Source organism: Leeia speluncae, assembly GCF_020564625.1.
Classification (GTDB): Bacteria; Pseudomonadota; Gammaproteobacteria; order Burkholderiales; family Leeiaceae; genus Leeia; species Leeia speluncae.
Genome location: NZ_JAJBZT010000007.1, coordinates 1 through 213,201 on the forward strand (window position 1 = coordinate 1; position 213,201 = coordinate 213,201).

Annotated in this window: 178 protein-coding genes, 6 tRNA genes, 1 pseudogene and 1 riboswitch; of the genes and pseudogenes, 105 read left to right on the forward strand and 80 right to left on the reverse strand. The window is 43.6% G+C overall.

The annotated features are described in order from the left end of the window. Positions 1 to 489 precede the first annotated feature (489 nt). On the forward strand, positions 490 to 1,446 hold the full coding sequence (locus tag LIN78_RS12760) for a helix-turn-helix domain-containing protein (RefSeq protein WP_227181228.1): 957 nt from the start codon (positions 490 to 492) through the stop codon (positions 1,444 to 1,446). Positions 1,447 to 1,455: 9 nt separating this feature from the next. Here the strand turns inward: LIN78_RS12760 and LIN78_RS12765 are convergent, their stop codons facing one another. From LIN78_RS12765 to LIN78_RS12780, 4 genes are all read right to left on the reverse strand, one after another. Then, the gene (locus LIN78_RS12765; protein ID WP_227181229.1) at positions 1,456 to 1,884 is read right to left on the reverse strand and encodes a hypothetical protein; all 429 of its coding nucleotides are present in this window, start codon (positions 1,882 to 1,884) and stop codon (positions 1,456 to 1,458) included. Beyond that, positions 1,877 to 3,247: a phosphatase PAP2/dual specificity phosphatase family protein gene (locus LIN78_RS12770; RefSeq protein ID WP_227181230.1), complete on the reverse strand. Its 1,371-nt coding sequence runs from the start codon at positions 3,245 to 3,247 to the stop codon at positions 1,877 to 1,879. The genes LIN78_RS12765 and LIN78_RS12770 overlap by 8 nt, the downstream gene beginning before the upstream one ends. 3 nt (positions 3,248 to 3,250) lie before the next feature. Next, positions 3,251 to 5,026, reverse strand: coding sequence for a bifunctional alpha/beta hydrolase/class I SAM-dependent methyltransferase (locus LIN78_RS12775; RefSeq protein ID WP_227181231.1), 1,776 nt, complete (start codon positions 5,024 to 5,026; stop codon positions 3,251 to 3,253). A 279-nt stretch (positions 5,027 to 5,305) separates the two neighbouring features. After that, the gene (locus LIN78_RS12780; protein ID WP_227181232.1) at positions 5,306 to 5,638 is read right to left on the reverse strand and encodes a hypothetical protein; all 333 of its coding nucleotides are present in this window, start codon (positions 5,636 to 5,638) and stop codon (positions 5,306 to 5,308) included. A 102-nt stretch (positions 5,639 to 5,740) separates the two neighbouring features. Between LIN78_RS12780 and LIN78_RS12785 the strand changes: the two genes are divergently transcribed. Continuing rightward, a complete protein-coding gene (locus tag LIN78_RS12785; protein WP_227181233.1) occupies positions 5,741 to 6,958 on the forward strand; it encodes a PQQ-dependent sugar dehydrogenase in 1,218 nt (405 codons plus the stop codon). 81 nt (positions 6,959 to 7,039) lie between these two features. On the opposite strand, the gene LIN78_RS12790 is transcribed toward LIN78_RS12785, so the two are convergent. Beyond that, positions 7,040 to 7,240, reverse strand: a complete 201-nt coding sequence (locus LIN78_RS12790; RefSeq protein ID WP_227181234.1) for a Lar family restriction alleviation protein — start codon at positions 7,238 to 7,240, stop codon at positions 7,040 to 7,042. 266 nt (positions 7,241 to 7,506) lie between these two features. Here LIN78_RS12790 and LIN78_RS12795 point away from each other — a divergent pair, with 266 nt between their 5' ends. The 14 genes from LIN78_RS12795 to LIN78_RS12855 all read left to right on the forward strand — a co-directional run bounded on the left by LIN78_RS12795 (position 7,507) and on the right by LIN78_RS12855 (position 22,436). Further along, complete coding sequence (locus tag LIN78_RS12795) at positions 7,507 to 8,823, forward strand: hemolysin family protein (protein WP_227181235.1); 1,317 nt, start codon at positions 7,507 to 7,509, stop codon at positions 8,821 to 8,823. Between the two features lie 175 nt (positions 8,824 to 8,998). Then, a complete protein-coding gene (locus LIN78_RS12800; RefSeq protein WP_227181236.1) occupies positions 8,999 to 9,805 on the forward strand; it encodes a DODA-type extradiol aromatic ring-opening family dioxygenase in 807 nt (268 codons plus the stop codon). A gap of 160 nt (positions 9,806 to 9,965) precedes the next feature. Beyond that, complete coding sequence (locus LIN78_RS18240) at positions 9,966 to 10,097, forward strand: hypothetical protein (RefSeq protein WP_264474625.1); 132 nt, start codon at positions 9,966 to 9,968, stop codon at positions 10,095 to 10,097. Between the two features lie 55 nt (positions 10,098 to 10,152). Beyond that, the gene (locus tag LIN78_RS12805) at positions 10,153 to 10,431 is read left to right on the forward strand and encodes a putative quinol monooxygenase (RefSeq protein WP_227181237.1); all 279 of its coding nucleotides are present in this window, start codon (positions 10,153 to 10,155) and stop codon (positions 10,429 to 10,431) included. A gap of 267 nt (positions 10,432 to 10,698) precedes the next feature. Continuing rightward, a complete protein-coding gene (locus LIN78_RS12810) occupies positions 10,699 to 11,835 on the forward strand; it encodes an MFS transporter (protein ID WP_227181238.1) in 1,137 nt (378 codons plus the stop codon). Between the two features lie 198 nt (positions 11,836 to 12,033). Next, positions 12,034 to 13,626, forward strand: coding sequence for a GMC family oxidoreductase (locus tag LIN78_RS12815; RefSeq protein WP_227181239.1), 1,593 nt, complete (start codon positions 12,034 to 12,036; stop codon positions 13,624 to 13,626). Beyond that, positions 13,623 to 14,498, forward strand: coding sequence for a sugar phosphate isomerase/epimerase family protein (locus LIN78_RS12820; protein ID WP_227181240.1), 876 nt, complete (start codon positions 13,623 to 13,625; stop codon positions 14,496 to 14,498). Before LIN78_RS12815 ends, LIN78_RS12820 begins: the two co-directional genes overlap by 4 nt. A 222-nt stretch (positions 14,499 to 14,720) precedes the next feature. Beyond that, positions 14,721 to 15,359: a ThuA domain-containing protein gene (locus tag LIN78_RS12825; RefSeq protein WP_227181241.1), complete on the forward strand. Its 639-nt coding sequence runs from the start codon at positions 14,721 to 14,723 to the stop codon at positions 15,357 to 15,359. 42 nt (positions 15,360 to 15,401) lie between these two features. After that, a complete protein-coding gene (locus tag LIN78_RS12830; RefSeq protein WP_227181242.1) occupies positions 15,402 to 17,204 on the forward strand; it encodes a thiamine pyrophosphate-binding protein in 1,803 nt (600 codons plus the stop codon). A gap of 55 nt (positions 17,205 to 17,259) precedes the next feature. Continuing rightward, a complete protein-coding gene (locus LIN78_RS12835) occupies positions 17,260 to 18,204 on the forward strand; it encodes a carbohydrate ABC transporter permease (RefSeq protein WP_227181243.1) in 945 nt (314 codons plus the stop codon). Further along, positions 18,182 to 19,084, forward strand: a complete 903-nt coding sequence (locus LIN78_RS12840) for a carbohydrate ABC transporter permease (RefSeq protein ID WP_227181244.1) — start codon at positions 18,182 to 18,184, stop codon at positions 19,082 to 19,084. The genes LIN78_RS12835 and LIN78_RS12840 overlap by 23 nt, the downstream gene beginning before the upstream one ends. Before the next feature lie 2 nt (positions 19,085 to 19,086). Continuing rightward, positions 19,087 to 20,193, forward strand: coding sequence for an ABC transporter ATP-binding protein (locus LIN78_RS12845; RefSeq protein ID WP_227181245.1), 1,107 nt, complete (start codon positions 19,087 to 19,089; stop codon positions 20,191 to 20,193). Positions 20,194 to 20,319: 126 nt separating this feature from the next. Next, the gene (locus LIN78_RS12850; protein WP_227181246.1) at positions 20,320 to 21,600 is read left to right on the forward strand and encodes an ABC transporter substrate-binding protein; all 1,281 of its coding nucleotides are present in this window, start codon (positions 20,320 to 20,322) and stop codon (positions 21,598 to 21,600) included. 56 nt (positions 21,601 to 21,656) lie between these two features. Beyond that, positions 21,657 to 22,436, forward strand: coding sequence for an inositol monophosphatase family protein (locus LIN78_RS12855; RefSeq protein WP_227181247.1), 780 nt, complete (start codon positions 21,657 to 21,659; stop codon positions 22,434 to 22,436). On the opposite strand, the gene LIN78_RS12860 is transcribed toward LIN78_RS12855, so the two are convergent. Then, positions 22,428 to 23,180 (reverse strand): substrate-binding periplasmic protein, encoded by a 753-nt coding sequence (locus LIN78_RS12860; RefSeq protein ID WP_227181248.1) that lies wholly within the window; start codon positions 23,178 to 23,180, stop codon positions 22,428 to 22,430. The genes LIN78_RS12855 and LIN78_RS12860 overlap by 9 nt on opposite strands. A gap of 290 nt (positions 23,181 to 23,470) precedes the next feature. Between LIN78_RS12860 and hisD the strand changes: the two genes are divergently transcribed. Next, positions 23,471 to 24,784 (forward strand): histidinol dehydrogenase, encoded by a 1,314-nt coding sequence (gene hisD, locus LIN78_RS12865; protein WP_227181249.1) that lies wholly within the window; start codon positions 23,471 to 23,473, stop codon positions 24,782 to 24,784. Between the two features lie 76 nt (positions 24,785 to 24,860). On the opposite strand, the gene LIN78_RS12870 is transcribed toward hisD, so the two are convergent. Continuing rightward, positions 24,861 to 25,682 carry a helix-turn-helix transcriptional regulator gene (locus LIN78_RS12870; protein ID WP_227181250.1) on the reverse strand — a complete coding sequence of 274 codons (822 nt, stop codon included), beginning with the start codon at positions 25,680 to 25,682 and terminating at the stop codon, positions 24,861 to 24,863. A gap of 48 nt (positions 25,683 to 25,730) precedes the next feature. Further along, positions 25,731 to 26,543 (reverse strand): histidinol-phosphatase, encoded by an 813-nt coding sequence (hisN, locus tag LIN78_RS12875; protein ID WP_227181251.1) that lies wholly within the window; start codon positions 26,541 to 26,543, stop codon positions 25,731 to 25,733. 79 nt (positions 26,544 to 26,622) lie between these two features. Between hisN and LIN78_RS12880 the strand changes: the two genes are divergently transcribed. Further along, positions 26,623 to 27,393, forward strand: coding sequence for a DeoR/GlpR family DNA-binding transcription regulator (locus tag LIN78_RS12880; RefSeq protein WP_227181252.1), 771 nt, complete (start codon positions 26,623 to 26,625; stop codon positions 27,391 to 27,393). 50 nt (positions 27,394 to 27,443) lie between these two features. Here LIN78_RS12880 and LIN78_RS12885 read toward each other — a convergent pair whose 3' ends face one another. Both LIN78_RS12885 and LIN78_RS12890 read right to left on the reverse strand, forming a co-directional pair. Further along, on the reverse strand, positions 27,444 to 28,460 hold the full coding sequence (locus tag LIN78_RS12885) for a glycoside hydrolase family 3 N-terminal domain-containing protein (protein WP_227181253.1): 1,017 nt from the start codon (positions 28,458 to 28,460) through the stop codon (positions 27,444 to 27,446). 142 nt (positions 28,461 to 28,602) lie between these two features. Next, positions 28,603 to 29,508 carry a LysR family transcriptional regulator gene (locus LIN78_RS12890; protein ID WP_227181254.1) on the reverse strand — a complete coding sequence of 302 codons (906 nt, stop codon included), beginning with the start codon at positions 29,506 to 29,508 and terminating at the stop codon, positions 28,603 to 28,605. A gap of 141 nt (positions 29,509 to 29,649) precedes the next feature. Between LIN78_RS12890 and speB the strand changes: the two genes are divergently transcribed. The 6 genes from speB (at position 29,650) to LIN78_RS12920 (ending at position 36,583) form a co-directional block, all read left to right on the forward strand. Next, positions 29,650 to 30,603: an agmatinase gene (gene speB, locus LIN78_RS12895; protein ID WP_227181255.1), complete on the forward strand. Its 954-nt coding sequence runs from the start codon at positions 29,650 to 29,652 to the stop codon at positions 30,601 to 30,603. 46 nt (positions 30,604 to 30,649) lie between these two features. Then, the gene (locus tag LIN78_RS12900; protein ID WP_227181256.1) at positions 30,650 to 31,045 is read left to right on the forward strand and encodes a YybH family protein; all 396 of its coding nucleotides are present in this window, start codon (positions 30,650 to 30,652) and stop codon (positions 31,043 to 31,045) included. Positions 31,046 to 31,054: 9 nt separating this feature from the next. Further along, entirely contained in the window at positions 31,055 to 32,557 is a 1,503-nt protein-coding gene (locus LIN78_RS12905; RefSeq protein ID WP_227181257.1) for an aldehyde dehydrogenase family protein, read from the forward strand. Positions 32,558 to 32,634: 77 nt separating this feature from the next. Further along, on the forward strand, positions 32,635 to 34,128 hold the full coding sequence (locus LIN78_RS12910; protein WP_227181258.1) for a purine-cytosine permease family protein: 1,494 nt from the start codon (positions 32,635 to 32,637) through the stop codon (positions 34,126 to 34,128). Positions 34,129 to 34,224: 96 nt separating this feature from the next. Next, positions 34,225 to 35,406 (forward strand): iron-containing alcohol dehydrogenase, encoded by a 1,182-nt coding sequence (locus LIN78_RS12915; protein WP_227181259.1) that lies wholly within the window; start codon positions 34,225 to 34,227, stop codon positions 35,404 to 35,406. A 13-nt stretch (positions 35,407 to 35,419) separates the two neighbouring features. Next, positions 35,420 to 36,583 carry a methyl-accepting chemotaxis protein gene (locus LIN78_RS12920; protein ID WP_227181260.1) on the forward strand — a complete coding sequence of 388 codons (1,164 nt, stop codon included), beginning with the start codon at positions 35,420 to 35,422 and terminating at the stop codon, positions 36,581 to 36,583. 50 nt (positions 36,584 to 36,633) lie between these two features. Here LIN78_RS12920 and ettA read toward each other — a convergent pair whose 3' ends face one another. Next, complete coding sequence (ettA, locus tag LIN78_RS12925; protein WP_227181402.1) at positions 36,634 to 38,304, reverse strand: energy-dependent translational throttle protein EttA; 1,671 nt, start codon at positions 38,302 to 38,304, stop codon at positions 36,634 to 36,636. Between the two features lie 216 nt (positions 38,305 to 38,520). Between ettA and LIN78_RS12930 the strand changes: the two genes are divergently transcribed. Continuing rightward, positions 38,521 to 39,324 (forward strand): substrate-binding periplasmic protein, encoded by an 804-nt coding sequence (locus LIN78_RS12930; protein WP_227181261.1) that lies wholly within the window; start codon positions 38,521 to 38,523, stop codon positions 39,322 to 39,324. Between the two features lie 28 nt (positions 39,325 to 39,352). Here LIN78_RS12930 and LIN78_RS12935 read toward each other — a convergent pair whose 3' ends face one another. From LIN78_RS12935 to pap, 4 genes are all read right to left on the reverse strand, one after another. Then, complete coding sequence (locus LIN78_RS12935; RefSeq protein WP_227181262.1) at positions 39,353 to 40,183, reverse strand: lytic transglycosylase domain-containing protein; 831 nt, start codon at positions 40,181 to 40,183, stop codon at positions 39,353 to 39,355. Positions 40,184 to 40,277: 94 nt separating this feature from the next. After that, on the reverse strand, positions 40,278 to 41,144 hold the full coding sequence (locus tag LIN78_RS12940; protein WP_227181263.1) for a DMT family transporter: 867 nt from the start codon (positions 41,142 to 41,144) through the stop codon (positions 40,278 to 40,280). A 69-nt stretch (positions 41,145 to 41,213) separates the two neighbouring features. Next, the gene (gene purU / locus LIN78_RS12945) at positions 41,214 to 42,083 is read right to left on the reverse strand and encodes a formyltetrahydrofolate deformylase (RefSeq protein WP_227181264.1); all 870 of its coding nucleotides are present in this window, start codon (positions 42,081 to 42,083) and stop codon (positions 41,214 to 41,216) included. A 145-nt stretch (positions 42,084 to 42,228) separates the two neighbouring features. Beyond that, on the reverse strand, positions 42,229 to 43,725 hold the full coding sequence (pap, locus tag LIN78_RS12950; protein ID WP_227181265.1) for a polyphosphate:AMP phosphotransferase: 1,497 nt from the start codon (positions 43,723 to 43,725) through the stop codon (positions 42,229 to 42,231). A 567-nt stretch (positions 43,726 to 44,292) separates the two neighbouring features. On the opposite strand from pap, the gene LIN78_RS12955 reads away from it, so the two are divergent. The 3 genes from LIN78_RS12955 (at position 44,293) to LIN78_RS12965 (ending at position 47,749) form a co-directional block, all read left to right on the forward strand. Next, the gene (locus LIN78_RS12955) at positions 44,293 to 45,294 is read left to right on the forward strand and encodes a 4-hydroxyproline epimerase (RefSeq protein ID WP_227181266.1); all 1,002 of its coding nucleotides are present in this window, start codon (positions 44,293 to 44,295) and stop codon (positions 45,292 to 45,294) included. A 1-nt stretch (position 45,295) separates the two neighbouring features. Beyond that, a complete protein-coding gene (locus LIN78_RS12960; protein ID WP_227181267.1) occupies positions 45,296 to 46,546 on the forward strand; it encodes an NAD(P)/FAD-dependent oxidoreductase in 1,251 nt (416 codons plus the stop codon). Between the two features lie 72 nt (positions 46,547 to 46,618). Continuing rightward, positions 46,619 to 47,749 (forward strand): branched-chain amino acid ABC transporter substrate-binding protein, encoded by a 1,131-nt coding sequence (locus LIN78_RS12965; RefSeq protein WP_227181268.1) that lies wholly within the window; start codon positions 46,619 to 46,621, stop codon positions 47,747 to 47,749. 118 nt (positions 47,750 to 47,867) lie between these two features. Here LIN78_RS12965 and LIN78_RS12970 read toward each other — a convergent pair whose 3' ends face one another. Both LIN78_RS12970 and LIN78_RS12975 read right to left on the reverse strand, forming a co-directional pair. After that, positions 47,868 to 49,793: a bifunctional diguanylate cyclase/phosphodiesterase gene (locus LIN78_RS12970; RefSeq protein WP_227181269.1), complete on the reverse strand. Its 1,926-nt coding sequence runs from the start codon at positions 49,791 to 49,793 to the stop codon at positions 47,868 to 47,870. Between the two features lie 12 nt (positions 49,794 to 49,805). Further along, positions 49,806 to 50,495 (reverse strand): transglutaminase-like cysteine peptidase, encoded by a 690-nt coding sequence (locus tag LIN78_RS12975; RefSeq protein ID WP_227181270.1) that lies wholly within the window; start codon positions 50,493 to 50,495, stop codon positions 49,806 to 49,808. A gap of 263 nt (positions 50,496 to 50,758) precedes the next feature. Between LIN78_RS12975 and LIN78_RS12980 the strand changes: the two genes are divergently transcribed. After that, the gene (locus LIN78_RS12980) at positions 50,759 to 52,564 is read left to right on the forward strand and encodes a TolC family outer membrane protein (RefSeq protein WP_227181271.1); all 1,806 of its coding nucleotides are present in this window, start codon (positions 50,759 to 50,761) and stop codon (positions 52,562 to 52,564) included. 75 nt (positions 52,565 to 52,639) lie between these two features. Here LIN78_RS12980 and mltG read toward each other — a convergent pair whose 3' ends face one another. The 6 genes from mltG to LIN78_RS13010 all read right to left on the reverse strand — a co-directional run bounded on the left by mltG (position 52,640) and on the right by LIN78_RS13010 (position 58,511). Then, positions 52,640 to 53,626 (reverse strand): endolytic transglycosylase MltG, encoded by a 987-nt coding sequence (gene mltG / locus LIN78_RS12985; protein WP_227181272.1) that lies wholly within the window; start codon positions 53,624 to 53,626, stop codon positions 52,640 to 52,642. Beyond that, on the reverse strand, positions 53,623 to 56,193 hold the full coding sequence (locus LIN78_RS12990) for a [protein-PII] uridylyltransferase (RefSeq protein ID WP_227181273.1): 2,571 nt from the start codon (positions 56,191 to 56,193) through the stop codon (positions 53,623 to 53,625). The genes mltG and LIN78_RS12990 overlap by 4 nt, the downstream gene beginning before the upstream one ends. Positions 56,194 to 56,427: 234 nt before the next feature. Further along, a tRNA-Asn gene (locus LIN78_RS12995) sits at positions 56,428 to 56,503 on the reverse strand. A 36-nt stretch (positions 56,504 to 56,539) separates the two neighbouring features. Then, positions 56,540 to 56,615 (reverse strand) — tRNA-Asn (locus tag LIN78_RS13000). Positions 56,616 to 56,638: 23 nt separating this feature from the next. Further along, positions 56,639 to 56,714, reverse strand: a tRNA-Asn gene (locus LIN78_RS13005). Positions 56,715 to 56,846: 132 nt separating this feature from the next. Beyond that, on the reverse strand, positions 56,847 to 58,511 hold the full coding sequence (locus LIN78_RS13010; protein WP_227181274.1) for an ABC1 kinase family protein: 1,665 nt from the start codon (positions 58,509 to 58,511) through the stop codon (positions 56,847 to 56,849). A gap of 210 nt (positions 58,512 to 58,721) precedes the next feature. Here LIN78_RS13010 and LIN78_RS13015 point away from each other — a divergent pair, with 210 nt between their 5' ends. Further along, a complete protein-coding gene (locus tag LIN78_RS13015; protein ID WP_227181275.1) occupies positions 58,722 to 59,306 on the forward strand; it encodes a C40 family peptidase in 585 nt (194 codons plus the stop codon). A 71-nt stretch (positions 59,307 to 59,377) separates the two neighbouring features. On the opposite strand, the gene folE2 is transcribed toward LIN78_RS13015, so the two are convergent. The 10 genes from folE2 to LIN78_RS13065 form a co-directional block, all read right to left on the reverse strand. Then, positions 59,378 to 60,175, reverse strand: coding sequence for a GTP cyclohydrolase FolE2 (folE2, locus tag LIN78_RS13020; protein WP_227181276.1), 798 nt, complete (start codon positions 60,173 to 60,175; stop codon positions 59,378 to 59,380). Positions 60,176 to 60,309: 134 nt separating this feature from the next. Then, a complete protein-coding gene (gene dxs / locus LIN78_RS13025; RefSeq protein WP_227181277.1) occupies positions 60,310 to 62,166 on the reverse strand; it encodes a 1-deoxy-D-xylulose-5-phosphate synthase in 1,857 nt (618 codons plus the stop codon). A gap of 8 nt (positions 62,167 to 62,174) precedes the next feature. Next, positions 62,175 to 63,074, reverse strand: a complete 900-nt coding sequence (locus tag LIN78_RS13030; RefSeq protein WP_227181278.1) for a polyprenyl synthetase family protein — start codon at positions 63,072 to 63,074, stop codon at positions 62,175 to 62,177. Continuing rightward, a complete protein-coding gene (locus LIN78_RS13035; protein WP_227181279.1) occupies positions 63,067 to 63,300 on the reverse strand; it encodes an exodeoxyribonuclease VII small subunit in 234 nt (77 codons plus the stop codon). Before LIN78_RS13035 ends, LIN78_RS13030 begins: the two co-directional genes overlap by 8 nt. A 58-nt stretch (positions 63,301 to 63,358) precedes the next feature. Next, positions 63,359 to 66,181 (reverse strand): excinuclease ABC subunit UvrA, encoded by a 2,823-nt coding sequence (gene uvrA / locus LIN78_RS13040; RefSeq protein WP_227181280.1) that lies wholly within the window; start codon positions 66,179 to 66,181, stop codon positions 63,359 to 63,361. An 82-nt stretch (positions 66,182 to 66,263) separates the two neighbouring features. Next, positions 66,264 to 67,166 carry a patatin-like phospholipase family protein gene (locus LIN78_RS13045; protein ID WP_227181281.1) on the reverse strand — a complete coding sequence of 301 codons (903 nt, stop codon included), beginning with the start codon at positions 67,164 to 67,166 and terminating at the stop codon, positions 66,264 to 66,266. Positions 67,167 to 67,215: 49 nt separating this feature from the next. Next, a complete protein-coding gene (locus tag LIN78_RS13050; protein ID WP_227181282.1) occupies positions 67,216 to 67,719 on the reverse strand; it encodes a L,D-transpeptidase in 504 nt (167 codons plus the stop codon). Between the two features lie 22 nt (positions 67,720 to 67,741). After that, a complete protein-coding gene (locus LIN78_RS13055; protein WP_227181283.1) occupies positions 67,742 to 68,872 on the reverse strand; it encodes a M48 family metallopeptidase in 1,131 nt (376 codons plus the stop codon). A gap of 110 nt (positions 68,873 to 68,982) precedes the next feature. Further along, positions 68,983 to 69,786, reverse strand: a complete 804-nt coding sequence (locus LIN78_RS13060; RefSeq protein WP_227181284.1) for a TIGR00266 family protein — start codon at positions 69,784 to 69,786, stop codon at positions 68,983 to 68,985. A 145-nt stretch (positions 69,787 to 69,931) separates the two neighbouring features. Further along, complete coding sequence (locus LIN78_RS13065) at positions 69,932 to 70,636, reverse strand: 4'-phosphopantetheinyl transferase family protein (protein WP_227181285.1); 705 nt, start codon at positions 70,634 to 70,636, stop codon at positions 69,932 to 69,934. A gap of 98 nt (positions 70,637 to 70,734) precedes the next feature. On the opposite strand from LIN78_RS13065, the gene yoaA reads away from it, so the two are divergent. Both yoaA and LIN78_RS13075 read left to right on the forward strand, forming a co-directional pair. Then, entirely contained in the window at positions 70,735 to 72,675 is a 1,941-nt protein-coding gene (yoaA, locus tag LIN78_RS13070; RefSeq protein WP_227181286.1) for a DNA repair helicase YoaA, read from the forward strand. Positions 72,676 to 72,790: 115 nt separating this feature from the next. Next, positions 72,791 to 72,994, forward strand: a complete 204-nt coding sequence (locus tag LIN78_RS13075; protein WP_227181287.1) for a hypothetical protein — start codon at positions 72,791 to 72,793, stop codon at positions 72,992 to 72,994. A 52-nt stretch (positions 72,995 to 73,046) separates the two neighbouring features. On the opposite strand, the gene LIN78_RS13080 is transcribed toward LIN78_RS13075, so the two are convergent. Next, entirely contained in the window at positions 73,047 to 74,252 is a 1,206-nt protein-coding gene (locus tag LIN78_RS13080) for a cation:proton antiporter (RefSeq protein WP_227181288.1), read from the reverse strand. Positions 74,253 to 74,442: 190 nt separating this feature from the next. On the opposite strand from LIN78_RS13080, the gene recC reads away from it, so the two are divergent. From recC to LIN78_RS13150, 14 genes are all read left to right on the forward strand, one after another. Continuing rightward, a complete protein-coding gene (recC, locus tag LIN78_RS13085; protein ID WP_227181289.1) occupies positions 74,443 to 77,775 on the forward strand; it encodes an exodeoxyribonuclease V subunit gamma in 3,333 nt (1,110 codons plus the stop codon). Beyond that, positions 77,772 to 81,395 carry an exodeoxyribonuclease V subunit beta gene (recB, locus tag LIN78_RS13090; RefSeq protein WP_227181290.1) on the forward strand — a complete coding sequence of 1,208 codons (3,624 nt, stop codon included), beginning with the start codon at positions 77,772 to 77,774 and terminating at the stop codon, positions 81,393 to 81,395. The genes recC and recB overlap by 4 nt, the downstream gene beginning before the upstream one ends. Position 81,396: 1 nt before the next feature. Then, the gene (recD, locus tag LIN78_RS13095; RefSeq protein WP_227181291.1) at positions 81,397 to 83,238 is read left to right on the forward strand and encodes an exodeoxyribonuclease V subunit alpha; all 1,842 of its coding nucleotides are present in this window, start codon (positions 81,397 to 81,399) and stop codon (positions 83,236 to 83,238) included. Positions 83,239 to 83,330: 92 nt separating this feature from the next. Continuing rightward, on the forward strand, positions 83,331 to 83,528 hold the full coding sequence (locus LIN78_RS13100) for a DUF3079 domain-containing protein (RefSeq protein WP_227181292.1): 198 nt from the start codon (positions 83,331 to 83,333) through the stop codon (positions 83,526 to 83,528). 222 nt (positions 83,529 to 83,750) lie between these two features. Beyond that, on the forward strand, positions 83,751 to 84,269 hold the full coding sequence (locus LIN78_RS13105; RefSeq protein ID WP_227181293.1) for a putative pterin-binding protein: 519 nt from the start codon (positions 83,751 to 83,753) through the stop codon (positions 84,267 to 84,269). After that, entirely contained in the window at positions 84,259 to 86,559 is a 2,301-nt protein-coding gene (locus LIN78_RS13110; RefSeq protein WP_227181294.1) for an ATP-binding protein, read from the forward strand. Before LIN78_RS13105 ends, LIN78_RS13110 begins: the two co-directional genes overlap by 11 nt. A gap of 178 nt (positions 86,560 to 86,737) precedes the next feature. Next, a complete protein-coding gene (locus LIN78_RS13115) occupies positions 86,738 to 87,979 on the forward strand; it encodes an aspartate kinase (RefSeq protein WP_227181295.1) in 1,242 nt (413 codons plus the stop codon). Positions 87,980 to 88,110: 131 nt separating this feature from the next. Then, positions 88,111 to 88,710, forward strand: a complete 600-nt coding sequence (locus LIN78_RS13120) for an NUDIX domain-containing protein (RefSeq protein WP_227181296.1) — start codon at positions 88,111 to 88,113, stop codon at positions 88,708 to 88,710. A gap of 75 nt (positions 88,711 to 88,785) precedes the next feature. Further along, positions 88,786 to 88,878, forward strand: a tRNA-Ser gene (locus LIN78_RS13125). Positions 88,879 to 88,903: 25 nt separating this feature from the next. Beyond that, positions 88,904 to 88,980 (forward strand) — tRNA-Arg (locus LIN78_RS13130). A 34-nt stretch (positions 88,981 to 89,014) separates the two neighbouring features. Then, a tRNA-Arg gene (locus LIN78_RS13135) sits at positions 89,015 to 89,091 on the forward strand. A 130-nt stretch (positions 89,092 to 89,221) separates the two neighbouring features. Beyond that, positions 89,222 to 89,322, forward strand: a riboswitch (TPP riboswitch). A 45-nt stretch (positions 89,323 to 89,367) separates the two neighbouring features. Beyond that, the gene (locus tag LIN78_RS13140) at positions 89,368 to 90,366 is read left to right on the forward strand and encodes a thiamine ABC transporter substrate-binding protein (RefSeq protein WP_227181297.1); all 999 of its coding nucleotides are present in this window, start codon (positions 89,368 to 89,370) and stop codon (positions 90,364 to 90,366) included. 26 nt (positions 90,367 to 90,392) lie between these two features. Beyond that, on the forward strand, positions 90,393 to 91,952 hold the full coding sequence (locus LIN78_RS13145) for an ABC transporter permease (protein ID WP_227181298.1): 1,560 nt from the start codon (positions 90,393 to 90,395) through the stop codon (positions 91,950 to 91,952). Continuing rightward, a complete protein-coding gene (locus LIN78_RS13150; protein ID WP_227181299.1) occupies positions 91,936 to 92,886 on the forward strand; it encodes an ABC transporter ATP-binding protein in 951 nt (316 codons plus the stop codon). Before LIN78_RS13145 ends, LIN78_RS13150 begins: the two co-directional genes overlap by 17 nt. A 9-nt stretch (positions 92,887 to 92,895) precedes the next feature. Here LIN78_RS13150 and msrA read toward each other — a convergent pair whose 3' ends face one another. After that, positions 92,896 to 93,429 carry a peptide-methionine (S)-S-oxide reductase MsrA gene (msrA, locus tag LIN78_RS13155; protein WP_227181300.1) on the reverse strand — a complete coding sequence of 178 codons (534 nt, stop codon included), beginning with the start codon at positions 93,427 to 93,429 and terminating at the stop codon, positions 92,896 to 92,898. Between the two features lie 137 nt (positions 93,430 to 93,566). Here msrA and LIN78_RS13160 point away from each other — a divergent pair, with 137 nt between their 5' ends. From LIN78_RS13160 to LIN78_RS13175, 4 genes are read left to right on the forward strand one after another with little or no spacing between them, the layout of a single operon-like run. After that, entirely contained in the window at positions 93,567 to 93,770 is a 204-nt protein-coding gene (locus tag LIN78_RS13160) for a DUF1289 domain-containing protein (protein WP_227181301.1), read from the forward strand. Beyond that, a complete protein-coding gene (locus tag LIN78_RS13165; protein ID WP_227181302.1) occupies positions 93,767 to 94,741 on the forward strand; it encodes a tRNA dihydrouridine synthase in 975 nt (324 codons plus the stop codon). Before LIN78_RS13160 ends, LIN78_RS13165 begins: the two co-directional genes overlap by 4 nt. Beyond that, positions 94,738 to 95,070, forward strand: a complete 333-nt coding sequence (locus LIN78_RS13170) for a YkgJ family cysteine cluster protein (RefSeq protein WP_227181303.1) — start codon at positions 94,738 to 94,740, stop codon at positions 95,068 to 95,070. The genes LIN78_RS13165 and LIN78_RS13170 overlap by 4 nt, the downstream gene beginning before the upstream one ends. A 37-nt stretch (positions 95,071 to 95,107) precedes the next feature. Then, a complete protein-coding gene (locus LIN78_RS13175; protein WP_227181304.1) occupies positions 95,108 to 96,295 on the forward strand; it encodes a trans-sulfuration enzyme family protein in 1,188 nt (395 codons plus the stop codon). A gap of 85 nt (positions 96,296 to 96,380) precedes the next feature. On the opposite strand, the gene LIN78_RS13180 is transcribed toward LIN78_RS13175, so the two are convergent. Further along, positions 96,381 to 96,833: a copper chaperone PCu(A)C gene (locus tag LIN78_RS13180; protein WP_227181305.1), complete on the reverse strand. Its 453-nt coding sequence runs from the start codon at positions 96,831 to 96,833 to the stop codon at positions 96,381 to 96,383. Positions 96,834 to 97,065: 232 nt separating this feature from the next. Here LIN78_RS13180 and LIN78_RS13185 point away from each other — a divergent pair, with 232 nt between their 5' ends. Then, positions 97,066 to 97,860, forward strand: coding sequence for an HAD family hydrolase (locus LIN78_RS13185; RefSeq protein ID WP_227181306.1), 795 nt, complete (start codon positions 97,066 to 97,068; stop codon positions 97,858 to 97,860). 40 nt (positions 97,861 to 97,900) lie between these two features. On the opposite strand, the gene trmB is transcribed toward LIN78_RS13185, so the two are convergent. Continuing rightward, positions 97,901 to 98,614: a tRNA (guanosine(46)-N7)-methyltransferase TrmB gene (gene trmB, locus LIN78_RS13190; protein ID WP_227181307.1), complete on the reverse strand. Its 714-nt coding sequence runs from the start codon at positions 98,612 to 98,614 to the stop codon at positions 97,901 to 97,903. Between the two features lie 240 nt (positions 98,615 to 98,854). On the opposite strand from trmB, the gene torT reads away from it, so the two are divergent. From torT to LIN78_RS13220, 6 genes are all read left to right on the forward strand, one after another. After that, positions 98,855 to 99,838 (forward strand): TMAO reductase system periplasmic protein TorT, encoded by a 984-nt coding sequence (gene torT / locus LIN78_RS13195; RefSeq protein ID WP_227181308.1) that lies wholly within the window; start codon positions 98,855 to 98,857, stop codon positions 99,836 to 99,838. A 3-nt stretch (positions 99,839 to 99,841) separates the two neighbouring features. Next, positions 99,842 to 100,468, forward strand: a complete 627-nt coding sequence (locus LIN78_RS13200) for a DUF2238 domain-containing protein (protein WP_227181309.1) — start codon at positions 99,842 to 99,844, stop codon at positions 100,466 to 100,468. Positions 100,469 to 100,616: 148 nt separating this feature from the next. Next, positions 100,617 to 102,275, forward strand: coding sequence for a glucose-6-phosphate isomerase (gene pgi / locus LIN78_RS13205; RefSeq protein WP_227181310.1), 1,659 nt, complete (start codon positions 100,617 to 100,619; stop codon positions 102,273 to 102,275). Between the two features lie 5 nt (positions 102,276 to 102,280). Continuing rightward, complete coding sequence (locus LIN78_RS13210) at positions 102,281 to 102,787, forward strand: CinA family protein (RefSeq protein WP_227181311.1); 507 nt, start codon at positions 102,281 to 102,283, stop codon at positions 102,785 to 102,787. 139 nt (positions 102,788 to 102,926) lie between these two features. Then, entirely contained in the window at positions 102,927 to 104,840 is a 1,914-nt protein-coding gene (locus LIN78_RS13215; protein ID WP_227181312.1) for an ATP-binding cassette domain-containing protein, read from the forward strand. 280 nt (positions 104,841 to 105,120) lie between these two features. Continuing rightward, positions 105,121 to 105,456, forward strand: a complete 336-nt coding sequence (locus tag LIN78_RS13220) for a hypothetical protein (RefSeq protein WP_227181313.1) — start codon at positions 105,121 to 105,123, stop codon at positions 105,454 to 105,456. On the opposite strand, the gene LIN78_RS13225 is transcribed toward LIN78_RS13220, so the two are convergent. The 3 genes from LIN78_RS13225 to LIN78_RS13235 all read right to left on the reverse strand — a co-directional run bounded on the left by LIN78_RS13225 (position 105,453) and on the right by LIN78_RS13235 (position 107,750). Then, complete coding sequence (locus tag LIN78_RS13225; protein WP_227181314.1) at positions 105,453 to 106,367, reverse strand: TraB/GumN family protein; 915 nt, start codon at positions 106,365 to 106,367, stop codon at positions 105,453 to 105,455. The genes LIN78_RS13220 and LIN78_RS13225 overlap by 4 nt on opposite strands. A gap of 5 nt (positions 106,368 to 106,372) precedes the next feature. Further along, the gene (gene dapB, locus LIN78_RS13230) at positions 106,373 to 107,179 is read right to left on the reverse strand and encodes a 4-hydroxy-tetrahydrodipicolinate reductase (protein ID WP_227181315.1); all 807 of its coding nucleotides are present in this window, start codon (positions 107,177 to 107,179) and stop codon (positions 106,373 to 106,375) included. Between the two features lie 82 nt (positions 107,180 to 107,261). Continuing rightward, on the reverse strand, positions 107,262 to 107,750 hold the full coding sequence (locus tag LIN78_RS13235; protein WP_227181316.1) for an outer membrane protein assembly factor BamE: 489 nt from the start codon (positions 107,748 to 107,750) through the stop codon (positions 107,262 to 107,264). Between the two features lie 160 nt (positions 107,751 to 107,910). On the opposite strand from LIN78_RS13235, the gene fur reads away from it, so the two are divergent. The 4 genes from fur (at position 107,911) to mltF (ending at position 111,462) form a co-directional block, all read left to right on the forward strand. After that, entirely contained in the window at positions 107,911 to 108,339 is a 429-nt protein-coding gene (gene fur, locus LIN78_RS13240; protein WP_227181317.1) for a ferric iron uptake transcriptional regulator, read from the forward strand. Positions 108,340 to 108,375: 36 nt separating this feature from the next. After that, positions 108,376 to 109,128, forward strand: coding sequence for a leucyl/phenylalanyl-tRNA--protein transferase (gene aat / locus LIN78_RS13245; protein ID WP_227181318.1), 753 nt, complete (start codon positions 108,376 to 108,378; stop codon positions 109,126 to 109,128). Between the two features lie 44 nt (positions 109,129 to 109,172). Next, positions 109,173 to 109,925: an arginyltransferase gene (locus tag LIN78_RS13250; protein WP_227181319.1), complete on the forward strand. Its 753-nt coding sequence runs from the start codon at positions 109,173 to 109,175 to the stop codon at positions 109,923 to 109,925. 94 nt (positions 109,926 to 110,019) lie between these two features. Then, positions 110,020 to 111,462, forward strand: coding sequence for a membrane-bound lytic murein transglycosylase MltF (mltF, locus tag LIN78_RS13255; protein ID WP_227181320.1), 1,443 nt, complete (start codon positions 110,020 to 110,022; stop codon positions 111,460 to 111,462). A gap of 47 nt (positions 111,463 to 111,509) precedes the next feature. Here the strand turns inward: mltF and dnaE are convergent, their stop codons facing one another. The 4 genes from dnaE to LIN78_RS13275 all read right to left on the reverse strand — a co-directional run bounded on the left by dnaE (position 111,510) and on the right by LIN78_RS13275 (position 118,392). Continuing rightward, positions 111,510 to 114,974, reverse strand: coding sequence for a DNA polymerase III subunit alpha (gene dnaE, locus LIN78_RS13260; protein ID WP_227181321.1), 3,465 nt, complete (start codon positions 114,972 to 114,974; stop codon positions 111,510 to 111,512). Positions 114,975 to 115,048: 74 nt separating this feature from the next. After that, entirely contained in the window at positions 115,049 to 115,699 is a 651-nt protein-coding gene (locus LIN78_RS13265; protein WP_227181322.1) for a hypothetical protein, read from the reverse strand. 129 nt (positions 115,700 to 115,828) lie between these two features. Beyond that, positions 115,829 to 117,484, reverse strand: a complete 1,656-nt coding sequence (gene recN / locus LIN78_RS13270) for a DNA repair protein RecN (RefSeq protein WP_227181323.1) — start codon at positions 117,482 to 117,484, stop codon at positions 115,829 to 115,831. 32 nt (positions 117,485 to 117,516) lie between these two features. Next, complete coding sequence (locus LIN78_RS13275; RefSeq protein ID WP_227181324.1) at positions 117,517 to 118,392, reverse strand: NAD kinase; 876 nt, start codon at positions 118,390 to 118,392, stop codon at positions 117,517 to 117,519. 156 nt (positions 118,393 to 118,548) lie between these two features. Here LIN78_RS13275 and hrcA point away from each other — a divergent pair, with 156 nt between their 5' ends. The 3 genes from hrcA to LIN78_RS13290 all read left to right on the forward strand — a co-directional run bounded on the left by hrcA (position 118,549) and on the right by LIN78_RS13290 (position 121,314). Continuing rightward, the gene (hrcA, locus tag LIN78_RS13280; protein WP_227181325.1) at positions 118,549 to 119,568 is read left to right on the forward strand and encodes a heat-inducible transcriptional repressor HrcA; all 1,020 of its coding nucleotides are present in this window, start codon (positions 118,549 to 118,551) and stop codon (positions 119,566 to 119,568) included. 76 nt (positions 119,569 to 119,644) lie between these two features. After that, entirely contained in the window at positions 119,645 to 120,739 is a 1,095-nt protein-coding gene (gene hemH, locus LIN78_RS13285; protein ID WP_227181326.1) for a ferrochelatase, read from the forward strand. Between the two features lie 170 nt (positions 120,740 to 120,909). Then, a complete protein-coding gene (locus LIN78_RS13290) occupies positions 120,910 to 121,314 on the forward strand; it encodes a hemerythrin domain-containing protein (RefSeq protein WP_227181327.1) in 405 nt (134 codons plus the stop codon). A 90-nt stretch (positions 121,315 to 121,404) separates the two neighbouring features. Here LIN78_RS13290 and LIN78_RS13295 read toward each other — a convergent pair whose 3' ends face one another. The 6 genes from LIN78_RS13295 to gcvA all read right to left on the reverse strand — a co-directional run bounded on the left by LIN78_RS13295 (position 121,405) and on the right by gcvA (position 129,957). Then, positions 121,405 to 122,130: a GNAT family N-acetyltransferase gene (locus tag LIN78_RS13295; protein WP_227181328.1), complete on the reverse strand. Its 726-nt coding sequence runs from the start codon at positions 122,128 to 122,130 to the stop codon at positions 121,405 to 121,407. Between the two features lie 25 nt (positions 122,131 to 122,155). Then, positions 122,156 to 122,608, reverse strand: a complete 453-nt coding sequence (locus tag LIN78_RS13300) for a GNAT family N-acetyltransferase (RefSeq protein ID WP_227181329.1) — start codon at positions 122,606 to 122,608, stop codon at positions 122,156 to 122,158. 95 nt (positions 122,609 to 122,703) lie between these two features. After that, complete coding sequence (locus tag LIN78_RS13305) at positions 122,704 to 124,266, reverse strand: chemotaxis protein CheW (protein WP_227181330.1); 1,563 nt, start codon at positions 124,264 to 124,266, stop codon at positions 122,704 to 122,706. Next, on the reverse strand, positions 124,263 to 127,106 hold the full coding sequence (locus tag LIN78_RS13310; protein WP_227181331.1) for a methyl-accepting chemotaxis protein: 2,844 nt from the start codon (positions 127,104 to 127,106) through the stop codon (positions 124,263 to 124,265). The genes LIN78_RS13305 and LIN78_RS13310 overlap by 4 nt, the downstream gene beginning before the upstream one ends. 129 nt (positions 127,107 to 127,235) lie before the next feature. Next, positions 127,236 to 128,921 carry a tannase/feruloyl esterase family alpha/beta hydrolase gene (locus LIN78_RS13315; protein ID WP_227181332.1) on the reverse strand — a complete coding sequence of 562 codons (1,686 nt, stop codon included), beginning with the start codon at positions 128,919 to 128,921 and terminating at the stop codon, positions 127,236 to 127,238. A gap of 142 nt (positions 128,922 to 129,063) precedes the next feature. Next, on the reverse strand, positions 129,064 to 129,957 hold the full coding sequence (gene gcvA / locus LIN78_RS13320; RefSeq protein WP_227181333.1) for a transcriptional regulator GcvA: 894 nt from the start codon (positions 129,955 to 129,957) through the stop codon (positions 129,064 to 129,066). Positions 129,958 to 130,337: 380 nt separating this feature from the next. Here gcvA and amaB point away from each other — a divergent pair, with 380 nt between their 5' ends. The 8 genes from amaB (at position 130,338) to LIN78_RS13360 (ending at position 142,098) form a co-directional block, all read left to right on the forward strand. Then, positions 130,338 to 131,837, forward strand: coding sequence for an L-piperidine-6-carboxylate dehydrogenase (gene amaB / locus LIN78_RS13325; protein WP_227181334.1), 1,500 nt, complete (start codon positions 130,338 to 130,340; stop codon positions 131,835 to 131,837). 82 nt (positions 131,838 to 131,919) lie between these two features. Continuing rightward, positions 131,920 to 133,065, forward strand: coding sequence for a branched-chain amino acid ABC transporter substrate-binding protein (locus tag LIN78_RS13330; RefSeq protein ID WP_227181335.1), 1,146 nt, complete (start codon positions 131,920 to 131,922; stop codon positions 133,063 to 133,065). A gap of 29 nt (positions 133,066 to 133,094) precedes the next feature. Continuing rightward, the gene (locus tag LIN78_RS13335; protein ID WP_227181336.1) at positions 133,095 to 134,318 is read left to right on the forward strand and encodes a D-amino acid dehydrogenase; all 1,224 of its coding nucleotides are present in this window, start codon (positions 133,095 to 133,097) and stop codon (positions 134,316 to 134,318) included. A 136-nt stretch (positions 134,319 to 134,454) separates the two neighbouring features. Then, positions 134,455 to 135,747 carry an NAD(P)/FAD-dependent oxidoreductase gene (locus LIN78_RS13340; RefSeq protein WP_227181337.1) on the forward strand — a complete coding sequence of 431 codons (1,293 nt, stop codon included), beginning with the start codon at positions 134,455 to 134,457 and terminating at the stop codon, positions 135,745 to 135,747. A gap of 432 nt (positions 135,748 to 136,179) precedes the next feature. Then, positions 136,180 to 137,700: an aldehyde dehydrogenase gene (locus LIN78_RS13345; RefSeq protein ID WP_227181338.1), complete on the forward strand. Its 1,521-nt coding sequence runs from the start codon at positions 136,180 to 136,182 to the stop codon at positions 137,698 to 137,700. A gap of 20 nt (positions 137,701 to 137,720) precedes the next feature. After that, positions 137,721 to 139,241 carry an APC family permease gene (locus LIN78_RS13350; protein WP_227181339.1) on the forward strand — a complete coding sequence of 507 codons (1,521 nt, stop codon included), beginning with the start codon at positions 137,721 to 137,723 and terminating at the stop codon, positions 139,239 to 139,241. Positions 139,242 to 139,549: 308 nt separating this feature from the next. Next, positions 139,550 to 140,734, forward strand: a complete 1,185-nt coding sequence (locus LIN78_RS13355; RefSeq protein ID WP_227181340.1) for a PAS domain-containing protein — start codon at positions 139,550 to 139,552, stop codon at positions 140,732 to 140,734. Further along, on the forward strand, positions 140,731 to 142,098 hold the full coding sequence (locus LIN78_RS13360; RefSeq protein WP_227181341.1) for a sigma-54 interaction domain-containing protein: 1,368 nt from the start codon (positions 140,731 to 140,733) through the stop codon (positions 142,096 to 142,098). The genes LIN78_RS13355 and LIN78_RS13360 overlap by 4 nt, the downstream gene beginning before the upstream one ends. An 84-nt stretch (positions 142,099 to 142,182) precedes the next feature. On the opposite strand, the gene LIN78_RS13365 is transcribed toward LIN78_RS13360, so the two are convergent. Then, positions 142,183 to 142,827 (reverse strand): helix-turn-helix domain-containing protein, encoded by a 645-nt coding sequence (locus LIN78_RS13365; RefSeq protein WP_227181342.1) that lies wholly within the window; start codon positions 142,825 to 142,827, stop codon positions 142,183 to 142,185. A 196-nt stretch (positions 142,828 to 143,023) separates the two neighbouring features. Here LIN78_RS13365 and LIN78_RS13370 point away from each other — a divergent pair, with 196 nt between their 5' ends. Continuing rightward, a complete protein-coding gene (locus LIN78_RS13370) occupies positions 143,024 to 144,685 on the forward strand; it encodes a thiamine pyrophosphate-binding protein (RefSeq protein WP_227181343.1) in 1,662 nt (553 codons plus the stop codon). 62 nt (positions 144,686 to 144,747) lie between these two features. On the opposite strand, the gene LIN78_RS13375 is transcribed toward LIN78_RS13370, so the two are convergent. Further along, positions 144,748 to 145,176 carry a hypothetical protein gene (locus tag LIN78_RS13375; RefSeq protein ID WP_227181344.1) on the reverse strand — a complete coding sequence of 143 codons (429 nt, stop codon included), beginning with the start codon at positions 145,174 to 145,176 and terminating at the stop codon, positions 144,748 to 144,750. Positions 145,177 to 145,593: 417 nt separating this feature from the next. On the opposite strand from LIN78_RS13375, the gene LIN78_RS13380 reads away from it, so the two are divergent. The 4 genes from LIN78_RS13380 to LIN78_RS13395 all read left to right on the forward strand — a co-directional run bounded on the left by LIN78_RS13380 (position 145,594) and on the right by LIN78_RS13395 (position 152,640). Further along, positions 145,594 to 146,634 carry a DUF1338 domain-containing protein gene (locus tag LIN78_RS13380; protein WP_227181345.1) on the forward strand — a complete coding sequence of 347 codons (1,041 nt, stop codon included), beginning with the start codon at positions 145,594 to 145,596 and terminating at the stop codon, positions 146,632 to 146,634. A gap of 16 nt (positions 146,635 to 146,650) precedes the next feature. Then, entirely contained in the window at positions 146,651 to 147,925 is a 1,275-nt protein-coding gene (locus LIN78_RS13385) for an aspartate aminotransferase family protein (RefSeq protein ID WP_227181346.1), read from the forward strand. 116 nt (positions 147,926 to 148,041) lie between these two features. Further along, a complete protein-coding gene (gene ydiJ / locus LIN78_RS13390; RefSeq protein ID WP_227181347.1) occupies positions 148,042 to 151,074 on the forward strand; it encodes a D-2-hydroxyglutarate dehydrogenase YdiJ in 3,033 nt (1,010 codons plus the stop codon). 327 nt (positions 151,075 to 151,401) lie between these two features. Then, entirely contained in the window at positions 151,402 to 152,640 is a 1,239-nt protein-coding gene (locus LIN78_RS13395; protein ID WP_227181348.1) for a sugar MFS transporter, read from the forward strand. A gap of 75 nt (positions 152,641 to 152,715) precedes the next feature. Here LIN78_RS13395 and LIN78_RS13400 read toward each other — a convergent pair whose 3' ends face one another. The 6 genes and pseudogenes from LIN78_RS13400 to LIN78_RS13425 all read right to left on the reverse strand — a co-directional run bounded on the left by LIN78_RS13400 (position 152,716) and on the right by LIN78_RS13425 (position 156,470). Then, the gene (locus LIN78_RS13400) at positions 152,716 to 153,144 is read right to left on the reverse strand and encodes a GNAT family N-acetyltransferase (RefSeq protein ID WP_227181349.1); all 429 of its coding nucleotides are present in this window, start codon (positions 153,142 to 153,144) and stop codon (positions 152,716 to 152,718) included. Positions 153,145 to 153,170: 26 nt separating this feature from the next. After that, a complete protein-coding gene (locus LIN78_RS13405; protein ID WP_227181350.1) occupies positions 153,171 to 153,674 on the reverse strand; it encodes an arsenate reductase ArsC in 504 nt (167 codons plus the stop codon). A 23-nt stretch (positions 153,675 to 153,697) separates the two neighbouring features. Continuing rightward, positions 153,698 to 154,741, reverse strand: coding sequence for an ACR3 family arsenite efflux transporter (gene arsB, locus LIN78_RS13410; protein ID WP_227181351.1), 1,044 nt, complete (start codon positions 154,739 to 154,741; stop codon positions 153,698 to 153,700). Between the two features lie 39 nt (positions 154,742 to 154,780). Further along, positions 154,781 to 155,128 (reverse strand): ArsR/SmtB family transcription factor, encoded by a 348-nt coding sequence (locus tag LIN78_RS13415; protein WP_373307760.1) that lies wholly within the window; start codon positions 155,126 to 155,128, stop codon positions 154,781 to 154,783. Between the two features lie 52 nt (positions 155,129 to 155,180). After that, positions 155,181 to 155,465, reverse strand: coding sequence for a LysR substrate-binding domain-containing protein (locus tag LIN78_RS13420; protein WP_227181352.1), 285 nt, complete (start codon positions 155,463 to 155,465; stop codon positions 155,181 to 155,183). Between the two features lie 73 nt (positions 155,466 to 155,538). Next, a pseudogene (locus LIN78_RS13425) lies at positions 155,539 to 156,470 on the reverse strand (IS5 family transposase). Between the two features lie 304 nt (positions 156,471 to 156,774). On the opposite strand from LIN78_RS13425, the gene LIN78_RS13430 reads away from it, so the two are divergent. Both LIN78_RS13430 and LIN78_RS13435 read left to right on the forward strand, forming a co-directional pair. Then, positions 156,775 to 159,897, forward strand: a complete 3,123-nt coding sequence (locus tag LIN78_RS13430; RefSeq protein ID WP_227181353.1) for a histidine kinase dimerization/phospho-acceptor domain-containing protein — start codon at positions 156,775 to 156,777, stop codon at positions 159,895 to 159,897. Between the two features lies 1 nt (position 159,898). Next, the gene (locus LIN78_RS13435) at positions 159,899 to 161,734 is read left to right on the forward strand and encodes an EAL domain-containing protein (protein ID WP_227181354.1); all 1,836 of its coding nucleotides are present in this window, start codon (positions 159,899 to 159,901) and stop codon (positions 161,732 to 161,734) included. A 33-nt stretch (positions 161,735 to 161,767) separates the two neighbouring features. On the opposite strand, the gene LIN78_RS13440 is transcribed toward LIN78_RS13435, so the two are convergent. Further along, a complete protein-coding gene (locus LIN78_RS13440; RefSeq protein ID WP_227181355.1) occupies positions 161,768 to 162,919 on the reverse strand; it encodes a branched-chain amino acid ABC transporter substrate-binding protein in 1,152 nt (383 codons plus the stop codon). A gap of 473 nt (positions 162,920 to 163,392) precedes the next feature. On the opposite strand from LIN78_RS13440, the gene LIN78_RS13445 reads away from it, so the two are divergent. Next, entirely contained in the window at positions 163,393 to 165,774 is a 2,382-nt protein-coding gene (locus LIN78_RS13445; RefSeq protein ID WP_227181356.1) for a diguanylate cyclase, read from the forward strand. Between the two features lie 71 nt (positions 165,775 to 165,845). On the opposite strand, the gene LIN78_RS13450 is transcribed toward LIN78_RS13445, so the two are convergent. The 5 genes from LIN78_RS13450 to LIN78_RS13470 form a co-directional block, all read right to left on the reverse strand. Next, positions 165,846 to 166,274 (reverse strand): DUF411 domain-containing protein, encoded by a 429-nt coding sequence (locus tag LIN78_RS13450; protein WP_227181357.1) that lies wholly within the window; start codon positions 166,272 to 166,274, stop codon positions 165,846 to 165,848. A 46-nt stretch (positions 166,275 to 166,320) separates the two neighbouring features. Continuing rightward, a complete protein-coding gene (locus LIN78_RS13455; RefSeq protein WP_227181358.1) occupies positions 166,321 to 166,680 on the reverse strand; it encodes a hypothetical protein in 360 nt (119 codons plus the stop codon). A gap of 50 nt (positions 166,681 to 166,730) precedes the next feature. Continuing rightward, the gene (locus LIN78_RS13460) at positions 166,731 to 167,153 is read right to left on the reverse strand and encodes a BLUF domain-containing protein (RefSeq protein WP_227181359.1); all 423 of its coding nucleotides are present in this window, start codon (positions 167,151 to 167,153) and stop codon (positions 166,731 to 166,733) included. Between the two features lie 7 nt (positions 167,154 to 167,160). Then, a complete protein-coding gene (gene folE, locus LIN78_RS13465) occupies positions 167,161 to 167,871 on the reverse strand; it encodes a GTP cyclohydrolase I (protein ID WP_227181360.1) in 711 nt (236 codons plus the stop codon). A gap of 186 nt (positions 167,872 to 168,057) precedes the next feature. Then, positions 168,058 to 168,510, reverse strand: coding sequence for an Lrp/AsnC family transcriptional regulator (locus tag LIN78_RS13470; RefSeq protein ID WP_227181361.1), 453 nt, complete (start codon positions 168,508 to 168,510; stop codon positions 168,058 to 168,060). A 111-nt stretch (positions 168,511 to 168,621) separates the two neighbouring features. Here LIN78_RS13470 and LIN78_RS13475 point away from each other — a divergent pair, with 111 nt between their 5' ends. Continuing rightward, on the forward strand, positions 168,622 to 169,230 hold the full coding sequence (locus LIN78_RS13475) for a LysE family translocator (protein ID WP_227181362.1): 609 nt from the start codon (positions 168,622 to 168,624) through the stop codon (positions 169,228 to 169,230). A gap of 191 nt (positions 169,231 to 169,421) precedes the next feature. Continuing rightward, positions 169,422 to 169,775: a hypothetical protein gene (locus tag LIN78_RS13480; RefSeq protein ID WP_227181363.1), complete on the forward strand. Its 354-nt coding sequence runs from the start codon at positions 169,422 to 169,424 to the stop codon at positions 169,773 to 169,775. A 36-nt stretch (positions 169,776 to 169,811) separates the two neighbouring features. On the opposite strand, the gene LIN78_RS13485 is transcribed toward LIN78_RS13480, so the two are convergent. Further along, on the reverse strand, positions 169,812 to 170,702 hold the full coding sequence (locus LIN78_RS13485; RefSeq protein WP_227181364.1) for an SDR family oxidoreductase: 891 nt from the start codon (positions 170,700 to 170,702) through the stop codon (positions 169,812 to 169,814). Between the two features lie 97 nt (positions 170,703 to 170,799). On the opposite strand from LIN78_RS13485, the gene LIN78_RS13490 reads away from it, so the two are divergent. Beyond that, a complete protein-coding gene (locus tag LIN78_RS13490; RefSeq protein ID WP_227181365.1) occupies positions 170,800 to 171,618 on the forward strand; it encodes a helix-turn-helix transcriptional regulator in 819 nt (272 codons plus the stop codon). Between the two features lie 405 nt (positions 171,619 to 172,023). Beyond that, positions 172,024 to 173,214: an aromatic amino acid lyase gene (locus LIN78_RS13495; protein WP_227181366.1), complete on the forward strand. Its 1,191-nt coding sequence runs from the start codon at positions 172,024 to 172,026 to the stop codon at positions 173,212 to 173,214. A 50-nt stretch (positions 173,215 to 173,264) separates the two neighbouring features. On the opposite strand, the gene LIN78_RS13500 is transcribed toward LIN78_RS13495, so the two are convergent. From LIN78_RS13500 to LIN78_RS13515, 4 genes are all read right to left on the reverse strand, one after another. Further along, entirely contained in the window at positions 173,265 to 174,119 is an 855-nt protein-coding gene (locus LIN78_RS13500; protein WP_227181367.1) for a sugar phosphate isomerase/epimerase family protein, read from the reverse strand. Positions 174,120 to 174,122: 3 nt separating this feature from the next. Then, positions 174,123 to 175,358 carry an NAD(P)/FAD-dependent oxidoreductase gene (locus LIN78_RS13505; RefSeq protein WP_227181368.1) on the reverse strand — a complete coding sequence of 412 codons (1,236 nt, stop codon included), beginning with the start codon at positions 175,356 to 175,358 and terminating at the stop codon, positions 174,123 to 174,125. A 4-nt stretch (positions 175,359 to 175,362) separates the two neighbouring features. Beyond that, a complete protein-coding gene (locus LIN78_RS13510; RefSeq protein ID WP_227181369.1) occupies positions 175,363 to 175,677 on the reverse strand; it encodes a MocE family 2Fe-2S type ferredoxin in 315 nt (104 codons plus the stop codon). A gap of 72 nt (positions 175,678 to 175,749) precedes the next feature. After that, entirely contained in the window at positions 175,750 to 176,787 is a 1,038-nt protein-coding gene (locus LIN78_RS13515; protein WP_227181370.1) for a fatty acid desaturase, read from the reverse strand. Positions 176,788 to 176,966: 179 nt separating this feature from the next. On the opposite strand from LIN78_RS13515, the gene LIN78_RS13520 reads away from it, so the two are divergent. Next, positions 176,967 to 177,992 carry a LacI family DNA-binding transcriptional regulator gene (locus tag LIN78_RS13520; RefSeq protein WP_227181371.1) on the forward strand — a complete coding sequence of 342 codons (1,026 nt, stop codon included), beginning with the start codon at positions 176,967 to 176,969 and terminating at the stop codon, positions 177,990 to 177,992. A 28-nt stretch (positions 177,993 to 178,020) separates the two neighbouring features. Next, positions 178,021 to 178,413, forward strand: a complete 393-nt coding sequence (locus LIN78_RS13525; RefSeq protein WP_227181372.1) for a VOC family protein — start codon at positions 178,021 to 178,023, stop codon at positions 178,411 to 178,413. On the opposite strand, the gene LIN78_RS13530 is transcribed toward LIN78_RS13525, so the two are convergent. The 3 genes from LIN78_RS13530 to LIN78_RS13540 are packed head-to-tail and all read right to left on the reverse strand — an operon-like array spanning position 178,367 to position 184,895. After that, a complete protein-coding gene (locus tag LIN78_RS13530) occupies positions 178,367 to 178,978 on the reverse strand; it encodes a biliverdin-producing heme oxygenase (RefSeq protein ID WP_227181373.1) in 612 nt (203 codons plus the stop codon). The genes LIN78_RS13525 and LIN78_RS13530 overlap by 47 nt on opposite strands. Next, a complete protein-coding gene (locus LIN78_RS13535; protein ID WP_227181374.1) occupies positions 178,975 to 180,438 on the reverse strand; it encodes a GAF domain-containing protein in 1,464 nt (487 codons plus the stop codon). The genes LIN78_RS13530 and LIN78_RS13535 overlap by 4 nt, the downstream gene beginning before the upstream one ends. After that, positions 180,435 to 184,895: an EAL domain-containing protein gene (locus LIN78_RS13540; protein WP_227181375.1), complete on the reverse strand. Its 4,461-nt coding sequence runs from the start codon at positions 184,893 to 184,895 to the stop codon at positions 180,435 to 180,437. Before LIN78_RS13540 ends, LIN78_RS13535 begins: the two co-directional genes overlap by 4 nt. Positions 184,896 to 185,174: 279 nt before the next feature. Between LIN78_RS13540 and moaA the strand changes: the two genes are divergently transcribed. The 3 genes from moaA (at position 185,175) to LIN78_RS18275 (ending at position 188,442) form a co-directional block, all read left to right on the forward strand. Next, positions 185,175 to 186,173 (forward strand): GTP 3',8-cyclase MoaA, encoded by a 999-nt coding sequence (gene moaA / locus LIN78_RS13545; RefSeq protein WP_227181376.1) that lies wholly within the window; start codon positions 185,175 to 185,177, stop codon positions 186,171 to 186,173. A 75-nt stretch (positions 186,174 to 186,248) separates the two neighbouring features. Continuing rightward, positions 186,249 to 186,932, forward strand: coding sequence for a Crp/Fnr family transcriptional regulator (locus tag LIN78_RS13550; protein ID WP_227181377.1), 684 nt, complete (start codon positions 186,249 to 186,251; stop codon positions 186,930 to 186,932). A gap of 190 nt (positions 186,933 to 187,122) precedes the next feature. Further along, entirely contained in the window at positions 187,123 to 188,442 is a 1,320-nt protein-coding gene (locus LIN78_RS18275; protein WP_284700258.1) for a methyl-accepting chemotaxis protein, read from the forward strand. A 126-nt stretch (positions 188,443 to 188,568) separates the two neighbouring features. Here the strand turns inward: LIN78_RS18275 and LIN78_RS13565 are convergent, their stop codons facing one another. Further along, entirely contained in the window at positions 188,569 to 189,600 is a 1,032-nt protein-coding gene (locus tag LIN78_RS13565) for a glycosyltransferase family 9 protein (protein ID WP_227181378.1), read from the reverse strand. Positions 189,601 to 190,493: 893 nt separating this feature from the next. Here LIN78_RS13565 and LIN78_RS13570 point away from each other — a divergent pair. Then, positions 190,494 to 191,723: a PDDEXK family nuclease gene (locus LIN78_RS13570; RefSeq protein WP_227181379.1), complete on the forward strand. Its 1,230-nt coding sequence runs from the start codon at positions 190,494 to 190,496 to the stop codon at positions 191,721 to 191,723. 194 nt (positions 191,724 to 191,917) lie between these two features. On the opposite strand, the gene LIN78_RS13575 is transcribed toward LIN78_RS13570, so the two are convergent. Next, positions 191,918 to 192,646, reverse strand: coding sequence for a substrate-binding periplasmic protein (locus tag LIN78_RS13575; RefSeq protein WP_227181380.1), 729 nt, complete (start codon positions 192,644 to 192,646; stop codon positions 191,918 to 191,920). Positions 192,647 to 192,724: 78 nt separating this feature from the next. Further along, positions 192,725 to 193,471 (reverse strand): GntR family transcriptional regulator, encoded by a 747-nt coding sequence (locus LIN78_RS13580; RefSeq protein ID WP_227181381.1) that lies wholly within the window; start codon positions 193,469 to 193,471, stop codon positions 192,725 to 192,727. 220 nt (positions 193,472 to 193,691) lie between these two features. On the opposite strand from LIN78_RS13580, the gene LIN78_RS13585 reads away from it, so the two are divergent. The 6 genes from LIN78_RS13585 (at position 193,692) to LIN78_RS13610 (ending at position 201,142) form a co-directional block, all read left to right on the forward strand. Continuing rightward, on the forward strand, positions 193,692 to 194,699 hold the full coding sequence (locus LIN78_RS13585; RefSeq protein WP_227181382.1) for an SIS domain-containing protein: 1,008 nt from the start codon (positions 193,692 to 193,694) through the stop codon (positions 194,697 to 194,699). 1 nt (position 194,700) lies between these two features. Further along, positions 194,701 to 195,570 (forward strand): PfkB family carbohydrate kinase, encoded by an 870-nt coding sequence (locus LIN78_RS13590; RefSeq protein WP_227181383.1) that lies wholly within the window; start codon positions 194,701 to 194,703, stop codon positions 195,568 to 195,570. A 268-nt stretch (positions 195,571 to 195,838) separates the two neighbouring features. Next, positions 195,839 to 197,998 (forward strand): TonB-dependent receptor, encoded by a 2,160-nt coding sequence (locus tag LIN78_RS13595; protein ID WP_227181384.1) that lies wholly within the window; start codon positions 195,839 to 195,841, stop codon positions 197,996 to 197,998. 2 nt (positions 197,999 to 198,000) lie between these two features. After that, positions 198,001 to 198,936 (forward strand): alpha/beta hydrolase, encoded by a 936-nt coding sequence (locus LIN78_RS13600; protein ID WP_227181385.1) that lies wholly within the window; start codon positions 198,001 to 198,003, stop codon positions 198,934 to 198,936. 268 nt (positions 198,937 to 199,204) lie between these two features. Next, positions 199,205 to 199,489: a hypothetical protein gene (locus LIN78_RS13605; RefSeq protein ID WP_227181386.1), complete on the forward strand. Its 285-nt coding sequence runs from the start codon at positions 199,205 to 199,207 to the stop codon at positions 199,487 to 199,489. A gap of 24 nt (positions 199,490 to 199,513) precedes the next feature. Further along, entirely contained in the window at positions 199,514 to 201,142 is a 1,629-nt protein-coding gene (locus LIN78_RS13610; protein ID WP_227181387.1) for a PepSY-associated TM helix domain-containing protein, read from the forward strand. 53 nt (positions 201,143 to 201,195) lie between these two features. On the opposite strand, the gene ytfE is transcribed toward LIN78_RS13610, so the two are convergent. The 3 genes from ytfE to LIN78_RS13625 all read right to left on the reverse strand — a co-directional run bounded on the left by ytfE (position 201,196) and on the right by LIN78_RS13625 (position 202,784). Further along, positions 201,196 to 201,927, reverse strand: coding sequence for an iron-sulfur cluster repair protein YtfE (ytfE, locus tag LIN78_RS13615; protein ID WP_227181388.1), 732 nt, complete (start codon positions 201,925 to 201,927; stop codon positions 201,196 to 201,198). A 19-nt stretch (positions 201,928 to 201,946) separates the two neighbouring features. Next, a complete protein-coding gene (locus LIN78_RS13620; protein ID WP_227181389.1) occupies positions 201,947 to 202,231 on the reverse strand; it encodes a DUF2249 domain-containing protein in 285 nt (94 codons plus the stop codon). Positions 202,232 to 202,355: 124 nt separating this feature from the next. Beyond that, entirely contained in the window at positions 202,356 to 202,784 is a 429-nt protein-coding gene (locus LIN78_RS13625) for an RrF2 family transcriptional regulator (protein WP_227181390.1), read from the reverse strand. A 192-nt stretch (positions 202,785 to 202,976) separates the two neighbouring features. Here LIN78_RS13625 and LIN78_RS13630 point away from each other — a divergent pair, with 192 nt between their 5' ends. The 4 genes from LIN78_RS13630 (at position 202,977) to moaC (ending at position 206,043) form a co-directional block, all read left to right on the forward strand. After that, on the forward strand, positions 202,977 to 203,651 hold the full coding sequence (locus LIN78_RS13630) for a carbonic anhydrase (RefSeq protein ID WP_227181391.1): 675 nt from the start codon (positions 202,977 to 202,979) through the stop codon (positions 203,649 to 203,651). Positions 203,652 to 203,769: 118 nt separating this feature from the next. Further along, positions 203,770 to 204,291, forward strand: coding sequence for a molybdopterin-guanine dinucleotide biosynthesis protein B (gene mobB / locus LIN78_RS13635; RefSeq protein WP_227181392.1), 522 nt, complete (start codon positions 203,770 to 203,772; stop codon positions 204,289 to 204,291). A 36-nt stretch (positions 204,292 to 204,327) separates the two neighbouring features. After that, a complete protein-coding gene (locus LIN78_RS13640; RefSeq protein WP_227181393.1) occupies positions 204,328 to 205,539 on the forward strand; it encodes a molybdopterin molybdotransferase MoeA in 1,212 nt (403 codons plus the stop codon). A 21-nt stretch (positions 205,540 to 205,560) separates the two neighbouring features. Beyond that, a complete protein-coding gene (moaC, locus tag LIN78_RS13645) occupies positions 205,561 to 206,043 on the forward strand; it encodes a cyclic pyranopterin monophosphate synthase MoaC (protein WP_227181394.1) in 483 nt (160 codons plus the stop codon). Positions 206,044 to 206,092: 49 nt separating this feature from the next. Here moaC and LIN78_RS13650 read toward each other — a convergent pair whose 3' ends face one another. Continuing rightward, positions 206,093 to 206,383, reverse strand: coding sequence for a GNAT family N-acetyltransferase (locus LIN78_RS13650; protein ID WP_308443962.1), 291 nt, complete (start codon positions 206,381 to 206,383; stop codon positions 206,093 to 206,095). A 12-nt stretch (positions 206,384 to 206,395) separates the two neighbouring features. Beyond that, complete coding sequence (locus tag LIN78_RS13655) at positions 206,396 to 206,536, reverse strand: hypothetical protein (RefSeq protein WP_227181396.1); 141 nt, start codon at positions 206,534 to 206,536, stop codon at positions 206,396 to 206,398. A gap of 671 nt (positions 206,537 to 207,207) precedes the next feature. On the opposite strand from LIN78_RS13655, the gene LIN78_RS13660 reads away from it, so the two are divergent. The 5 genes from LIN78_RS13660 to LIN78_RS13680 form a co-directional block, all read left to right on the forward strand. Then, positions 207,208 to 208,035 (forward strand): TIM barrel protein, encoded by an 828-nt coding sequence (locus LIN78_RS13660; RefSeq protein ID WP_227181397.1) that lies wholly within the window; start codon positions 207,208 to 207,210, stop codon positions 208,033 to 208,035. A 98-nt stretch (positions 208,036 to 208,133) separates the two neighbouring features. Continuing rightward, on the forward strand, positions 208,134 to 209,054 hold the full coding sequence (locus tag LIN78_RS13665) for a sugar ABC transporter substrate-binding protein (RefSeq protein WP_227181398.1): 921 nt from the start codon (positions 208,134 to 208,136) through the stop codon (positions 209,052 to 209,054). Between the two features lie 117 nt (positions 209,055 to 209,171). Continuing rightward, positions 209,172 to 210,704, forward strand: a complete 1,533-nt coding sequence (locus tag LIN78_RS13670; protein ID WP_227181399.1) for a sugar ABC transporter ATP-binding protein — start codon at positions 209,172 to 209,174, stop codon at positions 210,702 to 210,704. Positions 210,705 to 210,765: 61 nt separating this feature from the next. Then, positions 210,766 to 211,782 carry an ABC transporter permease gene (locus LIN78_RS13675; protein ID WP_227181400.1) on the forward strand — a complete coding sequence of 339 codons (1,017 nt, stop codon included), beginning with the start codon at positions 210,766 to 210,768 and terminating at the stop codon, positions 211,780 to 211,782. 45 nt (positions 211,783 to 211,827) lie between these two features. Then, on the forward strand, positions 211,828 to 213,201 hold a 1,374-nt coding region (locus tag LIN78_RS13680), incomplete at its 3' end, for a bifunctional 5-dehydro-2-deoxygluconokinase/5-dehydro-2-deoxyphosphogluconate aldolase (protein ID WP_227181401.1).

Below are 213,201 nucleotides of genomic sequence, written 5' to 3' on the forward strand. Positions count from 1 at the left end.
TCCGTTTACCGGTACGGGCAGATTGAGATTGGCCGTTAATCAGAAGGCCGTGTTCTTTTTGCAAGAAGGCGGTGACTTCGGGTAAGACCTGCACCATGTTTTCAGACATGTCCGTGACTCCTATTTTATTTTGATCTAGCAATAAAGCGCCTGTCGAAGCTAGGGGAAATCTGCAGCTAGTTCGTTTGGCTTTTTGACGAATCAGAATGTAAATGTTTATCCGGAGAGGGCTTATCCAAAATTGGCAAAGCAAAAAATTCTTGAAGATGCGAACAGAATAGTTTGTCGACTAAAGAGTCATATAGAGAAATGACTATCTAGATGTAGGTATTGCCTAGTGATAATGGTTGGAGTACATTTAATTATTAATAAGTTAATAAAGTGATTTTTAACAGCGAAATTTGCTGTGATTAATTGCGTCACATTCTTGTAAAAATCGAATAAACATCGCATGATGCACACACGGTTTTGACAGGGAAGGAGAGAGCCATGCAACTAACCGAATCTAGGCAATTTGATGATGCATTTGTACATGCACGTGCTGTGCCATCTTGGACGCAACATTATGATCAAATCACCGCCGGTAGATTTTTAGGCGCAATGGAAAGTGTAACAATTGGTGACCTCACCATCATTCGTGAGATGCTGAATCAGCGTGTCGTGCAATATGGTAGTGCGCCAGCAAAAATGCTAAATTTTTGCATTCCTGTCTCATTGCCGGGTAGTTGTTCGCTCCAAGGCGTGCCGGTAACTTTGAGCTCGGTGTTGCTGCTGACCGGAAATGAAGAGTTTACTTTTCATCTACCGCCGAATGTAGATTACATCCAAATCTCGGTTGGCTATGATGAGTTGGCGGTACTGGCGCCAAGACTAGCTGAGCAATTTTCCAAAACGAGATCACGCCATCCGGTTTTCCAAATCCCAGATAACCGACTAGAGCCTATTCGTAAAATTGCATTAGAAGCATTTAACGAAGCGGTACACAATCCCGATTTATTGGCTTTTGCAGGCACGCAAAAAATTATCCGCCACCAGTTTATTTCTATGCTCCTAGATGTGCTGAACGAGGTTACTCCCGGCGCAAGAATGAATATTACTTACGCTACACACTGTGACATTGTGAAAAGAAGCCAAGTCATTGTAACGGCAAGCCCAGAAGAACCTGTTTCCGTATTAGACTTGTGTAACAAACTAAAAGTAAGTCGTCGTACGCTACAAAATAGTTTTCAATTAATCACCAATACAACGCCGGTGGATTACTTACGTTCAATCCGCCTAAATGGGGTACGAAGAATGTTAAGTAGCGAGTCCCCAACCTGCAATACCGTCCGCGAGGCGGCTGGATTCTGGGGGTTTTATCATCTAGGTCATTTTTCTAGAGACTACAGTAAACTCTTTAATGAACTTCCTTCTGAGACGCGTAGTCGGTTTCGTCATGGGCACTGATCGTTGTGGCTACTTTGGATATAGAGCAATTAAAACAATCCAGATGATAGCCATCAGAGATTGTTTAAACAGAAGTCGATACACGCCATGCTGACGATTGTGCATGGTGCGATGTTCAGTGGCTTGGACGGGCGATGGAGTATTCTTTTTGCTTAGCCAGCGATCAAAAGAGAATACCCGATGACGCCAAGTTGCTTCGTTGTGTGCACTAGCAAACCAAGTAAAAATGAGAAAGTCAAAACCTGTACGCAGCGCAAAATACGAATATACGGTAAAGCAACTTACCCAAGCGATTCCCCATTGAATGTTCGTAAATATTGCTAGCCAAGTTTGAAGATGCATTAGGGCTAAGATCAATCCCCAGCTAAACCAAACGATAAAAATCCATCTAGCAGTCTGGCGTGCAACACTTTTTTCTTGTTGCCATTCGTCAATCATTCTTCACGCTTTCTTTGAAGCGCGTTAGGGCGACTATGCCACTTGGTGAAATGACAATACACGTCCTTCTTTGCTGGATCAAAGTAATAGCCTCTTCAACAGAGCTAGCCTTACCTGAATAAATTAACCAAGCAGCTAGCACTAACGCACTCCTAGAAAACCCAAGTGCACAACATACATAAATCTTAGGCGAATTTGGGGCTGCATATAGTTTATCTAGTGTTCTCACCGCTAGAGCTAATTGTTCTGTCGTTGGTGCTAACAAATCTAAAAATGCTATCGATATAAAATTACCCGCCCGTTTTTCCACTGAATAGGGAAAATCGCTTAATTCAGGACAAAGATCAAAACGAATAGCGTGAGAATTCTGGTGACGCCAATTTTGCCAAGCTTTTCTAGATAACCATCTGCCTAAATACACATTAGGTACGATTTCATGTGCTACTTCAATCTTCCTCGTCCAGAACGCCGCATTAAACTTCGCTGCAAGTTGATAAGGGAGTAGTAAGTAATAGGCAGCCACACTCTGACAGCCATCCATTTTTTGATACCAATCCGGTCTTCCCATCGCATAGCAAGCAGAAACCATGAGTAATGAGATGGAAATCCAGAGTAGTAATATGCCAAACCCTTCCATCCACCCCAGTAAAAGCAAAGAACCTAAGCACAGAATTGCCCCCAGAAAGTAGCCACTTGCTAATTTCCAACTATTTCTTACCACGGTTCTCTTTGCATTACTAAAGATCGGTGAATGATGCGCCAATGTTGTTGGCCAGCACCAAAGTGCAAATAAACCCACAAGTACACCAGTTGGTATATCTAAAAAGTGATGTTGGTAAGTTGTTAGAACCGAGATCGCGATCAGCACCATCCAGCAAGAAAAAACAGCCCAACTCCATCCACGCAAACGAGTTGCAAACTGACTCCAAATAATGACGAGTAAACTAATATGTAAAGAGGGTGCTTGGTTGTAAGGTAGATCAAACGCCATTAATTGTGCAAACCAAGCTCCCCAAGTACCTGTTACCTCTGGTTTTATCCAAAGGCAACGGAGCGGGAAAACAATAAAACAAACGACAGAAATGATTTGCGAAGTAAGTAACCTTAGTGCATAACGATCGACACTTTGTTTTTCTTTACAGGTTAAAAAAGCCAAGCCGTATAGCAGGTCAATGGACCAATAAGGAAGAATCATCCATGGTATAAATGGGATGTTACTTTCCCAAGAAAATTGAATGGAAGGAACCGTAGGCAAATTGGCCGCATAGTGGTTTGCCCAACCATAAGACCAAAAAAAGAATGGTGCGAGTATGGCTAACCAAACAATACTCCGAATAATCGGATGCTTTAGAACAGCGTGCATGCATTAATCCATGCTGCGTTGTGCCAAGCACACGGTAAATATACCCCATTCATCAATGCGTTCTTCTAGCTTGACAAAGCCTGCTTCACGTACCAAATCATCCATCTCTGCTTGAGTCCGTCTTCTCATTACCCAATCTTTCCCTTCTCGATGGCTAGTCAATGTTCTGGCGATCAACTCTAGTTGAGGGTGCCATGGCTGGTTGGTATAGACTAAATAACCACCTGCAGGAATGGCACTTGCCATTCCTCTCAAGGATTGTCGAATCAGTGTGTTTTCAGGAAATAGCTCATAGAGTCCTGACACGATACCAATGCTAGGTTTTGGGGTTGTATTGGCAATGCTTTTTTCATCAAACGCATTTGCCTGCAGAAAACTGGTATTGCTAGATAATTGTCTTGCTTCGATCAGTGCTTTTCCATCACGAACATTGATATCGCTATAGTCGCGTAATGTTATTTTTTCAAAAATGCGACCTTGCTGCTGTAGCGTTTTTACAGCATCCAACACATAGCGGCCGTGTCCAGCTGCAATATCGATAAGGCGAAGTGGCATACCTGCCGATTCACAGTGTTTGGTAGCAATTTGAAGTAATTCTTCAATATGAACTTTACGCTGACGGATACCTTTCCAGCCGATTGCATTTAAGTAGTGGCGATCAATTAAGCGTCCAATCAGGCTACGTCCATTGGCTTGATTACGATACACATAGTCGAGCGTACTGCCCGAATCAAATCCTGTTTTCCTGCCCAGTTGTAACCCAACTGATAATAGCGAGCCCAGTTTTATGTTTAACCTTCCCAAAGCCCAGTACAAGCCAGAAGGGCTCCAGCTAGATAACGGGGTACTGATTTTTTTCGACTCTTCAACACTGTGGCCTAATTGGTCGATCTGTTGAAAATTAGGATGTTCAAATGGAGTGCTGAAACAATCCAATATAAATTTCCTCATTGGATCAATCGCCAGATGCCGATCTTTTTCTCCTAGGGTATCGTGATAAAAACCAGATAATCGGACTAACGATTTCTTTGTACTGCTAAGCCGAATAAAAAATTCGATCTGCGGTTGTTGATGTACAACCCAATCCGACTCAGAAGTTAATAGAATGGTGGGGGTTACGATTGCATGCGCATCTGCAACAATACGATCAGCCGCTTCATATAGACCTAACAATACTGTCACTGAAATTGGACGACTAATTAAGGGGTCTGAGTCGTAGCTTTGCTGTCGGCTGATATCATGAGTTAAAAACTTAGATTTTACATAGCTATTAACAAAAAAATTCCCGCGTATTTTCTTTAATAAGCCAAGTCCTTGCCTTGCGAAAGGAACATATAGCTTTACCTTGAATGCTGGTGAGGCAAGCGCCATTCCTCGAATACGTGGAGCGTAATCATGCACCCATGTACTAATCAATACCGCCCCTACGCTTTGGGCTATGATAAATAGGGACTCTTCATTCCATCCATATTCATCGGAAAGGTGCCTGATAAATGTTTGAACATCCCGCACAGAAGTTGCAAAACTAGGGGAATCTCCCCTGGCTCCTGGCGATTGTCCATGTCCTCGGGCATCCCAGGCAAAAACATCAAAATCGGTTAACCCTAATTCAGAAGCAAGATGAGCCATTCTTCCTGAATGTTCATGGCCACGATGAAATAAAACGATTGCACCACGACGCTGTTCTTTAGGTAGCTCTGAAGGCCAATATCGATAAAATAACTTCACATTATCATGGGTAGAGAAGTGACAATGTTGTTCTGTAAGTGTTTGATGCATGCTGTTCGTCCGAATTGGGGAGGTTCACTAGCAAGTGTTACGTGTGAAGATTGGAATGTTTTGCTAGTCAGTTATGACATTGTTTTTGATTTTACTTGCAAATGTCATTTGTGAGAAGTTGCAAATAGCATGACATTCCATCAATGTCTAATTCGGAGAAATAGGGGAGAATATGCGAAAAGTAAGCAAACAGGATGAATGGGTGAAAATCCAACAAAAAAGCCAGTAACAAAATGTTAGCTGGCTTAGTTGGCAACTCTGCGTGCTAGATTAGCTTGTTTAACGAATCGACATCGCTTCACGATAGTGGGATTCATCAAATTCTAACAAACTATTATTATCAGCATCGATGCCGGTGAAATCTACCGTTACACGTACATAGCGTCCTAGACGACGCCAAATAGCAGATGAAATTCGTTTACCGAACAAACGCTCTGTTTCTAGTACCGACATCTCCATTTCTGCAGACGCAGTCAGGATGAACGCTCCCTGCCACGGTTTGCGGCTGAGCTGTTCAGGGCGGCGCCAGTACTGATTAATGGCATCGAGTGCACGATGACATTCTAGTTCGCTCAGTGGCGCAAGCGTAATCGTAATACGATAGGTTTTCATAATTTCAGTCTAGCATGTGTAATTATTGATACACTGTATTCTTTCATGCCATAGTAATAATGTAACATTTTTGCAACGATCAACCCAAAAGGTTTTCTCCTTATGATCAAGAAACTGATCCGTACGACTAGTTTGACCACGATTTTTATGGCAAGTGCCCATGTAATGGCTGCAGGGTATCCCACTTCAGGCACATGTGACGGTTTTCCTAAAATTAATGTCACTACGCCGGCAGGATTTTGTGTTGGCTTAGTCGCAGAAGGCTTCACCTTTCCCCGAGGCATCTTACCGCTAGCCAATGGAGAGGCTTTATTAGTAGATATGGGTGGTTGGCAAAATAACAAAGGAAGTATCTGGAAACTAAAGTTTTCTGGCGGTAAAACAGAAAAAACCAAATTGCTCGATAAAATTGATCGTCCCCACGGGGTGATTCAAGGGCCAGATGGAATGGCTTATGTAGGCTATGTTGGTGGTGTGTTTCGCTTTAACCCATTAGACAGTGCGCCTAAAAAAGAAGACTTAATCGGTGGCTCATCTGCTTTACCTGCACTTCCATCTACCGGACGTCACCCGTTGGTTAGCTTGCTGTTTAATAAAGAAGGTGACTTACTGGTTAACACCGGTAGCGAAAGTGATAATTGTGATAGCGCAGCTGGCCAAGCTATTTGTAAAGAAGCGGAAGGCAAAGAGGCGAGAGGCGTAGTTAGAAAATATAAGTTTGATAAACCTGGTGGCAAATTAGTCGAGTGGTCTGTTTTTGCGAGTGGTTTACGCAACTCTGTTGCACTTGCATTACATGCAAAATCTGGTCAGGTTTGGCAAGGTGAAAATAGCCGAGATGCCATTGGTCGAAAACTCAATCTACCGAACGATAACGACCTACCACATGATGAAATTAATCAATTAGTTGCAGGTACAAATTACGGTTGGCCATATTGCTATGATAATCAACTAGCTAGTCCAGAATTCCCTAAATATGACTGCAAAAAAACAACCGCTCCAGCCAAGTTACTACCAGGGCATGCAGCGCCTTTAGGCATGATTTTTTATACAGGTAAACAATTCCCTGCCGAATATGCCGGTAATTTAATTGTCGGTTTCCATGGTTACCGTGACAACGGGCATCGGTTAGTTAGCTTTAAAACCAACGACCAAGGGGCACCACAAGGTAACTTTAAAGTGCTGATTGATGGATGGGGTGCCAAAGGGGCGCAACCAATGGGCGCTCCAGTGGATGTGAGAATGGCGAGTGATGGAAGTTTGCTAATGACAGAAGATCGTAATGCAGACGTGTTGCGTATGGTGTATGTCGGAAAATAAGCTTACTTTGAAATGAAACAGGGCACTTCAACCGCATGAAGTGCCCTGTTTCTATAAAAAGCATGCTTCGTATGTGGATAATTACTTCATCTTATTCCATACGGTAATAGCATCTTTTTTATTCGCTTCTGGGCGGCTAATTGCCGTGCAATTACCATCCTTCCCATATTTTGCGCACTGAACCCACACACGGTTAGAACCCGCTTTACGGATAGCCCCTGGCTGACCACATTTAGGGCAAGGTTTAATGGCAGGTGTGCTTGTGCTGCTAGTTTCTGTCATCTTTGGCGATCAATATAAATTGTATGAATAGTATCGATTATATCGTTTGGTAAAAGAAAAAACGATTTTTCATGTGCGTCAATTTGCATTGTTGATTGTGGTTGGCGGTTGAAATACCATCGTAGCCCAACTAAAAATTGATGTTTTCATGAAAATTTCACCTAACAATACCTGACAAAAAAGAATTTACCGATGCGATTTTGCTGAATGTCCGTTAGAATGTGACCTCATTATTCTGAAAGGGGCTGAGCTTAACTGCTCACAATATGGGTAGTCATTTATTGCTAGTGTTGCTGGCATTTTTCTTAGTTGTTCTGAATGGTTTTTTTGTTGCTGCTGAATTTGGTCTGGTGAAACTCCGGGCAACCCGTGTAAAAGCGATTGCAAAGTCGCTAGGTTTACGCGGACGTATCTTGGCTAAAGTCCATGGCCACATGGATGCCTATTTATCTGCTTGCCAATTAGGTATTACGCTTGCGTCACTTGGCCTTGGTTGGGTGGGTGAGCCTGCATTTGCCGATCTACTTTCTCCCATCTTAAACGCGATTGGAATTTTCTCACCGCAAGTTGTACACGGCATTTCATTTTTCTTTGCTTTCTTTACGATTTCATTCCTTCACATTGTGGTGGGGGAGCTCGCACCAAAATCCATGGCTATTCGCATGTCAGAACGCGTGGCTATTTGGTGTGCTATTCCTTTGTATAGCTTCTACCATGTTATGTACCCCGCTATCTGGGTGCTAAACGCTAGCTCTAATAAAGTGCTGCGTTGGATTGGTCTGGCCGATGGACATAATAGCCATGATGCGCATTACTCTTCTGAAGAGTTAAAAGTGATTCTTCGCACGGGTAATAATGCAGATAACTTTACTCAGTCCGATTGGAAAATTCTCGCGCACTCATTAGATGTGGGCGACTTGGAGGTTTCTGATTTGATGAGACCTTTTAGTGAAGTGATTGCGCTAAAGGAGGAAAACTCCTTAGCGGACAATCTAGAAATTATCAGTCTTCACCGTTTTAGTCGTTATCCCTTTATTGATGAAGAAGGGAAAGTGCTCGGCGTTGTGCACTTAAAAAATCTATTCTTAGCGTTGCAACGTGATCCAAACGAAGTTGATTGGCGCAAAATTATGCAGCCGGTGGTGTATGTGCAGCCAGATGAAGCGGTAATGGATTTATTTAGACGCTTTAAAACCGGTGGCCCTCATTTTGCCGTGGTGGCGTATAAGCCAGAAGATCCATTGGGTTTTATCACCCTAGACAATGTGCTAGGTGCCATGGTGGGGGAAATAAGAGATGAATTCCGCCAACATCATCATGATTGGTCGTTACTAGATGATGGCACCATGATTGGTAAAGGTAGCTTGCCAGTATTCTCTCTAGAGCGCGCACTTGGAATCGAAATTGAACAAGAAGATGCCGATTCTGTTGGCGGCTTGGTGATGTGGCGTTTAGGTGAAATCCCGAAAGAGGGGGATCGCGTTGCGTTTGATCAGTTCGATATCGTGATTAAAAAAATGAATGGCCCGAGAATTGTCTTGTTACGGGTATATCCGCATCCTAAAGAAATATCTGAAGATTAATCACCATTTTTACACATCTCTAGAAACCGGCTTTGGAACTTCCAAGCCGGTTTTTTTGTCCCAATTTTATCTATTCAAAATTTCTGCATAGCTTGTTCGCTTTTTTCCGAAATGCGTGCCGTTAGTGCGTGCTAGCATTTTGGTTAATATAAAAGCCCGAACAAAAGGAAGTCTTGTGAAGAAGTTGCCTACTTATTACATTTCTCATGGTGGTGGTCCTTGGCCATACATGCCGGATTTTCGTGCACAAATGAAAGTGCTTGAAGAATCATTAGTGGCAATGGTGAATGAACTAGGTGAGAAACCTAAAGCAGTATTGATGATTTCTGGGCATTGGGAAGAAACTGCTTATACGGTAATGGGTAATCCTGTGCCGCCAATGGTTTACGATTATTACGGATTTCCTCCGCATACGTATCAAGTAAAGTACCCTGCGCCGGGCGATCCTGCTTTGGCAGAAAGAGTGAAATCACTAATTGAAGCAGCAGGCTTGCCTGCAGCAATCGATCCAGAGCGTGGCTTTGATCACGGTACGTTTGCACCACTTGTCGTGATGTACCCTGAGGCAGATGTTCCTGTTGTGCAACTTTCTATGCGCACGCACTATGATCCGCTAGAGCATGTAAAGCTAGGCCGTGCATTAGCACCGTTAAGAGAAGAGGGTATCTTAATTGTGGGTAGTGGGCTGAGTTACCACAACCTGCGCCAATTTGGCGCGGCTGGTAAAGTGCCTTCAGAGCAATTTGATGCTTGGCTACAAACCGCCTTAGCAATTGAATCGCAAGAAGAGAGAACGGCGACTGTGTGCGATTGGACAAAAGCACCGTCTGCCAGAATTGCCCATCCACGCGAAGATCATTTGATTCCGCTGATGACTGCTTTAGGTGCTGCGGAGTCTGAAAAAGCCTATTGCGTGTATCACGAAAAAAATATTTTTGGTGGTGTGACTGCGTCTAGCTTCCGTTTTGGCGAACTTACATAAGTGGTCAAATAGACTTTTTTAGCGATCGTACATCCGCCCTAGTTTAAACGCAGTGCGGATCAAAGATTTCACTTTATTCATTGTTATACACCCCATTTTAAGCATCCCTTAAGCATCCGTCGTTAAGCTGTTATCACGTTGTTCAACTAAGGAGGCTGTTATGAAACCAGTTACAAAAAGGTCAGAAGAAGCCCGTAAGTTTTATCTGAAAGCGTTGGCAATTGTTCTTTCATCGGCTGGTGGTGCATTTATCTTGGCAACTTCTGTCATGGGCATTCCGCATTTCTTTTGATCATCCGTAAAATTGTACATGCTATGTCATCTTCATTCACCAAAGGGGCATTGGTATGTACAAGTTTTTAATTACGATCCAGCTTCAACCGGACACTAGAGATAAGATTTTGGCTGCAGCAGCGCCTGTGCAAGCGCAAACAAGACAAGAGGCCGGTTGTATTGCATATGACTTTTTTACGTGTACAGATGATCCTGATAGATTGGTGTTTATCGAATGTTTTGAATCAAAAGCAGCGCATGAATGGCATTGCGAGCAAGATTACACGAAGACCTTTATTGCTTTTCATGAGCAATTTCATCTGTCTCTCACCTTTGAAGTGATTCTAATGTAATTCAAGAAGGATTTAGATCTTCATCATTCAGCAGATATTTACATTGTTACGATGTTTTTTCATGATAAAAATAAGCAATTTAACTTTCTAACTGGATTAAATTATATTAGACCATCGTAGATAAATGAATTAATTATTACCGTTTTAATTTCACTATTTAACAATCAATGCATCACAGTGCATTAAAATAAATATAAGTTGCGAAATTGCTTTTTCATTTGGAATTGACTAGTGTGGACACTATTTAAATTTATAGTCTCCTAACTAATGATTTCTATACAAATAGTAAAAGCTAAACTAGCTACCAGATTGGTATTTTTTACAGCAGGCTTTGCATTGTCTTGCTGGGCACCTTTAGTCCCTTTTATTAAGTCTCATCTAAACGCCACAAATGATGTATTAGGTGCAAGTTTATTAGCAATGGGCATTGGAGCCATTTTGGTGATGCCTCTCATCGGGGCGCTTTGTTCTAAGATCAATTGCAAATACCCTATCATGGTATCTTCAATCATGATGGCATTGACGCTTCCTATGCTGCCGATTGTCACTACGCCAAGCATGCTAGCACTCGTCTTATTTATTTTTGGCGCGTCATTAGGAACAATGGATGTCGCCATGAATATCCATTCTGTTCAAGTAGAGCATAAAAGCAATGAAAAACTACTTTCTGGTTTTCATGCAATGGCGAGTGTAGGCGGTATAGCAGGTGCTGGCACAATGACCTTGTTAACAGCGTTGGATGTGTCCCCATTTGTTAGTTGCCTCATCTGTGCAATGCTGATGTTAATTGTCACTCTATTGGCGTATCCCAAACTATTTAAAGATAAGCCTGATCAGACTGCAGAATTATTTGCTGTACCGAAAGGTCCCGTATTAATCCTCTCCCTGATGTGTGCCGTGTGCTTTTTTGCCGAAGGTGCCATTTTGGATTGGTCGGCGGTCTTAATTTCGGAAGGGGGTATCGTTGCAAGTAAATATGCCGGATTTGGCTTTGTTCTATTTAGCATTGCGATGACAACTGGCAGATTGGTTGGAGATCGTCTAAGCCATGTTTATGGAGAGAAAAAACTGTTGCTATCAAGTAGCGTAGTAGCCATTGCAGGGTTTGTGTTGATTTTGACCGTCAACTCCATTTCGTTAAATGCATTAGGGTTTTTACTCATCGGATTCGGTGCTTCTAATATTGTACCTATTTTATTTAGACGCACAGCGAACCAAACGGTCATGCCAACGGGGGCTGCGATTGCAGCATTAACGACAGCTGGATATGGTGGCACATTAATGAGCCCTGCTATCGTTGGTTTACTTTCTGCTTGGTTGGGTTTAGTAGGCGCATTTTGGCTCTTGGTTGGCTTATTTTTGATTATTCCTCTACTTACTTTAACCAAGCTTAAATTCAAGTAGTCCCACAACTTACTTTTCATTTTAGCCGTTCACTCTATCAGTGCGTCAGATTGCGTCTGGCTTTCTGGTGGCTGCGAAATTGATCCCACTTTCTGATAAATGTAACGTTGATTAGTACTAATGCGTGCATTGAATAACAACAGAAAAAATAGTCTGCCTTTCAGCAGATTATTTGACGAAGTGAAAAGTAGGATGAATATGGTTGATTACATTGTGGTTGGTGGTGGTTCTACGGGATGTGTCATTGCCTCGCGATTAAGTGAGGATGCAGCTACTTCCGTATTGTTGTTGGAAGAAGGTCCTAGTGATTGGAATCCGTATATCCATATACCTGGTACTTACTATAAAACAGCGCAAGGTAGTTTATTAAAGCGGTATGAATGGCAAGGCGCTGACGGTAATAGTCATGGCCGCACCATGGTGCAAGCCAGTGTGCTTGGAGGTGGTAGCTCTGTGAATGCCATGATCTATATTCGTGGCGTGCCTGAAGACTATGATGGGTGGGAAGCCTCTGGTGCAAATGGCTGGGGCTACAAAGATGTGCTGCCATACTTTAAAAAGGCAGAAGATAACGAGCGCTTTAGTAATAATGAACACGCGACAGGCGGACCTTTAGGCGTTTCAGACATTAAATATATTCATCCATTGACCAAAGTATGGCTAAAAGCTTGTCAACAATATGGAATGAAATATAACCCTGATTTTAACTCTGGGGATCCTGAAGGTTGTGGCCTATATCAAATTACGGCAAAAAATGGCAGAAGAAGTAGTGCCGCCGTTGCCTATATTCACCCTGCGAAACGCCGAAATAATCTCGAAATTAGAACAAAATGTAAAGTTGCCCGAATCCTTATTGAAGAAGGTCGAGCTGTTGGCGTTGAAGTGATTAAAGGTAATCAAACCGAAGTCATTCGTGCAAATAAAGAAGTGATTCTCTCCGCTGGGGCAATTAACTCTCCTAAGCTATTGATGCTATCCGGTGTTGGTGATCAGGAAGAATTGCGTGCGCATGGTATTGCTGTCAAACAGCATTTACCAGGGGTTGGTAAGAATCTTCAAGATCATATTGAAATTTCATTAATTTACGAACTAACCGGCCCACATAGTTACGATAAGTATAAGAAATTGCACTGGAAGGCGATGGCTGGGCTTGAATATGTGTTGTTTAAAAATGGTCCTGCTGTTTCAAATTTAATTGAAGGCGGTGCATTTTGGTGGGGAGATAAACAAGCCAAAACACCGGATATTCAATACTTTATGGTGGTAGGGGCTGGCGTTGAAGAGGGAGTTGACGCAGTACCTGGTGGGAATGGTTGCACAATAAATCTTGGGCAGATCCGACCAAAATCGAGAGGTACGGTTAAGCTTCGTAGCAATAACCCGTTAGATAACCCAGTAATTAATCCAAATTACTTCTCTGATCCATATGATCTGGATTGTTTGGCAGAAGGGTGTTTGGTTGGTCAAGAAATTATGGAGCAGTCTGTATTTGCAAAATATATTGCAAAGCGTCATGTGCCAAGTGCCACTACTCGGACTAAAGAAGAATTGCGAGAGTTTTGTAAGAATGAAGCACATGCGGCACTGCATCCTTCAGGTACTTGCAAGATGGGGGCCGATGAGGCTTCGGTAGTCGATGCTCAATTAAAAGTAAAAGGGATTAAAGGGCTGAGAGTCGCAGATGCGTCAATTATGCCAACGCTAATTTCTGGTAATCCAAATGCTGTCTGCATCATGATTGGTGAGAAAGCTGCGGATATGATTAAACAATCTGCTAAGGGTGCAGAATGAAACCTAATTCAATTATTTTACACTCCACAGCAACCAAATACTTAAGTATTGAAGAAGATCTAAAGATTGCGACCGAATTGGGATTTGATGGCATAGAGACTTCTAAATTTAAAGTGCAATCCTATCTTGAGACAGGCAAAACAAAGGTAGATCTATCTGCATTATTAAAAAATTATTATGTGCCGGGTTTTGGTTTTCTCATTGATATTGAACGACATGGTGCTGATAGTGTTAGTTTATTTAATGAAGCAGAAAGCTTATTTGAGACCGCTCATTTGATTGGTGCAGGTGGGGTTCAGATTCTAACAGGTCCAGTGGATGTGAATGCGGTGCTTGAGTTTAAGCAGTTTGGAAAGTCTGAGCGATATACAGGCGTGCTGGGTTTAAGCAAAGAAGAGCAACATAAGATCACTGCTGCAAATATGCGTAAGCTGGCAGATATGGCATCAGACTATGGTTTGATATTGTATCTTGAGACCCTGTCTTGGGCGCCTGTCAGCGGTATTTCGCAATCTGTCGCGCTGATCAATCAAGCGGAGCGGGACAATTTAAAAATCGTGATCGACTACTGGCATTGTTATACGTCTGGTGTGACGCCTGAAGAGGTTTCAAAACTAGACAAAAATTTAATTTATGGTGTGCATGTCTGTGATTCTTTGCCATATGGTGGAGAAGTTCCTAATGAAGAAGTACTTAGAGATATCCCAACCGGTGAAGGAGTCTTAGACTTAAAAGAGTGGACTGACGCAGTGAAATCTACAGGCTATAACGGTTGGTGGAGTTGCGAATTATTTTGCAAGAAACAGCAAGAAGAAGATGGCAGAACAGTGGCTCAGTCTTTGAAAACGACGCTAGAAAACCTGATTATCTAAAGCAAGTTTCCACCTCGCTTCACCAATGAAAAAACCGAGCATTAGGCTCGGTTTTTTCATTGGTGAAGCGCAATTCACTTTTACGTTACTAGAACATCACGCTTTTATGAAATGTGCGTCAGTGTGCGCACAAAAAACAGATCCTGCGAAATTGTGACGAGTTGCCTCAAATCAGATACTTCATTCACACAAACACATTTCAATTGGTGAGTTGGAGGGACGATGAAAAAAGTATTGATGTTATCTGGCGGATGGCCGGGGCACTACCCAGAGGCGATCGCCGATTTTGCTGAAGAGCATTTGCTTCAAGGATTTGAAGTAACTCGCTCAACCAATCTATCTGATCTGCTGACGCTGAATCTGCGTGAATTTGACCTAATTATTCCTAACTGGACACAAGGTAAGCTGGAAAAAGCGGAAGAGGCGGCATTGGTTTCTGCCGTTGAGCAAGGCGTGGGTCTAGTTGGTTGGCACGGTACTGCTGATGCGCTGAATGATAACCACATGTTCCATTACGTGCTAGGTGGTCAATTTATTTGTCACCCAGGTGATTTTGTTCCTTATGAAGTGACCTTCACCAATCCAGATGAAGAAATTACACAAGGCTTGAACACATTCAAAGTGTATTCAGAGCAGTACTACATGCATGTAGATCCTGCAAACGAAGTAATCGCAACGACCAAGTTCACCGGCAATGTTTTCCCATGGATTGACGGAGTGGAAATGCCGCAAGCGTGGAAACGCCGCTGGGGTAAAGGCAAGGTGTTCTACCAAGCCATCGGCCACACAGTAACAGAGTTTTCTATTCCAGAAGTAATGGAAATGACTCGCCGTGGCATTCAGTGGGCAGTTAGAGACTAATCCTCTGAAGTTATTCAATAAATAAATCGATTGGAGATAACAGTGAAACTTACCGGTGGGCAAATTATTGCCAAAGCACTAAAACAATACGGCGTGCAATACGTTGCAGGTATTCCTGGTCATGGCTGTTGGGCGATGACTGATGCATTTCTAGAGCCTGGCTCAGAATTGCCATTTATTCAAGTAATGCACGAGCAAAGTGCCGTGCATATGGCCGATGGTTTCTACCGTGCCTCAGGCAAGCCAATGGCAGCGGTGACCTCAATTGGTGCTGGTGCATCAAATACGATTTTGGGTTTGGCAACCGCCTACGCAGATTCTACTGCAACTATTTTGTTGACCGGCGCGCCAGCAACGCACATGGCTGGCCATGGTGTGATGCAAGAGCTAGACCGTTTTCAGTCGAATGACTTTCCTCGCGTAGTTGAAGGTGTTACCAAGCGTCACTGGCAAGCTAAACGTGTAGATGAAATCCCATTCTTAATGCACCGCGCATTTAATACGATGCTAACAGGCCGCCCAGGCCCTGTGCATATTGAATTTCCAATGGATTTACAGGCAGAAACAGCCGATGTAGAAATTCACTCGCTAAGCGAGCGTATGGCTGCAGGTCGTATGCGTGCAGATCCGGTTGTGATTGAAAAAGCTGTCAAATTGCTGCTGTCTGCTGAGCGCCCGGTAATTGTTGCTGGCGGTGGTGCAATTACTTCGGAAGCCTCTCCAGAGCTAGTGGCACTGGCTGAAAAAATCGGTGCTGCAGTGGTAACAACCTGGAATGGTAAAGGTGCAATTCCAGAAGATCACTTCTTGAACGCTTGGTCTGTTGGTCAAACTGGTACTACATGTGGTAACGCAATTGCGACTAAAGCGGATGTGGTGCTGTCAGTTGGTTGTCGTTTCACTGACTGGTCTGCTTCTAGCTACCGCAAAGATTGCAGCTTCTCTTTCCCTCCTGCAAAACTGATTCACATTGATATCGATTTCCAAGAAATTGGTAAGAACTATCCAACAGAAGTTGGTGTGGTTGCTGATGCGAAGAGTGCATTGACAGATATGCTAGCAGCCATTTCTGCTGAAGACTCCAAAGCCGTGCTAGCCAAACGCGATGCTTACTTCAGTGATTTGCAAAAGCTAAAAGATGAATGGGAAATGCTATTGGCTCGCCGCCGTGATAGCGATGCCACACCATTTACTTCACAACGCCCATTGGGTGAATTACGTAAGTTAATGGATCGTGATGGCATTGTTGTGGTGGGTTCGGGTAATACGCAAGGTGCCGTCAAACAAACCTTCCCTGTGTATATGCCTAGAACGCATTTAACATCCGGAAGCTTCTCTTCTATGGGCTGGGCGGTTCCTGCAGCAATTGGTGCAAAACTAGCTATGCCACAACGCCAAGTGGTTTGTATTGTTGGTGATGGTGACTTTATGCAGTCATTCCAAGAAATGGCTGTTTGTGTCATGCACAACATTCCTGTCGTGTTCTTGGTGCAAAACAACTCTGGCTATATGTCTATCCGTGGTGGTCAACGCAAGATCATGGGGCGTCATGTGGGTAGTGAGTTCAATACACCAGATGGCAAGCCTTACTCTCCAGACTTTACTCAAATTGCTCGTAGCTTTGGTTTGGAAGCTTGGAAAGTCGAACATGCTTCTCAGCTGAACCCTGCGCTAAAAGCCGCACTTGCATGCAATGGCCCATCACTAGTGGAAGTGATTACATCCCGTGACGCAGCTGGCCCTTACACACCTGGCTGGTGGGATTTCCCAGTACCTGCTTACGTAGATATCGAAGAAAACCATCGTGAGTATCAAGAAGGTCGTGATCTAGAGCAGCACATGTAAGTAGACAAAAAAGGGGGGGCTTTGTCCCTCCTTTTTAAAAAAGGTAGGAGGAGAGATGCGAGAAGTTCTAAAAGCAAATCAATCAGTTAATCAGCAAGCCACGCTAAAAAGAGCAAAATCAAAACGCGTATTTAGCAATAACTTTTTTGCTGCATTGACTGTATCACCATCCATTTTGGTGTTGCTAGTAGCTGTTTATGTATTTATTGGTTGGTCTGTGTTGATTTCATTTACGGGGTCTCAATACTTTCCAGTTTATGAGTTTGTTGGCTTTGAGCAGTACGTCAAATTGTGGGCCTCTGAAAGATGGATGGTCTCTGTCAATAACCTATTTACGTTCTCTATTTTCTTTGTCGTAGTGACGATGGCTCTCGGGTTATTAATGGCAATTTTGCTGGATCAAAAAATCCGTGCAGAAGGTGCTATTAGGATGATTTTCCTTTATCCAATGGCCGTTTCGCTAATCGTGACGGGTGTTGCATGGAAGTGGATATTAAACCCAGATACTGGATTAGATCGATTATTTAATTCAATTGGTCTAAATATTCATGTGGATTGGTTAGTGAATCCCGAAATGTCTATTTATGCGGTGATTGTTGCTGCGATTTGGCAAACCGCTGGTTTTGTTATGGCAATTTTCCTTGCAGGTCTCAGAAGTGTTGATAATGAAATTATCAAGGCCGCTAGAATGGAAGGCGCTGGTTATACCCGTATCTATCTAGAAATTATATTGCCTGTACTTCGTCCTGCATTTTTCACTGTGATTATTATTTTGGTGTATCAAGCAATTCGTTCATTTGATTTGGTCATTGCATTAACAAACGGTGGACCAGGGTATTCAAGTGATTTGCCAACGACATTTATGTACAAAATGACATTTAGTCGTGGTGAATTAGCGCAAGGGGAAGCAAGTGCAGTAATGATTCTACTTACTGTGATTGCCATTATTGTTCCATATCTTTATTCGGAAATGAGAAATGAGCGCCGTAATTCAAAATAAACAAATGAAGAGCCGTTCATCAAAGAAGTTTGAGAAAAAAGTTGGAAGATTTGCGCTTTACTTTGTATTAGCCATTTTTGTTCTTTTTTTCCTCATGCCTCTTGTTGTGATGCTAATCGCCTCTTTGAAAGATCTTGATGAAGTAAGAAACACATCGATCTTCGCTTGGTCATTAAATCCAACATTACAACCATGGAAGGATGCTTGGGATTCTGCTTGTGTGGGCATTGATTGTGTGGGGTTAAAAGGTTTTTACCATACGACATTAATTATGGTTATTCCTGCGGTACTCATTTCTACACTCATCGGTGCATTTAATGGCTATGCATTAACCAAGTTTAATTTCAAAGGATCAAAATTAGTTTACTCAATCATCCTTTTTGGCAGCTTTGTACCATATCAGGCGGTTGTGATTCCTATTGCGAAATCAATCGGATGGTTAGGGCTGGCGGATAGCTTATATGGTCTGGTTTTGGTGCATGTGGTTTATGGTATTCCTTTTACCACTATGTTTTTTAGAAACTACTTTATTTCAGTTCCACAAGAATTAATTAAAGCAGCGCAAGTAGATGGTGCTGGATTTAATCGTATTTTCTTCGAAATTGTATTGCCTTTATCAGTGCCAATGATTGTTGTAACAATTATTTTCCAGTTCACCGGTATTTGGAATGACTTCTTGTTTGGTGTTTCATTCACAAGTGGCAGTAATACACCAATTATGGTGGCACTAAATAATATGGTTAGTACTAGTACTGGTGAGAAGCCATATAACACCAATATGGCAGCGGCAATATTGGCGGCCTTACCAACATTAGTCGTTTATTTTCTTGCCGGGAAATATTTTGTTCGAGGCCTAATGGCTGGCGCAGTGAAAGGTTAATCATGTCATCTTTACATATCAAAAACGTAAAAAAATCATATGCCCATATTGAAATTTTGAAAGAGGTCAATATTGATGTTGATGATGGTGAGTTCTTGGTGCTACTAGGTCCATCAGGCTGCGGTAAATCAACATTACTTAATGCGATTGCGGGTTTAGAGCCAGTAACAAGTGGCGAAATCATTATTGATGGTTTAGTGGTGAATGATTTAGAACCATCAGAGCGCGATATCGCGATGGTATTTCAATCTTATGCGCTATACCCAACGATGTCGGTTAGAAAAAATCTAACTTTTGGCATGAAGGTCAGAGGTGTTTCAAAAGCAGAACAAGAAAATGAATTAAAGCGCGTTGCTTCAATTTTGCAGTTGGATAAATTACTAGATCGTAAGCCAAGTCAGCTATCTGGTGGCCAGCGCCAACGTGTAGCAATGGGCCGTGCGATGGTTCGTGAGCCCAAGATTTTCTTGTTTGATGAGCCATTATCTAATCTTGATGCGAAGCTTCGCACCGACATGCGGGCGGAAATTAAGAAACTGCATCAACGTGTAAAGACGACTACCGTTTATGTGACACACGATCAAATTGAAGCAATGACGTTGGCTACTAAGATTGTCATTATGAATGGCGGCGTTGTTCAACAGATCGCTTCACCACAAGAGATTTACGAAAAACCAAACAATTTATTTGTTGCTAAGTTTATCGGTTCACCACAGATGAACTGTGTTTCTGGCCATTTAGAAATGCTTAACGGCAAAGTAATGTTTGTTGGTAGTGAAGATAAAGTAAATCCATTCCGTATTGATCTAGGTAATGTCTCTGATCGCATTAAACAATATGTAGGTAAGCCAATCGTCATTGGTTTTAGACCAGAGTGGATTAACGTCCAGGCTGAAAATCAGCAACTACCGGGAAATTTCTCTGCAATGGTAGAGGTTGTAGAACCGACAGGTTCAGACAACTTTGTTGAATTAAATGCAAATGCAGAGCCATTTATGGCAAGGCTTGCACCGGGGTTAGGAAATCCTGGTGAAAAAATGCATTTAAGCATTGATGTTAACAAAATCCTTTTCTTTGATGCCAAGACTGAAGAGCGCATCCAATCATGAAGGATCGTTAATCCTGCATTAACCATTGCCGCACAAGCATTAAGAGTGGCCGAGCATATTGCCTTTTCTGATTTCAACGTAGCAGTTAATTAGTTTCACGGTAGTGCTTTTCTAAAGGAGATAGTAATGAGAAAAACTTGTAAAACAAATTGGAAGTTCAAGTCTTTTATTGCTTCAAGCATCATCGGTGGTTTAGTTGCGGCAAGCTATGCTCAAGCAGCTGGTACTGTAGAAGTGATGCATGGCTGGACGTCTAGCAGTGAAGCGTATGCGATTCAGAGTTTGCGTGATGCATTAGCAAAACAAGGGATTGGCTGGAAGGATTCTGCAATTGCTGGCGATGGTGGAGCTAATGCTCAACAAGCCTTGCAGGCGAGGTTGGCAGCAGGAAGTGCACCTATTGCAGCGGCAACATTTCCTGAGCTTATGCGCTCATATCAACAGCAAAATACATTAGAAAGCTTAGATGCGTATGCAAAAGCAGGTAACTTAGATGCACGTATCCCAAAAGAATTGCAACCATACATTAAGGTAAATGGCTCTTACTATAGTATTCCAATCACCATGCATAGAGAGAATATGCTTTGGATTAACAAAAAAGTACTAGCTAAATATGGTGATAAAGCCCCGACAACGTGGCCAGAGTTTTTAGCATTAGCGGAAAAAATGAAAAAGGATGGCATTATTCCTTTGGCTTTAGGTGGGGAAGATTGGCAAGAGGCAGAGATCTTTTCATCTATCATGATTGGTTTGGGTGGTCCTGCATTTTATAAAAGTGCCATCGTGAAGCATGATTTAAAGTCTATTCAAAGCGACACCATGAAAAAGACCTTTGAAACATTTAGAAAGGTGTTGTCCTATGCAGATAAGAACCGTGCAGGACGTGATTGGAACGTTGCCACACAAATGGTCATTAATGGAAAAGCAGGCATGCAGATTCAAGGTGACTGGGCAAAAGGCGAGTTCTTGAAACAAAATAAAGTGCCAGGGACAGATTTTGTGTGTGTCTCTGCGCCTGGTAACAATGCGAACTTTGTTTTTGTTTCAGATGTTTTTGTGATGTTTAAACAAAAAAATGCGGATGCAGCAGCAAATCAAAAGGCTTTCTCGAATTTGCTGATGGACAAATCTGCTCAAGAATTATTTAACTTGCGCAAAGGTTCAATTTCTCCATTTATGGATGTTCCAGCCGATAAGTTTGATGCGTGTGGTAAGCAAGCAATTGTTGATCGCGCTGCTTCAATTAAATCTGGTGGTTTCCTTCCTTCATTCTTGGAAAATATTGCACTGCCACGTAATTTGCGTGGTGCTTATGTCGATACGATTACAAGCTTTGCTAATAATCCATCGATGAGTGCAGATGATGCTGTGAAGAAATTGGCTGCAGCTGTTAAGTCAGCAAGTTAAGTTGTACATCATATGGGCGGTTTTTTAACCGCCCATATTTTTTGGGAAATTGAAAAATGAAAATACTCGATAAAGACATAGAAAAAGACTTCTTTCAGATGGCTGATGCTGCAAAAGAAATCTCTATGCGGTATTTTCGCCAGCCCTTAGAAGTATATGACAAGCCAGATTTATCGCCTGTAACACAAGCGGACATGCAAATTGAAGCGTGGCTATCTTCTTATGTAAAAGCAAATTTTCCTGAGCATAATTTTTTTGGCGAAGAGTTTGGTTTTATCGATAATGGTAGTGAATATACATGGGTGGTAGACCCCATTGATCGTACAAAGAGTTTTGCTGCTGGAATGCCTACATTTGCGACTTTAATTGCGCTGCTTAAAAACCAGCAACCAATTGCGGGTTTGGTTGATTTTCCAGTGACCAATGAACGTTTCTTTAGTAAAAAATTAGGCAAGACTTTCCTCAATGGTAAGCAATGCCATGCTAAGCAAAATAGAGATCCCGCAAAAGCAATCGCATTTACTACGTCACCAGAGAAATATATCGGGGAAAAACAGCTACAAGTGTTGAGTCGTATTCGCCAACGTTCATCTTATCTTCGATATTGCTATGATAGTTATGCATTTGCTGGAATCGCCTTAGGAACGGTAGATGTGGTCGTTGAGTGCAATATCAAACCGTATGATTGTCTTGCCCTTGTGCCAATCATTGAAGGGGCGGGCGGTGTGATCTCCAATTGGGACGGATCACCGATCGATCTCCATACTAAAGGAAATATTATTGCGAGTAGCAATATGGAGATACACCGCACATTTATGGAGTGTTTTTCAGAATAGTTTAAAACCGAGATAGTTGAGTGAAATCTGATTAATTGAACCGTCAGCAATTCTTGTTTTAATGACTTGGTTTAACTGTTGACGCATTTTTTCATTTTGCTTATTTAGAACTATTACGTAACCATCACCTAGCACTCTTCTTTCTACAATAGGAGAGCCTACAACGGTGAATGAACCATTACGCCGGCTGACTTCATCGTTAATGACACCTAAATCATCTATGGCTAAATCAATTAATTGATCTTTCAAGGCATTAAACATAACGCCAGAATTCAAATATCCCCAGGAAGTTGCTGATGGAAAATTCTTTTTAACGAGTTTTTCGAAGGCAGAATTAGACACATATCCAACGCGTTTACCCGCTAAAAAGTCATAAGAGAGGAAAGCTGGATAAACGGTTTTACCTGCAGTGACAAATCCACCTTTCACATTTCCATAAACCTCTGTTGGTAGATTTTGTGGTTGAACCTCATTCTTTCTGATTGATGCGACACCAAATGCTGCCTGATTTTTTGATACTAGATTTTGAATTTGAATCGGATCGACTAATTTTAGATCGCACTCACTTTTTAAATCGGCACATAGTAGACGAATCAGTGCAATATTAAAGCCATCTGGCTTGCCATTCGTTACAAAACTATAGGGTGGATTATTTTGGGTGGTAGCTACGATTATTCTTTCAGCCCAAACAGGGAGTGCCACAGTCAGGGATAGTGATATAGATGCTTTAATAAGAAATTTCATGTGCAATATCCCAGATAAGTATATGTCTGAGAGATATTAATGACGGCTGGATGTTGTGAAAATTCGCAACAAGCAGCAAATGGTGCGGCAGGTTGCGAAGGTTATTAGGGGAGAGGTAAGCGCTTAATTTTGCGCATGAAAGATTTATGATTTCTGCTTCAGTTTGAGTCTACTTTGTGAAGTTTGCGAAATTGTTTCACGAAAAGAGGTTCTCGATAATGGCAATAAATGAGAGGCACCAGAATATAAAGTCTGATGCAAATTTTGCCCTAATTGAGAACGAGGAAAGTATGGCTTATTACTTGAAGACCACCACTTCAAAAGTATCTGGCGAAGCAGATATTAAGCAAGTACGCAGAGTGGTAGAAGACATGATTGAAGATATCAGCGAACGTGGAGCAATCGCTGTTCATGAATATTCAGAAAAATTTGATAAATGGAATCCTGAAAATTTCCGTTTAAGCCAGGCTCAAATTGAAGCTTGTATGGCTGAATTAACTGAGCAGCAAATTGAAGATATTAAATTTGCTCAGGCGCAAGTTCGTAATTTTGCTCAGCACCAACGTGATTCAATGAAGGATATCGAGGTTGAGACTATCCCTGGCGTGATTCTTGGTCACAAGAATATCCCGGTAGAGTCCGTTGGTTGTTATATTCCAAGTGGTAAATATCCACTTCTCGCTTCTGCACACATGGGTATTGTGACCGCTAAAGTTGCTGGTGCAAAGAAAGTGATTGCTACAACGCCTCCATTTGAAGGCAAGCCAAGTGCGGCGGTGGTTGCTTCTATTCATTTAGCCGGTGCCGATGAAATTTACTGCATTGGTGGCGTGCAAGCGGTTACTTCTATGGCGCTTGGGATTGGTGAATTCCCAAAAGTAGACATGATTGTTGGCCCTGGTAACGCCTATGTTGCTGAAGCTAAGCGCCAATTGTTTGGCACGGTCGGTATTGATTTGTTTGCAGGCCCTACAGAGACGTTGGTGATTGCAGATGATTCAGTAGATGGTGAATTAGTTGCAACCGATTTACTTGGTCAAGCTGAGCATGGCCCTACCTCTCCTGCAGTGTTAATTACTACTTCAAAAAAATTAGCTGAAGATACATTAGCAGAAGTGGAAAGATTACTCGGTATTTTAGATACCGCCCCAATTGCGCGCCACGCATGGGAACACTACGGCGAAATTATCGTTTGTGAAAACGATGAGGAAGTAATTAAAGAGTCAGACCGTATTGCTTCAGAGCATGTGCAAGTAATGACAAAAGATCCAGATTTCTTCTTGGCTCGTTTACAGAACTATGGCGCATTATTCTTGGGTGCAAGAACAAATGTTTCTTATGGTGATAAGGTAATTGGTACAAACCATACCTTGCCTACTTCTGGTGCAGCTAGATTTACAGGTGGTCTATGGGTAGGTAAGTTTTTAAAAACATGCACATATCAAAAAGTACTGACAGATGAAGCGTCTGTGAAAATTGGCGAATATTGCTCTCGTCTATGTATTTTGGAAGGTTTTACTGGTCACGCTGAACAGGCCAATATTCGTATCCGTCGATATGGCAAGGTAGATGTTCCATACGGAAAGCCTTATGGGGTGAAGTAATTTAAAAGGTGTCTTCCTCGTTATGGGGTGTTTAGCCAAGCTCAAAAAGCTTGGCTTTTTTTATTTCATGGGTGACTTAAAACTCCCCGCCAAAAATGAAGTCATTCTTCTGGTTGGTTAAGTATTCTCTTACTTCTAGAGGAATGGAATTATCTGTTGGCAATAATGCCGTTGCTTTTTCTAGCAATGATTTCGCTGGTTTTTCTTTGCCGACAAATTCTAAAATCATCCTTGTCGAAAAGGGTTGTCTAAATGTGGTGGCGGCAATACCTGATAACGTTCCGTAAACAAACCGCAATGGTTTTCTATGTTGTGGGACGAGAATAGAAAACGTCATCTCGTTTTTCTGATCCCCTTCAAAGTCGACAAGAAAAATCCGGTCACCAAACAAGAAGCAAAAGCCATGGTAGCTAAATGTATAGCCAATTTTTCCACTGCCATCTAACTTAGGAAAGCGTTCTGTCGTGGTGTGTTGAATGAATTTACCTTTTTTGTAGATGTGGGTAATCGATCTTAGAATCCGCCCTTTGTAGATGGAGGAGTTGTGATATCTAAAATAGGTACCAAGGATTCCATCTAAGTTTTTGGAGCTGTCTTCTGCTAGCGAAAGAAACTTAGTTAATTCAGGGTTATCTTTTAGATCAATCGGAATTTCGTATTCTTTGCCTTCATAAAAATTGATAAAAGCTTGTGGCTCTAAAAATAGATCTTCGGGCTCCATGGAGAAATACCTAGAAATCTTTAATAGAATTTTTTGTGAAGGCTGGTGCAAACCTGCTAAATATTTATTGAACTGCTGTCGATTAATGCCTAATTTTCTACAGAAATCGGCTAAGGAATCAAATGAGTCCGCTAGAACTTTCAAATTTTTTGTTATATGCGCTTCATTAGTTTTCATGGATCTCTCTCGTCAATCTACTTCTGGAATGGGGGGCGAAAGACTGTACTAGGGATGTACAAGTGTTTTTTGCGAGTTCAAAATGGATAGTACTTGCTGGTGTAGCGAGGCATTCGCACTAGCGACAATAATGCCTCCTTGTTCTGGTCTATCTCCAGAAAGCGTCGTGACAATGCCACCAGCTGTTTCAATTATTGGAATAAATGCGGCAATGTCATATGGTTTTAGGGCGTATTCAAGGCAAATATCAATGTGACCGGCTGCCAGCATGGCCATTGCGTAGCATTCACCACCATATCGAGTCATTTTTACGGCTTCATTTAATCGATCAAACCGAATCTCTGGATATTTTGAAATGGGTTCTGGGGAAGTGGTATGTAAGATGGCGGCAGATACGTCGCTAACTGAGCTTGTCTGTAAAACGCGATTGTATTGTGGTCCTTGGTACCACGCGGTTTTACCGTCCGACCAAAAGCGCTCTTTCGTTACTGGTTGCGCCATCATGCCCATTTGGGCGATGCCTTTGTGATACAAACCAATCAATGTTCCCCAAACCGGTAAGCCGCAGATAAATGGTCTCGTACCATCAACAGGATCTAATACCCACTCCCAATCTGAGTTTCCGGTTGTTCCAAACTCTTCTCCGGTCACTTGGTGATCTGCAAACGTTTGATGAATCAGTGCTCGCATCACTTTTTCAGCTTCTTTATCTGCTTCTGTGACAGGATCAAACAGAAAGAGGTCGTGAGTCTTTGTTTCAATATTCACGCGATCATTCGTTCGAAATCTACTCATTGTTTCTTTTTCCGCTAAATCAGCTAGCTTGTGGAAAAAATGAATGTCAGGTTGAATAGTAGACATAGCAGTTCCAACGGTTTTATGTTGCGAAAAATTGTTCTGATGGTTATTGTTGAAATATTGCGATGGATTTGGATTTATTATGAGCGATTATGCTGTTTTCCCTGATCAAAGACAAGCGGCTATTCGCGAAAGGCTGCAGAAATTTGGTCGGGTTGTATGTATACATCTCGCAGAAGAAATGGGGGTTTCAGAGCATACTATTCGTAGAGATTTACAGGAGTTAGCCAATCAAGGTTATTGCAAGAAGGTGTATGGTGGCGCTGTAAGTATTGCACCGGGTGGTCAAGATTTTGAGCGTAGACTAGAAAATAATGTAGATGAAAAGTCACAACTCGCAAAGGTTGCCTCTCCCATTTTTAGAAATAATACTTGTATTTTTATTGATGCAGGAACCACTAACCTTTGCCTCGCCCAAGCTATCCCGCTTAATGTAAAGCTAACTGTAGTGACTCATTCGCCAGCCATTGCGGTGGAGGTGTTGAAGCACCCATTATGTGAAGTGGTGTTACTTGGCGGTAAAATGAGTAAGCAACTTGGTGCAGCAACCGGAGTGTCCGTAATCAAGCAACTTGAAGAAATTTATTTTGACTTATGTGTGCTTGGCGTCTGTGGGTTTGATATCGATGAAGGGGTTACTGCGTTCGATTATGAAGATGCAGAAATGAAAAAAATATTGGTGAAGCAAAGTAGCGAAGTATTGATTGCATTAACTGCTGAAAAAATATCATCTGTTGCCAATTTTAAAGTAACGCCATTGCAAAATGTCTCTTATCTTGTATTCAGTGGTGAAATCTCAGATAGTCAGCAACATGCCCTAGATGCATCGGGAGTCAAAGTAATACAAGGTTAAACACCATATTCAGCGTGTTTAACCTTGTTAATTGAAAAGAGGAGAGAGGTCTAATTTACGCTCGCCAATGTTGTTGCGAGTTTTCGTACGCGATTCGCAGCATCTTGAAGACGATCTATTTTTAACAGGCCATTTTCAGCTGCTTGAATAATTGCATTTGCTACTTCATCAAGCCCTGCTTCACTAGACAATAAAAGCAAGTCAGCGCCAGCGATTAGCGAGGCAATGGCCGTTTCTGCAATACTTCTGCCCCTGTGAATACCTGGTGCATCTAGATCATCTGAAATAATTAATCCGCTAAAGCCCATTGTTTCCCGCAAGTAGCGGATGGTTATTTGAGAGGTGCTTGAGGGTTCGTTTGCGTCAAATACTGGAACTAATGCCGGACCAATCATGATGGCGTTAACATCAGATGCAATCAAGGTTTCAAATACACTTAAAGTTGGTTGTAGTTCATCTTTTGTTGCTTTTACTATTGCCTCGCCAATGGCCGGGTCTATCACTGACGTAGGATGGCCCGGAAAATGTTTGGCAACAGCTGCAACCCCTCCTGCTTGAATGCCCAATGTAAAGGCATTCGCCATTTTTCCTACTACGGCGGCATCCTGTCCAAGGGTTCGATTGTGTAACCACGGATTTTCGCCCGTCACGATATCGACAATTGGTGATAAGAACATGTTAATGCCTAGTGTTCTTGCAGTTGTGGCAACTTGTTTTGCCTTTTCTTCCAAATCATCGTCAGATAGCAAACTTGCTTCTTCGCTAGAGGGTAAGGCGGGTACTAGTTGATGTAGCCTTTGAATGCCACCTAGTTCCTGATCTACGGCAACTAATAATGGTTGTTGCGCAATTTCTTTGGCCTGACTGACAAGAAAGCTGAAGTCATTTGCCTTTTCAGCGCGTATTCGTTCACTTGTCATCTTTCTTGAGACATATTCTTCTCTTGTTTCTCCAAGAAGTAATGACATCCCCCCTTGCTTCAGAAAATTGGTTACATCCTTAGAAAGTGTTAAGTCACTAAAAGCAGGAAGCATCACTGCATAAGCGTCAATCAAGTTGGAGTTCATTAGATTATCCAATTAATGAATGGGAATAGTGTCTTGATTGATTGTGCTCTATTGTGATGTATTGTGCAATATTTGTGTGTCGATGATGTAATGAATCAAGTCAATAGAGAAATAAACTAAGGGCATCGACAAAGGGAATGGCTTAACTTTCTTCTCCATGTGCATCTTGCAGGTCTTCCAAGAACGCACGAACAATGTCCGACAAGAAGCGTTTTTGCCTTGTTACGACAAAGAAGGGGACTTCGTAGTGGAAGAGCTTTGGATTGAGTGGTTTTAATAAGCCTTGTTTTACATAGGGTTCAGCAAAGTGAATCGGCAAAAAACCTAAGTGGTAGCCAGATAAAATGAGCATGGCTACCGCTTCCATATTGTCTGCTTGTGCGGTGATATGAATTTCATTGGCGTAGATCTGCGCTTCAGGAATTGGGTAAGAGCGCCATGCCCATTCGTGTGGGGCAACTTCTTCAAAGGTGGTTTCACCTGCCTGCTCAAACAGAGGATGACCTCTGCCGCAGTAGGCAATCTGCTTTTCTATAAAGAGACTTGTGTAGTTGAGTGTTGGTACTCTATGCCAAAAGTACCCTACGGCAATTTCAACCGCGCCATTAATGAGATCTTCTTCAAGCTCGCCTGGTGGTCTTACTTGTATATCAAATCTGACGGCTTCGTTCCTTTTGCGAAAATGCGCAATCGCTTCACTAATGCGGGCATTTTGGCTAAGTGGTGTGTGGCCAATTAAACCGATTCGAAGGTTGCCGACTAGCTGTTTGTCCATGTGACGAGCTTGTTCGGTGAATTCTCCTACCGCTGCTAATAGGGAACGAGAGAGTTCAACAAACCTTTCGCCTTTAGGGGTAAGCGCAAACCCAGCTCTTCCGCGTTCGCAGAGGCGGTAACCTAATCGGGTTTCAAGGCTAGATAACTGCGTACTAATGGTCGATTGCCCAACATTTAAAGCCGTTTGTGCGGGGGTAATACCACCAGCGTCGACAACGCCCAAAAACACCCTGATTAACCGTAAATCCAGATCGCTAAGATTCCCAAGCACAATCTATCCTTTACATTACATCGATAAATATCAATGTAAACGTCTAATAGTTAGAATTCAAAATCTATGTAATGTCTTCATACTAGCAAAAAATCTGCGATCTGTTGCGTTGGGTCGTATCAATGTAGTTGGAGACATGTAATGAATGATCAGTTTTTTCAGCCAATGAGCGGTAATGAAATGCCTCGTTTTGGTGGTATTGCCACCATGATGCGCTTACCGTATCAGCCTACTTCAGAAGGCTTAGATGCCTGTTTTGTTGGCGTACCGTTTGACTTGGGTACTTCTAATCGTACAGGGGCACGTTTTGGCCCTCGCCAAATTCGTAGCGAATCTGTGTTGCTGCGCCCATACAATATGGCTACCCGTGCGGCTCCTTTTGACTCTCTGCGCGTAGCAGACATTGGCGATGTCGCCTCTAACCCATATAACTTACAAGATTCGATTAGCAGAATTGAATCTGCTTATGATGACATTATTAAAAATGGTTGCCGTCCAATTACATTAGGTGGCGACCATACCATTGCACTTCCCATTTTGCGTGCGCTTCATAAAAAGTACGGCAAAGTGGGATTAATTCATGTCGATGCACATGCCGATGTAAACGACACCATGTTTGGTGAAAAAATTGCCCACGGCACACCATTTCGCCGCGCGACGGAAGAAGGCCTTCTAGATACTAATCGTGTAGTACAAATTGGCCTTCGTGGTACTGGTTACGAAGCCGAGGATTTTGACTGGTGTCGCCAGCAAGGTTTTCGTGTGGTGCAAGCAGAGGCCTGTTGGAACCAATCTTTAGCCGGACTAATGAAAGAAGTCCATGCGCAGTTATCTGGTGGTCCTGTGTATATCAGCTTTGATATTGATGGTATCGATCCCGCTTACGCGCCTGGCACCGGCACACCTGAAATCGCCGGTTTAACTGTTCCGCAGGCATTAGAAATTATTCGTGGTGCGCATGGGTTAGATATTGTTGGTGCAGATTTAGTTGAAGTTTCTCCTCCTTATGATCCCCAAGGTACGACGGCATTGCTAGGCGCCAACCTAGCTTATGAATTGCTATGTGTACTACCTGGTGTGAATTACCGCGCCTAGTTCAAACAGGGATGACTGTTTGATTGGAATATTGGAAGGAAGACGAATGATGACACCAGAACAAGAAGTACTCGCCGCAGCTCAAGGCTTGGTTAACGTGTTTGGCCAACACAATAAAGAGGCTTACTTTGCCGCCTTTGCTCCCGAAGCAACTTTTGTTTTTCATAACGTCCCTGAACGGTTAGCAAATCGTGCTGCATACGAATCATTGTGGGCTGTGTGGGAAGCGGATGGTTTCCGTGTTTTAGCGTGCGAATCGACGAATCAGTTAGTACAGCTTTATGGCGATATGGCCATTTTTACGCATGATGTGAAAACCCATGTACGTTTTGGCACCGAAGAGGCAGTTTCGCAAGAGCGAGAAACCATCGTGTTTCGTCATCAACAAGGTGGTGCATGGCTAGCCGTACATGAACATCTTTCTCTGCACGCTGCTAACTAGGAGGGTCAGATGAACGATTTAGCTATCCAAGGAAATGCACTACTTCCTTTAGATTTGTCTCAGCCAATTGATGGGATGTTGCTGAACAATCAGTGGCAAGCAGGGCATGGTGAATTATTTAATGTTATGAATCCTTCTACGGGAGAGGTGCTTGCTCGCGTAAAAACAGCTACGGCAGCAGATGTTCCTACCGCCGTAGCGGCCGCAAAGCGCGCATTACCAGCATGGAAGTATGCCGCTCCGGCAGAACGGGCGAAGGTATTGCGCCAAATTGCCACCGGTATTGCATCGGCGGCTGCGCAGTTAGAGGCTATGCAGCAACTCAATAGTGGCAAACCAGCTTTTGAGGCATCGCTTGATGTGGCAGATGCCATTGCCACCTTTGAATATTACGCCGATTTAATTAGCAATGATGATCGTCATTCAGAAGCCGAAGTAGCGTTGCCGGATGATGCTTTCGAAGGCGAATACGTATTAGAAGCCTGTGGTATTGCAGGGCTGATCGTGCCTTGGAATTTCCCGATGGTAACAACCGCTTGGAAAGTCGCTCCGGCCTTAGCTGCTGGCTGTTGTGTCATCTTAAAACCAGCAGAACTTACGCCATTAAGTGAAATTCTGTTAGCTAATATTATCGCTCAAAGTGGTATTCCTGATGGGGTATTTAACGTACTGGTTGGTGCGGGTAGCGATGTGGGCGCAGCGATGGTAGACCATCCCGAAATTGATAAAATTTCGTTTACTGGCAGCAATGCGGTTGGCCGAAAAGTCATGGCAGCAGCGGCAAGGTTTACTAAGCCAGTTAGCTTAGAGTTGGGTGGCAAGTCTTCTTTAGTGGTTTGTGAAGATGCAGATTTGGATACTGCTGTAGACCTTGCCTTAAAAGGTGTGTTTTTTAATGCAGGACAAATGTGTTCGGCTACCTCGCGAATTCTCGTTGCAGAATCAATCTACCCCGCATTTAAAGCACGTTTTGTCGCAGCAACTGAGGCAATGGTTTGTGGGGCGCCTTCCGTTGAAAATGTAGAAATGGGCCCACTGATTAGTGAAGCTCAACTCAATCGGGTGATGTCTTATATCCGAGCAGGAAAAGAGGCGGGGGCTCATTGTTTAACAGGCGGTGAGCGCGTTGCTGATTCGAGCGGTTATTTTATTGCCCCGACAATTTTTGAAAACGTGCCAGAAGAATCTGCTATCTGGAAAGAAGAGATCTTCGGACCAGTTGCCTGCCTGATGACCTTTCAAACAGATGAAGAGGCCATCGAAATAGCCAACCATAGTGATTATGGTCTGGTGGCAACGGTGGTTTCGCAAAGCAAAACACGCAGCCAAAAATATACCCGCCAATTACACGTTGGCATGGTGTGGGTGAACTCTCCACAAGTGATTTTCCCGCATACCTCTTGGGGTGGTATGAAGCAAAGTGGTATTGGTCGCGAGCTAGGTCCGTGGGGTCTTCGTGCTTACCAACAGCTTAAACATGTAGTGAGTTTAAAAGAGAGTTTTACCTTGTAGTAACCCTAGGGCACCCCTAGGGGGTGCTCATCAAAGATGACATAACCTGTTAATCTGTCCATATAGAGGAGAGCACTATGGCACAGCAAATGGCGGACGCAAGCCAGAAAAAAAAGGGTGGTATTGAAACCCGCTCAATCGATTACGTTCCTGAAAATGAACGTCATAGTAAAGTGATTCACCAAGGGCCATTCTGGTTTTTGGGTAACTTTCAATTCTTTACCATCGCCATTGGTTTTATTGGCCCAAGTATGGGTTTATCGCTAGGCTATACAGCTCTAGCTGGGGCACTGGGTATTTTGTTTGGTACCTTATTTATGGCTTTTCACGCCTCTCAAGGTGCTGAGCTTGGCCTTCCCCAGATGATCCAATCTCGCGCCCAGTTTGGCTATCGCGGCGTAGTATTGGTGCTGATCGGTACGCTATTTACCTTTGTCGGTTTTAACGTCGTCGATACGGTCTTAGTGTCTAGTGGTTTACATGGTATTTTCGGTTGGGATCCAACCATCGTCGCCTTAGGGATGGCGGTGATTGGTACCTTATTGGCAATTTATGGCCATGATTGGTTACATCGAATTTTTCAATTGTGCTTCATCATTAGTTTGCCACTGTATCTGATGCTGACCGTTGCTATTTTCATGGGCGAGGCAGGGGGTAAGGCGCCTACCGTTGCACTTGGCTTTAGTTGGGTTGCCTTTATTGCCCAGTTTGCGGCTAGTGCTAGCTACAATATTACCTATGCACCGTATGTGTCTGATTATTCGCGCTATTTACCACGTAATACCAAGCCATCTTCTATTATTGCTGCCGTGTTTTTCGGTGCTTCGTCTTCCGCAATTTGGTTGATCGCAATGGGCGCGTGGTTAGCTACTCACCTAGGCGCATCCGATGGCCTAGTCGCACTTTATGATGCGGGTAATCATGTTGTTCATGGGTTTGGTTCGGTGATCGCACTCACTTCGGTAACGGCTTTAATTGCGACGATGGGCCTAAATGCCTATAGCGGCATGCTAACGGTGGTGACTGCGCTAGATTCTCTCAAGAAAGTGAATCCGTCTGTCGGAATTCGCATTGTGACGATTCTCTGTTTGGCCGTGATTTGGTTGGCCATTTCATTAGCGGTGAATGGTGATGCAATTGGTATCTTGTTTGCCGTACTAACCGTGATGCTTTACCTACTCGTACCTTGGACGGCAGTTAACTTGGTCGATTACTTCTTTGTTCGTCGTGGAAAATATGCGATTACCCATTTCTTCCGCCCAGACGGTATCTATGGCGCTTGGGGTAAACGGGGTATTGCGGCGTACCTAATTGGCTTCATTGCATCGATTCCATTCTTTGAATTAATTGGCGTGTACTCAGGCCCAATTGCCGAAATGATGGGTGGGGTAGATTTGGCATGGTTAGTTGGCTTGGTAGTCTCTAGTGCCGCGTACTATCTACTTAGCCGTTCTATCGATCTAACAGCAGAACTGCCCGTTATTGCCGAGAGCGAACAAGCACTCATGCAATTGCACAATACGGATCACACACCAGAGGCAAAGGCTGTTCCTGTTGGCGCATCTGTCTAATCCAATGCTGATGTAGTGTCTATTAAAAAAGGGAAAGGCTATTTAAAGGCTTTCCCTTTTTTCTTTCAGATGACGCACTCTCTATGCGAGTACCCAATGAATACAATTAATTACTGGAATTACCCAACGGAAATATATAGTGGCAGCGGTGCAATTGCTGAGTTACTGCCTTTTTGTCAGTTACAAGGCTACCAACACATTCTGATCGTTACGGATCAAGGAATCACCAAGCTCGGGCATGTTTCTTCGCTTTACGCTGCTTTAGTAGCTGCAGGTAAAGTGGTGACCGTGTTTGATCAAGTAGAAAGTAACCCTAGTACGGATAATGTCGCGCTTGGTGTGAAGACGTATGCGGAACACCCACAAGACGTGATAATTGCTTTAGGCGGTGGTAGTGTTTTAGATGCTGCCAAAGCCATTTCACTTGTCGCAGCAGATCCAAACGGTCTAGAAAATTTTGATTGGAATGTCGCCTTTCATCGTTACCCGACGCTCAGCAGCTTTCCAAAGCTTGCGATCACCCCATTAATTATGGTGCCAACGACAGCAGGAACAGGGTCTGAACTGAGCCGAGAGGCGGTCATCACCAATGCAGTCGATCATGTTAAGCATGTAATTACCCATCAAGGGCTATTAGCGAAAGCGGTCTTTTTAGATCCAGATCTCACCGTTGCGTTGCCTGCTCACCTAACGGCTGCTACAGGGGTAGATGCGCTTACTCACCATCTAGAAGCCTATTTCTCACCATTAAATCACCCCATGTCTTCTGGTATTGCCTTAGAGGGGATTCGTTTAATCGCTCAACATCTACCACTAGCAGTAGCTGAACCCACTAACTTAGTGGCTAGAGAAAACATGCTTGTCGCTTCGGCGATGGCGGCTGTTGCGTTTCAAAAAGGCTTGGGTGGCGTGCATGCCTTAGCGCATGCATTAGGCGGGCGCTATAAAAAGCATCACGGATTATTAAACGCAATTTTGCTACCTTATGTATTAAAAGCGAACGCAGCCACCATCGCCGATAAAGTAGCGCCAGTCAATGCCGTATTAGGGTTATCTGGTTCAACGCTCGACCATTTATTAGATTGGGTACTTACCTTTAGACAGCAACTTTCTATTCCACATTCACTCGCTGAAATTGGTATCGAATCAGTAGAAGGCGCGCTAATTGGCCAACATGCCGCTGCGGATACTTCGTCGGCAGATACGAATCCAATCGCCTTTACCGCAGAGGAATATGAAGCGATTTTCTTGCATGCAGTTGCTGGCGTCTTGGTGTGAGGCGAGAGGGAAGATGAAACCAACCGCATTAACTCGTCTTATCTTCGTTGTCTTGATCGTCATCACACTGGGGGTGGTGGCATATGCGCTTAAGCATGCACTGCCACAAGCCCATATTCTCGTCTTGCTCGGGCTACTAGGCCCCATTTGGATCGCTTTATTTTCGCTGTCTACCTTGGCGAACAAGCAACCAACTGACGTGGATCATTTATGCTCGCCCATCGAAGCCTTTAATGAAGGTTTGGATGTGACCAAGCGAGTATCAATCAGTACCGCTAACTGGATGTCTCCGATTGCAAATGCCATTAATCAAATGCTATCTGGTCTTCAAAGTAATATCGCCTCTGATTATCAACTAGCGAAACAAGGAACTGATAGAGCGCGAGAAATGGTGGATACGGTGACAGATCTCCAAGACACCATTTCTCAACAATATCATTCCGCTAATACCCTAAGCGAAACCGCCACGCAATTAACGGAAGCCATCCGACTAACCGCTGCACAGTCGCAATCTTCTAAACAATTGGCAGAACAAGCGGGTGAACTTGCTCAAGCGAGTTCCACCACTATTACCCAGACGATTGCCGATATTCGCGATATCTCACAGTTTGTTGCCTCAGCGGGTAATCAAATTCGCCAACTAGAAGCACAAAGCGAGCAAGTGAATCAGGTTGTGCAAGTTATTCGTGAAGTGGCGGAACAAACTAATTTGCTCGCTTTAAATGCTGCTATTGAAGCCGCGCGGGCAGGGGAGCAAGGGCGTGGTTTTGCCGTGGTTGCAGATGAAGTCAGAAAATTGGCAGAACGCACAGCAACGTCAACCAAGCAAATTGCAATCACCATTCAGGAGATTCGCTCTAGAGCGGAAGCGGCAGTCAAAGACATGTCCGCTGCAGAATCGCGGGTGAGTGCAGGTGTTAGCCGTGCTGACGATGCCGACCAAGCGATGCAGCAAATTCAATCGTCTAGCAGTCAGATTGTGGAAGAAATCAGAACGGTTTCTTCTTTGCTTACTCAGCAAGATGAAACTAGCCGGTTAATGGATTCACATCTAAATCAACTTGTGACACTGGCAGGAAAAGCAGATCAAGCTGCTGTATTACTTGCTAAAGGTGCTAATGAAATGCACCAGTTAGCAGCAGAGCAGCAAGCTGTTTTAGTAAAATATCAGTTCTAAACGAAAAAATGCCACCCGAGGGTGGCATTTCTTTTAAGCTAATCAGCAGCTTACCGGCTAATTGGCTTGTAGCGAATACGCTTCGGTTTAGCACCTTCTTCACCCAAACGCTTCTTCTTATCTGCTTCGTACTCTTGGTAGTTACCATCAAAGAAGGTCCACTGAGAGTTGCCTTCCGCAGCCAAGATATGGGTGGCAATACGGTCTAGGAACCAGCGATCATGGCTAATCACAAACACTGTACCCGCAAACTCAAGCAATGCATCTTCCAATGCACGTAAGGTTTCCACGTCAAGATCGTTTGATGGTTCATCTAGTAGTAATACGTTGCCGCCTTTTAGCAGTGTTTTTGCTAAGTGTAGACGTCCACGTTCACCACCAGACAACATACCAACTTTCTTTTGCTGATCGCCGCCTTTGAAGTTAAAGCGGCCCAAGTAAGCACGGCTGCTCATCTCGAACTTACCCACGGTGATCAGTTCGTGGCCTTCGGATACATCTTCAAACACGGTTTTATCGGCAGTTAGGCCTTCGCGAGACTGCTCGACAAAGGCCATTTGTGCTGTTTGGCCAATTTCAACCGTACCGCTATCTGGCTGTTCTTTGCCCGCAATCATCTTAAATAGGGTCGATTTACCCGCACCGTTAGGGCCGATAATACCGACGATCGCGCCAGCAGGGACCGAGAACGACAAGTTGTCGATCAGTAGGCGCTCACCAAACGCTTTAGACACGTTAGTAAAATCGATCACCTTATCGCCTAGGCGCTCAGCCACAGGGATAAAGATCTCTTGAGTTTCGTTACGTTTCTGGTATTCGAACGAATTTAGCTCTTCAAAGCGGGCAATACGTGCTTTCGATTTCGCCTGACGTGCTTTAGGGTTCTGACGTACCCATTCCAACTCTTTGTTCAGGGCTTTTTGGCGCGCAGATTCTTGTGATTCTTCTTGTTTTAGACGGGCTTCTTTTTGCTCTAGCCAGCTAGAGTAATTGCCTTTCCAAGGAATACCATGTCCACGGTCTAGTTCCAGAATCCATTCCGCCGCGTTATCTAAGAAGTAACGATCGTGAGTAACCGCTACCACTGTACCTGGGAAACGAACTAAGAATTGCTCCAACCATTCCACAGATTCTGCATCCAAGTGGTTAGTTGGTTCGTCAAGTAGCAGCATATCTGGCTTAGATAGTAGCAATTTACATAGCGCTACACGGCGCTTTTCACCACCAGATAGGTGTTCAATTTTTGCATCCCACTCAGGTAGGCGTAGTGCATCTGCTGCAATCTCTAGCTGCAACTCGGCATTGTCACCGGCACCTGCTGCAATGATCGCTTCTAAGCGTGCTTGTTCTTCCGCGAGCTTGTCAAAGTCTGCGTCAGGGTCTGCATAAGCGGCGTAAACTTCGTCCAGTTTTTTCTGTGCATCGAAAACTTCTCCCATGCCAGATTCAACTTCTTCACGTACAGTCTTCGCTGGGTCTAGCTCTGGCTCCTGCGGTAGATAGCCGATTTTTACACCTGGCTGCCACTGTACTTCGCCTTCAAATTCTTTTTCTACACCAGCCATGATTCTCAGCACGGTAGATTTGCCTGAGCCGTTCAGACCCAATAGACCAATCTTGGCACCAGGGAAGAAAGACAAAGAAATATCTTTAATAATTTGCCGTTTTGGCGGAACAACTTTGCTCACGCGGAGCATAGACATTACGTATTGAGCCATGATGAATTAGGTTTTCCTAGTATTCAGCGAGTAAATAAATTTAACCCTCATATTCTACACCAACACTAAACAATAGACATGTTTCCCTTCTCTCGCTTAAGATACTTCCTGCCGTGAAAAAAATATAATAATGTGCAGTCAGTTGCACAGTATCTAATAATAAAAAAACCAGATTGTTTCTATGTTTTCAATTGGTTGATAAAAAATACAAGGTATGTCATGGGCATTCGAATTGGGGGTTGTTTAGTCGGGTTTATGCTGTTTAGCTTTCTAAGCTTTTTTTCAGCAGATGTTTTTGCAAGTACCAACCAAACCATCGTTTTATCAGCGGACGAATGGTGTCCTTATAATTGCCATCCAAATACCGATACTCCGGGTATCTTAGTTGAATTAGCAAAAGCTGCATGGAAGCCACTTGGCTATGATGTGGACTATCAGGTGTTGCCGTGGGCGCGAGCCAAATTGCAAGCTATCCAGTCTAGTAATATTGGTTTATTGGGGGCGGGCAGAGGCTTAGATGAACAACAGTTTATTTACGGTAAAGTCCCACCGCTGGTATCGCCATTTTGCTTCTTTACGAAACCATCTTTAACTTGGAGTTTTTATGGCGTAAAAGCGCTAGAGCCTATACGTTTAGGCACCGCTTATGGTTATAACTATGATGGTGAAGTAGGTATCTACGTCAAAAATGGCTTGGCTTCAAATAGCAAATTTGTTGATGCCAGCATGGGAGATTTACCTGCCAATCAAAACTTCGATAAATTGCAAGCAGACCGCTTAGATGTGGTACTTGAAGATCGCTTGGTGTCCCAGTACATCGCCGCTCAGAGGCAACCAAAATTAAAAATTAGGGAAGCTGGTTGTATCGTGGCAGATGACACCATTTACTTGGTGCTTCCTAAGAAAATGAAAAATGCCGAAAAATTAATGTCGGCACTAGATAGCTATATTACGCAATCCAGACAAGATGGCCGCTTTGCAAAGCTATTACAAAAATACGGCATCTTTGTGAAAGGGTATTAGTCGTTTTTTGTATCTACCAATAAGGGCATCACATCAGCTTGCTTGGCGGTTGCGCCATTTTTTTCTGGTGCTGCGATTTTGGATAATAGCGTAACACCTTAGCAACGTAGTCTTGTGTTTCTTTATAAGGTGGCACACCTTTATATTTATCTACCGCGCCTTCTCCCGCATTATACGCTGCGGCAACTAGCTCAACATTGCCATTGTATCGGTCTAATAGCCAGCGCAAATAACGCACGCCACCTTTTACATTTTGGCTAGCATTGTACGCATTGCGGACATTAAAACGCTCTGCAGTCGCTGGGATCAATTGCATGAGTCCTTGCGCGTTCGCATTCGACGTTGCTTGCACGTTAAAGTTAGACTCTACACTGACAATAGATAAGGCTAATCGAGGATCTACATCGTTCCATCTTGCTACCTGCTGAACCATTTCTACAATCCAGCGTTTATCTTTTGGTAACTTGGCTAATTGGCCTTCTAGTGTTGGGCCTGGCTTGAGTGGGTTTTTCGGGGGGAGTGAATCAGCCAGCACGCAACCCGGCAGTTTATCCGATCCAAAATGAATCGTTTCTAGCATATTTACCGCTTCTTGGTGACCTTGCTGTGCGGCAATAGCGAGTAATGATGCAGCTGCATCTCTATCTTCAGGAACGCCTTGCCCAAAAGCAAATAGCATCGCCAAACGATATTGTGCTTCGGTTGATCCACTTCGTGCTGCCGTACAGTATTTTACCGCTGCTTTCCATGGATCGGATGTTTCTAGACGCGTCGCTTCGAGCAACCAAGATTGTTGCTGCGGAGAATCTACTTCATTTGCGTTTGCAAATGAGCAAAGAGGAAGCAGGCAAATTGACAATGCAAATCGAAATGCATTGCGACACGAAAAATACGAACGCATAAAAACGAATAAAATCAGTAGTTTACTGTTCTAAATTATAGCGAACTAAGAGTCAGTTAGCTGCTTTTTTATCTAAGGTTTTACAAAATGTTGCGATGCTGGTGGTTAGTAAGATAATTGCCGCACCAATCATCGTCATCAAAGGTAGAGATTCTTTTAGTAATAGCCAAGCCAACAAAATGCCGTAAACGGGTTCTAACATCGCCGTTAAGCTGGCTAATCTAGCGGAAATTTTCTTTAAACTGTAAAGAAATAAGCAGTGTGAAAGTGCGGTGAAAATTACCCCTAACCCAGCTAGCAAAAGCCATTCTTTACTGGTTAAAGACACAGGATAATCAATAAATGGCAGCAACACTAAGCAGGCGATTAAATTTTGCTGCCATGCTAAGAGTTGTGCATCATGAGACTCTCCAAACCAACGATTGGCAATGACTAACAGCGCAAAAGTTAATCCAGACAATATCCCCCAGAGTAAACCAGCCAAGCTATGAGCATCCCACTCTGCTCCTTGCAGCATAAAGAACATACCAATCATCACGGCAACAGCGGCAATAAGATCGCTTCGGAATCTTTTTTCTTTAAATATCCAAGGTTCTAAAAAGGCTACGAATAGTGGAAAACTCGCAAAACCCATTAAGCCAATCGCAACCGAGGCACTCTGAACCGCAGCAAAGAAACTCACCCAATGTAAGGCAAGTAGACCGCCGGTTAACCAAATGTGCTTGGGTAATAATTGGTGTGACGTGCCATTTTTCTTGCCAAATACAATGGGGCTTAAGCTTAGGGTGGCAAAAAAGGTTCGACCGACGACTAACAGGAGTGGCGAAATAGCAATGAGTTTACCCAATACACCTGCCGCACCAAAAAGAAAAACGGCAATGTGTAAAGATGCAAAATAGGGGAGAAGAGATAAGGTCATGATGTCATGCTAGCGTGAAGTAATCTGATGGAGCAATACTTTCACGCTAGCAATTGAAGACATTCTAAATTAACGCAGCACGACAGTACGTGAGTCATTCATGAATACGCGGCGTTCCAAGTGGAATTTTACTGCTCGTGAAAGGGCTAAGCATTCCATATCACGTCCTGTTGTTAGTAACTGTTCAGGACGATGAGAATGGTCTACACGCTCTACTACTTGTTCAATGATTGGACCTTCATCCAAATCATCAGTGACATAGTGAGCCGTTGCACCGATCAACTTCACTCCACGTGCATGTGCTTGGTGATAAGGCTTCGCCCCTTTAAAACCAGGTAGGAATGAGTGGTGAATATTAATCGCTTTACCAGATAATTTAGCGGATAGCTCTGGAGACAGTACCTGCATGTAACGTGCAAGCACCACTAATTCAGATTGTGTTTCTTCAATAATCTTAATAACAGCAGCTTCTTGCTCAGGCTTTGTATCTGCCGTGATTGGGAAGTGGTAGTACGGGATGCCGTAATTATCTGCTATTGGTTTTAGATCTGGATGGTTTGAAACCACAGCTGTGACATCCATTTCTAGATCGCCCATTTTCCAGCGGTACAGCAAATCATTCAGACAATGGTCTAGCTTAGAAACCATCAGCAATACTTTGGCTTTTGCTGCGCTAGAGCGGATATCCCATTCCATTTCAAACTTTTCACCAATCGGTGCGAAGTCTTTTTTCAGCTCAACCACATTTGGCTCTTCTTTGCTAAGCAAATGAAAAACGCAGCGTACAAAAAAACGCTGGGTATCTTCATCATCGAAGACGGCAATTTCATCAATATAACAGCCGCGCTGATCTAAAAATTGAGAGACAGCAGCGACTTGTCCAGCTGCGCTAGGACAAGTAAAAGAGAGGATCATTTTGTGGCGGGTGGGAGTAGTCATGTCTGGGACATCCTGTTCTTGTGTATGTCTGACATAGACTATGGAAGTCGTATTTCTGCAACTGATAAAATCCGCCAGCTTTTGGTGGTTTTCTGACATTCTTCTATTTTGATAGGTCAGAAAACCACATTTCTAAGGAGTTTGATTAGTCGTCTAACTTGCAGCCCAACGCTTTACTGACACGTTCTACAATAGTTTTAATGATTTTGATTCTCGCAAAATATTTGTTGTTGGCTTCAACAAGCGTCCAAGGGGCAACATCTGTACTCGTACGATCAATCATGTCGCATACAGCAATCTGATAATTTTGCCATTTCTCTCTATTTCGCCAGTCTTCATCTGTAATTTTAAAGCGCTTATAGCCTAAATTTTCCCGGCTTTTAAATCGTTTTAATTGTTCATCTTTGCTAATGGTTAGCCAAAACTTCACCATAATGACGCCATCGTCTAATAGTTGTCCTTCGAAGTCATTGATTTCTTCATAAGCACGCATCCAATCTGCTTCAGAACAGAAACCTTCAACACGTTCAACTAGCACACGCCCGTACCAAGATCGATCAAAAATAGTAATGTCACCATGCTTCGGTACATGTTTCCAAAAGCGCCATAACCACGGTTGGCGACGTTCATCCTCGCTAGGAGCTGCAATCGGGATAATGCGATACTGCCTAGCATCTAATGCGGCAGTAACACGACGAATGCTACCCCCTTTGCCTGCTGCATCGTTTCCTTCAAAGACCATTGCAATTGCATGGTGTTTAAAGTTGGGGTGTCTAGTCAGTAGGTTTAGCTTGCCTTGCCACTTTTCTAATTCAACTTCATAGGTTTTCTTATCCATTACCTGATCAAGATTCAGAGTGTCTAAGATGTGGAGATTATCAATTGGCGGCAAAATTGGCGGTGCTTCAATGCGCTGTTCAGTGATTTGAGATTTACTTAAGTGCTCTTTCACGCGATATAAAATCTGCTGAGCAACGGTCATGCTTCTATATGCCTCGTCTTCACCTTCCACGACTACCCACGGCGCTTCAAATGAGCTCGTCTGGCGCAGTACACGCTCAGATACTTTTCGATATTCGTTGTATAGCTTAAAGTTTTCCCAATCATGATCAGAAACGCGCCAGCGGGTGAGAGGGTTTTTTTCTAATTCTTTTAGTCTATTTTTTTGTTGATCTTTAGATAAGTGAAACCAGAACTTCAGAATTAAAGCACCTTCATGCACCAATAGCTTTTCAAACCGTACAATTTCATTAATGTGTGCGGCAAGATGTTCATCATCTTGATTATCGCGAACATAGTTATCAATCGGGTCGGTGTACCAAGATCCAAACAAAATGCCAATTCGACCCTTTGGTGGGAGAGATTGCCAATAACGCCACATGCGAGGCTTTTGTTTTTCATCTTCATTTGGACGGGAAAATGCGTGTGTATCTATTAGACGAGGGTCCATCCAGCTATTTAATAGATTGACGGTTTCCCCTTTGCCCGCACCATCTACCCCATTGATTAAGATCACTACAGGGAAATGTCCACGTTCTTTTAGTTCGTATTGAAGTTCAAGCAAGCTTTCGCGAAGGGCAGGTGCGGCTTTCCTGAACTCATCTTTGCTAATACGGTGACCAATTTCAGCGCTTTCGAACATATGGCTTCTCCTTGTAATGGCAAAAGACTAGATGCCAATGACAAGAATGTCAAAATCAAAGCGCAAAGACTTGTTGGAAAATGAAAAGTGAAGTTGGGTGTTTTGCGGGCTAATTATGTAATTAGACTAGATGTATGAATAATTCTGAGGCGTATAGACAAAAAAATAGCGCAGTCAAAGACTGCGCTGCAAACTCCAAAGGAGAAAAGAGGAGACACTATCAAGTGCCGAAATGAATCGGCGCTTGACGGTTCCCATTATGCACAGTGAGAAATGCCTTTGCAAGTGTTTTGTATGAGAAAAAAGAAAGTATTTCGTGAGCAAAGTAGTTGTACGTAGTATTTGTTGTAAAACTACATAATTTGCACAGTAATTATTTCATTTGTTTGTAGTTGGAAAGCAAGATGGAAGATGGGATAAGCAAGAGCAAAAAGATATGATTGGTAATATTGTATACAATATACTTTTCGTGTAGGGTAGCACCTATCCACACAGATTAGCACACTGCAAACATTCACGTAGGGTTGTCACCTGCAAAAATGAACAGCAATTAAAAGAGGAATAGAAATGGGACGTTACACCTATCACTGTATCGACGGTCATACCTGCGGTAATCCTGTTCGTTTGGTTGTTAGTGGTCATCCTCCTTTAGAAGGTAAGGATCAAGGTGAAAGACGTTTACATTTCCTAAAAGAATTTGATTGGATTCGTAAAGGGCTAATGTTTGAGCCACGTGGTCATTCACAAATGTCGGGCGGTTTCTTGTACCCTGCAACTCGGCCAGATTGTGACATTGCGGTGCTATATATCGAGACGAGTGGTTGTCTTCCAATGTGTGGTCACGGCACCATCGGCATCGTTACATTTGCTATTGAAAAAGGCCTAGTGACACCAGCAACACCAGGTGTGCTACGCCTAGAAACGCCAGCCGGATTAGTGGTGGCAGAGTACAAGATGGATGGTGAGTACGTGAAGTCGGTGAAAATCACCAATGTCCCATCGTTCTTATTTAAGAAAGACGTCAAAGTCACTATTCCAAAATTAGGTGAACTAACGGTCGATATTGCCTATGGCGGTAATTTTTACCCAATCGTCGAAACCCAAGCCAACTTCCGAGATATGGCGGATTACAAGCCTTCAGAATTAATCGAAATGGGGCGAGATCTTCGTCAATACATTAATGATCATTATGAAATTATTCATCCAACAGATGAAAAAATTCGTGGGGTAAGACACGTACAGTGGACTGGTCAACCTACTAAAGCGGATTCGCACGCACGAAATGCCGTGTTGTATGGTGAATCTGCAATCGATCGTTCGCCATGTGGCACCGGTACATCCGCAAGGCTTGCCCAGCGCTATGGCCGAGGATTAATCAAAGCAGGTGAATCCTTTGTTCATGAAAGTATCATCGGTAGCCAATTTATTGGTCGTATCGAAGCCGAAACAAAAGTAGGTGAACTAGATGCCATTATCCCTAGTATTGAAGGTTGGGCGGTGATTACCGGTACATCTCAGATTACCTTGGATGATAGAGATCCATATTGCCACGGGTTTGAGGTTGCTTAATATGCCTGCACGTCATGTGGCAATTGTTGGTGCGGGTATTGTCGGCTTAAGTTGTGCGTCCTATCTACGCCAAGAAGGCTATGAAGTGACGCTGATCGATGCAAAAGCGCCCGGCATGCAAACCTCTTATGGGAATGCAGGCGCATTTGCGATTAGTGACATTATGCCGCTATCAGAGCCTTCTACTTTTAGGCGTATACCCGGCTGGATGATGGATCCGCTTGGGCCATTGGCATTGCAATGGAAATATTTGCCTAAACTTGCCCCTTGGCTTGCTAGGTTTCTTTGGGCGGGACGTCCATCAAGTGTTAATTCACTAACAGAAGCCTTATCTTGGCTCTTAACTAGAGCAACCAAAGATACCGAAAAATTAGCAGCTTACGGCAATGTGGATGTGATTTGGCGTCGGAATGGCTCTCTGACCCTTTATGAGTCGGAGTCGTCACTAGCGATTGATCGGGCAAAGTGGCAAAAGCGCAGAGAGGTTGGTATTGCTTGCGAAGAAGTCTCTCGTGAGCAAATTCAACAGCTTGAACCGCATGTTAGTGAACGATACCCATATGCCGTGCATGTGCCTGGATGGTCATATGTAGATGATCCATATTTATTTAGCCTAGGCATTATCGAGCAGCTAAAAAAAGATGGTGTTAAATTTGTTCAGGCAGAAGTAAAACGCTTTTCAGTGAATACGAGTGGCAAAGTAGAGACAATTCATTTTGCAAATGGCGAAGGTTTAGCCGCTGATGAGGTGGTGATTGCCAGTGGTATTTGGTCGACTCCGTTATTGTACGGATTGGGATACCGAATTCCACTTGAAAGCGAGCGAGGGTATCACGCGACATTACCTAATGCAGGTGTTGATTTAAAGAAGTTCTTACTAGCATCTGCTGATGGTTTCGTAATTCTACCGATGGCTAACGGGGGTATAAGGGTTGCAGGTACTGTTGAATTAGCTAGTGCAACCGCCCCAGAATCATGGAAGCGGGCGCATATACTCGTAGAAAAAGCGCAACGCATTCTTCCCAAATTCAATAAAGACGGTGTAACCTATTGGATGGGTAATCGACCATCTGTTCCAGATACGATTCCCGTGATTGCCAAAGCGCCTCGTCATAGTAATGTTTATGTTGCTACTGGCCATGGACATCTTGGCTTGACGCTGGCAGCCACTACCGGTCAGTTAATTACTGATTTGGTAACCGGTCGAACCGATAGGTACCCCCAAAACACTTATCGATTAGATCGTTTCTAGCGCGGTGTGCAAGTCCTACCCCGGACTTGCATCGGAATACCGTTTTTGGGGTGTTTGAGGAGAAAAAACAGTATGAAAAGCAACAAACTCGCTATGTCCCTAATTGCTGTTGCGTTGGCAAGCACTTGCGGACTGTCGCTAGCGGATACCGTGGTTAAACTAGGTTTCGGTTCTCCATTAACTGGCCCACAAGCACACTACGGCAAAGACAACCTAAACGGCGTTCAATTGGCTGTTGATGAATTGAATGCTAAAGGCGTTGTTGTTGGTGGTCAGAAAGTTAAATTTGAAATCGTTCCAGAAGATGACCAAGCTGACCCACGTACTGGTACTCAGGTTGCTCAAAAACTGGTAGACCAGAAAGTGAACGTTGTACTAGGTCACTTCAACTCTGGTGTAACAATTCCAGCTTCAAAACTATATGCTGACGCAGGTATCCCTGAGTTGGCAGTAGCAACTAACCCACAATACCTAAAGCAAGGTTTCAAATCAGCATTCCGCTTGGTTGGTAACGATGCTTTCTTGGGTAAAGTGTTGGGCGAATACGCTGTTAAATCGCTAAAAGCAAAAAGCATTGTGATCGTTGATGATCGTACTGCTTATGGTCAAGGTTTGGCAGACGAATTCGAAAAAGCAGTGAAAGCAAATGGTGGCAAAGTTGCCCGTCGCGAATTCACAACCGACAAATCAACTGACTTCACTTCTATCTTGACCTCTATCAAGGCTAACAAGCCAGAAGTGTTGTTCTACGGTGGTGCGGATGCTCAAGCTGCGCCAATGGCAAAACAAATGCAAGCACTAGGTATTACCGCTAAGATCATGGGTGGTGATATGTTGAACACTGACAAGTTCATCGAACTTGCTGGTGGTAAGCCTGCAGAAGGTCACTTCTCTGCTGTTTCTGGCGCACCAATCGCTAAGCAACCTGGTGGTCCAGCATTCGAGAAGAAATACAAAGATAAATTCAAGCAAGACGTTGTATTGTTTGCTCCACAATTCTACGATTCAGTGTACTTAGTAGCTGAAGCAATGAAAAAAGCAAACAGTGTAGAGCCTGCAAAATTCCTACCAGCATTGAAAGCGATCAACTACAAAGGCGTATCTGGTACGTTCTCGTTTGATGCAGCTGGCGAGCCAAAAAATGCACCTGTAACTATTTACGGCGTGAAAAATGGCAAGTGGGATGTTGTTGTTGTTAAGTAATCTGATGGTCAATACCTAACGGTATTCTCAATCAAAGAAAACAGCCGGCACATGCCGGCTGTTTTTTTATTGGTATTTCCAACCCTAAGATTCAAAGGTTTAAATGTGTGAAGAAAGGTTAGTTTGTAAGATTAACAACAGGTCCGGTTAGTCCATCTAACCCAATGTCAGACAATGTTTTCCATTCGGCTTTTGTTTCAACGCGTTCCGCGTAGACTTCAATACCAACACTCTGAGCAATAGAGCAAATTGCTTTAACTAGGTTCTGGTTCCCTGCATGTAAGTCAATCTGACGGATAAAGGTGTTATCAATCTTCAAATAGTCTAGACCGATTTCATGTAGCATTGGAATCGAGTTAAAGTGTCTACCAAAGTGTTCAATTCCCAATTTGGTGCCTAGGGGGCGTACTTTTCGACTCAGCAACGTTAATGCATCTAACTCACTCTGATAGCCTTGGGTTGCTACTTCTAGCCATAAATTATTCGCTGCTTTAGGAGAGTTGCTTAGCAGTCTAGCAAGTTCATCAACAAAGCTAGCTTTCATGATGGATTCTGAAGCTAGGTTGATCGCTACCGCTTGATTATTGCTTTCGACAATCTCAATACCCAAACGAATGGTTTCAAGATCAAGGTCCGGAATAAGCCCAGCTCTGCTTGCATCAGGAATGAAGGTGCCCGCGGGAATTAGCTGACCGGTCTTAGAGTCCTTTAAACGAAGCATTAGCTCATTGTGTGCAAGTTGCCCATTAATCCGCACAACAGGGAAAGAAACGGTGGTGAAGTGTTGTGTGGATAATGCTGATTTAATCTCGTTTACCCAGTCATATCGCTGTTCGGTTTCAGTTGTTTCAATGTGATCTTTTCGAACTAGGTTTGCTCCTTGATTTTGCGCCTCGACAAGTAGTGTTTCTAAGCGCACCCAAATTTGGCTGGCAGCTTGCTGTTGCGTATACGTGGTGATGGCGATATGGCCAATATTGGCTAATGGGGCAATCCCTTGTTGGTGCAGTGTTTCTAAACTACTCATGATTTGATCTGCTAGCACAGAGGCGCTGGTCATTCTTTCTCCGGGCAGGAGAAAGCCGAAGTCAGCACCGGCCAGTTTACCCGCATGCACTTCCAAACCATCTGAATTAGTTAAGATACCTTGAATTTGTTGACCAACCGCACGAATCAATTCATCCGTTTTTTGACGGCCAATTTGTTTATTAATACTGGCAAGATCAAATAGCCGTAAAAGAAAGACTGCACCCGTATCTGGCGATTCATCATCTTTCAATGCATTTTCAACAAGGTTTTCAAAATGATTTTTATTCAGTAACCCTGTTAACGCGTCTTGGCTAACTTCATTACGTAATTGTTGAATGCGTGTGGCTTGTTCATTCAGCATGTTTTTCACACGGCTAACCATTGCATTCATGGCTTTCACCAAGCTTTTTAATTCCGGCGTTCTTGGTTCATTGATCGTAACAAATTTGTATTCACTAATGCCGTTCGCCTGTTCGACCATTTTGTCGACAGGTTGTCTTATTTTACGAATTACCAAAGAGCCAAGTAAGCCGGTAACACACCCAGTTAACATAATCCAAAGAAAGAGCTTAATCGAACCTTGCCAAAGTGCTTGGTAGGCAAACCGGGTATGGGGAATAACCGTGACGGTACCTGCTTGCATCCAACCACTGGACACTTGTGCTGTTGCTGGTGTGGTCAGAATAGGGAACATGCTAACAAACCATTCCGGCACTTTATCCGGTGCCGTCGGGTTGTTTTTTTCAACTACGACTTGCCCCTTTGTGTTGGTGAACCGAATGGTTCTGAAGTGCCCATTATCAAATAATGCGCTGACCATTAATTCGATAGTTGCCTGATCCAGTGTCTCGTGAGACATAGATAGTGCCAATGAAGAAGCATTATCGGTACTTTGTGTGAGTAACTGCTCCTCCAGATAGGTTTTTGCCGTCACCATGCTAGAGACAAAGCTTCCGATAAAAGAAACAAAAACCGATACCACAACGGTTAACCAGAGCTGTCTAAATAAAGACATAAATCACATCTCCTACTCAAAACCTTCTGCTTGCATTCGACTCACTAATTCTTTCCATTTAGAAAGTCGATCAACAGAGCCAGATGAAGCACCGGTAGCACCTGCCGCCCAAATGCCATCACTATTAAAACTAAACACTGGAATTAGATCGGGACGTCGACTAGCAGGACGAATATCACTAATTAAGTTATCTAAAACCAATGGTTCAGCATCTGGGGTTGCATAATAAGCAAGCACCATGTGTGCTTGCGTAATGTTGCTATTTGGACCACCAATTTTTGCTTTGACATAGGTAAGCCTTAACTTTTGGATGGGCATTCCCATATCTTTTAAGCTGAAATATTTAGCGATCACGAAATCTTCGCAATCCCCTGCATTTTTGCCTATCGTTTCAAGAGGGGTGGCCCAATAATCCGTCTTTCCCCATACCACGGTATCGTCAGAAAAGTTAATCCGGCGATTGAAAAAATCATTCACACTTTTTAATTTGTCTGGATCTGACTGGGTTTTTGGATCAGATAACAGAACTTTCCATTCCTGAAGCATCTTAACGCTGCTACTGCCAAATTTGCTGATGAGTGTTTTTTGCAAGCGATCAAAATCAAAGCCAAACGCATAATGTACAACAATAAGTAACGACAAAATCAGTAAATGACCCACTGGTCTTTTACTTTTTTGACGATGACTGTTGTATTTAAACATGAAATAAATGCCAATGGCCTAGATTGTTAGCTAAAATGATCCGGAAAACTTAGAAACGTAACATAATTTTACAAACCTGATTTTCATAGCAAGTATAATTCAATTTAATTTGATCGAAACTAGAGCGTTATCAAAAAGATACAACTCAAGGCTATACCAAAGTCTTAATTGTATTGGGACAAATGTATTGAGAATGGTTGTCATTTTCTAAAGTTTGAGGTTTTTTGGTCGATATTGCTCATATCTAAAAATAAGGCTTTGTCATGTTTGAGTTAAAAAAAATATCGCTAGCAATACTTACGTTAGCGATTTCGGGACAATTAACTGCTAAGCCTGTGGCGAGTTTAAAAGAAGCTGCAGAATCCGCCGTCATGACAAGTCCAGAAATATTAGCGAAATGGCATGATTATCTTGCGACTGCAGAAGAGCAGGGCGTTGCTAAAGGTGGATTTCTACCTAAAGTAAATCTAACACTAGGTGTCGGTCGTGAAAAGCAAGTTGATCCCGGTCAAGAAGATAGAACTTATAATCGTTCTGGCGGAGCAATTAGCCTCCGCCAAATGATTTTTGATGGCTTTGCAACTAGTAACCAAGTGAAACAGTTTGGGCATGCAAAGTTAGCAAAATACTATGAATTATTGGCAACGACAGATGATATTGTTTTGCAGGTCGCTAAAGCCTATTGGGATGTGCAACGTTATCGTGAACTTGTTTCATTAGCAAAAGATAACTACGCAATTCACCGCGGTATCTTCGATCAGATTGAAGATCGAGTAAAAGCGGGTGTGGGGCGTCGAGTAGACTTAGAACAAGCCTCTGGCCGTCTGGCTTTAGCGGAATCTAATTGGTTAACAGAAGAGTCAAATCTTCATGACGTTACCGTCGTTTTTCAGCGTTTAGTTGGAGAGGTTCCTGCTGATAGTTTAGCGGATGCGCCAACTTTAGCTTCTAGACTTCCTCGGCAAGCAGACGTTCTTAATAGTGCATTCTCCCACAATCCGTCATTTTTATCTGCGGTAGAGAATATTCGATCTGCAAGAGCGCAGTTGCAAGTAGCAAAAGCAAATAATTTACCTTCATTAGAATTTCGTGCGAATCACGATATTACGCGCAACCAAGATGGCGTGATTGGTAAGCACAAGACCAACGTAGTCGAGTTGGTACTTAATTACAATTTGTTTAATGGCGGTTCTGATGCTGCGCGCGGACGTCAGTATTCCGAACAGTTGAATCTTGCGCTAGACCTTCGTGACAAAGCTTGTCGGGATATTCGTCAGGTCGCCTCGATTGCTTGGAATGATGTACAGAAATTAAAAGAACAAATCGGTTATCTAGAACAGCACCAACTTTCTACCGAAAAAGCACGTGATGCATATCGTAAGCAATTTGATATCGGACAACGAACTTTGCTAGATTTGCTGGACACAGAAAATGAGTTGTTTGATGCTAAACGTTCATTGGTAAATGCGCAGTATGATTATAAGCTAGCTGAGGCAAGGGTACTTGCCTCTGGTAGCAAGCTAATGCCCGCATTGGCATTAACACCTATTACTCGTGATGCCCCAGAAGGCGTGGATAATTCCGATAGTAATGATGCAGACCGCTATACTTGTGGTGATCTACGGATGATTCCAGCTGTTCAACTGAACAAGGATAGCGTCGTCATTCCTAAATATGTATCCAACATTGCTCTTCCTGAAAATGCTGAAAAGCCAGTAAGTGTTAATCAGCAAGAACAGGTTAATAAATTCCTAAATGCATGGACTGCCGCTTGGAGTGCAGAAGACGTTAATGGCTATTTGGCTAGTTATGCAGATACATTTACCCCTGAAGCAGGGTTGAGCCGTGCACAATGGGAAAAACAACGCAAACAGCGTCTAACTAAATCCGGTGATATTGCTGTCAAGCTTGAAGACATTAAGATTGATATGGTTGATTCAACTCATGCAAATGCTCAGTTTATGCAAAAGTACGAGTCAAAATCATTTAAAGATGTTACACAGAAGAAGCTTGAGTTAATGCAAAAAGATGGAAAGTGGTTCATCAATAAAGAATCGCTTATTCAATAACGCGTGCTTCGTACTATAAAAAAACCGCTTCTTTAAAAGCGGTTTTTTTATTTTTAACATCCGTGATATGGCTTGCTACTTTTGGTACTTCGCCACCGCCTTATTGTGTGCAGCTAATGTGTCGCTAAAGATAGAGGAACCATCTCCCTTCGCTACAAAATACAGTGCTTTACTTTGTGCGGGGTGCAGTGCTGCATGAATAGATGCTTCTCCTGGTAAAGAAATTGGCGTAGGAGGTAATCCAGCTCTTGTGTACGAATTGTAAGGCGTATCTGTTTGAAGATGCTTTCTTGTTAAATTACCATTGAAACTGTCACCTAAGCCATAAATTACCGTCGGGTCTGTTTGAAGACGCATGCCAATTTTCATTCGATTATTAAACACCGCAGATATGTGTGCTCTATCTTTTGTTGCACCGGTTTCTTTTTCAATGATAGACGCAAGAATCAGTGCTTCGTAAGAAGTTTTTACCTGAACGCTTGGGTCGCGCTCATTCCATTCTTTTTGAAGTACCGTATCCATTTTTTTGTATGCTTGCTTAAATAGCGCTTCGCTACTACTACCTTTCGATATTTGATAGGTATCAGGAAAAATCATCCCTTCTAGTTTTTGATCTGCAGGTAAAGCTAGCGCTTCACGAAGTGAATCTTCACTATCGATATTTTGCTTAATGTCTTGGTTTTTTAGAACGGTCGTGATGGCTTGCTTTAGTGTCCAGCCTTCAATAATGCGAACCGCGGTAATACTAGTTTCCCCTTTTGCTAGCTTATCTAAGAGTTGAAGCGGGGTCAGTGGTTCATCAATTTGATAAACCCCTGCTTTTAATTTGCCCGCATCACCAGAGAATTTCGCTAACACAAGAAAGCGCCATTTATCCGGAATGATGCCTTCTTGGTAGAGTTGCTCGTTAATTGTTCGGATGCTACTTCCTTGTGTAATGGTAATTTGCTTAGGGTAGGAGGCTATCTCTAAGGGGGATTGAACAAATAAAAATAAATAGCCAGCTAACGCCGCTATAGCAAAAAAAATGATTAAAATTAAACGTGAAAACCAACGTTTCATCCGCGTAAAATCTCCAGTAGATCACCTTCAAGGGTAATCATTGTTTTCGGGTCGCTAAGGGCTGGGCCTGCGATAAGGAACGTATCTTCAACTCGTTCGCCAAGGGTAGCAATTCTCGCAGAAAACACACTAATTTTGTAGCTCACTAATAGGGCCGCAACCCGAGAAAGCAGTCCTGGTCTATCGCCGGCAATAATACTCATTACATAGTAATTGCCTCTGTCATCTGGCCGAATATGCACTTGTGGAGAAATAGGGAAGTGCCTCAAGGCACGACTCAATCTTCCTGCCGAAGGTGGCTTAACAGGTGTTTCTTCTGTTAGCGTCTTGGTGAGGTCGTACTCCAAAAGACTAATCAAATCTCTGTAATGTTCTGCCGTGTCTGCTGGGGGCAATACTCTAAATGTATCTAATGCATAACCATGTTTGGTGGTGAAAATTTTGGCATTAACAATATTAAAGCGACTCTTTTCAAACTGAGCACAAATACGCGCAAACAAGTCTTGCTGATCCGGCATGTAAATTAATACCTGCAGGCCTTCGCCACTATTATCCAATCGAACTTTGACAACTGGTGTTGGTGTTTCTGTTCTAAAAAATAGCATACGTGCATGCCAAGCAATTTCTTGCTCATCATGTCGCAAGAAATAAACTGTATTGAGTTGCGACCACAGTTGCTTTGGTTTTTCATCATCAATTGCATAGAGGCGAATAAGCTTTAAGGCCTCTTCTTGGCGTTCTTCTACATAGTTAGTTGCAGTTTCTGTGCTGCCTAATCGGCGTCGAGTAGACTGGTAAAGGTCTTCCAGTAACTTGCCTTTCCAGCCATTCCAAACTTTTGGACTAGTTCCCCTAATATCTGCCACGGTCAGTAGATAGAGTGCGGTTAAACAGCGTTCTGTCCCCACTAACTTGGCAAAGCTATCAATCACTTCAGGATCGGTTGTATCTTGTTTCTGAGCGATTTGAGACATTGTTAAATGGTTTTCCACTAACCAAGAAACTAGCTCACAGCCTTCTTCATCAAATCCATGTTGCTTTGCAAATCGATATGCATCCACCTTGCCTAGCTGGGAGTGGTCTCCACCACGCCCTTTGGCGATGTCATGAAATAAGCCCGCTAGATACAATAGTTCTGGTTGTTCGAAGTCCAGCATTAGGCGACTGCAAAAAGGGTATTCATGATTGAAGTCTGCAATCGCAAAACGGCGTAGGTTTCGTACCACCATCAAAATATGTTCATCTACCGTATATACATGAAATAAATCATGCTGCATTTGTCCGACTATTCTTCCAAATGCAGGGATGTATTTACCTAGCAAACCTAGTTGGTTCATCTGTCTAAATACGGTTGTTTGTCCCCTCGGTGCTGACAGAATTTTAATGAATAACTGCTTGTTGTATTCGTTGTTTCGGAAACTATTGTTAATTTTGCTGCGGGCATGCCAGAGCGCGCGAAGTAACTCACTAGACCAACCTTCTAATTGAGGATTGGTTTGGAATAAATAAAAGGCTTCTAAAATAGCATTTGGCGTATGGTCGAATAGGGCGGGGTCTCTTAGAGTGAGATGCCCTTCAGACATTGCAAAACGTTCATTGATCGCAATGCTTTCTACGCTATTAGGTGTGAATATTTCGCTTTTTAAGCGTTGTACTAGCATTTGGTTTAGCTGACGTATCGTACGAGCGGCACGGTAGTAGGCTTGCATTAACTGCTCAGAGGCTCTTTTTCTAGGGTGATCTTCTAATGAAAAGCGTTTTGCGAGTGTGCCTTGAAGATCATAAATTAACCGGTCTTCACGTCTATTCGCCGTTTCGTGCAGCGCAATCCGAATGGCCTGTAATACTCTCTCGGCTCGTTTCAATAAACGGACTTCTAGAGAAGAAATAAACCCTCTTTTACTTAGGTCATCCCAGTCATTTCCAAACCCGCAGGCGTGGGCAACCCATGTCAATACATGTAAATCCCTTAACCCGCCGGGGCTTTCTTTGATATTGGGTTCGAGGTTATTCGATACGCCAAAATATTTGGCATGTCGTTGTTGTTGCTCAAGTAGCTTCGCTTCAAAAAATAGCTTAGGATCAAATACTGCTTTTTGTTGATCAAGGAAGGTGTGAAATGTTTGCTCATCTCCAACAAGTAAGCGCGCTTCAGACATGCTAGTTTGAACCGTAATATCGGTTTCGCTTTCTTGAATGCATTCTTTTAAAGTTCGGACGCTGTGTCCAACCTCTAGCCCAATATCCCAAAGTAAATGAATAAAAGCTTCAACTTTTTGGTTGTCTTCTTCTGATGCATCCTCTGCAACCAAAATTAGCAGGTCAATGTCTGAAAACGGATAAAGTTGGCCGCGTCCATAGCCACCCACAGCTATTAGCAAAGATGCCTCAGGCATGGATTGCCTTGCCCATAGCGTCTGTAGCAGTTGGTCTACTAATTTGCTTTGTGCTGCTAGTCTTGTGTTTGGTCTACTGGTGAAATCATAGGTCTCGCTAATTTTTTGTTTTTCTTGGCGAATCCAGTCCCTTAATGGGGTGATTTCTGTTGGGAGGTTGCTCACATTCATGTTGTAACCTTTTTTTATGGCTAATTCAGTGTAGGTACGAGCTAATGTGGTGTTTGCTTGCCCTGCAAGGCAATTGCAATCCATAGTTTCCAAGAAATTGAGCGAAAGGGAAAGTACAAAATGGAGTTGTACAAACGAAAACAGAACTACATTTCTGTAGTGTTGTTTCTAAAGAAAAGATCAGTACAGTTAAAATAAAAAAGCCAGCATAAAGCTGGCTTTTTTATTTTAACTTGGCTCCCCGACCTGGGCTCGAACCAGGGACCTGCGGATTAACAGTCCGTCGCTCTACCGACTGAGCTATCAGGGAATTGGACAGGCACACTGTCATGAATGGCGATTTGTTTGGCTCCCCGACCTGGGCTCGAACCAGGGACCTGCGGATTAACAGTCCGTCGCTCTACCGACTGAGCTATCAGGGATCTACACAAATCTAATTTTTTCTTGGCTCCCCGACCTGGGCTCGAACCAGGGACCTGCGGATTAACAGTCCGTCGCTCTACCGACTGAGCTATCAGGGAACAAGAGAAACGAGATAATATAGATGTTGAAAAAGAAGATCAAGCCCTAAAGGCTAAAAAATGCAAAAAAACTAATCATCTGCTTAATATTCTCGCAGTTTAGATGTGAATTGCGCAAAACTTATACAATCGTTAATGTTTGCCTGATCGCCAGATTGAAAAAACAATCCACATACTATTTAGCATTGCGATGATAAATGCAAAGAATCCTAGCGTTTTTGGCCCACCAGGGACAGTCATCGCAATTGAGGACCCAATAATTAATGCGGCAGTAACGATACCTAAGGTTAAACGGTTTGCACTTTTATCTAACTGATGCCCAAAGTGATCAAGACGTTTCAAATCAAGATCAATTTTGACATTACCGCGCCGTATTTCTTTGACTAATTTAGCAATGTCTTTAGGTAGTCCAGATAATAAGCCGGCAACCTCTTTTAAACCGTGTTTTCCTTTTTGCCAAAGTGCTTCTGGCTTGTATCTAGCTATAATCACTTGCTTAACAAAAGGGGTGAGATGCTCAACCATCCTGAAGTTAGGGTCTAACTGCCTTCCAAGACCTTCTAAGGTGATTAATGCCTTGAATAATAGGGTCATGTCAGCGGGGAGGGCGATGCCGTGATCACGCATGATCGTGACAATATCGCCTAGTAATGTGGAGATTCGAATGTCTTTTAAGGCAACATGTTCATAATTAAATATAAATTCACTGATATCACCAGCAAGCAACTCATCATCAACGCCGCCACCATCTACCCATTCTTGCAGTACATCTGCAATCGAATATGCGTCTCTACTAGCCAAAGCTGCTAGTAGATCGACAATTTGATCCCGTCTTTGTTTTGATAGCCAACCCACCATCCCAAAATCAATAAAAGCTATTTGATTGTCTGGTAAGTAAAAGACATTGCCCGGATGTGGGTCCGCATGAAAGTAACCATCTATTAAAATCATTTTTAATACGGCATCTGCACCCCGAGAGGCGAGAATTTTTCGATCTAAGCCGTTGACTTCAATTTCTTGTAAGTGATTACCAGGAATACCAATAATTAAGTCTTGGACATTCACGCTTTCACTGGTTAACTCCCAATGAACTCGTGGTACTTTGACCGTTTCATCTATTGCGAAATTTTTCGCAAAGCGTTCCATGTTTCTTGCTTCCGCAGCAAGATCTAGCTCTCTTTTTAAGGACTTAGCAAATTGCTCCACAATTTGCTGTGGACGGTAGCGGCGAACTTCAGGAAATTCTAATTCTATTAATTGCGCCATATACCCCAAAATGCGCAAATCTGCGTCTATCTTGGGTCTAATGTTTGGACGTCTGATTTTGACGACGACATCTGTGCCATTTTGTAACTTTGCTAAATGAACCTGTGCTATTGAACCTGAGCCAATTGGTGTTGGATCAAAAAAAGAAAAAACATGCTCAGGGCTTGCGCCTAAAGCTTTGGTTAATTCTTCTTGTAAATGCTCATATGGTACTGAAGGGACATGGCTTTGGAGTTTTTCAAACTCAAGGATCCAGTCTTCTGAAAATAAGTCTGCTCTCGTTGCTAACACTTGCCCAAGTTTAACGAAGGTTGGTCCTAATTCTTCTAGTGCTTTGCGTAATCTAACCGGAGCTTCTAAGTGTGGTGTATCTGATTTCGTGGGGATGTGTAAAAACTGTCCTGCGCGCTCTAATGCAGAGGTAACGCCTAGCTTACGTAGAAAATCGCCCATTCCATAACGAATTAAAATAGTGCTGACTTCTCGTAATCTGGGAAGATCGCGCATCGCGCTCAATGTTTCTCTTAGCATGCAATATCCGTGTAATTAGCATTGTGTTGGACTGTTTCTAGTATGGCACAACTAGGAAACTTTTATCCCTTTTGATGTACAAATGAGATTCGTATTTATTTAGAATAATTTGACTAGCATTCGTTCAATACGATTGCATAAATGTAAAAACTTTGATCTATCTAAACCTTTATGCTTTACAACATTCTTTTACTCAATTAAAGTGCATGAATGAAAAAAATCTACCTAATGCTAAGTGCTTGTTTACTATTAAATTTCGGCGCAGCGACGGCAGATGAAGATCCTCTGACTCAGTTGATTTTCAATAATGTCTTGTCACCAGCTTCTAACCTATCTTCAAACGATAATGGTCGGGCTGATGTAGCTGACGGAAAACCAGCAAAAGTTACCGGTGATAGAGTTAACTCTGATGATTTGTTAATGAGTGCGCTATCGCTAATCGGTATTCAATATAAATTTGGTGGCAATACGCCTGAAACTGGCTTTGATTGCAGCGGATTTGTTCGCTATGTATTTAGTCAGTCAGTTGGTATTGCGTTGCCAAGAAGTGCTGCTGAAATTAGTAACATTGGCAAAAATGTGAACCGTGATGAATTGCAACCAGGTGATCTAGTATTCTTCAATACAATGAAGCGTGCGTTTTCACATGTTGGTATTTACATGGGTAATGGCAAATTTATTCACTCGCCTCGGACCGGTTCTGCAGTTCAGGTGGTGGATATGGGTCAGTCTTATTGGCGTGCCCGATTTGATGGTGCTAGACGAATTAGTAAGTCACCAACCGTCAAACAATAATCTACACGTTAGTGCTAGATAAAAAATAAGCCCGCAATAGCGGGCTTATTTTTTATCTAAAGCAATAATGATTAAGCGAGTTTGTCATGCTCAATCAATGCATAAGCTGAGTGATTGTGAATCGATTCGAAGTTTTCAGATTCAACGACATAAGCATCGATGCGAGTTTCAGCGTTTAATTGGGCTGCAACGTCTCTTACCATGTCTTCAACAAATTTTGGATTATCGTAAGCACGCTCGGTAACGAATTTTTCATCTGGGCGTTTTAATAAACCATATAGCTGACAAGACGCTTGGTTTTCTACGATATCAATAATATCTTCAATCCAAACAGTCGTATTGGTTGTTGCACTCACCGTTACATGTGAGCGTTGATTGTGTGCGCCATAGTCAGAAATCTTTTTCGAGCATGGGCAAAGGCTAGTTACTGGAACAAGTACTTTGATGGTGAAACGATATTCGCCATTTTTTACTTCACCACGGAATGTAACATCGTAGTCGAGCAAGCTTTCCACACCAGATACAGGTGCTTTTTTGTTTACAAAGTACGGAAAAGACATTTCCACATAGCCAGACTCTGCTTCTAGTCTAACAACCATTTCGCGTAGCATTGGCTCAAAGTTTTCAACAGTAATTTCACGTTCTCTGCTATTTAAAATCTCAACAAAGCGTGACATGTGTGTACCTTTAAAATGCTGCGGTAGATGCACATACATGTTGAAGGTTGCAATACTGTGCTGAATACCACCGGTACGGTCAGCTAGTTTTACTGGATGGCGAATAGACTTAATACCGACTTTATTAATCGCAATATTGCGTGTATCAATGCTATTTTGAACGTCTTCAATTGGCTTCTTGCTGTCGCTCATGACAATCCTTGTGCTGGTCATTCTGGGTAAGCTCGCGAAGAATACCCGAGTAAATTAATTGGTTATTACGTATTCTACATGAATGTGTTGTTGAAACAATCGAAAATTTCGAACAACTTAGTAGAAAAAAACTATCAATCTTTTTGTGTCGCCAATCGTTTTTGAATGCTGGTTAAAATACCTTGGGCATCTAAGCCACATTCGGCGAGGAGTTTGGCATGGTCTCCATGTTCTACATATTGATCTGGCAAACCAAGCATTAATACGTCTTTACAGTGTCCATTTGCGACAAGCGCTTCTAAGACTGCAGAACCAGCTCCGCCGGCAACGACGTTTTCTTCAATAGTGACAATATGCGTGTGAGTCAGCGCAATTTGATTAACCATGTCGATATCTAATGGTTTAATAAAGCGCATGTTAACTAATGTCGCATTTAACGTTTCTGCGGCCTCTTTTGCAGGGGTAACCATACTGCCAAAAGCTAGAATTGCTACTTTTTCACCAGTTCTTAACTGCTCTGCTTTACCCCATTCCATTGGTTCTAGTGTTTTTGCTGCTTCAACACCAGGACCAGTTCCTCTTGGATAACGAACAGCGGTTGTTCCCTTGTGCAAATAGGCGGTGGTTAACATTTGCCGACATTCTGCCTCATTGCTTGGAGCAAGAATGCTAATGCCGGGAATACAGCGCATAAAAGAAAGGTCAAATGCACCTGCGTGTGTAGGCCCATCTGCACCAACTAAGCCAGCTCTATCAATCGCTAAGGTAACGTCTAAATCTTGTAGTGCAATATCATGGATCAATTGATCATATGCACGTTGTAAGAAGGTAGAGTAGATTGCAACAACTGGTTTTCTTCCTTCGCAAGCTAGGCCCGCGGCAAAAGTTAGCGCATGTTGTTCGGCAATACCAACATCGAAATAACGATCTGGATAAGCTTGTTCGAACGCAACCAAGCCAGAACCTTCCCGCATCGCAGGGGTGATACCGACAAGTTTTTCATCCTGAGCGGCCATATCGCATAACCAGTCACTAAAGACCTGCGTGTAGGTTTGTTTTCCACCCGATTTTCCGCTCGATAAACCATTTGCAGGGTCAAATTTACTTACACCATGGTAAGCAACCGGATCTTTTTCTGCTAGTTTATAGCCCTGTCCTTTTTTCGTAACTATGTGTAGGAACTGTGGGCCTTTTAGCGAGCGAATATTCTGCAGGGTAGGGATGAGCGCATCTAGATCATGGCCATCAATAGGACCAATATAATTAAATCCAAACGCTTCAAACAATGTAGATGGCGTAAAAAATCCCTTTACGTGTTCTTCGCTTTTTCTTGCAAATTCTTTCAGTGGAGGGGCAACGTCTAGTACTTTACCGGTCGTATTCTTAAAGGCAGCATAGAATTTACCGCTCATTAGTTTTGCTAGGTAGGTATTTAAAGCGCCAACATTCGGAGAAATCGACATATCGTTATCATTTAAGATAACCAATAGGTCTGTATCTTTACAGCCTGCATTGTTCAGTGCTTCAAATGCCATACCTGCTGTCATCGCACCATCACCAATAATGGCGATTGCTTTTCTATCTTCACCTGCAAGTTTCGCACCTTCGGCCATCCCTTGGGCTGCGGAAATTGACGTACTAGAGTGGCCAACGCCAAAGGTGTCAAATTCGCTTTCTTCACGTTTTGGAAAGCCGGCAAGTCCATGGCGTTGGCGCATGGTATGCATTTGATCTTTGCGACCAGTCAGAATTTTGTGTGGGTAAGTTTGGTGCCCAACATCCCATACAAGGCGGTCATATGGGGTGTTAAATACATAATGCAGCGCAACGGTTAATTCAACACAGCCTAAATTACTTGCAAAATGCCCGCCCGTTTGGCTAACCGATTCAACAATAAAATCTCTTAGCTCTTGCGCTAATTGTGGCAATTGCTTTTTAGAAAGATTTCTTAAGTCTTCAGGACTGTGAATTTGATCTAGTAATTCATACATGGCATTACTCAATAGGAGCGCAGAACAATATAGTCTGCCAATTCTTTCAACCGTTTTGCTTTTTCACCAAATGGTTCGATTGCCGCTAGCGCATCTAAATGCAAGCGTGCAGCTTTTTCTTTAGCTTCTGCTAAGCCTAGTAAGCTAACGTAAGTGGGTTTGTCTGCTGCAGCATCTTTCCCTGCAGTTTTTCCAAGCGTTGCACTATCGGCTTCAACATCTAAGATGTCGTCAACGACTTGGAAGGCGAGTCCAATTTTTTCTGCATAACTGCTTAGTGCAGATAACGTATTGCTGTCAGGCAAAATGCCATCCTTTTGGCAATACGCACCTAGCAATACCGCGGCACGAATAAGCGCACCAGTTTTCATTTGGTGCATTTGCTGTAGTGACTCAAGCGATAATGCGATGCCAACACTAGCAAGATCAATCGCTTGTCCACCTGCCATGCCTTTCGCGCCAGAAGCAAATGCCAATAATTTTAGTGCTTCAATCGCTTGTGATGGTGCTAAGGGAGCATTTGCTAAAACAATAAATGCTTGTGTTTGCAAGGCATCGCCAGCGAGTAGTGCCGTTGCTTCGTCAAATTGAATATGGCATGTTGGTTTGCCACGACGTAATACGTCATTATCCATTGCGGGCAGATCATCATGTACTAATGAATAGGCATGGATCATCTCAACCGCAGCAGCAACGCATTCTACTGCTTCAGCATTGCTATCAAATAAGGCCGCTGTGGCATGGGCAAGCAGTGGGCGTACGCGTTTGCCACCATCTAAAGTGGCATAGCTCATCGCTTGATTAAGCTTGTATGGTTCTTCATTAACCAAAGGTAAGGTTTTTTCTAAAACCATTTCCATTTGATGTTGAGTTTGTTTTGCCCAGTCTGTAAAGGAAAGACTATTCATCTTCAGCAACACCATTTAATGGTTTGAGTTGGTTATCTGTTAGTACTTGTACTTTTTGCTGTGCTTCTGAAAGCAATTGTTGGCAGTACTTTAGTAATTCACTCCCTCTAGCATAAGTGGCTAGTGATGCTTCAAGTGAAAGTTGTCCGCCTTCCATTTGTGAAACAATGCTTTCTAGTTCAGCCATCGCTTCTTCAAAACTTTGCGAATTTTTTGTTTTTGCCATGTTCAATGTTCTTTGGCTAATGTCGATCGTTAACAGAGCGTTGATGTAATCAAAAAAGTTACATTTTTAAAAGTGATTTCAGATATTTACCTGTATGACTTGCCGGATTGGCAGCGACGGTTTCTGGTGTTCCTTCTGCAATCACTTGACCACCACCCGCACCACCTTCTGGGCCCATATCAATGAGCCAATCTGCTGTTTTGATCACATCCAGATTATGTTCAATAATCACAATGGTATTGCCGTGGGCACGAAGACGATGCACCACTTGAAGTAGTAATTCAATGTCTTGGAAATGAAGGCCGGTTGTTGGCTCATCCAGAATATATAGCGTTCTACCCGTGTCTCGTTTAGATAGTTCTAGCGCAAGTTTAACGCGTTGTGCTTCACCGCCTGAGAGGGTTGTCGCACTTTGGCCAAGCTTAATGTAACCTAAGCCGACGTCAAGAAGGGTTTGCAATTTTCTAGCAACGGATGGCACTGCACTAAAAAACTCGGCTGCTACTTCAACCGTCATATCAAGCACTTCGTAGATATTCTTGGTTTTGTACTTAATGTCGAGTGTTTCACGGTTGTAACGTTGACCATGGCAAACGTCACACTCTACATAGACATCTGGCAAGAAGTGCATTTCTACTTTTAAAACCCCATCGCCTTGGCAAGCTTCACATCGGCCGCCTTTGACGTTGAAGGAGAATCGTCCCGGCCCATAACCGCGTGAGCGCGATTCTGGCACCCCAGCAAATAATTCCCGAATTGGTGTGAATAGACCGGTGTAAGTAGCCGGGTTTGAGCGCGGGGTTCTGCCAATAGGGCTTTGATCGACATTAATCACTTTATCAAAGTAACCTAAGCCTTCAATATCATCATGTGGCGCAGGTTCTTCATTGCTGCCATATAAATGTCTTGCGACAGCATGGTAAAGCGTATCGTTAATTAACGTCGATTTTCCAGAGCCAGAAACACCGGTAATACAGGTGAGCAAGCCTACGGGGATATCCACGCTGACATTTTTAAGGTTGTTTCCTGTTGCCCCTTTTAGGGAAAGCAGTTTTTCTGGGTTAGGAGGTGTTCTTTCTGTTGGCACAGAAATTTGTTTTTGGCCAGAAAGGTATTTGCCGGTAACAGAGTTGTCATCCGCACTAACTTCTTCTGGTGTCCCTGCGACAAGTACATTGCCACCATGAATGCCTGCTCCAGGCCCGATATCAATCACGTAATCTGCTGCGCGAATGGCATCTTCATCATGTTCAACCACAATGACCGAGTTTCCCAGATCACGCAGGCGTTTTAATGTGGCGAGTAGGCGGTCGTTATCTCGTTGATGAAGACCAATTGAGGGTTCATCTAGTACGTACATGACCCCCGTTAAACCAGAGCCAATCTGTGATGCAAGGCGAATACGTTGTGCTTCACCACCAGACAATGTGTCTGCTGAGCGATTCAGACTTAAGTAATCTAAGCCAACGTTATTTAAGAAACCAAGACGCTCTGCGATTTCTTTGACGATTTTTTCAGCAATGGCTTGCTTTTGGCCTTCAAAACCTAAGTCATCAAATAAAGCATAAGCGTCTCTTAAAGGTAAGTTGCTGATTTGATGTAATGTTTTTCCAGCAACTCGAACATTCCTTGCTTCTAGTCTTAACCTTGTTCCTTCACAAGAAGGGCAGGGTTGATTGTTCTGGTGTTTGGCTAACTCTTCTCGAACCGCCATTGAGTCGGTTTCACGATAGCGTCGTTCCAGGTTAGGGATGATCCCCTCAAATGGATGTTCTCGCATAAACATCGTGCCTCTTTCGCTCATATAGCGAAAGGCAATGCTGGTTTTTCCTGAGCCATACAGAATAATGTTTTGAGTGGCTTCTTCTAACTCTTCAAATGGCGAATCCACATCAAATTGGTAATGGCCAGCTAAACTTTCTAACATCTGAAAATAAAACTGATTACGTTTATCCCATCCCTTAATTGCACCAGCCGCTAAGCTCAGGTGAGGGAATGCGACTACTCGTTTAGGATCGAAGAAGGTGATTTGGCCTAAACCATCGCACTTTTGACAGGCACCAGCTGGATTGTTAAATGAGAATAAGCGCGGCTCTAATTCTGGTAGGCTATACGAGCAAACAGGGCAAGCAAACTTTGCTGAAAACCAGTGCTCTTTATCAGAGTCCATTTCAACTGCAATAGCGCGGCCATCTGCATGCCTTAATGCCGTTTCAAAAGACTCAGCTAAACGTTGCTTTTGTTCTGTACTGACTTTCAAGCGGTCTACAACGACTTCGATGGTGTGTTTTTTATTTTTGTCTAGTTTAGGAATGCTGTCTAGATCGTAAACTTCTTGGTCGACACGAACACGGACAAAGCCTTGTGCGCGAAGCTCATCAAATAAATCGACTTGTTCGCCTTTCCTACCGATGACCACCGGCGCTAAGATCATTAGCTTAGTATCTTCTGGTAGGGCTAAAACATGGTCGACCATTTGGGAAACGGTCTGAGAGGTTAGCGGCTGCTGATGATCTGGACAAAACGGATCGCCGACTCTTGCAAACAGTAAGCGCAAGTAATCATGAATTTCGGTGACGGTACCAACGGTAGAACGAGGGTTGTGGCTAGTTGCTTTTTGTTCAATGGAGATGGCAGGGGATAGACCCTCGATCAAATCAACATCGGGTTTTTCCATTAACTGCAAGAATTGTCTCGCGTAGGCGGACAAAGACTCTACGTAGCGCCTCTGTCCTTCTGCATATAGCGTATCAAATGCAAGTGAGGATTTGCCTGAACCAGATAACCCAGTGACCACGACCAATTGGTGCCGTGGAATATCTAAGTTAATGTTTTTCAGATTATGGGTTCTTGCACCACGAATGCGGATGTATTCGGTCATGAATCGCCTGCATTTATCCGTTGAAAATCAACCTGCTAATATACCGGACTTTGCGTGCAAACCCAATGGAAAACTGAAAAACTTAACGCAATGCAGCAATTTTCTTCTTAATTACGGGCATCAATTTCACAGCGGCTTCTTCGCCTTCTAAAATTGCGCGATTTTTACTTTCAAAGTCATCTGGTGCAATATCACCTACTTTGGGTGTAATTAAGATATCCGCTTCTTTTAATTCTTCTTCTCTCAGAGTTTTGCTCATAATTGAGAGAGATTTCAAAAGTACTTCTTTAGTCGATGTTGCTTCTGACGTACCTGGTTTTCCTGAGACATCAATCGCGATGGTGAAGGTAGCGCCCATTTTCTTTGCAAATCGAATAGGTACTTGGCTAATCACACCACCATCTACATAGTCACTTCCTTCGATTGTGACAGGTTGGAAAACTCCCGGGACGCTACTAGAGGCACGTACTGCTAAACCCGTATTGCCACGTTGAAATAATACAGCACGGCTCTGTGTCAGATTGGTGGCGACTGCTCCAAAAGGGAGTTTAAGCTTTTCCAATGGTTGGTTTTTCACTGCCTTATTCACAAAGTCTTGAAGGGCTTGGCCTTTTAAAATGCCACGATTAGGGAGGCTCCAATCACTGATGGTTGCCTCATCTAGTTCGAACGCGAGTTTTTGTAACTCAAAACCGGTATAGCCGGAGGCATACAGCGCTCCAACTACACTGCCTGCACTCGTTCCCACAACTAGATCGGGCTTAATCCCATTAGCCTCTAGCATCTTAATTACGCCGACATGCGCAAACCCTCTGGCCGCTCCACCGCCCAAAACAAGGGCGATTTTTACAGGTGGTTTTTGTTTATCAACCGGTTTGACGACGGGTTTTACTGTGGCAACAGGTTTTGCTGGTGGGGTCTGAGAACTGCAGGCAATTAATCCGATAGGCAGGGAAAGTAACAGCGTTCTTCTAAGAATGTTCATTCGTATTATTTTCGGCAAAAAATGGGGTTGGTTAAATCAAAATGTCGATCTACTTCTGTTGCTTTTCAATCATTTCGACTTTGGTTCCGACTTTAACCATTTCAAAAAGTTTAATTAGATCTTCGTTTTTCATGCGAACACAGCCGTGAGAGCCAGGTATTTTCATATCTACTCGATCGGGCGTGCCATGGATGTAGATGTACCGACGTTGTGTATCAACATTTCCATGTCGGTTAACCCCTGGCTCCTCTCCGCACAACCAAAGTATGCGAGTTAATATCCAATCCCGATTAGGAAACTGAGTATCTAGCGCCTCATCAAAAATCTCACCCGTTGGGCGTCTTGCAACAAATACCGTATTTATAGGTTGCTCTGCGCCTATTTTGGCTCTAATTCGATGAAGTCCTCTTGGCGTTTGGAAGCTACCTTTTTGTTCTCCAACGCCTTTGGCTGCCGTGGAAACGTCAAATTGGCAAATAATGTTGCCATCTTTATCGATGCCAATCATTTGTTGGCTATCGATAAAGATGATGATTTTTTGGATAGGATTCACGATTCTAATGGCTAAGCAAAAATTACTGAGGAAGGCTAGCTTTTACTACTGCCCACTTAATATTGAGTGGTGCCATTGGTTTAGTGGTTGAATGCGTATTGACCATACGTTCTTTTAGTTGAAGGACGCGTGTTTTTGTGTCCGGATGCGTGCTGAGTAAGGTAACGGCCGGTTTTCCACCATCTTTTTCTAGCTTTTCATAGATACTGACCATCCCTTTAGGATTGATTTGTTTGTTAACCAGCAAATCAAAGCCACGCAGGTCTGCTTCTTCTTCTTGGCTTCTGGAAAAACTTAATTGGCTAAGGTCTTTTGCCATTTGAGCGGGTAGGGCTCCGCTATAATCGCCCCAAGCGAATTGCATCAGTGCTTGTAGACCTAAATCTTTTACCATACCTTTAAGGCTGTGCCTTAATTCGACGTGCTGTACTTCATGGGCAAGCACGCCGGCTAGTTCTTCCGCACTATCAGACGCTTTGATTAAGCCTGTGTTAACGACAATGACACCACCAGGAATAGCAAATGCATTGATGGATGGGTCGTTATTGATATAAAACTGATATTGATACGAACTGCCATCCGTTAGTTTATGCCCTATTTCCTCTAATGCACTTTGTGCTGGCGCAGGATTGATTAGCTTTAAACCCGTTTTTTGGGCTTCGAAGATCGCATTTCCTAAAGATGCTTCTTGCGCTGTACTTATCTTTTCAACACCCCATTCAGCGATCTTATCGGCTTTCCACCAAAACAGTCCAAGTAGGGCAATCGGAATCAGAATGATTAATGTAATAATTGTCCAGCCAAGCCTTGAAAAAAGCTTACTTTTTCGTTGGCCGGATTTTAACGCTTCAATCTCTTTTTCAAGCCCAACTGGCGGGCTAGATAATAGCTTTTGCTGGATGTTGGTATCACTTAAGATGACCATCCAATTGGATCCATCTTGCTTCCATTGAAACTGCCATTGGGTCTGGTTAAAGCCGCCACGAGATAGCTTCACCGAAGTTAGCGGAACAGCTTGTCGAACGCCATCTGCCAGACAGATTACTAAAGACCCAGGAACGAGTTCTACTAAAACATCATCACCCTTTGCTTTGTCTGGGCCAAAACATTGACCTGCAAAACTATGTGCGGCAAGACTAGCGGTGCGACGCATCGTAACAACTTCCTTCCTGATCTATTTTAATTTGTCTTTGTAGTATTCAATACTTCGTATCACTTGCAAATGAAAACTTTACAAGCGATACGAGTAGGGTTTGCTATATGTTAGCGGTTGTCACCATCTAATAAATCACCAATTCCGCCTAATAGTGAGCCTTCTTCTCTTCGGCTTCCACCACCTTGTGCATATTTTGATGCTGAGACAATACGATCTGCCATTCTTGAAAGCGGTAACGATTGTAACCAAACGCGACCAGGCCCTCTTAAAGTAGCGAAAAATAAGCCTTCGCCAGAAAATAATGCACTCTTGATTTTACCAACATACTCAATATCAAAGTCGACAGTCGACTCCATCGCGACTAAACAACCTGTATCTAATCTTAGCACTTCTCCTGGCGCCAAGATTTTTTGGCACACGGTACCACCTGCGTGTACAAATGCTAAGCCATCACCATCTAGTTTTTGCATGATGAAACCTTCACCACCAAAAAAACCAGCACCTAATTTTCGCTGAAAAGCGATGCCGAGAGATACCCCTTTAGCGGCGCACAAGAAAGAATCTTTTTGACAAATTAATGTGCCACCTACATCTGGGAGGTGAATTGGGATGATATGGCCTGGATATGGAGCTGCAAATGATACGTGTTTTTTGCCTTGGCCTTGGTTGACGAAGATGGTGGTAAATAAAGATTCGCCGGTTAATAGTCGCTTTCCTGCGCCCATCAATTTACCCAGAAAACCGCGCTGTTGTTCTGATCCATCACCAAAGACAGTATCCATTACAATACCGTCTTCCATATACATCATCGTGCCAGCCTCGCCGACAGCAGCCTCACCCGGATCAAGTTCGACTTCTACATACTGCATGTCATTACCAACGATTTTATAATCGATGATGTCCATTGCCATAATGAAACTCCCTTATGATGGTAGTGTTTGTGCTGTATTGAAAGCTATTCATTAACTTAGAATGGTACCAGTAATATACCGAATACATAAGTATTAACAGCGATCAGTGCATACGCATTACATTTTACTTCGTAAGACAAAAAGGCTAGTTAAGAGTTTCAAGCCAAGCAATTGAAGCGACATAACCATTTTCTACCGCCATATGGTTAACGGAAATTGCTGGCTTTTTTTCAGCCTCTACGGTGGTTAAAAACACGCCTTTATCAGTGGGAATATTGCTGATCTTTTGCATCTGGTTTGAAAGTCCGCTACCTAAACACTTTACGTATGCTTCTTTTGCCGTCCATATCTGATAAAAAGATGATGGAGACTGGTTCTCATGATAAAAATTGTATTCTTTAGCAGAGAAAAAATGCTTTGCGATCCCAAGTAGATTTCTTTTGTCTGAGATAACTTCTATATCTATTCCAACCGATGGATGGCTAGTACTAATCGCGATAAGTCCGATGTTTCCGGTATGTGAAAGATTAAATTGAATGGTTGGGCAATCCTTTATAAAAGGTTTTCCTGATGCGGTTAGCTGAATATCGATTTCGTTTGGATTTTTAGAGGGTAAATAATGCGTTGATAATAAGCATCTCAACGCTGCTCTCATTAAAACGAAATGTTGCTTAGATTGTACGTGCGAAATAGATGCTGCGCGGGCTTGCTCATTTTCGCTAAGAAAATGGATAGTGCCGTCAGTTGGTTCGAGCGCATGACTTAAGTTAATTTGCCAAACCGAACCAACAAACGCTTCCGGACTAGAAAGTTGTTTGATTAGACGAGATAATATGAAATTGTTTTCCATGGGCTGTTATATATATTTTTAGCCTAAGTGTACAAGATAGTGCGTTAGTCTTGTGGTGGAACTAAACTAAGTTGAATGTATTTTAGCGAAAGATTCGTGTGACGCTGGAAAAAGTATTTGCAGAAGATGGACCGCTTGCGACAGCAATGCCTGGTTTTCGTGTACGCCCTCAGCAATTAGAAATGGCTGTTTCGATTGAAAGTGCCATTAAAGAGAATAAATGTCTCGTTGCAGAAGCCGGTACCGGGACGGGTAAAACGATGGCCTACTTAGTGCCTGCGCTGCGCTCTGGTGGTAAGGTGCTGATTTCTACTGGTACTAAAAACCTGCAAGACCAGCTTTATTTTCGAGATCTGCCTGCTGTTAGAAACGCGTTAAAAGCGCCTGTTAAAATTGCCTTATTAAAAGGGCGTAGTAACTACGTTTGCCATCACCATTTGCAGCGCGTTGCTCAGGATGGTCGTTTTGCTTCAAAAGAAGATGCCGCTCAACTTCCAAAAATTATCCGTTTTGCAGAGAAATCTATTACTGGAGACAAAAGCGAACTGGGTTCAGTGCCCGAAACAGCCAACGTTTGGTCTATGGTGACATCCACCCGAGATAATTGTCTTGGACAAGAGTGTGATGATTACGAAAATTGCTTTGTGATTCGAGCACGTCGGGAAGCGATGCAAGCGGATGTGGTGGTGGTGAATCACCATCTTTTCTTTGCCGATGTGGCGCTAAAAGATGAAGGCGTTGCAGAACTTCTTCCTGCCTGTAATACGATAATTTTTGATGAAGCGCACCAGTTACCCGATGTTGCCAGTTTATTTTTTGGTGACACCATCGCTATCAGCCAACTAATTGATTTAGCGAGAGATACTCGGCTTGAAGCCATGCTGCATGTCCGAGATTTCTCTGCTTTGCCAGAGGCGGCGCAAAGCTTTGAAAAACAAGTGAGAGACTGGCGACTAACGTTTAAGCAGGATGTGGCAAGGTTTGCGTATGCGGAAGTAGAAAAGAATACGGCCTTTTTGGAGCTCACCAGTTTAGTTGCTGATTCATTAAAATCATTGCGTGAGATATTAGAAACTCAGCAAGAACGTGCAGAAGAGATAAAGCGTTGTGCAGAACGAGCCGCTGAGTTACACGTTTTATTGGATGCTTGGGCGAATTCTGAAGAGTCTCAGTTAATCCGGTGGTTAGAATTAACCCCAACGGGAATGCAGCTGCACAGTACGCCACTTTCTATTGCACAGCAATTTAGCCGGCAGGTGAAGTCTGGGGTACGTAGCTGGATTTTTGCTTCTGCAACCATCTCTGTGGGGGGCGATTTTTCTCATTACTGCAATGAGATGGGGTTGTATGAAGCAGAGTGTAAGGCTTGGGATAGTCCTTTTGACTATCCTAATCAAGCGCTTTTATACGCACCACAAAATATGCCCGACCCGAATTCGCCTGCTTATACCCGCTCGGTAGTCGATGCAGCATTTCCGTTGATCAAAGCAGGGCAAGGTGGCGCTTTCCTTCTATTTACTAGCCTACGCGCAATGCGTGAAGCTTACGAACTACTTACTATTCGATTAGCCAGTGCCGGTTTGGAATTTCCTGTGTTATTGCAAGGAGAGGCGTCTCGTACCGAGTTATTGGATCGATTCAGACAAACCCCTAATGCAATCTTGGTGGCAAGCCAAAGTTTCTGGGAGGGCGTGGATGTGCCGGGTGATGCCTTACGGTTTGTGCTAATTGATCGATTGCCGTTTGCCTCGCCGGACGATCCTGTTTTAGCGGCAAGAATCGAGCATCTACAAAAGAAAGGGGTTAGCCCATTTGTTAGCTTGCAGTTACCCCACGCTGTGATTACCTTGAAACAAGGTGCTGGGAGGTTGATTCGTACGGAAACAGATAAGGGGGTACTGATGATCTGTGATCCAAGATTAGTAGATAAGCCTTACGGAAAAAGAATTTGGCGAAGTTTGCCGCCAATGAGAAGAACCCGGGAGGTATTAACTGCGAGTGAATTTTTAGCAGAAAATGTGCCGGGTAAAAAAAATTAAAAAAATAATGAAATTTGTGTCAACCGATCATTTCTACTCACCGTTATTCACCTTGTCAGAGATTGAAACTCTGAGGCAAGTGAAATTAAATCTTACAATACAGAAAGAAATGATCATGACTAAATTAGTATCTGCTTTGTTGGCTGCTGCTTTCTTGACTACTGGCGTTGCTTACGCCGCTGACGCTAAAAAAGAAGCTCCAGCTTCTGCTGTTAAAAAAGAAGCTGCTGCTTCTAAAGCAAAAAAAGCTGAAAAGAAAGTAGTTAAAAAAGCTGCTGCTAAAAAAGAAAAGAAAGCTGAAAAAGCTGCTTCTAAGTAATTAGAACACTTTTCTGAAAAAGCCGCTGAAGAAATTCAGCGGCTTTTTTATTTTATGGTGTGGAATGCGTTAATAGTGGATTGATAGTTAGTTTATTTTTCAGAAAACTAAATATAAATGGATTGATGAAGATGGAAATAATCGCAGCAGCCATAATCAAACCATGTGAGCTTTGGCTAATCAGACCAAGTAGTAAGCCGAGGTTCGCTAGAATAAAAGAAAACTCGCCAATCTGACCTAGGCTCGCTGCGAGCAGCCATTTCTCTTGGTTAGATCTTTTGTATAACGCCATAATTGCCCATGCTGCAGCGCCTTTGCCAATCACAACGATGAAAACCACTGCAATCACCGAAAGTGTGTGTTCTTGCAGGATTTTTGGGTCAAACATCATGCCTGCCGCGACAAAAAATAAAACAGAAAAGGCATCTCTTAATGGCATTGCTTCAGAGGCTGCTCTTTGGCTGAATGGTGAACCGGCTAGTACACTGCCAGCTAAGAAAGCACCTAGCGCAAAGGAGACGTCAAATAATGCGCTGGCTGCGTAAGCAACACCTAGTGCAACGCTTAAAACACCTAAACGAAACATCTCTCTACTGCCTGTGTGAACAATTCTTTCAAGCATCCACGGAATAATCCTTTTCCCTACAAGCGTCATCACTGCGATAAACATTGATACCTTCACCAGTGTCATCACTAATACTAACCACAATGGTTGCGTATTGGCATGGGAGTCTGTTTGCGTCGCCAGCAGCGGCAATAAAACTAGCGCAAGAATGGTGGCGATGTCTTCTGTAACTAACCAGCCAATCGCAATCTTTCCCCCTTCTGTTTCCATGTGTCCGACGTCTTCTAACGCTTTTAATAAAACAACCGTACTAGCGACAGATAGAGACATGCCGAGGATTAAGCCTTCCGTAAACGATAGGCCGATAAATTGCGTAAATAGTTGCGTGAGGCCGATTGCAAAAGCAATTTGAAGAATGGCCCCAGGTAATGCAATTTTCTTTACTTGTAAGAGATCTTGAATTGAGAAATGCAGCCCAACGCCAAACATTAAAAGAATAATGCCGATTTCCGCTAGCTCATTGGCGATCCCCGTATTGGCGACAAAACCCGGGGTAAATGGGCCGATTAAAATGCCTGCTAATAAATAGCCGAGCAGAGGAGGGAGTTTGAATCTGAGTGCTACCCCCCCAAGCAGAAAGGCGGCGATAAAGGCACCCGTGAGGGTGGTTAGAAGGGGGGTGTCTGCATGCATGGCAACCTCTCTTAGACTGTGTTTTTTATTGGTATTCATAAACTAGAGAGGATGTTAGTCGATTGGTTCAAATATATTTGGTATTTCATGCGAAATGGCGTTAATTTCCGCTGCATATTTTAAATGTGGCTCATCTGATGAGCGAGTCATTGCAGTATGATGTCAGTAGTTTTTCATTTTGATTGAGACCATGTTTTATCTATACCAATCTAATCAGCTAGAAAAGTTATTTGAGTTGCTAAGCGCTGTCACTTCTATCCCATTATCTTCAGTTTTTGAGGAAGAAGTGGTTGTCGTGCAAAGCCAAGGGATGGGGCGCTGGATTACGCTACAACTAGCTGAAAGAGGGGGGATCTGTGCAAATATGCGTTTCCAATTGCCAGCAACTTTTATGTGGCAATTGTTTTGTAGTGTTAATCCCAGTTTACCTAAGCGATCTGCCTTTACGCCTGAAGTAATGGCATGGCGTATTGCGGCAATTCTTGAGGATGAACATTTTCTCTCTGCGCATCCTTCACTATCTAGTTATGTACTAGGGCAAGAGCCAATTAGAAGATTTGAGTTGGCCGCAAAAATTGCCGATACGTTTGATCAGTATTTAATGTATCGCCCAGACTGGATTGATGCTTGGGCTGCCGGAAGGCAGCTGAATCTTGGTGTGGATGAAAAATGGCAACAACCGATTTGGCAAAAATTGTCTGAAACCGATGGGGCTTCTCATCGGGTAAAAATGCTAGAGGATCTGCTGGGTGCCTTAAAGCGTGGTGAAAAGCCGCAACATCTGCCAGAACGTACCATTTTCTTTGCGATTAGTAGCATGCCTCCTGTTTATGTAGAGGTACTGCATAAACTATCTGAATACATTGATATTGCATTGTTTGTCCTGAACCCTTGCGCCGAACCATGGGGACATATTTCTAAATCCAATAGTCAGCAAGCTTCCCTTTTTCTTGAGGTTTCTAAACCGGCTGGGCCAGATGAATGGTACGTCGATGTTGATCATCCGTTGCTTGCCTCTTTAGGTCGTCAAGGTCGAGACTTTATGGATTTGCTCATCGAGCAGCATAGTGCTGTGCTTAAAGATGTTTTTTATCCAAACGAAGCAAATAGTCTGTTGAGTCAATTGCAGAATGATATTTTGCACTTAACTACCCCAAATAAGACATTTGATCTCCAATCGGAGGACGACTCTGTCCAGCTGCATATCTGTCATAGCCCGATGCGAGAATTGGAAGTCTTACATGATCAACTTCTCAGGTTGTTTGACAAAGATCCGACGTTAAAACCTGCTGATGTGGCGGTATTAATGCCAGATATTAATACCTACGCACCATTGATCGATGCTGTATTTAGCAAGCGTGAGGGTGTGCCTTACATTCCGTATGGTATTGCGGATAGGGCTTTGCAATCTGAACAACCCTTAGTCAACGCATTTGCTGATTTGCTAAAAGTACTGACATCCCGCTTTGAAGTGAATACGGTTCTGGCGCTGTTAGAGTGCCAAGCGATTGCGACAAAGTTTAATTTACAAGCCAGTGATTTGCCCGAAATTAGAGAGTGGGTAGAGGCTGCAGGTATTCGTTGGGGCAGAGACGCTAAGCATAAAGAACAGCTAGGGCTGCCTCCAGACGAGCTATATACCTGGCGGTATGGCATTGATCGATTAATGCTGGGGGTAATTTTACCCGAGACAAGCCATCGACATTTACCACTTTGGCAACAAATTGCCCCAGTAGAACTAGCTGTGGGTAAACAAAACCATCAACTTGCTGGTTTATATGCATTTGTGCAATGCCTGTTCGATTGGTCTGAAAAGCTGCAAGCGCAAGATCGATCCGCAACGCAGTGGGTGGAAGTATTGCATGAGTTGTTGGAAGCATTCTTTATCACAGAACAGCTAGATGATGCGTCGCTACAGCCTATCCGAGAAAGAGTAACGCAATTATCAGCAGATGCGAGATTGGCACATTACGAAAAAGAGATTCCAGTCTCTTGGTTGATTGCTTGGTTAGAGCAAGGGTGGAAACAAGCCTATGGTTCTACAGGCTTTTTATCTGGCGGGATTACATTTTGCGCAATGGTGCCAATGCGTAGTTTGCCATTTAAAGCCATTTGTCTTTTGGGTTTAAATGATGGTGATTTTCCTCGTCATCTTCAGCCACATTCATTTGATTTAATGCAGAGGCATTACCGTAAAGGGGATAGATACAGACGCTTTGATGATCGTTATTTATTTCTTGAGGCACTTTTATCTGCCAGATCGTATCTGTACCTAAGCTATGTGGGGACGAGTATTCGAGATGGCAGCGAGCTTCCTCCTTCTCCTTTATTAGCCGAAGTGATGGATGTTATCGAAGCGACTTGTGCCTACGATGATCGTGATAAAGGCGTGCCCAATTCGATTGGAAAACCTGTTATTGATTGGAAACAATCACAACTGATTCGCCATCCTCTTCAAGCATTTGATCCACTGTACTTTCAAGGTAATTCGCGTATCCAAAGCTTTTCTGCACCATTAGCGGAGGCTAGTGGCCTCGCTGGTAGTGGTAGTAGCATCCCCAAACAGTGGATGACACAACTACCTATTGAAAACTTGCCACCACATGAGTTAACGACTTGGCTAAGTTGTTTCAGAAATCCAATTCGATTTTTAATGACGCAACGTTTGGGAATCAAATTACCTTACTTAGAGGAAAAATTGGCGACGGTAGAGCCGTTCCAATTGGATTGGATGGGCAAGCAGAAAGTAAGAGAGGATCTAACTTCTGTGATCGCCCTACAAGAACAAAACGAGGGCGTTGATTATTCATTATCAAATGCACATGCGGTTCTCCCCTTAGGGAAATTAGGGAAGTTTGCCTATCAGCATGAAAAAGAATCTGTATTGTCTGCGTTATCTGAACTGGTCAAACTGCCTGCATCCCTTCCGGAGCGTTTGCCATTTAAGCTTTCCCTATCGAGCGGAGTCTTAACGGGTGTTCTAGGGGGGGTGCATGGAATCCGCCTAACGAGTGAGGGGCTGGTTGGTGGTGAGCCAGATAAGCTTAGAAGCTATCATAAATTTACTTTATGGATTCAGCATCTCATCCTTTGCGCCTTAACACCAAACGACATTCCACTTACTAGTCGCTGGGTGGGCTTGGATGAAAAACTAACTGCTGAAGTCTTTCAGTTAACACCCGTGAAAGAGCCCTTAATCTATCTAGATCAAATTGCAGCATGCTTTCATGAGGCTTGGTGCAAGCCACTTCCATTTTTTATTAAAAGTTCGGATACATGTATGTGTTCGTTTAATAAGTATGAAGATGAGGTAAAGGCCTTAAAAGCTGCAAGTAGCGAATGGGATGCTCCAAGTTATCGCTACAACGCGTTTCAGCGTGGGGAAAGTGAGAATCCGTATTATCAGCAAATGTTTAGAAACGAGAGCCCAATCAACGATGAATTCGTTACGTTAACTAAGTTACTCCTCTCGCCAATGTATGAGCATGCTGAAACCATGAAATTATCTGGAGATGCAGAATGACAAAACCTGCATTATTTGATTTTCCTTTATCTAAATTGCAATTAATTGAGGCCAGTGCAGGAACAGGGAAAACATGGACCATTTCCGGCCTTTTTGTAAGATTGATTCTTGAAGCCAACTTATCTGTGGAGCAGATATTAGTTGTAACGTACACCAAAGCCGCAACGGCAGAACTAAGAGATCGATTGCGCAAGCGGCTAGCCGAAGTTAGGCTCTGGTTAGAAACGGGTAAATTTGATGAGCAAGATCACTACGCGAAAGCTGTCGTTTCGGCCTATCAAACCATTGATGAAAAAGCCGATGCATTAAAGAAAATCACCAATGCGATCAGAGGGTTTGATCAAGCGGCAATTTATACCATTCACGGTTTCTGCCAGCGAGTACTAACAGATGCTGCGTTAGAGGCAGGGGTGCCTTTTGAACAAGAGCTCATAACAGATGATAGCGATATTGTTCGTGAACTGATTGAAGATGAATGGCGCGTATGGGCTTATCAAGGCCATTCTTCTGTTTTGTCATGGGTGGCTTCTAAAAAGATTACGCCAAGTGATGTGTTTGATGATTTACGCAAGTGGGTGGGCAAAAACTACCTGCAGTACGCAGATATTCCAGATGTCGATTTAGATGGCGCATGGAAAAATTTTGCTGAACAATTTGTCACAACCCAATCAGAATGGCTACGTTCGCATGAAGACATTGCGAAACGTTTACTTAGTGGTGGCTTAAATGCGAGATCTTATTCGCCTGTGAAGATAGAAGGCTGGCTAAAAGAACTAGCCACGGTATTTGCTACAGATAACGTGAACTTAGCGAATGTGCCAGATTGGCTAGATAAGCTAGGCAGCCAAAAACTAATTGCAGCGACAAAGAAAAATTGCGATGCACCTACGCATCCTTTTTTCGATAAGGTTGAAAAGCTCGTCGAATACTATGCAAAAGTAAATGAGTCGATTAGCTTAGCGTACCTCCATTGGCAAGTTGGCCTACTCAAAAAATGCAATCAGTTATTGCCAGAGAAAAAAACAAGACTAGGCGTACTGTCTTTTGATGACTTATTAAATCGACTTGCCGAAGCACTGCAAACGAATAGTGCAACTACGCTGATTCAAAAGGTGAATCAACAGTTCAAAGCAGCGTTAATTGATGAATTTCAGGATACAGATCCAGTCCAGTATCAGATTTTTCATACACTTTTTCATGAAAGTGATTCACCGGTATTTTTGGTTGGCGATCCCAAACAGGCAATCTATAGTTTTCGCGGGGCAGATATTTTTACCTATTTGTCTGCTAGATCAGATACCGCTAATCAGTTCTCTCTAGACGTGAATCAACGGTCTGCAGAACCGCTAGTCAAGGCGGTAAACCAACTTTTTCTTGCCGCTAAGCGGCCATTTGCCGTTCCAGGCATCACGTATGAGGATGTGGGCGCTAAGCAGATAGTGAATGCACTAAAATCAGCAGATGGATTATCCCCACTTTGCTTATCTTATTTTGATGTCGAGGAGGAAGACGACGAACTCAAAAAGGAATCAGCAAACCATTTGGCTGCAGAAGGGTGTGCAACTGAAATTGTTCGATTGTTAAATCAAACAACAGAAACATTGGCCATTGAAGATGCTAAAGCCAGCCAATCTAACTTAAGAAGGATTCACGGTGGGGATATTGCCGTACTGGTGAATACCCATAAGCAAGGTGCTTTGATGATGGAGGCACTTTCTAAACGGAAAGTGCCAGCCGTACAGCAAGCGACGATTAGTGTGTTTGAAACCAGAGAAGCAGAAGAGCTACTGCGTGTATTACAAGCTATTCAAGCTCCGCAAAACCACAAGTTAATTAAAGCGGCATTGATTACCGATTACTTTGGTTATTCAGGAGAGCAACTTGAAGCGCTAGCAAATGAATCAGAAGATTGGGATATTCGTCTTGAACAATTTACTCGCTATTTAGATATCTGGAAGAGTAGAGGGTTTATGCCGATGGCGAGGACATGGTTAGAGGACGAGCGGTTGGCTTCTAAGCTGCTTAATTTCCAAGACGGCGAAAGACGATTAACCAATTTACTACATTTGTTTGAATTAATTCAGACCGAAAGTGTTGCTAGCCATGGTTTGGAGTCGCTCATCGATTGGTTTATTGATCAATGTAATCAATCTTCTTCTTCACAAGATGAAGTACAAACACGGTTAGAAAGTGATGCGAAGCGCGTCAAAATTGTCACCATTCATGCAAGTAAAGGGCTTGAGTATCCAATTGTATTCTGCCCGTTTACTTGGAGTGGTAGCAAGTTTAAGCAAAATGGCATGTTAGTTGGCAGAAATGAAAATAACGAGCCAGTCTTACATTTTCTGCCAGATGAACAGGTCGCTGAGCAAGTTCAATTAGAAGAATATGCAGAAAAACTTAGGCTGCTATACGTTGCCCTGACCCGCGCAAAATATAGGTGTTATGTTGCATGGCATAAGGTGAGTGAATGCGCATACGCACCCTTAAGTTGGCTGTTGCATCCGCTATCTGAAGAGTCCGAGAACCCAAGATTAGATTTGCAGAATCACTTTGCAGCGGTATTGACGTTAACCTCTTCAGAACTCATTGCAAATATGCAAGCTTTGGCTAATGAAAAGCCGACTTATTATTCCTTGGTTAAATGGACAAATAAAGACGACTTATATATTAAGCCAGCCAGTGAAACTTTAGCGTTAGAACCAGGTGTATTTTCTAGGCTATTAAAGTCCTCTTGGCAAATGAGTAGTTTCACCTCTTTAACACGCCAAGTAAGTGCTCAAGTCACGGAAATGCCAGACTATGATGGCGCGCCAATCCTGTTAGAAGAACCTGCGAATGATGAAAATACTGATCTCACCATGTTCGATTTTCCAAGGGGAGCTCGCGCAGGTACGTTCTTACACACGCTCTTCGAAAGTATTGATTTCACTAAAATGGATGATCCTAATGAAGAAGAGATTATCCAGAACCTACTTCTAGATCATGGTTATGAACCGCACTGGCTGGGTATTTTGACAGGAATGGTTCGATCTACCTTACGCCAACCAATGAATGAAAGTGGCCATTCACTATCTATGGTGAGCAATGGCCGACGTTTTGTCGAAATGGAGTTTACTTTTAAATTACCTAGTATTCCCATGTTGAAGTTGTCCGAACTATTATCAAATCCAAGCTGGGAAGTACCTATGCCATTTCAGATGGCAGCAAAATCACTCGACTTTTCTACAATGAATGGCTACTTAAAAGGGTTTATTGATTTAATCTGTGAAATAGACGGGAGGTTCTATTTAATTGATTACAAATCAAATTGGCTTGGCAATCGACCTGAAGATTACTCAGCTAGCAACCTCACGCACGCCATTGCTGTAGAGCATTATTACTTACAGTTTTTAATTTACACAGTCGCGCTTCATCGCTATTTAGCCAAACGGATGCCTGACCAGTACCGCTACGAAACCCACTTTGGCGGCGTTCGATATTTATTTTTAAGAGGCACGGCGACAGATATACCGCATTGTGGCGTGTTCTCGTATACCCCGCATCCACAGTTGGTTGTCGCACTCGATGCATTATTTGCAGAAAGTCTTTCAAATCAATCTTTCGCAGAGGTTGAGTAGCATGCAAGCCGAATTACAAACAGTCACTGAGTTTCCCGAGCAAATTACCAAGGTGCTTTCTCTGTTAGCACAGATCGATAATCCAGTTGTCGAAGCCTTAATACTAAGGCTTGCCAATAGCTTGCAAGAAGGACATGTTTGTTTGCATCTGTCGACAGATGAAATTAATGACCTGTCTCATCGTCATCAGTCCATTAATGGTCTTATCGGTAGCCCAACTGAATTTACACCCCTCATACTTGATGGCCATAAGCTGTATTTTCACCGTTATTGGCTGTATGAAGACCGATTCGCCAATCAGTTATGCAAAAGACTAAACCAGCAGTCAGCAAACGTAGATGAAGCGCAAATCAAATTGTTGCTAAATAAATTGTTTGCAAATAAATTGGATGATATTGATTGGCAAAAAGTGGCAGTTGCTGCGGCATCGTTGTCTAACTTCACGATTATTTCAGGAGGTCCTGGAACAGGAAAAACCAGTACGGTTCTTCGTCTGTTGCTCTTGCTGCAAGGCCTAGCTAAGCAGCCATTAACGATTCGCTTAGCTGCGCCAACGGGGAAAGCCGCTGCCAGGATGGGTGAGGGCATGCGAAATGCCATTCAGAAGTTACCTTCAGATGCACAAGCGGAGCTAAAGCCCATCTTAGAGACACTACCCACACAAGCAGAGACACTACATCGATTACTCGGTCCAAATGGGCATCGCTTTACTCACCACGCTTTGTATCCGTTGTCGCTAGATGTGTTGGTGGTAGACGAGGCCTCTATGATCGATCAAGCAATGATGTATCACTTGTTCGAAGCCTTGCCACCGTCAGCAACCGTGATTCTTTTGGGAGATAAAGATCAGTTAAGTTCGGTTGACGCTGGCAGCGTATTTTCGGATCTGTGTGAGAAGACGTTGATCTCTCCAGCAAATGCGACACGACTTTCCGAGATCACAGATTACCAAATTCCTGCCAACCCAGTTGGTAATCAAAACATGCATCCTGTTCAAAATGATATGTTTAGTGACATAGAGTTTACTGAAAGCAATACCTATGACGCTTTACTAGCTCAGCAAGTCCAGGTGTTAAAACATAGTTATCGATTCGCTAGCGTGCCGGGCATTGGCGCATTAGCCAATGCAATTTTGGCGCAAGACCTAAGCGCATTAAACCCTGTTTTTGAAGTGCATCCATCACTTGTCTGGCAAAAAAATGCAGAGTACGAGGACATGCTCGGTTCATTGGCTGAACGCTTTCAACCGTACTTTGAAGTGATTAATGATTCTTTAATTAACGATCCAACTATTTGGATGAATACCGTCGATCAATTTAGAGTGCTAACGGCATTAAAAGATGGTCCATATGGTGCACTAGGCATAAATAGGGCTTTAGAAAGACGTTTCCAGCTAAAGCATTGGATACGACCGACAACTCAAAATGGAAGGTCCATTTATCATGGCCTATTAATCATGGTCGTACAGAATGACTACCAATCAGGGTTATTTAACGGGGACGTAGGGATTGTCCAGCAGGATCAACAAACCGGGAAGTGGCATGCTCGCTTCCCGCAAATTGATGCAGATTGGAAATCTATCCCGTTGAACCGTCTGCCAGATTGGGTACCTGCTTGGGCAATGACCATTCATAAAAGCCAAGGTTCGGAGTTTGACCATGTTGCCATTGTGTTACCCAACCAGTTTTCACCAATTATCAACCGGTCGTTGCTATACACTGCCGTTACTAGAGCAAAACAAAATGTAACACTGTGGGGGAAACAAAATATTGTCTTTGAAGGGGTAAAAAACCATCCGAAAAGAATGTCAGGCTTAGCAGACAGGCTAAATCGTGTTACTTAATTGCTCATCAGTTGATTTACGTCTAATTTGCACGAATAAATTCAATTTACGATTGCCCTTGTGAGGAATCTTTGAAAGGGTAGTTGTCTGTAATGAAGAAGCTACCAATCCAACCCAAACACCCAGAGCGAATTTGCTGGGGATGTGACAAATACTGCGCTACATCACAAATGTATTGCGGAAACGGTTCAACTAGAACGATGCACCCAATAGAAATTTTTGGCGAAGATTGGGCTGACATGCTATCAGAAGAAGAAAAACATCGTTTTGGATTAACGATCAAGCACTAATGTCATTTAAAAATAGTTTTTTCGAAATAGTTATTTCAAGAATGATTGGATTGAATACATTATTCTTTGTATTTCTTTTTAATTTTCTTTTATTTTTTGTGGTGGAATCAGGAAAGATATTGCTAAAATCCGCCGCACAGTCTATCACTAGTAGTGGAATCTGCTGCTACGCATTAAATCATAGCAGCCAGTAAATTAAACAGACAAACAGGGAGTGATATTATGCAAGGGCTTTTGAATCGTTGGCTAGGTGTGGGTGTTGTTGCGATTAGCTTGGCCGTTTCAACCGCTTACGCAGAGGATTTACCGGCTCCTAAAGGGCCTGTCGTACTGACCATTACTGGTAATCTGACCAAATCGAATAAAGATGCTCACACAGCTCAATTCGATATGGAAATGTTGAAAAAAATTGGCATGAAAAAGGTGCAAACCTCCACCACATGGACCAAAGGCAAACCAACATTTGAAGGTCCATTAGCCAGAGATATTCTGAAATTAGTTGGTGCAACTGGTGCAAAAGTAAATGCAATTGCAATTAACGACTATAAAGTAGAAATTCCAACTGCAGATTTTACAAAGTATGATGTGATTATTGCCGCAACCATGGATGGCAAAGCAATGTCACGTAGGGATAAAGGTCCTCTATGGGTGATTTACCCTCGAGATCAACATCCTGAACTAGTGAGTCCAGAGGCAGACTCTAAGTTCTTGTGGCAATTAAAGGCGTTGGATGTTAAGTAAACTAAAGCAATTTTTTAGTTCTCCAAAATCGAGACCACTCATTGGGTGGTCTCTTTTTGCAGGCGTGATCACCGCATTGGCGGTGACACTCTGGAATGCTTTTGTCCATATTCCACTAGAAAAATCAGAACAACTATCGTCTCGTTTTGATAGCCCATTTTGGGCTTCTGCACAGCTAGAAATTGAATATGAACGCTTTTTGATGGCGTTAACTAGATACGAGAGTAAAGCCCCCGAAGTTAGTTATGATGATATGACCACCAGACTAGACATCTTGTGGAGCCGCCTACAGCTTTTTCATGAAGAAAATGTCCATGGCGAAGAGTTGCGTAGTATTCGTGGTGCGAAGCCTACGATTGCAGGACTAAAAAAAGTCTTAGAAGATATAGATCCAGTTATCCAGGATTTTCAAGCCGGCGATGAAAAAACTTACCAAGCCTTGATGGCCAAGTTATTGCCTTTACGCTCAGGGCTTCATGACCTTACTGTTCAAGCCAACCATGATGAAACCAATTTAAGAACAGAAACCGTTGTCAGACAAAAGCATGCATACGAATGGCTAGGTTGGGCATTTGCCGCTATGTTTGTTATCGGCTGGTTTGTGCTGCTTAGCCTTTATCTCAACCTTCAAAAGAATAAACGCATTCTTGAAGCCGTTAATCAAAAGAATGATGCCTTACATTTAGCTAAAGAAAATGCCGAAATTGCGAACAGGGCAAAATCACAATTCCTAGCTACCATGAGCCATGAAATTAGAACGCCAATGAATGGCGTGATTGGCATGGCTGAGTTGCTTAGTTATACCCCATTAAATGAAGAGCAAACACAGTTTGTCTCCACTATTCGTGAATCTGGCCAAGCATTAATTGAAGTGATTAATGACGTACTCGACTACTCTAAAATGGAGGCAGATAAGCTTGTGCTACACCCGCATGAGTTTAATTTGCTCGAGCTGTTAGAAAGTGTGGTTGAAGTAATCGCGCCTAAAACCTTTGATAAGCAAATTGATTTAATCTTAGATTATCCAAAAGATTTACCTGCTGTATGGGTGGCGGATGGTGGTCGCGTTCGTCAAATTTTGCTCAATCTGGTTGGTAATGCGGTTAAGTTTACAGAATCAGGTTCGGTTAAATTGCGTGTAGCACCTACTACTTCTAGTGACGGTTTATTATTTGAAGTCATTGATACAGGAATTGGCATTCCTGTATCAGAACAAAGCCATTTATTTTCCCCTTTTACCCAGGTAGATGCCTCGTTATCACGCAAATTTGAAGGGACTGGACTTGGGCTTGCTATTTCTAAGCGCCTAATCGACTTGATGAAAGGTCAAATTGGATTATTTAGTCGCGCAGGGCAGGGAAGTACTTTCTGGTTCAAATTACCGATCGAAGCATTGGCTTCTCAACCGGTAACCGCCATTGATCCGGTAGAGCCTTTGTTATCTGATATCCATATTGAAATTATTGACAGTCAAGTTACTGTTGTTGAATGGTTACAAAGTCAGTTTGAAGATTATGCAGTGCCGCATCGCCTGCATCATGCGAAAGACGAGTTTTTTGCCTCATTTAAGAACGAGCAACACACTCGAAAGTCTGTCTTAGTGGTTTCTGTCGATGTAGACGATAGAAATAAAGTCACCGATTTATTGAATCAGTTATCTGAAATTAGAACATCTCATGCAATTCCGGTGATTTTGCTTGGCGCACTACCTAGTCAAGATTTACCAAGTTTCGCTAAGTTGCCGATCATTGCGCTAAGAAAACCATTTACTAGGAAAACCTTACAAAATGCACTGAAAAAAGTAGCAGATGCATTCAATAATTCCAGTAAATCAATTTCAGTGGATGCAGAAACCATCAGTATTCAACCGAAGGCCTTACCAAACGCTGATGCACCCTTGGCAAAAGTGTTATTAGCCGAAGATAACTTGGTCAATCAAAAGGTAGCCGCTGCACTCTTAAATAAGTATGGTTACAGCGTCATTATCGCAAACAATGGTGCTGAAGCAGTAAGAATCCTGATGGAGTCACAGCCAGACTTTATCTTGATGGATATTCACATGCCTGAAATGGATGGCTTAGCCGCAACCGCGGCTATTCGGGCCATGGCTGAGCCTTTATGTAGAACGCCTATTATTGCAATGACTGCAAATGCCATGCCGGAAGACCGTGAGCGTTTTCTGGGGGCCGGTATGGATGATTACCTAGCAAAACCAATTAATGCCCAAGAATTTAGAACTACCTTGGAGCATTGGGCGAATATGGTTAAACGAAAAAGCCGCTTAAGCTAAATGTCCGTAATGTGAACTGAATTGCACAGTGATGACAGTTTTGTGATCTTTCAACGACATTTACGTGACTTAGACTATTGTTTTTTGCCTAATTTTCTTCTTATCTCCCTTTCTAACTGATTGTTTTGCAGTAGAATATCCCTCTTATTTTTTGTTTGTTAATTTATCGGAATAGGCAATGGCGCTCATCGTTCAGAAATACGGCGGCACCTCCGTGGGGAGCCCCGAACGCATTAAGAATGTCGCCAAGCGGGTGGCTCGTTTTAAAGAAGCAGGTCATCAGCTGGTGGTAGTAGTTTCCGCTATGAGTGGCGAAACGAACCGCCTGATTGCCCTTGCAAAAGAAATCCAGTCTTCACCTGATCCTAGAGAATTGGATGTTCTAGCGTCTACAGGAGAGCAGGTTACGATTGCCTTGCTATCTATGGCGCTGCAAGAACTCGGTTACAAAGCCAAAAGCTATACCGGTGGGCAAGTGCGCGTACACACAGATAACGCTTTTACGAAAGCGCGTATCGAACATATTGATACCGAACGCATGCGTGCGGACCTAGACAACGACACCATTTTGATCGTTGCTGGTTTCCAAGGGATGGACCCTGACGGTAACATCACTACGTTAGGTCGTGGTGGTTCTGATACTTCTGGTGTTGCATTGGCTGCTGCACTACAGGCAGACGAATGTCAGATTTATACTGATGTGGACGGTGTTTATACAACGGATCCACGCATTGTGCCAGACGCTAGACGTCTAGAGACAATTACCTTTGAAGAAATGCTAGAACTAGCAAGTCAAGGTTCTAAGATTTTGCAAATTCGTTCAGTAGAGTTTGCAGGTAAATACAAAGTCAAATTGCGCGTGCTTTCCAGCTTCATGGATGATCCAGGCGCAGGCACCCTGATTACATTTGAGGAAGATAGCAATATGGAAAAGCCAGTCATCTCCGGTATCGCATTTAACCGTGATGAAGCGAAAATTACTGTTCGTGGCGTACCTGACAAACCAGGTATTGCATACCAAATTCTTGGCCCAGTTGCGGATGCAAATGTTGATGTAGACATGATCATTCAAAACATCAGCCACGATGGCACAACAGACTTCTCTTTCACTGTGCATCGTAACGATTTCAATCGTGCGAAGCTGATCTTGGAAGAAACGCTATCTCATATCGGTGGCGCAAGTGTGACCGGCTCTGCCGATGTAGCCAAAGTATCGATCGTTGGTATCGGCATGAAATCACACGCTGGCGTTGCTAGTACCATGTTCCGTGCGTTGGCTGAAGAAGGTATTAATATTCAGATCATCACTACTTCTGAAATTAAGATTTCAGTTGGTATTGATGAAAAATACATGGAGCTAGCAGTACGTGTGCTTCATAAAGCATTTGAATTAGATAAAGAGCCAGCACCATTGGCTTAATCTAGTTTTACTGCTGAGAAAAAAGGGTAGCGTATTCGCTGCCCTTTTTTTATTGGTGAAGTCTTTTAATGCGAGACTTAACTAGATTTCGCTACTACAAAAAAACTCAGTAACCAGTGAGGCGCTTCGAAATGACTCAGCAAAAAGTTCGCATGTTAGAAGATAGGTTGCTATATGAGGGCTGGAATACGCTAAGACAACTCTCATTAGAATATCAACATGATTCCGGTGTGGTTCAGCATCTTCAGCGTGAGCTATATGTAAAAAGCCCTGGCGCAGGTGTTTTACTCTATAACGAAGTAAATGATACGGTTGTACTGGTTAAACAGTTTAGAACGCCATTATTTTATCTAAATGAAGAGCCGATGTTGGTTGAAGTGTGTGCTGGCCTTTTAGATGGGGAGGATCCTGAAACGGCGATTAAGCGGGAAATCCTTGAGGAAACAGGGTATCAGGTCGATCATGTCGATTTTGTCATGAAGGTATTTACTAGCCCTGGCGTCGTGACTGAATACTTGATGCTATACACAGCCAATATTCGGGATACTCAGCGAATTGCTCGCGGTGGTGGCTTAGTGGAAGAAGGTGAAGAGATTGAGTTGATTGAATGGCCATTATCTTTGTGTGAAGAAAAACTAATGGCTGGTGAGATTCAAGATGCTAAAACGGTGATTTTGCTGCAAAATTTGCTTATAAAACAGGCAAAAACACGACATTTGCAGAAAAAGTGATGATATTGAAGATTTTTCTGCAATAAGGTGTTGACGAGAGTAGGGAATATCTATAATATTCGCATCTCTGTTGACGGAGAGATGGCCGAGTGGTCGAAGGCACTCCCCTGCTAAGGGAGCATGCGGGCAAAACCTGCATCGAGGGTTCGAATCCCTCTTTCTCCGCCACAATAGAACTAAGTTGTAAAGCAGCGCACCCGTAGCTCAGTTGGATAGAGTATTTGGCTACGAACCAAAGGGTCGGGCGTTCGAATCGCTCCGGGTGCGCCACTAACAACTTAACTTCTGTAGAAATACAGGCAACGCACCCGTAGCTCAGTTGGATAGAGTATTTGGCTACGAACCAAAGGGTCGGGCGTTCGAATCGCTCCGGGTGCGCCAGATTCAAGAAAAAAGCCGCTTTTAGCGGCTTTTTTCATTTGTAATGTTTATTTCTTGGTAGTGCCTTTTTCTACCACTTAAACGTTTTATAATATTTAACCTGACAAGGTTAATTTATAAAATAATCTGTCGTTAACACCGGGGGTGTCTGCATAGATGTTATGCAGACTGAGATATACCCTGTACCTGATCTGGGTCATGCCAGCGGAGGGAGCGTGTTTTCTCATGCATTCTACTTCCCCTGCATAGCCCCTTTTAACTAGTTTGAGAGGGAATATGTTTCGTCGTTTACTATCAGCTACCTTGCTTTTAACTACTTTTGGTGCGTCGGCCGCCGAATTAAGAGTGCTTACTCATAGTTCTTTTTCAGTTGATAAAAAACTGATTGCTGAATTCGAAGCGCAAAATGCAGCGAAAGTCTCTGTCATTAAAGCTGGCGATGCTGGTGAAATGCTAAATAAGCTAATCCTGACAAAGTCTGCGCCAATTGCGGATGTTGTTTATGGCATTGATAACCTGCTTGTTGCTAAAGCGACAGATGCAGATGTTTTGGTTAAGCCAACGCCAGTTAAATCGCCTAAACAAGCGTTTAGCGAGTACCTGACTACCGTCGATTATGGCTTGGTGGCACTAAATTACGATAAAGCCTATGTCTCTGAGCATAAATTAGTATTGCCGAAATCATTGGATGATTTCACAAAACCTCAGTTCAAAGACCTGTTAGTGGTAGAGAACCCTGCAACCAGTAGTACGGGCTTAGCTTTTATGATGGCAACCGTTCATCATCTAGGTAAAGCAAAAGCATGGGCATTCTGGGGTAAGTTGAAGGCCAATGGCGTAAAAGTAACGCAAGGCTGGAGCGATGCTTACGAAAAAGAGTTCTCTAAAAATGGTGGTACCAGACCATTTGTTGTCAGTTACAGCACGTCTCCTTCTGCCGAAGTCTTCTACAGCGAAGGTAAACTCAGCGTTCCGCCTACTGACAATCTGTTTGTTCCGGGTAGCTACTTTATGCAGGCTGAAGGTATTGGACTGGTAAAAGGTGGCAAAGAAGCGCAATTAGCGGGTAAGTTTATTCAATTTATGGTTTCTAAATCTGTGCAAGCAGACTTGCCTACCAATATGTGGATGTATCCGGTCAGAGAAGATGTTGTGCTGGATAAAACTTTTAGCTTCGCGACCTTGCCAACCAAACTAACGAAACCTGTTGTGCCTAAATCAGGTAAAGAAGTGCAGCAACTAGTTGCTGAATGGCAAAAATTGATGCGCCCCTAAGCGTCGCTTGTAGGATGTATTTGAAAATGCCACAAAATAAGTTTAGCGTTTCTACGTTACTTAGTTTTGTGGCATTTTTCTATTTGGCCTTAATGATTGCGTGGCCTTTAACGCGTTTGTTGTTTGATTATCCAATTAGCTTGGATCTTCTCCAAGATAGTTATTATTGGAAAAGAGTCGGTATCACTGTTTTTCAGGCGAGCCTTGCTGCATGTTTGTGCGTGGTGATCGCCTTACCTGTTGCTTGGATATTGTCTGAGTATCGTCCGAAGTGGGCACGACTTTTTCTGCGTTTGGTGTTACTGCCTTATCTTATGCCAACGATTGTTGGCTCCCTCGCCATTTTGGCACTTGCTGGTCCGCGAGGTTGGTTTCCTATTTTACCGTCAGAGGGCTTTTTGCCGCTGATGTGGGGGTACGTTTTTTATAACCTTGGGATTAGTATTTGGACAATTTACCAAGCATTGCAACGTGTTTCGTCGAATCAAATTTCAGCGGCAAAGGTATTGGGCGCCTCAGGTTGGCAGATTAAGCGACGTATTATTTGGCCCGCTATAAAAAATGCAGTGTTGGCATCTTGGCTGTTAGCCTTTTTATTTTGTGGCACCAGTTTTGGGGTTGCCTTACTGCTAGGTGGGCGAGAGTGGGCAACCTTAGAAGTTGAAATATATGAGCTAACCGCATTACAGCTAGATTTACCCTCTGCAGCTTTTGTTGCGCTTATTCAACTCTTTATGTGCGCATTGGTTGTCTATGCCTATGCCAAATTGTCTTTGCCGGTAAAAGCTGAGCGACAATTAGCATTTAAGCAGGTTGGCATCCAACGTACGATGCGGTGGTTTTATTACTTGCCCATTCTAGTTGCTGCGATCATCTCAATTGCCCCAATGGTTGGCTTGGTCGTTAAATCGTTACTCGGTGGTTATCAAGTTTATCTCGCTATTTTTCAGGATGAAGCGTTTTATCCTGCACTTAAAAATAGTCTGTTCTTTACGGGATTAAGCCTGCCTTGTATTAGTGTGATTGGTTTAATTGTTGCGAGTCAGGTGCGAAAGGGCGGCACACTAAAACTGTTAGTGACATACTCTCCTTATCTAATCTCCTCCTCTTTGCTCGCATTAGCATTGTTGGTTGCTTATCCTTCCTTTATTGCTAGTCTGTGCTTGCTGATCGCGGGTTATGTTTTGTTGGCTTATCCTTTAATGGCGAGACAGGTTTCATTGGCTTGGGGGCAACTACCTCCTAGGTTAGGTGAGGCAGCCCATTCTTTAGGCGCTAGTCGAGGCCAGTCTTTTTGGCGAATCGATGTTCCCATTCTATTACCAGCAATACAGTCTGGATTAGCGTTTGCTGCGGCGACTACGCTGGGTGAGTTTGCCGTTACCTTGTTTTTATCAAGACCAGAATGGACGACGATTACAACGCTGATTTATGAAAAACTAGGGAAGCCGGGTATTGCCAATTTTAATCAAGCATTAGCCTTATCTGTCCTTCTATTGGTAGTTTCAACTGCTGTGTTTTATCTAATTAACTTACCGATTTTGAGATGGGTACGCAAAGGAGCCGCTTTTGTTAACCGTTCATGAGCTGAGTAAGACATATTTGGGTGCAACTAAACCTGCCGTTCATCAGATTTCATTTTCGCTTGAAAAAGGGGATACGCTTGCATTATTAGGGCCGAGTGGTTGTGGGAAAACCACGGTACTTAGATTACTTGCTGGTTTAGAACTACCAGACGCTGGAGAGATTTCTTTTGCTGGCACTCGCTTAGATCTACTCTCGGTAGCAAATCGTAAAATTGGTTTCGTCTTTCAGGATTATGCCTTGTTCCCTCATTTAACTGTTTGGGAAAACGTGGCATTTGGCTTAAGTATGCAAGGGGTTTCTTCGGCTAGTTTGAAGGAGAGGGTTGATAACTGGCTAGTGAGGTTGCGAATTGCAGATCTCGCTGAGCGTTACCCGAATGATATTTCAGGTGGTCAACAACAGCGCGTAGCCGTCGCAAGAGCCATGGCTCCTGAGCCGCAGCTTTTGTTGCTAGATGAGCCTTTTTCAAATTTGGACGCTCAGCTAAGAGAGGACTTACAGCAACAGTTACGCGCTTTACTGAAGGGCTCTGGGCAAACTTCTATTTTTGTAACGCATGACCAGCAAGAAGCTTTTTATCTGGCAGATCAAATGTTGATCATGAATGAAGGCCTTTGTGTGGTTGCTGGTGTTGCAGATGATTTATATAGCCAACCAAAAAATGAGTGGGTAGCAGGCTTCCTTGGTCATAAGAATATAAAAAATGCTACCTTATGGCCTGATGAGGCATTTGGTTTTGATGGGGAACCAACCGCTAAAATAGAAGCGCTTCATTTCCAAGGCAATAATCTTACTGTAGAGGTGATTGCCTTGGACGAACGTTGGGTGTTGTCTCTTTCACGAAGAGAGTGGATTGCACTAGGACGACCAACTGCCGGCTCGCTTATTCCGCTCTCTGTTGATGTAACGAAAGCAGTTGCTCTTACTGCTTAATCACGGCATTTACTTCATTAAATGCTTAAAATATTCTTCCAATTTATGTAACTTTGGATGAATAACCGCTTGGCAATAGGGTTGGTATGGGTTTTTATTAAAATACCCAAAGTGATAAGACTCTGCTGGATAGAACGTGCTTGCTTTACTGACCTCTGTCACAATCGGGTTTGGAAAGTAACGTCCATTATCCAACTGCTGAATCACTTCGCTTGCCGTACTTTCCTGATCTTCATCATGGCAAAAAATAGCAGAGCGATATTGCGTGCCTGTATCGTGACCTTGTCTATTAAGGGTGGTTGGATCATGCGTCGCAAAAAACACCATCAATAAAGCTTTAAAGTCGATAATTTCTGGTTGGTAGTGGATTTGAATGACTTCTGCGTGCCCGGTCACCCCGGTACAGACTGCTTTATAGTCTGGGCTATCGGTGTGCCCCCCCATATAACCAGGGGCAATTGTGACAACACCTTGTAATCTGGCAAATACGGCCTCTGTACACCAAAAGCAGCCGCCCGCTAGGGTTGCAATTTGTTGATTCATTTTTATTACCTTCCCAAACTATTTACATTCAAGTATATACCGCTAATAGCGACTTGCCATCTAGATTGCTACATGGTTTTTCTGACCATGCTCACGTAAAATACGTTCAAATTTAATTTATGTTGATAGGTTGTTGAATGAGTGATCGTCCAGATTCACCCTGTGTTGCTTTGTGCTCTACGGCACTTGGTGATGAAGTTTGCCAAGGATGCGGCCGAACGTTTGTCGAGGTTGCTAATTGGGTGTTAATGACAGACGATGAAAAAGAACTAGTGTGGCAGCGCTTAACGTTAGCGTGGCAATCAATTGGTCAAACACCGCCATGGGTATCGGATAAATGAAGATTGTTTTTGCCCCAATGGAAGGGGTGGCCGATGCATTGATGCGTGAGGTGGTTACGCAATTATCTCCAGTGGATTGGTGTGTAACCGAATTTATCCGTGTTACGGGTACTTTACTTCCTGCAAGGCAGTTTTATCGCGTGATGCCAGAATTAAAAAATGCTGGCAAAACGCAGGCGGGTGTACCTGTAAAAGCGCAACTATTAGGTAGTGATGCTATTTGTATGGCAGATAATGCGGCGAGAGTCGCAGAACTGGGTTCTTTTGCGGTAGATCTTAATTTTGGATGCCCCGCAAAATTAGTGAATAAACACGGTGGCGGAGCCATCTTATTAGATCATCCGGAAGTGCTGTATTCCATTGTGTCAGAGGTAAGGCGCGCAGTACCTAGTCATATTCCCGTCACCGCTAAAATGCGCTTGGGAGTGAAAGATACCTCATTAACACTAGACTGTGCCAAAGCATTGGAAAGCGCAGGCGCGGCGGAATTAGTGGTGCATGCTAGAACTAAGGTGGATGGATATCGCCCACCAGCGCATTGGGAATGGATTGGACGAATTGCAGATCATGTTTCGATCCCAGTGATCGCGAATGGCGAAGTGTGGACCGTCGAAGATTATCTAAAGTGCAAATCTGTTTCGGGTATCGATGACATTATGATTGGACGAGGCCTGCTTTCAAGACCCGACCTGGCAAAACAAATACGCTATCACCTAAATGGGCAATCAGTAGAAGAAGCTTGGTTGGCATGGGAAAGCCTTTGGCCTATCTTTCAGACATATTTTGAGCTAATTTGTGGAAAAGTAGAGCCCAAATTCGCCGGTGGTCGGTTTAAACAATGGCTTGGCTACCTTCGAAAAGGATATTCACAGGCCGAGAGTTTTTTTATGTTGGTTCGCCCGATGAGCCATCCAACAGAAATTCGAGCTTTTCTAGCATCACTTAATCAACCAATGGAGCAAGTATCATGAGTAATGAGTGTATGAGTTGTGGTGCTTGCTGCGCGGCATTTAAAGTCACCTTTCACCGCTCGGAAAGAGACGATGAGCCTTGGGGTAAAGTGCCATATGGTTTGGCGGATGATGAAACCGATTCTTTATGCCGCATGAGGGGGACGGATTATGCCCGCCCAAGATGCGTCGCACTGATTGGCAAAGTAGGGGAGTCTGTTCGATGCGGTATTTACGAAGAGCGCCCCTCTCCGTGTAGAGAGTTTGCGCCGATGTCTGCTGTTGGGGTCTTTATTCCTGCCTGTAATCGGGCCCGTAGCACACATGGATTACCTCCTCTACCATTATAAAACGCCAATCCAGCCTATCTAAACAGAGTAAATGATAATGCGTGAACCAAATAACCCGCTTCACCTAGATACCTTGTTGCTACATGGGGATGTAGGGGATGATGTGTCGATTGTGCCGCCTATTTATTATTCGGCAACGTTTCGTGCGGAGGATGCATCTGCCTTTGCCGAAATGGCAAATACCCCCCGTCACAGCCGCTATTACACCCGCTATGGTAACCCTGTTCATGACCGTGTCGCTGCGATACTGGCGCAATTAGAAGGAACTGATACCGCATTGCTAACGGGGGCCGGAATGGGCGCAATCAGCACGGCGGTGTTAGCGCTTGTCTCCGCAGGGGATCATGTCGTGGCGCAAACGCGGCATTACATGAGTACAACGAAGCTTTTCGATGAAGTACTGCCTAGATTTGGCGTGACCGTTACCTTGGTTGAACAAACAAATGTTGAAGCTATTGCCGCAGCGATTCAAGACAACACTCGCTTGATTATGCTGGAAACACCGGCAAACCCAACGCTTCAACTAACTGATTTATCTGCTATTGCCGATATTGCGAAACAAAATGGGATATTGACCATTGCGGATAACACCTTGGCCAGCCCTGTAAACCAGCAACCGCATCATCTCGGTATTGATATTGTGGTTCATAGTGCCACCAAGTATCTAGGTGGCCATCACGATATTACAGCGGGTGTTATTTGCTGCAACCATGAGTTGGGCGAAAAAATTTGGTCGATGCATACGACTTTAGGTTCTGTGTTATCTCCCATGGATGCTTGGCTGCTACTACGTGGGTTACGTACACTAAGCGTAAGGGTAGAGCGGATTAATCAAAATGCATTGGCACTGGCCAATTGGCTAGCTGTCCATCCATTGATTGAGTCCGTCTACTACCCAGGGTTAACGTCTCATCCACAACATGAACTAGCAAAACGACAAATGTCTGGTTTTGGTGCTGTTATTGCATTTGCGGTAAAAGGGGGTTATCAGGAAACTAGTCAGTTTGTTTCTAACGTAAAACTAGCTACCCATGCTGTGAGCTTGGGGGGCGTGGATTCTTTACTGGTTCATACCGCCGCGATGTGGTCTGGCACAATGAATGAAGAGCAAATGAAGGCGGCTAATATTCCGCCTAATTTTGTACGGATGTCTGTTGGCTTGGAGCATATTCAAGATCTTCAAGCAGATTTGGATAGGGCATTACGGTTAAGCCAACCTCAATAAACGGTAAGCTCAAGTAGTAAAGAAAAAGGCGATTTCAATTTGAAAATCGCCTTTCTTACCGCTTCATTTTTGTACTGTATGCAGCTTAGTGCATGCTATCTGCTGCTTCTACATACACTTCTACTTTTACATCACCCGCTTCTTTAAAGTGAAGCGTTACAGGGAATTTATCCCCTTTTTTCATCTGCTTCTTCACGCCAAACATCATCACATGGTAACTTTGTGGTTTAAAGTCTACTGTTGCTTTCGGTAAGATGCTTACCTCTCCAACTGGGCGCATTTTCATCACGCCACCTTCATTTAGGTGGGTATGTAGTTCCATTTTTTCTGCAACTTCGGGGTTACTTACGGATTGTAAACTGTCTGATTTGCTGCCTGAATTCTCTATTTTGAAATAGACCGCTCCCATATTCATTCCCGCCATGGTTTCTCTAGACCAAGGGTGATGAATCACTAATTCACCCGCTTTAAATTCATGTGCAAAGGTTGTTGTAGATGCTAAGAGTGCTGCTGCGATACATAGTTTTCTGAAAAACATGGGTTGTGCCTATTTCTTATTTGTGTGTATGAGTCAATGCACGAAGCTTACTTGATTTTGCTGACGTTGAGGTGTGACATATTGACGCAAAATGTTAGCCGTTCTGGCTGAAAAGCATGAAGGTTGAGATAAGTTTGGTCGATTGACCAATCCAAATGTAGTCTGAATCTAGTCCATCAATGCGAGAGGGTTCAGTTACAATTCTATTTTCGAACCTGCTAAAGCAAATGTTATGTATCCACTTATTGCCTCTGATTTAGATGGCACGCTACTAGATGAAAATCATCGTATTAATGATTTTACAGCGGACGTACTTAACCAATATTTAGCCTTAAAAACCGAGTTAGTATTAGCTACAGGCCGTCATCATCTCGATGTAAGAGGGATAACCGGTAAGCTAAACAAACAACCTTGGTTAATTACCTCTAATGGCGCTACATTGCACAGCCCAAGTGGTGAACTAATGTTCAAAGCAACGGTTGAAAAATGGATTGTAGAAACCCTGATCAAAGAATTTCACGCGAATGACGCGGTTTGGTTAAATATCTACCATGAAGATGCTTGGCTAATTAACAAAGAAGCAAAAGGTCTGGAGGAATACCACGCAGAGTCTGGCTTCTTTTATGAAATTCAGGATTTAAGCAAACACACAGGCGATGATGTACTGAAAGTGTTGCTAGTGGGGGATCATGAGGGATTAAAAGAAATAGAACCTTACCTGCGCTCTAATTTCTCTGATCATGCCCACATTACTTTTTCAGCAGATACATGCCTAGAAGTCATGCCCAAATCGACAAGCAAGGGCTCGACACTAAAGCATTTGTTAGCGCACCTAAACATCCACGCGAGTGATTGTATTGCATTTGGTGATCATCTAAATGATATAGAAATGCTACAAACCGTGGGAACCGCTTGTGTAATGAAAAATGCGACTAAAGGGCTAGTGGATGCTGTGCCCACCGCTAAACGCATTGGTTTTCATTATGAGTCAGCCGTGGCTAATCGCTTATTAGATGCTTTGAAATAAAAAAGAGGGCCAGAAGGCCCTCTTTGATGAAATGGTTGGATTACTTCTTCGTAAACAACAAATCCCAAACGCCGTGACCAAGCCGGATACCTCTTTGCTCGAACTTGGTTAGTGGGCGCCACTCCGGTCTTGGTGCATAGCCATCAGCAGTATTTTGCAGTTGTTGTTCTGCAGATAACACTTCTAGCATTTGAATGGCGTAGTCTTCCCAATCTGTCGCGCAATGCAGATAACCACCTGGTTTTATATATTTCACCAGATTAGCGATAAATGGAGATTGGATTAGTCTACGTTTGTTGTGGCGCTTTTTGTGCCATGGATCAGGGAAGTAGATATGTACACCTGCTAGGCTCCCTTCTGGGATCATATCTCTTAATACTTCGACAGCATCATGCTGAATGATGCGAATATTATTTAGCGATTTTTCTTCAATAAGCTTTAATAAATTACCTACGCCTGGCGGGTGAATTTCAAGCGCAAGGTAATCTGTTTCTGGCGCTGCTGCAGCGATTTCTGCTGTCGCTCCGCCCATGCCAAATCCAATTTCCAGTACACATGGTGCTTGCCGACCAAATGCAGCGTCTAACACAAGTTGCTTTTGTTCGTATGCGATGCCGTATGTTGGCCAGAGGTTATTCAGTGCACGTTGCTGACCTTCGGTCACTCGTCCTGCTCTACGGACAAAACTTTTAATGTGCCCATGCTCATTTTTAGTTTCTTCTGGCTGGGTTTCGATTGGATCATTTGAAGACATGTTCATAACACTTGAAAAAAATATTTCGCTATTGTACCGCATACTGATCAAGCATTTACAGAATGTAAGCAGGTCAAAAACTTGTTATCAATTGAATATAGGCTACACTTTAAAAAATGAACCATTAGTCAATCTAATGTGCATATCTGTATTAAATGGGCGTAGGTTGTATAAAAGATAAAAATGATTAAATCATATTTAAAGTTTTCAGCATGGTTGTTATGTTTTGGATTCTTCTGTATGAGTCCAAGCCATGCTGCAAATTGGTATCCGGTAAAAGTCTTAAAAGATGGCTTGGCAGAGTCCTACACGCCGATTACCAAAGTAAAAAAGCATTGGCGGGTCTGTGTATTGCTTCCCCATGGAAAAGATAAATATTGGTGGGGGGTAACGCAGGGTATTGATCAAGATGCAAAACGGTTGAATGTCAACGTTGCCATATTAGAAGCGGGTGGATATGACAAGTTAGATAATCAGCGTAAACAGTGGTTGCAGTGTGATCAGCAAAATGCAGATGCCTTTGTGATTGCCTCTATTTCACAGCAAGCCTTTGCTAGTGAAATTCAAAAAGCAGTAAAAGAGGGAAAGCCTGTTATTGATTTAGTGAATGGGATTAACTCGACGGATGTGACATCTCGTTCTGAACTCAGCTTTGCGGATATGGCTTCTGCTGCGGGTAGGTATATTCTTAGCGATGCAAAAGGCAAGCCAATCAAGATTGCTTGGTTTCCTGGCCCCAAAGATGCGGGCTGGGTAAAAGATGCTGAAAATGGCATTAATACATTATTTGCAAATGCAAACGTGACGGTGATTCATGGTGGTTATGGGCCAACAGATAGATCATCGCAAGCGGGATTGATTCGCCGCTATTTTTCTAGTCATCTTCCTCCTGATTTTATTTTAGGTAATGCAGTGGCTATTGATGCTGCAGCTAGTTTTATGCGGTTATCTCAAGGGCGGAGTAAGCTGGTTTCTATTTATGCGACGAGTGATATTGTGAATTTGATTCGCTCGGGTGACGTAATGGCTGCACCATCGGATTCTCCTGTGATTCAAGGTCGTATTGCACTTGATTTAGCAGTGAGAGCATTGGAAGGTGAGGTTGTGCCTAAACAAGTTAGCCCAGAAATTATCATGCTAGATCATTTCAATATCAAAAAATTAGATCTATCTAGTCTGTTGCCTATTGATGGCCAACGTATGATTTTAAGAGCGTTTAAGTAACCGATGACGCTTAAATCTCCATTAAATCCTAACCAATCCCTGATTATTCTCTCAATAGGATGGAGCCTAGGTTTAATCCTTAGCTATATGATTGCAGTCGATAAGTTAACTTGGATATTAGAAGTGTTTCCTTGTTTACTAGCACTACCCATTCTCTGGTTCTATCAGCACAAAATCCGTTTTACTAGTTTTCTATATGGTGTGATTCTTTTGCACGGTTGGATTTTGATGATGGGCGGTGCGTATACCTATGCCAAAGTCCCACTTGGCTTTGAGATTCAATCTTGGTTTAGTCTTTCTAGAAACCCATACGACAAAATTGGTCACTTTTATCAAGGTTTTGGGCCTGCATTGATCTGTAGAGAAGTGTTTATCTGCCAATCTATTGTTACAGGTAGAAAAATGGCGAATTTTCTTTGCATATCGGTTGTGATGCTCATTAGTTCATCTTATGAACTGATTGAATGGGTTGCTGCTCTCATATTAAACCAAGGGGCCGATCAATTTTTAGGCACGCAAGGTGACCCTTGGGATACTCAATCCGATATGGCTTTCGCCTTATTTGGCGGGTTGGTCGCTTTATTCTTATTTAGCCGATTACAAGATAAAGCATTATTGAAACGTGCCTAAAACTACATAAAAACTACATTTTGTAATTTTTTAAGCGTTGCAAGTCTATTTTTATTGTGATTTAAAGTTAAAAACTACATTTTCACTACATTGCTTTGTCATTTCCAGCTATTATTTTGTCTGTATCGCTATCTTATAAGCCCTATACATGCAACCAACTATTTTTCATTCCTCTGCTTGGCAAGCGCTAGAAAAACACCAACGCAGTACCGCACAATGGCAAATGCGCGATCTATTTTCTACCGACCCAGAGCGTTTTAATCGTTTTTCGATAGAAGCGGCTTGCATCTTGTTGGATTTTTCTAAAAATCGTATTAACCGTGAAACAATTGCTTTGCTTAGCGACTTGGCATTGGCTGCTGGCTTGCCATTAGAAATGGAAAAAATGCGGCAAGGTGTGCCGATTAATGTGAGTGAAAACCGTGCTGTATTGCATGTGGCGCTAAGAGAGCAGGGCGATTACCCCTACCAAGTCAACGGTGAACCAATCCTTCCCGGTATTCGAAAAGTACTGCGCCAAATGCGCCGATTCGTTGATCATGTATTAACAGGAGCTTGGACTGGCTTTACCGATAAAAAAATTACCGATGTCGTAAATATTGGTATTGGTGGATCTGATCTTGGTCCTCGTATGGCGGTTGAGGCGTTGCAACCCTATGCGAATACTGGTGTGAAATGTCATTTTCTTTCAAATATCGATCCTGAACATATTCATCAAGTCCTTGCCGGACTAAACCCGGAAACGACTTTATTTATTGTGGTTTCAAAATCTTTTTCCACGCTAGAAACGCAGTTAAATGCGGTGGCGGCAAGGAAGTGGTTAGTCGATGCCCTTGGTGATGAAAGTGCGGTGGCAAAACATTTTGTAGGTGTAACGACAAATAAGGCCGCAGCGACTGCATTTGGTATCCAAGTCGATAATTTATTTGAAATGTGGGATTGGGTTGGCGGACGGTATTCTGTCTGGTCTGCGGTGGGGTTGATTCTGGCATTTGCGATTGGAATGGATGAGTTCGAAGCATTTTTAGCTGGCGGCGCTTCGATGGACCAGCATTTTTTCTCTGCGCCAATTGATCAAAACATGCCAATTATTATGGCGTTAATTGGTATTTGGTATAACACCTTTTATAAGGCTCATACTCACGCTGTGATGCCTTACGTGCAAGGTTTGCAGCGCTTGCCTGCACACTTGCAACAACTAGACATGGAATCAAACGGAAAACGGGCAGGTAAGCAGGGCGAACCCATCTTATTTGATACTGGTCCTGTGATTTGGGGAGATGTTGGTGTCAATGTGCAGCACGCCTTTTTCCAATTATTGCATCAAGGAACTCGATTAGTACCTTGCGATTTTATTGCGACAGTTAACCCTCATTTTGAGGTGAATGCTCATCAAGCGAACTTATTAGCCAACTGCCTTGCGCAAAGTGAAGCATTAATGAAAGGGAAAACCACGTCAGAAGCCCAGCGTGAAATGTTAAAGGCGGGATTATCTGAACAGCAAATTGAGGCGTTACTGCCGCACAAGGTTTTCCCTGGTAACCAACCATCTAATACGCTTTTATTAAGAAAGTTAGACCCGAAAACGCTTGGTGCATTATTGGCGCTTTATGAACACAAAGTCTTTGTTCAAGGTGTGATTTGGGGAATTAACTCTTTTGATCAATGGGGGGTAGAATACGGTAAGCAATTGGCATTAGATATCTTGCCATTGCTCTCTTCTGAAAAAGAAAAGACAAATGCACATGACCCCTCTACAATGGGATTAATTCAGTATTTCCATCAGCATCGACACTCTATGGAGTAATACGCATGCATACCGACCCACATCCAGATTCCTCTCTATACCAACTTGCGTATTCAGTTGGTGATGCACTCAAGGCCAGAAATTGGTTTTGTTCAACAGCGGAATCTTGTACGGGTGGCGGGATTGCTAGTGCATTAACGGCGATCCCGGGCAGTTCAGAATGGTTTTTTGGTGGGTGGGTTTGCTACAGCAATATGGCTAAAGAGCATCAGTTAGGTGTACAGCCGCAAACACTACTTAACTTTGGTGCCGTTAGCGAGGAAACCGTCAAAGAAATGGCAGAAGGGGCTAGGCACGCTAGCCATGCAGATATTGCCGTAGCCGTCAGTGGCATTGCCGGTCCTAGTGGTGGTTCTGCAGAAAAACCAGTTGGATTGGTTTGTATTGCATGGGCAACCGCTACGCATACCGAAACCGCAAAATTTATCTTTGATGGCGGGCGAAGCGATGTGCGATACCAAACCATTATCACGACATTAAATGGTATTTTGAAGTTGTGTTGCGTCTCTTAGACGGTATCCTACCTGCGCAATTTTCACGCAAGTTTAATTCGTCGGAGATTTGAGTTTCCCTACCTGTTCTAAGAAGGGTAAAATCCCTTCTTTTCTATCTCCCCTTACTAACATTAAGGGTGTCTAGGTTAATTGATTCATGATTGTCATCAAGCAACTCGTTTTACAGCGCGGGCAAAAAGTACTTCTCAACCAAGCAAATGCCACTATTTTCCCCGGCCAAAAAGTCGGTTTGATTGGTCGAAATGGGATGGGAAAATCTAGCCTATTTAGTATGTTCTTAGGCGAATTTCCTCCTGATCAGGGTGATTTAAGTATCCCCGCTAATTGGGTAGTTGCCCATGTTGCTCAGGAAACGCCTGCGCTAGAAACATCTGCATTAGATTACACACTAGATGGTGATCGTGAATTACGCGAAGTAGAAGCCAAACTGGCAAAAGCAGAGGCGGATCATGACGGTACCGAAATTGCGCACTGTCATGATCATTTACACGCAATTAATGGTTATTCTGCCCGCGCAAGAGCCGGGGAGTTGTTGTCAGGCTTAGGTTTTAAGCATGAGCAATTGAATAATCCGGTGAAGAGCTTTTCTGGTGGTTGGCGTATGCGCTTAAACTTAGCGCAAGCATTGATGTGCCGTTCAGATTTTCTATTACTAGATGAACCGACCAACCACTTAGATTTAGATACCGTCATTTGGTTAGAAAACTGGTTGACCCGCTATCAGGGTACGCTTGTTTTAATCTCACACGATCGGGATTTTCTCGATAATACCGTGACAGGCATCTTACATTTAGAAAATCAGCTATTAACGCTTTATACCGGTAACTATGCTGATTTTGAGCGTCAAAGGGCAGAAAAGCTCTCTCAACAGCAGCAATTATTTGATAAGCAGCAAAGAGAAGCGGCTCATCTACAGTCATTTATTGATCGTTTCCGGGCTAAAGCAACTAAGGCTCGTCAGGCACAAAGCCGAATTAAAGCCTTAGAAAAAATGGAGCGCGTGGCGGCCGTTCGTGTCGAATCTCCATTTACTTTTTCATTTAGAGAGCCAGAAAGTTTACCGCACCAATTGCTTTCACTAGATCATGTAGACGGCGGGTACGCTGATAAAGTGATTTTAAAAGGGGTGAATCGCGCGATTGTTTCTGATATGCGCATTGGTTTGATTGGGGTAAACGGTGCGGGTAAATCGACACTGGTGAAAATGCTTGCTGGTGAGTTATCTCCACTGAGTGGGGAGCGAAAAGAAGGTAAAGGGCTAAAAATTGGATACTTTGCCCAACAGCAACTAGAGCAACTAGATCCTAAAGCATCTGCCTTGTTACACCTTCAGCGTTTAGACCCACAAGCGCGTGAACAAGAGCTAAGAGACTTCTTAGGTGGCTTCTTATTTGCTGGCGATATGGCGACATCGCCTATCGAGCCTTTCTCGGGCGGTGAAAAGACACGTCTAGCGTTGGCTATCTTAATCTGGCAAAAGCCAAACCTCTTATTGCTAGATGAACCGACCAACCACTTGGATTTATCTATGCGTGACGCGCTAACATTTGCGCTGCAAGATTACCAAGGCGCATTGATTGTGGTTTCGCATGACCGACATTTATTGAGTACAACCACTGATCAATTCTGGTTGGTGGCAAACGGTAAAGTGGAGACTTACGAAGGCGACTTGGAGGATTACCGTGATTTTATTAAGGCCAATCAGGTTGTATCGAATGTAGATAAAACCGAGGCAGCGGTTGACTCAAGTTCGTCTGTTGATCGTAAAGCACAAAAACGTGAAGAGGCCGAAGCGCGCCAGCGTACTGCTCAGGCAAGAAAACCAATTGAACAAAAGTTAAAAAAACTGGAGCCTCAATTAGGGAAATTGCAATCTAAACTAGCTGAGTTACAAGCTTGGTTGGGCGATGAGTCTGCTTATGCACCTGAAAATAAGCAACAGTTGCAAGACACTTTAAAAGAAGAGTCCGCATTAAAACTGGAAGTAGAGCAGGTGGAAGAAGAGTGGCTAACCCTGCAAATGGAGTTAGAGGAAATTTCGCAGAGCTAGTTGACCATATAATCAAAAGTGATTAGTATAGAAACTGATCTGAGCGCCGATTTGCAACTGCTTGCGGGCGCCTAATAAATACAGCTAAAGTGTGACGAAACCCGCCTGCTTTAGTTAGCTAGCGGGTTTTTGTTTTTTCAGCCTCAGATTCAAACGTATTGCGCCGATTTATACAGCTAATTGCAGGCGCAGAGCAATTTATGTGCTCTAAATTTTGCTAAATGCTGGCCGGTGATGCCTCTTAACCTGCCTAGCATGATAAGAGGCCGGAGTCTTCACCATGCAGTTAACTCATCCAAACCAATCAAACGCATCAAACCAATCTGGTAAAGGTTTGTATGGCTGTATTAAACCAGTTCGCCGTCCAGTAAGTATCTTGTTGGTTGGTCATTCACAAACCGATTTAGTCCAAGAAGCTACTAAATTAGGCTGGTTGAAACAACCAACCTCTCTGCAAATTCGTTTCGCAACCATCGACAATATTGATAAGTTGGCAGGCTCATTGTTTGATCGTGTTCTATGGAATATAGACCTATCTAGTACGAAGTCTTTAGATGATCAGTACCAGCTAATTACAAAATTAGGTAAAGAGGGCGTCTTAAGAAAGCCTAGTTAATCCGTTTGTTGTATGACGGTATAACCAGCTTTTTTTAGCTGCGCGATGATACTATCGTCACCAGCATAATGCATGGCCCCTACCGCAACAAAGATAGTCTGATTGCCTTTCAAAAAGCCAATCACTTTCTTTGTAATAGCGGGGTTTCGTTCACGCAGGAGTTTTTGCTCAAAATCTTGCATGGTTTTGTCTGTCATTCCCTGTTTGTAGGCTAGTTTTTCGAGACGAATGGCATCTGGATTCCCCTCTTTCCAGGCCTTAATGATGGTAGTTAATTCGTCTTTACTCTGATTCTGAATGTCAGGGTTTACCAGCGCCATCAACCATGTCGACATGGTTTCATCACTTAATGATGAAAGTTGCTTAAACTGAAAAGCCATGGATTCTAGCGAGATGATTTTTTTCTGACTTCGCACGGCTTGATTTAATAAATGTAGGTCTACCCCATAGGCTTCTTCATAGCCCATCTTATGAATTTGAATCATCGAAAGGGTGGAGGCGAGCATCCAAGGGCGCATTCTTTGAATGCGATCAGGCTGAATTTGGTATTGTTTAGGTAATGCTTCCGCCAGCATTTTCCAGTTCTGAGTACCAAGGTGTTTCTCTAGGCTATCACCGCTCGGGAGAATAGATTTTTTCAAAATCTCTTCAGGAGACATGTCTGGTTGTAAAATATTTACTTCTACGGCTAATGCATCACTTTGATTAAATGCATTCATCACCGTTTGCGGTAAAGGATAGAAGTCTTTTTTACCTACATGCACCGAGCCAAATAGCCAAACCGTTGCTTTAGGACCTTTTACTTGCCATAGGTATAAAGGCTTGGCAAACGCCGCATTTGCAATAAAAAAAACCATCCCGAGTAGGATGGTTTTTGTCAGGTCTAACTTTAAATGCTTGAATAAGCGCATGGGAATTATTTTTCCATACCTAGTACATCGTGCATATCAAATAAGCCTGTTTTGTTATTGCCTAAAAAGTGTGACGCACGCAATGCGCCTTGGGCAAAGGTCGCACGGCTACTTGCTTTATGGCTAATTTCAATACGTTCGCCAATACCAGCAAACACAACCGTGTGGTCTCCCACGACATCGCCGCCACGCATGGTTGCAAAGCCAATCGTTTTAGGATCGCGTTCACCAGTGACACCTTCACGGCCGTAAACTGCATCGGTTTTTAAATCGCGGCCTAGTGTATCGGCAATCACTTCGCCTAGGCGGAGTGCTGTGCCACTAGGTGCATCTACTTTATAGCGATGGTGCATTTCTACGATTTCAATATCGTAGCCTTCATCTAGTGCTTTGGCTGCTTGTTGAAGCAATTTTAATAGCACGTTAACACCCACACTCATATTCGGTGCCATCATGATTGCGGTTTCTTTTGACGCAGCTTCAATCTCTGCTTTTTGCTCATCAGAAAAACCGGTAGTACCGATGACCAATTTGACGCCTAGTTTGCGGCAAATAGCTAGATGCGCCAACGTTGCTTCTGGGCGTGTGAAGTCGATTAATACATCGGAATTTGCTAATGCAGATTCGATGTCATCGGTAATTTTAATGCCGTTTGGCGCGCCGATCATCATGCCAGCATCTTGGCCAATAAAGTCGTTACCTGCACGGTCTAATGCGGCTGAAAGGACTGCATTCTCATCATTGTGCACGGCTAATAATAATTCACGGCCCATGCGGCCACTGGCTCCTGCCACTGCAATTCTTAATGTCATTTTTTAAATCCGAGTCATACAACTGATTGGTAATTCACACCAACCTGTTTAAATAAGCAAAAACGGGTAAAGCGTCTTTTTATTAACTAGCAGAAGCTGGTTTTTCAACCAAAGCAGCTGTTGACGCAGGCATTTCTGGTGCGGATGCCGGTTTTTCTGCTACACCTGAAGCCGTTGCTTCTTTTAATACAGGACGAACAGCTGGCATCACATCGCCAGAGAATTTGCTTAGCGCATCGTTTTCAAACCAAACAGTAAACTGTTTTTGTTCGACGAGCTGATCATCTTTATATAAGCGATAGACGTAATCCCAGCGGTTTGCATGGAATGCGTCTTGTAATAGGGGAGTGCCTAGCAAAAACTTGACTTGAGCCTTGGTCATGCCTGGTTTTAACTTGTCTACACTATCTTGTGTAACGTAATTCCCTTGGATGATATCCATTTTATATGGGGTAATTGCGTTTGCTACGGTAGTAGCGGTTCCACAACCGCTTAAACCCAAAGCAATCAAAGAGGAAGATACAAGTACGAGTGCGGTACCGGTCATGCGCCCAAACAATGGTGTTGACATGTTTTTCCTTGTGACATTTTAGTTTTGGTCTGCGCCATTAGGCAGACAGGTCTATCAATTGACCAATATCAATCATATTAGCTGGTCATTATACTTTGCAGGTAGGCAAAGTCATCAAAAGACATTATGATAACCTAACCTGATCTGTTTGAGTGTTTGCATGAATAAAGCGAGTGAATTAAAAGGGGCTGGTTTAAAAGCAACCGGTCCACGTATGCGTATCCTTGAGTTGTTTGAAGCAAGTGAAACGCGCCATATGTCTGCTGAAGACGTTTATCGCCAACTAATTAGTGAAGGTGATGATGTTGGATTAGCGACGGTTTACCGCGTATTAACGCAGTTTGAACAGGCGGGTATTCTAGAACGTCATTACTTTGAAGGCGGTAAAGCAGTCTTCGAACTAAGACCAGAAGGCCATCATGACCACCTTGTCTGTGTAGACTGTGGCATGGTTGAAGAATTCTTTGATTCTGAGATTGAACGTCGCCAAGATAAAATTGCGAAAGAACGCAATTTTACGATTCATTCCCATTCTTTATATTTGTATGGGTTATGTAAAACTTGTGCTGAAAAGCCACGTCGTCGCTAAATATCCCTAGATAAACAAGCATTTAGCAATGAATGCTTGTTTATTGTCTATATGATCCCTTGGTTAGATCGTTCCCTTCGTTTTCCCGATCCATCTACTGCGCTAACTGAACCAAATGGTTTACTTGCTGCAGGAGGTGATTTAAGTGCTCGTCGATTATTGGCGGCTTATCATCATGGGATTTTTCCTTGGTATAACCCAGGTGAACCTATCTTATGGTGGAGCCCAGATCCACGGATGATTATTTATCCGGATCAAATTCGGGTACACCGGTCCCTATCAAAGGTATTACGTAACAAACCCTTCCAATTAAAGTGTAACCAGGCATTTGATCAAGTGATGGACGCTTGTGCTGCGCCACGTGGTGGACAAGCGGGTACTTGGATTGTGGATGATATTAAGCAAGCCTACCACCGCTTGTTTGTAACTGGGCATGCGCATTCGATTGAATGTTGGCTGGATAATCGCTTGGTAGGTGGTTTGTATGGCGTGGCCATTGGCAAAATGTTCTTCGGTGAATCGATGTTTAGCAAGGTTCCAGATGCCTCTAAAATAGCCTTAACCGGCTTATGCCGTATTCTAGATTTTCATCAGTTCGATATGATAGATTGCCAAATGTATACTGACCATTTGGCGTTTATGGGTGGGGAAACCATGCGGCGTGGTGAATTTCTGCTACGCTTAGATAAAGCGGTTAAAAAGCCTGCGATAGTAGACCTGTGGGGTGGGTTTGCTAGTGAGTCGGGTATTAGTACCTCTATCTTAAGTGATAAGTTGATCGCAATTTAATGTTGTTATATTGCTAGTCGGAACATTCACTGAGGGCGAAAATCATGAGTGGACAAGAATCAGGACGCCAACAGTTCGTACAATTTTATAGTACGTCTTCCTACCAATGTAGTTATCTAGACAATCAACGTGCTAGGTCGCAAGTGGCGATTACGAATGAAGCCGTTGATAGAGAAACCTACAGTCAATTAATTCGTCACGGCTTTCGCCGCAGCGGTATGTTTGTATACCGCCCACACTGTGACTTGTGCCGTGCGTGCGTGCCTGTGCGCTTAGTTGCCAATGGATTTAGTCCAAATCGAACGCAACGAAAAATTTGGAACCGCCAATCTGATATGCAGGTGAATATTATTCGGCCTGTTGAAAAAGCAGAGCATTATCATCTTTATCAGCGCTACCAAAAAAGTAGGCATGCGGGTGGTGGCATGGATGAAGATGGCTATGACCAATACCGAAGTTTTCTGCTCAAAAGTCCTGTTGATACATGGTTGGTTGAATTTCGCAAAAATGGCGTATTAAAAATCGTCAGCGTAATTGATATGTTAGATGATGGTTTGTCTGCGGTTTACACCTTTTTTGAACCAGATGAACCAGAAGCTAGCTATGGTGTTTATACCATTATGTGGCAAGTGCAGTATTTACAACAAATTGGCAAACCATACGTCTATTTAGGGTATTGGATTGAGAATTGTCGCAAAATGAATTACAAATCTGCCTATCAGCCACTAGAAAAATTGCAAGATGGCGTGTGGCACGCTTGGCCGAAAGCAGAAGGTACGGCGCCTCAACCAGAGTGAGAAGGGGTCTAGATGATTCAACTTTGTTTACTTGTCAATGTAAGAGGTTTCTTTGCATAGGCGGTATACACATTCGCGACGAAAGTGGCGTTATGTGTTGAGCTTATTTGGCATGATGGCCATGTTAAGTGGCTGCCAAAAGGCAGAAGAGGAAGCCTCTCATTCCCAATACACTGAAGATGCTAAACATCTTGTCGTTATTACTCGAAACGATAGCTCTACCTACTTCATTGATGAAAATGGAGCACCTGGTGGGTTTGAATTTGAACTGGTCACAAAGTATGCAAAGTCGATTGGCAAAACGGTTAAATGGAAGCTAGTTAACCAAGTGTCTGAAGTGGTGCCATTGTTAAAAGCTGGCAAGGCAGACATGGCTGCACTTGGGATTTCTAACCGATTTGCGACCAATGCCAATATCCCGCTTGGTCCTATCTATAAAAGGGTGACACCTGTGGTGGTGTATCACCGTTCTAATTTAAAACCAATTAAGAAAATTAAAGACTTAGTTGGGCATGATGTCAAAATTGAATATGGCAGTGGTGCGGCGAGTGATCTGGAAGCGCTGTCTAAAAATATCCCTAACCTTAAGTGGACGTTGAGTGATCAGGACTCCCCGGAAGAGTTAATTGAAGCGGTGGCTAATCAAGCGCTAGATGTAACGATTGCCAATGAAGTGTTGGCCAAGCACATGAAGCGTTTCTACCCGGATTTGGAAATTGGCCCTTCATTAGGGGCAAATGAGCCGGTTACTTGGCTATTTGCAGAGCATAGAGAGGTTCTGGTTCAGTCTGCCAATTCTTTCATTGTCGGTGCGCAAAAAGATGGTAGCGTCAAACGGTTGATGGATAGATATTACGGTCATTTAGACCGTTTGCAACCAGCCGATGTGACTAAGTTTCTGCAGCAACGCGTAGAAGTACTCCCTAAATTACGCCCATTCTTTCATGAAGCGCAAAAGCTAACCGGCATTGATTGGCGATTGCTAGCCGCTGTGGGGTATCAAGAGTCTCACTGGAACCCATTAGCAGTGTCTCCTGCTGGCGTGCGTGGATTAATGATGCTGACCGAGCAAACTGCCGCGATAATGGGGGTGAAAAACCGCACAGATGCTAGGCAAAATATTTTAGGTGGGGCGAAATATATTCGTCGGCTCGTGGAGTCATTGCCGTTACAGATTGTTGAGCCAGACCGGAATTGGATTGCGCTTGCGGCCTACAATACTGGCTTAGGGCATTTAGAAGATGCAAGGGTTTTGGCAGATAGACAAAAGATGAATCCAGATGCTTGGATTGATTTAAAAGGCACGCTTGTTCAACTTAGAAACCCAAAATGGTTTACCAAAGTAAAACATGGTTATGCAAGAGGTGGGGAGACAGTTATTTTTGTAGAAAATATCCGTACGTACTACGATATTTTGTCTAAATTTGAACAACCTTTAGTAGAGGTTTTTCCACCAAAAATGGGAATAGAGTTACCTGCTAGCCAAGGTGGTCACAAGTCAACGATTACCCCAAATAGACTGACCGCACCGACATAAAAAAGCGAGCAACCAAAGTTGCTCGCTTTTTTATGGATCAATACCACTTAGAAACAGATTTTGGGCACCTGATTAAACTGCTTTTTAATCTGCACCAGCAAACTATCATCTAAACGGATTCGCCATTGGCGGGAAAGCTCAATATTTGCTGTTGCTTTCTCGTTTTTCACACCCAAGCGAACAATCATCCCATTTTCGTCTTTAAACGGTGCTAACAGGTCTAAAAACTGTTGAGGCGGTAGATTGTTTGGGTAGTCCATCTCCAGCGCTTGGGCAAATCGGGTACGGGCTTCGTTAAAGGTCATTACATTATCTGCAATGATGCGCACGCCACCACTAAAGTCATCATTGCTGACTTTGCCTTCAATCACTAACAGGCTATCAACGGTGAGTTTAGATTGGAATTGCTCTAATGTTTCTGCGTAGAAGGTGACATCTTGCGTAGCTGATGCATCATCAATCGTTACAAACGCCATTTTTCCGCGATTACCCACTTTAGTACGCACGGCGACGACGATGCCCGCCAACCGTTGTGGCGCTTTATCTGGGTTGAGGCTAGAGAGTCTAGTGCGAATAAATGGGGTTACTTCTTTACGATAAGCATTAAATGGGTGTCCTGATAGGTAGAAACCAATGGCTAGTTTTTCTTCTTGCAGGCGAACCTTTTCATCCCAAGCTTCTACGTCGTCCATTGTTACTTGGTGTTCTGGCGTATCGTCGAACATATCAAACAAGCTAACTTGCGCAGCATTTGCCGCTGCAACTTCAGCGTGTTCCATCGCCTTACTCACGTTAGCGAGTAATTTAGCGCGGTTTAATTCGATTTTATCGAAGGCGCCAGCACGGATGAGCGCTTCAATTGTTCTACGGTTGACGACGCGTTTATCGGTACGATCGCAGAAATCAAACAGGTCTTTAAATGGCCCATTTTTTTCACGTTCAGCCGCGATGTGCTCAACCGCCTGTTCACCCGTACCTTTAATCGCACCAAGCGCATAGCGAATCCGTTTGGTATCAACTGGTACAAAGCGGTAGAAACTTTCGTTTACGTCTGGTGGTAAAAACTCTAATTTATTATCAATAGAGTCTTCAAAGAACACGCGTAACTGATCGGTATTATCCAATTCCGATGACAACGTTGCGGCCATAAAGGCAGCAGGGTGGTGCGCTTTTAACCATGCGGTGTGGTAAGACACCACGGCGTAGGCAGCGGTGTGCGACTTGTTAAAGCCGTACTCCGCAAACTTGGTCATCAAGTCAAATAGCTGTTCCGCAAGGGCAGGGTTGTAGCCTTTCTCTTTGGCACCTTCTGCGATGATGGTCCGGTGTTTGGCCATCTCTTCGGGTTTCTTTTTACCCATCGCACGGCGAAGCATATCTGCGCCACCAAGGGTATAACCCCCGATGATCTGGGAAATCTGCATCACCTGTTCTTGATACACGATCACACCATAGGTTGGTGATAGGCAATCTTTTAAGTCTGGGTGGAAATAATCAATTTCCTGCTTTCCGGCTTTACGTAAGATAAAGTCGTCCACCATCCCTGAACCCAGTGGGCCCGGACGATAAAGCGCCAATACCGCAATAATATCTTCAAAACGGTCGGGCTTTAACTTGGTGAGTAGTTTTTTCATCCCATCCGATTCCAGCTGGAAGATAGCGGTCGTATTCGCTTCTTGCAGCACCTTATAGGCGGCAGGATCGGTAAAAGGAAGTTCTTCTAAACGAAGATCAAAGCTAGGATCTAACTTTTTAACGTACTTCAGCGCGAGGTCGATAATGGTTAAGTTTCGTAGGCCTAAGAAGTCAAACTTCACTAGACCAATTTGCTCAACGTCATCTTTATCAAACTGACTCACCACGCTCTCTGAGCCTGGCTGCGCATACATTGGGCAGAAATCGGTAATCTTGCCTGGTGCAATCAATACACCACCGGCGTGCATACCAATGTTTCTGGTCATGCCTTCTAGGCGTGTGGCCAGATCCCATAACTCTTTAAGTTCTTCTTCGTTTTCAAGACGATCACGAAGAATGGGTTCCATCTCTACAGCGTCAGATAGACTGTATTGCTTACCCGGTGCGGCAGGAATTAGCTTAGAGATACCATCACAGAAGTTGTAAGGTAAGTCGAGTACACGACCCACGTCACGTACTACGGCTTTGGCCGCCATCGTACCGAAGGTGGCAATCTGAGACACCGCATCGACACCGTATTTGTGGCGAACGTATTCAATCACACGCCAACGGTTGTCCTGACAGAAGTCAATATCAAAGTCGGGCATGGATACCCGCTCTGGGTTTAGGAAACGCTCAAAAAGCAGGGCATAGGCGGTTGGGTCTAGATCGGTAATCCCCAAGCTATACGCAACTAATGAACCCGCGCCCGAACCCCGACCTGGACCAACTGGGCAACCATTGTTTTTTGCCCAGTTAATAAAGTCCGCAACGATCAGGAAGTAACCCGGGAAGCCCATTTGTAAAATGGTATCTGTTTCAAACTTTAGGCGATCAAGATAACGTGGACGTTCTTCATCACGCTTGGCTTCGTCAGGGTAAAGTTCGATTAAACGTTTTTCTAGGCCTTCTTTCGCGCTATACACTAGAAAATCATCTAGTGTCATGCCATCTGGCGTTGGAAAGAGTGGTAGATAATTTTTACCCAACGTAACGGTTAGGTTACATAGCTTGGCAATTTGTAGTGTGTTGGCTAAAGCCTCAGGATAATCGGCGAATAGATCGCACATTTGATCTTGAGTTTTGAAGTATTGTTGCGGAGTAAAATGTTTTGGTCGACGTTTGTCTGAAAGTGTAAAGCCTTCTGAAATACAAACGCGAGCTTCATGTGCTTTGAAGTCATCTTCCGTCATGAATTGCACAGGGTGAGTTGCCACCAGCGGCAAGCCAAGTTCAACCGCTAGCTGAGCCATTGGTGCGACAAGTCCATCTACCGCTGAGTCGCCTGTACGTTGAATTTCCAAGAAGAAATTATTCGGAAAGCACTGTTCCCAGTGTTTTGCCGCTGCGACAGCTGCAGCATGATTGCCGTTGGCTAAATTGATGCCTACTTCGCCCCAATTGGTGGCAGATAAGGCCAGCAAACCACTATTATCTCCGCCGTGTTCGGTGCTTTCTGCGCCTGCTTGGTGTATTAGCCATTCTGGCATTACTTCACCACGGCCGCGGTACTGATTTTTACGAAACGCCATAGTGAGTAAATCACAAAGGCGACCGTAACCTTGGCGGTTTTTTACTAGAATTAATAGACGATGCGGTTTGTCTCTATCTGCATGATTACTCACCCAGATATCACAGCCGATAATGGCTTTTAAGCCTTTTCCTCTAGCTGCTTTGTAAAATTTGACCATGCCAAATACGTTGGCCAAGTCGGTCAACGCCATTGCAGGCATTTGGTCTTTGAGTGCGGCTTTGACTGCATCATCCACTCGGACAATGCCATCAACCACAGAATATTCGGAATGTAAGCGTAAGTGTACGAAGCGAGGTGTATTCATCTCGCTATTTTACCGTATTCACCGTGTTGGCTGAAAAAAAATGGCGGTGAAAACCGCCATTTTTTAAAGGATTTTTAAGCCGGAGAGACTTCGGTTTCGTTGAGTAACATTTTTTGCCAGAAAGGGTAGAACTCTCGAATAAGCCCTAAGAAGGCTTGTCTGACATTTTCTTGTGGAAGCAGCATGAGAATAGCATTTACCCCAGAGCGATAGACAGCAGACTGTAGTGGCTGTGTTCGCATTAAGAACATTAGGCAACGTAAGAAATAGTCTCTGATGGTGTAATCTTGCGAGGAAATTTTGCCCTCGACCCGACTAAGATAGTCTGAAAGGCAAGGTATTTCTTTTTTATCCCAACCTGCGGCGCACAGTTCAAACCAAATCTCTTCTAGACTTGCGCTAACTTTTAGATTGATGGGCTGCAAGGCAAAGCCATCACCGGAAGCCATTGCTGCTACCGTTTTTAAGTCTTCATTCCAAAATGGATAAAACTCTCTGGCAATAGAGACAAAAAAGTTGAGCGTTTCATCGGTCGCCATCTTATGCAACGTAGAATCCACTGCATGACGATAGGCAACACTATCATCCCGATCGCAGCCTTCTAGGGCGCTTACAAGGTAACGAAGAAAGTGTTTTCTCTGATTAAGACTCGCAGTGCTTGCCCCTTTTTGCTTGAGCAAATTAAGGTAAGCATCGAGTGAAGTTGGTTCTTGCTGTGCTGGCATGATACTGCATCTTATTAGTAGTTAATTGCAGCCTAGATGGAAACTACACTTTATGCAAGCTACACACCGATGTCATAGTGAAAACAATGCAGTTTTTTGAGATTTGTCAGGTAATTTGCTTGCGAAGGATTAGTAAGCAAGCATTTCTTTGGCGTGTTGACGAGTAGTTTCGGTGATTTCTGCACCACCTAACATTCTGGAAATCTCTTCAATTCTCTCCGATTCACCCAGCACATGGATGCGACTAGTGACCCGATCATCGACTAGTCCTTTGCTGACTTGCCAGTGATGATGTCCTTTAGCGGCAACTTGCGGGAGGTGTGTGATGGATAATACTTGGTACTCTTTACCAAGTGCTTGCAGTAGCCCGCCAACCGTGTCGGCCACTTTGCCACCAATACCGACATCCACCTCATCAAAAATAAGCGTTGGTACAGAGGCAACCGCAGACATGGCAACTTGAATGGCAAGGCTAATACGTGATAATTCACCACCAGATGCCACTTTGGCTAAGGATTGACCGGGTGCGCCGTGGTGGCTAATTCGGTATTCAATTTGCTCCAAACCAAAAGCATTGGGTTCATTTAGTGGATTTAATGACACCTCGAACCGAGTTCTCTCCATCGAGAGTAATGCAAGAGAGCGGGTGACGGTGTCTGAAAGTGTCTTTGCTGCTGCTTTCCGTGCTTCAGAAAGTTGTTTGGCCTTACTATCCAATAATTGGCGATTTTGTTTCACTTCTGCCGTTAAACCGGCAATGTCTGCAAGTGCCGCCGCTTTTTTGCGTGCAAGCAAGGCTTCTTCTAAGACACTATAGAGTGCTTCTGGCGTCGATTTGAGCTTTCTCGCCATGGTATGAATGTCTGAAAGCTGTTCATCTAATTGCTTAAAGACTTGCGGGTCTAGTTCTTGACGACCAGCGTAGTGACGAAGCGAATAGGCGGCTTCTTGCAATTGAATCAGTGCACCCTCGATTAAATCACTCGGTTCTTTGAGCTGCGGATCGATTTCGACCTGATCTTTCAGCTGATTCAAATAATGTGTTAATTGTGGAATGATGGCTTGAGACGACTCTTGTAATAGGTCGGAGCCTTGGGTTGCCACTTCTTCTAGTGCACTAGCATGGCTCATTCTGGTGTGGTTTAGCACCAGTTCTTGGTATGCCTCGGTTGGAATGGCTATGGGCTTTAACTCATTAATTCGCCATTCAATCTGCGCTAAGACTTCTTCTTGCTTGCTTTGATTGGCTAGCGCTTCGTTTAGTGCGGACTCAGACTGCTTCCACACTTTGTAGTATTGATTGACCGCTTCTGTTAGCTGAGTGCATTCACCAAACGCATCTAGCATCTGCCTCTGGTAATCTCCCCGCATTAAGGATTGGTGGGCATGCTGTCCGTGAATATCAATTAACCATTCACCAATTTCCTTTAGCTGCTGAACCGTGGCGACAGTGCCATTAATAAACGAGCGACTTCTGCCTTGTTTATCTAGCGTTCTACGCAGCACCAGCAACTGTGTGTCTTCCCCTTCGAGTTGATTTTCAGTGAGCCATGTAGCGACGTGCGGCATCTGCTGGATATCAAATTCTGCAGTAAGATCGGCTCGCTCTTGGCCTAGGCGAACCATGCCACTATCGAACCTACCACCTAATAGCAAGGATAGGGCATCGATTAATAGCGATTTCCCCGCGCCTGTTTCACCGGTGAGGACGGTAAATCCTTTAGAGAATTGCAGTTCTAAACGATCAACAATGACAAAATCACGAATATTCAGCGTTAGCAGCATAGTCTATTTAGATGATTGTGAGCGTGAATGGATTAGAGCAGTTGCTCGCCCCAATGTAGTTTTTCTCTAAGGATATCGTAGTAATTGTAATTGGTTGGATGAAGCAGGGTGAGTTTACGTTCTGAGCGCTTAATAAAGATGCGGTCAGTTTCTTTTAAATCGATGTGGGATTGACCATCAAAATGCACGCGGCTTTCAAAGCCTTTTAGCATGACGACTTCAACCTGGCATTTATCACTCACTGCAATCGGGCGGTTTGTCATGGATTGCGGGCAGATTGGTACCAGTGCAATCGCAGGAACGGATGGATGCAGAATCGGTCCACCAGCGGCTAGCGCATAGGCGGTAGAACCAGTTGGTGTGGTCACAATAAGCCCATCTGAGCGTTGGCTATAGACAAACTGACCATCAATAAAGATTTCGAACTCGATCATTGCGCCGAGTGCGCCACGGCTAAATACGACATCGTTAAAGGCGGTACCTGTTGCGATGGTTTGGCCGTCTCTTTGAACCGATGTTTCCAGTAAGATGCGTTCTTCCGAAACATATTGGCCTTCTAGCATATCGCGGAAGATATTCATCATGCGGTGCAGAGGGACATCGGTCATAAAGCCTAGGCGGCCATGGTTGACCCCAATAAGCGGGACATTGTGACCTGCTAGTAGTCTCGCAATTCCTAATAGGGTGCCATCGCCACCAATGACAATCGCTAGGTCTACCTTGCTTCCCATCTCTTCACGAGGGATGCGTGGGTAGTTGCCCGCCTGATTATTGGTCACGGCTTCAGCGTCCAAATAGATCTCTAGCCCCTGATCTGAGAGAAACTCAGCCAGTTGCATAACCGATACTTGAACTTCAGGCGTACGGCGACGCCCGACAATGGCGATACGAGGAAAGATTTTGTCCATGGGCAGCATTATAAGCATAAGCGAATCAAATGTTCCAGAGCGTTCCCGCAAGGCTAGCTGATTATGGATACGAGTGATTTTCCTGCCGTTTTTTGGTAAATTGTCAGAAGCCAGTCAAATTAATATTTGTTTTCCCAAAAAGGTACGTACACCATCATGATCAACCCCAGAGCGCAACAACTCTTACGAGTGCTGGTTGAGCGTTATATTGAGGACGGTCAACCCGTGGGTTCCCGTACACTTTCACAAGCTTCAGGCATGGATTTAAGCCCTGCTTCTATCCGAAATGTGATGTCTGAATTAGAGAATTTAGGGTTTGTGGCTAGCCCACATACTTCTGCTGGGCGTATCCCTACGCCGCGCGGGTATCGCTATTTTGTGGATACGCTCTTAACCAAAAGACCGGATATTAATGAAGAGTTGCGCCAGCAGGTGGAGTCTCAGTTTAACCACGATACGCCACAGCGTTTAGCATCTACTGCTTCTCATCTGTTATCTGAATTAACGCAGTTTGCCGGGGTGGTCGTGACACCTAAGCGAACTAACTTAGCGATACGCCACATTGAATTTTTGCAAATGGGGCCATCTAAAGTGTTACTCATTTTGGTGGCGACGGATGGCACTGTTCAAAACCGTTTCTTGCAAATGGAGCGAGACTATTCTGCAGAAGAATTACTCGAAGCAGCTAACTTCTTAAATAAGCATTATGTGGGTTGTTCGTTTTTGGTAATGCGAGAGCGTTTGCATGCTGAACTAAAGCAACTGCAAAGTGATGTGACGGCATTAATGAACGCAGCCTTAGAAGTGGGCGAGTCGGTGATTAGTGAGCAGCAGGAAAATCTGGTGTTAAGCGGTGAGCATAATCTCATTTCTAGCGTGGATTTATCTCGTAACGTTGATCGATTGAAACAGTTGTTCCTTGTGTTTGAACAAAAGACGGCATTGATGCAGTTATTAGATAACAGCCAACGTGCCGAAGGGGTGCAACTCTTTATTGGTAGTGAGTCTGGGATGATTCCGCTTGAAGAGTGTTCTGTGGTGACCAGTAGTTACCGGGTAGACGGTGATATTGTCGGCACTTTGGGGGTGATTGGCCCAACGCGTATGGCGTATGACCGCGTGATCCCGATTGTAGATGTCACTGCGAAACTATTATCAAATGCTTTGTCTCAGTAATGAATGATTGTCTATCATTCAAACGATTCAACCATCATGTTTCTCGGTGCAAACCGAACCTCTTACCTGAGTGCCTATGTCTAAGTATGTAACCGAACCACCTTTTGAGCATGGTTCCGAGAAAAAAATTGGCGTTTTATTAGTTAATCTAGGAACGCCAGAAGCGCCTACTGCCAAAGCGGTAAGGCCGTACTTGCGAGAGTTCTTGTCTGATACACGGGTTGTGGAAATTCCAAAACCTGTTTGGTGGTTGATTTTAAATGCGTTTATTTTGCCGTTTAGACCAAAACAATCTGCATTAAAGTACGCCAGTATTTGGACCAATGATGGTTCGCCGTTAATGGTCCATACCACTAAACAAATGAAACTATTAAAAGGGCTGATTGGTGAACGCCAAGGTCCGGGTTATGTAGTGGACTTTGCGATGCGCTATGGTAAACCTTCAGTTGCTGACAAAATGCAGCAACTGAAGAGAGAAGGCTGCGAGCACATTGTGGTGCTGCCACTCTATCCGCAATATGCGGCAAGTAGTGCGGGTTCTGTCATGGATGCGGTTGGCCGTACGATTCAGATGATGCGTAACCCGCCTGTTGTGCGCTCCGTTAAACATTTTCATGATCATCCTACTTATATAGAAGCATTGGCGAAGCAGGTGAAAAAACATTGGGCATTAAATGGTCGTGGCGACCATTTGCTCATGAGTTTCCACGGCGTGCCTAAAGCGACATTAACCAAGGGCGATCCTTACTTTTGCGAGTGTCACAAAACGGGTCGCTTATTAGCCGAAGCACTTGGTTTGGCCAAGGGGGCATACACGATTGCTTTCCAGTCTCGATTTGGGAAAGCCGAATGGGTAAAACCTTATACGTTTGAAGTATTGCATCAGTTAGGGAAAGCCAAAACACCGAAGCTGGATATTATTTGCCCGGGATTTGTTTCTGATTGCCTAGAAACGCTGGAAGAAATTGCGATGGAAGGCAAGGCAGAGTTTGTTGCAGCTGGCGGTGGTGAATATCGTTATGTGCCTTGTCTGAATGAAGAAGAGGGATTGATTGAAACCCTTTATCAGTTAGTCCAACAAGAAGTGCTGGGCTGGGAAAAAGTGTTGCCGTCACCCGCTGAAAGAATGAAGTCACGGGAAGTGGCAAAGGAAAAAGGTGCTAAGCAATAAAGAGAGGATTCTCTAGCTTGGCGATATCTTCGTCAGGTTTATGTTTAAAAACGACAAAGCACTTGGGGCGAAACCTCAAGTGCTTTATTTATTTGACGATGGTCAAATGAAATTTTTCTTGTCAAGCGTATTGTTGGCGTCAATCAGATCATTTAATCAAGGGGAACGCCATGAGTACGCTAGCCAAAATGCACACAGAAGATCACTTTGCTTGTGAACGCCATTTACAAGCATTGATTATTGCCGCAGATACCAAACAAACAACTGACTGTTTGCGCTCTTTGGACTCTTTCCGTGATGAGTTTTTGGCACACCTTGCGATGGAAGAAAACTCGATTTTTAATCGTATTGTAGAGGCGATGCCAAATACTGAATCGACGATTAAAAAACTACGTAAAGCACATGATGAAATGCGCGTTACCTTAGACAATATTGCAAAAAAGATGGTACTACAGGATTTTGCAAACCTAGCTGAACTGTCTCGTGATTTACAGCGTAGCCTTCAAGACCATGCTAACGATGAAGAGAAGCTATTTATTGCAGTGGGTGAAGTGATTGCAAGCCATTCACACTAATCATTTTAAGTCATTCACAGTAATGCAAAACGGCCTTTCTAATGTGGAACAGGCCGTTTTTATTTGAAGCGAACCAACCATTCACTCTTTTTATGTGTGACTTGCAATCGATTGGCGGATTGCTTCTAAACGCTGTTTTTGCTGCCCGTTTTCATCAAAGTTAGCATGAGCTAACCATGCGGCTAATGCGGCTTTCACGGTTGGCCATTCGGAATCGATGATAGAAAACCAAGCGGTATCACGGCTTCTTCCTTTATAGACAATCGCTTGTCTAAATATCCCTTCAAACTGAAACCCGAGGCGTAAGGCCGCCTTTCTAGAAGGTGCATTGAGGCTATCGCACTTCCATTCGTATCGGCGGTAGCCTAGATGATCAAACGCATACTGCATTAATAGAAACTGCGCCTCAGTGGATAGCGGGGTTTGCTTTAGTTTGGGTGAGAAGGTGACACCACCAACTTCAATTACCCCGTGGGTTGGATCTATCCGCATCAACGATAAAGTACCCACCGCTTTTTGGCTGGCTAGATCGATAACCGTATAGGCTAATGGATCTTGGCTAGTCTCTACATTTTTCAGGTATTGGCTAAATGTGGTTTTGTCTGAGGGTGGAGCCTGGAATAGGTAAGTCCAATCTCGGCCATCTGGTGCGCTGGTGTAGGCTTCATATAGATCATCTAGGTGTTGATCATGAGAGACCGGTACGAGTTGGCAGTATTGGCCTGTTAGCACAATGCGTTGCGGTTTTTCGCGAGCTTGCCACTGCGGTACTTCTTCACCAATCGGTTGGTTAAATTCATTTGTCCGTGTTGTCATGTTAAGTATCCAAGTAAATTGCTGATTAACCGATTAAGTGTCTGTACTGTACAAAGCCCGGGCGATTGGCAATTTTATCGTAAAGCTTCATCGCATCTTGATTGGTTTCATGGGTTAACCACCACACACGAGAGGCGGAGATATGGGTAGCATGTTGATAAACATGTTCGATTAATTTTCTGCCAACCCCACCCCCTCTACAAGATGGGCTGACAAATAAATCTTGTAAATACACATAGTCACCTTTTGTCCAACAAGAACGGTGCTCGATGTAATTCACCATACCAATTGCCTGATTATCTTGCCAAGCAAGTGCCGAATGCATGGGTTCTGATTCGGTTAAGAACCGATCCCAAGTTTGTTGGGTGACCGATTCTGGGATATCTGTTTGATAAAAAGCCTGATAACCCTGCCATAGCAACAGCCATGCATTGAAGTCTGTCGGGCGTACTAATTGAATGTGGATAGGGGAGGACATGATTGGCACCAAAGATTAGATGCAATCAGTTTAAAAGCATATTGATTCTATCTAAAGAGCCAATTTGATTGATTTTAGTAGAACCAATATTGTGCTTAAGCGGTGACAGGAGGGCTAACGGGCTGATTTTTGATTGCCGATTGCAGAGAGAGGAAAGCATCAGACTTAACAAATGCTGCCATGGCTTTGAGGTCTAGCGTGCCAATCATCCGTTGATTCATTTCATTACCAATCATCAAATGGCCAAAACCAGGACGGCCAAACTGATCAGGGGCGATGGATTGGTGCTGTTTATCGTAAACGCCGGATTCAATCGTAATTAACCCTGGTACCGCAAAGCCTACCACTGTGTCACCTTCTTCGATCACTAAAATACTGGCAGTTGCCGATGGCGGTTTGGTTTCGAAACCCAATAAGTGGACTAAACAGTAAATAGGGATAGATCTACCTCTATTAATGACTAAGCCTGCACGCTCACAATTTAAACCAAGGAGCGAGGTGTCTGGATTCCATGGAATCATTTCTGCGATTTGATCAACCGGGCTTGCGACTTCAAAGCCAACATCGTAGCTAAGCATTTGAATTAAGTTTTGTTGCTGCCGAATACGTAGATCTGTATCACTACTATTTTCTTTCGCAGATCCGGATAGTGGGGTATTCATGCGGGCAAGAATTTCTAATTCTTTACCGGATGACAGCATGGATGGGTTCACTTGTAGATAGTATCCACACGCAGATGCGTTTGCGGCATGTGATTCTGCAGGTAAAGCGGAAACCGGGATGGCATTTAAAAAACACTCTGGTTTAGGAAAAGATAAACCGGGAAGGGCTACCGCTTCGGTATGCTGTAGTAACACCACATCGATGATTTCATCGACCATGAACGCAACATAGCCATCTTCTACATGGACAAGGAAGGCTTGTCTTAATCGGGTGCCAACATTGTTTGCTAATTGACACACACCTAGTAAATCTAGGACAGGAATTTGGTGCCCATTAAAATCTAATGTACCCAAACAGTAACCGGTTTTTATAGGTGAATTATGAATTGTTGGGTTAAGAATAATGGTGTAGATCACATGGGAAACTAGTGCAAGGGGGATACCATTGCTTTGCATCAGCATGACATGGTTTGCACTAGCTTCCTCTCCAACGCTGAAAGTTTGATCATCTGCATGGGCATAATGATTTTTTGTCATCGCTTGTGAGGCATCTGTCGCCGGGATGCCGGACATGTCGAATAACCTTGCGGCGGAAATGACACTCACTACTTGCCCGTCTTGCATTGAAAACGCTGCAGTAAAGAGGTTAGCTCCTTCTTTATCGGAAATAGGGATAGGCTGGATTTTCATGACTTCGCCTACGCCATCAGCAACAATACCTAATAGTTTTTTTCCATCTCCGACAATGACAATCGATTCATAAGCATGCGGTGTGTAGGGTTGCCCCAAAAACGCTTGTAAATTGATAACAGGGACAGGTACGCCACGAAGATCAACCGCACCAAGCAAGCCTGCTTGGGCCGTTGGCAAGGCAGCAATATGGGAGCATGGCACTACTTCGCGTAGGTTTTCCATGGCTAATGCCAAATGAAGACCTTCCACATAGAAGTGACCAATTAACACTTCCTTTTGTCCCACTGCTGCCATCTCACTCATTTGATTGAACCCCCTAGGTTATCGATGAGCGAACTGACTTGATCCACCACACTATTTTGATCTACGGTTGCCTCAGCGATCGAACTCACCCTAGAGGCGGTATTTCTCACACTATGCAAGATGCCTTCGAAACTGCTTGCAACGGTACGATTAATCTCCGCACCTTCTCTGACGTGTCGGTTAGCCTCTTCAATTTGCTGATGGATTTCTTTGGCCGCTTGGGCGCAGCGCTCTGCTAGTTTACGAACTTCGGCTGCCACCACAGAGAAGCCCACACCATGATGACCAGCTCTGGCAGCTTCGATCGCAGCATTGAAGGCGAGTAGGTTGGTTTGGTTGGCAATTTCGCTAATGATTTTGACGATTTCAGTCACTTTTATTGAGCTTTGCTCAATCTCGGTAATTGCTTTAATCGACTGCTTGAGGTTTTCATAGCCCTTAGTTGCTACTTCTGTGGTTTCATGCGCCATGTCTGCAGCGACACTAGAATGAGAGGCAATCGAATTGATGCTGCTCACCAGTGTTTTTACACTATCGGCCATGAGTTGAGATTTTTCTTTGATCTGTTCTTCTAGTTGTACTTCTTGGGTGACATCGTAGGCATATTTGATGATCTTAATCACTTTGCCATTTAGGTCTAAGATAGGGTTGTACGTCGCCTGAATCCAGACATCGCGGCTAAATTTACCAACCCGGTGGAAGCGTCCACTGTAATACTTACCTTCACTAAGCGTTAGCCAGAACACGCGATATTCTTCGCTTAAGGTGTACTCCGTCGTACAGAAGATACTATGGTGCTGACCTTGGATTTCTCGGTAGGTGTAACCCATCGCGGCAAGGAAGTTTCGGTTGGCGTATAGCACGTGGCCTGTCAGATCAAACTCGACAACTGCAAGCCCTTTGTCTACCGCAGCTACTTTCGCTTCGTCTAGCGCCGTACGCATTTTTTGTTCGGTGACGTCTGTCGCAAACTTCACGACTTTAAACGGTTGGCCGTGCTGATCAAACACCGGGTTGTAGTTGGCTTGAATCCAAACCTCTTCGCCACCGCAGCCAATCCGTTTGTATTCGCCGTGGAAGTATTCGCCTCGGCACAATTTATCCCAGAAGGCCTGATACTCTGACGTAGAGGATTCTTTGGGATCGACAAAAATGCGGTGATGCATACCAATAATTTGCTCTAGTCGATATCCAAATAGGTTTAGGAAGTTCTCATTGGCATTCAGTACTTTGCCGGTCATATCAAATTCGATGACGGCTTGAGCGCGGTTAATAGCTTTTAATTTGCCATCAATTTCTAGTTGTTGCAGTTTTGCTTTAGTGATATCTCTAGCAATCATAATCACTTTTGATAGTGATCCATCTAACCCCATGACCGGGCTAAAGGTTGCTCCAAACCAAATCTCATTTCCATTATGGCTTTTACGGCGAATTTCCTCTCGTACAGAGGTTCCCTCATGTAGGCGATGCCAAATGCTAAGATAGTGGTTTGACGTAAGATCTTCTTCATAAATAAAGTTTGATTCACCCATGCCAATTAATTCTGCCATCCTATAATCCAATGCATTTGCAATGTTTTCATTAGCAAATAGCACAATACCTTGTCTGTCTAATTCAAGCATACAACTACTGGCAGATATTGCATTTAGACGGGACTCATTTTCAAAAGAACAGATTTTTTGTCTTGAAATGTCTTGGCAATATTTGACTACTTTGACGGGCTGACCTTCAATATCAAAAATTGGGTTATACGTTGCTTGAAGCCACACTCTCTTACCATTTTTAGCTATGCGTAAATATTCGCCACTATCAAATTCGCCTTTCCCCAATTTTTGCCAAAAATTACGATATGCTGGTGTTGATGCTTCTTCAGTTGTTACAAACATTCGATGATGATTGCCTACGATTTCATCTAGCTCGTAACCCATTGTGTGAAGAAAATTGTCATTCGCGGAGATGACTTTACCGGTCATATCAAATTCGATTGTTCCCTGAGATAATGATATGGCTCTAAGTTTGCAATCATCTTCGAGTGTTTTCTGTTTGTATGAGGTTATATCACTTGCAAACTTCACTACTTTGAAAAGGCTACCATCGGCTTTTCTGATAGGAGTGTAAGTAGCTTGAAGCCAGATTGGTTGTTTTTTGCTGGTTACTCGCAGAAATTCATTGGTAAACGCTTTTCCTGATTGAATCTCATTCCAGAAATTTGCGTACTCATCACTTTCTACATAAGTGTTTGGACAGAATATTCGGTGATTTCTGCCTATAACCTCCTCTAATTTGTAACCCATGGTTTTTAAGAAATTGTCGTTGGCATTGAGAATGGTTCCATTCATGTCAAATTCAATTACTGCAAGGGTTAAGTCTAGTGCTTCGAGTTTGGCCATTTCATCTGCAGCTAGCTGTTTTTCTTTGGTAATGTCAGTGGCGAATTTGACGATACGGTAGGGGGTGCCTGCTTCGTCTAATAATGGGGAGTAGAACGAACGGATAAAGACATGGTCCCCAAATTTATTAATACGCTGATATTCACCGGAAAATGTTTCGCCACTGCACAGCTTTTCCCAAAAGGCTTGGTAACGGCCAGACGTTTTTGCCTGATCTCCCCACAGTTTTTCATGCTTTTGACCGAGCAGTTCTTCTCGGTTGTAATCATATAGTTTCAGAAAGTTTTCGTTTAGATCAACGATGTTACCTTCTAAATCAAATAGGCAGGCCGCCAAATTTTGGTTCATGGCTAGGAATACATGCAGTAACTCTTTGAGAAACGGATCATCAGAATCCGTAAACTTAGTAAGAAAGTGCTGTACCGTTTCTGGGGTGTTGTTGAGTAACATCTGGCGTCTCCTGACTACATTTCTTTTAATTCAATATAGCAGCAGATCCAAAAAAAGCTTTTTTTCTTCAAGACATTAAAAAAGCCAGCGCATGGCTGGCTTTGTAAAACGTGCTGAACGCGTGATGATTTAGTAGTCTGTAAAATGATACGGAGTAAAGAAGTCTTTACCTGCCCAATCTCTAGATGGCCGCGGTAGCAGTGGGTCTCTTGGTTCAAAACTACTTGCTTGGTTGATATCACCATTGCCTTTATAACTAGCTACCAGTGGGTAAGGATAAACCGGGCGACTTCTTTCTGGTGACTCTACACTTGGAGGTGCTCCTGCGGGTTTGTTTGCTTCGCTTGTTGGTTGTCCAAAATTGTTTGCTTTGGTTTTGCTGGTGCTGGTTTCGATTAAAAATGGCGCGTGGCTAGCCTCTACCCAATCAATCATCTTAGACATCAAATCGACTGAAGATGGGCCGTCGCCTTGTCCGCAGTGAAATACACCGGGAAGCAAATATAGTCTTTCGAAATTTTCTGCTTTTTCTGCACCCATTTGTTTGATCAGCGCTTCATGATAGGCAATAGTGGTGAGTGGTGAAATATGTGGGTCTGACCAACCGTGCCATAAAATGAGCTTGCCACCTTTTGCAGCAAAAGCGGATAAATCCGGATTTACCGCATCAAAAAGTGGGTGTCTTTGGCGAAGCGCATCTAGTGTTGCTTCTGTAAAGGCGAGCGCCGTTAGTTTATCTACTTTGTTTGCCGAGTTTCCAAACACTAAGTGTTGAATCGCACCTTCTGCAATCATTTTGCTAAAGATAGGTTGGTTTGCATCAGTTGGGACAAATACTCCCGCCCATGCGAGCTCGGAACCATATTGAACGGAACCTACGGTTAAGAAGCGGCCTGTTGTTGGGTCTTTTGCTCCTTGGTAAATTTTTGCGGCAGCTTCTGCTTCTGCATGGGTTAAACACTGGCTTGTATCAGAAGCAGTTGGCGGACATTCGATGGTGGTCGGGTCAAAATGACATGCACGCGGATCGGTTAAAAGACCATCTTTCATACCATCTAGTTGATCGCATGCTGCAATCACTGCATTGTGCAAAATTGGCAAACGGCTAGCCACAAGAATAGCTTTACCGTCTTTTCCTGTGTTGCTCATGGCTAGCCAACCGTGATGAAGGCTATTTTGAACCTGGAATAGCATTGCAGGGGCGCCAGCAATAATGCCGTCAAAGTCATTCGGGAATCGCTGTGCTTCCATTAAGGCTTCACGTCCGCCATCAGAGCAGCCATTAAAGTAGGATTTTTCTACCGATTTTCCATACAGCGCTTTGATGAGGGCTTTATTGGCCACTGCCGTGATATGCACACCGCGATAAGCAAAGTCTGCTCTTTGCTGATCGTTTTCGCCAAACTCTGTGCCCATTCCTTGGTGGCCCATATCAGTAGAGGACACCACCATTTCATTATTTTCGAGTGGTGCGCAGCCTTCTGATGCGCCGGAATCTAATCGAATACTGCCGCAAGTACCGCCGCAGCCTACTTGTAGGTAACGTTCGGACCAGCCAGTCATCGGGAGTGTTGTTTGAAAATGAATGGCAGGAGAGAGTAAACCCTCTACCGTACACAGGTTTTTGCCATGATTGGCTTCCACCTTCGTGCTAATAATCTTGCTGCCGTTACCGCCTATATTGCTTAGATCATACGCTTGAAGAGATTCGCAGCTGACTTTGGCATCTAAGGCAAACGCTGGCGTCGCGATAAAAAAGGAAAATATGGAAATACTTAGCCCGATTAGCCAAGTGAGATGTGACTTTTGCTTCATTGTGTTGAAGGTCCCTGAGATTTAATGGGCGGATTTCCGCTGATTTCTTATATGAAACTATGACACAGCTAGGCGTTTAATCGGGTGAGCTAGACGTAAAGAGGGTGTAAAAATCGTCAACTATGCTTGAAAATTAGGGATGTTATTCCGACGCAATCGTTAGATTGATCCAATCTTTAAATGCACGCACCGCATAAGTATCTGCGCGAGATGCGGGGTAAACAAAATAATAGGCTTGGCTATTTTCCATTGGGTGATCATATGCAATGGTTAAGGCGCCTGAGTTCAGTTCATTTTCGATAAAGTGCATTGGCAGAAGGGCAATCCCTAATCCTGATAGCGCGGCTTGAATCACCATTTGAAACTGCTCGAATCGCGGCCCTGCAAATGCATCGATATCTTCTGCACCTGCATGGTGTAACCATTCATTCCACGCCTGTGGACGGCTGGTGAGTTGCAAGCGTTTGTAATGGTGGAGTTCATCAATATCCGTTAGTGCTTTTCCATTTGGTAATAGTTGGGGTGAACAGACGGGGACTAATTTTTCCCCCATTAACCGATGGCAAACAGCCCCCGGCCATAAGGCAGGGCCAAAATGAATCGCCCCATGTAGATCTTCATTGGAAAAATCAAACGGTGTGGTACGTGAAGAAATATTCAGTTCTATATCCGGATGGGCGGCGTAAAACGTACCTAATCTGGGGATTAACCAGCGCGTCCCAAATGTAGGTAACACCGCAAGATGTAGCACTTTGTTTTCATCTTGATGCGATTTTAGCTGAATAGTCGCCGCTTCCGCCCGATCCAACACTTCGCGAATCACTGCGCCATAGGCTTCACCTGCCGTGGTTAATACTAAGCGTTGTTTAATTCTTTCAAACAGCGGCCGTCCCAAAAAATCTTCCAATTGCCGAATCTGCCGGCTGACTGCACTTTGCGTCAGGCAAAGTTCTTCTGCTGCGCGCGTAAAACTCAGGTGGCGGTGAGCTGCATCAAAACACTGCAAAGCAGAAAGTGAGGGGAGGTTACGTCGCATGTTTGGTTTCCAAAAGGGAACAAGCTAAGAGAGTCTGATGAATATTACCAAAATCAAGGATGTTTTCCTATTGGAAATCAGTTTGGGTTTTCTGTGTTTCTAATTAGAAAAAGTGGCTAAGTACAACTACGTAGTTGTTTCCTTTTTACTAAATGGTTTAAATGATGAGTATATTTGAATTAGATATTATATGACTATAATTAACTGAAATATATAGATATTTTGTTTTTACTTATCAAGCTAAGTTTTTTAGAATGCTCGAAAATTTACTTAGCATCATAAATTTCCTATCTGAAAAAATTGCAGAATTATTATTGACATGTATCAAGTTTCCTCAAATAATGGCCTCGTAGTTTCTTATCGGAAATCTTGGAGTGAATATGAAAATTGATGCCATTATGAGCGCCATGGGCGTCCCTGCTTCTGCTTATCAAGCACAAGGCCTAGAAGTGTTTTCACCAGTGAATGGTGAAAAGATTGGTGCAGTTGCCACCATTCAGGCGAGTGATGCAGATGCAGCATTAGCGCTTTCAGTAAAAGCATTCAAAGAGTGGCGTCATGTGCCTGCACCAAAACGTGGTGAGTTAGTTCGCATCCTTGGTGAACTGCTACGTAAATACAAACAGCCACTAGGTGAGCTAGTTTCGATGGAAGCAGGAAAGATCGTTCAAGAAGGCTTGGGCGAAGTACAAGAAATGATCGATATCTGTGATTTCGCCGTCGGTCTATCTCGTCAGCTTTATGGTTTAACGATTGCTTCAGAACGCCCTGGTCACCGCATGGCAGAAACATGGCATCCAATTGGTGTGTGTGGTGTTATTTCAGCGTTTAACTTCCCAGTTGCCGTTTGGTCTTGGAATGCTGCGCTAGCGCTAGTGTGCGGTAACTCTGTGGTATGGAAACCATCTGAAAAAACCCCATTAACAGCAGTTGCTGTGCAAGCCATTATGGACGAAGCGATTAGTTTGTTTGGTGCTGCACCAGAAGGTTTGTCTCAAACTTTAATTGGCGGCCGTGATGTGGGTGAGGTGCTAACCAAAGATGCGCGCGTTGGCATCGTTAGTGCAACGGGTAGTACCGAAATGGGCCGTGCAGTAGGCCTTGCTGTGGCGCAACGCTTTGGCCGTTCTATTCTAGAACTAGGTGGAAATAACGCCGGCATTATCAGCGAAACCGCCGATCTAGATTTGGCTTTGCGTGGCATCTTGTTCTCTGCTGTGGGTACTGCAGGACAACGTTGTACAACGCTACGTCGCTTGTTTGTGCATGAGTCTATCTACGATGGTTTGGTCAGCAAACTAAAAGAACTATACGGCAAAGTACGTATCGGCAACCCACTAGAAAACGGCACGCTAATGGGCCCGTTGATCGACAAAGCATCCTTTGATCGTATGCAATCTGCGCTTGCTTCTGCAAAAGAGCAGGGCGGCCAAGTCACCGGTGGTGAGCGTATCACCGTTGCAGGTTGTGAAAATGGCTACTACGTAAAACCAGCGATTGCTGAAATGCCAGCGCAAACCGCGATTGTGTTGCAAGAAACCTTTGCACCAATTCTATATGTAATGAAGTACACCAACTTTGAAGAAGCGATCGAAGCAAACAACGCTTCTCACCATGGTTTGTCTTCTTGCGTGTTCACTACCAACCTTCGCGAAGCAGAACTATTCACCTCTGATTTTGGTTCGGATTGCGGTATCGCTAACGTCAACATCGGGCCAAGTGGCGCTGAAATTGGTGGCGCGTTTGGTGGAGAAAAAGAAACTGGCGGCGGTCGTGAATCTGGTTCGGATGCATGGAAAGGTTACATGCGCCGCGCAACCAACACCATTAACTATTCCAAAGAATTACCGCTAGCACAGGGTATCGACTTCAGTCTGTAAGCCAAGTCTGTTTGAAATCCAAGCCGGGGACCCCTTCCCCGGTGAGTGATGTTTTGCCTTAAAACCTAATAGGAGAGGGTTCATGAAAAAGCAATTAACTGTCACCAAATTAACTTTCGCGTTAGCAATGGCTGGTCTGACCATGACCGCCGGTGCAGACACGATCAAGATTGGTTTTTCAGCGGTAATGTCTGGTGCATTCGGCCATTACGGCAAAGACATGGAAAATGCGGCAAAAATCGCGATCGAAGAAGCAAACGCTCAGAAAATCAAAATTGGTGGTTCAGTTGCTAACTTTGTTTTGGTTTCTGAAGATGATCAAGGCGATCCACGTACAGGTGTAGCGGTTGCTCAACGTCTAGTTGATGCGGGTGTAGTGGGTATTGTTGGCCACTTTAACTCTGGTACAAGTATTCCTGCTTCAAAAATCTATGCAGCGGCTGGATTACCACAAATTAGCCCAGCTTCTAGTAACCCACAGCTAACTGCACAAGGGTTCAAGAGCACTTTCCGTATTATTAATACCGATGCGCAAATGGGTGCATACGCCGGTAGCTATGCAGTAAAAGATTTAAAAGCAAAACGCATTGCGGTGATTGATGACCGTACCGCTTTTGGCCAAGGTATGGCAGACGAATTCAGTAAAGCCGCAAAAGCAGCAGGTGGCAATATTGTTTCTCGTGAATTCACTACCGATAAAAGTACCGATTTCATGTCTGTGCTTACCGCTATCAAATCTGCCAAAGCAGATCTGATTTTCTTCGGCGGTTTGGATGCACAAGCAGGCCCAATGGCAAAACAGATGAAGCAATTGGGTGTTAATGCAGTGCTAATGGGCGGCGGCGGATTTACAACGGATAACTTCATCAATCTCGCTGGTAAAGATAGTGCAGAAGGCACCATGTCTTGGGAATATGGCCTTCCAGTTGAAAAAATGCCAAAAGGTAAGCAGCTAGAAGACAAAATGAAGAAGAAGTTTGGCACCGACATCCTTGCTTATTCTCCATTTACTTACGATGCGACTTGGGCATTGATTAACGCCATGACCAAAGCCAACTCTGCAGACCCTAAAGTGTACTTGCCTGCTTTAGCAAAAATTGATTTCCCAGGTGTGAGTGGCCGTATTGCATTTACAAATACTGGCGACATGAAATATGCAGCCGCATCACTTTATAAAGTGAAGGCTGGAAAGTGGGAAACCTTGCAAATTCAACAAGGTAGCAAATAAGTAGTTTGCCAAATTAGGGAGCTTAGCGCATGAAAGTAATTGTGGTGGGGGCTGGTGTGATTGGTGTCACCACCGCTTACTTTCTTGCGAAAGCCGGTCATGAAGTGATGGTGATTGATCGTCAATCTGGCCCTGCAATGGAAACGAGTTTTGCCAATGCAGGGCAGATTACCCCTTCATATACCGGACCATGGGGAGCACCGGGTTTGGTGCTAAAAGCTATTAGCTGGATCATTAAAGATAACGGCCCGTTAAAGGTCCGATTTGGTTTATCACCAGAACGATATCGCTGGCTATTTTCGCTCTATCAACAATGTACTAGTGAGAGAAACCAGTCTAATTTTGAAGCAATGATGGCTTTATCTTGTAAAAGCCAAGCCTTATTCGATGAGTTGCTGAAAGAACATGATATTCATTTTGATCATGGCAAACAGGGCAATTTAGAAGTATTTACTGATACAGAAAGTTTTGAATCGGTTAGTCAGCAGATTAAGCGGATTGAGCAATTTGGTTTGCATTACCAAGTGTTGAGTAAGCATGAAATTACTAAGGTAGAACCGGGAATGAATACCGAGTCTATAGTAGGGGGAGTAGCCTTCCCGGATGATGAAACGGGCGATTGTTATGCCTTTACCACCGCGTTGGCGGATGTGTGTAAACGCATGGGCGTGCAATTTCGGTTTGGTTATACGGTGAGATCAATTCACACAGCTAATCAGCGTGTCAGCCATCTTCAACTAGATGAAGAGAGCGTTCCGGTAGATCAGTTGGTGTTATGTACTGGTAGCTATACCAATGATTTGCTGCACGGTGTGAGTAAAAAATTACCTATTTATCCCGTTAAAGGATATTCGCTAACACTGCCTATTACAAATAGCGAAACAGCGCCTGCATCAACCGTGCTAGATGATAAGTACAAAGTCGCGATTACCAGGTTAGGAAACCGGGTGCGGGTAGGTGGGTTTGCGGAAATTTGCGGGTTCGATTTGTCTTTGCCAGATAGCAGAAGACAAATTCTAGAATCAGCTTTACTACGTTTATACCCAGAGATTGGTTATGAAAAAGAAAAAGCCAGTTTTTGGAGTGGGTTAAGACCAATGACACCCACCGGCATACCGGTGATTGGGCAATTGGCATTAGAGAACTTATGGATTAACGCCGGACACGGCACATTTGGGTGGACGATGTGCTTAGGTTCCGCAGAAAAACTAGCATCAATGCTGGCAGCAAATAGAAATAGAACATTGCAGTAAACGGTTACTCTCCTCACTGTGCTTTACTGGGCTTGTGGGTATTCGCGGGCCTCTTCGGAGGCCCCGTTTTTTAAGAATAAAACCAATCCTTTTAATTGGTTTAATGAGTTCAATTATTTAGATAAAGGGTATTCACATGCTAGGTGATAAAAGATCGCACGGATTGTGGGAAGCATCCGCACCATTGCCACCAGAAACACATGCGCTCAACCAAGATTTAGTGGTGGATGTCGCCATTATTGGCGGTGGATTTACCGGCTGTTCTGCGGCATTACACCTAGCAAAACGCGGTATGCAAGTTGCTGTATTAGAAGGCAACGAAATTGGTTTTGGTGGTTCTGGCCGAAATGTTGGGCTAGTCAATGCCGGGATGTGGGTGCAGCCAGAAGACGTAATGAAAGAACTGGGTGAAGTCTATGGCAACCGCTTGCTAACACAGCTAGGTGCTGGCCCCGCGTACGTATACGAACTTGTTAAACACTATGAAATGCAGTGTGAGGCTGTTCCGAATGGCACACTTCATTGTGCCGTCGGGCAAAGTGGATTAGCTGATATCAAAGCGCGAGAAAAACAATGGAAAGCACTTGGCGCGCCAGTTGAAGTGTTATCCCAAGAAGAAACGGCAAAACGAACAGGAACAGATGCTTACACCGGTGCGTTACTAGATAAAAGAGCCGGTACGATTCAGCCACTTGCGTATGTGCGTGGGCTAGCCAAAGCAGCGATCAAAGAAGGTGCAAGCTTATATTCTAATACCCGTGTGAAACGCTATAGCGAAACCGGCGAAACATACGAAGTAGAAACCGAAAACGGATACAAAATAAAAGCAAAGTGGGTTGTATTGGCAACTAATGCTTACTCTGCAGAAGCGTGGAATTTGCCTAAATTGCGTGAAGAGCTAGTGCACTTGCCGTACTTTAACTTTGCAACCAAACCACTCAATGCAGAGCAAAAAGCAAAGCTATTGCCAGGCAGAGAAGGGGTTTGGGATACCTGCGAAATCCTCACCTCTTACCGTTATGATCAGCAAGACCGCCTTGTATTTGGAAGTGTCGGCGCACTTCGCGGTATGGGCGCTTCTATTCATAAAGAATGGGCAAAACGCGCTATGTACAAACTCTTCCCGTATTTAAAAGGCGTAGAGTTTGATTACGAATGGTTTGGTATGATCGGCATGACCCCAAATGCCTTGCCACGATTCCACATGCCAAGCAAACAGGTCATCTCTTTTAGTGGCTACAACGGCCGTGGTATTTCTCCGGGGACTGTCTTTGGTAGAGAAATTGCCAAATTAATCCTGGGTGATCTAGACGCTAAAGATATGCCGCTCCCACTATCTACTATCGATGAAGCGAGCTTCCGTTCTGTCAAAGAAATGTATTACGAAGTGGGCGCACAAGTTGCCCATGCGGCAACGGCCAGATTTTAATTAGGGGCATATATAACGAAAAAGGCGGCTGAAAAGCCGCCTTTTTTTATTTATGCTGGCCATTGCATTTCACCAGAACCATAGTGGTTCTAATCTGCTTGGAAGGCGAAAACTAGTGTTCTTTATCGAGTTATGAGAACCCGTCTTAAAACACTTATTCATTCAACCATTTCTTTCTATTTTTAAATAACACTTTATGTGGTGATGAATTTTTGCATCATGCTATTAAAAAAATCATCACTTTGTAAATGGCCCATTTTATACCTTCATATAAATCAATGACTTACTAGATGGCACGCTTTTTGCCAAAGACATTAGCAATTCTTTGTATACGTAAAGCAAGGAATATCGCTATGCCAACTGATCAATCATTTGAAGTCCAAAGACGATCGATCAGGTTGGGTGAAAATTGTTTAATTGGAGAGAGTCAAAGTGAGTGAAAGCAATACTAACGTGGAAGATCAAGATTTAAGTTACTGGAGCAAACTAGCCGCTAACTTAAAGCCAGAAACAAGACTATATATTGCCGGTAAATTTGTGGACGCTCATGAAGGAGGGCGTTTCACGAATGTGAATCCGGCAACTGATCAGCTGATTGCCGAAATGTCGTTAGGTACTGCTAAAGATATCGATTTAGCCGTTACCAGTGCCCGTGCCGCTTACCGCAGTGGTAGTTGGTCTAAAATGGCGCCGCGCGACAGAATGAGCGTGCTTTATCGGATGGCTGACTTAATCGAAAAACATGCGGGTGAGTTAGCTCTCTTGGATTGTTTGGACATGGGTAAGCCGATTACTAGTTTGCTGACTGGCGATGTTCCCTTTGCTGCACTAACTTTCCGCTATTTTGGGGAAACGATCGACAAGATCGAAGGTGCTGTTACGAATACTAGCACTGATGCACTTCATATGATTGTGCGGGAGCCATTAGGGGTGGTTGGTTGCATTACGCCATGGAACTATCCATTGATGATGGCCGCGTGGAAAGTCGCTCCGGCACTGGCGGCAGGCAATTCGGTGGTACTTAAACCTGCAGAACAGTCTCCAATGAGTGCGCTTTTATTAGCACGATTGTTTACCGAAGCCGGTGGACCAGACGGTGTGTTTAACGTTGTGAATGGTTTCGGTGAAGATGCTGGTCGTGCACTTGCTTCTCATATGGATGTCGACAAGATTAGCTTTACTGGATCTACAGAGGTTGGTCGTCTAATGATGATTTATGCCGGCCAATCTAATATGAAGCGCGTTACGACTGAGTTGGGGGGTAAGAGCCCTCAAATCATTCTTGATGATGTGGCTGATATTGATGTCGCGGTTGATTACGCGATTCATGGTATTTATGCCAACCAAGGTGAAGTGTGCTCCGCTAGTTCTCGTATTCTTGTTCATGAAAAAATTTATGATCAGTTTGTTGAGAAGTTCATCAAACGTGCACCAGAGCTATATCAACCAGGTAACCCACTTGATCCACAGACGACCATGGGGCCATTAGTAACACGTGAGCAGCAACGCAGAGTGCAAGAGTACATTTCAATTGGCAATACCGAAGGCGCTAAACAAGCACTAGCAGCCTCGCTCGCGCCAGAGTTAAGTGCCGGATATTTTGTGGCTCCTACTTTATTCTTCGATGCAAATCCCAATATGCGTATCGCTCGTGAAGAAATCTTTGGGCCAGTTGCAACCATCATGCCAATTAAATCAGTCGATGAAGCAATCCAGATTGCCAACGATTCTATTTATGGTTTAGGTGCGGGCATCTGGACATCGAATCTCACTACGGCACATCGAATGGTCAAAGAGATCGAGGCTGGCATGGTCTGGGTGAATTGTTATGACCATGGTGACATGACCCAACCTTGGGGTGGGTATAAACAGTCTGGCCAAGGTAGAGATAAGTGCTTTGAGACTGTCCTTGCGCATACGCAGACAAAATCTGTTTGGATCCACTTGGGTTAAATCGATCTCTGGAGAGAACAATGCAAGAACAATACAACAATGATGATGAGCAACTCAAAGCATTAGGTTATACCCCAAGCTTTGATCGCTCGATGAGCCTTTGGGAAAGTTTTGCACTTGGATTTACGTATTTATCACCTGTGGTTGGTGCTTATACGCTATTTGCATTTGGCATGACCGCTGGCGGCCCGCCATTTATCTGGTCTTATCTGATTGCCGCCATTGGCCAAATGTTTGTGTGTCTAATTTTTGGTGAAGTGGTATCGCAGTTTCCGATCGCCGGTGGTCTTTATCCATGGACACGCAGGCTAGTCGGCCCTCGTTGGGCATGGATGAGCGGATGGATATACATGTGGGCTTTGATTACAACCGTGGCTGCCGTTCCGGTTGGAGGGGCGCCATTTTTAGCTTATCTGCTCGGTTTTACCGTGACACCATTCAACACAACGGTGATTGCGCTCGTACTGCTATTTGCTTCTACATTGTTTAATCAATTGGGGACAAAGGCATTAGCACGGGTGGCTATGTTTGGCTTTATTTGTGAAATTGCAGGGGCACTGTTGGTGAGTGGCTATCTCTTGCTATTTGGTCGTCTTAACTCGCCTCATGTCATTTTAGAAACCTTTAATTTGGGATCCGGAGGTTCTTATCTTCCTGCATTCCTTGCCGCAGCACTAGTTGGTATGTTTTGCTGCTACGGTTTTGAAGCTTGCGGAGATGTGGCCGAAGAAACACCAAATCCAAGTAAAGCCATTCCTAAAGCGATGCGTATGACCATTTATATTGGTATTCCAGTAACCATTTATACGTGTCTTGGGTTGATTCTAGCCGTACCTGATTTGCAAGCCGTGATTACCGGAAAGGATGTCGATCCAATCAATACAATCCTGACCAGAAACTTTGGCGAGATTGGGTCGCGTGTGATTTATGGAATTATTTTGATCTCCCATATTTCGTGCATTCTTAGTTTGCAAGCTGCCGTTAGCCGTCTTATCTATGCGTATGCTCGCGACAAAATGATTGCCTTCAGTGGTGTGTTATCGAAAATTTCACCAAAAAATCACGTTCCATCAGCTGCTTTGATACTTGCAGGTGTCATCTCTGCATTAATTGTATGTATTGGCTTCTTTATTCAAGAAGGTCTAACTATCATTGTTAGCTTTGCATCAGTAGGTATTTATATTGCTTTTCAGATGGTGATTGTTGGTGCGCTATTCGCTCGTTTTCGCGGGTGGCGTCCTGCTGGCCAATTCAAGTTAGGTCATTGGGGTTGGATCGTGAATATCTTGGCATTGGTCTACGGTGTTGCGGCTACGATTAACATCTTGTGGCCACGTTCTCCTGATGCGCCATGGTATATGAACTACTCTGTGTTACTCAGCCTGACCATCGTGTTGGTGACTGGTTGCTTATATTTGCTTCTAGAAAAACCGCATCGTAATAGTAACGCACCAGCAGGGGATGCATGGCACATTACTCGTCAATCTAAAAAGAACGTCAAAAAAGATAAGGTAACTAATTTGGCGATGAATGAAGAGTAATTAATACGCAGCACATTCAGGACTAAACTTGCTTGCCGGACGTAATCTGGCAAGCAAATTTTTTATGTAGCGCATTATTTGATTTAGCTGCGTGATACTGAAAACCATCGTATTTGAGCAGAGGTAGTCGAGCCGCTCAGCCTTTTGAGTAGGATAAGTCGGACGACGGTGAGAAAAAAGTAGTTCAGACAGTTCATACCTTGTTTGAATTGTTTAATATGTTGGGATTCCGCCGAAACGCATTTAATGCTCATATACTGAAAAAGCTTTAATTGACTGTCATCAGGAAGCAAAAGGAAAGAAGCAAGATGAACCAGCATGCCCGTCTTTGGAATTCGGCTCCTGTGTTATTCGATGTGATTTCATCGGATGACAGGATCGTTTACGTCAATCAGACCGAAGAAACGTATCTTGGTTTTAAAGTTGGCGAACTAACTGGCGTTAGCACCAAATACATCTATCCAGATGAAACCCGCCAGTTATTTCAAGACTTGCTTGTTGGTAAGCGTCAAAGTCCAATTCAAATGATTGAACTAAAAGTGACGGGTAGCAATGGCGTAACATATGAATTTGCGGCAAGCACGAGTATTATTGACGACCCTGATTTTGGTCGTTGCTTAAGCGTAGTAAAAATGCCGCTAGGTAATGCTCTTGCAAATGTAAAACGGCTTGAGCGAGAAAATGAAGTTCTGTCTAGTATCATTTCTACAGCAAGAGATGCCAGTTATTGCGTTGAATATACAGAACCAGTCGATATGACCGCCCCTGAACACGAAATCATCCGGCAAATTTTCCAGAACCAATGTATTTGGCGTTATTGTAATGAAGCGATGTCACGTCTGTATCGTTTGCCAATTGGTGATGATATTAACAATCATGATGTCAGAGCGGTGTTTGCCCGAAATCCAGAAAATGAATCATTTGTTCGAGAGTTGATTAACCATAACTTCCATATTGACGGTGCGCTTGCGCATGATCACCGCTTTGATGGTGTAGATATGTTTGTTGAAAATGATGTTCGCGCCGATATTCGTGACAACCAACTTTATCGTTTTTGGGGCACGGTAAGAGATTTGAATAGCCGCAAAAGAAGAGAGATGGAATTAAAATCCCAAGCAAACTCTGCTCTGGATATTTTAGGGGCAATTCCTGATCCCGTCATCGTAGTCGATAGCAATGGCCGAATTGATGGTGCTAATACCGCTGTAGAATGGAGTTTAGACTGGAAAATTGAGCACATTCTAGGGATTAGTCTCGATCATATCCTAGATACGAGCGAACCAATCACGGTTTCCTTGCAAATGGCAAAGCCGGCTAGAGTCGCTAATCCGATCCCTGCTTTTGCGATGCGCAGAAATGGCGCTAGAGTAAAGTGTCTGGCAACCATTGCATCTACTTCAAATGAGTTCGAGCAAGGACGCTGTGTGATTACCTTACGCCTGCCTAAACAGGATTCTTCTCAGCCTGTTGTAGGTAATGAGGCATTTAAATGAATGGGAACGGGCGTACACAGTTTCCTTTAGACGATGCGTTAGAAGCGTTACCAGATGGCGTAGCGGTAATTGATCAACGCGGAGAGGTGGTTTATCTCAATTCACAATTTTCAGCGCTGTTGAATTGTGAATACCAAGAAGTTAAAAACCAACATTTCTCTATTCTGACTAGACTTACTTCAATCAATCTAGATGATCTCATCACGCGGATAAAAACCGGTAGAAAAGCCGAGTTACTGTTAAATATTGGCGAGAATCGTTCTCTACTTTCATCCATTCGACGAATAGGCCAAGACTCTATTCATAACAACGGAATTATCGTTGTTTTAAGAGACTTATCCGTCATCGATCATGAAAGAAAACGGGTAGGTGATCCAAATAGCAAGTCTGCATTTAAGTTTCTATCACAGCAAAAGACGCGTCCAGATCTTGTTCATCAACGCAGAATTTCGCCAAAACTAAATCAGTTACTGACAGTGGGTGAACGTGCAATGGTACAAAATGCACGGGTACTTTTGTTAGGAGAGTCTGGGGCTGGCAAAACCGAAATTGCACGTTATCTGCATACCTATATTTCAGATGAGGCATCTCCTTTTGTGCATGTGAACTGCGGCGCCATTCCAGATACGCTGTTTGAATCTGAAATGTTCGGTTATGAGCGTGGATCGTTTACTGGTGCATTGCAAAGCGGAAAAAAGGGTTTAATCGAGGCAGCTGATGGAGGGACATTATTTCTCGATGAAGTAGGAGAAATTCCTTTGGTCATGCAGGCAAAGTTATTGAAGTTTCTTGAGTCTGGTAGTGTGCAAAGAGTGGGTGGGGCGACGGAGCATACGGTTAAAGTTAGAATTATTACAGCAACGAATCGTGATCTTTTTACAATGGTTTCTGAAGGCAGTTTCAGGAGAGATTTATACTACCGAATTGCTGTGGTTCCACTTCATGCGCCATCTCTTCGTGACTCTAAAGAGATGATCAATGAGTTGCTAGATTACTTTGTTGCCGTCATTAACAAAGGAAGAGACGAACCACTGAGCCTTTCAAGCGAATGCCGAATGAAACTAATGTCGTATTCTTTTCCCGGGAATATTCGTGAGCTTCAAAATATTGTGCAGCAAATTTCTGTCATGGCTGGCGCAATTGGTGATGTAAAGCATTTACCCGAATACATTTTAAACGAGTCGTCTAGCTCTGGTAATCACAACTTAGTAGAGGGTGATTTAAAGTCTATTGTTTCCTCTTATGAAAGAACAGTCATTCAAGAGGTTGTCGATAAATTAGGTTCTAAAAGAAAAGCGGCGAAAGCGCTTGGCGTTGATATCGGTACGATTGTACGTAAAACCCAAACTAAAGAAACAGAGTGAATGGCGCTTTGATTCGCATGATACTCCCCATTTTTATCAGTAATGGGGAGCTAATCCAGCTAAATATCAGTTCATGCTAATAGATTAGTAACTTGGCCGCTGTGTTGTCACCCACAATACCACTGCATCTTGCTCGCTAATCGAAATCGCGGCATGGCCCATTTTTGCATCGTAATAAATACTGTCGCCCACTTCTAAATCTACTGGCGTGTAGAGTTCTGTGTACATACGTAGTGTGCCAGATAATACATACACAAATTCTTCGCCTTCGTGACGAGACCATTTGCCCACATCGTCTAGGTGCCTTGCTGTCACGGTAATTTTAAATGGCAGCATGGTTTTGTGCGCTAGCTCATTGGCGAGCACTTCAAACTGGTAGGATTTTCCCTGTTCGTAACGTTCACCTTCACCACTTTTTGTGACGGCGCGGCGTCCGCTATGGCCTTGGCTAGGAGCTGGTCCAAACAGGCTGTTAAATTCAATTTTTAAACCGGCGATTATCTTCTGCAGCACATCAAACGTTGGAGACATCAGCTCGTTTTCGATTTTGGATAAGGTCGAACGAGAGACACCACACAGCTTACTCGCATTTTCTAGCGTGAGGTTTTGCTCTTGTCTTGCATTTCTTACCCGCGTGCCGAGAGAGACGACTTTGCTCTCTGTCGCCACTGGAAAATTTTCTGCCCGTGTAACTTCTAATTTTTTCGGTTTGATTGTCTTGAGTTCCATGACCTGCCTCTGTTTTATCCCATCTTAACATTGACCAAAAAGGTTGCCAAATAGCTGGCTTGTTACTAATATGGAAACAAAGTTTCTTATAAGAAACAAATGGGGAATAAGCAACACTTTCCTTGCAAATACAAAGCTAAACTGCACCATCTAAGGCTAAACAGAGGGCCTAGGTGATTAACTCGAAAGTAAACAAATGACAGCAAAGTATGTAGAAAACCGTACAGGTGGACAGTTGTTGGTAGATAGCTTGTTGGCACTTGGCGTGGATACTGGTTTTTGTGTGCCGGGCGAAAGCTATTTGGCCGTATTAGATGCGCTTTATGATGTAAAAGATGCTTTTGAGTTGATCACTTGCCGTAATGAAGGCGGCGCAGGGTTTATGGCAGAGGCGTATGGCAAATTAAAAGCCAGACCAGCCGCATGTTTTGTTACCCGAGGGCCCGGCGCGTGTAATGCAAGTATCGGGATTCACACGGCACTGCAAGATTCCACCCCTTTATTGCTGTTTATTGGCCAAGTATCGAGAGATCAGCTGGGTAGAGAGGCATTTCAAGAGGTGAACTACCGTGAAATGTTTAAACCCCTAGCAAAATGGATTACCGAAATTGATGATGCACGACGGATTCCGGAAATTTTGCAAAGAGCATACCAAATTGCAACGGCTGGCCGACCTGGCCCTGTTGTCATTGCCTTGCCAGAAGATATGCTGACAGATGTTGTCGCTAAAAGTAGCTTGCCCACAATGCCCACCCGCTTTGATGCACCCTTACCCTTATTGGCGAAAGAGGAAATTAGGGTTGAATTAGCAAAAGCCAAGCAACCGTTAATCATTGTTGGCGGTGGTGGCTGGACAGAAAATGCGCGTGAAGCATTAACCCAATTTGCTAATGATTGGTCGTTGCCGGTGGTAGCGAGTTTCCGCCGACAAGATGTATTTAATAATCTTCATCCAAACTATATTGGTGAATTAGGTACATCGGTTAGTCCGCAACTCGCTAAGCGAGTAGAAGAGGCGGATTTACTGATTGTGATTGGTTCACGCTTATCTGAAATGACCACCAATGGCTATACCTTGGTGACCTCGCCAACCCCTCAGCAAACGCTTATTCATCTTCATCCTGATGAAGCAGAAATTAATAAAGTATTTTCTGCCAAAGTGGGGGTGGCGGTTAGTGTGAATGAGGCCGCATTTGGGTTGGCAGAGATTAAACCCAAATCAGATTCCATTGCTTGGCAGCCATGGTTATCACGTGCCCAAGCAGAATACGAAGCTAACTTAGCTTCCGCTAAGGTAATTGGAGACGTAGATATGTTTGCGGTGATGCAAACCGTGAATCAGCTAGCTCCAAAAGATGCAATTTATACGAATGGTGCGGGTAACTATACGGGCTGGTTGCATCGTTTTCACCGCTATAGCGTATATCCGTCTCAATTAGCGCCAACAAGTGGTGCAATGGGGTATGGCTTACCTGCTGCCATTGGTGCAGCCGTTGCTGAACCTGATCGTACAGCCATCTGCTTTGCAGGGGATGGGTGTTTTATGATGAATGCGCAAGAGCTCGCGACTATTGCGAGACACCAATTAAAACTCATCATCTTGCTGATCAATAATGGCGTGTACGGCACGATTCGTATGCATCAAGAAAAGCATTATCCAGATCGTAAAATCGCCACCCGTTTAGAAAATCCGGATTTTGTTGCTTATGCAAAAAGCTTCGGTCTAGAAGGGGTTAGGGTGGAAAAGACCGCCGAGTTTGAAGCGGCGTTTACAAATGCACTAGCAAGTGAAAACACCACATTGATCGAAATTATCGTCGATCCGCGTCAGGTTTCAACCAGAAGTATTGCTGGGTAATGATCGTTAAAACTGCCTTGATGTTGTCTTTCTTAGATGTTGAAGGCAAGGCAACATCAAGCTTAACGCTTTGTACGTTTTTTCTGTCGGAGATAGATTTTGCCCATTTCATCTAAATCGAGACGGGTAAAAGGTCTTCCTTGTGCATAGACGCTTGCACGATAATCCGCACATTCAGTACAGATGTTCGCAAGATGTTCTGCATTGCTCATGTATTCTATATTGGGAGAGATATCACAAAGTCTGCCGCATCTAGAGGCTAGCATGGCGGAAAGAATAAAAATGACTAGTAATACTCCGATGAGAAGAGGTACTACTAACAAGGGTAATGCCCGATATCCAATTAATGCCATTAGTGCGAATAGAAAGCTGCTAATGCATATTAGTGCAAAACGCTTTCTGGCTTTGGGAGCAATTTCACAGAGCTCAAGTAAGTTTGGATGCGCTACTAAGCGTTGATGACTAGCCGTTAGAATGGTTAGATAGGTCATGCGTGTTTACTTACTGAATTGGGCTAATTAAGTAAATGCCATTGTACCCAAAAATTCAGTACAAAGATGATGGCCGAATAGAGTTGCGCTAAGGCGTTACACTCGCTATTTAAACATTGAAAATACCATAATGAACTAAAGTATATCGCCAATGTGGATATAAACGAGCCAATCCAAAAGGTTGGCTTTTCAAATAGTCGCTTTAGATTGATCACCACGGTTGTTATTCCAATCATTAGATTGGCTAGAACGCTTACTAACAAGGATGATTCTCTAAAACTTCATGAGTTTTATGAATGAACTTCTGAAAACTCATCGCTTTATAAACCTGCATCCCTCATCGAAAATACCCTCCATACCGCATTCACCAAGCGAAGCTTTGTGAAAAACATCATCAACAGTTTGTGAGGAAATTTCATGTCTGCTACTGCTGCACGTCAATCTTTACTTTGGGCTTTATTATCTAAAGTGGTTGGAGAATCTAAAACAGAAGCTTTGTTTAAGATGATTCAAGTCGATGAAGTGTTTTTAACGCCAGATGCAGTTAGCGTCCCAAGACTTGTATTAGCACAAGCAATGAATATGGTGTTGTTTGATAAAAACCTAGAAGCTGTGCCAGAGGGCAAAGCCTATGTAACAGATAAGTTAGCTGCTGGTGAGCAAGTGGTGTTTGATCATGGCGCGCTTCGCACCGTAAAACTAGAAGGCATGGGTAGCCTGCCTGCTGGCGAATTATCTTTCAAACGCATTTTAGAGCCATTAGGTTTTGTTGTTGGTGGTGTTTACCCTCTACCAAAATTGAAAATGACTGGCCGTGCTTATGTTCATCAAGAAGCCCCAGAGTTGGTCGCGCAGTTTTTTGTGTCTGAATTGCATGTGGATGAATTTTCCCCAAGCTTTCAAGACGCGGTGCGTCGAGTAACCAAAGATTCGGTAGACCCTTTAAAAGCAGAAGACCACGCATTATTGCAGCAGCTTGCAGCAGATAGCGCATTGCCATTTGAAGCAGCAGTTCGCTTATTGCCTGCCTTGGTTCATGCTTTTGGTGTGCATCACCCCATTCCAGCGCTAGATGATTACAACATTATCTTAAAAGAATCTGCCGAAATGGCGTGGATTTCTACGGAAGGTAACTGTTTTAACCATGCAACCGACCACGTACCAGATGTATTTAAACTAACCGAGCAACAAGCTGCTTTGGGTCGTTCTATTAAGCCGCAGGTAGAAGTCTCTACTGATGGTTCTGTTCGCCAAACCGCTTTCCGTGCTGCCCAAGTAAAACGCGCATTCCGTGATGAGGCCGGCCGTGTGGTAGAGCAGGTTGTACCCGGTTCATTTTATGAGTTCATTACCCGTGACCGCGTTTTAGACCAGTCTTCTGGCGAAATGAAGATGGACTTACGTTTTGATAGCGGAAATGCACAAGGCATTTTCAAAATGACAGCTGCAATGTGCTAATCAGAGGGAAATAACCATGACTGCTTCATCGCAACTGAATGATCTAAGAACGGGCCATGTGAGTGCGGGCATTAAAACGCTTCACCCTGTGTATATAGATAGGGCAGAAAATGCGCGCGTTTGGGATACCGATGGCAATGAATATATCGATCTTATCGCTGGTATTGGGGTGCTAAATACCGGGCATCGCCACCCTAAAGTGATGTCAGCGGCGATGGCGCAGATGGAAAAATTTACCCATAGCTGTTTTAATGCGATTCCGCATGAGCCTTACGTGAAGCTCGCTGCCGGTTTGAGTAAAGTTGCCGCGCCTATCATTGAAAATCCTCGTTTAATGTTAACCAGTAGTGGTGCAGAAGCAATGGAAAACGCCATTAAACTGGCGCGTGCTTATACCCGCCGCACTGCAATGATTGCATTTGATGGTGGTTTTCATGGCCGTACACTTGCCACACTGGCTCTGACCGCTAAAGTAAAACCATACAAAACCTTGATTGGGCCATTACCTGGGCCGGTTTATCACGCCAGCTTTGCCAGCAAAGATAATGGCGTGACACGCGAAGAAGCATTGGCTTCTTTAGAGCGCATCTTAAAGGTGGAAGTAGCGCCAGAAGATGTGGCGGCAATTGTGATTGAACCCGTGCAAGGAGAGGGCGGTTTTATTCCGGTGGATAGTGGGTTTATGCAAGATATTCGCAAGCTGTGCGATCAACACGGTATCTTGCTAATTGTGGATGAAATCCAGAGTGGTTTTGGCCGCTCGGGCAAACTATTTGCTGTAGAGCATAGTGGCGTTAAACCAGACCTACTTGTTATTGGTAAAGGGGTGGCAGGTGGTTTCCCATTAGCCGGTGTCATTGGTAAAGAAACCATTATGAATTGCTTGCCGCCTGGCGGTTTGGGTGGCACATATGCCGGTAATGCAGTGGCGTGTGCCGCTGGGGCGGCTGTACTAGAGGTAATGGAAAGCGAGCACCTGCTTGCCCAAGCTAACCAGATTGGCGAAGTGGTTGTTGCAAGAGTGAATGCAATGAAAGCAGGGCCAAATGGTCAGCATATTGGCCAACTGCGCGGCATTGGTGCGATGCGAGCATTCGATTTAGTGACAGATGGCAAGCCAGATGCCGCTAAGCTGCAAAAGCTATTAGCAAAAGCAAGAGAGAAAGGCGTGCTACTCATCGCTGCGGGTGAGCATGGCAATGTGATTCGCTTATTGCCACCATTAACGATCCCATTGGCGGATTTAGAAAAAGCAATGGATGTGATTGAATCCTTGCTAGGCGAATTGTAATTTTGCGCAATTCGCTAAAAAAGCCTGCAGATCACCGCAGGCTTTCTGCGTTTTACGGTGCTGAGCCATTCTGTAACCAGTATGCAAATACAAGAACAAAAACGAGTGTGTAGATCATGATCCCAAGATTAGATAACCAACCGGCCATGTTATCCATTCACCAAGCTTTCCTAACGGAATTGGCGATTCATGGTTTCGAGGGCGAAATTGGGCAACAGCAGAGTGATCGCCTCATTGCGGCGACAGATAACTCTATTTACCAAAGAATGCCAGATGCTGTGGTATTCCCTAAACATGCTCAGGATGTTCAGTTAATTGCCAAAATTGCTGCGCAATCACGGTTCCAATCTGTTGTCTTGGCGCCTAGAGGGGGCGGTACAGGGACAAACGGCCAATCACTCACATCAGGGATTGTGGTAGACCTTTCTAAGCATTTAAACCAGATTTTAGAAATTAATGTAGAAGAAAGATGGGCGAGGGTGCAAAGCGGTGTAGTAAAAGACCAACTAAATGCTGCCTTAGCGCCACATGGCTTATTTTTTGCACCAGAGTTATCGACATCAAACCGCGCAACGATTGGCGGCATGGTAAATACCGATGCTAGCGGTCAAGGCTCTTGCATGTACGGAAAAACCCGTGATCATGTGCTCTCGCTAAAAACGGTATTACCGGGCGGATTGGTTTATGAAAGTGAACCAATAGAAGGTGCAGAGCTAGATGCTGCTTTAGATAGAGAGGATAAGGTTGGTGAAATTCACCGCTTACTCGATCACATCCAAGATACATACGCAGATGAAATTGAAGCAACTTTCCCCAAGTTAAACCGTTGTTTAACTGGTTATGATCTTGCCCATATTTATGATGAACATGGCCGATTTGATCTAAATGCTATTTTATGCGGATCAGAGGGTACGCTTGGCATGATTGTTGAAGCCAAGATTAATGTGCTACCTATCCCCACTTGTAGCGCCATTTTATCGGTGAGATACCCAGATTTTGACAGCGCCTTGCGTGACGCACCGGTATTAATGAAGCTAAATGCGGCGTCTATCGAAACGGTGGATAGCCTTGTACTGCAATTGGCGCAAAAAGATATTATCTGGCACGCAGTGGCGGAGTATTTCCCTGCCAATCCAAACAACGAACCTACCTTAGGCATTAACTTGGTGGAGTTTGTGGCAATGAATGAGACCGATCTTGAAAAGCAATTAGCAGAGATCACCGCCTTTATGGAGCGGGACCAAACGGACAAACGCTTTGGTTATACCATTGCCCGCGGGCAAAAGGCAGTGAATCAACTATGGACAATGCGTAAGAAATCCGTTGGCTTGTTGGGTGGCGCAGCAGGAGACCGTCGCCCCTTACCTTTTGTAGAAGATACCGCTGTACCGCCAGAAAATTTGGCAGATTACATTGCCGAGTTCCGAGCCTTACTAGATAGCCATGGTTTACGTTACGGTATGTTCGGGCATGCTGATGCTGGCGTTTTGCACGTCAGACCAGCGCTAGATATGAAAGACACCAACCAAGAACCTCTTATTCGGACGATTACCGAAGGGGTGGCCGCCTTAACCAAAAAATATAACGGTTTGTTGTGGGGCGAACATGGTAAAGGTCTACGCTCTGAATACGCGCCCGCTTTTTTTGGCAAGCTCTACCCCGTACTGCAGCAAATCAAACAAACTTTTGACCCGTTTAACCAATATAACCCAGGTAAGATCGCGACTATCCCTGGGGCAACCTTAACGGCAGTAGATGCCGTACCTTTACGTGGGCATTTTGATCGCCAAATCCCGATTGTTGTGCGCCAAGCCTATGATGAGGGTTTGCATTGCAATGGGAATGGCGCTTGCTACAACTATGATCAAGATGACTACATGTGTCCATCTTGGAAGGTGACTAGAGATCGTCGACATTCACCGAAGGGGCGTGCATCCCTATTGCGAGAGTGGTTACGGCAACTGGCTCAAAAGGGTATTCAGCCGGTGGGGAAAATTAGCCAACTCTCTCAACTTGCTTCGCTACCAAAAAAGCTTTGGTTTACTATTTCGAATACAGAAAAGGCAGATTTTTCGCATGAAGTAAAATCTGCCATGGATGGTTGTTTGGCCTGTAAATCTTGCGCAGGACAATGCCCCATTAAAGTAGACGTGCCAAGTTTCCGTTCTAAATTTCTTTACTACTATCATCAGCGTTATTTAAGGCCAGCAAAAGACTACCTAGTGGCCAGCATGGAGTTTATTGCTCCTATCGCGGCAAAACTCCCTGCAGCCTACAACTTACTCACCCAGTCTGCTATCGGTAGTTATTTGCTTGAAAAATTGGGGTTGGTGCATTCTCCAGCGCTAAAACCACTAGCAATAGAGCCGATGCTAAAACAAAGCTTGGTTCAGCTTGCAACGCCTGCCAAATTAGCTGCGTTAAGTGATGCCCAAAAAGCAAATAGTGTCATCATTGTTCAGGACGTATTCACCCGCTATTTCGAGCCAAAAGTGCTACAAGATTTGATCTTGTTATTGAATCACTTAGGCATCACTCCATGGCTTGCTCCTTTGCTACCTAACGGAAAACCACTGCATGTACATGGTTTTCTGGGTTGGTTTGAAAAAGTAGCAAAGAAAAACCAGCAAAATTTAGCACCATTGGCAACATCTGGCGTCCCTCTGGTTGGGGTAGACCCATCCATGACGCTTACGTATCGCGGTGAATACGCAAAAACACTCGATGCCGAACAAGCAATCCAAGTGATGTTGGTGCAAGAATGGCTAAATGCGTGGTTAAAAAAGCAAACCAACTTACCGCAGGCCAAAGTATCGGCAACGCATTGGTTGTTATCCCATTGCAGCGAGAAAACCAGCCAGCCGCAAAGCCATCTCCAGTGGCAAAGCATTTATGAACAGCTTGGGGTCACACTCAAGCCTCTGCAAACAGGTTGTTGTGGCATGGCTGGTACATTTGGGCACGAAGCAAAGCACCGTGAAACTTCACAAGCCATTTATGCGCAAAGCTGGAAAAAAGTGGTTGAAGACGAAGCTAAGCGAGATCACTTAGTGGCAACCGGTTATTCATGCCGTTGTCAGGCAAAGTTAGAAAGCCAAACCGAATTACCTCATCCGGTTTCGGTACTAAAGACGGCGTTAGTTGGCTAGGTGTACGTTATTTGCTTAGTGCTACCTAGCTGGGTTTTGGGAAGAGGGCGGTTGAAAACCGCCTTTTTTTCATGAGTATTGAATTTTTATTAGTATATAAAGCATCTAGTATTTCTACATTTATTTGCCGAGTATGTTTATGAAACAGATCGGATTTGTTTACTGATGTTTATGGTGTATTTTCTAAGTAAAACTACTATCTATCGGATAATTTGAACGATACAGGCTAAAAATTAACTAAACAAATATAGTCTTACATGTAGCTTACATTGTTAAATGTAACTATACTACGCAACTTTTTGCGATAAACAAAAAGGTTGCACGCGTATGTCTAATCCTCATGGCGCACAAAACTATCAAAAACCCTTGGTAGCCTTAACCTCATTATTTTTCATGTGGGGCTTAATTACTTCTTTAAATGACATTCTGATTCCTCATTTAAAAGGGATGTTTTCTCTAAGCTACTTTGAAGCTGCGTTGGTGCAATTTTGCTTCTTTACGGCTTATTTTATTGTGTCTTTTCCTGCTGGCCGTCTGGTTGAAAGCTGGGGCTTTAAGCGCGGCATTATTACAGGGCTGTTAATTGCCGGTGCTGGCTGTGCCTTGTTTTACCCTTCTGCTAGTTTGGCTTCTTACCCCTTCTTTTTGGCATCACTATTTGTACTTGCTGCAGGTATTACTATTTTGCAGGTGGCTGCCAACCCGTATGTCACTATTCTTGGCCCAGCCAAAACAGCATCTAGCCGCTTAAATCTAACCCAAGCATTTAACTCATTAGGTACAACTGTCGCACCACTACTTGGGGCTATGCTAATTCTGACGCAACAACATGCAGATGGAAGTAAGCTATCCGCTGCCGAAAACGCTGCATCAGTGCAAGGCCCGTATTTAGTGCTAGCAGTTGCGTTGGTTGTCATTGCTTTGGCGTTTGCCTATTTACAATTGCCAGAGGTTTCTTTGAAAGAAGACCAGCAAGCCGCTAGTGCAAATGATTCAAACGTCAAAAGCGTATGGGCGTATCGCCATCTTTCATTAGGCGTGGTGGCAATTTTTGCTTATGTTGGTGGTGAGGTATCGATTGGCAGTTTCTTAGTAAACTTTATGGAGCAAAAATCCATTGCCGCACTTAGCTTAGAAGAAGCAGGCAAAATGCTTTCTTTCTATTGGGGTGGTGCAATGATTGGCCGCTTTGCGGGTAGTGCCATTATGCGTGTGGTGCCAGCGAATAAAGTATTGGCGTTTAATGCTGCTATCGTTGTGGTGTTTATCTTGCTATCTATGCTCATTGGCGGACACACTGCCATGTGGCTAATGTTGGGAATTGGACTGTTTAACTCGATCATGTTTCCAACCATTTTCTCTTTAGCCCTGCAAGGCTTAGGCAAATGGACTAGCGCAGGATCTGGCGCATTATGTATGGCGATTGTTGGTGGTGCGTTAATGCCGGTGATTCAAGCTTGGTTTGCAGATAACATTAATCTACTCATGTCGTTCTCTATTCCAATGGTGTGTTACCTATACATCCTGTTTTATGGATTAAAAGGCTACCAGCCAAAGTCTGCTTAAGTTATCAACATTTGGTAATTGAAAATGCAAAAAAGGAAGCTCGCGCTTCCTTTTTTGTTGGGTAGCCTAACTTGCTCAAGATAATACTTTCTTAAGCAATCCTGCACTCGCTGGGCAGAGTTGCCTAAATTGCATTGTTTGCTGAATGCCAATGGGCGCATCACTTCGTTCTGCTAATTCGTAACCTTTATGAATGAAGTATTGGCTAGCGGTGTTGGTTAGCAAATAAAGCGCCTCAACGCCAAGCTCTACTGCAATTTGCTCTACTTTTTCTAACAGGCGACTAGCTAAATAAGTATTACGTAAACGCTCTGAAACGGCTAAAGACCTGACCAACGCAAAAGGCATCGCCATTTCTAGGCCAACCACGGCAATCAATTCTTCGTTTTCTTTAACACCATAGAAATGAGTCAGCATTTCCTCGCTAATATCGCTCGCATCTAGGCCGGATATTTGAAGCAAAGAGGCAACTTCAGTTAAGGTAAGAGATTGAATAATTTCCATGGTGTTTGATTTAGCATTAAGGTTTATTAAGCCGCTTCTACATCAAATTCAGCGACGCTTCTAACCGTTTCTTTAATACGTTCTGGGGCAAATGCATCTTCACCCAAGCTCATTAAGTAGGCTGTACGGCGTTGAATCTGTGCGAAAATTTTCTCAAATGATGCACGTAGCTCTTCTTCTGTTTCGCCATGTGGGTCTTCATAACCCCAGTGGGCAGAAGTAGGGTGGCCTGGCCAAATTGGGCAGACTTCATTTTTGGCATTGCCACAGACCGTAATGATCAAATCCATTTTTGGTGCGTCGTCCCCCCCAAATTCATCCCAAGATTTAGAGCGAAGTTGGGTGGTGTCATAGCCAATGGTATCTAGCATAGCAATAGCGTGAGGGTTAACACGGCCAGAAGGCTTGCTACCCGCGCTAAAACAACGGAAGCGGCCATTGCCCATCGTGGCGAGCACACCTTCACTCATCACACTTCTTGCCGAGTTGGCGGTACATAAAAACAATACATTATAGATTGGGTTAGACATGTGATTCTCCAATATAGTCTGGCTTATTTGCAGCCTTGCTCATACCAAGGTTTAGATGCATTGACTACTTTTACTACCAATAGCATCACAGGAACCTCAATCAACACGCCCACCACTGTGGCAAGCGCTGCGCCAGAATGAAAGCCAAATAAACTAATGGCGGCCGCCACGGCCAATTCAAAAAAGTTAGATGCGCCAATTAGTGCAGAAGGGCAGGCAACATTATGTTTTTCGCCCAACTTCCGGTTTAACCAATACGCAAGGCCAGAGTTAAACACCACTTGAATCAAGATGGGCACCGCTAACAAAGCAATAATTAGCGGCTGCTTAATAATCTGTTCTCCTTGGAAGGCAAACAACAGCACTAATGTGGCTAGCAGTGCGGTGATAGACCACGGCGCTATACGCTGCATGGCTACTTCAAATGCCTCATTTCCGCGTGACATTAATTTCTTACGCCAAATTTGCGCCAAGATGACAGGGATAATAATGTACAAAACGACCGAGGTAATTAAGGTGGCCCAAGGCACGGTAATTGAAGAAATACCGAGTAATAAACCCACAATTGGTGCGAAAGCAACCACCATAATGGCATCGTTTAACGCTACTTGAGATAACGTAAATAATGGATCTCCGTTGGTTAGCCGGCTCCAGACAAACACCATGGCCGTACAAGGTGCGGCAGCGAGTAAAATTAACCCAGCAATGTAGCTATCTAGTTGATCTGCAGGTAAAAGGTGTGCAAATAAGGTACGCACAAACAGCCAGCCAAGCAACGCCATCGAAAATGGTTTAACCAGCCAGTTTACAAACAAGGTAACGCCAATTCCTTTAACGTGTTGGCGAACTTCATGAATGGTAGAAAAGTCTACTTTTACCAACATCGGGATAATCATTACCCAAATGAGTAAGCCTACTGGTAGATTGACCTTTGCTATCTCCATCGCGCCAATTTGCTGGAAAAGGCTTGGCAAAAATTGACCTAGCAAAATGCCCAGTACAATACATAAAAATACCCAAACAGTTAGGTATCTTTCAAAAAAGCTCATCGGTGTTGGTTTGTTCATTTTGATATTTCAACAAAAATTAAAATGACGAATAAAATCTCAGCATTTTGAGAAAGATGTCTCGCAACATGCAGAAGATTCGGTGGTAGATGTTTCAGAACTATTGCTGCAGCAAGCTTCTGTTAAGTAAGAAATCACAGATTGCATGAGCGCCAAGTTTGCACGGTAGCGAAGGAAACGGCCTTCTTGCTCAACAGAAACCAGCCCCGCCTGCGTGAGTGATTTCAAATGAAACGAAAGGTTTGTCGCTGGCAAATCTAATTGGTTAGCAATTTCACCTGCTACAAGGCCATTTGGTGCAAAGCTAACTAATAATCGAAACACGTCTAGACGAATGCCAGAAGAGAGAGATTCAAAAATTTGCGTGGCAGTGCGTTGTTCCATCATGGCTTTATTTCAAGAATTATTGAAATGATCATAGCTGAGAATTAGCGTTTGATCAATCTGCAGACGGTGACGGTTTTGTGACAGCATTGGGGCCAAATGTTTCAATGGCGAAGGCAATAAAGGCACTTAACTTTGGCGTCATCCGTCTATCTTTGGCGTAGATTAGATGAAATTGTCTAACCGGTAATGGAAAGTCAGGCAGAACTTCAACTAATCTGCCAGAGGCAATATCTTCTGCGAGTAATTCTAACGGTTGTAAAATTAAACCTAGCCCATTTCTTGCTGCCGTTAATAATGCCTCACCATTATCAATCATCAATTGCCCAGAGACTGGCACAACGATTTCGCCTTCTACCGGCTTTGTTGCACAAATGAATTAACAGTCGAACTACCCCAATCCCCAGACGGACTTATCCCATGCGTACCGTCTGTGGCGTGCCCAACGCAGTAAAGCGATTTAAAATCGCTGCACAGATTTGAAGCTCGACAACCTGCCTGTCAAAGTATCGTGACTTGACCCGATCAGCTAGTAATTTGAAACAGTGCATTTTCGTTTCAACCAAACTTCATCGATGGTAGCCACTCCACTTTTTCCAAAGCGTTCTCCCCAACCGTCTCAGCGAGCGTAGCGACTCATTCCTGGCACTGTTACCTAGTGAGGACTTTTTCCAAGGCTGATCGTTTCGCCGTGGTGGAACAATGGCGGCGGCACCGCGTTCGGTAATTGCCTCATAACATGAGCGTGTATCGTAAGCGCCGTCTGCCGTTACGGTTTGCAACGCCACTGTCGTAGGGATTTGTGAGAGCAACTCTGGCAACATCATTGCGTCACCGGTACGATTGTCAGTGACTTCCATCGCACGTATTTCCAGGGTTTCTGCATCTATGCCTAAATGGAGCTTGCGCCACTGACGGCGGTAATCCGCACCATGCTTTTTTACCTTCCACTCACCTTCACCCATCATTTTGATACCTGTGCTATCCACTAACAGATGCAGATCACCTTGTTTCTTCTGCACAGGAATGCGTACAAGCAGGTATTTCTGGCGACGGGAGAGCGTACTGAAATCTGGCACCGACCAGTCCAATCCTGCTAAGCGTAGGATGCTTTCTACCATGCCAGTTGCTTGCCGTAGTGCCAGTCCAAACAGGCATTTGATGGTGAGACAGATTGAATCGCGGCATCAGAGAATGTTTGCTGTCGCCCCCGTTTACCAGTAGCAGGGGCTAACCAGTCCATCCCCTTATCGAGCCAGAGTAGTATCTGTCCGCGTTGCTTTAATGACTGGTTGTATGCCCGCCAGTTGGTGGTCCGGTACTTGGTAGAATGGTGCTTACTCATGCCAGCATTCTACCAAAATGGCTTAGGTGCTGATTTGTGCAACAAAGCCTAGCTTCACCCAACTGTTAAGGAAGTACCAAATCCTTCAATAGCTCTCTCGCTTTTACTGGCCATTTTTCTTTTTTTTCTCTTCAATTTATTATGTTATCAATTCTTATTCATTTAACATGTGAACAGGGTTGCGATTGTCTCTAATTTTCAGTAGTTTCTAGATAATACATCCTGCTTCATCGATCAAATTTAATATTCAGTAAGCAACATTTGTACAGGGTAATTTTAATCATCCACTCACCCCTTTAGATGCATGAATATTCCTTACCAGCCGCTAGAAAAAACAACGCATAAGCTATTGCTCACCGCCATTTTGGCTGTGTTATATGCATTATTAGGTGCCTTAGGATTAGCCTTGGCACTTGGGCCAAAATTAGTGACTGCGATTTGGCCGCCGTCTGGTTTGGCCTTGGCTGCGTTTATTCTTTTTCGTTGGCAATCTATCCCCGGTGTACTGATAGGCAGCATGTGGTTAAACGTTAACTATATGCATGGCATGGGGATGGTGGGTTCTACTGCTTGGCAGGGCGCTTTTTTTATGGCAGCTGGTTCTGCTTTGCAAGCCTGCATCGCTGGGCTTGCTACTTCTAAACTCATCCACCAAGTGGTTGTTAGTCATCTCCTGAAGCGTTCTTTTCTATTTGTTGTCACGATCATAGTGTGCAGCCTAATTGCACCGAGCATCGGTACATTTGGCTTAATAAAAGCAGGTGTACTCAACCCTGCGGATCTATCTTATTTTTGGTATGTGTGGTGGGGTGGGGATTGCGCGGGTATTTTGGTATTTTCCCCCTTCATTTTATGGCTAGTCAGCCCTGATTTCCGAAAATCAAATAGTGAATGGCTTTCTTTCCTGATTATGTCGGTTGGTTTTGGTTTAACGACCATGGCAGTGCTGGTGGTGGGTAGTTTGGAAAGAGAGAAGTGGGTGCAGTCTTTTCAATCTCGCAGCCAATTGCTTGCCGCTACACTACAAAACCATATTGATTTGGTTTCTAAAGACCTGCAGTCCTTCCAATTATTGTTTTATAAAGCCGACATTCAAAATGAAGATTTTGTTCGTGTGGCGCAGCAATTAAAAAACAAGTCTCCCTTTGTGACAGGGTTTTATTATTTACCGCGCGTTTCTGAAGATCAGCAGCCTAATTTTGAAGATACTGTGCTGGGTGGGAAAGGGATAACAGAACGAAATCTGGATGAAGCAATTTTGCCTGTGACCCCTCGGCTGGAGTACTTCCCATTACAGGTGAGTTATCCGCCGGTGGCAAACCGATTTAAAGGGGTTGATGAATCGGTCGATTGGTACAGAAATAAGGCGTTTGAATACGCAAGACGGACGGGCAAGATTGGATTAACGAATCTTGTGCCATCTCATCATCTATTTATTGATAGAAGCGCTGCTACTCAGCAAGTAATGATTGCCTATATTCCTATCTTCTTTAATTCGATAAATGGAGATAACACGCCTTATTCAAATAATATTTTAGGAATGGTGGCGGCGGAAATTCGCCCGGATAAATTGCTGGATGAAGCATTAGAACTAACTCCAATTGATGCAGAGGTGGTGTTTGGGGATGTGGAAGCGCCAAGAACATCTATTATTGCTAGGCAGCTATTAGCTGACCCCGCGGCTGATGTGTTTGTAAAGAAAAATGGTGTTTATGCAAAACAAACCTTCTCTTTTGCTAACCAGCGCTGGAGCTTGGTCACTACACCGCGTGATACAGTGGTTAGCCATTTTAGCCTGTTGCAGGCAGGTATCTTGGCGTTTGGGGTGACCTTCTCGCTATTACTAGCGAGTTATATCTTCCTTAAGCGGGCAAGAGAGCGTGATTTATTGGTTATTAATGAAAGTCTTGAAAATCTGGTAGAAGAGCGCACGGCTAGTTTGGCGAATGCCAATGTTCAATTAAAAAATGAAATTGATAGCGTGAAGTTGCTAACAGCAGAGTTAGAGGTAGCAAGAGAGCATGCAGATTCTGCAAATCATGCGAAGTCGATCTTCCTCGCTAACATGAGCCACGAAATTCGGACGCCGTTAAATTCGGTGATTGGCTATACACAGCTTTTACTAGAAGATAAGTCGGTTAACCCAACGGTAAAAAATAAGCTAGAAACCATCTTAATTGCAGGGCAACGGTTGCTTCGGCTGATTAACGATATTCTAGATATTAGCAAAATTGAATCTGGCAAAATCCAGTTGAAGTATTCCTCTTTTCATTTAAAAGAAGAATTACTCGAAACCATTGCATTATTCCAAGATAAAGCCGCCAAAAAAGACCTGCAATTAGCGAGTGTCATTCATTTACCGAGTGATTTGACGGTGATTACAGACAAAACCAAGCTTAGCCAAATTGTGAGTAATCTACTGAGTAATGCGGTGAAGTATACCGATGAGGGTGGTATCCATTGTAGTGCCTACATGGATGAATCCGCTTTGGTTATCTTGGTGAAAGATACCGGGCCTGGGCTTTCTCCTGAAATGCAAGCACATTTATTTATGCCGTTTGTTCAAGGACTAGAAGGACTGAACAAAGGAGGCACAGGGCTTGGTTTATCGCTAAGTCGTGAGTTTGCTCACGCGTTGGGTGGAGAATTGGTACTAGAAAATTTACCTGTTGGTGGGCTCATTGCGAAATTAACCTTGCCCTTAGTGAACTTGCAAGTACAACAAGTTAGCCAATCTGCCGGCATACAGTCTCCACTTCTTTTGCAGCAAAACATGCAGCTAAAGCCACAAACAAGTTGCCATGCTTTGGTGGTGGATGATGATGTACAAAGCTTAGATATTTTAAATGCGTTGCTGACCGCTTGTGGTTGTAACACTTATGTTGCAAAGCATGGTTTAGAAGCGTTAGATCAATTAGCAAATCATCCGATTGATATCATCTTTTCAGACATCCGTATGCCAGAAATGGATGGCGTGACGATGATTCAACAGATTCGTAAAGACGCTAAATGGTCGGATATTCCGGCTATTGCCGTGACGGCATCTAGCTTATTAGCCGAGCATGAGTTTTTTATTCGACAAGGCTATAACGAGTTTGTCGGCAAGCCTTATGAATTTAAAACCATTTTAGCTTTACTATTAAAGTACCAATCTGATAAGTTTGAATTAGTCGATCATGCGGCAACGAACCCACTGCAAAATGATCCATTAACGAACGTTCAGTTGGCGCAATTGCAGTTATTATTACAAGCGGCCGTATCAGAAGAGTATTCTAGTATTAGCAAGCAAATGAAGGATATTCGAATTAAATTTGAAGGTCATTCGTTCTTGGCTGAGATAGAAAAAGCATACAATGCATTAGATTTTGCCTTAATTAAAACATTAGTAAATGATGTAATTACACAGTCAACGAAGATGGATAACTAGAATGGATAATCCACATACCCAAAAGCCTAGAGTGTTGCTGGTTGATGATACACCGCAAAACTTGCACCTTTTAGGTGAGATGCTTTCTTCTTTAGATATTGAAATCTTTGTGGCTAGTGATGGGCAGAAATGCCTAGATATTGCTGCAACTCATCATCCTGTGTTGATTTTGCTTGATGTCATGATGCCAAACATGGATGGTTTTGAGGTATGTCGGCGTTTAAAAGCGAACCCTGATACCGCTTCTATCCCTGTGATTTTTGTAACGGCAAAAACAGAAGATGTCGCAATTGGCTTTTCTGTTGGCGGGGCAGATTACATTACCAAGCCTGTTCGGCAAGAAGAGGTGTTGGCAAGAGTGTCTTACCAGCTAGACATGTACTTTTTGCAAAACAAGCTAACACTTGCCAATGCCAATTTAGAGGAAAAAGTGAGAGAACGCACGGCTGAACTCACTTTACTCAACTTTCAGTTGCGAGAAGAAATTAACGAAAGGCGCTATCTGCAAGATAGGCTTAGCTACTTGGCTAGCCATGATTTTGTGACGAAAGCGCACAATGTGAGCGCGTTAAATAGCCACTGCAGCCATTTATTAGCCAAGGTGCAATTAAATCCGCAAATCGCTGCAGATTTTATCTTGCTGGATATTTCGCAGTTTAAATCGCTTAGCGAATCTTTTGGTTATGTCGCGGGGGATGAGGTCTTACGCCAATTTACCGATTTAGTCTCTGCCCAGTTAGACAAAGGAGATTTCTTCGCCAGAATTGGTGGGGATAAGTTTGGGATAGTTAGGGAAAGTTTTGTTGGCGATGGCTCGACAGTCTCTTCTGAAGTCTTTTTAAAAGGGCTGATAGAAACGATCAATGAGCATAAGTTCATTTGGAATAGCTACGTTATCAAGTTGCAGATTTCCAGTGCCATTGTTGGTTTTAGTACGGAGATTTTCTCATTTGATCATCTGATGCTGATTGCGGATGAAGTACTATTTGAGTGTAAGCGAGAAAAATCTGGTGTTTTAGTCTATACCCCAAAATCGAATGATGATGCGCAACATCGGCACCACTATGATTGGGCGGTTACAATATTAGATGCGCTAGAACATGATCACTTCCGAGTGTATTTTCAGTGTCAATATCCTGTCAATGCCACACAAGCCAAATTACGTTTTGAGACGTTGGTTCGGATGTGGGATAACAAAAATAACAGCTTAATTTTACCAGGTAACTTTATTAAATCTGCTGAACGCTTTATGCTGATTAGTGAATTAGACCGCTGGATGATTAAGCATGTGTTTGAATTCTTTAATACGCATAGAGAGTTGATTCCTTCGATCGATAAAGTCTCCATCAATCTATCGGCGGTTTCTCTAAGAGAACCGCATCTTTGTGACTTTATTCTGAATCTTTTATTGTCTTACGATTTACCTGGCAGCATGTTTTGCTTTGAAATTACCGAGACAGAAGCCATTATCAATATTGCGAAAGCAAGAGGCTTAATGGAAAGGTTAAAAGAAGCCGGTTGTTACTTTGCATTAGATGATTTTGGTAGTGGTTTTGCGTCTTTCTCTTACCTGAAAGACTTGCCGTTTGACTATATTAAAATTGATGGGGTGTTTATTCGTGAAATGGATACCGACCCAACTCAATTGGCGTTGGTTAAATCGATGGTGGAAATGGCTCATCGCTTAGATAAGCCAGTGGTGGCTGAATATGTAGAGAACACAACTGTGTTAGATCGTTTGTCTCAGTTAAATGTGGAGTGGGCACAAGGGTTTGCTTTACACAAACCAGAAGAGCTCACTGTTTTGGCGATCAATAACAAAATGGCGTCTTCGTAAGTTTGTGTAAGGCATTATTTAACGTAGAGCGTTTTATTCGCTTCTTTTAATCGCGAGTGTATTCCATACTCCATGTTTAAATTGAAATACGCTTGCAGCCGCATGGTTAAGGTCACCCTTTGCATCAAATGAAATTTTGCCTGTGATTCCTTCAAACTGTATTGCGTGTAACGCTGGCAAGTATTGCTTTGGATTGGAGGAATTAGCTTGTTTCATCGCTGTGATGGCAGTCCAAGTGGCATCGTAGGCAAATGGTGAAAATTGCAGTACGCCATGACCAAACTTCGCCTTTAGCTTCTTATCAAAAGTAGCGCCTTTAGGCATGTATGATAGTGGTAATCCATAATTTAGCGCATAAACCCCTTCCGCTGCATGCCCTGACAACTTAACAAAGTTTTCGTTGGGTAAGTCACCAATATTTAAGAATGCCGCCTTTAAACCAAGATTACGAATCTGCTTTGCCATGGGGGCTGCTTGGTAATCTAGCCCAGCAAAAAAGATAAGATCTACTTTGGCTGCTTTACAACGTGTCAGTAAAGCGCTGAAGTCTGTTGCCTTATCGTTTGTAAACTCTCTAACGGCAATGTTTCCTTTGGACTTACCAATAAATTGCGCTACCGCATCGGCAAGCCCTTGCCCGTAAGCGGTTCTATCGTCGATCACCGCAATTTTTTTGGCTTTTAGATCTTTAACGATAAAACTTCCCGCATAACGTCCGAGGGTTGCATCACTATTTAAAACTCTAAAGACGCTTTTAAATCCTTGGTTTGTTAAGGTTGGGTTGGTTGCAGAGGGCGATATCTGCGGAATGCCCGCACCTGCGTATAAACGAGAGGCGGGGATACTGGTACCAGAATTGTAATGGCCGATGACTACACTCACTTTTGCATCGATTAAACGCTGTGCCACCGTCGTCGCAGTTTTTGGGTCTGCAGCGTCGTCTTCTGCGATTAGTTTAAATTCGGTAACTTTTCCATCTAGTTTTATCTTCTGTGCATTTGCTTCTTCAATAGCAAGCATGACGCCATGCATTACATCTTCGCCATTCGGGGCGGAAGGGCCTGTTAGTGGGGCTGCAAAACCAATTTTGACGACGTTTATTGGCGCTGCGTAAGCAAGAGACCCAAGGCTAGTAAAGCAAAATGTAACTAGCAAACAGGGTAATTTTTTTAATGAGGGGGACATTGATCATTCCTTGTTTTACTTTTTTTGGGGCTAGCGAGTGTAAAGCATTTGTTTTTGCCTTGATTTAAAGATAGTTGAAAAAAAGACCTCTACCAATACAAGTCTTCTTATCTATCATGAATGTGACGATATTCACTTGTTGCGTACGCCATAATCAAAAGGATATTTTTACTAAGGTTCTCAGCGTTGACTAAGAGATGGAGCGCGCTAAGTTTCGTGGGATCGAAACATATCATCATTACAGACGTTACTTTTATGTATAAATGACTTTGCATTCACCTTAAAAATTTATCCAACTTCCTTAAAATTAACAAAGATTTAGAAATAGTTGTGTAGTGTTCTGTTATGCTAAGTTTGCGTAATAATGCACACAAATTTTCAATCGATGTTGATAAGACATTGTGCAATTTTCCGTAAACTAACAAAAGCACAAAATAAACGACACCTCGACTACTTTCTATTGGTCTAACGATATGCCTAGAAGATTACACACCTTTCGAATTCGCTTGACGCTGATCATTGGTGGTCTTTCTATCTTAACAAGTATCTTGCTGGTGACACTCCTTAGTAATTTTGCTAAACAACAAGTCGTTCGTGATAGCGGTCATACTCTAGAAGGTATGGCAAATTCGGTTTCGTATGCCATTACCGAAAATTTACGTGAACGAGCGCGGGAAGTTTTTTTACTGAGCAAAAGTAACTTATTGCGTGAAAATGAACTGACTTCGCCTAATGTAAAAGAAAGACTAGGCATCATTAAAAGCACCTACCGCTTTTATGAATGGGTTGGGGTGACGGATATCAATGGCAACGTTTTGTCTGCTGCCAACGGGTTATTAGAAGGCAAAAGTGTGGCTGAACGGCCTTGGTTTAAAGCTGCCAAAACGCATCCCTATATTGGAGATGTTCACAAAGCTGTTTTACTCGCGAAATTACTCAATAAACCAAACACTGGTGAACCGCTCCGCTTTATTGATTTTGCTGCACCAATTAATCATCCTAACGGATCATTAAAAGGGGTGATTGGTGTGCACGCAGATTGGTCTTGGATTGGGTCTATTATTCAGGGGGCCATTGGTGCAGAAGCGAAAGCGAAAGATATTTCTATTCTTATTACAAACGCAGATGGTGAAATTTTGTACCCATTTGCTGCAATTGGTAAAGAAACCTTGCCTGCCTGGGTGAAAAGTCCAAACCGGATTAAGACTACCTACCAAGCTGATAATCAAACGTATTTATTGAGCCAAATTCCAATTAATACACTGAATGCTAGCAACTTAAGTTGGCGCGTTATTGTCCGTCAGCCCTTAGCAAAGGCGACAGAATCGATTACACAACTTAACCAACTGTTAATTATTGCAGGGATTCTCTCAACGCTCATCTTTATGGCGGTGATTTATCATTTTGTCTCACGCATTTCTAGGCCGTTAGAAAAACTGGCTGAAGCAGCCTTAGAAATAGGCAGCGGCAATGAAACCCCCCGTTTTGATATGCTAACCAAAACACTGGAAGTAGCTCATTTAGCCTCTGCGCTTCAAAATATGTCTGATTCTTTGCTAACAAAACAGCATGAGTTGGAAGCTAGCTACCATTCCTTAGAAATTAAGGTAGCCGAGCGAACGAAAGAATTAGCAGATCTCTATCATCTTGCTCCTGTTGGCTACCACACCCTAGACAGTAAGGGGTTAATCACCAAAATCAACGATCGAGAACTCAAGTTATTAGGATATGAACGTCATGAGGTTGAAGGGGTAAAGCCGTTTTCTGCGTTCATTCACCCCGCTAAGTTAGCAGAGTTCACGGATAAATTAGCTGTGTTAGAGGCAAAATTGGCGGTTGCCCCATTTGATACGCAATTAGTTGATCATCATGGGATCGTGCATACGGTGCAGATTAGTGCTAATGCAGTATTTGATGAAAATGATGAATTGCTCGAGATTCATTCTGCTGTAATGGATGTGAGTGAAATTAAATCATTAGAAAAAGAACTCCGTAATCAAGAGGCACTTAGCCAAGCGATTGTTCATACCACTGGTGTTGGTGTGTTGCTATATCAAGAGAATGGAACGTGTATTCTAGCCAACGAAGCTGCCGCGATGATGGTGGGGGCTACTCGCGAAGGCTTGTTGACGCAGAATTTCCATCAAATTAAATCGTGGAAAGAAACAGAGCTTTACACGCGTTCGTTAAAGGCTTTAGAAGGTGAGCCAAGCCAGTTTACTCTCAGTGTGCAAACCACATTTGGCAAACAAGTGGATGCATTAGCTAGTGTCATGTCTTTGCACCATCATTCAGATACCTTGTTACTGGTTGTTTTAAAAGACGTATCCGAATTAATGAAGGCGAATCGCGAACTAACCTTGCTAGCACGTAGAGATGCTTTAACCGGTATTCCAAATCGCTTAGCGTTAAACGAAAGAGTACGAGAAGAGTTCCTTCGCATGAAGAGAACCGGTATTCGATACTGTGTGTTGCTGTCGGATGTCGATTTCTTTAAGAAAATAAATGACACCTACGGTCATGAAACAGGTGATGAAGTATTAAGAAGAATAGGGCAATTATTAAAGCAGTCTGTCAGAGAGTCTGACTTTGTGGCGAGATACGGCGGAGAAGAGTTTGTTATTCTTCTGCCTGATACCGCAACGAATGAAGCTTACCTGTTTGCTGAAAAACTACGTTTAGCAATCGCCAAGGCTGAAATGCCGGGGGCAGGTAAAGTGACTATGAGTTTTGGTTTAGTCACCGCTGATTTATCGAATGAAAATGAATATTTTGCATTGGGTCGGGCGGATGAGGCGTTGTATGAAGCCAAAGCGGGTGGTCGTAATAAAGTGGTGATTGGCCAATCTACTTAATATTCTCCAAAAAAATGGCCTTATTTAACCAATAAACAGTTAGTGAAGGCCATTTTTTCTAGATTTTTAAATCAATACTTGCCATATAGTTTTGGCATGACAGATTTTGCATTTATCTCAAACACCGCTAATGTCCCTGGCTTTTCAACGCCCATTCCGGGGCTATTTGCAGGCATACCTGGGACGGTGATGCCAGTGATACTTGGCTTATCTTTTAGCATCTTTTGGATGGCTTTAACTGGTACATGTCCTTCCACAATATAGTTACCAATTTTCATGGTGTGGCAACTCGCCTCGTTTGTTTTCACGCCGAGTTGGTTTTTTAATTGGGCCATATCGTTACGATTAACGGCTGTAACAGTAAAGCCATGTTGCTGCAAATATGCGATATAAGCCTCACAACAACCACAGTATGGATCTTTGTAGACGGTAGCGTTAATTGCAGAAAAGGCAGATGTGCTAATCAATAGCGCGGCAACAAAGCTAAGTGCTTTTTTCATGATGGTTCCTTAACAAGTTAAATAACAAGCGGTTGAAGCGAGTTATTTAGATGCAAGGAGGCTTAATGGGGGGGCTTGCGGGAATGCCGATAAGCGTAGAATGAAGTGCTGGTTGAAAAACTAAATGGCCAATCCACTCTTTTTCCAAAAGGTTGGATAAATTGGGATGAATCATGGTGTTTACTTGTAATGCCGCACATTGTGTTAAGCAATCTTTATCAGACAGGCCCTGATCGCATGAACTAGCATGATCAAGTGGTATGACCATGCCCATGCCCATGCCCATGCAATCTGCGCTTGTGATACTGCTAGATTGCTGGTGTAAGTTTTGTGTGCCTTTTGCAAATGCACTAGGTACGGTTACACAGAAAAATAGCAGTAATAGAGAAAGAAAAAACTTTTTCATGCTCAAATTATCGCTAAGTTTGATATGAATAAACCACGATTAAATCAAACTTAGCGCCCACAAATAGCGGCAAGGGATAAGAGTTCTTCCAATAGTGATAAACACTGATCACCAGACATGGCAAATGGGTCGATCTTTGGTTTTGGGGCGTATTTTAACAAGGTAGCTGGGTTTACCTTTGCTAGGTTGACTTCCCCCATTGTCCAATGGGCAAACTGACGCTCTTTAATTTCTTCAAAGCCTAGTAGTTCAATATCTTTGTGACGGGTATCTCGGACAATTTCATTGTAAAGTGCGGATACCTCGCTACGCGAACCTTCTAGTACCTGAATAAACGTATCTTCAGTAAAACACAAAATCCCCGTGACGCCACGTTGGGGATTGTGCACTTTCGACTGTTTTAAAATCACATCGGTTAACTGCGCATTGATTGCAGCAGTAGAGCGGCTTGCGTAAATCAATCTAACCAACATGATTGCCTCATTTCTCTTTTCTAGGAAGTAAAGACAAGAATTCACGACGTAAGTGGGTATCTTTCAGAAACACGCCACGCATCACACTATTTAGCATTTTAGAATCGGCATCTTTCACACCGCGCCAATGCATGCAGAAATGATCCGCTTCCATCACCACTGCTAAACCATCCGGGTTCATTTTGTGCATTAATACGTCTGCAATTTGCGTGACTGCTTCTTCTTGAATTTGCGGTCTATTCATTACCCAGTGGGCAAGGCGTGCATATTTGGATAAACCAATTAGGTTGGAGTGTGCATTTGGCATCACGCCAATCCACAATTTTCCAATAATCGGGCATAGGTGGTGAGAACACGCACTATGCACGGTAATTGGTCCAACAATCATTAACTCTTTAAGATTTTCCACATTCGGGAATTCAGTCACCGAAGGAGCTGGATGGTAGCGTCCACGGAAAACTTCTTGAATGTACATTTTTGCTACGCGACGTGCGGTATCTTGCGTGTTGTGATCGTGTTCAATATCAATCACTAAGCTTTGTAGTACTTCTCTTAGCTTACTTTCTACTTCAGATTGAAGCTCGGTTAGTTCACCTTCTTCAATGAAGTCAGAAATATTGTCATTGGCGTGAAAGCGCTTGTTTGCTGCTTTAATCCGCTCACGAATTCTAGTTGACACCGGTAGGGCTGTTGCTGGGGTATTCTCTTTTGTACTCACAGTAGTTTCCTGGCTAAAGTGATTCTTCGTTTCTATGAACCACTCGTTTTAAGTTTGCTACTTACTGTCGCAATCATCAAAACGGATAAATAGGAATGACTATATATTTACCATTGTAGATGAGTCGTTGCAATACTATTTGGTAAAAATAGTTACTGATTGGTAGTTTTTTTTAATCTACCTATTCTATAAGGGCAGTGGACGATTATCGATAATGCTTTTCATGACTAGTGTGGAAGAAAGCCTTAGCACGCTGGGTAAACGAGATAACTGACGATCATACAGCGTTTGAAAGGCGAGTAAGTCTTTTGCGACAACATGCAGCATAAAGTCCGGGTCGCCAAACAAGCGTTCTGCACGGACGACTTCTTCAATATCTAATACCGCGTTTTCAAATGCCTGTACGCTTTCGCCACTTGTATCTCTAAGTGAAACAAACACAATGGCGGAAAATTGCAGTCCAACCGCACGTGCGTTAATTTTGGGTACATAGCCAGTGATGACGCCACTTGTTTCTAACGCGCGAAGTCGACGATGGCATGGAGACAAACTGAGCCCGACGCGTTCTGCTAAGTCTGTAACAGAAAGTCGCCCATCTTTTTGTAATTCAGCAAGAATTTTTCTATCTAAAGCATCCATGAAGAAGATACTACCAATTTATGAAACCAACTAGCAAGAAATAGGGAGCATATTCCTTTGTAAAATTTATAAAATTTTCCTCATCAACAGACATGCAAAAAGAGGAAAAAAATGCCAACCAGTATGATTATCGCCTTCTGGATTGTTAGTATCTCGTTGGTATTGGTGCCTGGTGCAGATTGGGCATATGCCATTTCGGCGGGAATGAAAGAACGAGCGATTGCGCCTGCAATAGGTGGAATGTTGCTTGGGTATACCGTCATTACCATTGCTGTGGCTGCTGGTGTTGGCGCGTTAGTCGCAAGCTTTCCTATTGTATTAAATGTCATGAGTATTGTAGGCGGGGCATACCTACTCTGGTTAGGTATTCTAGTACTAAGAAACCCTGTGATGCCAAGTGCGGGTAATGAAGAAAGCCATTCTGCGACTGATTGGGTAAAACGTGGCTTTATGGTGAGTGGAATGAACCCAAAAGCATTGTTACTGATGCTAGCTTTGTTGCCTCAATTCACCAACCCACATGCTAGCTGGAATGTGGGTTTACAAATTGGTGCCCTTGGTATTGTGCAAATGATGAACTGTGCTGTGGTGTATTCATTAGTGGCGGTAACAGCCAAAGTGGTACTTAAAGCTAAACCAGAGGCAGCAATTTGGGTTAGCCGCTTCTCCGGCGTAGCGATGATCACGGTGTCGATCATTTTGTTTGTAGAGCAGATGTAGCGAAGTAATTGGCTATGTTATTTGATACGGAAATAATTCTGCAGTGCTTCTAAAGTAGAGATTGTATTTTCAGATTGAAAATGACAAAGTAATAAAGTGCAATGTGATTTTTATACATAGCCCGTAACGATTTCATTTACCTTAGAAAGCCCCAACAAAGCATCTATTTGATTTCGCTTACAAGCAGATGAATGGCGAGAAACCACCGCCGTGATGACTGCTATCTTAAAAGATCTTTCACTAACTCCATTCGAAAGATTTGCCAAATTAGTGATGCTGCACCGCTATATAACAAATCACCTGAAGTAGATGAGATCATGGCGGAGTCAGACATCACGTTTAATTTGTTTATTGAGGAAGTATTACCAAAAGTAAGTAAACCAAAACAACAGATTGCCGCCCACTTAGTAATGTCTGCATGTACCGCTGCGGGAAAAGATATTTCAGAACTGAAACTTAGTAACCCAGAACTGAATGATCATATTGCAGAACTGACAGAAATGTTGGTTGGTTATTTGGTCTCGCTCAACCAACGTGGGGGATAAATGGTCACGAAGGAATCCTTCATGACCATCTGGGCATTACAATAAGGTGGCGTGGCGTAAATCCGAAAGCAGTGAAGGGCCAGTTGGGTGCCAGCCTAGTTGCGATTGTGTCCAGTCACTGGAAGCACGAAGGTTTAAACTAGCAAACATCGCGTACCAGCCAAAAAAGTCTGGCGCTTCTTTCTCAGAAATCGAGACAACAGGGAGTTGTAACAGCTCTCCCACCGCCTCTGCAATGGCTTTACTGCTAATCCCTATTTCACCGACTGCGTGATAGCGCTTTCCTTTTTCTCCTTTTGATAGGACTAGGCTATATAAATTGGCGACATCAGAAACATGGCCGGCCGAAAATTCATTTGTCCCATCATTTACATAGGCAACAGCACCTTTTTGCTGACTAATTGCAATGAAGTAGGTAATCAAACCATGTTTTACTTGATTATGTACTTGCGGTAGGCGGACTACGCGAACATCGATCCCTTGTTGTTCAAGAATTTCTGCCGCTAGTTCTGATGCAATTCTTGGATTTGCATGTGCTTTATTAAAGACATCCTCTTGCGCTGGTTGACCGTGTCCCACTTCACCAATGCCAACGCCAGACGTGATAATCAGAGGGATATTTTTATCTCTAGCAATGTCGCCTAAGCCTAAAATAACACCATGATCTTTTTTGCAATTATCCGCCATGGTAGCAAAGTGATGATCAAACGCAGTATGAATAATGGCATCCGCTTTTACGGCACCAGCTTGTAGGCTGCTAATATCTTCTAACAGCCCAAAATGTGGCTCCACACCTTGTTGTTGCAACGTTTGTAAGCCTGCATCCGTTCTCGCTACACCAATGACCTGATGCCCTTGGGTTTGTAATACGGGGATCAAATGTGAGCCGATAAAACCTGTCGCGCCAGTTAAAAATACTTTCATCATGAGTCTCCTGAAGGTTGACAGAAGGCATCATAGGCTTTCACTATAAAAGGAAAAGTAGTGACGTTATCCTATTAAAATAACTAACAGGCAATTGTGCATGACAGCTGAAAATCGGCTTGGTGAATTTCTGAAAGACAAACGTGGCAGGTTAGATCCCGCCTTGTTTGGATTTAGTGTCGCGCGAAGAAGAACACCAGGCTTACGCCGAGAAGAAGTTGCGCAATTAGCCCATATTAGTCCTGCTTGGTACACATGGCTTGAACAAGGGCGTGGCGGTGCACCATCTAAAGAAGTGCTCAATCGCTTATCTACTACCTTACAGTTAAATGCCGCTGAAAAAGAATATTTGTTTTTGCTCGCTTTTGGTCATCCACCAGATAGCAAGATGGCGGTCTCGCATGAGCTTAGTCCTAGAATTCAGCGGGTGTTAGATGCTTTCGGACATTGTCCTGCCATTATTAAAACCGCTACATGGGATGTGATTGCTTGGAATAAGGCCGCTAGGTTTGTGCTAAATGACTATGAAAAGCTGCCAAGTAACTTACGCAATACATTGAAGTTAATTTTTCTTGATCCCAAATCCAAAGTGATTCAACAAGATTGGGAAGTGGTTGCTCAGTTTGTTGTGAATAGTTTTAGGGCAGATGTTACCCGCATTGGCATCTCTGATAGTGTTCAGGCGCTGATAGATGAACTCAGCCAGCAGAGTGAAGACTTTGTTAGATTCTGGCAAAGTAATGAAGTAAGTGACCATGCCGGTGGGGAAAAGCGATTACATCATCCTATATTAGGTGCGATTGATTTAGAATTTTCCTCTTTTGTGGTTGAAGGGCGACCAGACTTAAATATGTTGGTGTTTAACCCATCATCACAGGAAACCAAGCAAAAAATTGAGTCTCATTTAGTTTCTCTATAAGCAAATTCCACATACAGTCCTATCGCGTAAATCCGCAAATTTTTCTGGCAAACAGAGGCTTGTTTATCTGGTTTTTCTAAACAAGCTTTGTGTTTCAAAAAAAACATTCTGTCTATACAAGTTGTTTCGTCAAAAACTTATTCTGTTAAACACCGACCGTATAACTACGTATTCGCTAAAAAACACTTCAAAATATCTACGTAAGTATCTGTAAATAAATATAAATACATTATTTTGTCATGTGTTTATCTTGTCGTTTTTAGTCAAAAAAGCGTTGTTTTTTATACGGTTGACACGAAGTTGTATAGTCAACTGTAGTATCCCTGCAAACACAAATACTAACTAATGTGTTTAAACCACTTAAGCAGCAAAATTTACTTTATGAATAATCGGAGGGAGTGTTTCATGAGGCTAAAAAATACGATTGCGTTGACTTCTATCGCGCTAGGTACTTTGTTTGTTTTTAATGCGGCAAATGCGGCAGATGTGAAAAGCATTACCTTAGCAACAGAAGCAGCGTACGAACCATGGAACCTAACTAAACCAGATGGCACGATCAGTGGCTTTGAACCAGAGTTACTGCAAAATTTGTGTGCACGAATGAAAATTCAGTGCAAAGTCATCCCTCAAGATTGGGATGGCATGATTACCGGCCTAAAAGCGCATAAATACGATGTAATTATTGATGCAATTTTGGCGACGGAAGAGCGTAAAAAAGAAGTCGCTTTTTCTGTTCCTTACGCAACGACACCGGGTGTATTTGCAGCACTCAAGGGCGGCAAATTAGCGGCACTTCCTAACAATGGAAAAACATTTAAATTTACGAAAGCAAACGTAGATAAGAATGTGATTGCTAGCTTAAAAGCAGCACTTAAAGGCAAAACAATTGGTATTCAGGCGGGCACGGTTTACTCACCATTTATCTATGAAAACTTCAAAGACGTTGCAACCATTCGTGAATACAAAGCAGCGTCAGAACACGATATGGATTTAAGCACCGGCCGTATTGATGTTGTATTTGATGATGCTACTTACTTCAAGAGTGCATTCGAAAAGCCTAGCAACAAAAATATGACCATGAGCGGTCCGCTCATTGGTGGTTCAATCTGGGGTGATGGCGAAGCCTTTGGTGCCATGTCAGAAAGACGAATCGATCGATTAGTGAATCCATTAGTTAGTGGGCTACCGGCGTTCTTGGCTGCAAATAATGGCTGCAGCTCTGGCTTTATGATCGCCCAGTACACTGCTGTATCTTTAGTAAACGAAAATAGACGCTTAAGTGCGCCAGCTTCTCTGGATGGTGGTATTACTTCTGCCCTACAAGAAGATCATCTTTCGCACGCGACACCTGCTGCAGTAAAGCTGCTTAAAGTGATCGAAAACACTAAGCTGATATTAGCGATAGAGTTGCTCGCAGCGACGCAAGCTTATGATTTACAAGTAGGTAAAGAAAAGAAAGCGGCTAAAACCGATGCAATCTATCAATTGGTTAGAGAGCATATTCCTTTTTATGCAGATGATCGCCCGTTAGCAGAAGACTTTAAGACAGCCATTGGGCTAATGTCGCAACATCAGCCCTTAACTGCCATTGTTTAAGTACCTCAATCACCGGTGATCGTTCGACAGTTATCGATCACCGGTTCGGTTTACGTTTCAATTGTCTGTAACGCATCCTGCCAACAAGCTTGCGCCCATTCTCGCAGCATCAACGCTTCTTTCCATCTATCGGTAATGTCTAGGCCATCACTCCCTGTAATGGCATAAGGGGTGGGGCCAAGCTCACAGGTAAAGGTCAGTGTGTCATCTGCTTTTGCACGTTTTTGCCAACTGGACATGCCATACGTCCACCATGCTTTAAAGACGTCTACCCACGGTTGGTGTTGAGCAAAGCTAACGGGGATTTGTACCTGATGCCCATTAGAAACCCGGCCATGAAAACCCCAGCCATGATCAAGAATAGTTTTAATCTGTTGATCATCCGCTTCTGCTGGCGGAAGAGGGAATTCTCTTGCCACTACATAGTGAGACAAATCTGATAGCAGCTTGAGATTTGGCATTTCCGCGAGCAGATCGAGTGTAAATAGTAAATCATTCGTGACCCGGTAGCGGTGCGTCTCGATTAACACAGGAAAAGCCACTTGCTCAGCCAATCGCTGCCAACCTTCAATTACTCGAATCGCTTCTTTCAGCGTGCGTGGTCGAAAATCTGCTTGAATCGTTATGTGATGGCAGCCAAATTCAGTGCCGTTTTCTAAAGCGGGGATGAGTTCTTCAATATTGGTTGGGAAGACTTGCCCCTCTGCTTGTAGGCCTAAGGGTTTAAATGTCTCTGCTAAACGCGCCACATGCTGACGATTGTAGTAGTGGTCTGTAAAACCAGCAAAGCCAGCGGCGGCAATTTGCGTTAGCCTTTCTTCGTGGCTTGCAGACTTACCCCCTGGTAATAGGTTTTCCATTGCCCACATGGATTGAAAAACCAATAACGCTTGATTGGTCGACATCTGCTAATTTCCTTTAAGCAATGATTTTAGATTGGTGGATGGGTCTGCTAACGTTTCCATTGAAACCACCTTTTTCATCGCGATTAGACGCTCAATCAGCTTAATGTCTTTTGCAATACAGCCATCTTTTCCCATGCCTGCGGCACCGCGAATACAACCCACTTCATCTTGGTAGATCACAAAAGTGGCTACTTCATTTTGCTGGCGTACAGTCGCTTTTAAGGTTGGACTAGTCTCGCCAACCACTTGCAAGCCCTCATCAAATTGATCTGACCAAAACCACATCAAATCTTCAAATTCGGATTGTGGGCTAACTAGGTGCTTGGCTAAGTAGCGTGCTTGATGTTCTGCATTGCGCCAAGTTTCAATACGCTGATGACCACCATTCATCGGAATGGCAGCAACATCGCCAATTGCATAAATATCTGGATGGGACGTTTGCAAATAGGCATCTACCAAAATGCCATTGCCCACCTTCAACCCTGCGGCTTCTGCCAATGTTTGATTCGGGATAATGCCTATACCCGCCACTAAAACATCGAATACAAACCGTTCTCCTGTTTTCAGTAGCACACTGGTTTTATCTTCATGGTGGGATAATTGCTCAATACCTGCTTGTAGCTTAATCGTGACGTCATTTTGTTGATGAAGCTCGAACAAACGGTTAGAAATTTCAGCAGGTAGTACACGGCTCGCAAGTTGATTTGCCGCCTCAAAAACAACGACGTCACAACCAAGTTGTTTGGCGGAAGAGGCGATTTCTAGTCCAATAAAACCACCGCCAATAATGCCAACCCTCTTGCTAGGATGAAGCGCGGTTTTTAACGCAGCCGCATCGGCCTGATTACGTAAGTACAAAATAGGCACAGCCTCACATCCGGGTAGGCTTAATTTTCTTGGTACACCACCCGTTGCAAAAACAAGCGCCTGGTAACTAAGCGATTCACCGTTTTCTAAGGTAAGCAGATGATTACTCGGGTCTACCTTAGTTACCGGAGTACTTACACGCCAATCAATCGAATATTCAGCGAGCTGTACTACTGTCGTCATGCTTAGCTGTGTTGGGGTAGATTCACCTAGCAGCACTTGTTTAGAGAGTGGTGGGCGTTCGTAGGGTAGATGGGGCTCATCACCAATTAGACAAATTGTCCCTCTATAGCCTTCCTCACGCAGGTGAAGCGCCAATCGCCCACCTGCTTGCCCGGCACCAATAATGACAATGGGGGCTTGGGTATACATCGCCTTACTCCACTTCTATCCACACTTTTCCACCTTCTACTTTGGTGGGGAAGGTCGGCAGGTTGACACACACCGGCGCACCTTGTGCTTTACCTGTTCGGTAGTCAAAGCGACCGTTATGTTTCGGGCATTCGATGATGTGATCCATGACTAGCCCATTAGACAGGTGGACTTTTTCGTGGGTGCAATGGCCTGCCGTAGCAAAAAACTCACTATCTGGAGAGCGGTAAATCGCGTAGGTAAGACCATTGTGGTCAAACCGGCTGACATCTTCTTCATCAATGTCTTCAATTTCGCAAACTTCAATCCACTGGCTCATTTTGTATCTCCTTTTTGGGAATCACCTATGTATGGGTGATTCCATTTGTTATTTTTTAATGGTGATTCGTTGTTAGTTGCTTTGTGGCAATGCACGGCGGATGCAGTAAGTTGGGTCACTGCGTTGGCGCATAATGGCGGGGAAAATTTCTTTGTAAGCCGCCCACAAGCTTTGCGGTGTTGGTGCGCATTGGCTCTTAATTAGCGCGTGTAATTGGGGTAGGTTATAAAACGGTACCATTGGGAACATATGGTGTTCGATGTGGTAATTCATGTTCATGTACATGAAGGCAGAGATTGGGTTAAAGATCACCGTACGGGTATTTAGGCGGTGGTCTAATACATCTTCAGCTAAACCTGCATGCTGAGTAATGTTAAAAATTTGGGTGAGTGGTGAGCCATAAAAGCGCGGTAAGACTACAAACATAGCGGGCAAGATGCTTTGGCTATAGAAACATGCAGCAACTGTCGCGGCATAAATTAGTGTATGGATGCGGCTAGAGAAAATCATTTTCGGGATTTCTGACGCTGGAACAAACGAGCGTGTTGCTGGGCTAACCACACCAAACGCATGCTTAATGGTTCGGAAAAACTCGATGGAGCCCGCTTTTAGAAAGAAGAAATCTGCCAACCAACCTAAAATGCTAAATGGTCTTGGAAAGGCGATCTCTCTATCGTTGCCGACAATAAGGGTATCTGTATGATGCCTTGCATGGCTCCAGCGCCAAAACACAGTTTCGTGTAACGCCATAAAAGACGTCACTTGAAAAAAGAAGGTATTTAACCATTGGGTTTTAAAAGGCGTGCCGTGAGATAGCTCATGTGAGCCATGTTCTCCCGCTGCATAAAATAGGCCGTACACAAAAAAGGCCGGAATTGCCCACAGCGTCCCCCAAGAGAAATACGCCAACACACCAAAGGCAATTAATAAAGCTAACCAAGACCCAAGCCAAGCAAGCGCCTTTTTATCATCCCGCTGCATGAGTTGTTTCATCACCTTGCGGTCTACCGTACAAGCAAACCATTCTGCCGATACCAAGCCCTTGTCTGCTGCTTCTTTACCGCATGGGCCTTCCAGGCTGTAATCTCTACATTTGATAGAATCTATCATTTTATCATCCTCTTTTTCACGATTATTGTTGATTGTTTATGAACACATTCATCACAATCTTTGTGTGATAGAGTATTATTTAAGCTTGACATTACTTGCAATACATAGGCTATTTTGCATTTCAATTTCTATCAAAAATAAAAATCAAAGTTTGATAGATCTATCAAGGATTGATAAAAATGAAACCCACAATGGAAGACGTGGCAAAAGTCGCTGGGGTAGGGGTAGCAACGGTAGATCGGGTCATAAACAAACGGGCTGCTGTGCGCCCTGAAACCGCGCAAAAAGTACTAGAAGCCGCGGAGCAAATTGGATTTCAACGCACGGGTTTAATCAAGAATCGAATCAAAGAACAAAGTGCAGGTTTGCATCTAGGCTTTATTTTGCAAAAGCAAACGACGCAGTTTTATAAAGACCTAGGTGACGCTATCCAATTGCAAGGCAAGCAAAGCCCGTTCCCCATTGCGAAGACATCTGTTATTTATCTAGATGATTTAAGTCCTCAGGTCATTGCAGACGAATTGTTAACTTTGGGTGAAAAAGTCGATGCAATTGCCTTGGTATCAACAGACCATCCTCTGGTGAATCAGGCCATTCAATTGTTGGCGGAAAAAGGTAAACCGGTGATTTCATTGTTAAGCGACCTTACCGCAGAAAGCTGTGCCGGTTTTGTAGGGATTGATCACCGTAAAATAGGACGTATGGCAGCATGGAATATCCAGCAACTTTGTCCTCAGCCGGGCAAGATCGGCTTAATTGTGGGAAGCCATCGATATCTATGCCAAGAACTCAGTGAAATGAGTTTTCGCTCTTTCTTTAGAGAGCATGCGCCAGACTTTCAAATTCTCGAAACACTGGTTAGCTTGGAAGACATTGCGCTGGCAGAGTCTGCAACCTTAGAGCTCTTAAAACAGCATCCAGACTTAACGGCTATTTTTGTTGCTGGCGGCGGGATAGAAGGGGTGATCAAAGGGCTACAAAGTACAGCCTTAAACAAGCATATCGTTACCATCTGCCTAGACCTGACGCGTATTACTCAACAAGCGTTAATCGATGGTGTCGTAGATACCATCTTGTCTCACCCAATGGAGTGGATGGTTTCGAAACTACTAGAAAGTATGGTGCAAACCTGCAAACTACCAGACTTTAAGCGGGTAATTAATGTCACCTTACCGGCACTAACATTTACAACTGCCAATGTATAACTAGCATTTACCTTTAGCGGAAAACCAGATGATAAAACACCTAGACCATCTAGTGCTTACCACTGCCAACTTATCGGCTTGCACCTATTTCTATACCGAAGTGCTTGGCATGCAAAAAGAAGAATTTATTGGCGGAACGCCTCCCGTGAAACGACTAGCGTTCAAGTTTGGTTTTCAGAAAATCAATATCCATGAAAAAGGAAAGGAATTTCTACCCAAAGCCACACTCCCCACACCAGGTGCGCTAGATCTATGCTTTATTGTGAGTCTGCCGTTAGCTGATGTGGTCGCACAGTTACAGACGCATCACATTGCAATAGAAGAAGGCCCTGTTACCAGAACTGGCGCAGTGGGGAAAATTACTTCAGTGTATGTCAGAGACCCAGATGGGAATTTAATTGAGCTTTCCGAGTACGATTAAGCTTTGCACATTCATCAAAATGGGCAATAAAAAAAGAAAATGTCGCTTTTGCGGCTTCTGTGGCATCTTCCTGATTGAGATGAGGCAGGCGTGGCGTAAGATAATTCCAAAAACGTTGCCAGCGCGTATATCCCTCTGATTCTGAAAAAAAACGGCACGGCAGTGAAATGGTTGAATGGTGATGCAAATGTTTTGCAATAACACTACCACCAAGATGCGAACCTTCTAATACATATAAGCCACCGACAATTGCTGACTCACTCTCAAAAGTGGGTAAGGGAATTGAACATGGTAATAACTGTGCTTTCAAGTCTTGCAAGTCTTTGGCTATTAAGGCTGCACGAGGTGAGAATTTTTCTAATGGCAGATAGTCGGATAATGCAATTTCGAGTGCTTCTGTTGGGCCAAATAGCGCTGTTAATGCGATCGTATAATTCACTTCACTAATAGGCGTGCTCAGCAGACCGCGCAACATTTCATGATGATCTAACGCTCGGTGAAAATCGGTTGTAGCCGATTTCAACTGCTTCGCCATGTCAGGGAATATACCGGCAGGCATTTTCATCGCTTTTTTTCTTGCAAAAGTGTTTCTCGGCATTTGAGTGCAAACAATCGGTTCTCATTCGTCCAAGGACGGCTATACCCTAATCGTTTTTCCACCCATTTTTCAAATGAGCGCCTTGGAGCAATACCAAGTAACCCATCATGGTACTCGATCGGTTTTTCGGGAGTTCCTCCCCATTCGACCTCGTACACGTATTCTGCGCGGGTTAGGTATACCCTTGTTTGTGCTTGTGAGTCGCCTTGCGGTCGTCCAAACTTAATGGCTAGCACCCCGGCAATCTCAGATAAAGGCATACCATCTACTTGTTTATGTAAGTGATCACTAGACCAGATCAACTCGGATTGTTCAGTAACAAACCAATGATCCAAATAATCTAATGCTTCAGACGAAAAACACAAACCAACCCCAAGCGCCAGATTGTTTTGCACCAAAATGGCTCCATCGGCATTGAATTCTTCGATTAGCCAAGCACCAAGCTCAGGCCATGCAGTACCTAAATCTCCATGTCTTTGTAGGATTTGTTCAAAGGGTTTAAATCGTTGTGCGATGCTATCTATTAAGCGAAGACGGCGTTGAGATAGATAGCTGATTAAGGTGAGGGTATGGTTTTTTACTTCACTCTGAGCAAGCTGTAATTCGTGAACAGTTGGATAGGCGGCCATCTGATGGTGAGCTGCAATTAGGGCAAATAACTTTCCACTCACTACAATTGGGAATGATAACGATGCCCGTACCCCCATATTTTGCAAATACACTCGATGCATTTCCGATACGCTGCGTAAATCGGTAAAACTCAGATCAACCGGCGTTTCTTCGCCTACAATAGGAACGGCATCAGCCACTACGTCTGGAATCAAGCGCCAAGGGTTTTTGATGTACAAGGCCCTAGCAATATGCGGAATATCTGAATCGGGGAATCTCAATCCCAAATAACTGCCATATGCATCGGTTAATCGGGCTTCCGCCACCACTTCACCATCACCATTATCATGGAAAAGGTAGTACATCACCCGCTGAAATCCGGTCAATTCGGCAACCCGATTGACTAGAATCTTCCTTGCTTCTAACAGGCTCTCTTCATCCTGAATCATCACAGGTAAGCCCATGTATAAACGATTCCGAATATCTGTTGCTCTAGAAGACAGGAACTCTAAAATAATTTGACCATTTTCCCCACGGCTAATGATGACATCGACTTGCTGTCGCATACCGTTTTGCAAGTGCTCAACGATTAACCTTTTTCCGGGTTCTTTGGATAATTGCGAAGCCAACACCTGTAGTTCATCTGGTAATTGACTATGAAGGGTAGGAGGGTAAATGAAAAAGTCGGCTATATTCTTAGCATAATGGGTAATGCATCCCGCTTCATTGGCAACTATCAATGTGCCATGCGACAAAATATGGCCCGACAAATGTAATAACTCTTGCTCACAAGTCGATATCTGCTCAATATGGTTCATGCGGTAGCCCCTTCTGCACGCAGTAGGGCCTCAAATGCAGACGATTCTAGAGGACGGCTGAGTAAATATCCTTGCACGGAATCACAGTCATGTTGCACAAGCCAGTTTAGCTGCTCATCAGATTCCACACCTTCTGCAATCGTATGTAAATCTAATGCTTTGGCTAATCCTAGTACCGCCTTAGCAATTGCCTCGTCTTCAGGGTCTTTACCCAACCCATCTACAAAACTCTTGTCTATTTTTAATTCATGCAAAGGTAAACGTTTTAGATAAGATAATGAGGAGTATCCAGTGCCAAAGTCATCGATCGCAATATTTACCCCCGCACAATTCAATTCGTCTAAGTTGGATGTGACTACTTGGCTATTTTCTAGCAATGCACCTTCGGTAATTTCTACTTGAATCAATTGAGTGGAAATGTTGGCATTCATGATTTTATCAATTAATTTACTAGCAAACATGGGCTCACGGATAGAGCGTGCGGATACGTTAAACGCAATTGGAGGAATCACAAAGCCTTGGGCTTGCCATGCTATCAATTGGTTAATTAAAAGCATCTCCACTGTTTGCGTTAATTCGATCACTAATCCAGATGCCTCTGCAACAGGGATAAACTCTGCTGGTGGTACATTGCCTAGTTCAGGGTCTTGCCAGCGAAGCAATGCCTCTGCACCAATTAATAAGGGTTGATGAGCGATTGCATATTTTGGTTGGAACACTAAGCGTAAGCGATTTTTACGCATGGCTTCTCTCAGTGCGCCCTCTAAAATAGCGCGTTTCATGAGCCTTACTTGTAAATCTGCACGATAAAACTCAACCCGATTTCGGCCCAACTCTTTTGCTCTATACATTGCCGCATCAGCAGAGCGCACCAAGCTAGTTGCATCTTGGTGATCATCGGGATAAAACGCAACGCCGATACTGGCTGATACAAATAAGGTACGTCCCTGAACAATAAATGAAGCGGATAGATCATTTAAAATACGGTTAGCCACTTCACTGACCGACGTAGGGGTGCAATCCGATAAAATAGCCGTAAATTCATCACCTCCCAGTCTTGCTACGGTATCTACATCTCTTACGACTGCACGGAGTCGATTGGCCGCTTCTCGCAATAGTTCGTCACCAACATCATGTCCTAAGGTATCGTTAATCGTCTTAAAGTCATCTAAATCAATAAACAGCAATGCTAATTGTTGTTTGTTTCTACTTGCCGTCGCAAGGTCGTGTTTTAAGCGATCATTAAATAAAGCGCGATTAGGCAACCCGGTTAATGCATCATGGGTAGATAGGTACTCTGCTTTTTGCTGAGATGTCTTGATCTCCGCAATATCAGAGAAGATCGCAATAAAATGCTCCGTATTGCCGTGATTATCATCTAGTAGGTTAATGGTTAGCCAGCAAGGGTATTCTTCACCTGATCGATGCTTATTCCAAATTTCCCCCTGCCAAAATCCTTTTTCCTTGAGCGAAGCCCAAAGTTGCTGATAAAAGACTTCAGAATGTTTCTCTGATTTTAGAAATTGTAGCGGCTGACCAATTGCCTCTGAGCCATAACCTGTGATCCGTTGAAAGGCTGTATTCACCGTCTGGATAATCGCATTTGAATCTGTCACTACAATGGCTTCACCCGCCTGTTCAAACACTTGCGCATTAATTCTTAGTTGCTCTGCGGCTTGTTTAGATAGGGTGATATCCTCGGCTTCGATAATAAAAGCACTAGGTTCGCCATTGATATCATGGAGAATTTGGTGGACAGTTTTTAAATATCTCGGCCCATCTTTACCAGGAATCATATGTTCACCAGAACACGATTCACCGGTACGCAACGCTCTAAGGTCTAACTCCCATAAAGAGGTAGCTATGTCTGCAGACATCAAAGAAAAATTGGATTTTCCTTGATATTCATCGGCTGATAATCCAAAAAACATTAAAAAACGGCTATTTGCATATTGATAATGTCCATGCAAATCCTTCATCGCAAAGATCACCGTTGTTTTTTCCATCAACGCAAGTAGGCGATTTTGTGAAGCCATTAGCTGAGATTGTGTTTTTGCAACGTCAGTAATATCGATTAGGCACGTTACTAGGGTGCGAATATGACCATCAGAGTCAAAACCAGGGGTAATCACTAGACGTTGAACTTGCTCTAGGTCTGAGATAATTTCTTCGATAATTTCCCCATGCTCAATGACCTGATAAAGCTTTGCTGGCAGCTCGGCAAGTTTGCTAGGCAGGCGCAGACTGTGCACGTTTTGGTTTAGTGCGGTTGTACGTAAGTCACATGCTTTTGCCGCACTCTTATTAAAACGAATGAGCTCCGCGTGCTGATCAAATACCATAATGGGAAAATGCAAAGCATCATATAAATGCACATATTCTTCGGTTAGTATGCCAAGCTCGTAAGTTTTGACATTTAACTCTTCATTTAGGCTAATTAACTCTTCGTTTGTGGCTTGTAATTCTTGGTTAGCCGCTTCAAGTTCTTCGTTGGTGGCTTGTAATTCTTCATTCGCTGCTTGTGCTTCTTCATTGAGTGTTTGCATCTCTTCATTGGAGGTCGCCATTTCCTCCACAAGGGTTTGCAAATGCTCTCTGGTAACGAGCAGTTCGTCTTCCATTTCTAGGGTTTGTGAGACAGGGCGCATTTCATCCGGTAGCACAGCTTCTACCGGAATAATCAATACCAAGGTGTATTGCGTACCGGCATCATGAAGTGGGGAGACCAACAAATACACCCATTCAGATTCGAGTTTGCGCTGGCGGCCGTGCTGCGCCTGGTTTTCTTGCCTAGCACGGTGCATCATCGATAAAAGTTCTCCTCGAAGAGCAGGTAAGATGACTTCAGAGGCAATACATCTTGTTGCACCTTCTGGAAACTTCAGAAATTTGTCTACTTGACCTGCTGCATGTTGAATTGCACCATCTCGATCACACAACACGCACGTGACGCCTAGCTGTTGCACTATCCCTGTAAGCAGCATCTCCATCCGACGATCTTTTCGCACCATGGGAATCTCAACTTTTGATTCACTTGGGTTGAAAATCAACTCTGTCGGATTATCTCCCGTTTTTTTATACAAACGCTCCCGACGGTTAATAGGAGAAAAACAATTATCGGATTGACCGATACTTTCAGATCGACCTAAAAATAATAATCCTTCTTTTTTTAGACCAAACTGAAACGTTTTTAGTACTTTTGCTTGTAACACTGCATCAAAATAAATAAGTACATTACGGCAAGAAACTAAATCTAAGCGAAAAAAGGGCGGGTCTGTAACGAGATTGTGCTTTGCAAACACAATCATGTCTCGCAGAGATTTTTTTGCCTCATAATTACTGCCTACTGCGTTGAAATACTTTTCTCGCATTTCCATCGGGACAATATTCATTGCAATCTGAGGGTAAATCCCTCTTCGCGCAATATTGAGTGCATCATCATCCACATCGGTCGCAAAGATTTGTACTGGAGGTGCAATTCCCAGCTGATATAGCGATTCTGCAATTAACATGGCAATCGAATAGACTTCCTCGCCACTGGCACAACCGGCTACCCACACTCTAATGTCGCCACCATCTTTACGTGACTGGCAAAGAAGGTTGATCGCGTCACGCAAAGCGTCAAATGCATCATGATCACGGAAAAATGCGGTAACAGAAATCAAAATATCTTTGGCAAGTAAATCTAGTTCCTCAGGATGTTGGTCTACCCAGTTTAGGTAAGTGTTGAGATCAAAATTGCCTGTGGCAATTTCACGTCGGCGAATGCGACGCATCAATGTACCAATTTTATATCCCGTGAAATCATAGTGAATTTGTGATTTTAATTTGCTGAGCAATTGCCCTAGCAAATCTTGTTCTGGCGGTAATGTATCTGCAGTCTCTAGAGATAAAATCATTTGCAGCGCGGCGGGCAAATCTTCTGGAGAGGCGATATGATCAGCAACCCCTGCATCTATTGCAGACTGAGGCATCCCTTCGTATTTTGCGGTTTCGGGTAATTGCACCAACGTATGACCGCCTGCAGTTTGAATCGCACGTAAGCCCGCAACGCCATCTGACCCGGTGCCGGATAACAAAATGCCCGTAGCAGCAGTGGCTTCCTCTTCGGCTAAAGAGCAGAAGAACTGGTTTATTGAAGGTTTGGGTGAAGATTCTGGTGGTGCTAACGAAAGACGAATTACCCCTTTTTCTAAGATAGCGTTATAACTAGCTGGAATCACACAAAGCATCCCGGCTTTTAACTGCAACCCGTCAGTCGCTTCAATAACGCTTAATACGGTTTCTCTGGATAGAATATCCACCATCATGCTTTTATAAGTGGGGGATAAATGCTGAAGAAGGACATAAGCACAAGGTAGTGTTGGGGATAGATTCGCAATCAACTTCGTCACTGCTTCTAAACCACCGGCGGAAGCGCCAATACCTACGATGTAGGTTTTACCTTCAATGCTCATTTTTGTCCCATCGTTGCATGAAATTTGCATATCAACTTAAGCTATAGTGGAAAAACTCATTTTTTTCCAGTTAGATTGAGCGATTGTTGATCAAATTTATTTGATTACGTGTGACGTTCTAGCTAAGGCAAATCTGCATTGATTGATCTAACGCAAAGCACCGAAATGGTGCTTTATGTCTATTACCGACGGTAAATCGTCGTATGAATGTTGTTTTAACTGTCAGGGCACGTTACGATGCAATATCAATGATTTTTCATGCCGTACCTGCAGACAGACATGAACACCACGCTATCTAATCGCGCCTTAATCGACCCACACGGACGTGTGCTGGAATACCTGCGTCTTTCTGTGACAGACAGGTGCGATCTTCGCTGTAGCTATTGCATCCCAAAAGGCTTTAAAGGCTTTGAAGAACCAAAGCATTGGCTTACTTTTGACGAGATAGAACGCCTGATTGGTGCATTTGCACGTTTAGGCTTGCGTAGAGTCCGTCTAACGGGGGGCGAACCGCTACTTCGTAAAAATGTAGATCAACTCGCCAAGCGATTATCTAGTCTTCCAGGCATTGAAGACCTATCTCTTTCTACCAACGGTACACAACTTTCTAACGTTGCAGGGCAATTGGCTGCAGCGGGGGTAAACCGCATTAACGTCAGCCTAGATTCTTTAGATAAAGGCTGTGTTGAAACCGTGGCTGGTAGAAATGTTTTAGAACAAGTGATGGATGGCTTGTTTGCCGCCAAAGCAGCTGGTATCGCCCCAATTAAGATCAATATGGTGGTCATGAAAGGGGTGAATGACCACGAAGTAGATCAAATGGCAGATTTCTGCCTGGTTAATGGGTTTGTTCTACGGTTTATTGAAGCCATGCCAATGGGGGAAACCGGTCAAAATACCGAGTTCGTCTCTCTACAACCAATACGTGAGCGCTTGGTTGAACGTCTTCATTTGCAACCATGCCATACCGAATTGGGTGGCGGGCCTGCTAGATATTGGCAAACGGCGGATGGCAATGGGCAAATTGGCTTCATCACGCCCTTGTCGCAACACTTCTGTGCTACTTGCAACCGTGTGCGACTATCGGTTGATGGCACGCTATATCTTTGCCTTGGCCAAGAGTTTAAATATGAATTCCGCCCACTATTGCGTAGTGGCGCGACAGATGCAGAATTAGAAGCCGCAATTATCGAAGCCATTGCCCTTAAACCAGCTAAGCATGACTTTGTCGAACAACCGAAAAAAATCCTTCGTTTTATGTCACAAACAGGCGGCTAGCCTAGTTTGAAGCGTCTCACACAATCTTTCAGATAGTCGATACAATCATCAATCTTCCGAATAGGTGGATCTACAATGGCTAGTCGATTAGATGTGAAAGGGGTTTTACAAAAAGCCCCTTTATTCCAGCAGTTATCCGATATCCAATTAGATGAAGTTTTCCAAGCGACGACAGAAATCCGTGTCTCGAAAGGAGAGCTTTTATTCAGTAAAGGCGATATGCCCACAGGGATTCACCTAGTGGTGATTGGGCAAATCAAACTCGGCGTGATTAATCCGCAAGGGCAAGAAAAAGTCTTGGAAATGTTTGGGCCTAGGCAAACCTTTGGCGAGGCAGTAGTCTTTTTAGACCGCGCATATCCCGTATTTGCTCAAGCCTTGGTTGACTCTGTCGTACTACACATAGAGAAACAAGCTATTTTCAATGCACTCAGTAGAGATGTTTCTATTGCTAAAAAGATGCTAGCTGGTTTATCGCTCCGGCTTCATGAACTCGTACTAGATGTAGAATCTTATAGCCTCTCAAATGGCTTGCAGCGCGTCATTGGCTTTTTACTGAATGCTGATATCAGAGGGGAAGATGGCAACACTGGGTATATCGAATTACCCGCCTCTAAGAACGTTATTGCTTCTCGCCTAAACCTTACGCCAGAAAGCCTATCTCGAACGCTGAATCAGCTCAGTAACGAAGGCTTAATCAATGTAGAAAACCGCATTATTCATCTGCTAGACATCGCCAAACTGCGCACTCACCAATAATCTGCAATCCACGCTATACCGCCATTCAGCGGAATCTTACGATTTGTGACAATTACTACATTGACACTACAGTTGACTCGCTCTAGAGTGCAAATAAATTACAGTTAAATGTAAAAACAAATAAATATAATCAAGTTAGCCCACTGCATTCTTTATTTCTCATCCACGTATTTTCATAGGGTCTCGCAGTATGTTTAATCGCAAAGAAAAAGAACAAATCGCTGAATTAACACAACAGTTACAGCGCCAACAAGCCATTCTCACTGCGCTAGACCGGGCAACGGCATTTGTAGAGTTTGATTTATCTGGCAAGGTGGTTCAAGCGAACTCACTTTTTGCCGCCACCATGGGTTTTGGCAACCCTTCGCAAGTCATTGGTAAATCTCACAGCGAGTTTTGCGAGCCTAGCTACACCCAATCGTCCGAATACCAGCAGTTTTGGACCAACCTAAGAAATGGTTCGCCGTTTCAGGGGGTAGTAAAGCGTCTAAAATCCAGCCATGAACCAGTGTGGTTAGAAGCTACCTACACACCCATCATCAATGCGCAAAACCAAGTCACTGGCGTGATTAAAATTGCGAGTGATGTCACCGAGGCGATCCTATCTTCCGGCAGAAATAAAGCCATTCTTGCGTCTATTAACCGCGCAATGGCCGTTATCGAATTTACAGTAGATGGCATTGTGAAAGAGTGTAATGATAATTTCCTTAGCACCATGGGCTATAGCAAATCCGAGCTGATTGGTAAGCACCATCAAATTTTCTGTTCCTCAGCCATTGTCTCTAGCCCTGAATATCAGCAATTTTGGTCATCGTTATCCCGTGGCCAACTAATGACAGGGAAATTCGAGCGTGTCAGTAAATCTGGTAAGCAAATCTGGTTAGAAGCTAGCTACAACCCGGTATTTGATGATCAAGGCCATGTGGTTAGTGTGATTAAATTCGCCACCGATATTACCGCCCAGATAGAGCAAAATCAGCTAGAGAGAGACAGTGCATTATTTGCCTTTACCACCTCTCAGCAAACCCAATCTTGGGCGGAAACGGGAGTCCAGAACGTAGACAATAGTGTGAAAGCCATCCGCTCTATGTCTGCTAATATTGATGCCGCCTCATCTAATATTCACGAGCTTGGCCAAAAATCGCAAGAGATTACCTCTATCGTCAACACCATTAAAGAAATTGCCGATCAGACCAATTTGCTCGCGCTAAATGCTGCGATTGAAGCCGCTAGGGCAGGGGAAACCGGTCGTGGTTTTGCGGTGGTGGCAGATGAAGTCAGAAAACTATCCGAAAGAACCGGCCAATCTACCGCAGAAATTTCTAAAACCATTTCCGACATTCAATCTAAAACATCTATTGCCGTTCAAAGCATGGGGCTAATTCAATCTGAAGTTGGGAGTAGTGTAGACATCACCATGGCTACCGGCGAAACCATCCGCCAGATTAGCGAAGGGGCCAATGCAGTAGTGTCTGCTATCGGAAAACTACCTTATGTACATAAAGGGTAAGTAGTCGGTTTACCAAAAGCTACCAACCTAATTATTCGTCATTAGGTTGGTATTCTCTGTTTTGCCATTGGCAAATTAGCAATACATTTCACCAACCCTAGATGTACGCGCAAATTCCCCAAGTATTTAAGGCAACTGTATGCCTTCCCAAAGTGAACATGCATAGTTAAGCAGGTCTGGGTCATCTGTCGTATGCAGTCCATCCAACATATTTAATTGATCTAAATTAATGCTGCTACACATCGGGTAGTCTCTGGTTCTTTTTACCGCTTTAATACTGACAAAATAAGCGATAGTAGGAATGTGGAAACCAGCTGCTAAGTGGACAGAGGCAGAATCTGTGGTGATGACACAAGTAGCATTAGAAATATGTTTTGCATAGTCATTTAGCGTGCGGGAATCATTGCTTAAATCGGTAAATTGAGGATGCTTGGCATTAGAAAACCCTTTGATAGGAATACCGTATTTCTTCCAGATTTGATCAATGATTTCAAAATGAAATGCTTCAGGAATACTCCGCAGTTTTGCGCAAGACCTAGGGCAAAATAGGACATACGGCACTTCATGATTATTAAAAGAAAACGCACGTGATAACCACGTATTCGCTTTTTCACTAACTGGCATCATGAATGGGTCTAATCCCAGACTTTCTAAAAAGAAATCAATCATGGCTAGATTGTCAAAATCTGGCCGGAACATAAAGTCAGATAAATCGATAGACGCATCAAAATCTGAAATACGATTAGCAGGACAAGGGAGATGTTTTATATGGAGCCGATTAGAACGGTTAATGTAAAGTGCTTCAACATAAGAAGGGGTAAATGAAGATCGCCAAAGCGTAATATGTAAGTGAGGGTAAGTATCTAACAACCACATCAGCACAGACATGCCAATAATTGAATCGCCTAATGTAATACCCATCCCATTGATAATTAACAGATTATGTATCTTGCTGTAATCCAGCCTAAATCGCTGAAGATGCGCATTATTAATCTTTACCGAAGTAGATAACAGCCTAAATTCACTCGCCTGCTGTTTGGCTGCGACCCTATCATAAGGCAACCAAACTTGATCACGCCTATCGAGCAGCGCTTGCGCGGTAAGCGAATCTTTATTCTGACGTAACGTTAATCTCTGTTGTTCTAAAAGCTCAATCATTTAAATGCATTACCATTCTTAATGGAATTGATTTAAAACATTAGCATTGGTGCGATTGGAAAAATAATAAAACAATCAACAAACTAGATCGTATTTGTAAATTTGCTATTCACTAAAAATAAACATTTGGTGACTAATTAGTCATCTAGTAGCATCTTCAATCCGTTGGAATATGCTGTAAAGATTTTCTGGCTAGAATGGCTGTGCTTAGCCATGTTTTGTGGTTAAGTGGCTGTTTTAAAAGAACGGCAACCTCTAAAGGAAGCATAAACCAAGCAAAATGTTGACATTAAAATTGTTAACATTTTTTTATTGCGAATCTGACTAACAAAAAAGAGTTGTAATAGTTAAGAACATTAACCTATAGAAATTCAAGTAAGAGATGTGGCTATACACTTAAATAGATATGGCTATTTTGAATGGTCTACAGGATTAGTTAATTGATGAAAAGAAATGATTGAGAATGGATAAATTGATCCCATCTTTATTGATGGTAGCCACTTGCCTTATCTTTGTTCTTTTGATGTATTGGTTAGGCTAAAACGTTTGTTTTCATTATTTTAATATCTGAGAAATATGTAAGGACTGCTTTCGGCCAAGCGATAGTTCTGAAGGTGGTTAACAATAAACAGCTTTACACTAGAGATCCAAACAAGCCAGACAAAAGTAGAATTCCCCCAGAGTCGAAGACAAAGCGCCTACTTATCGAGCCAATTACAGTGCAGAAGAACACTAACGGTTTTTTCAGCAACTTCTAAGCTATAACTTGCTATTGGTATATAGGAATTAATGATATTAACATTAGCAAATTTCACGAAATTAGATCAGCCTGTAAGGCAATTGGCCCGAGAGCTGAATCGTTTTGTGAAATTATCGATTGAACATGGAGACCCATGAGTGCCTTTACCAGCCCCTTTGTTGTGAGTAGCGATGGTAAAACCCATGTATGCAAACGCATTGAACTATCGGGTAAGGGAGGTTCTGGCTTTGATGAGAGATGGCTGCAAGAGCTACTTTTTCAGCAACCCGGATGTCTTCCTGTTCGCGAGATAGATCCGCACATTGGCATCTTGATTCCCATATGTATGGAGTTGGAAACGGGGGCTGGTCCGGCAGATATCTTGTATGTGACGCCTACCGGCCAACTCGTGATTGTCGAGACCAAGCTGTGGCGGAATTCAGAAGCTCGTCGCACGGTAGTGGCGCAAATTTTGGACTATGCAAAAGAGCTGACTGCATGGTCTTACGAAGATCTGGTACGGCAAACTGCTATGGCAAGCAAAATGGGGCCTAGGCATTTACTCGAATCCGTTAATCGTGCCGTACCAATGCTGGATGAAGCAAGTTTTATAGATGGGATCAATAGAAGTTTAAGAGACGGTGATTTTTTATTGCTAATTGCCGGGGATGGAATTCGCTATGGTGCAGAAACTCTGGTAGGGTTTATTGAGCGATTTGGCAATCTCCGATTTACGCTCGCGTTAGTTGAGGTTGCAGCCTATTCTCTTCCAGATCAGTCTACGCTGCTACAACCGAGGATTCTCGCAAAAACCGAATTGCTAACTCGTACAGTATTTGTTGGGCAAACAACTGATTCAATCGGAACTTCCGATGAGACGACGGAAGTTCCAGTTGACCCAATTCGTGCAAAACAAAGTCAGGAAACAGCAGACTGGCTAGAGAACTTTTGGGGAGAGTTTCTGCAGATCTTGCAACTTGATGATATGCAGCAACCCAGACCTACCAAGTGCAGATCTACAAATGTCGCATTTCATCAGCCACCAGGTCGATGTCGTGCATGGATCAGTACCTATCTAGCACGATCCTCCAATGAAGGAGGTGTGTTTCTGACCTTCTCACGTGATTTTTCTCCTGCTCGTGAAATTTATGAGGCTCTTTATAGCCAACGAGAAGAAATCGAGCGCATAGTTCCGGGCATCACATGGCAAATCGAAGGCAATAACAAAGTATGGATTGCTACACCTAAGGTTTCTTTAGGCGACCTTGACGATCCCTCAAATCGGGATCTAGTCCTTGAGCAACTCTCAGTTTTCACAAACCAAATGGTAAATGCTTTCCGAAATCGACTAGAGCAAATGGCTAGAGAGCGGAATCTTCTATAATCTTGCAATTATTTGCCACAAAGTCTAGTTTCGAGTAGATAAGCGGGCCTTTTCCTTTTGAACAGCCCTTTGAAATAAGATAATGCAGACTACTTCACATAATCCTGTGACTGTCTGCAATGTCTTATTCTAGCCATCAATAACAGAACTTAACAGGTAGATCGTAAATGCTTAGTAAGCTTTTATTAACGATCTCACCAAATCAATCCCCACTTGGTTTTCAGCCGCTGTAGTTCTCCTGAATCCGTTAACTCATTTAGGGCTTTTTGCCATTGTTGCCGTTGCTGGGGTGTCCAGTCTTTAGTGACCGCCATCCAAGTTTCATATTGGGCGACTGGGTAGCTCATGTAAACCGATTCTCTCGTCAGCGATAGGGTTTTAAGCGCGTTCATGGCGGCTAGGTTGGTAGCTAGCCAAACATCTATTCTGCCGGCGATTAGCTTTTTTGCATTGGTGACTTCGTCTTGCGATACATCGATTTGTTTCAGTTCTGCTTTGGTGGCGATTTGTTCGCCAATAGATCCTTTGGCGACGCCAACGGAGAAGTTCTTTGCATCAGCTAAGTTTTTGGGGCGTTTGGTGGTAGTGGTTAGGCTAATTAGTACATAGGGTTGTTCGAAAACTTTATTTAACCAGATGCCAAGTTTTTCTCGTTCTGGTGTTCTGGCGATAAAGGTAACAATCTCTGGCGTTGTGTCCATGTAAAGCAAAATGCGGGGTAGGGGGACGACTTCGCCTTTTAGTTTTAAGCCTAGTTGTTTGTTGATTGCTTCTAGTAGATCTGCGTCAAACCCTTTAACTTCTCCATTTTCTTCATAGGCAAAAGGCCGAATCGCAGGGAGTAATACTCTAGGCGCTGCATACGCTTCTAAGATGGGTAGGCAGCAAATGAAACCCGCTAATAGTAGGGATAGGGTCTTCAATTAACTTCTTCTATAAAGTGGGGGAAGGTGTCTTATGTCCCTTTCAGTATAGGAAAACCCTGCATAAATGCGAGGTGATTATTTGCTGTATCTAGAGTTCTCTATTTTAAAACTTACCCGTTGTGGGTGGTTTTGCGAGACCACATATTCGATTGGCTTGCCTGCTTGGTCCACGATGATGCCTCGGTAGGTAAGGGCAAGGCTATTGGCTGGTAGGCCAAGGTGGGTTGCGTCTTCATCGGACAATTCTGTACAGACAATTTCGCCAGTATCTCCTCCTTGAATAAAACCGTACTGCGTAAATAAGAGTTGGTATAAAGAGGAGGCCGCCGCAATAGATTCTTCTGTGATGCCTGGCAGAAGTTGGCTAGGGAAATAACTGGTTTCAATGCAAAATGGTTTGTCATCTACCGTTCTTAAGCGTTTGATCACCACTAATTCTGCTTCTTTGGCGATGTGAAGTTGCTGATTAATGAATGGGTTGGCCGCTTGGTGCTGAAAGCTGAGTAGCCGACTTCCCGCTTTGCTGCCCGAAATTTCTAGCATACGAGAAAGGCTTTGCGGGTGGCTCATCGAGCGGCTAACTTCGATTGGGGTAACAAACGTGCCTCGGTTGCTTCTGCGTTCTAACCGGCCTTCTTCAATCAGTTGTTCTATTGCTTTTCGTAATGTCATCCGGCTGATTTGAAGAAAACTGGCTAAATCTCTTTCTGCTGGAATCTGGTTGCCTGGTGCATATTCTGGTGTTTGTAAAAGCTGTAGCAGGGCTTGTTTAGCCTTTTGGGACACGCGCTTTTCTTCTCGGATGATGGGGTTGATGGTCATTTTTATGGTCTAGTAATTTATTTATGTATTACTTTAAATATACTTTATAAGTAATTGAAATAAAATGTTTATCTATTTATATGTTTTGCAAGTTAGTTAGACCATTACCGTGGTTTCTCTGTATTTTTAGTCTAACCTTTGATTGCAAAAACGGTAACTGATATAACGTTTTCTGTGGTCTAAATGATGGTCTAAACAATACAGGAAATTTGGGGCGTATATGCAGATAGATAAAGCAAAATTTGTGTCTTCCTTGTCTGGTGCCGTAGATGGTTTATCTGCTGCGGCTGCTTTTGGTAGGGAGATAGCTAAAGACATCGATCGGATTTACTTCGTTTCTTGCGGCGCGCCAAACCGTACCATGTTAGGTCTACAGTATTGGATAGAGGCCATTAGCCCAAGCATTGAAGTACGCCGTTATTTCCCTGCAGAATTTATGGATATGAATCCGCCACGGATGAACGAGCGTACCTTGGTGGTATTGGCATCTAAATCTGGTACGACGAAAGAAACATTAGCAGCAGCGAATTTTGTGAAAGACAAACCATGCAAAACGGTAGCGGTAACCCAGCATGCAGATTTACCACTTGCTCAGTTGGTAGACCATGTGTTTTTTACGGGGAAAACCAATGATGCTTACTTTGGCTGCTTTATGCTGCTGCAAGCATTGGTTGGAGGGGTATTGGCAGAAAAAGATCAGTGGCCATTGTTAGATAAGCTGGTTGTTTCTTTAGCCAATTTACCAACCGTGTTAGCTGATGCTGCCATTGCTAGTTCAGACAGAGGTTTGAAAGAGGCCAGTGCTTTTCTGAATGACCAAATCTTGTATCACCTAGGATCTGGCCCGATGTTTACGGCGGCTTATGTACACGGGACGTGTGTGTTGGCAGAAAGCCAGTGGTTACATAGCCACGCTTTAGAGGCGGCAGAGTTCTTTCATGGGCCATTCGAGATAATTGATGAAACCACACCGTTAATGCTGTATTTGGGTGAAGACCCATCTCGCCCACAAATGGAACGTGTGGTTACCTTTTGCCAAAAATACACAAGCCGTTTAATGATCTATGATTCAAAAGACTTCCCTATGGAAGGGATTGCACCCGAAATCCGCGCAATTGTTGCTCCGTATGTAGTGGGGATTGCCGCAGAGCAATTTGCCTATCATTTATCGGTATTAAAAAACCAACCGCTCACCACACGCCGCTATATGTGGAAAACGGAGTATTAAGATGAATAGTATTTTAGGTTTGGGGGATAACACATTTGATGTGTACTTAGACCAAGCAAAAGAATTCCCCGGCGGTAATGCAGTGAATGTGGCTGTATTTGCCGCTAGGCTAGGGATGCGCGCTGCGTACTTGGGCAGAGTAGGGGAGGATGCAGAAGGTGCTTGGCTAAAAACGGCCTTGCAAACCGAAAAGGTAGAGACTGCCTATGTGCAAACAGATAAGCAAACGTCTACAGCTTGGACATGTGTTCGGCACGAAGCAGGTAACCGCGTATTTATTGGCAGTGATCAAGGCGCATCGGCAAAGTTAGTATTAAACGAAGCACAACAAGCGTATTTGGCTAGCTTTGCGATGATTCATACCAGTATTTACAGCCATACCGTAAAGTACTTGCCAGCTTTTCAGCGCATGGGTTTACGCGTTTCTTTTGATTTCTCAGATGAGTGGAAGGATCGCTTTTTAACGGATATTTGTCCGTATATAGAAGTGGGGATCATTTCTTTGGCTGGTTCTTCTGAAACCCTCATTCAAGCGCAATTAGAAAAGATGCTACAAGCCGGTGCGAAAGTAGCAATTGCGACGATGGGTGCAGATGGTGTGATGGTGAAATCTAGGCTTGGCTTTGTGAAGGCAAAAGGAGAGCCCATTAACGTTGTCGATACGCTTGGTGCAGGAGATGGCTTTATTGCTGGTTTCTTGGCTAGCTATATCACTAACCAGTCATTACCTGATGCAACGCAGGCGGGTATTCAGTTTGCGGAAAAAGTCTGCCAAGAAGAAGGTGGCTGGGGTCATGCTAGAGCGTTGTCTCCAGACAGAGCCGACGCTATTTTAAGGTACTGTGAATCTCATACGCTAAGCCCTGTTTAAGCAAGTGGGGCAACCCACTTGTTATCATTTTGCGTTTCGAAAGTGACAATGGAAATTGGGTTGAATTGATATTTTTATTCATATTTTCTATATCAAAGTCATATTATAATTGCAATTAATTCTCATTTGCAATAAAATCCTGCCTCGCGTTGAAACTATCCAGTAAGCAATTTATTGGATTTTTGCCGACCATTAAATAAAGACAATTTGCACAAGCCAGCCGTCGCCAGCCAGTGCCATACCTTGTAGCGTTCTAATAAGGAGATGCATGATGCTGCGCATGACGCCCATTGCACTGGCGTTGACAGTTGCTAGTTTTCCACCATTGTTGCTGGCGGAAGAAACCACCAAAGATTCCACCACCGATATAACAATTCTTCCTGTTGTCAAAGTAACAGCAACCGCCAATCCATCAACCGATTCGCCAGCGCCTTATGCTGGTGGCCAAGTGGCAACTGGCGCAAAACTAGGGGCATTGGGTAATCAGTCGATTATGGACACGCCATTTAGCGTGACCAGCTACACCGAACAACTGATTAAAGATCAGCAAGCCAAAACACTAGCAGATGTGTTGCAAAGTGATCCTTCTGTGCGGTTTACTACCTCTAGCGGACATGCCTATGAAAATTATCGAATTCGTGGCTTTGACGTTAGTGCAAATGATTTAGCGATTAACGGGATGTATGGTTTAGCACCATCTGGCCATACCCCTGTTGAATACATTGAAAGAGTTGAGGTATTAAAAGGGCCAAGTGCATTATTTAGTGGCATGGCTCCGAGCGGTGGGGTTGGTGGGGTGATTAATCTGGTGCCAAAACGGGCATCAGATACGCCACTGACGCAAGTAACGGTTGGTTATCAAAGTGATAGCCAACTGAGTACCGCCGTGGATGTAGGAAGGCGGTTTGGTGAAGACAATGAATGGGGTTTACGCGTTAACCATGCGTATAGTGATGGCGATACGACACTAAATGGACAGTCGAAAAAGCGTGACTTTTTATCTGCCGCCATTGATTACCGCGGTGAGCGCTTAAAAGCATCTTTCGATGCTTATAAAAGCAAAGAGTCTTTTAGCGGTGGTACCCCTGCAATGTACTGGTTTGCCACGACAAGTATTCCAGACGCACTAGATGCTAGCACCAATTTATTCCCAAATGCCTATGGTTCATTAACGAGCCAAGCGGCTATTTTGCGCGCAGAGTATGAAGTGAATCCAAATGTCACTGTATTTGGTGGCATTGGCCAAATGCAGCATGATTATCAAGGCTTTATTAACGGTACCCATGCGCGAAGTATTCAGGCAAATGGTGATTTTACCGGCCGTATGGTGGCGCAACTTGGCTTTGAAAATAATCTTTCCGCAGAGGCGGGCGTTCGTAGCAAGCTAAATACCGGTTCGGTAGGGCATGAAATTGTGCTGCACGCTTCTGAGCTGAAACAAGAAACTGGCTCTGCGGTGAACATGAGCACGTTTTCATCAAATATATACAACCCAACGACTGCAGCCATGGTCGCGATGCCAACTTCTGTGTCTAAGACGGGTGAAACTAGATTATCTAGCCTAGCCCTGATGGATACATTGTCTTTTAAAGATGATTTGGTAAAGCTAACGCTTGGTTTACGTGATCAACGAGTCAGAACAAAGACATTTAATACCTCGGGAAGTGTGACTGCTAGCTATGATAAGTCTGCCATTACACCGGCGGTAGGCTTAGTTATCAAACCATGGGGGCCTTCTGTTTCTCTTTATGCAAACTATGTGGAAGGTTTGAGTAAAGGCGATACCGTTACCGATACCGCGGCAACAAACTACAACCAAGTATTTTCGCCTTATAAGACCCAGCAAAAAGAAACTGGCGTGAAATGGGATGCCGGTAGCTTTAGCCACACCGCTAGTGTCTTCGAAATCACCAAACCGACGCTGGTGACGATTGGTAGTTCGTCAAACCCTACTTATATTGATGGTGGGGAAAAGCGCGTCAGAGGGATTGAGTGGAGCACATTTGGTGAATTAAGCCGGTCTGTCCGCCTATTAGGTGGCGTGACCTACAGTAAAGGCGTGCAAACGAAGACAGCCTATGACCAATACAATGGTAATGAGGCGATTGGTGTGCCGCGTTGGCAAGGTAATGTGGGCGTAGAGTGGGATACACCTTGGCTTGCTGGCTTAACGCTTACTGGTAGAGTAACAGCCACTAGCAGTGTTTTCTTAGATTCTGCCAATACCATGAAAGTTAAAGGATGGAATCAGGTAGATGTAGGCGGGCGTTACACTACCAAAGTAGCGGGGAAAAAAACCGTTTTCCGCTTGAATGTCGCCAATCTATTTAACCGTAAATACTATTCCGGCAGTTTTAGCGATAGCACGCCAATCGCCACGTTGGGGCAAGCGCGAACAGTTACTTTATCTGCAACCATGGACTTTTAAGCATGACACGCCAAAGAAAAATCCTTTCTTTTGGCGTGCGAAAGCTGATGGCGTTATCGCTATTGGCTTTCGCAACCGGGACAACGGTTTTTGCTGAAGCAAATTGGGCACCCATTACGCTTTTAGCAAGCAAACAGTATGATTTCACCGCTAAAGTGAATGGTACACAGTACCGAATTTTTGCTTCTATACCGTCAACTCCTGCGCCAAGCGAAGGTTACCCTGTTTTGTACGTCTTAGATGGCAATGCCGCATTTCCTATCGCAGCGTTTATTGCGAGAGGGATAGAGAGCCGTCATGAAGTCACAGGCATCACGCCGCCCATCATTATTGGTATTGGTTATCCTTCGGCCAAAGACTTTGATATCGAACATCGTGCCAAAGACTACACTCCCGCTGCGACCGGGCAAACCATTCCATATGATCACGGTGGTGCCGACGCATTCTTCCAATTTATACAAACAGAGCTTAAACCCTTGGTCGCAAGCCAATTTGCGATAAATCCCAAAAAACAGGCTATTTTTGGGCATTCATTCGGCGGTTTATTTGTTAGCTATGCCTGCGTCACGCACCCAGAAAGTTTTTCAACCTGCCTAGCGTCTAGTCCATCTTTATGGTGGGGAGACCAGCAACTTGTGAAGCAACTTTCCGCTGCTAACTTTGCTAGTCAAACAGATCTACCTTCCTTCCAGATTACTGTCGGGGCATTAGAGGATGACCTTCCCAAAGGAAGCTATCCGGCAGATGTCATCGCCGAATTAAAAAAACGCTCAATGATTTTGCCAGCAAAGGCATTCGCGGCCCGATTACAGGAAATCTCTTCCCAAACTGACCGGGTGCGATTTGAAGTGTTAGAGAAAGAAGATCATGGATTTGTTTGGTTACCCGCGCTTAGCCGCGGCATCGAGTTTTTTCTAATGCAGGCTTCAGAAAAATGACTATTTATTTTGTACTCTCGCTCGTCACCTTAACGCTTGCGAATTTATGTTTGTTTTTAAGATCACCCAACCAAAACTGGTTAAACCAGCGAATGTCTCGTAAAGCAAGCCTTATTCTTACTTTGGTTTGCTTTTCGGTAAGTTTGCTTAGTTTATTTCACGCCAAGTTACCACTAGCAGCTGTGTTTATCTGGGTGACCTATAGCATGCTAAGTTTCATTTCTTTTCCCTATGTTGGTGCCGTCTGTTTTCAACATAGGAGGTCATCATGAATAAAGGTGTGGTTCAAAAAGATTGGTTAAGTAAAAGCATTGCTGGCGGCGTATTAGGGCTGTTATTTGCCTTTGCTTGCAGTGGCATTTTCACAGAGTTAATGACACATCTTCCATTGGCAACAAGAGCGCAATTAGCCATGTGGTTAGTTGCACCAGTCTGGTTGGCTATTTTTGGATTGGTTTATCTATTTAACACCGGAAAACAAGCTTGGTTAGTGCTTGGCCTCATGAACATGCTGGTTTGGGCGGTAGTTTTTGCCTTATTTAGGCATGCCTAACATCTGCGAAAAAGTGAGTTAAACATGCGCTCAGAGTTTATTCGAATTTACAAATCTGTTCATACGTGGACAGGAATAATTGCAGGGCTAGCGTTATTTATTGCGTTTTATGCCGGTGCTTTTGCTGTCTTTAAAGCGCCTATCAATCAGTGGGTTAGCCCAGAGGTGGAAGCACCTGCTACCCCTTTCGCTCGTTCAGATCGCTTGATCAAAGAAACCTTAGAAAAATACCCTGAAGTAAAGAAGGGCTTTACGCTACAAGTTGATGATTCGGTATCTAATCCTTCACGATTAAATTGGGAAATTAGAGAAGAGGGCGAAGAACAAGAGCATCAACCAGCGACCATGATGGGGGCAGGGTTTGACCGCCAAGGAAACTTGCAGGTAGCAGAGCAACATCCATCAGAATTAGCCAACTTTATTGATACGCTTCATCGCGTCGTCGGGCTTCCTATTGATTCTGATGCCAACCGTTGGATCATGGGGGTAATTGCCGTCTTATATACGCTTGCCATGATTTCTGGCTTGATTGTGCTACTGCCATCGTTAGTAAAAGATTTTTTTGCCTTACGTGTAGGCAAAAACATAAAGCGAATGTGGTTAGATGCACATAATATCGTTGGGATAATTAGTTTGCCATTTCATCTGGTGATGGCATTAACGGCGGTTGTGTTTGCTTTTCATGATGGTATTTATAGCGTTCAAAATAGTGTCTGGCACAAAGGAGAGTTCGCAGCAGCAGGGCGTACAGCACCACCCGCAAAACTAAAAATAGCCACCAATAATACAACACTCTTACCCGTTGGAACGCTGCTTCAACAAGCTAAAAACTATGCACCAAACCTCGTCATTACCTCATTGCAGTATCAGCATCTTGAAGGCCCGAAAGCCACTGTGCGTGTTTGGGGAAATGATGATAGTGCGGTCATGCCAAGGGCTAGGGGCGGTTTTTTAGTTATTCATCCATATACGGGCAAATTGCTAAATAAAGAGTTTCTTCCCGGTCAACAAAATACGGCGAATGCGGTGATTAGCAGCTTTTTCGCGCTGCATATGGCATCGTTTGGCGGAGTAAGCGTGGCATGGATGTACTTCATTTTGGCCATGATGGGGGCTTGGCTATTTTATAGCGGCAACCTTTTATGGCTCGAATCTAGGCGAAAGAAAACCAATAAACAAACCGGAGAAGTCCCCACTCAACGAAAAGATGTTCGTTGGATGGCGGCACTTACGGTTGGCGTATGTAGCGGATGCGTGATAGGTATTTCATTGGCGATGGCGGTAACCAAAGTCGTGAGTATATTTCACATTGATACGACAATTTACTTACCGGTTTATTATGTCGCCTTTTTCTTTGCGATTGGTTGGGCGTTTTTCAAGGGGGCAGCAAATTCGTTGGTACCTTTGCTTTGGATGTGTGTGCTTTCTACGCTATGTATTCCATTATCTTCATGCATTAATGCTTTTGTTTTCCAATCCTATACAGGGGAAATTAGCATCGACCTAACCGCCATTTTAGGGTCGTCACTCTTTATTTGGCTGACAGTTTCTACCGAAACTAGATTAGCGAAAAGTCCACCAGACAGTGTCTGGTTTCAAGCGAGAAAACAAACGGCGTTAAACCAGCAAAAGATCATATCTGCAATCAAATAAGAAAAGGGCTGAAGTTCATTCAGCCCTTTTTGTTTATTTATTTAGCAAATAAGTTAGTGACAACCACAGTTTCCTTCACATTTTTCTTCCGACTTTACTTCAGGTTTTACTTCAAAAATAGGGAACAACACATTGTTTTCTAAATGAATATGGTTGATCAGATCATCGCACAATTGCTGAATACCGGAAAATAGCGCGCGCCATGTATTACATGCATGAGCGGGTGGTGTCATATCGTTGGTTATCAGCATGAGTGCAGCTACATTCTCACCGTGATCTGTATGTTCAGAACGCATCACCGCAATCGGGTGAACCACAAATGGGTTTCCCCCTGCTTTTAACATCGGAAAGAGGATTTGTTCTTCTTTTTGCATGTGGGATTCAAGTTCGTCAGCCACTTTGGCAAGTAATGCGGCTAAACCTGATGGCACGTCTGGGTCATCTCTATGAACCGCTTCAACCCTTTTTGCCATGGCAATCAGTTCTGGTAATTGTTGGCGGTGTACTTCGTGGTAGCGGGCAAGAATATGGTCGATTAGTTCAGCTGTTGGTAAATCTACTGGCAGATCATTGGTTCTTTGCAGATTAGCTAAACGTGCCAATACGTCTTCAAGCGTTAGTCCTTTTTTAGCGACAGCTTCAGCAAGGCTAAGTTGTCCACCACAGCAGTAATCCAGCTTTAACTCTCTAAACACTGCCGTTGAACCAGGTAAGGCAACTGCAATTTGCCCAATAGCAAGGGTAGGGTCTAATTCAAATACTTGTTGGTTAGTTGGGGCATTCATGCTGCTTCCTTTCTTTTGATTAATATGCGGCGGCTTCAAAGTGAGCTTCAATGTGAAAATCGATGACAATTTCACCAGGGCTGCGATGGCGATAGACGGTTTTAATTCGGGAACCAAAAAAGAGTTCGATCTGCTTTAGTAGTGGTACAGGATCGTGATCATTCAAAAAACGCATGCTCTCGCCGGGTTTTAATTCGCTAAGTGCACCAAAAATGGCAGCATGGCGGATGCGCCTAGCGATACCCCTTGCATCAAAGGTATACGTACCGTTTGGGATGATAGGTAGTGTGCAATCGTTCTTCATTTTGTTGATCTGAAGTTGGTTTCGATGAAGTGATTATGTGAAGCCGCATTAAATATGTAAATATAATACATATTTAAAGTTTTTAAAAAATTGAGCTAAAACAAGTTTTTGAGGAAGAAAGGGGTCAAAGATGTAACTGAATAGTCAGATGCTTGGCATTAGTGACTAAATCTGACAAATAATATTGAGAGAGTGATTGGTACATGGCTTCACGCGCTTCGGCCAATATCCCTTTTAGACGGCACATGCCATCGATCTTACATTGGCTCTCATCTTCAAAGCATTCCACCATCGCAATATCTTCTTCGCACAAACGGACAAGCTCTCCAATATTGAGTTTGCTAGGGGCTAGTGCAAGACGAATCCCTCCATTTCTCCCTTTTTGTGTGACGAGAAAGCCATTTAACCCCAAAAAGTGTATTACTTTCATTAAGTGGTTATCAGAAATCTGGTAAGCCTGTGCAATCTCGGCTCTAGTCACCATTTGTTCTGGCTGCAAAGCAAGATAAATTAAGGTTCTTAGGCAGTAATCTGTGAACGTGTTTAGCTTCATAACTTCAGTTGCAAGACGAAATCGATTGAATACATTCGAACTGTACACCTAATTGGTTTCTAGCCGTTTGAAATACTAAGTGCAATTGCACAATAAAAGCATGTATTTTCAGCATCCCTACAAAGGAATCCAGCAAAATAGGCATTGAGAACACAAAAACACGTTAGTGATTATCAGCAGGAGGGCATCAGGTTGAAAGATATTAATCAATTTGTCGAAGGATTTAGAGCATTTCAGCAAACCTACTTTGCCGGAGAGGACGCCTTATTTGAAACGCTAGCAAAAGGTCAAACGCCAGAGACCTTACTGATTGGCTGTTGTGATTCTCGGGTTGACCCCGCCTTACTTACCCAATGTGCACCGGGTGAAATGTTTGTGATTCGTAACGTAGCGAATCTTGTTCCAGAATGCGAAATTGGGAGTCACCATCAAGGCGTGTCTGCCGGTATTCAGTTTGCGGTGTGTGATCTGGGCGTAAAACGTATTATTGTGCTTGGGCATGCGCAATGTGGCGGCATAAAAGCTCTAATGGATGGACGTGGCGAACATGCGGCCCCCGAAGACTATATTGGTAAATGGATTGGTATTGCAGAGCCGGCACGCCAACGCGTGAAGAACGAACTAGGCCACAAACCGCTTGAGGTACAAAGAAGAGCTGCTGAATTAACTAGTATTCTGGTGTCTTTAGAAAACTTGCTGACATTCCCTTGGATTAAAGAAAAAGTCGATGCCGGTTTACTAACACTGCATGGCTGGTTTTTCGATATCGAGCAGGGCGCTTTGTTAGCGTATGACGCTAAAACTAGGCATTTTGAAGCATTGGTTTGCCCGCTAGGTCAGCCATACCATGCTAGCACATCTGCCTAAATTACTTAGTCATCCTAGCGCTAGGTAGATAAATGGTGTTATCTACCTAGTTGTCGCGTTATTATTCATCTAATTTTCTTAATCGCCTTGGCAAGTTCTGCAAGATTAGGTGTTACCCATGCAAAACATCCCGAAAAATGTACTAGGTATTGCCGGTTGGTCTGGCAGTGGTAAAACTACGCTAATCGAACGCTTATTACCTTTGCTGCGCGAACGTGGGCTAATGGTAAATGTCATTAAGCATAGCCACCATGATTTTGTAATGGAACCAGCACATAAAGATAGTGCTAGGTTTCGTACAGCAGGGGCGCAAGAAGTGATGATAGCCTCTCCTTACCGCTGGGCGATTGTTCACGAATTAGCAGGCAACCCAGAGCCAACACTAAAAGAACAATTAGCAAAACTGAGCACTGTAGACTTAGTGTTATTAGAAGGCTTTAAAAATGAGCAAATCCCAAAAGTCGAGGTTTGGCGGGAAGCGAACGGAAAGCCGCTATTGGCAGCAGAAGATAAGACCATAATAGCGGTGATCAGTGATACCGCTTTAAATCAAACAAATGCTACTTACGAATGGCTAGATTTAAATCAACCAGCATTGTTAGCAGACTGGATCTGCGCTTGGTTGAAAACACAGCCTTAATCAGGCTGCGAATCCCTAATATTAGAAGAGACACCCATGAAACCTGCAGAATTACTCTCTGTTGACGATGCACTAGCCTTGTTGCTGCAAAATGCAAAACCAGCCAGACCGACAGAAACCATTGATACCCTCTATGCGGATGGCCGAGTATTAGCCGCAGATGTGGTTTCTCCTATTGCGGTACCGGGCTTCGATAATAGTGCGATGGATGGTTACGGATTGCATCTTTCTAGCATTCCAGAAGCGCCGTTTTCATTACCAGTAGTGCAGCGAATTGCAGCAGGACAAACCGGCGCTCCGCTAGCAGAGAATACGGCCGCCAGAATCTTTACCGGTGCGCCAATTCCAACTGGTTGCAATATAGTGGTGATGCAAGAAGATACCGAAGTAGATGGTGAAAATATCCGCATTCTTCGTACCCCAAAAGCAGGGCAAAATATCCGCCTAACCGGGGAAGACATTGCGCCTAATGCAGTGGTGGTTACAAAGGGAACAAAACTTACGCCGGTAGAGTTATCGTTAATTGCATCCGTTGGGGTAGCAGAGGTCTCTGTTTATAAACCTCTACGCGTCGCGACATTATTTACTGGTGATGAACTCACCATGCCGGGCGAGCCACTACCACCCGGTGGAATTTATAACTCGAATCGTTTTGCGATTACTGCCTTACTTCGCCGTTTGGGTTGCGTAGTAACAGATCTCGGCAATGTGCCAGATAATCTGGAAGCAACCAAAGCCGCCTTAGCTGATGCAGCGGCAGAGCACGATGTGGTGATCACAAGTGGTGGTGTGTCAGTAGGCGAAGAAGATCATGTAAAAGCAGCCGTGTCTGCTTTGGGTGAGTTATCCCTTTGGAAAATTGCGATGAAGCCGGGTAAGCCGCTCGCATTTGGCAAAATTGGCACGACTTCTTTTGTCGGGTTACCGGGTAACCCAGTGTCCAGCTATATTACGTTGGGTATTTTGGTGCGGCCGTACTTACTTAGCCTAATGGGGGCGACAACAAAAGGGATTGTTAGCTTGCCATTGGTGGCCAATTTTACGTGGAAAAAGGCGGATAAACGCCGAGAGTTCTTACGCGCACAAGTGGATAGCGAAGGAAAACTCAGCCTATTTGGTAACCAGGGTTCTGGCGTGATGACATCGCTAGCATGGGCAGACGGGGTGATTGATCTCCCTCCTAACACACAGGTTAGCCCGGGCGATGTGGTGAGGTTTATCCCGCTTAACACCTTATTAGACGCGTAATTGGGAAAAGGATAGAAAATCGTGAGTGAGTTAACACACTTCGATCAGTGTGGAAATGCTTGGATGGTCAATGTTAGCCAAAAAGCAGAAACACATCGTATTGCAACGGCGTATGGTGAGATTGTGATGTTGCCTGAAACGCTTACCCGTATTTTGTCTGGCGGTATGGCAAAAGGCGATGTACTAGGCATTGCCAGAATTGCAGCAATCCAAGGTTGCAAACAAACGTCTAGCTTAATTCCGCTTTGTCATCCCTTGCCATTAACCAAAGTAAATGTGTCTTTTGAAGCGTCAGTAGAAAAATCTTTAGTAGCAGTGACGGTGGTGGCGGAAACAGTAGGGCGCACAGGGGTGGAAATGGAAGCGCTGACTGGCGTGCAAGTGGCGTTGCTTACCATTTACGATATGTGCAAAGCCATCGATAAAGGGATGGTCATGCAGAATATTCGCCTACTAGAAAAAATTGGCGGCAAATCTGGTCACTGGCAGTATCAGGCCTCTTAATCTTTGTCTGCCCATGCTAATGCTACTTTTATGAGTGGTATTAGCATGTTTAGAGTGCTTTCTCAAAATACACGCGATGGAATCCATCTTCCGTTCGTCTAGCGACTTCTACAAAACCAAGATGTGGATAGATAGACAGGTTTTCCGTCATCTTTTCATTGGTATAGAGCTGAATACTCTTTAACCCTAAGCGTTTTGCTTCTTCCTCACAAAATTTTATCAGTGCTTTTCCTATGCCACGACCTGTAACTGTTGGATCGACAGCTACATTCTCTAATCGCATTTCGTTCCCAAGCGGGAAATAAACGATGAAACCAAGTAATGCATCTTCATCTCTCACGAAAAGATACACTTACCCTTCTGCAATCTGCTTACCATAATCTGCCAGCATAGGGGCTGGTTTTTGACCTATCGCTGCTATATAGCGTTGGTATGCCTGTTCTGCGCAATGCAATATTGCCGCTAAGTCTGTTTGATTGGCTTTTCTGATCATGAAAGTCTCTTTCTAAAGGTGGTTTTCTCTATCTAGCTAAACATTATTGGGTAAATTGCCCCCTCAAACCGCCGAGAAACAGCCTCTATACTTTGTTGCAGACCTGAAGGTTGTCATTTTTCGTCATCAATATGCGCTTAAAAATTGCTGCAGGGTAAAAATTTTTCGGTTTTAAAAATAATTTTCACTGTTGAAGGTGTTAAAAAAACCTTTTTTCTTATGCATTGCAACATTGAAAATATAAATTTGTTCAAATATAAATTAAATATTTTTTGATTTAATAAAAATAGAAAAAAATTAGATAAAACTATGTTTTAAATTAATTTTATGTTTTTGCGTAATTTTTGTTATCCAAATTAAAACTGCCTAGCCAATCGAATCCAATTCTCTTCAAATCTTAATTCCAACATCATTCAACCAAAAATGCTGCAGCGCACACAATTTAGTGTGCTTATATTTAGGGTTTCATGACGAAAAATCGTCATCTTTCGTAATGTAATGACGAATTCCCTATGGTTATATTCACCCATCGAATTTAGTTACAGGGCAGTACTTGAGTAGCCCGGCGTTAAGCCAAACCTTGTTAAGTTAGCTGAGGGGCAAGAAGCATTCGCAAGGGGGCTACACTTTTTTACTGTATGACGACTCTCTTTTATCAAAGGACTTTTGAAATGTCGATTAAGTTTTCGTTAAACCGTATGAGCATCCCAAGATCATCTTATGCTGACTTTTTAACAGTCGCTAAAAACCTTGGCGTTAGCGGCGTTGAAATCCGTAACGATCTTCCTGGTGTGGAATTAAATGATGGTAGCAAAGCAGAAGACATTTTGGCTGCGACAAACGCTGCAGGCGTAGAGATTGCATCTATTAATGCATTGCAACGTTTTGATCAGTTCAACCCTGAGAAAAAAGCAGAAGCCGAAGCATTGGCACAATATGCAAAAGCATGTGGTTCTAAAGCAATTGTGCTTTGCCCAACATGTGACCGTAACGATAAGCGTTCTACAGAAGAGCGTTTTGCAGACTTAGTTGATTCATTGACCAATCTTGGTCCAATCCTTGAAGCAAACCAATTAATTGGTTTGATCGAGCCACTAGGCTTTGAAATCTGTGCGCTTCGTCTAAAAGGCGTTGCAGTGAAGGCAATCAAAGAAAGTGGCTTCCCGAATGTTTTCAAGGTTGTTCACGACACTTTCCACCACTATGTGGCTGGCGAGCAGGAGTTTTTTCCTGAGTGGACAGGCTTGATTCATATCTCTGGCGTGGAATCTGTACAAGTAGAGCGCCCAGGCATGCTAGACATGCACCGCGTTTTAGTTGGTAAAGAAGACCGCTTGGGTAATATTCCCCAATTGCAGTATTTGCTGAATGCAGGTTTTAATGGCTACGTTTCATTTGAACCATTTGCAGAAGAAGTGGCATCTCTGTCAATTGAGGAAGCTGAAAAGCAACTAGGCGAGAGCATTGCGTTCATTAAAGCAGGTGTCAATCTGTCTTAATTAGCCGTTAGTTGTCTATGGCTAGAGGAGTGCGCTCACTCCCGCTTCTCTAGCAAATTTGATGTAGTTCACGTGATGCCATAATGAGAGGAAGACACATGAAGAAATTCACTAAAAGTATCATCATCGCTGCACTATTCCCTTTGTCTGCATTCGCAGATACCAAAATCGGTGTGAGTATGGCTCACTTCGATGACAACTTTTTAACTGTTTTGCGTGAAGGAATGTCTAGCTACGCAAAAGGCCAAAAAGACGTCAATGTTCAGTTCGAAGATGCGCGTGGTGATGTAGGCCGCCAAGTTAGCCAAGTTGAAAACTTCATTTCACAAAAAGTATCTGCAATTGTTGTTAACCCAGCAGATACCTCTGCAACAAAGCGCATGACAGAAGCTGCACGCAAAGCGGGTATTCCTATTGTTTACGTAAACCGTAAGCCAGACGAAAAAATGGGTAATGGCGCAGCATTTGTGGGTTCAGACAGCTTGATCGCAGGTCACTTACAAGGAGAATACATTGCTAAGAAGCTAAATGGCAAAGGCAATGTGGTGATTATGCAAGGTGAGCTTTCTACCGATGCACAGCGTGATCGTACCAAGGGTGTGAAAGACATCTTCGCTAAATTTCCAGGCATCAAAGTAGTAGAAGAGCAAACCGCTAACTTCGACCGTTCTCAAGCCATTAACTTGATGAGTAAGTGGGTAAGTGCTGGCGTGAAGTTTGATGCGGTTGCTGCTAACAATGATGAAATGGCATTAGGCGCAATCATTGCGATGAAACAGGCAAAAATCGATCCTAAGAAAGTGGTCATTGGCGGCGTAGATGCAACGAAAGATGCGTTGGCTTCTATGCAAAAAGGCGAATTAACCATGACCGTGTTCCAGAATGCCAAAGGTCAGGGTGAAGGTGCGATCAATACCGCAATCAAACTAGCTAAAGGTGATAAGTCTCAAGCCAAAGACATCATGATCCCTTACGAGCTTGTAACACCAGAAAACATGAAAAAATACATGAGCAAGTAATTTATTGTCTCGATGTTAGACCAAGGGGGATTTCCCCCTTGGGGTAATCTAAGTGTTGCTTGCCTAGCAGGGTTAGCAATGATGATTGGGTTACTAGCTGTGTGATAAGGATTCGAAATGTCAGTAGCGCAACTCAAAGAAGACCTACAAACAGCATCCAAATATGGCGAATATATTTTCGTTGCCGAGGGTGTCGCAAAATCATTTCCTGGTGTGCAGGCTTTAAAAAAAGTTTCACTTAAAATTCGTCCAGGTAAAGTTCATGCACTAATGGGTGAAAACGGTGCCGGTAAATCCACCATGATGAAAATCATTGCGGGGGTTTATATCCCGAACGAGGGCAAGCTGTTCTTCAAAGGAAACCCCATTGTATTGAAATCTCCTCGTGATGCTTTAGGTAAGGGCATTGCGATGATTCACCAAGAATTAAACCTACTGCCGTTCATGACCGTCGCAGAAAACATCTGGATTGGTCGTGAACCGCGTAACTTGATTGGTCTTGTTGATCACAAGGCGTTAAATCGTCAAACACAAGAACTGCTAGATAAATTAAATATTGATATCGATCCTGAAATCGATCTTGGCCAATTAAGTATTGCTAACCGCCAGATGGTCGAGATTGCCAAAGCAGTGTCGTTTAACTCTGATCTATTGATTATGGATGAGCCAACTTCTGCCATTACAGAGAAAGAAGTTGAGCACTTGTTCCGCATCATTGCGCAGCTGCGTGCGGAAGGCAAAGCCATCATTTACATCACACATAAGATGGATGAGGTTTTCAAGATTGCCGATGAGATCTCTATTTTCCGCGATGGGCAACATATCGTGACCAAGCCTTCAGAAGACTTCGATCATGATTCACTCATCACAGCGATGGTAGGGCGAGAGTTGTCACAAGTCTTCCCTAAAGAAGATGTCCCAATTGGTCACGTTGCTTTAGATGTGAAGCATCTGAATGTGAAAGGCATCTGTAAAGATGTGTCATTCGATGTGCGTTTTGGCGAAATTTTTGGTATTGCCGGCCTAATGGGTTCTGGCCGTACCGAAGTGATCGAATCTATCTTTGGGATTAACAAAATAGATTCCGGCACCATTATTTTCGATGGCAAAGAATTAAAGGTGAAATCACCATCTGACGCGATTCAAGCGGGTATGGCGTTGCTCACGGAAGACCGTAAAAAGTCTGGGCTGTTCTTAAGCTTGTCTGTTGGCGAAAACATGGAAATGGCGGCTTTACCATCGTATTGCAAGATGGGGTTTGTTCAACAAAAGTCGATGGATGTGATTTGCCAAGAAATGCTCGGGAAGCTCAAGGTAAAAACCCCTGGTTTATATGAAGTTATTGAAAACCTAAGTGGTGGTAATCAACAAAAGGTGTTGATTGCACGCTGGTTAATCAATAACCCGAAGCTGTTGATTTTAGATGAACCAACACGCGGTGTAGACGTTGGTGCAAAAGCAGAAATCCACAAACTAATTACCCAACTTGCCAAACAAGGCGTGGCAATCATCATGATTTCTTCCGAATTGCCTGAAGTACTGGGCATGAGCGATAGAGTGATGGTCATGCATGAAGGTACGGTGGGTGGAATCCTATCCCGTGAAGAAGCTACTCAAGAGAGGATTCTTGAAATCGCTTCTGGTATGTAAGACAAGACACTAAGAAAAAAAGACCGCTAACTGCAGTCACCCTAGCAAAGAGGAATACAGAATGAGCGAAGCAACAACGGTTGTAGAACAACCCAAAAAAACTGCTAAGAAATTCAAAATGCCGCAAGAATTTAGCATTTTACTCGTGCTAATTGGTATTGCCGCTGTATTTGAAATTTTAGGCTGGATGCAACGTGACCAGTCCTTCCTATATAACCCGCAAGGTCTGCTGATTATGATCTTGCAAGTATCAGAAATTGGTCTGATTGCCGTTGGCGTGACGATGATCATCATCGCGGGTGGTATTGATCTGGCTTCTGGCTCCGTCGTGGCGTTAAGTGCCATGGTAGCAGCTAGTTTGGCACAAGCAGCAGGGTACGATCGTGCCGTTTATCCAGGCTTAGTCAACCTACCTGTATTGTTACCGGTGCTCGCTGGCCTTGCTGTTGGTGCATTAACCGGTTTAATTAACGGGGCTATTACCGTCAAAATGCGTGTGCCAGCCTTTATCGCGACCCTAGGCATGATGGTTTCTGCTCGTGGCTTGGCGCGTTACTACACCGGCGGTCAGCCAATTAGTATGTTCACAGATGACTACATGTGGATTGGTAGTGGCTCTAATCCAGTGATTATCTTCTTAGCGGTAGCCATGTTCTTCCACGTTGTTTTACGTTATACCCGCTTTGGTAAGTCGGTTTACGCCATCGGCGGTAACGTACAAGCAGCCCGCGTTTCAGGTATTAATGTTGGCCGTACATTAATGATTGTCTACATGATCGGCGGTTTACTGTCTGGTCTAGCAGGGATTGTGGTGTCTGCTCGTGCTCAAACTGGCCAATCCGGCATGGGGATGTCTTATGAGCTAGATGCCATTGCCGCTGCCGTGATTGGTGGTACTAGTCTGGCCGGTGGGGTTGGACGTATTACCGGTACGGTAATTGGTGCATTGATTCTAGGTGTGATTTCTAGTGGCTTCACTTTCTTGGGGATTGACTCTTATCTACAAGAAATTGTGAAAGGTCTGATCATCGTAGCTGCGGTGGTGGCAGATCAGTTCCGTAAGAAACGTGTTCATTAATCACTAACGTTTAACCTAGTTAGTCACTGGAAAGAACCTTTTACCATGAAGAATAACACCGTATTTGCCGCAGATCGCACACTCGATCTGATCAGCATCGGCCGGGTAGCGGTAGACTTGTACGCGCACCAAGTGGGTTCCCCACTGGAAGACGCAGCAAGCTTCGCCAAATACCTGGGCGGCTCTTCCGGCAACATCGCTTTTGGCACCGCCCGTCTGGGACTAAAGTCAGCGATGTTGTCCCGTGTGGGCGACGAACAAATGGGCCAGTTCCTGATTGATACCCTTAGCGCAGAAGGTTGCGATGTCTCTCATCTAGTGAAGGATTCAGAACATCTTACCGGCTTGGTGATGCTAGGTCTGAAAGACCGCGACACCTTCCCATTGCTGTTCTACCGTGATCACTGTGCCGACATGGCACTGACCGAAGCGGATATCGACGAAGCGTTTATCGCCAAGAGCAAAGCGCTACTCATTACCGGTACGCATTTCTCTACGCCAACGGTACATGCAGCGTCCGTCAAAGCCCTTAAAGCCGCACGTGCCAACAACGTCCGCACCGTGATCGACATCGACTATCGTCCAGTGTTGTGGGGCTTAACCGGCAAAGGTGATGGCGAAACCCGTTTTATCGCCAACGACCAAGTCAGCAAACACTTACAAGGTATCTTGCCGTACTTTGACCTGATTGTTGGTACGGAAGAAGAGATCAATATTGCCGGTGGTTCAGAGGACGTTATTACGTCTCTTAACACTATCCGCCAACTGAACCCAACCGCTGTACTAGTGGTGAAGCGTGGTCCACTTGGTTGTTGTGTGATCGAAGGGGCGATTCCAGCCAAGATCGACGATGCCTTTACCATTAAAGGTGTGCAAGTCGAAGTGCTGAACGTACTCGGCGCAGGGGATGCGTTTATCTCTGGGTTCCTCTCTGGCTGGATTCGTGGTGAAGACTATGATGCCTGCTGCCGTTACGCTAACGGATGTGGCGCGCTAGTGGTAAGTCGTCATGGTTGTGCACCAGCGATGCCAACACCGGTGGAACTGGATTACTTCTTAAAGAATCAACCTGCCAAACCCGCAGAAGACGCGACCTTAAACCGCCTACACCGCGTGACAGTCCCGCGTGTTAGCCGTGACGAAGTCTTGGTCTTCGCATTTGACCACCGTAACCAATTCTTCGATGTCGTACAGAAGACCGGTGCCGACATTAGCCGTCTACCAAAACTGAAACAACTGTTTGTGCAAGCGGTTGGCGAAGTCGAAGCCGAACTGGGTTTAGCCGGCAAAGTAGGTATCCTGGCAGATGACCGTTATGGACAAGATGCACTCAGCGCCGCCTCTGGCCGCAACTGGTGGATTGGTCGTCCGGTAGAGCTACCATTATCGAACCCACTCGAGTTTGATCTGGGACGTTCA

Coding starts and splice junctions, on each gene's coding strand:
- LIN78_RS13480 (WP_227181363.1), top strand. CDS start 169,422: ATGGCGAGAAACCACCGCCGTGATGACTGCTATCTTAAAAGATCTTTC.
- LIN78_RS13115 (WP_227181295.1), top strand. CDS start 86,738: ATGGCGCTCATCGTTCAGAAATACGGCGGCACCTCCGTGGGGAGCCCC.
- LIN78_RS13055 (WP_227181283.1), bottom strand. CDS start 68,872: ATGCGTCGCACCGCTAGTCTTGCCGCACATAGTTTTGCAGGTCAATGT.
- LIN78_RS13495 (WP_227181366.1), top strand. CDS start 172,024: ATGAGGCTAAAAAATACGATTGCGTTGACTTCTATCGCGCTAGGTACT.
- LIN78_RS13570 (WP_227181379.1), top strand. CDS start 190,494: ATGAGTGCCTTTACCAGCCCCTTTGTTGTGAGTAGCGATGGTAAAACC.
- LIN78_RS12975 (WP_227181270.1), bottom strand. CDS start 50,495: ATGTTTAAATACAACAGTCATCGTCAAAAAAGTAAAAGACCAGTGGGT.
- LIN78_RS13610 (WP_227181387.1), top strand. CDS start 199,514: ATGCGCTCAGAGTTTATTCGAATTTACAAATCTGTTCATACGTGGACA.
- recN (WP_227181323.1), bottom strand. CDS start 117,484: ATGCTGCTAACGCTGAATATTCGTGATTTTGTCATTGTTGATCGTTTA.
- LIN78_RS13080 (WP_227181288.1), bottom strand. CDS start 74,252: ATGCATGCAGACACCCCCCTTCTAACCACCCTCACGGGTGCCTTTATC.
- LIN78_RS13640 (WP_227181393.1), top strand. CDS start 204,328: ATGAAACCTGCAGAATTACTCTCTGTTGACGATGCACTAGCCTTGTTG.
- LIN78_RS13340 (WP_227181337.1), top strand. CDS start 134,455: ATGCTAGGTGATAAAAGATCGCACGGATTGTGGGAAGCATCCGCACCA.
- LIN78_RS13010 (WP_227181274.1), bottom strand. CDS start 58,511: ATGCTAAGAGAAACATTGAGCGCGATGCGCGATCTTCCCAGATTACGA.
- LIN78_RS18240 (WP_264474625.1), top strand. CDS start 9,966: ATGAAACCAGTTACAAAAAGGTCAGAAGAAGCCCGTAAGTTTTATCTG.
- LIN78_RS12965 (WP_227181268.1), top strand. CDS start 46,619: ATGAAAAGCAACAAACTCGCTATGTCCCTAATTGCTGTTGCGTTGGCA.
- LIN78_RS13210 (WP_227181311.1), top strand. CDS start 102,281: ATGCATACCGACCCACATCCAGATTCCTCTCTATACCAACTTGCGTAT.
- arsB (WP_227181351.1), bottom strand. CDS start 154,741: ATGAACAAACCAACACCGATGAGCTTTTTTGAAAGATACCTAACTGTT.
- hisN (WP_227181251.1), bottom strand. CDS start 26,543: ATGTCTACTATTCAACCTGACATTCATTTTTTCCACAAGCTAGCTGAT.
- uvrA (WP_227181280.1), bottom strand. CDS start 66,181: ATGACCGAATACATCCGCATTCGTGGTGCAAGAACCCATAATCTGAAA.
- LIN78_RS12825 (WP_227181241.1), top strand. CDS start 14,721: ATGAAAAAAGTATTGATGTTATCTGGCGGATGGCCGGGGCACTACCCA.
- pap (WP_227181265.1), bottom strand. CDS start 43,725: ATGTTCGAAAGCGCTGAAATTGGTCACCGTATTAGCAAAGATGAGTTC.
- ydiJ (WP_227181347.1), top strand. CDS start 148,042: ATGATCCCAAGATTAGATAACCAACCGGCCATGTTATCCATTCACCAA.
- LIN78_RS12790 (WP_227181234.1), bottom strand. CDS start 7,240: ATGACAGAAACTAGCAGCACAAGCACACCTGCCATTAAACCTTGCCCT.
- LIN78_RS13225 (WP_227181314.1), bottom strand. CDS start 106,367: ATGCGCTTATTCAAGCATTTAAAGTTAGACCTGACAAAAACCATCCTA.
- LIN78_RS13015 (WP_227181275.1), top strand. CDS start 58,722: ATGAAAAAAATCTACCTAATGCTAAGTGCTTGTTTACTATTAAATTTC.
- dnaE (WP_227181321.1), bottom strand. CDS start 114,974: ATGAATACACCTCGCTTCGTACACTTACGCTTACATTCCGAATATTCT.
- LIN78_RS13415 (WP_373307760.1), bottom strand. CDS start 155,128: ATGATGGAACAACGCACTGCCACGCAAATTTTTGAATCTCTCTCTTCT.
- LIN78_RS13200 (WP_227181309.1), top strand. CDS start 99,842: ATGACGCTTAAATCTCCATTAAATCCTAACCAATCCCTGATTATTCTC.
- LIN78_RS13160 (WP_227181301.1), top strand. CDS start 93,567: ATGAGTGATCGTCCAGATTCACCCTGTGTTGCTTTGTGCTCTACGGCA.
- LIN78_RS13360 (WP_227181341.1), top strand. CDS start 140,731: ATGAATGGGAACGGGCGTACACAGTTTCCTTTAGACGATGCGTTAGAA.
- LIN78_RS13605 (WP_227181386.1), top strand. CDS start 199,205: ATGAATAAAGGTGTGGTTCAAAAAGATTGGTTAAGTAAAAGCATTGCT.
- LIN78_RS13460 (WP_227181359.1), bottom strand. CDS start 167,153: ATGTTGGTTAGATTGATTTACGCAAGCCGCTCTACTGCTGCAATCAAT.
- LIN78_RS12840 (WP_227181244.1), top strand. CDS start 18,182: ATGAGCGCCGTAATTCAAAATAAACAAATGAAGAGCCGTTCATCAAAG.
- LIN78_RS13485 (WP_227181364.1), bottom strand. CDS start 170,702: ATGATGAAAGTATTTTTAACTGGCGCGACAGGTTTTATCGGCTCACAT.
- LIN78_RS13100 (WP_227181292.1), top strand. CDS start 83,331: ATGAAGAAGCTACCAATCCAACCCAAACACCCAGAGCGAATTTGCTGG.
- LIN78_RS12940 (WP_227181263.1), bottom strand. CDS start 41,144: ATGACCTTATCTCTTCTCCCCTATTTTGCATCTTTACACATTGCCGTT.
- LIN78_RS13180 (WP_227181305.1), bottom strand. CDS start 96,833: ATGTTTTTCAGAAAACTATGTATCGCAGCAGCACTCTTAGCATCTACA.
- LIN78_RS12930 (WP_227181261.1), top strand. CDS start 38,521: ATGGGCATTCGAATTGGGGGTTGTTTAGTCGGGTTTATGCTGTTTAGC.
- LIN78_RS12805 (WP_227181237.1), top strand. CDS start 10,153: ATGTACAAGTTTTTAATTACGATCCAGCTTCAACCGGACACTAGAGAT.
- LIN78_RS13215 (WP_227181312.1), top strand. CDS start 102,927: ATGATTGTCATCAAGCAACTCGTTTTACAGCGCGGGCAAAAAGTACTT.
- LIN78_RS13290 (WP_227181327.1), top strand. CDS start 120,910: ATGAGTACGCTAGCCAAAATGCACACAGAAGATCACTTTGCTTGTGAA.
- LIN78_RS13045 (WP_227181281.1), bottom strand. CDS start 67,166: ATGAACATTCTTAGAAGAACGCTGTTACTTTCCCTGCCTATCGGATTA.
- LIN78_RS13375 (WP_227181344.1), bottom strand. CDS start 145,176: ATGACCTATCTAACCATTCTAACGGCTAGTCATCAACGCTTAGTAGCG.
- LIN78_RS13165 (WP_227181302.1), top strand. CDS start 93,767: ATGAAGATTGTTTTTGCCCCAATGGAAGGGGTGGCCGATGCATTGATG.
- dapB (WP_227181315.1), bottom strand. CDS start 107,179: ATGACATTAAGAATTGCAGTGGCAGGAGCCAGTGGCCGCATGGGCCGT.
- LIN78_RS13330 (WP_227181335.1), top strand. CDS start 131,920: ATGAAAAAGCAATTAACTGTCACCAAATTAACTTTCGCGTTAGCAATG.
- LIN78_RS13275 (WP_227181324.1), bottom strand. CDS start 118,392: ATGGACAAAATCTTTCCTCGTATCGCCATTGTCGGGCGTCGCCGTACG.
- LIN78_RS12760 (WP_227181228.1), top strand. CDS start 490: ATGCAACTAACCGAATCTAGGCAATTTGATGATGCATTTGTACATGCA.
- LIN78_RS13400 (WP_227181349.1), bottom strand. CDS start 153,144: ATGGAAATTATTCAATCTCTTACCTTAACTGAAGTTGCCTCTTTGCTT.
- LIN78_RS13385 (WP_227181346.1), top strand. CDS start 146,651: ATGACTGCTTCATCGCAACTGAATGATCTAAGAACGGGCCATGTGAGT.
- LIN78_RS13585 (WP_227181382.1), top strand. CDS start 193,692: ATGCAGATAGATAAAGCAAAATTTGTGTCTTCCTTGTCTGGTGCCGTA.
- LIN78_RS13060 (WP_227181284.1), bottom strand. CDS start 69,786: ATGGCAATGGACATCATCGATTATAAAATCGTTGGTAATGACATGCAG.
- LIN78_RS12885 (WP_227181253.1), bottom strand. CDS start 28,460: ATGAACTCCAACTTGATTGACGCTTATGCAGTGATGCTTCCTGCTTTT.
- speB (WP_227181255.1), top strand. CDS start 29,650: ATGAATGATCAGTTTTTTCAGCCAATGAGCGGTAATGAAATGCCTCGT.
- LIN78_RS12765 (WP_227181229.1), bottom strand. CDS start 1,884: ATGATTGACGAATGGCAACAAGAAAAAAGTGTTGCACGCCAGACTGCT.
- LIN78_RS13490 (WP_227181365.1), top strand. CDS start 170,800: ATGACAGCTGAAAATCGGCTTGGTGAATTTCTGAAAGACAAACGTGGC.
- fur (WP_227181317.1), top strand. CDS start 107,911: ATGAATAAAGCGAGTGAATTAAAAGGGGCTGGTTTAAAAGCAACCGGT.
- LIN78_RS12815 (WP_227181239.1), top strand. CDS start 12,034: ATGGTTGATTACATTGTGGTTGGTGGTGGTTCTACGGGATGTGTCATT.
- LIN78_RS13665 (WP_227181398.1), top strand. CDS start 208,134: ATGAAGAAATTCACTAAAAGTATCATCATCGCTGCACTATTCCCTTTG.
- pgi (WP_227181310.1), top strand. CDS start 100,617: ATGCAACCAACTATTTTTCATTCCTCTGCTTGGCAAGCGCTAGAAAAA.
- LIN78_RS13220 (WP_227181313.1), top strand. CDS start 105,121: ATGCAGTTAACTCATCCAAACCAATCAAACGCATCAAACCAATCTGGT.
- LIN78_RS12855 (WP_227181247.1), top strand. CDS start 21,657: ATGAAAATACTCGATAAAGACATAGAAAAAGACTTCTTTCAGATGGCT.
- LIN78_RS13185 (WP_227181306.1), top strand. CDS start 97,066: ATGTATCCACTTATTGCCTCTGATTTAGATGGCACGCTACTAGATGAA.
- recD (WP_227181291.1), top strand. CDS start 81,397: ATGCAAGCCGAATTACAAACAGTCACTGAGTTTCCCGAGCAAATTACC.
- LIN78_RS13380 (WP_227181345.1), top strand. CDS start 145,594: ATGTCTGCTACTGCTGCACGTCAATCTTTACTTTGGGCTTTATTATCT.
- LIN78_RS12970 (WP_227181269.1), bottom strand. CDS start 49,793: ATGTCTTTATTTAGACAGCTCTGGTTAACCGTTGTGGTATCGGTTTTT.
- LIN78_RS13515 (WP_227181370.1), bottom strand. CDS start 176,787: ATGATAGATTCTATCAAATGTAGAGATTACAGCCTGGAAGGCCCATGC.
- LIN78_RS13510 (WP_227181369.1), bottom strand. CDS start 175,677: ATGAGCCAGTGGATTGAAGTTTGCGAAATTGAAGACATTGATGAAGAA.
- LIN78_RS12810 (WP_227181238.1), top strand. CDS start 10,699: ATGATTTCTATACAAATAGTAAAAGCTAAACTAGCTACCAGATTGGTA.
- torT (WP_227181308.1), top strand. CDS start 98,855: ATGAGTCCAAGCCATGCTGCAAATTGGTATCCGGTAAAAGTCTTAAAA.
- LIN78_RS13350 (WP_227181339.1), top strand. CDS start 137,721: ATGCAAGAACAATACAACAATGATGATGAGCAACTCAAAGCATTAGGT.
- moaA (WP_227181376.1), top strand. CDS start 185,175: ATGAACACCACGCTATCTAATCGCGCCTTAATCGACCCACACGGACGT.
- LIN78_RS13580 (WP_227181381.1), bottom strand. CDS start 193,471: ATGACCATCAACCCCATCATCCGAGAAGAAAAGCGCGTGTCCCAAAAG.
- LIN78_RS12775 (WP_227181231.1), bottom strand. CDS start 5,026: ATGCATCAAACACTTACAGAACAACATTGTCACTTCTCTACCCATGAT.
- gcvA (WP_227181333.1), bottom strand. CDS start 129,957: ATGCGACGTAACCTCCCCTCACTTTCTGCTTTGCAGTGTTTTGATGCA.
- LIN78_RS13500 (WP_227181367.1), bottom strand. CDS start 174,119: ATGTCGACCAATCAAGCGTTATTGGTTTTTCAATCCATGTGGGCAATG.
- LIN78_RS13145 (WP_227181298.1), top strand. CDS start 90,393: ATGCCACAAAATAAGTTTAGCGTTTCTACGTTACTTAGTTTTGTGGCA.
- LIN78_RS13355 (WP_227181340.1), top strand. CDS start 139,550: ATGAACCAGCATGCCCGTCTTTGGAATTCGGCTCCTGTGTTATTCGAT.
- ytfE (WP_227181388.1), bottom strand. CDS start 201,927: ATGAATGCCCCAACTAACCAACAAGTATTTGAATTAGACCCTACCCTT.
- recC (WP_227181289.1), top strand. CDS start 74,443: ATGTTTTATCTATACCAATCTAATCAGCTAGAAAAGTTATTTGAGTTG.
- LIN78_RS12850 (WP_227181246.1), top strand. CDS start 20,320: ATGAGAAAAACTTGTAAAACAAATTGGAAGTTCAAGTCTTTTATTGCT.
- msrA (WP_227181300.1), bottom strand. CDS start 93,429: ATGAATCAACAAATTGCAACCCTAGCGGGCGGCTGCTTTTGGTGTACA.
- LIN78_RS13365 (WP_227181342.1), bottom strand. CDS start 142,827: ATGGAACTCAAGACAATCAAACCGAAAAAATTAGAAGTTACACGGGCA.
- LIN78_RS13030 (WP_227181278.1), bottom strand. CDS start 63,074: ATGAATAGTCTTTCCTTTACAGACTGGGCAAAACAAACTCAACATCAA.
- LIN78_RS13440 (WP_227181355.1), bottom strand. CDS start 162,919: ATGTCCCCCTCATTAAAAAAATTACCCTGTTTGCTAGTTACATTTTGC.
- dxs (WP_227181277.1), bottom strand. CDS start 62,166: ATGTATGAATTACTAGATCAAATTCACAGTCCTGAAGACTTAAGAAAT.
- amaB (WP_227181334.1), top strand. CDS start 130,338: ATGAAAATTGATGCCATTATGAGCGCCATGGGCGTCCCTGCTTCTGCT.
- LIN78_RS13590 (WP_227181383.1), top strand. CDS start 194,701: ATGAATAGTATTTTAGGTTTGGGGGATAACACATTTGATGTGTACTTA.
- hrcA (WP_227181325.1), top strand. CDS start 118,549: ATGATCAACCCCAGAGCGCAACAACTCTTACGAGTGCTGGTTGAGCGT.
- purU (WP_227181264.1), bottom strand. CDS start 42,083: ATGACTACTCCCACCCGCCACAAAATGATCCTCTCTTTTACTTGTCCT.
- LIN78_RS13595 (WP_227181384.1), top strand. CDS start 195,839: ATGATGCTGCGCATGACGCCCATTGCACTGGCGTTGACAGTTGCTAGT.
- LIN78_RS13395 (WP_227181348.1), top strand. CDS start 151,402: ATGTCTAATCCTCATGGCGCACAAAACTATCAAAAACCCTTGGTAGCC.
- LIN78_RS13525 (WP_227181372.1), top strand. CDS start 178,021: ATGATAAAACACCTAGACCATCTAGTGCTTACCACTGCCAACTTATCG.
- LIN78_RS13670 (WP_227181399.1), top strand. CDS start 209,172: ATGTCAGTAGCGCAACTCAAAGAAGACCTACAAACAGCATCCAAATAT.
- LIN78_RS12910 (WP_227181258.1), top strand. CDS start 32,635: ATGGCACAGCAAATGGCGGACGCAAGCCAGAAAAAAAAGGGTGGTATT.
- LIN78_RS12900 (WP_227181256.1), top strand. CDS start 30,650: ATGATGACACCAGAACAAGAAGTACTCGCCGCAGCTCAAGGCTTGGTT.
- LIN78_RS12870 (WP_227181250.1), bottom strand. CDS start 25,682: ATGAAAACTAATGAAGCGCATATAACAAAAAATTTGAAAGTTCTAGCG.
- recB (WP_227181290.1), top strand. CDS start 77,772: ATGACAAAACCTGCATTATTTGATTTTCCTTTATCTAAATTGCAATTA.
- LIN78_RS12905 (WP_227181257.1), top strand. CDS start 31,055: ATGAACGATTTAGCTATCCAAGGAAATGCACTACTTCCTTTAGATTTG.
- hisD (WP_227181249.1), top strand. CDS start 23,471: ATGGCTTATTACTTGAAGACCACCACTTCAAAAGTATCTGGCGAAGCA.
- LIN78_RS13445 (WP_227181356.1), top strand. CDS start 163,393: ATGCCTAGAAGATTACACACCTTTCGAATTCGCTTGACGCTGATCATT.
- LIN78_RS13620 (WP_227181389.1), bottom strand. CDS start 202,231: ATGAAGAACGATTGCACACTACCTATCATCCCAAACGGTACGTATACC.
- LIN78_RS13065 (WP_227181285.1), bottom strand. CDS start 70,636: ATGGAAAACAATTTCATATTATCTCGTCTAATCAAACAACTTTCTAGT.
- LIN78_RS13075 (WP_227181287.1), top strand. CDS start 72,791: ATGACTAAATTAGTATCTGCTTTGTTGGCTGCTGCTTTCTTGACTACT.
- hemH (WP_227181326.1), top strand. CDS start 119,645: ATGTCTAAGTATGTAACCGAACCACCTTTTGAGCATGGTTCCGAGAAA.
- LIN78_RS12835 (WP_227181243.1), top strand. CDS start 17,260: ATGCGAGAAGTTCTAAAAGCAAATCAATCAGTTAATCAGCAAGCCACG.
- LIN78_RS12915 (WP_227181259.1), top strand. CDS start 34,225: ATGAATACAATTAATTACTGGAATTACCCAACGGAAATATATAGTGGC.
- mobB (WP_227181392.1), top strand. CDS start 203,770: ATGCAAAACATCCCGAAAAATGTACTAGGTATTGCCGGTTGGTCTGGC.
- LIN78_RS13655 (WP_227181396.1), bottom strand. CDS start 206,536: ATGATCAGAAAAGCCAATCAAACAGACTTAGCGGCAATATTGCATTGC.
- LIN78_RS12860 (WP_227181248.1), bottom strand. CDS start 23,180: ATGAAATTTCTTATTAAAGCATCTATATCACTATCCCTGACTGTGGCA.
- LIN78_RS13170 (WP_227181303.1), top strand. CDS start 94,738: ATGAGTAATGAGTGTATGAGTTGTGGTGCTTGCTGCGCGGCATTTAAA.
- LIN78_RS13140 (WP_227181297.1), top strand. CDS start 89,368: ATGTTTCGTCGTTTACTATCAGCTACCTTGCTTTTAACTACTTTTGGT.
- LIN78_RS12770 (WP_227181230.1), bottom strand. CDS start 3,247: ATGCACGCTGTTCTAAAGCATCCGATTATTCGGAGTATTGTTTGGTTA.
- LIN78_RS12960 (WP_227181267.1), top strand. CDS start 45,296: ATGCCTGCACGTCATGTGGCAATTGTTGGTGCGGGTATTGTCGGCTTA.
- LIN78_RS12780 (WP_227181232.1), bottom strand. CDS start 5,638: ATGAAAACCTATCGTATTACGATTACGCTTGCGCCACTGAGCGAACTA.
- LIN78_RS18275 (WP_284700258.1), top strand. CDS start 187,123: ATGTTTAATCGCAAAGAAAAAGAACAAATCGCTGAATTAACACAACAG.
- LIN78_RS13470 (WP_227181361.1), bottom strand. CDS start 168,510: ATGGATGCTTTAGATAGAAAAATTCTTGCTGAATTACAAAAAGATGGG.
- LIN78_RS13405 (WP_227181350.1), bottom strand. CDS start 153,674: ATGTCTAACCCAATCTATAATGTATTGTTTTTATGTACCGCCAACTCG.
- LIN78_RS13295 (WP_227181328.1), bottom strand. CDS start 122,130: ATGACAACACGGACAAATGAATTTAACCAACCGATTGGTGAAGAAGTA.
- LIN78_RS13550 (WP_227181377.1), top strand. CDS start 186,249: ATGGCTAGTCGATTAGATGTGAAAGGGGTTTTACAAAAAGCCCCTTTA.
- LIN78_RS13265 (WP_227181322.1), bottom strand. CDS start 115,699: ATGCCAGCACAGCAAGAACCAACTTCACTCGATGCTTACCTTAATTTG.
- LIN78_RS13310 (WP_227181331.1), bottom strand. CDS start 127,106: ATGTTACTCAACAACACCCCAGAAACGGTACAGCACTTTCTTACTAAG.
- LIN78_RS13430 (WP_227181353.1), top strand. CDS start 156,775: ATGAATATTCCTTACCAGCCGCTAGAAAAAACAACGCATAAGCTATTG.
- LIN78_RS13250 (WP_227181319.1), top strand. CDS start 109,173: ATGAGTGGACAAGAATCAGGACGCCAACAGTTCGTACAATTTTATAGT.
- LIN78_RS13035 (WP_227181279.1), bottom strand. CDS start 63,300: ATGGCAAAAACAAAAAATTCGCAAAGTTTTGAAGAAGCGATGGCTGAA.
- LIN78_RS13300 (WP_227181329.1), bottom strand. CDS start 122,608: ATGTCCTCCCCTATCCACATTCAATTAGTACGCCCGACAGACTTCAAT.
- trmB (WP_227181307.1), bottom strand. CDS start 98,614: ATGTCTTCAAATGATCCAATCGAAACCCAGCCAGAAGAAACTAAAAAT.
- LIN78_RS13175 (WP_227181304.1), top strand. CDS start 95,108: ATGCGTGAACCAAATAACCCGCTTCACCTAGATACCTTGTTGCTACAT.
- LIN78_RS13565 (WP_227181378.1), bottom strand. CDS start 189,600: ATGATTGAGCTTTTAGAACAACAGAGATTAACGTTACGTCAGAATAAA.
- LIN78_RS13505 (WP_227181368.1), bottom strand. CDS start 175,358: ATGTATACCCAAGCCCCCATTGTCATTATTGGTGCCGGGCAAGCAGGT.
- LIN78_RS12880 (WP_227181252.1), top strand. CDS start 26,623: ATGAGCGATTATGCTGTTTTCCCTGATCAAAGACAAGCGGCTATTCGC.
- LIN78_RS12785 (WP_227181233.1), top strand. CDS start 5,741: ATGATCAAGAAACTGATCCGTACGACTAGTTTGACCACGATTTTTATG.
- LIN78_RS12795 (WP_227181235.1), top strand. CDS start 7,507: ATGGGTAGTCATTTATTGCTAGTGTTGCTGGCATTTTTCTTAGTTGTT.
- LIN78_RS13435 (WP_227181354.1), top strand. CDS start 159,899: ATGGATAATCCACATACCCAAAAGCCTAGAGTGTTGCTGGTTGATGAT.
- LIN78_RS13475 (WP_227181362.1), top strand. CDS start 168,622: ATGCCAACCAGTATGATTATCGCCTTCTGGATTGTTAGTATCTCGTTG.
- LIN78_RS13105 (WP_227181293.1), top strand. CDS start 83,751: ATGCAAGGGCTTTTGAATCGTTGGCTAGGTGTGGGTGTTGTTGCGATT.
- folE2 (WP_227181276.1), bottom strand. CDS start 60,175: ATGAGCGACAGCAAGAAGCCAATTGAAGACGTTCAAAATAGCATTGAT.
- LIN78_RS13455 (WP_227181358.1), bottom strand. CDS start 166,680: ATGAAAAAGTTTTTTCTTTCTCTATTACTGCTATTTTTCTGTGTAACC.
- LIN78_RS13535 (WP_227181374.1), bottom strand. CDS start 180,438: ATGAACCATATTGAGCAGATATCGACTTGTGAGCAAGAGTTATTACAT.
- LIN78_RS12990 (WP_227181273.1), bottom strand. CDS start 56,193: ATGAATGTGAGCAACCTCCCAACAGAAATCACCCCATTAAGGGACTGG.
- LIN78_RS13600 (WP_227181385.1), top strand. CDS start 198,001: ATGACACGCCAAAGAAAAATCCTTTCTTTTGGCGTGCGAAAGCTGATG.
- LIN78_RS13675 (WP_227181400.1), top strand. CDS start 210,766: ATGAGCGAAGCAACAACGGTTGTAGAACAACCCAAAAAAACTGCTAAG.
- LIN78_RS13540 (WP_227181375.1), bottom strand. CDS start 184,895: ATGAGCATTGAAGGTAAAACCTACATCGTAGGTATTGGCGCTTCCGCC.
- LIN78_RS13625 (WP_227181390.1), bottom strand. CDS start 202,784: ATGAAGCTAAACACGTTCACAGATTACTGCCTAAGAACCTTAATTTAT.
- LIN78_RS13335 (WP_227181336.1), top strand. CDS start 133,095: ATGAAAGTAATTGTGGTGGGGGCTGGTGTGATTGGTGTCACCACCGCT.
- LIN78_RS13530 (WP_227181373.1), bottom strand. CDS start 178,978: ATGAAAATGCCTGCCGGTATATTCCCTGACATGGCGAAGCAGTTGAAA.
- LIN78_RS12980 (WP_227181271.1), top strand. CDS start 50,759: ATGTTTGAGTTAAAAAAAATATCGCTAGCAATACTTACGTTAGCGATT.
- LIN78_RS13450 (WP_227181357.1), bottom strand. CDS start 166,274: ATGAAAAAAGCACTTAGCTTTGTTGCCGCGCTATTGATTAGCACATCT.
- LIN78_RS12845 (WP_227181245.1), top strand. CDS start 19,087: ATGTCATCTTTACATATCAAAAACGTAAAAAAATCATATGCCCATATT.
- LIN78_RS12955 (WP_227181266.1), top strand. CDS start 44,293: ATGGGACGTTACACCTATCACTGTATCGACGGTCATACCTGCGGTAAT.
- LIN78_RS13660 (WP_227181397.1), top strand. CDS start 207,208: ATGTCGATTAAGTTTTCGTTAAACCGTATGAGCATCCCAAGATCATCT.
- LIN78_RS13370 (WP_227181343.1), top strand. CDS start 143,024: ATGACAGCAAAGTATGTAGAAAACCGTACAGGTGGACAGTTGTTGGTA.
- LIN78_RS13110 (WP_227181294.1), top strand. CDS start 84,259: ATGTTAAGTAAACTAAAGCAATTTTTTAGTTCTCCAAAATCGAGACCA.
- mltG (WP_227181272.1), bottom strand. CDS start 53,626: ATGAAACGTTGGTTTTCACGTTTAATTTTAATCATTTTTTTTGCTATA.
- LIN78_RS13235 (WP_227181316.1), bottom strand. CDS start 107,750: ATGTCAACACCATTGTTTGGGCGCATGACCGGTACCGCACTCGTACTT.
- LIN78_RS13520 (WP_227181371.1), top strand. CDS start 176,967: ATGAAACCCACAATGGAAGACGTGGCAAAAGTCGCTGGGGTAGGGGTA.
- LIN78_RS13315 (WP_227181332.1), bottom strand. CDS start 128,921: ATGAAGCAAAAGTCACATCTCACTTGGCTAATCGGGCTAAGTATTTCC.
- LIN78_RS12920 (WP_227181260.1), top strand. CDS start 35,420: ATGAAACCAACCGCATTAACTCGTCTTATCTTCGTTGTCTTGATCGTC.
- LIN78_RS13120 (WP_227181296.1), top strand. CDS start 88,111: ATGACTCAGCAAAAAGTTCGCATGTTAGAAGATAGGTTGCTATATGAG.
- LIN78_RS13305 (WP_227181330.1), bottom strand. CDS start 124,266: ATGAGTGAGATGGCAGCAGTGGGACAAAAGGAAGTGTTAATTGGTCAC.
- LIN78_RS12820 (WP_227181240.1), top strand. CDS start 13,623: ATGAAACCTAATTCAATTATTTTACACTCCACAGCAACCAAATACTTA.